Source organism: Bacillus sp. FSL W7-1354, assembly GCF_038002405.1.
Taxonomy (GTDB): Bacteria; Bacillota; Bacilli; order Bacillales; family Bacillaceae; genus Bacillus; species Bacillus paralicheniformis.
Window position 1 is genome coordinate 1,028,697 of the sequence record NZ_JBBOCL010000001.1, and the last position, 230,686, is coordinate 1,259,382.

173 protein-coding genes and 4 pseudogenes (1 of these 177 running past the window's edge) are annotated in these 230,686 nt (G+C 45.6%); 43 read left to right on the plus strand and 134 right to left on the minus strand.

Going from position 1 to position 230,686, the window contains the following annotated elements:
• Nucleotides 1–163: 163 nt before the first annotated feature.
• From MKZ04_RS05460 to plsY, 4 genes are all read right to left on the minus strand, one after another.
• A complete protein-coding gene (locus MKZ04_RS05460) occupies nucleotides 164–526 on the minus strand; it encodes a YxeA family protein (protein ID WP_341045457.1) in 363 nt (120 codons plus the stop codon).
• A 425-nt stretch (nucleotides 527–951) separates the two neighbouring features.
• Complete coding sequence (locus MKZ04_RS05465; RefSeq protein ID WP_341045459.1) at nucleotides 952–1,983, minus strand: YdcF family protein; 1,032 nt, start codon at nucleotides 1,981–1,983, stop codon at nucleotides 952–954.
• 267 nt (nucleotides 1,984–2,250) lie between these two features.
• Nucleotides 2,251–2,538, minus strand: coding sequence for a HesB/YadR/YfhF family protein (locus MKZ04_RS05470; RefSeq protein ID WP_020451611.1), 288 nt, complete (start codon nucleotides 2,536–2,538; stop codon nucleotides 2,251–2,253).
• A 102-nt stretch (nucleotides 2,539–2,640) separates the two neighbouring features.
• The gene (gene plsY / locus MKZ04_RS05475; protein ID WP_025809960.1) at nucleotides 2,641–3,234 is read right to left on the minus strand and encodes a glycerol-3-phosphate 1-O-acyltransferase PlsY; all 594 of its coding nucleotides are present in this window, start codon (nucleotides 3,232–3,234) and stop codon (nucleotides 2,641–2,643) included.
• A 178-nt stretch (nucleotides 3,235–3,412) separates the two neighbouring features.
• Between plsY and MKZ04_RS05480 the strand changes: the two genes are divergently transcribed.
• The 3 genes from MKZ04_RS05480 to parC all read left to right on the plus strand — a co-directional run bounded on the left by MKZ04_RS05480 (nucleotide 3,413) and on the right by parC (nucleotide 8,545).
• Nucleotides 3,413–3,826, plus strand: coding sequence for a CoA-binding protein (locus MKZ04_RS05480; RefSeq protein ID WP_020451613.1), 414 nt, complete (start codon nucleotides 3,413–3,415; stop codon nucleotides 3,824–3,826).
• Nucleotides 3,827–4,149: 323 nt separating this feature from the next.
• Entirely contained in the window at nucleotides 4,150–6,117 is a 1,968-nt protein-coding gene (parE, locus tag MKZ04_RS05485) for a DNA topoisomerase IV subunit B (protein ID WP_020451614.1), read from the plus strand.
• A gap of 4 nt (nucleotides 6,118–6,121) precedes the next feature.
• Nucleotides 6,122–8,545, plus strand: coding sequence for a DNA topoisomerase IV subunit A (gene parC / locus MKZ04_RS05490; protein WP_020451615.1), 2,424 nt, complete (start codon nucleotides 6,122–6,124; stop codon nucleotides 8,543–8,545).
• Between the two features lie 313 nt (nucleotides 8,546–8,858).
• Here parC and MKZ04_RS05495 read toward each other — a convergent pair whose 3' ends face one another.
• Nucleotides 8,859–9,950 (minus strand): GntR family transcriptional regulator, encoded by a 1,092-nt coding sequence (locus MKZ04_RS05495; protein WP_020451616.1) that lies wholly within the window; start codon nucleotides 9,948–9,950, stop codon nucleotides 8,859–8,861.
• A gap of 351 nt (nucleotides 9,951–10,301) precedes the next feature.
• Here MKZ04_RS05495 and MKZ04_RS05500 point away from each other — a divergent pair, with 351 nt between their 5' ends.
• From MKZ04_RS05500 to MKZ04_RS05515, 4 genes are all read left to right on the plus strand, one after another.
• Complete coding sequence (locus MKZ04_RS05500) at nucleotides 10,302–11,909, plus strand: xylulokinase (protein ID WP_020451617.1); 1,608 nt, start codon at nucleotides 10,302–10,304, stop codon at nucleotides 11,907–11,909.
• A 24-nt stretch (nucleotides 11,910–11,933) separates the two neighbouring features.
• The gene (locus tag MKZ04_RS05505) at nucleotides 11,934–12,629 is read left to right on the plus strand and encodes an L-ribulose-5-phosphate 4-epimerase (RefSeq protein ID WP_039072737.1); all 696 of its coding nucleotides are present in this window, start codon (nucleotides 11,934–11,936) and stop codon (nucleotides 12,627–12,629) included.
• Nucleotides 12,630–12,672: 43 nt separating this feature from the next.
• Nucleotides 12,673–14,097 (plus strand): L-arabinose isomerase, encoded by a 1,425-nt coding sequence (gene araA, locus MKZ04_RS05510; RefSeq protein WP_020451619.1) that lies wholly within the window; start codon nucleotides 12,673–12,675, stop codon nucleotides 14,095–14,097.
• Between the two features lie 281 nt (nucleotides 14,098–14,378).
• On the plus strand, nucleotides 14,379–15,785 hold the full coding sequence (locus MKZ04_RS05515) for a sugar porter family MFS transporter (protein WP_020451620.1): 1,407 nt from the start codon (nucleotides 14,379–14,381) through the stop codon (nucleotides 15,783–15,785).
• Nucleotides 15,786–16,011: 226 nt separating this feature from the next.
• On the opposite strand, the gene MKZ04_RS05520 is transcribed toward MKZ04_RS05515, so the two are convergent.
• From MKZ04_RS05520 to MKZ04_RS05530, 3 genes are all read right to left on the minus strand, one after another.
• Nucleotides 16,012–16,794 (minus strand): (S)-acetoin forming diacetyl reductase, encoded by a 783-nt coding sequence (locus MKZ04_RS05520; protein ID WP_020451621.1) that lies wholly within the window; start codon nucleotides 16,792–16,794, stop codon nucleotides 16,012–16,014.
• Nucleotides 16,795–17,103: 309 nt separating this feature from the next.
• A complete protein-coding gene (locus MKZ04_RS05525; RefSeq protein ID WP_020451622.1) occupies nucleotides 17,104–17,229 on the minus strand; it encodes a hypothetical protein in 126 nt (41 codons plus the stop codon).
• Nucleotides 17,230–17,258: 29 nt separating this feature from the next.
• Complete coding sequence (locus MKZ04_RS05530) at nucleotides 17,259–17,603, minus strand: hypothetical protein (protein ID WP_341045464.1); 345 nt, start codon at nucleotides 17,601–17,603, stop codon at nucleotides 17,259–17,261.
• 327 nt (nucleotides 17,604–17,930) lie between these two features.
• Between MKZ04_RS05530 and MKZ04_RS05535 the strand changes: the two genes are divergently transcribed.
• Entirely contained in the window at nucleotides 17,931–19,343 is a 1,413-nt protein-coding gene (locus MKZ04_RS05535; RefSeq protein ID WP_023857575.1) for an alanine/glycine:cation symporter family protein, read from the plus strand.
• Between the two features lie 45 nt (nucleotides 19,344–19,388).
• Here MKZ04_RS05535 and MKZ04_RS05540 read toward each other — a convergent pair whose 3' ends face one another.
• The 9 genes from MKZ04_RS05540 to MKZ04_RS05580 all read right to left on the minus strand — a co-directional run bounded on the left by MKZ04_RS05540 (nucleotide 19,389) and on the right by MKZ04_RS05580 (nucleotide 29,660).
• Nucleotides 19,389–19,733: a hypothetical protein gene (locus MKZ04_RS05540; protein WP_020451626.1), complete on the minus strand. Its 345-nt coding sequence runs from the start codon at nucleotides 19,731–19,733 to the stop codon at nucleotides 19,389–19,391.
• Between the two features lie 112 nt (nucleotides 19,734–19,845).
• Complete coding sequence (narI, locus tag MKZ04_RS05545; protein ID WP_020451627.1) at nucleotides 19,846–20,532, minus strand: respiratory nitrate reductase subunit gamma; 687 nt, start codon at nucleotides 20,530–20,532, stop codon at nucleotides 19,846–19,848.
• Nucleotides 20,529–21,071 (minus strand): nitrate reductase molybdenum cofactor assembly chaperone, encoded by a 543-nt coding sequence (narJ, locus tag MKZ04_RS05550; RefSeq protein ID WP_020451628.1) that lies wholly within the window; start codon nucleotides 21,069–21,071, stop codon nucleotides 20,529–20,531. The genes narI and narJ overlap by 4 nt, the downstream gene beginning before the upstream one ends.
• A 17-nt stretch (nucleotides 21,072–21,088) precedes the next feature.
• Nucleotides 21,089–22,558: a nitrate reductase subunit beta gene (gene narH / locus MKZ04_RS05555; protein ID WP_020451629.1), complete on the minus strand. Its 1,470-nt coding sequence runs from the start codon at nucleotides 22,556–22,558 to the stop codon at nucleotides 21,089–21,091.
• Complete coding sequence (locus MKZ04_RS05560) at nucleotides 22,548–26,234, minus strand: nitrate reductase subunit alpha (protein ID WP_020451630.1); 3,687 nt, start codon at nucleotides 26,232–26,234, stop codon at nucleotides 22,548–22,550. The genes narH and MKZ04_RS05560 overlap by 11 nt, the downstream gene beginning before the upstream one ends.
• 173 nt (nucleotides 26,235–26,407) lie before the next feature.
• On the minus strand, nucleotides 26,408–27,649 hold the full coding sequence (locus MKZ04_RS05565; RefSeq protein ID WP_020451631.1) for a DUF438 domain-containing protein: 1,242 nt from the start codon (nucleotides 27,647–27,649) through the stop codon (nucleotides 26,408–26,410).
• Nucleotides 27,646–27,870 (minus strand): DUF1858 domain-containing protein, encoded by a 225-nt coding sequence (locus tag MKZ04_RS05570; RefSeq protein WP_229030011.1) that lies wholly within the window; start codon nucleotides 27,868–27,870, stop codon nucleotides 27,646–27,648. Before MKZ04_RS05570 ends, MKZ04_RS05565 begins: the two co-directional genes overlap by 4 nt.
• A 106-nt stretch (nucleotides 27,871–27,976) precedes the next feature.
• Complete coding sequence (locus MKZ04_RS05575) at nucleotides 27,977–29,080, minus strand: TIGR04053 family radical SAM/SPASM domain-containing protein (protein WP_020451633.1); 1,104 nt, start codon at nucleotides 29,078–29,080, stop codon at nucleotides 27,977–27,979.
• Between the two features lie 112 nt (nucleotides 29,081–29,192).
• The gene (locus MKZ04_RS05580) at nucleotides 29,193–29,660 is read right to left on the minus strand and encodes a Crp/Fnr family transcriptional regulator (RefSeq protein WP_020451634.1); all 468 of its coding nucleotides are present in this window, start codon (nucleotides 29,658–29,660) and stop codon (nucleotides 29,193–29,195) included.
• A gap of 149 nt (nucleotides 29,661–29,809) precedes the next feature.
• Between MKZ04_RS05580 and MKZ04_RS05585 the strand changes: the two genes are divergently transcribed.
• Nucleotides 29,810–30,532: a YwiC-like family protein gene (locus tag MKZ04_RS05585; protein ID WP_020451635.1), complete on the plus strand. Its 723-nt coding sequence runs from the start codon at nucleotides 29,810–29,812 to the stop codon at nucleotides 30,530–30,532.
• A gap of 45 nt (nucleotides 30,533–30,577) precedes the next feature.
• On the opposite strand, the gene MKZ04_RS05590 is transcribed toward MKZ04_RS05585, so the two are convergent.
• Together MKZ04_RS05590 and MKZ04_RS05595 are read right to left on the minus strand one after the other, a co-directional pair.
• On the minus strand, nucleotides 30,578–31,291 hold the full coding sequence (locus tag MKZ04_RS05590; RefSeq protein WP_020451636.1) for a Crp/Fnr family transcriptional regulator: 714 nt from the start codon (nucleotides 31,289–31,291) through the stop codon (nucleotides 30,578–30,580).
• Nucleotides 31,292–31,437: 146 nt separating this feature from the next.
• Nucleotides 31,438–32,622: a nitrate/nitrite transporter gene (locus MKZ04_RS05595; protein ID WP_020451637.1), complete on the minus strand. Its 1,185-nt coding sequence runs from the start codon at nucleotides 32,620–32,622 to the stop codon at nucleotides 31,438–31,440.
• A 220-nt stretch (nucleotides 32,623–32,842) separates the two neighbouring features.
• Here MKZ04_RS05595 and MKZ04_RS05600 point away from each other — a divergent pair, with 220 nt between their 5' ends.
• The 3 genes from MKZ04_RS05600 (at nucleotide 32,843) to MKZ04_RS05610 (ending at nucleotide 36,303) form a co-directional block, all read left to right on the plus strand.
• Nucleotides 32,843–33,082, plus strand: coding sequence for a DUF2164 domain-containing protein (locus tag MKZ04_RS05600; RefSeq protein WP_020451638.1), 240 nt, complete (start codon nucleotides 32,843–32,845; stop codon nucleotides 33,080–33,082).
• 43 nt (nucleotides 33,083–33,125) lie between these two features.
• Complete coding sequence (locus MKZ04_RS05605; RefSeq protein WP_020451639.1) at nucleotides 33,126–33,800, plus strand: Crp/Fnr family transcriptional regulator; 675 nt, start codon at nucleotides 33,126–33,128, stop codon at nucleotides 33,798–33,800.
• Nucleotides 33,801–33,948: 148 nt separating this feature from the next.
• Complete coding sequence (locus tag MKZ04_RS05610; protein ID WP_020451640.1) at nucleotides 33,949–36,303, plus strand: nitric-oxide reductase large subunit; 2,355 nt, start codon at nucleotides 33,949–33,951, stop codon at nucleotides 36,301–36,303.
• Nucleotides 36,304–36,347: 44 nt separating this feature from the next.
• Here the strand turns inward: MKZ04_RS05610 and ric are convergent, their stop codons facing one another.
• Complete coding sequence (gene ric / locus MKZ04_RS05615; RefSeq protein WP_277868622.1) at nucleotides 36,348–37,061, minus strand: iron-sulfur cluster repair di-iron protein; 714 nt, start codon at nucleotides 37,059–37,061, stop codon at nucleotides 36,348–36,350.
• Between the two features lie 165 nt (nucleotides 37,062–37,226).
• On the opposite strand from ric, the gene MKZ04_RS05620 reads away from it, so the two are divergent.
• The 4 genes from MKZ04_RS05620 (at nucleotide 37,227) to MKZ04_RS05635 (ending at nucleotide 40,454) form a co-directional block, all read left to right on the plus strand.
• A complete protein-coding gene (locus tag MKZ04_RS05620; RefSeq protein ID WP_277868623.1) occupies nucleotides 37,227–37,598 on the plus strand; it encodes a DUF1360 domain-containing protein in 372 nt (123 codons plus the stop codon).
• A gap of 425 nt (nucleotides 37,599–38,023) precedes the next feature.
• Nucleotides 38,024–39,571 (plus strand): cellulase family glycosylhydrolase, encoded by a 1,548-nt coding sequence (locus tag MKZ04_RS05625; protein ID WP_326250608.1) that lies wholly within the window; start codon nucleotides 38,024–38,026, stop codon nucleotides 39,569–39,571.
• 98 nt (nucleotides 39,572–39,669) lie between these two features.
• Nucleotides 39,670–39,927, plus strand: a complete 258-nt coding sequence (locus tag MKZ04_RS05630) for a YnfE family protein (RefSeq protein ID WP_020451644.1) — start codon at nucleotides 39,670–39,672, stop codon at nucleotides 39,925–39,927.
• 26 nt (nucleotides 39,928–39,953) lie between these two features.
• Nucleotides 39,954–40,454: a GNAT family N-acetyltransferase gene (locus MKZ04_RS05635; protein WP_326250590.1), complete on the plus strand. Its 501-nt coding sequence runs from the start codon at nucleotides 39,954–39,956 to the stop codon at nucleotides 40,452–40,454.
• 598 nt (nucleotides 40,455–41,052) lie between these two features.
• Here MKZ04_RS05635 and MKZ04_RS05640 read toward each other — a convergent pair.
• The 9 genes from MKZ04_RS05640 to azlC all read right to left on the minus strand — a co-directional run bounded on the left by MKZ04_RS05640 (nucleotide 41,053) and on the right by azlC (nucleotide 50,786).
• A complete protein-coding gene (locus tag MKZ04_RS05640; protein ID WP_318601969.1) occupies nucleotides 41,053–42,189 on the minus strand; it encodes an alpha/beta hydrolase in 1,137 nt (378 codons plus the stop codon).
• Between the two features lie 357 nt (nucleotides 42,190–42,546).
• Entirely contained in the window at nucleotides 42,547–43,104 is a 558-nt protein-coding gene (locus MKZ04_RS05645) for a TetR/AcrR family transcriptional regulator (protein ID WP_023857559.1), read from the minus strand.
• A 21-nt stretch (nucleotides 43,105–43,125) separates the two neighbouring features.
• The gene (locus tag MKZ04_RS05650) at nucleotides 43,126–44,304 is read right to left on the minus strand and encodes an MFS transporter (RefSeq protein ID WP_023857558.1); all 1,179 of its coding nucleotides are present in this window, start codon (nucleotides 44,302–44,304) and stop codon (nucleotides 43,126–43,128) included.
• Between the two features lie 213 nt (nucleotides 44,305–44,517).
• Nucleotides 44,518–45,948 carry an IS1182 family transposase gene (locus MKZ04_RS05655; RefSeq protein ID WP_149208594.1) on the minus strand — a complete coding sequence of 477 codons (1,431 nt, stop codon included), beginning with the start codon at nucleotides 45,946–45,948 and terminating at the stop codon, nucleotides 44,518–44,520.
• 177 nt (nucleotides 45,949–46,125) lie between these two features.
• Nucleotides 46,126–47,532, minus strand: coding sequence for a right-handed parallel beta-helix repeat-containing protein (locus MKZ04_RS05660; RefSeq protein ID WP_341045476.1), 1,407 nt, complete (start codon nucleotides 47,530–47,532; stop codon nucleotides 46,126–46,128).
• 137 nt (nucleotides 47,533–47,669) lie between these two features.
• Nucleotides 47,670–48,986, minus strand: coding sequence for a branched-chain amino acid transport system II carrier protein (gene brnQ / locus MKZ04_RS05665; protein WP_023857556.1), 1,317 nt, complete (start codon nucleotides 48,984–48,986; stop codon nucleotides 47,670–47,672).
• A 223-nt stretch (nucleotides 48,987–49,209) separates the two neighbouring features.
• Nucleotides 49,210–49,665: a PaaI family thioesterase gene (locus MKZ04_RS05670; protein WP_023857555.1), complete on the minus strand. Its 456-nt coding sequence runs from the start codon at nucleotides 49,663–49,665 to the stop codon at nucleotides 49,210–49,212.
• A 30-nt stretch (nucleotides 49,666–49,695) separates the two neighbouring features.
• Nucleotides 49,696–50,031, minus strand: coding sequence for a branched-chain amino acid transporter permease (locus MKZ04_RS05675; RefSeq protein WP_023857554.1), 336 nt, complete (start codon nucleotides 50,029–50,031; stop codon nucleotides 49,696–49,698).
• Entirely contained in the window at nucleotides 50,028–50,786 is a 759-nt protein-coding gene (gene azlC, locus MKZ04_RS05680) for an azaleucine resistance protein AzlC (protein ID WP_043054325.1), read from the minus strand. Before azlC ends, MKZ04_RS05675 begins: the two co-directional genes overlap by 4 nt.
• A 191-nt stretch (nucleotides 50,787–50,977) precedes the next feature.
• Here azlC and MKZ04_RS05685 point away from each other — a divergent pair, with 191 nt between their 5' ends.
• Nucleotides 50,978–52,366, plus strand: a complete 1,389-nt coding sequence (locus tag MKZ04_RS05685) for an aminotransferase-like domain-containing protein (RefSeq protein ID WP_023857552.1) — start codon at nucleotides 50,978–50,980, stop codon at nucleotides 52,364–52,366.
• Nucleotides 52,367–52,605: 239 nt separating this feature from the next.
• On the opposite strand, the pseudogene MKZ04_RS05690 reads toward MKZ04_RS05685, so the two are convergent.
• From MKZ04_RS05690 to MKZ04_RS05705, 4 genes and pseudogenes are all read right to left on the minus strand, one after another.
• Nucleotides 52,606–53,477: pseudogene (locus MKZ04_RS05690) on the minus strand (NAD(P)-dependent alcohol dehydrogenase); the annotation flags it as partial.
• A gap of 180 nt (nucleotides 53,478–53,657) precedes the next feature.
• The gene (locus MKZ04_RS05695) at nucleotides 53,658–54,758 is read right to left on the minus strand and encodes an MBL fold metallo-hydrolase (protein ID WP_341047073.1); all 1,101 of its coding nucleotides are present in this window, start codon (nucleotides 54,756–54,758) and stop codon (nucleotides 53,658–53,660) included.
• Nucleotides 54,759–54,968: 210 nt separating this feature from the next.
• Entirely contained in the window at nucleotides 54,969–56,234 is a 1,266-nt protein-coding gene (locus MKZ04_RS05700) for an ATP-grasp domain-containing protein (protein WP_025810008.1), read from the minus strand.
• Nucleotides 56,235–56,248: 14 nt separating this feature from the next.
• The gene (locus MKZ04_RS05705) at nucleotides 56,249–57,493 is read right to left on the minus strand and encodes an MFS transporter (protein WP_341045480.1); all 1,245 of its coding nucleotides are present in this window, start codon (nucleotides 57,491–57,493) and stop codon (nucleotides 56,249–56,251) included.
• A 351-nt stretch (nucleotides 57,494–57,844) separates the two neighbouring features.
• On the opposite strand from MKZ04_RS05705, the pseudogene MKZ04_RS21800 reads away from it, so the two are divergent.
• Nucleotides 57,845–58,060 (plus strand): annotated as a pseudogene (locus MKZ04_RS21800) (Tn3 family transposase); the annotation flags it as partial.
• Between the two features lie 101 nt (nucleotides 58,061–58,161).
• Here MKZ04_RS21800 and MKZ04_RS05710 read toward each other — a convergent pair.
• The 7 genes from MKZ04_RS05710 to MKZ04_RS05740 form a co-directional block, all read right to left on the minus strand.
• A complete protein-coding gene (locus tag MKZ04_RS05710; RefSeq protein WP_341045482.1) occupies nucleotides 58,162–59,223 on the minus strand; it encodes an enoyl-CoA hydratase/isomerase family protein in 1,062 nt (353 codons plus the stop codon).
• Between the two features lie 15 nt (nucleotides 59,224–59,238).
• The gene (locus MKZ04_RS05715) at nucleotides 59,239–60,024 is read right to left on the minus strand and encodes an enoyl-CoA hydratase-related protein (protein WP_095290662.1); all 786 of its coding nucleotides are present in this window, start codon (nucleotides 60,022–60,024) and stop codon (nucleotides 59,239–59,241) included.
• An 80-nt stretch (nucleotides 60,025–60,104) separates the two neighbouring features.
• A complete protein-coding gene (locus MKZ04_RS05720; RefSeq protein ID WP_075213289.1) occupies nucleotides 60,105–61,559 on the minus strand; it encodes a CoA-acylating methylmalonate-semialdehyde dehydrogenase in 1,455 nt (484 codons plus the stop codon).
• Between the two features lie 18 nt (nucleotides 61,560–61,577).
• Complete coding sequence (locus tag MKZ04_RS05725) at nucleotides 61,578–62,465, minus strand: NAD(P)-dependent oxidoreductase (protein ID WP_079289545.1); 888 nt, start codon at nucleotides 62,463–62,465, stop codon at nucleotides 61,578–61,580.
• Nucleotides 62,466–62,480: 15 nt separating this feature from the next.
• Nucleotides 62,481–64,196 (minus strand): acyl-CoA dehydrogenase family protein, encoded by a 1,716-nt coding sequence (locus tag MKZ04_RS05730; protein WP_341045486.1) that lies wholly within the window; start codon nucleotides 64,194–64,196, stop codon nucleotides 62,481–62,483.
• Between the two features lie 461 nt (nucleotides 64,197–64,657).
• Nucleotides 64,658–65,614, minus strand: coding sequence for a mannose-6-phosphate isomerase, class I (gene manA / locus MKZ04_RS05735; RefSeq protein WP_412676063.1), 957 nt, complete (start codon nucleotides 65,612–65,614; stop codon nucleotides 64,658–64,660).
• Nucleotides 65,615–65,632: 18 nt separating this feature from the next.
• Nucleotides 65,633–67,576, minus strand: coding sequence for a PTS fructose transporter subunit IIABC (locus tag MKZ04_RS05740; protein ID WP_023857540.1), 1,944 nt, complete (start codon nucleotides 67,574–67,576; stop codon nucleotides 65,633–65,635).
• Nucleotides 67,577–67,829: 253 nt separating this feature from the next.
• Here MKZ04_RS05740 and MKZ04_RS05745 point away from each other — a divergent pair.
• Together MKZ04_RS05745 and MKZ04_RS05750 are read left to right on the plus strand one after the other, a co-directional pair.
• Nucleotides 67,830–67,958 (plus strand): annotated as a pseudogene (locus tag MKZ04_RS05745) (tyrosine-type recombinase/integrase); the annotation flags it as partial.
• 176 nt (nucleotides 67,959–68,134) lie between these two features.
• Nucleotides 68,135–68,449 (plus strand): YfzA family protein, encoded by a 315-nt coding sequence (locus tag MKZ04_RS05750; RefSeq protein WP_075213313.1) that lies wholly within the window; start codon nucleotides 68,135–68,137, stop codon nucleotides 68,447–68,449.
• Nucleotides 68,450–69,018: 569 nt separating this feature from the next.
• Here the strand turns inward: MKZ04_RS05750 and MKZ04_RS05755 are convergent.
• The 11 genes from MKZ04_RS05755 to MKZ04_RS05805 all read right to left on the minus strand — a co-directional run bounded on the left by MKZ04_RS05755 (nucleotide 69,019) and on the right by MKZ04_RS05805 (nucleotide 81,723).
• Nucleotides 69,019–69,357 carry a hypothetical protein gene (locus MKZ04_RS05755; RefSeq protein WP_240635782.1) on the minus strand — a complete coding sequence of 113 codons (339 nt, stop codon included), beginning with the start codon at nucleotides 69,355–69,357 and terminating at the stop codon, nucleotides 69,019–69,021.
• A gap of 417 nt (nucleotides 69,358–69,774) precedes the next feature.
• On the minus strand, nucleotides 69,775–71,718 hold the full coding sequence (locus tag MKZ04_RS05760) for a BglG family transcription antiterminator (protein ID WP_341045492.1): 1,944 nt from the start codon (nucleotides 71,716–71,718) through the stop codon (nucleotides 69,775–69,777).
• A gap of 272 nt (nucleotides 71,719–71,990) precedes the next feature.
• Complete coding sequence (locus tag MKZ04_RS05765; RefSeq protein WP_023857535.1) at nucleotides 71,991–72,647, minus strand: ABC-2 transporter permease; 657 nt, start codon at nucleotides 72,645–72,647, stop codon at nucleotides 71,991–71,993.
• On the minus strand, nucleotides 72,631–73,509 hold the full coding sequence (locus MKZ04_RS05770) for an ABC transporter ATP-binding protein (RefSeq protein WP_035338678.1): 879 nt from the start codon (nucleotides 73,507–73,509) through the stop codon (nucleotides 72,631–72,633). Before MKZ04_RS05770 ends, MKZ04_RS05765 begins: the two co-directional genes overlap by 17 nt.
• Before the next feature lie 2 nt (nucleotides 73,510–73,511).
• Nucleotides 73,512–73,886, minus strand: a complete 375-nt coding sequence (locus MKZ04_RS05775) for a GntR family transcriptional regulator (RefSeq protein WP_035338680.1) — start codon at nucleotides 73,884–73,886, stop codon at nucleotides 73,512–73,514.
• 295 nt (nucleotides 73,887–74,181) lie between these two features.
• Nucleotides 74,182–75,033, minus strand: coding sequence for an SDR family oxidoreductase (locus MKZ04_RS05780; protein WP_341047075.1), 852 nt, complete (start codon nucleotides 75,031–75,033; stop codon nucleotides 74,182–74,184).
• Between the two features lie 37 nt (nucleotides 75,034–75,070).
• Nucleotides 75,071–76,141: a mannonate dehydratase gene (uxuA, locus tag MKZ04_RS05785; RefSeq protein ID WP_341045493.1), complete on the minus strand. Its 1,071-nt coding sequence runs from the start codon at nucleotides 76,139–76,141 to the stop codon at nucleotides 75,071–75,073.
• 244 nt (nucleotides 76,142–76,385) lie between these two features.
• Nucleotides 76,386–78,794 (minus strand): glycoside hydrolase family 31 protein, encoded by a 2,409-nt coding sequence (locus MKZ04_RS05790; protein WP_341045494.1) that lies wholly within the window; start codon nucleotides 78,792–78,794, stop codon nucleotides 76,386–76,388.
• Nucleotides 78,795–78,813: 19 nt separating this feature from the next.
• Nucleotides 78,814–80,109, minus strand: a complete 1,296-nt coding sequence (locus MKZ04_RS05795; RefSeq protein ID WP_023857530.1) for a TRAP transporter large permease — start codon at nucleotides 80,107–80,109, stop codon at nucleotides 78,814–78,816.
• A 38-nt stretch (nucleotides 80,110–80,147) separates the two neighbouring features.
• Entirely contained in the window at nucleotides 80,148–80,663 is a 516-nt protein-coding gene (locus MKZ04_RS05800) for a TRAP transporter small permease (protein ID WP_023857529.1), read from the minus strand.
• Nucleotides 80,664–80,712: 49 nt separating this feature from the next.
• Nucleotides 80,713–81,723 (minus strand): TRAP transporter substrate-binding protein, encoded by a 1,011-nt coding sequence (locus MKZ04_RS05805; protein ID WP_341045495.1) that lies wholly within the window; start codon nucleotides 81,721–81,723, stop codon nucleotides 80,713–80,715.
• Between the two features lie 466 nt (nucleotides 81,724–82,189).
• Here MKZ04_RS05805 and MKZ04_RS05810 point away from each other — a divergent pair, with 466 nt between their 5' ends.
• A complete protein-coding gene (locus MKZ04_RS05810; RefSeq protein WP_341045496.1) occupies nucleotides 82,190–83,200 on the plus strand; it encodes a LacI family DNA-binding transcriptional regulator in 1,011 nt (336 codons plus the stop codon).
• Nucleotides 83,201–83,455: 255 nt separating this feature from the next.
• Here MKZ04_RS05810 and arsC read toward each other — a convergent pair whose 3' ends face one another.
• From arsC to MKZ04_RS05830, 4 genes are all read right to left on the minus strand, one after another.
• Nucleotides 83,456–83,875, minus strand: coding sequence for an arsenate reductase (thioredoxin) (arsC, locus tag MKZ04_RS05815; protein ID WP_341045497.1), 420 nt, complete (start codon nucleotides 83,873–83,875; stop codon nucleotides 83,456–83,458).
• Between the two features lie 22 nt (nucleotides 83,876–83,897).
• Nucleotides 83,898–85,193, minus strand: a complete 1,296-nt coding sequence (locus tag MKZ04_RS05820; protein ID WP_341045498.1) for an arsenic transporter — start codon at nucleotides 85,191–85,193, stop codon at nucleotides 83,898–83,900.
• 122 nt (nucleotides 85,194–85,315) lie between these two features.
• Nucleotides 85,316–85,663 (minus strand): ArsR/SmtB family transcription factor, encoded by a 348-nt coding sequence (locus MKZ04_RS05825; RefSeq protein WP_195536424.1) that lies wholly within the window; start codon nucleotides 85,661–85,663, stop codon nucleotides 85,316–85,318.
• Nucleotides 85,664–85,869: 206 nt separating this feature from the next.
• Complete coding sequence (locus MKZ04_RS05830; protein WP_103750458.1) at nucleotides 85,870–86,463, minus strand: YdeI/OmpD-associated family protein; 594 nt, start codon at nucleotides 86,461–86,463, stop codon at nucleotides 85,870–85,872.
• A gap of 123 nt (nucleotides 86,464–86,586) precedes the next feature.
• Between MKZ04_RS05830 and MKZ04_RS05835 the strand changes: the two genes are divergently transcribed.
• Nucleotides 86,587–87,312, plus strand: a complete 726-nt coding sequence (locus MKZ04_RS05835) for an endonuclease/exonuclease/phosphatase family protein (protein ID WP_341045500.1) — start codon at nucleotides 86,587–86,589, stop codon at nucleotides 87,310–87,312.
• 22 nt (nucleotides 87,313–87,334) lie between these two features.
• Here the strand turns inward: MKZ04_RS05835 and MKZ04_RS05840 are convergent, their stop codons facing one another.
• From MKZ04_RS05840 to MKZ04_RS05910, 15 genes and pseudogenes are all read right to left on the minus strand, one after another.
• Nucleotides 87,335–88,192: a RhaT/GlcU family sugar-proton symporter gene (locus MKZ04_RS05840; RefSeq protein ID WP_020451679.1), complete on the minus strand. Its 858-nt coding sequence runs from the start codon at nucleotides 88,190–88,192 to the stop codon at nucleotides 87,335–87,337.
• Between the two features lie 143 nt (nucleotides 88,193–88,335).
• Nucleotides 88,336–89,488, minus strand: a pseudogene (locus tag MKZ04_RS05845) (glycoside hydrolase family 10 protein); the annotation flags it as partial.
• A gap of 127 nt (nucleotides 89,489–89,615) precedes the next feature.
• Nucleotides 89,616–90,818, minus strand: coding sequence for a DHH family phosphoesterase (locus MKZ04_RS05850; protein ID WP_341045502.1), 1,203 nt, complete (start codon nucleotides 90,816–90,818; stop codon nucleotides 89,616–89,618).
• Between the two features lie 155 nt (nucleotides 90,819–90,973).
• Complete coding sequence (gene pflA / locus MKZ04_RS05855) at nucleotides 90,974–91,732, minus strand: pyruvate formate-lyase-activating protein (protein WP_026579623.1); 759 nt, start codon at nucleotides 91,730–91,732, stop codon at nucleotides 90,974–90,976.
• 60 nt (nucleotides 91,733–91,792) lie between these two features.
• Nucleotides 91,793–94,018, minus strand: a complete 2,226-nt coding sequence (gene pflB, locus MKZ04_RS05860; protein ID WP_341045504.1) for a formate C-acetyltransferase — start codon at nucleotides 94,016–94,018, stop codon at nucleotides 91,793–91,795.
• A 275-nt stretch (nucleotides 94,019–94,293) separates the two neighbouring features.
• The gene (locus MKZ04_RS05865; protein WP_341045505.1) at nucleotides 94,294–95,793 is read right to left on the minus strand and encodes a glycosyltransferase family 4 protein; all 1,500 of its coding nucleotides are present in this window, start codon (nucleotides 95,791–95,793) and stop codon (nucleotides 94,294–94,296) included.
• A 137-nt stretch (nucleotides 95,794–95,930) separates the two neighbouring features.
• Nucleotides 95,931–97,403: a D-alanyl-D-alanine carboxypeptidase/D-alanyl-D-alanine endopeptidase gene (dacB, locus tag MKZ04_RS05870; protein ID WP_341045507.1), complete on the minus strand. Its 1,473-nt coding sequence runs from the start codon at nucleotides 97,401–97,403 to the stop codon at nucleotides 95,931–95,933.
• Between the two features lie 63 nt (nucleotides 97,404–97,466).
• Nucleotides 97,467–98,183: a hypothetical protein gene (locus MKZ04_RS05875; RefSeq protein WP_341045509.1), complete on the minus strand. Its 717-nt coding sequence runs from the start codon at nucleotides 98,181–98,183 to the stop codon at nucleotides 97,467–97,469.
• Nucleotides 98,180–98,890, minus strand: a complete 711-nt coding sequence (locus tag MKZ04_RS05880) for a fluoroquinolone export ABC transporter permease subunit (RefSeq protein WP_341045510.1) — start codon at nucleotides 98,888–98,890, stop codon at nucleotides 98,180–98,182. Before MKZ04_RS05880 ends, MKZ04_RS05875 begins: the two co-directional genes overlap by 4 nt.
• Nucleotides 98,887–99,114: a hypothetical protein gene (locus MKZ04_RS05885; protein ID WP_341045511.1), complete on the minus strand. Its 228-nt coding sequence runs from the start codon at nucleotides 99,112–99,114 to the stop codon at nucleotides 98,887–98,889. The genes MKZ04_RS05880 and MKZ04_RS05885 overlap by 4 nt, the downstream gene beginning before the upstream one ends.
• Before the next feature lie 26 nt (nucleotides 99,115–99,140).
• Nucleotides 99,141–99,740, minus strand: coding sequence for an ABC transporter ATP-binding protein (locus tag MKZ04_RS05890; RefSeq protein WP_341045512.1), 600 nt, complete (start codon nucleotides 99,738–99,740; stop codon nucleotides 99,141–99,143).
• The gene (locus MKZ04_RS05895; protein ID WP_145623904.1) at nucleotides 99,733–100,338 is read right to left on the minus strand and encodes a TetR/AcrR family transcriptional regulator; all 606 of its coding nucleotides are present in this window, start codon (nucleotides 100,336–100,338) and stop codon (nucleotides 99,733–99,735) included. Before MKZ04_RS05895 ends, MKZ04_RS05890 begins: the two co-directional genes overlap by 8 nt.
• Before the next feature lie 186 nt (nucleotides 100,339–100,524).
• Complete coding sequence (locus tag MKZ04_RS05900) at nucleotides 100,525–101,703, minus strand: NAD(P)/FAD-dependent oxidoreductase (protein WP_020451688.1); 1,179 nt, start codon at nucleotides 101,701–101,703, stop codon at nucleotides 100,525–100,527.
• A 36-nt stretch (nucleotides 101,704–101,739) separates the two neighbouring features.
• Nucleotides 101,740–102,174 (minus strand): DUF1641 domain-containing protein, encoded by a 435-nt coding sequence (locus MKZ04_RS05905; RefSeq protein ID WP_341045513.1) that lies wholly within the window; start codon nucleotides 102,172–102,174, stop codon nucleotides 101,740–101,742.
• A 398-nt stretch (nucleotides 102,175–102,572) separates the two neighbouring features.
• On the minus strand, nucleotides 102,573–102,803 hold the full coding sequence (locus MKZ04_RS05910) for an excisionase family DNA-binding protein (RefSeq protein ID WP_025810773.1): 231 nt from the start codon (nucleotides 102,801–102,803) through the stop codon (nucleotides 102,573–102,575).
• 93 nt (nucleotides 102,804–102,896) lie between these two features.
• On the opposite strand from MKZ04_RS05910, the gene MKZ04_RS05915 reads away from it, so the two are divergent.
• Complete coding sequence (locus MKZ04_RS05915; RefSeq protein ID WP_020451692.1) at nucleotides 102,897–103,121, plus strand: hypothetical protein; 225 nt, start codon at nucleotides 102,897–102,899, stop codon at nucleotides 103,119–103,121.
• Nucleotides 103,122–103,191: 70 nt separating this feature from the next.
• On the opposite strand, the gene MKZ04_RS05920 is transcribed toward MKZ04_RS05915, so the two are convergent.
• From MKZ04_RS05920 to MKZ04_RS05980, 13 genes are all read right to left on the minus strand, one after another.
• Entirely contained in the window at nucleotides 103,192–105,144 is a 1,953-nt protein-coding gene (locus MKZ04_RS05920) for an AMP-binding protein (RefSeq protein WP_197407297.1), read from the minus strand.
• Nucleotides 105,145–105,174: 30 nt separating this feature from the next.
• A complete protein-coding gene (locus tag MKZ04_RS05925; RefSeq protein ID WP_341045515.1) occupies nucleotides 105,175–106,704 on the minus strand; it encodes an acyl-CoA carboxylase subunit beta in 1,530 nt (509 codons plus the stop codon).
• Nucleotides 106,705–106,724: 20 nt separating this feature from the next.
• Nucleotides 106,725–107,507, minus strand: a complete 783-nt coding sequence (locus MKZ04_RS05930; RefSeq protein ID WP_341045516.1) for an enoyl-CoA hydratase — start codon at nucleotides 107,505–107,507, stop codon at nucleotides 106,725–106,727.
• Nucleotides 107,508–107,528: 21 nt separating this feature from the next.
• The gene (locus MKZ04_RS05935) at nucleotides 107,529–108,440 is read right to left on the minus strand and encodes a hydroxymethylglutaryl-CoA lyase (protein ID WP_020451696.1); all 912 of its coding nucleotides are present in this window, start codon (nucleotides 108,438–108,440) and stop codon (nucleotides 107,529–107,531) included.
• Nucleotides 108,441–108,457: 17 nt separating this feature from the next.
• A complete protein-coding gene (locus MKZ04_RS05940; protein WP_003182452.1) occupies nucleotides 108,458–108,670 on the minus strand; it encodes an acetyl-CoA carboxylase biotin carboxyl carrier protein subunit in 213 nt (70 codons plus the stop codon).
• A gap of 17 nt (nucleotides 108,671–108,687) precedes the next feature.
• Nucleotides 108,688–110,028 carry an acetyl-CoA carboxylase biotin carboxylase subunit gene (locus MKZ04_RS05945; RefSeq protein ID WP_341045517.1) on the minus strand — a complete coding sequence of 447 codons (1,341 nt, stop codon included), beginning with the start codon at nucleotides 110,026–110,028 and terminating at the stop codon, nucleotides 108,688–108,690.
• 238 nt (nucleotides 110,029–110,266) lie between these two features.
• The gene (locus MKZ04_RS05950) at nucleotides 110,267–114,070 is read right to left on the minus strand and encodes a non-ribosomal peptide synthetase (protein ID WP_341045518.1); all 3,804 of its coding nucleotides are present in this window, start codon (nucleotides 114,068–114,070) and stop codon (nucleotides 110,267–110,269) included.
• Nucleotides 114,071–114,087: 17 nt separating this feature from the next.
• Nucleotides 114,088–124,878, minus strand: a complete 10,791-nt coding sequence (locus MKZ04_RS05955) for a non-ribosomal peptide synthetase (RefSeq protein ID WP_341045519.1) — start codon at nucleotides 124,876–124,878, stop codon at nucleotides 114,088–114,090.
• Nucleotides 124,879–124,900: 22 nt separating this feature from the next.
• Nucleotides 124,901–132,544 carry an amino acid adenylation domain-containing protein gene (locus MKZ04_RS05960; RefSeq protein ID WP_341045520.1) on the minus strand — a complete coding sequence of 2,548 codons (7,644 nt, stop codon included), beginning with the start codon at nucleotides 132,542–132,544 and terminating at the stop codon, nucleotides 124,901–124,903.
• Nucleotides 132,545–132,560: 16 nt separating this feature from the next.
• On the minus strand, nucleotides 132,561–140,255 hold the full coding sequence (locus MKZ04_RS05965) for an amino acid adenylation domain-containing protein (protein ID WP_341045521.1): 7,695 nt from the start codon (nucleotides 140,253–140,255) through the stop codon (nucleotides 132,561–132,563).
• Nucleotides 140,256–140,281: 26 nt separating this feature from the next.
• Nucleotides 140,282–147,937, minus strand: coding sequence for an amino acid adenylation domain-containing protein (locus tag MKZ04_RS05970; protein ID WP_341045522.1), 7,656 nt, complete (start codon nucleotides 147,935–147,937; stop codon nucleotides 140,282–140,284).
• Between the two features lie 507 nt (nucleotides 147,938–148,444).
• Complete coding sequence (locus MKZ04_RS05975; protein WP_075213102.1) at nucleotides 148,445–150,082, minus strand: AMP-binding protein; 1,638 nt, start codon at nucleotides 150,080–150,082, stop codon at nucleotides 148,445–148,447.
• A gap of 31 nt (nucleotides 150,083–150,113) precedes the next feature.
• On the minus strand, nucleotides 150,114–151,274 hold the full coding sequence (locus MKZ04_RS05980; protein ID WP_341045524.1) for an acyl-CoA dehydrogenase family protein: 1,161 nt from the start codon (nucleotides 151,272–151,274) through the stop codon (nucleotides 150,114–150,116).
• Between the two features lie 230 nt (nucleotides 151,275–151,504).
• On the opposite strand from MKZ04_RS05980, the gene MKZ04_RS05985 reads away from it, so the two are divergent.
• Nucleotides 151,505–152,065 (plus strand): NAD(P)H-dependent oxidoreductase, encoded by a 561-nt coding sequence (locus MKZ04_RS05985; RefSeq protein ID WP_020451705.1) that lies wholly within the window; start codon nucleotides 151,505–151,507, stop codon nucleotides 152,063–152,065.
• A 35-nt stretch (nucleotides 152,066–152,100) separates the two neighbouring features.
• On the opposite strand, the gene MKZ04_RS05990 is transcribed toward MKZ04_RS05985, so the two are convergent.
• The 7 genes from MKZ04_RS05990 to MKZ04_RS06020 all read right to left on the minus strand — a co-directional run bounded on the left by MKZ04_RS05990 (nucleotide 152,101) and on the right by MKZ04_RS06020 (nucleotide 159,164).
• Nucleotides 152,101–152,451 (minus strand): winged helix-turn-helix transcriptional regulator, encoded by a 351-nt coding sequence (locus MKZ04_RS05990; RefSeq protein ID WP_065643897.1) that lies wholly within the window; start codon nucleotides 152,449–152,451, stop codon nucleotides 152,101–152,103.
• 208 nt (nucleotides 152,452–152,659) lie between these two features.
• A complete protein-coding gene (locus MKZ04_RS05995) occupies nucleotides 152,660–153,931 on the minus strand; it encodes a glutamate-5-semialdehyde dehydrogenase (RefSeq protein ID WP_065643896.1) in 1,272 nt (423 codons plus the stop codon).
• A gap of 25 nt (nucleotides 153,932–153,956) precedes the next feature.
• Nucleotides 153,957–155,078, minus strand: a complete 1,122-nt coding sequence (proB, locus tag MKZ04_RS06000) for a glutamate 5-kinase (protein ID WP_020451708.1) — start codon at nucleotides 155,076–155,078, stop codon at nucleotides 153,957–153,959.
• Nucleotides 155,079–155,116: 38 nt separating this feature from the next.
• On the minus strand, nucleotides 155,117–155,968 hold the full coding sequence (proC, locus tag MKZ04_RS06005) for a pyrroline-5-carboxylate reductase (RefSeq protein WP_075213795.1): 852 nt from the start codon (nucleotides 155,966–155,968) through the stop codon (nucleotides 155,117–155,119).
• A gap of 351 nt (nucleotides 155,969–156,319) precedes the next feature.
• Nucleotides 156,320–156,997: a DUF421 domain-containing protein gene (locus MKZ04_RS06010; protein WP_020451710.1), complete on the minus strand. Its 678-nt coding sequence runs from the start codon at nucleotides 156,995–156,997 to the stop codon at nucleotides 156,320–156,322.
• A gap of 302 nt (nucleotides 156,998–157,299) precedes the next feature.
• A complete protein-coding gene (locus MKZ04_RS06015; protein ID WP_023855744.1) occupies nucleotides 157,300–158,439 on the minus strand; it encodes an inorganic phosphate transporter in 1,140 nt (379 codons plus the stop codon).
• A 14-nt stretch (nucleotides 158,440–158,453) separates the two neighbouring features.
• A complete protein-coding gene (locus MKZ04_RS06020; protein ID WP_020451712.1) occupies nucleotides 158,454–159,164 on the minus strand; it encodes a phosphoadenylyl-sulfate reductase in 711 nt (236 codons plus the stop codon).
• Nucleotides 159,165–159,775: 611 nt separating this feature from the next.
• Between MKZ04_RS06020 and MKZ04_RS06025 the strand changes: the two genes are divergently transcribed.
• Complete coding sequence (locus tag MKZ04_RS06025; protein ID WP_020451713.1) at nucleotides 159,776–160,540, plus strand: phosphosulfolactate synthase; 765 nt, start codon at nucleotides 159,776–159,778, stop codon at nucleotides 160,538–160,540.
• 18 nt (nucleotides 160,541–160,558) lie between these two features.
• On the opposite strand, the gene MKZ04_RS06030 is transcribed toward MKZ04_RS06025, so the two are convergent.
• The 8 genes from MKZ04_RS06030 to gltB form a co-directional block, all read right to left on the minus strand.
• The gene (locus MKZ04_RS06030) at nucleotides 160,559–161,182 is read right to left on the minus strand and encodes a YitT family protein (protein WP_020451714.1); all 624 of its coding nucleotides are present in this window, start codon (nucleotides 161,180–161,182) and stop codon (nucleotides 160,559–160,561) included.
• A gap of 90 nt (nucleotides 161,183–161,272) precedes the next feature.
• Nucleotides 161,273–162,379, minus strand: coding sequence for a mandelate racemase/muconate lactonizing enzyme family protein (locus MKZ04_RS06035; protein WP_341045529.1), 1,107 nt, complete (start codon nucleotides 162,377–162,379; stop codon nucleotides 161,273–161,275).
• Between the two features lie 17 nt (nucleotides 162,380–162,396).
• A complete protein-coding gene (locus tag MKZ04_RS06040) occupies nucleotides 162,397–163,638 on the minus strand; it encodes an MFS transporter (protein ID WP_020451716.1) in 1,242 nt (413 codons plus the stop codon).
• A 65-nt stretch (nucleotides 163,639–163,703) separates the two neighbouring features.
• Nucleotides 163,704–164,711, minus strand: coding sequence for a glycosyltransferase family 2 protein (locus MKZ04_RS06045; RefSeq protein ID WP_341045531.1), 1,008 nt, complete (start codon nucleotides 164,709–164,711; stop codon nucleotides 163,704–163,706).
• Between the two features lie 22 nt (nucleotides 164,712–164,733).
• Nucleotides 164,734–166,434, minus strand: a complete 1,701-nt coding sequence (locus MKZ04_RS06050; protein ID WP_230368440.1) for a DUF6044 family protein — start codon at nucleotides 166,432–166,434, stop codon at nucleotides 164,734–164,736.
• A 139-nt stretch (nucleotides 166,435–166,573) separates the two neighbouring features.
• The gene (locus tag MKZ04_RS06055; protein ID WP_020451719.1) at nucleotides 166,574–166,774 is read right to left on the minus strand and encodes a hypothetical protein; all 201 of its coding nucleotides are present in this window, start codon (nucleotides 166,772–166,774) and stop codon (nucleotides 166,574–166,576) included.
• Nucleotides 166,775–167,007: 233 nt separating this feature from the next.
• On the minus strand, nucleotides 167,008–168,489 hold the full coding sequence (gene gltD / locus MKZ04_RS06060; RefSeq protein WP_020451720.1) for a glutamate synthase small subunit: 1,482 nt from the start codon (nucleotides 168,487–168,489) through the stop codon (nucleotides 167,008–167,010).
• A gap of 16 nt (nucleotides 168,490–168,505) precedes the next feature.
• Nucleotides 168,506–173,071, minus strand: a complete 4,566-nt coding sequence (gltB, locus tag MKZ04_RS06065; protein WP_326250815.1) for a glutamate synthase large subunit — start codon at nucleotides 173,069–173,071, stop codon at nucleotides 168,506–168,508.
• A gap of 148 nt (nucleotides 173,072–173,219) precedes the next feature.
• Between gltB and MKZ04_RS06070 the strand changes: the two genes are divergently transcribed.
• Complete coding sequence (locus MKZ04_RS06070; protein ID WP_020451722.1) at nucleotides 173,220–174,122, plus strand: LysR family transcriptional regulator; 903 nt, start codon at nucleotides 173,220–173,222, stop codon at nucleotides 174,120–174,122.
• Between the two features lie 156 nt (nucleotides 174,123–174,278).
• Here MKZ04_RS06070 and MKZ04_RS06075 read toward each other — a convergent pair whose 3' ends face one another.
• Together MKZ04_RS06075 and MKZ04_RS06080 are read right to left on the minus strand one after the other, a co-directional pair.
• Nucleotides 174,279–174,443 (minus strand): hypothetical protein, encoded by a 165-nt coding sequence (locus MKZ04_RS06075; RefSeq protein WP_020451723.1) that lies wholly within the window; start codon nucleotides 174,441–174,443, stop codon nucleotides 174,279–174,281.
• A gap of 69 nt (nucleotides 174,444–174,512) precedes the next feature.
• Nucleotides 174,513–176,429, minus strand: coding sequence for a di-heme oxidoredictase family protein (locus MKZ04_RS06080; protein WP_031304925.1), 1,917 nt, complete (start codon nucleotides 176,427–176,429; stop codon nucleotides 174,513–174,515).
• 130 nt (nucleotides 176,430–176,559) lie between these two features.
• Here MKZ04_RS06080 and MKZ04_RS06085 point away from each other — a divergent pair, with 130 nt between their 5' ends.
• The 5 genes from MKZ04_RS06085 to MKZ04_RS06105 all read left to right on the plus strand — a co-directional run bounded on the left by MKZ04_RS06085 (nucleotide 176,560) and on the right by MKZ04_RS06105 (nucleotide 183,742).
• Nucleotides 176,560–178,134, plus strand: coding sequence for an alkaline phosphatase family protein (locus tag MKZ04_RS06085; RefSeq protein ID WP_075213107.1), 1,575 nt, complete (start codon nucleotides 176,560–176,562; stop codon nucleotides 178,132–178,134).
• Nucleotides 178,135–178,273: 139 nt separating this feature from the next.
• Nucleotides 178,274–178,747: a MarR family winged helix-turn-helix transcriptional regulator gene (locus MKZ04_RS06090; RefSeq protein ID WP_214485337.1), complete on the plus strand. Its 474-nt coding sequence runs from the start codon at nucleotides 178,274–178,276 to the stop codon at nucleotides 178,745–178,747.
• Nucleotides 178,744–180,471, plus strand: coding sequence for an ABC transporter ATP-binding protein (locus tag MKZ04_RS06095; protein ID WP_025811345.1), 1,728 nt, complete (start codon nucleotides 178,744–178,746; stop codon nucleotides 180,469–180,471). Before MKZ04_RS06090 ends, MKZ04_RS06095 begins: the two co-directional genes overlap by 4 nt.
• On the plus strand, nucleotides 180,468–182,291 hold the full coding sequence (locus tag MKZ04_RS06100) for an ABC transporter ATP-binding protein (RefSeq protein WP_020451727.1): 1,824 nt from the start codon (nucleotides 180,468–180,470) through the stop codon (nucleotides 182,289–182,291). Before MKZ04_RS06095 ends, MKZ04_RS06100 begins: the two co-directional genes overlap by 4 nt.
• A 236-nt stretch (nucleotides 182,292–182,527) precedes the next feature.
• Nucleotides 182,528–183,742, plus strand: a complete 1,215-nt coding sequence (locus MKZ04_RS06105) for a cytochrome P450 (protein WP_020451728.1) — start codon at nucleotides 182,528–182,530, stop codon at nucleotides 183,740–183,742.
• Between the two features lie 46 nt (nucleotides 183,743–183,788).
• On the opposite strand, the gene MKZ04_RS06110 is transcribed toward MKZ04_RS06105, so the two are convergent.
• Nucleotides 183,789–184,505, minus strand: a complete 717-nt coding sequence (locus tag MKZ04_RS06110; protein WP_020451729.1) for a 3-ketoacyl-ACP reductase — start codon at nucleotides 184,503–184,505, stop codon at nucleotides 183,789–183,791.
• 342 nt (nucleotides 184,506–184,847) lie between these two features.
• On the opposite strand from MKZ04_RS06110, the gene ppsA reads away from it, so the two are divergent.
• The 3 genes from ppsA (at nucleotide 184,848) to MKZ04_RS06125 (ending at nucleotide 191,491) form a co-directional block, all read left to right on the plus strand.
• A complete protein-coding gene (gene ppsA, locus MKZ04_RS06115) occupies nucleotides 184,848–187,442 on the plus strand; it encodes a phosphoenolpyruvate synthase (protein ID WP_095292030.1) in 2,595 nt (864 codons plus the stop codon).
• A gap of 438 nt (nucleotides 187,443–187,880) precedes the next feature.
• Nucleotides 187,881–189,305, plus strand: a complete 1,425-nt coding sequence (locus tag MKZ04_RS06120; protein WP_026579590.1) for an MDR family MFS transporter — start codon at nucleotides 187,881–187,883, stop codon at nucleotides 189,303–189,305.
• A 146-nt stretch (nucleotides 189,306–189,451) separates the two neighbouring features.
• Nucleotides 189,452–191,491: a molybdopterin-containing oxidoreductase family protein gene (locus MKZ04_RS06125; RefSeq protein WP_023855732.1), complete on the plus strand. Its 2,040-nt coding sequence runs from the start codon at nucleotides 189,452–189,454 to the stop codon at nucleotides 191,489–191,491.
• A 40-nt stretch (nucleotides 191,492–191,531) separates the two neighbouring features.
• Here the strand turns inward: MKZ04_RS06125 and MKZ04_RS06130 are convergent, their stop codons facing one another.
• On the minus strand, nucleotides 191,532–192,008 hold the full coding sequence (locus tag MKZ04_RS06130) for a MarR family winged helix-turn-helix transcriptional regulator (protein WP_023855731.1): 477 nt from the start codon (nucleotides 192,006–192,008) through the stop codon (nucleotides 191,532–191,534).
• A 201-nt stretch (nucleotides 192,009–192,209) separates the two neighbouring features.
• Here MKZ04_RS06130 and MKZ04_RS06135 point away from each other — a divergent pair, with 201 nt between their 5' ends.
• A complete protein-coding gene (locus MKZ04_RS06135; RefSeq protein WP_261380506.1) occupies nucleotides 192,210–193,667 on the plus strand; it encodes an MDR family MFS transporter in 1,458 nt (485 codons plus the stop codon).
• Nucleotides 193,668–193,671: 4 nt separating this feature from the next.
• Here MKZ04_RS06135 and MKZ04_RS06140 read toward each other — a convergent pair whose 3' ends face one another.
• The 7 genes from MKZ04_RS06140 to abc-f form a co-directional block, all read right to left on the minus strand.
• Entirely contained in the window at nucleotides 193,672–194,769 is a 1,098-nt protein-coding gene (locus MKZ04_RS06140; protein WP_326250822.1) for a spore germination protein, read from the minus strand.
• 40 nt (nucleotides 194,770–194,809) lie between these two features.
• A complete protein-coding gene (locus tag MKZ04_RS06145) occupies nucleotides 194,810–196,006 on the minus strand; it encodes a Ger(x)C family spore germination protein (protein ID WP_328067242.1) in 1,197 nt (398 codons plus the stop codon).
• Nucleotides 195,993–197,093, minus strand: coding sequence for a spore germination protein (locus MKZ04_RS06150; RefSeq protein WP_145654373.1), 1,101 nt, complete (start codon nucleotides 197,091–197,093; stop codon nucleotides 195,993–195,995). The genes MKZ04_RS06145 and MKZ04_RS06150 overlap by 14 nt, the downstream gene beginning before the upstream one ends.
• Before the next feature lie 30 nt (nucleotides 197,094–197,123).
• On the minus strand, nucleotides 197,124–198,230 hold the full coding sequence (locus MKZ04_RS06155) for a spore germination protein (RefSeq protein WP_341045540.1): 1,107 nt from the start codon (nucleotides 198,228–198,230) through the stop codon (nucleotides 197,124–197,126).
• Between the two features lie 21 nt (nucleotides 198,231–198,251).
• Entirely contained in the window at nucleotides 198,252–199,820 is a 1,569-nt protein-coding gene (locus MKZ04_RS06160; RefSeq protein ID WP_080131422.1) for a spore germination protein, read from the minus strand.
• Nucleotide 199,821: 1 nt separating this feature from the next.
• Complete coding sequence (locus MKZ04_RS06165; RefSeq protein ID WP_023855724.1) at nucleotides 199,822–199,947, minus strand: hypothetical protein; 126 nt, start codon at nucleotides 199,945–199,947, stop codon at nucleotides 199,822–199,824.
• A gap of 146 nt (nucleotides 199,948–200,093) precedes the next feature.
• A complete protein-coding gene (gene abc-f / locus MKZ04_RS06170; protein WP_149169694.1) occupies nucleotides 200,094–201,821 on the minus strand; it encodes a ribosomal protection-like ABC-F family protein in 1,728 nt (575 codons plus the stop codon).
• 462 nt (nucleotides 201,822–202,283) lie between these two features.
• Between abc-f and tlpB the strand changes: the two genes are divergently transcribed.
• Complete coding sequence (gene tlpB, locus MKZ04_RS06175) at nucleotides 202,284–204,269, plus strand: methyl-accepting chemotaxis protein TlpB (protein ID WP_341045541.1); 1,986 nt, start codon at nucleotides 202,284–202,286, stop codon at nucleotides 204,267–204,269.
• Nucleotides 204,270–204,313: 44 nt separating this feature from the next.
• On the opposite strand, the gene csaA is transcribed toward tlpB, so the two are convergent.
• Nucleotides 204,314–204,646: a chaperone CsaA gene (gene csaA / locus MKZ04_RS06180; RefSeq protein ID WP_020451742.1), complete on the minus strand. Its 333-nt coding sequence runs from the start codon at nucleotides 204,644–204,646 to the stop codon at nucleotides 204,314–204,316.
• Between the two features lie 222 nt (nucleotides 204,647–204,868).
• Between csaA and MKZ04_RS06185 the strand changes: the two genes are divergently transcribed.
• Nucleotides 204,869–206,197, plus strand: a complete 1,329-nt coding sequence (locus tag MKZ04_RS06185) for a S8 family peptidase (protein WP_341045542.1) — start codon at nucleotides 204,869–204,871, stop codon at nucleotides 206,195–206,197.
• 50 nt (nucleotides 206,198–206,247) lie between these two features.
• Here MKZ04_RS06185 and MKZ04_RS06190 read toward each other — a convergent pair whose 3' ends face one another.
• The 3 genes from MKZ04_RS06190 to MKZ04_RS06200 form a co-directional block, all read right to left on the minus strand.
• On the minus strand, nucleotides 206,248–206,658 hold the full coding sequence (locus tag MKZ04_RS06190) for a DUF5367 family protein (protein WP_020451744.1): 411 nt from the start codon (nucleotides 206,656–206,658) through the stop codon (nucleotides 206,248–206,250).
• A 6-nt stretch (nucleotides 206,659–206,664) separates the two neighbouring features.
• Nucleotides 206,665–207,264: a TetR/AcrR family transcriptional regulator gene (locus MKZ04_RS06195; protein ID WP_020451745.1), complete on the minus strand. Its 600-nt coding sequence runs from the start codon at nucleotides 207,262–207,264 to the stop codon at nucleotides 206,665–206,667.
• A 100-nt stretch (nucleotides 207,265–207,364) separates the two neighbouring features.
• Complete coding sequence (locus MKZ04_RS06200; RefSeq protein ID WP_180806822.1) at nucleotides 207,365–207,850, minus strand: MarR family transcriptional regulator; 486 nt, start codon at nucleotides 207,848–207,850, stop codon at nucleotides 207,365–207,367.
• 149 nt (nucleotides 207,851–207,999) lie between these two features.
• Here MKZ04_RS06200 and yqeK point away from each other — a divergent pair, with 149 nt between their 5' ends.
• Nucleotides 208,000–208,614, plus strand: coding sequence for a bis(5'-nucleosyl)-tetraphosphatase (symmetrical) YqeK (yqeK, locus tag MKZ04_RS06205; RefSeq protein ID WP_445662241.1), 615 nt, complete (start codon nucleotides 208,000–208,002; stop codon nucleotides 208,612–208,614).
• Nucleotides 208,615–208,683: 69 nt separating this feature from the next.
• On the opposite strand, the gene MKZ04_RS06210 is transcribed toward yqeK, so the two are convergent.
• The 9 genes from MKZ04_RS06210 to MKZ04_RS06250 all read right to left on the minus strand — a co-directional run bounded on the left by MKZ04_RS06210 (nucleotide 208,684) and on the right by MKZ04_RS06250 (nucleotide 215,723).
• Nucleotides 208,684–209,169: a DinB family protein gene (locus tag MKZ04_RS06210; protein ID WP_020451748.1), complete on the minus strand. Its 486-nt coding sequence runs from the start codon at nucleotides 209,167–209,169 to the stop codon at nucleotides 208,684–208,686.
• 30 nt (nucleotides 209,170–209,199) lie between these two features.
• Nucleotides 209,200–210,846: a YndJ family protein gene (locus MKZ04_RS06215; RefSeq protein WP_328067235.1), complete on the minus strand. Its 1,647-nt coding sequence runs from the start codon at nucleotides 210,844–210,846 to the stop codon at nucleotides 209,200–209,202.
• The gene (locus tag MKZ04_RS06220) at nucleotides 210,843–211,460 is read right to left on the minus strand and encodes a DUF4166 domain-containing protein (RefSeq protein WP_023855713.1); all 618 of its coding nucleotides are present in this window, start codon (nucleotides 211,458–211,460) and stop codon (nucleotides 210,843–210,845) included. The genes MKZ04_RS06215 and MKZ04_RS06220 overlap by 4 nt, the downstream gene beginning before the upstream one ends.
• A gap of 1 nt (nucleotide 211,461) precedes the next feature.
• Nucleotides 211,462–212,361: a DoxX-like family protein gene (locus tag MKZ04_RS06225; RefSeq protein ID WP_035338587.1), complete on the minus strand. Its 900-nt coding sequence runs from the start codon at nucleotides 212,359–212,361 to the stop codon at nucleotides 211,462–211,464.
• 243 nt (nucleotides 212,362–212,604) lie between these two features.
• Nucleotides 212,605–213,177, minus strand: coding sequence for a TetR/AcrR family transcriptional regulator (locus tag MKZ04_RS06230; RefSeq protein WP_035338586.1), 573 nt, complete (start codon nucleotides 213,175–213,177; stop codon nucleotides 212,605–212,607).
• A 7-nt stretch (nucleotides 213,178–213,184) separates the two neighbouring features.
• Nucleotides 213,185–213,898, minus strand: coding sequence for an MBL fold metallo-hydrolase (locus MKZ04_RS06235; protein ID WP_035338584.1), 714 nt, complete (start codon nucleotides 213,896–213,898; stop codon nucleotides 213,185–213,187).
• 81 nt (nucleotides 213,899–213,979) lie between these two features.
• Nucleotides 213,980–214,453, minus strand: coding sequence for a GyrI-like domain-containing protein (locus MKZ04_RS06240; protein WP_023855709.1), 474 nt, complete (start codon nucleotides 214,451–214,453; stop codon nucleotides 213,980–213,982).
• Nucleotides 214,450–214,734 (minus strand): zinc ribbon domain-containing protein, encoded by a 285-nt coding sequence (locus MKZ04_RS06245; protein WP_328038312.1) that lies wholly within the window; start codon nucleotides 214,732–214,734, stop codon nucleotides 214,450–214,452. Before MKZ04_RS06245 ends, MKZ04_RS06240 begins: the two co-directional genes overlap by 4 nt.
• A 53-nt stretch (nucleotides 214,735–214,787) precedes the next feature.
• A complete protein-coding gene (locus MKZ04_RS06250; protein ID WP_023855707.1) occupies nucleotides 214,788–215,723 on the minus strand; it encodes a helix-turn-helix transcriptional regulator in 936 nt (311 codons plus the stop codon).
• A 209-nt stretch (nucleotides 215,724–215,932) separates the two neighbouring features.
• Here MKZ04_RS06250 and MKZ04_RS06255 point away from each other — a divergent pair, with 209 nt between their 5' ends.
• The gene (locus MKZ04_RS06255) at nucleotides 215,933–216,412 is read left to right on the plus strand and encodes a sporulation protein (RefSeq protein ID WP_189396870.1); all 480 of its coding nucleotides are present in this window, start codon (nucleotides 215,933–215,935) and stop codon (nucleotides 216,410–216,412) included.
• A 40-nt stretch (nucleotides 216,413–216,452) separates the two neighbouring features.
• On the opposite strand, the gene czrA is transcribed toward MKZ04_RS06255, so the two are convergent.
• The 3 genes from czrA to MKZ04_RS06270 all read right to left on the minus strand — a co-directional run bounded on the left by czrA (nucleotide 216,453) and on the right by MKZ04_RS06270 (nucleotide 218,087).
• Nucleotides 216,453–216,785 carry a Zn(II)-responsive metalloregulatory transcriptional repressor CzrA gene (czrA, locus tag MKZ04_RS06260; protein WP_003182557.1) on the minus strand — a complete coding sequence of 111 codons (333 nt, stop codon included), beginning with the start codon at nucleotides 216,783–216,785 and terminating at the stop codon, nucleotides 216,453–216,455.
• 85 nt (nucleotides 216,786–216,870) lie between these two features.
• On the minus strand, nucleotides 216,871–217,695 hold the full coding sequence (locus MKZ04_RS06265; protein WP_316073136.1) for a hypothetical protein: 825 nt from the start codon (nucleotides 217,693–217,695) through the stop codon (nucleotides 216,871–216,873).
• Between the two features lie 140 nt (nucleotides 217,696–217,835).
• Nucleotides 217,836–218,087, minus strand: coding sequence for a YnfE family protein (locus MKZ04_RS06270; protein WP_023855704.1), 252 nt, complete (start codon nucleotides 218,085–218,087; stop codon nucleotides 217,836–217,838).
• 152 nt (nucleotides 218,088–218,239) lie between these two features.
• Here MKZ04_RS06270 and MKZ04_RS06275 point away from each other — a divergent pair, with 152 nt between their 5' ends.
• Together MKZ04_RS06275 and MKZ04_RS06280 are read left to right on the plus strand one after the other, a co-directional pair.
• Nucleotides 218,240–219,577, plus strand: a complete 1,338-nt coding sequence (locus MKZ04_RS06275) for an APC family permease (protein ID WP_079289249.1) — start codon at nucleotides 218,240–218,242, stop codon at nucleotides 219,575–219,577.
• Between the two features lie 90 nt (nucleotides 219,578–219,667).
• Complete coding sequence (locus MKZ04_RS06280; RefSeq protein WP_023855702.1) at nucleotides 219,668–220,318, plus strand: lysozyme family protein; 651 nt, start codon at nucleotides 219,668–219,670, stop codon at nucleotides 220,316–220,318.
• A gap of 133 nt (nucleotides 220,319–220,451) precedes the next feature.
• Here MKZ04_RS06280 and MKZ04_RS06285 read toward each other — a convergent pair whose 3' ends face one another.
• The 6 genes from MKZ04_RS06285 to MKZ04_RS06310 all read right to left on the minus strand — a co-directional run bounded on the left by MKZ04_RS06285 (nucleotide 220,452) and on the right by MKZ04_RS06310 (nucleotide 226,102).
• Nucleotides 220,452–221,438, minus strand: a complete 987-nt coding sequence (locus MKZ04_RS06285) for a polysaccharide biosynthesis protein (RefSeq protein WP_025811321.1) — start codon at nucleotides 221,436–221,438, stop codon at nucleotides 220,452–220,454.
• Between the two features lie 38 nt (nucleotides 221,439–221,476).
• Nucleotides 221,477–222,124, minus strand: a complete 648-nt coding sequence (locus MKZ04_RS06290) for a DUF1796 family putative cysteine peptidase (protein WP_025811320.1) — start codon at nucleotides 222,122–222,124, stop codon at nucleotides 221,477–221,479.
• A 375-nt stretch (nucleotides 222,125–222,499) separates the two neighbouring features.
• Entirely contained in the window at nucleotides 222,500–223,042 is a 543-nt protein-coding gene (locus MKZ04_RS06295; RefSeq protein WP_020451763.1) for a hypothetical protein, read from the minus strand.
• Between the two features lie 6 nt (nucleotides 223,043–223,048).
• Entirely contained in the window at nucleotides 223,049–224,266 is a 1,218-nt protein-coding gene (locus MKZ04_RS06300; protein ID WP_341045547.1) for a glycosyltransferase family 4 protein, read from the minus strand.
• A gap of 169 nt (nucleotides 224,267–224,435) precedes the next feature.
• Entirely contained in the window at nucleotides 224,436–224,969 is a 534-nt protein-coding gene (locus tag MKZ04_RS06305; RefSeq protein WP_020451765.1) for a DUF420 domain-containing protein, read from the minus strand.
• A gap of 152 nt (nucleotides 224,970–225,121) precedes the next feature.
• Nucleotides 225,122–226,102, minus strand: a complete 981-nt coding sequence (locus tag MKZ04_RS06310) for a hypothetical protein (RefSeq protein WP_020451766.1) — start codon at nucleotides 226,100–226,102, stop codon at nucleotides 225,122–225,124.
• A 229-nt stretch (nucleotides 226,103–226,331) separates the two neighbouring features.
• Here MKZ04_RS06310 and MKZ04_RS06315 point away from each other — a divergent pair, with 229 nt between their 5' ends.
• The gene (locus MKZ04_RS06315) at nucleotides 226,332–226,841 is read left to right on the plus strand and encodes a GNAT family N-acetyltransferase (RefSeq protein ID WP_023855698.1); all 510 of its coding nucleotides are present in this window, start codon (nucleotides 226,332–226,334) and stop codon (nucleotides 226,839–226,841) included.
• A gap of 44 nt (nucleotides 226,842–226,885) precedes the next feature.
• A complete protein-coding gene (locus MKZ04_RS06320) occupies nucleotides 226,886–227,851 on the plus strand; it encodes a S66 family peptidase (protein WP_020451768.1) in 966 nt (321 codons plus the stop codon).
• A 31-nt stretch (nucleotides 227,852–227,882) separates the two neighbouring features.
• Here MKZ04_RS06320 and MKZ04_RS06325 read toward each other — a convergent pair whose 3' ends face one another.
• The 3 genes from MKZ04_RS06325 to recQ form a co-directional block, all read right to left on the minus strand.
• Nucleotides 227,883–229,169 carry a solute:sodium symporter family transporter gene (locus MKZ04_RS06325; protein ID WP_341045548.1) on the minus strand — a complete coding sequence of 429 codons (1,287 nt, stop codon included), beginning with the start codon at nucleotides 229,167–229,169 and terminating at the stop codon, nucleotides 227,883–227,885.
• A 160-nt stretch (nucleotides 229,170–229,329) separates the two neighbouring features.
• Nucleotides 229,330–230,139 carry a 3D domain-containing protein gene (locus MKZ04_RS06330; protein WP_020451770.1) on the minus strand — a complete coding sequence of 270 codons (810 nt, stop codon included), beginning with the start codon at nucleotides 230,137–230,139 and terminating at the stop codon, nucleotides 229,330–229,332.
• 236 nt (nucleotides 230,140–230,375) lie between these two features.
• Nucleotides 230,376–230,686, minus strand: the 3' portion of a protein-coding gene (gene recQ, locus MKZ04_RS06335; protein WP_020451771.1) for a DNA helicase RecQ. Its footprint extends 1,471 nt past the window's final position; only the last 311 of its 1,782 coding nucleotides appear in the window; its start codon lies off the right edge, out of view; it ends in the stop codon at nucleotides 230,376–230,378.

Consider the following 230,686-nt stretch of genomic DNA (forward strand, 5'->3'; position numbering starts at 1 on the left):
CATCCTGATGAGCAAACATTGAAGGATAAAAAGTCGGAACGATATCTTTAGTTTCAATGATGTCGTACCTTAGTGTTTTTCATGCCTTGATAAGGCCGCAGTCATTTTATTTTTCATAAAAATCTCCCTAAAACAAGAAGTTTTAGGGAGCAGAGTAAGCGTCTCATTGACTTTGATTGTTTAATTTGTGCATGATGTCCTGATCTATTTGCTTCTCGCTTGCTTTTTCTTTGCTGGATATGATTTCCCTTCTGTCTTCCCAATGAATAATATAATACTGACCTTTCTGCATTTTTTCCTGAGAAGAGAGTTTTAGGTTTTTGGGTTTTCCATTTTTATCATAACCCGTAACATCATAGTTATAATTTATATATGTGTATCCATCACTTGTTTTTTCTTTAACGACTTTTGGATCTGTTGTAATTTTGACGTAATAAGCTTCCGTTGAATAATATCCGGAATATAAAAAATAGCCCCCGGCCAAAATCATCAGTCCTACCGTTAAAATCCCTAAAAACCATTTCATCTTTTATCACCTCGAACCCATCATATATAAAACCTCCAAACGAAACCATTGATTTATCTTACATATTCCTTTCACTGTTGTAAGCATTTAAAGTCCAAGCGCACCAAAAAAACAGCTACTTGAAGTAGGAAGAAGCATTGAGAAAAAAGAATCTGTTCACCATTAGATCTGATAAGGGTAAATTGAGGCTTTAGCATTTGAGAAAATCACTTTTCAGTTGTGGCTTGTTGCAGATAAAAGAAGGGGAGGTTTTTGCGAAATAGGGGGAAAATCGTTTTCCATTCTATCAATCGCTGTTATGCTGACTATTAAAAAGATATTTGAAGCATCAGTGCAGTGAAATTATATTTTCCAAGCAAAAAGACACCTTTTTGGTGAAGATGTCCTTCGAAAATACCATCATAATCCATTGAGACTGCCATTTTTTAATCAATGAAAAAATTAAATGCGGTCAAAAGGATAGAAATACCCAATATAGTTCCCACGACAATGCTATGCCGTTTACGATTCATCACAACAACAGCGATATATTCACGGATCATGGCGTTCGGCCAATAATAAAAAGCGGTCTTTGAACCGATGCCATCGCTTTTCAAGCCTGCTCGTTTTGCATATAGGCTGGCACGGAACAGATGGAAATTGTTTGTTGTGAAGATGCTGTTATATTTGCTGTCTGTTAATGAGTCCATCAGTTGTTTGGAGAAAAGCATATTTTGATATGTATTTACAGAACGGTCTTCTTTCAAAGTGTGCTCTCCAGGTATCCCTTTTTTTATAGCATATCTTTGCATAGCTTCGGCTTCAGAAAGATTTTCATCAGGTCCTTGCCCGCCGGAGAAAATGATTTTTGGCTGAGAAGCAACAGCTGTCTGTTTCCAATAAAAATCGACAGCCTTATTGATCCTGCTTGCTAAAAGCGGGGGGACTGTATCGTTAATTAATCCACTCCCGAGAACGATGATGTAATCCTGATTAAGCTTCGGTCTGTTAAATTGATATAGAAAATAAGCTGTTAAGAAATTTGTTAAATGAAAAAAGAAATAGACCGTAATAAGCGATGATCCCGCAAACAATGGCTGAACATTTGGCGATAAAAAACGAGCGGGGTCAATCACGGATAATGGGAAAAATATGATAATGCCTAACCCGGAAATTAAAGTCAAACAATTAGACAATCGCCGTCCTTCTCTTTTGATAAGAATTCTCGCATTCAGAAATAACCCGATCATTAAAGCAAATAGACCAAACGTTAGGATAAAGAAAAAGATCAGCAGCGGTACAATGACGAACAGTCTGAAAAAACCGATTCCGACAACGTATGCCAGATAGTAGGATAGAACAAGAAATGAACAAAAAAATAGATTGAATAAAAAACCGTTGATGATCCTTCTTCGGTCCGTTAAATAAAAGATCAGAAAAACAGCTAGCAAAATAAAGGTTATCACACCGTAAACCATGTCAAACACCTCGATCTCAATGACTCTGTATAATATGGGAAAATCCTTGCCGGTTTATTTTAGACGAACTGCATTTTAGATATACAGAATCTATACTCACTCGGTTATTCGGGAGGTGTACGCAGCGTACGGTGTGCAGCTGCCGCACACTCAGGCGAGCCAGTCTATGTGTTGGAAGGCTTTTTTCGGTACTTTAATTAAGATGAAAAATAAAAAAACTTGCAGAAAAAAAAGAGTTTCTCTGCAAGCTTTATAAAATGCTCTTTTTTACTGATATTCAAAAACAGGCTCTTCCGAAGATTCGTTATAGGTGACAAGCAGATCATGGCCGTCGAAATACCATACATCGCTTTCTTCAACGAAAAACGTAATGCCGTCTTTTTCCGCGCTCACACCGATTTGCTGCGGCTCATCTTTTGAAACCCCAAGGGAGAAGCCTTTTTGAACATTGCTGCAGCCTCCGTAGCGGACAAAGAAGCGAACCTGATCTCCTTCTTTTAAATCAAGCTCGTCCTTATACCATTTAAGCGCCTCTTCATTAATTTTCAAATTCACGGGCAAGCACTCCTTCATCATTTGTTTCAAAGCATGCTGAATCTATTTATAGTATATAACGATTTTGTCCGATCATGAAAATATAATGTTTTTCGGATAGGCTCATTTTTTGCCGGACATCCACTTGATTTTGGGCTCGGTTTTATCCATAATGCGTTTAATGTTCGTCCTGTGTCTGTATACGACAAACGCCGTTAGAAAGGCGACGACTGCCACCAATAAAAGATCTTTCGTAAACAGGCTGTAAACCGTTGTATACAAGCCGGTTAAAATGGAAGAAAGCGATACATATTTTGTGATATACAAAAACAGAAAGAACACCGCAATCATTGTGAGAAACAGAAAAGGCTGATAGCAAAGCAATACGCCTCCGGAAGTAGCGACAGCTTTTCCGCCTTTAAATTTGGCGAACACAGGGAACATATGCCCGATGACTGCGGCTACACCGGCTAACAAAGGGTGTACGCCGATGTGGAGGATGGCGGGCAGAAAGGCGGCGAGCGTCCCTTTCAAAATATCCGCAGCCACCACGATGGAGCCGGCTTTCACCCCAAGTGTCCGGAATGCATTGGTGGCGCCAAGATTGCCGCTGCCGTGTTCCCTGATGTCGATTCCTTTGGCGGCCTTTCCGACAATTAAGCCGGACGGAATGCTGCCGAGTAGATAGGCTAAAACAAATAATAAAGCAATTAACATTTCATTTCTCCTTTTTAGATGATCCCTTCTCTTTATTTTAACATGAGAGGCGCCTTTCATGACGGCTTTTCTTTAGAAGTACCGTATATATCATACAAGATAATGCGCGCTAATCATATGAAAATTTTGATTATCGCCTTTGATTTCGTGTAAACTGAACGTAAAAGGAGTGATCGCCATGGAAAACCCTTCTAAACAGGAAATCAAAAGCATTCTTGAAAACAGTAAACGAATCGCGGTAGTCGGTCTGTCCGACAATCCTGAAAGAACATCGTACATGGTATCAAAAGCGATGCAGGACGCGGGATATGACATCATCCCTGTCAATCCGTCCATAGATGAGGCGCTGGGCGTCAAGGCTGTGGCATCATTAAAAGACATTGAAGGACATGTCGATATCGTCAATGTGTTCAGAAGATCCGAACATCTGCGCGATGTCGCAAAGGAATTCTTGGAGATAGACGCAGATGTGTTTTGGGCGCAGCAGGGGCTTGTCAACGAAGAAGCTTATCGGCTTCTGAGCGAAAAAGGCTATACGGTGATTATGGATTTGTGTATAAAAGTGGCACACGCGTTAACAAAATCGGCATAAAAAAGACAAAAATCCTTGTTTATTCAAGGGTTTTTGTCTTTTTTATGCGAGAATATGTTTGCGAATTGCTGTGAAAAACGGCTACAATAAGTCTTGGACAGTTTTTTTAAGAATGATTTTCCAATTGCTGGTGGAAAAGCCTTGTCCTCCAAGGGACGAATCGTGTAAAATGACGGCTGTGCAAAAAAACGGCTTTCATTTTAACATTTTCCCGACAATGCTTGAAGCGATTGGAAAAGAATCGGATAATACTTTGCTTTACATGACAGAGTGTGTATTATTCTTTATAAGCAATGTTTGATTTTTGAAAGGGGTTTATGCATTTGGTTAAGAAACAGCAATTTGACTATAATGATGATTCCATACAGGTGCTCGAAGGCCTTGAAGCGGTCAGAAAACGCCCCGGTATGTACATCGGTTCGACAGACAGCCGGGGCCTGCACCATCTCGTATATGAAATCGTCGATAATTCCGTCGATGAAGTCCTTGCGGGCCATGGGAATCATATTATAGTAAAGATACATAAAGATAACAGCATATCGGTGCAAGACAGAGGCCGGGGAATGCCAACAGGAATGCATAAGCTGGGCAAACCGACTCCCGAAATTATTTTGACAGTGCTGCATGCCGGAGGAAAGTTCGGCCAAGGCGGCTATAAAACGAGCGGGGGGCTGCACGGCGTCGGTGCATCCGTTGTAAACGCCCTGTCTGAGTGGCTGACAGTCACAATTGAGCGGGACGGAAATGTTTACAGGCAGCGTTTTGAAAACGGCGGCAAACCGGTGACATCCCTTGATAAAATCGGAACGACCAAAAAGACCGGCACCCTGATTCATTTCAAGCCTGATCCTACGATGTTCAGCACAACGACTTTTAACTTTGAAACGCTTTCAGAGCGTCTGAGAGAATCAGCCTTTTTGTTAAAAGGATTAAAAATCGAATTGATCGATGAACGCGATCAAACAAAAGAAACGTTTTTATACGAAAACGGAATCGAAGCTTTTGTCGCTTATTTAAATGAGGAGAAAGACGCGCTTTCTGAAGTGGTCTCATTTGAAGGGGAGCACAACGGCATCGAGGTGGACTTTGCGTTTCAATTTAATGACGGCTATTCCGAAAACATCCTGTCATTCGTCAATAATGTCAGAACAAAGGACGGAGGAACCCATGAGTCCGGTGCGAAAACGGCGATGACAAGAGCATTCAACGAATATGCGAGAAAGGTGGCCCTTTTAAAAGAAAAGGACAAAAACCTTGAAGGAACGGACATCCGGGAAGGCCTGTCAGCCATCGTTTCCGTCCGGATTCCAGAAGAGCTTCTTCAATTTGAAGGACAGACAAAAGGAAAGCTCGGCACGAGTGAAGCAAGATCAGCCGTTGATGCGATCGTCTCCGAGCAGCTCGCATATTTCCTTGAAGAAAACAGGGAAACGGCAACATTGCTCGTCAAAAAAGCGATTAAAGCCTCCCAGGCAAGAGAAGCTGCGAGAAAAGCAAGAGAAGAGGCAAGAAGCGGAAAGAAAAGAAAGAAATCCGAAGCGACGCTCTCCGGCAAGCTGACGCCTGCACAATCAAGGAATCCGTCCAAAAACGAATTGTATCTCGTGGAGGGTGACTCTGCCGGAGGATCAGCAAAGCAGGGAAGAGACCGGAAATTCCAGGCTGTCCTGCCGCTCCGCGGAAAGGTTATCAATACGGAAAAAGCGAAGCTGGCCGATATTTTTAAAAATGAAGAGATCAATACGATTATTCATGCGATCGGCGGAGGGGTCGGCGCTGATTTTGACATTGAGGACATCAATTACGACAAAGTCATCATCATGACAGATGCGGATACAGACGGCGCTCATATCCAAGTGCTGCTCCTGACTTTTTTCTACCGCTATATGAAGCCGCTGATCGAGCACGGAAAAGTGTTTATCGCGCTGCCGCCGCTCTATAAAGTCAGCAAAGGGTCTGGCAAAAAAGAAATCATTGAATATGCTTGGTCTGATGAAGAAATGGACGACGTCCTCAAAAAAGTCGGAAGAGGATATACGATTCAGCGCTATAAAGGTCTCGGCGAAATGAACGCTGACCAGCTTTGGGAAACGACAATGAACCCCGAATCAAGAACGCTTGTCAGGGTTAAAATCGATGACGCAGCCCGTGTGGAAAGGCGCGTGACGACATTGATGGGCGACAAAGTTGAGCCGAGAAGAAAATGGATTGAGAAAAACGTCGCTTTCGGACTTGATGAAGAAAGCAACATTTTAGAAAACGAGAATTTATCGGTCGCTGAGGAGGTTTAAATAAATGGCACAGCCAGAGATTTATCATGATTTACCATTGGAAGACGTGATCGGCGACCGTTTCGGCCGATACAGCAAATATATTATTCAGGATCGGGCGCTCCCTGACGCCAGGGACGGCCTGAAGCCTGTTCAAAGAAGAATCCTATACGCCATGCATGCGGAAGGGAACACGCACGATAAGAATTTCCGCAAGGCCGCAAAAACGGTCGGTAATGTAATCGGGAACTATCATCCTCATGGAGACAGTTCGGTCTACGAAGCGATGGTGCGGATGAGCCAGGACTGGAAGGTTCGCAACGTGCTGGTTGAAATGCACGGTAACAACGGAAGCATCGACGGTGATCCGCCGGCTGCGATGCGTTATACAGAAGCAAGGCTCGCAGCGATCGCTTCAGAGCTTTTGCGAGATATTGACAAAGAAACGGTCGAGTTTGTGCCAAACTTTGATGATACAAGCAAGGAGCCCGTCGTCCTTCCGGCGATGTTCCCGAACCTGCTTGTCAACGGATCGACAGGGATTTCCGCCGGGTATGCGACTGACATTCCGCCGCATCATCTCGGGGAAGTGATCGATGCCGTGATAAGGCGGATTGACTCGCCGAACTGCAGTGTGGATGACCTCATGGAGCTCGTAAAAGGACCGGACTTTCCGACCGGAGGAATCATTCAGGGTAAAGAAGGCATAAAAAAAGCCTATGAAACCGGAAAAGGTAAAATCATCATCAGGGGCAAAGCCGAGATCGAAACCATCAGAGGCGGCCGCCAGCAAATTGTCATTACTGAAATTCCGTTTGAAGTCAACAAAGCGAATTTAGTGAAAAAAATGGACGAATTCAGGATTGAACGGAAGGTCGAAGGGATTTCCGAAGTCCGTGACGAGACCGACCGGACAGGACTCAGAATCGTGATTGAGCTGAAAAAAGAAGCGGATGCACAAGGTATTTTAAATTTCTTGTACAAAAACTCGGATTTGCAGATTCCGTACAACTTTAACATGGTGGCTATTCATAACAGAAGACCGATGTTGATGAATCTCACATCAATTTTGGACGCTTATATCGGCCACCAAAAAGAAGTCATCACCAACCGTTCTCAGTATGAGCTGAAAAAAGCGAAGGAAAGGCATCATATCGTAGAAGGATTGATGAAAGCACTGTCCATTTTGGATGAAGTCATTGCGACGATCCGCTCCTCCAATGACAAGCGCGATGCCAAAAACAATCTGATCGAAAAGTTCGCATTTACAGAGCCGCAGGCTGAAGCGATCGTTTCATTGCAGCTGTACAGGCTGACAAACACAGATATTACGGCTCTCCAGGAAGAAGCAAAAGAACTCGACCAGAAGATCAAAGAGCTGGAAGAGATCCTTTCCAATGACAAGAAACTCTTGAAAGTGATCAAAGACAGCTTGAAAAAGGTGAAAAAAACCTATGCCGGTCAAAGGCGCTCTGTCATCGAGGAGAAAATTGAAGAAATCAAAATCAATCTTGAAGTGATGGTGGCGTCTGAAGACGTTTATGTGACCGTGACGAAAGACGGTTATATTAAACGAACGAGCCAGCGGTCTTTTGCTGCATCAAACGGCCAGGACTTCGGCATGAAAGATACCGACCGTCTGCTCTGTCAGCTGGAAATGAATACGACAGACGTACTGCTTTTATTTACAAATAAAGGGAGCTATGTGTATTGTCCGGTTCACCAGCTTCCTGATATCAGATGGAAAGACTTGGGTCAGCACATCACGAATATCATATCGATCGACAGCGATGAATCCATCGTCAAGGCGATCCCTGTCAGAGAGTTTACCGAATCTGAATACCTGCTGTTCTTTACGAAAAACGGAATGGCGAAAAGAACTCAGCTGATGCAGTATAAAGCACAGCGCTATTCAAAAGCATTGGTCGCTCTTAACTTAAAAGGCGACGATGAAGTGGTTGATGTTCATGTAACGGACGGAACGAAAGATTTGTTTATCGCGACACATTCCGGCTACGGTCTGTGGTTCTCAGAAGATGAGGTCAGCGTCGTCGGCGCAAGGGCGGCCGGTGTCAAAGGCGTCAATTTGAAAGACGGCGACTTTGTCGCCAGCGGGCAGGTTTTAGAGGAATCGGATGTGCTTGTGCTCGTGACCCAGCGCGGATCTATTAAGCGGATGAACCGCACCGAATTTGAAAAAACGTCACGGGCGAAACGAGGGGTTCTCATGCTGAGGGAATTGAAGAAAAAACCTCACCGCATCACCGGGCTGCTCGCATGCTCATATCATGCTCAAATCACGCTTCAAACCGAAAAAGGCATCACAGAGGAGATGCTTGTCAAAGATATCAAGCTTCATGACCGGTACAGCAACGGTTCTTTCATCATCGACGAAGATGAGGCAGGGGAAGTAACGGATGTATGGATCAGCAAACATGAACGGGAGTGAAATCGACCTGCGCCCAATTCTAGGGATATCACCACATGCCTATCAAGAATAGAGCCATTCTGCAAGACAACGAAGAATGCTGCAGAAAAAGAGCATGCCAGATAAACTTTACACAGGTTCATTTTTAAATGCTAGGCTACTTTCTTGTGATACAAGCTTTTTCCCGTATCGGTGAGATTTTCGCTTTCTTTTTGGAGGAAGCGTCAAATACATGAAAATTCTCTGCTGCTTAATTAATAACAGAGTAAAACAACCCAGTCCGCGTTCACGCCTTTAGTGCACATGGACTGGGTTTTCCTTGATCACACCAAGATTATTGTACATCTAACTCTTTTACGGTTTCACCTTCAATTAACACAGGCTGATAGTAGGTTTCGTTTGGTAAGTCTTTCTTTCCTTGCAATTTCTTGATGACCCAATCAGCTGCATCGTGTCCCATTTGTTCTTGAGGATGTGTCAATGTTGTTAGTTTGATATTCGCATTTTTGGCAATATACGAATTGTCCTGTCCAATAATTGACAATTTGTCCGGGACAGAAATATTAAGTTGTCTGCATACATTTGCTACTTCCAACCCTACTTCGTCGTTATAGCAAACAATTGCAGTCAACACGTCTCTCTTTTCATTTAGAAACTTCTTCAGGTTTGTGTATAGTTCCAGCTTCGTCTCTGTATTGTACGAAAGCACATGCTCTGGTTGAAATCGTAATTTGGCTTCACCAAGCGCTTTTATATACCCCTTCATTCGATACTTTCCTTGTAAATCATCCATTTTTGAAATGAGACCAATTTGTGTATGTCCTTTTGATATTAATTCTTTTGTTGCGAGATAGCTGGACTGCACATCATCGAGACAAAGAAAAGGAACATCTAATTCTTCATAATAAGCATTGATCATGATGAAAGGAATATCCTGTTCCTTAAACGATAAATAGTAAGCAATATTCGGATTGTATAGATTACTTTTCGTAGGTTCAACAATTAAACCATCGACGCCAAATGACAACATCATTTCCAAAGCTTTTTTTTCTTGTTCGACATCATTATTTGTACTAGCTAATAGTAACGAATAATTAGCCTCATTCAATCTCCCTTCAATTCCGCGAATAATTGAGGGGAAAATGTAATCTGAAATGTAGGTCGTAATTACACCGATTATTTTATTATTGGAATTCCCTCCAGGTTTTGATTGATACTGATTACTTACATAAGTGCCAGACCCTTTTTCACTTCTTAAAAACCCCTCGTTCGCCAGCTCTAAAATCGCCTTTCGAACAGTGTGCCGGCTGACTTTGTATTCTTCTTGTATGGCGGATTCAGTAGGAATTTGTTCTCCTACCCTGTAAACTCCTGAAAGGATTTTACTTTTTATATCATTAATGATGACCTTATACTTTGGTTTCATTTCACTCACTTCTTTCATAGTTGTTCGCATTCTAATTTTTTTAATTGAATGATTTGTGTGGACATATTTTATCATGGCTTTCAATGAATGAAAAGATTTCACCTTATTTTCGTGAAAATGAATAAGTAATTCTAATTTTTTTCTTTAAATTTCATGTTATACAAATACTTTTTATTATAAGCATGAAGAGAAAAAGAATATAAATATCGTTGTGATATTTATATGAACATATTATATTATCGATTGACAAGTGTACGTACAAAAAATATACTAAGTCTGTAATTAAGTTAAGCGAAAAGGGGAATGCCTTCTTTCGAATAATATTGAAATCGCTATCAGAGGGGGGATAACGTGAAAGCGAATCAAGTAAACATCAAGCAGGCGATAACTGAGGGAGAAACATCGCTTGGAATTGAATTCGGATCCACACGTATTAAAGCAGTGTTGATTGATAGCAGTTTTGAAACAATCGCATCTGGAAGTTATGAGTGGGAAAACCGCTTGGAAGATGGATTTTGGACGTACAACTTAGTAGATATTATCACTGGGTTGCAAACAGCTTATAGTGAAATGAAGAATGATGTTGAACGAAATTATGGCATCACCATTCGCAAAATCGGTTCTATTGGTTTTTCTGCAATGATGCATGGATATATGGCTTTTGACAACACAGGGGAGCTGCTTGTTCCGTTTCGAACTTGGCGTAACTCAACAACCGGTGCTGCAGCAAAAGAATTAACTGATCAATTTCAATTCAATATCCCTGAACGGTGGAGTATTGCTCATTTATATCAAGCGATATTAAATGAAGAGAAACATTTGCCTCGCATTGATTATATCACCACTTTAGCTGGGTACATTCACTGGTTGCTGACTGGTAATAAAGCAATTGGCGTTGGAGATGCTTCGGGCATGTTCCCAATTGATGAATCAACGCAAAATTACAATGAATCGATGCTCAAGCAGTTTGATGAACTGATTTCGAACAAAGGCTATCCTTGGAGTATAAAGGATATTCTTCCTGAAGTTTATATTTCAGGCGAGCAAGCTGGCGAATTAACCGAAATTGGCGCGAAAATTCTGGATCAGTCAAAAAATTTACAACCGGGCATTCCGGTTTGTCCGCCGGAAGGCGATGCTGGAACAGGAATGGTTGCTACGAATAGTGTGAGGAAACGCACTGGAAACATCTCAGTAGGAACTTCAGTTTTTGCCATGATTGTATTAGAGAAAAAACTTTCGAAAGTATATCCAGAAATTGATTTGGTAACAACGCCAAACGGCAGTCCGGTTGGAATGGTTCATGCGAATAACTGCTCAAGCGATTTAAATGCTTGGCTAGGGTTGTTTCGTGAATTTTTTGAGGCAATGGGACAAAAGGTTGAAATGAATAAATTATTCGAAGTGGTGTTGAATAAAGCATTGGAGGCTGACTCAGACGGCGGTGGCTTACTAAGCTACGGTTATTTCTCTGGTGAAAATATTACAGGACTAGAAAAAGGCCGGCCGTTATTTGTCCGCTCACCAGAGAGTCGTTTCGATTTAGCAAACTTCATGCGGACACACCTTTTTGCAGCTTTTGCAGCTTTGAAAATCGGAATGGATATTTTGACCAAAGAGGAAAATATTGATATTGATAGCATTTTAGCTCACGGCGGTTTATTCAAAACCCCTCTTGTCGGACAAAAAATTGTTGCAGCTGCAATGAATACGCCAGTATCAGTTATGGCAACTGCCGGAGAGGGCGGTGCGTGGGGAATGGCTATTCTTGCTTCTTACATGATGAACAAAGATCAACAAGAAAGCTTAGAAGATTTCCTCGACAAAAAAGTCTTTGAAGAGGATGCCGGGCAAGAAATTTACCCTGATCAATTAGATGTTGAAGGATTTGAAGCATTTATCGAACGGTACAAAAAAGGTTTAATGATTGAGCAGGCCGCTGTGGATCATTTGATTTAATGAGTGGAAAGTGGAGGGGTTGACGTGCTAGAACAACTGAAAGAAGAAGTGTTACAAGCAAATTTGGACTTGCCTAAATACGGACTTGTGAAATACACATGGGGAAATGCAAGTGCCATTGACCGTGAAACTGGTTTATTCGTTATCAAACCTAGTGGTGTTGATTATGAAACAATGAAAGCTAGTGATATGGTGGTTGTTGATTTAGATGGCAATATTGTTGAAGGAGAGCTGAGACCTTCATCAGATACAGCGACTCACGCGGTACTTTATAAGCATTACCCTGAAATTGGAGGAATTGTACACACTCATTCAACTTGGGCGACAATCTGGGCTCAAGCAGGCCTTGATGTTCCGGCGATGGGGACCACTCATGCAGACACATTCTATGGTTCCGTGCCATGTGCCCGATACTTGACACAAGAGGAGGTTGATCGAGGTTACGAAGTAGAAACAGGTAATGTCATTATCGAAACATTTGAAGAGCGCGGGTTAGATATTTTAGCTGTTCCCGGTGTCTTACTTCATGGTCATGGTCCATTTACTTGGGGCAAAGATGTAAAATCAGCAGTATTGAATAGTGTGGTGTTGGATGAAGTCGCGAAAATGAATTTATTTACCCGAGAATTAAATCATTTTGCAAAAGAATTACCACAATGTATTTTAGATAAACATTATTTACGAAAACACGGTAAAAATGCTTATTATGGTCAAAAGTAAAGTCAATTCTATCAAACTATTCATTTAAGAAAAGAGGGTTATGATGTTAACACAAGGAAAAAAAGAATTCTGGTTTGTCGTAGGTTCACAACATCTTTATGGGGAAGAAGCGCTAGAAGAAGTCAGAGCGCACGCGCAAGCCGTGACTGATGCATTAAATGAAAGCGCTGTATTGCCATATCCGCTTGTATTGCAAGATTTAGCTGTTAGTGCAGATAAAATCACAAGCATCATGAAAGAAGTGAACTATCGTGACGAAGTTGCCGGTGTTATCACTTGGATGCATACTTTTTCACCTGCAAAAATGTGGATTCGCGGAACAAAATTATTACAAAAACCGTTACTTCATTTAGCGACACAATTTAATGAAAGTATTCCGTGGACAACGATTGACATGGACTTTATGAACCTAAACCAATCTGCTCATGGGGACCGTGAATACGGTTTTATCAATGCCCGTTTGCAAAAACAAAATAAAGTTGTCGTAGGTTATTGGGAACGCCCTGAAGTGCAACAGCAAATTGCGGAATGGATGGACGTAGCGGTTGCTTATAACGAAAGCTTCAACATCAAGGTCGCCCGATTTGGTGACAACATGCGTAACGTTGCTGTTACTGAAGGGGATAAGGTTGAAGCGCAAATTCAATTTGGCTGGACAGTTGATTACTTTGGCATTGGTGATCTTGTTCAATACGTGAATGCGGTTACAGATGAAGAAATTAATCGATTGTTTGCTGAATATGCAGACCTTTATGAATTTGATTATGGTACTTACAGTCAGGAAGATTGGGAGAAGAGCGTAAAAGTACAAGCAAGCTATGAAATCGCCATTAAACGTTTCCTGGATGATGGTGGTTATAATGCCTTCACAACTAACTTTGAAGATTTATATGGGATGAAACAACTTCCGGGTCTTGCCGTCCAACGTTTGATGGCCCAAGGATATGGCTTTGCTGGTGAAGGAGATTGGAAAACTGCAGCGCTCGATCGTTTACTCAAAGTGATGAGCCGTAACCAATCAACCGGCTTTATGGAAGATTACACATATGAATTAGCTGCCGGTCAAGAATCAATCCTTCAATCACATATGCTTGAAGTTGACCCATCTTTAGCAAGCAACAAACCGAAAATTATCGTATCTCCATTAGGTATTGGTGATCGTGAAGACCCGGCACGCTTAGTGTTCGACGGAAAAGCAGGAGATGGTGTGGTTGTTTCAATGGCAGACTTTGGTACGCATTACAAACTGTTGATTAACGAAGTTTCTGCATTTGAACCAACTGTTCCGGCACCAAACCTTCCGGTGGCACGGGTGCTTTGGGAAGTGAAGCCTAACTTTCAGGATGGAGTGAAAGCGTGGCTTGAAAACGGCGGCGGTCACCATACAGTTGTTTCATTGAATTTAACAACAGACCAAATGATCACTTATGCAAAGCTGGTTGACCTGGAATATGTAGTAATTAAGTAATGCCTCTAACCTCCGAGGAGGCTCTGCTTCCTTGGAGGTGAAAAATAGGGATATCAGATATCAAAATATTCATGATTTTGTAAGCGTTATCGTTATGTTCCGGAAAAATTGAAAGCGTTTAATAATAGGCGAATAAAACCATGAGGTTTAGTGAGAAATCCCACCAATATCCTAGCATGTATTTGCAGTTTGAAAACACTTTAATGATTTCTGAAAAAGCCATCGATAATTTTGGTGGCTGGATTACACAATATAATTTCAACCTTGAGGAGGGAACTTAAATGGTTAATGAAAAGAAAATCTCAAGTGGCTTCATTTATTTTTTCGGGGCTTTTGCCGGCATTCTTTTCGGTTATGATATCGGCGTTATGACGGGTGCTTTGCCTTTTCTGCAACACGATTGGAACCTTCAAGACAACGCCGGGGTTATTGGCTGGATTACTTCTTCGGTCATGTTAGGCGCTATTTTTGGAGGCGCCCTGGCCGGACAACTTTCTGATCGTTTGGGACGTCGCAAAATGATTTTAATTTCCGCTGTCATTTTTGTTGTTGGATCCATTTTGTCAGGAATAGCACCTCATAATGGGGTACTGTTTTTAATTGTTTCTCGGGTTTTATTAGGATTGGCCGTTGGTGCTGCCTCTGCATTGGTCCCGGCCTATATGTCGGAAATGGCGCCTGCACGTTTACGCGGACGGCTGTCAGGAATTAATCAAACCATGATTTGTTCTGGAATGTTGCTTTCTTACATTGTCGATTTTCTATTGAAAGATTTGCCGGAAACAATGGCGTGGCGGTTGATGCTTGGTTTGGCTGCCGTACCTGCTGTGATCTTATATGTTGGAATGTTAAAGTTACCTGAATCACCTCGTTTTTTAATCAAGAACAATAAACTTGATGAAGCACGCAAGGTGTTGAGCTATATTCGCTCTAACAAAGGAGAGATTGATTCTGAAATAGCACAAATACAAGAAACTGCCAGAGAGGAAACAAAGGCAAATCAAAAAGCATCATGGGCTACACTCTTAAGTAATAAATATCGTTTTTTATTAATTGCTGGTGTGGGTGTTGCCGCTTTTCAACAATTCCAGGGTGCTAACGCAATTTTTTATTACATTCCTTTGATTGTAGAAAAAGCAACAGGGAATGCGGCAAGTTCAGCGTTGATGTGGCCGATTATTCAAGGTGTTATTCTCGTGCTAGGTTCATTGCTATTCATCATGATCGCTGATAAATTTAATCGCCGTACTTTATTAACAGTAGGCGGAACCGTTATGGGGCTGTCCTTTATTTTGCCGGCAATATTGAATATATTAATTCCTAATGCAAATCCGATGATGATGGTTGTCTTTTTAAGTATCTATGTAGCACTTTATTCATTCACGTGGGCTCCTTTAACTTGGGTCATCGTTGGAGAAATTTTCCCTCTGGTCATTCGCGGGCGCGCGTCTGGAATAGCTTCATCATTTAACTGGATCGGCTCTTTCTTGGTTGGATTGCTATTTCCTATTATGACCGCTTCGATGTCTCAAGAAGCTGTGTTTGCAATCTTCGGTGTTATTTGTTTACTTGGAGTTGTATTTATCCGGACACGCGTCCCTGAAACTCGAGGTCGCAGTTTAGAGGAAATCGAAAAAAATGGAGGAAATAAACAAATTGGCGGAAAAAGCGCGCAAATAAACCTATGAGGCTTGGAGTGGGGAATCGAAAGGAGCTATCTTGGGTGCCGCTTATCGCAGGGGAAATCTTCGCACTAGTTCATTTTGAAACAGGGGGTTTCAAAAGGGAAGACGCTCTTTGGTCCAAATTTTTAAACGGGGCGTGATTGGACGAACCGTGACATATCAGCTCTAGCTTGTTATTTCAATATGGAGGTGGAAAACTCCGCCCTCCATATTGAATATGATTTTAAAATTAATTAAATACCATTCCGCCATCAATGATAAGAGACTGGCCGGTCATATAATCTGAATCCGGCCCTGCAAGATAAGAAACGCATGCTGCTACATCTTCCGGCTCTGATAAGCGTTTTAATGCAATATTTTTAGCGAATTGTTCCATTCCCCATTCAAATGGCTTGCCTGCTTCATCAGCGGTTTGCTGTGCAATCCCCATCATCATAGGCGTTTTTACGATACCCGGACAAAAGGCGTTAACCGTAATGCCTAATTCAGCTAGATCTTTTGCCGCCGTTTGCGTAATCCCGCGAACAGCGAACTTTGTTCCTCCGTAAACTGCCAAGCCCGGGTTACCGACTTGACCGGCTTGAGAAGAAGCATTTATGATTTTCCCGCCGTGTCCAAGTTCTTTAAAGGCTTTTACAGCTGCTTGAATTCCCCAATAAGTACCGCCGACGTTAACATCATAGATTTTCCGATAATCTTCATATGTAATGCTTTCAATAGGTGTGGTTGGTCCAAGACCTGCATTATTGATCACCACATCAAGACCGCCGAGGCGTTTAACCGTTTCATCGACTGCTTTAAAAACATCGTCCCGATCAGCAACATCCACTTTAACTGCAATTGCCTTACCGTTATGCTGGTTAATGTCCTCAGCAACTTGTGTTGCAGTTTCTACATTATAATCGGCAACTGCAACAGCGAACCCATCCTCCGCCAAGCGTTTGCAGATTGCTTCGCCAATTCCTTGGCCTCCGCCAGTAACAAAAGCAATTTTTCCAGATACTTTACTCATATGAACATCTTCTTTCTATAAGTAATTGGTATTTAATTGGTACAGAAACATTATATCTTATATTTGTAGATTTGAAATAAAATCCTAGCAGTTGTTGAAAAAATGTTTAAAATTTTTCGAAAAAATTTAATTGTTTTTGAAGAAGATGGAAAAGCTGTATTTAAGTATAATAGGATTGTTCCGCTTTTACTGCAATCACAAGACGAAGGAAGACCAAATGAAAAGGCATGAATCCGTGCAGTGCCGGACTCATGCCAATCAAACTGTTTCATGAAATTTTATTGTCTAGCTTTTCAAATCGCTTCAAATTCAGCTGTCCTGGCGATTGAAAAGGTCGGTAATCGCGTGCATGAATTCAATTCCTTGAAAAACAAACAAATTGATTGCTGCTAATGAAAATAGTCCAATAATCACCGTTCTTATAATAAATAACATGTTAAAACCTCCCGTTTTTTTTCGTATGGTTATGGTTTTAAAACATGCGCTTTATCGAAATAAGAAGAGTGATAGAACACCGCGAGCATAAATGCCTTCAGATGCTCTTGCCGCCTGTTCATCATGAACGCCTGGCCGGAAGCCGCAGCTAAGATGAAGAGAAGGATGGATTCAGCTCCGAAGCCGAGTGAATTCCACAATGATTTCGCCTTTTCTTCACCATATTTGCCGGCTGTCAGTTCATGGAGTTCGTCTCCTGAAACAGCGGCTTTTTGCGTATGGTGATTTGCCGGCATCTGGGGCATTGAGAACGAATGAAGGCTCGCAATGACTAAAAAGAATATGGACAGTTGCAGAAACAATGTCTTTTTCATTTGATCTCATCCCCTTAGTATCTCATCATCTTAGCATATTTTATGTTATAAGAAAAGATGATTATTTTGTGACAGTTGGCAAATATTTATTGACAATATGAGATTTTTCGCAACGCACTTGGAATGAAAGCGCATTTTTATATATGAATAAAGATGATACTCTGCTATAATGAGCATTGGGACTAAAGTAATAATGATGTTAACAGCCTTTATGTTTAAAAGACAGAAAATTCTATCTAGTTTTTCTTGTGTCATTATTATGATATAATCCTATCATGTTAGAAAACTTAACATCAAAACAAAATTCGTTTGTTTCAGGAGGGTGCTATGGAAGAAATTTTAAGCGAAATCATCAATGTCCCAAGCGGTTTTATTTGGACTTATTTAGTCTATATATTAATAGGAATAGGCCTGTTCTTTACTTTTAAATTGAAATTCGTTCAATTCCGCTATTTCTTCGAGATGTTTCGTATCGTCGGACAAAAGGAGGAGAAAGGAAAAGGCGTCTCGTCTTTGCAGGCTTTCTTTATTTCCGCCGCTTCGCGTGTCGGCACGGGTAACCTGACCGGTGTCGCGCTTGCTGTTGCAACAGGAGGACCTGGAGCGGTCTTTTGGATGTGGGTTGTCGCGCTTGTCGGTATGGCTTCCAGCTTTGTGGAGAGTACGCTGGCTCAAGTGTACAAGGTCAAAGACGGCGATCATTTCAGAGGGGGCCCAGCTTATTATATGGAAAAAGCGCTGGGCGCCAGATGGATGGGCATTATCTTTGCCGTTTTGATTACGATTACATTCGGATTGATCTTTAATGCGGTGCAAGCCAATACGATCGTCGGTTCGATGGAAGGGGCTTTCAACCTTGATAAAACAACGGTCGGAATTGTTTTGGCAGTATTGACCGGATTTATCATTTTCGGCGGTTTGAAACGCGTTGTGACAGTTTCGCAGTTGATCGTTCCGGTTATGGCGGTCATTTATCTTGGACTTGCTTTATTTGTCGTGCTGACGAATATTTCTCAAATACCGGCCGTTTTCGCGATGATTGTGAAAGATGCTTTCGGGATCGAGCAGATTGCAGGGGGTACGCTCGGCAGCATCATTATTATCGGTGCGAAGCGCGGCTTGTTTTCAAACGAAGCCGGAATGGGAAGCGCGCCGAACGCAGCGGCGACTGCCAATGTCTCTCACCCGGCGAAGCAAGGTTTTATCCAAACGCTTGGCGTATTCTTTGATACGATGGTTATCTGCAGTGCGACAGCCTTTATGATTCTGCTGTTCAATCTGACGCCGGGCAAAGAGCTTGACGGCATTCAAATTACACAAGCAGCCATGCAGCATCATGTCGGAAGCTGGGCGCCTGCGTTTGTCGCAGTGGCGATTTTCCTGTTCGCTTTCAGCTCAATCGTCGGAAACTACTATTATGGTGAGACGAATATTGAATTTATTAAAAAGAGCAAGACGACGCTTGCCGTTTACCGTACAGCTGTTGTCGCAATGGTCATCTTCGGATCTGTATCCGGTTTTCAGCTTGTGTGGGACATGGCGGATTTATTTATGGGATTAATGGCGATCATTAACCTGATTGCGATTCTGCTTCTTTCCGGAATTGCCGCGAAAGTGCTGAAAGACTATACTGATCAGCGTAAAACAGGGAAGAACCCTGTCTTTAAGGCAAGCTCGATTCCAGGTCTGAAAAACACAGAGGCTTGGGAAGACGAGAAGGAAACATTGCAATCGAAATAAACAATATGAAAAAAGGCGTCCTTGGGGCGCCTTTTTCTTGTTTTTTTACTGACAGCTGAATGAGGTAATCTCGTTCAAGTCAATACCGAAGTAAACCCAGCGGAATTGACGCGGTCTCCAGCGGTAGCCCGCAATCGAATAACGTCCGACGAAAACCGGGTAGAACCAAAAGCGGCTGCCGTTTCTTAAGCGGATGAATGTATATTTGAACAGGCATCTTCTGATTCCGCCGGGATCAACGGCAAATACCGAAGGGCCGGTGTCTTGCGGAAATTGGCTCGGCGGCGGGGGGAGAAACTGCTGTTGCTGCTGTCCTCCAACTCCTGGAGGCGGCCCCGGTGGAAATTGCTGGCGATACGGATCATATAGTGAAGGATCGTATGGATACAATAAAAACGCTCCTTTCTGATGGTTTGCTTTATCGTATGATTGATAGGGAATAAGGGTAGCTTGCCTATAGAGAAAAAAATCCCTAAAGCCGTTTTGGCTTTAGGGAAAATGTTTAAATGCTTTTGCGGGGCGCCCGTTTTCGGTAAACAACATAGCTTCTTGTCAAATATTTTAGCGGCATGCTGAATACGTGGACGAGCCGAGTAAACGGCCAGACGATGAAAATGACGTAGCCCATCATAATATGAAGCTTAAACCAGAGGGGCACGCTCGCCATAAGTCCGGCATCAGGCTTGAATAAGAAAATGTTGCGAAACCACGGGCTGATTGTTGTCCGATAGTCGAATCCTTTTGAATCGATGTTCAAGAAGGTTGCCGCAAGCCCAGTCGTCATGACGAATAACAAAGCGACCAGCGTGATGAAATCACCGGCAGAGCTCGTTTTTCGAATTCGTTTGTCCGTGAATCTGCGGTAGGTCAATATGATAAGTCCTGACAGCGCGGCGATGCCCGCTGGCAGTCCGAAACCGATCGCGATTTTATGGTACATATGCTCTGATACGCCGAGCGCTTGATAAAGGCTTTCCGGAATTAAAATTCCCATCACATGCCCGCCGATGACAAAAAAGATTCCCCAGTGAAAAAGGCTGCTGCCAAGCGCCAATTTTTTCTTTTCGAGCATTTCGCTTGATTTGGCCGTCCAGCCAAACTGATCATGTTGATAGCGGTATATATGCCCTCCGATAAAAATGGTGATGACGATATAGGGGAGGATGACCCACAGTATTTGTTCGATCATGGCTGTACATTCCTTTCAACACCAATTTCCTCTAAAATCATCATTAATCCGTCTAATAACGGCGTATAGATGCTTTCATTCTCTGAAAGCTGCAATCTTAATTCTTCCAGGTTCGCTGCGTATTTTTGGAATACAGCCGCAGCTTTTTCATGATCGGCGACTGCAGCAAATTCAAGCATGAGCGGCAGATAATCCGGCAGCTCTTTGTCTGTCGGCTGAAAACCGGACTGCTGATACAGATCTTTCAGCTGCAGCAATTCAATTCCGCGCTCCCTTTGTTCACCGGAGTTGAAATAGGTGACATAAAGGTTCGTTTTTTTGCCGAAATCAAACGTATATACGTACGTTTCGATCAATTCCTCAGACGAATAGGAAGCCGCGCTTTCCAAAAAGGCAAGCAGATGCCCTTTCAGCGCTTCATGTTCGATTTCGCCGATGATCTGCTGCCATTCGGAACGTTCTTTTCTCCACTCTTCATCAGGGTAGGAGAGGAGGTGAGAAAGAGCGGCAAAAACGGTTTGTTTGTCTGTTCCATTCATGAAGCTTCCCTCCAGTGTTATATGTTTTGGCAAGAGCCGGGTCCTCCGGCAAACGATAATCCGCAGCTTCCTTGTTCCATGTACAGATCCGCGACTTCTTCGCGATGGGTTTGCGGAATGACAAAGCGGTCATCGTATTTGGCGATCGCAAGCAGACGGTACATATCTTCAATCTGCTCTTCAGTCAATCCGGTATCTTGAATCAGAGCTGAATCGATCTGTTTGTTTGTTTGAGTCGCTCGCATGTACATACGCATCACAGACATTTTCTTTAATGTCGTTCTTATATGGTGTGTATCACCGGCAGTCAGCAAATTGGCCAAATATTCGATCGGAATCCGCATTTCATCAATGGCAGGGAAGATATCTTCAGCTGATTGGGCCGTTCCTTTTCCTTCAAACATATTCATAATCGGACTGAGCGGCGGAATATACCATACCATCGGCAATGTCCGGTATTCAGGATGCAGCGGCAGAGCGATTTTCCAATCGATGATCATTTTGTAGATCGGAGATTTTTGCGCTGCTTCGATCCACTCCAGCGGAATGCCTTGAGCTTTTGCTTCTTCTGCGACAGCGGGATCATTCGGATCAAGGAAAATTTCCAGCTGGGAGTGATATAGATCTTTTTCATTTTCGGCTGAAGCCGCTTCTTCGACTTTATCTGCATCATAAAGCATGACTCCGAGATAGCGGATTCGGCCGACACATGTCTCAGAGCAGATTGTCGGCAGTCCTGCTTCAAGACGAGGGAAGCACAATGTGCATTTTTCCGCCTTGTTCGTCTGCCAGTTGAAATACACTTTTTTATAAGGGCATGATGATACACAGTGTCTCCATGAGCGGCACGCATTTTGATCGACGAGAACGATCCCGTCTTCTTCGCGTTTGTACATCGCTCCCGACGGACAGGAGGAGACGCAGGAAGGATTGATGCAGTGTTCGCATATCCTTGGCAGATACATCATAAAGACGTCTTCAAATTCAGTCTTGATCGATTCTTCCATTTTTTTGACGTTTGGATCTTGAAGGCCTGTAATGTGGCCGCCGGCAAGATCGTCTTCCCAGTTCGGACCCCATTCAAGGTTCATGAAGTCTCCCGTAATGGAAGACTTCGGCCTTGCAACAGGCTGGTGTTTTTTCTCCGGACTGTTTGTCAGCGTTTCATAATCATAGTTCCAAGGTTCATAGTAGTCATCGATCGTCGGCTGGTACGGGTTGTAGAATAAATTCATGAGCCGCGTTGTTTTGGCGCCTGATTTGAGCTGAAGTTTGCCTTTTTTCAGCTCCCAGCCGCCTCTGTATTTATCCTGGTCCTCCCATTGTTTAGGGTAGCCGATGCCCGGTTTTGTTTCGACGTTGTTGAAGTACATATATTCTGCACCGGAACGGTTTGTCCATGTGTTTTTGCATGTGACGCTGCATGTATGGCAGCCGATGCATTTATCAAGGTTCATTACCATTCCGATTTGAGCTTTAATCTTCAAGCCAATCGACCTCCTTCAATTTTCTGATCACGACATTGAGGTCGCGCTGATTTCCTGTCGGCCCGTAGTAGTTGAATCCGTAGCTGAGCTGGCCGTAGCCTCCGATCATCTGCGTCGGCTTGACATGGATGCGGGTCGGACTGTTATGGGTTCCACCGCGGTTATTCGTCAGCTTTGTTCCCGGTACATTGATATGCCGGTCTTGGGCATGGTGCATAAAGGCCATTCCTTTTGGAATCCGGTGTGATGTCACGGCCCGTGCGACGACGACTCCGTTTCGGTTGAAGCATTCGATCCAGTCGTTGTCCTGAATGTCGGTTTCTTCCGCATCGTCTTTATTCATCCAGACTGTCGGCCCGCCTCTGAAAAGGGTAAGCATCGGCAGGGAATCAAAATACATGCTGTGAACCGACCATTTATTATGCGGCGTTAAATAGTTTAAAACGATTTCTTTTCCTTCCTGATCCGGACGCTTGTTCAAGAAAGGGCGGTGGATCAGGATCGGCTTGAATGTCGCCATGTTCTCGCCGAATTCCGTCATCATTTCATGATCAAGGTAAAAAGACTGTCTGCCGGTCAGCGTTCTCCACGGAATCAGTTTTTCAACGTTCGTTGTAAACGGAGAATAGCGCCGTCCGCCTTTTTCAGAACCGCTGAAAGCAGGGGAGGTGATCACCGTTTTCGGCTGAGCCGAAATTTGCTCAAATGTAAAGCATTCCTCTTCCCGTTCTTCAGCTAAGTCTTTCAACTCAAGATTCGTTATTTTTTCAAGCGATTCCCACGCTTTAACGGCTACTTTCCCGTTTGAAGTGGAAGAGAGGGTCAATACCGCTTCCGCAGCCTGTCTTGCATCACTGATGTCAGGACAGCCTTTGGCGATCGTGTCGTCTTTTACGACGCCGAGCGTTTTTTTGAGGGAATCATATTCCGCTTCAACAGACCAGTTCATACCTTTCGTACCAAACGGCTGTTTGACAACATTCGGCCCAAGCGATGTCATCTTATTGAAAATCTGCTTGTAATCCCGTTCCACAACATGAATTTGCGGCATTGTTTTGCCGGGAACGGCAGGGCAGTCGCCTTTGCTCCAATCTTTGATTTTCCCGAGCGGCTGCGCCATTTCCTGTGGAGTGTCATGGAGAAGAGGAGTCGCAACAGCCTCTTTTACAGGTTCCATGTCCATTTCTTCAGCCAGATTGGAAACCGCTTTTGCCAATGCTTTGAAAATATCCCAATCAGACTTTGCTTCCCACGGCGCGCTGATTGCCGGGTTAAACGGGTGGATGAACGGATGCATATCCGTGCTGCTGAGATCGTGTTTTTCGTACCATGTGGCCGCAGGGAGCACGATGTCTGAATAAAGGGCTGTTCCCGCCATCCGGAAATCGAGATTGACCAGTAAGTCGAGTTTGCCTTCAGGCGCTTTGTCACGCCATGTGATTTCTTCGGGACGGATGCTGTCCTGATCATCGTTCATCAGTCCGTTAGTCGTGCCGAGCAAGTGCTTCAGAAAATATTCATGACCTTTGCCGGAGCTCGAGATTAAGTTGGCTCTCCAGACAAATAGATTTCTCGGGAAGTTCTTTTCATTGTCAGGATCTTCAATCGAAAACTTGAGATTTTTCTCCTCAAGCTGTCTGGCGATATAGCTTCCGACTTGCTGAGCGTTCTCAGCGCCTGCTTTTTCTGCTTCTTTATACAGATCGATACCGTTTTTCTCAAACGTCGGATACGATGGAAGCCATCCGAGTCTTGCCGCCAGCACATTGTAATCGGCGTGGTGCTTGTAGCGCGATGTTTTTGCGATAGGGGAAGCAAGCCCGCTGATTTCCTGATCTTCATAGCGCCACTGATCGGTAGCGAAGTAGAAAAATGATGTTCCGTTTTGCAGTTTGGCAGGGCCTCCCCAGTCTTTTGCCGTCGCGATCGTCTGCCATCCTTCGGCCGGCCGGAGTTTTTCCTGGCCGACATAGTGGGCCCAGCCGCCTCCGTTAACCCCTTGAGCTCCGACGAGAAGCACAAGGTTCAGCACAGCTCTGTAAATGGTGTCTGAATTGAACCAATGGTTAATCCCGGCGCCGACAATGATCATTGAACGGCCCTCTGTGTCAATCGCATTTTGCGCGAATTCCCTTGCGATTTTGATCACCATTTCACTTTTAATGCCGGTAATCGGCTCTTGCCAAGCCGGTGTAAACGGTTCAGGATCATCAAATGATGCCGGCGTCTGCCCGTCAATTCCGCGGTTGACGCCATAGTTGGCGAGCGTCAGGTCGAAAACGGTAGAAACAAAAACTTCCTCTCCGTCCAGAATCATTTTTTTGATCGGAAGCGGTCTTTCAAGCACTTTATTGCCGTCATGTGAGAAGTAAGGAATGTTGACCGTGCCGATCATATCTTCGTGTCCAAGCATGGAAAGCCGAGGTGTGATCGGTTTTTCTGAATCCTCATCAACCATGCGCAGATTCCATTTTCCTTGGCCGTCCCAGCGGGAGCCCATCGTGCCCTGCGGAATCGCAAATCCATCTGTGTCTTCATCCCAAACGGCAGGCTTCCACTCATCATGTTCTGTCGCACGCCCGATATCTTTAGCATGGAGGAAGCGGCCTGCTGTGAACGTTCCGTTTTCCTCTTTCAAAGTCACCAAAAACGGGAAATCGGTATATTGTTTTGCATAATCAATAAAACGCTCCGTTTTCTGGTTGACATAAAAGTCTTGGAGAATGACGTGGCCCATCGCCATGGCCAGTGCGCCGTCCGTGCCTTGTCTGATGCTCAGCCAATCATCGGAAAACTTTGAGGACTCGGCAAAGTCCGGGCTGATCGAAATCACTTTTGCCCCTTTATAGCGGGCTTCGGCTAAAAAGTGAGCGTCAGGCGTTCTGGTAAGCGGCACATTAGAACCCCATGTCATGATGTAGCCTGAATTGTACCAGTCGCTGCTTTCCGGAACGTCGGTTTGATCTCCCCAAATTTGCGGTGAAGCAGGAGGGAGGTCGGCATACCAGTCATAGAAGCTCAGCATCGGCCCGCCGATCAGGGACATAAAGCGTGACCCTGCTGCGTGGCTGAGCATCGACATGGCTGGAATCGGCGAGAAGCCGACATTTCGGTCAGGACCGTATTTGGCAATGGTGTACAGAAGGGAAGCCGAAATCAGCTTCAGGACTTCGCTCCATTCGGCGCGGACAAATCCGCCTTTTCCGCGCGCCTGTTTATAGGCCTTTGCTTTTTCAGGGTTTTCGATAATTGATTTCCATGCTTCCAGCGGATTTTTGCTGCTGTTTAGCGCCTCGCGCCACATCTGGATCAGCACACCGCGTACATACGGATATTTCACGCGGAGCGGGCTGTATATATACCAGGAAAAGCTCGCTCCCCTCGGACAGCCGCGCGGTTCAAAGTCCGGCATATCAGGGCCAGTCGAAGGGTAATCGAGTCGCTGCCCTTCCCATGTGACGATTCCGTTTTTGACGTAGATATTCCAGCTGCAGGAGCCTGTACAGTTCACCCCGTGGGTAGAGCGAACCACTTTATCATGCTGCCATCTATTTCTGTATACATCTTCCCAATTCCGGTCTTCATAAGTGGTTTGGCTGTGTTGATTGGAATGGCGTTCAATAGGAGAGAAATAATTTAATCTCCTGAAAATGGGACTCTGTTTCTTTTTTTTCATTGCTGGTTCACTCCTTCTGAGTCAGTGATGCTACCCTCACTATATATGGAGGAGGCGCTGGACCTTGTTAAATTTGTCACATGGTTTCGGGTTTTCACAAATTTGTCACATTTTCAGGAGGGGGAGAGGGAGGACAAAAAAACAGCCTGCATGGAAGCGGGCTGTCGAATGGGTCAATCGCTCGTGTTCAAAATTCTCTTTTCCCCGGTAATCTCTTGAATCGGGGCGATGTTCTGGGTGAATTCCAAAGTTCCGATATAGCGGCCGTTTTCATCGCGTACGGCAAAATAGCGGATGAACACGTATTTGTCTTTAAATTTGATCCAAAAGTCTTCAACGTCTTTTTTGCCTGATTTAAAGTCGTCAAGAAGTTTGTTGACGATGTGGACGCTTGCCGGCGGATGGCAGTTTTGGACGGTCCGGCCGATTACGGCTTTTGTCCTTGCGAAAATCCGTTCCTTTCCGTGTGAAAAATAGCGGACCACATCGTTTTCATCGATGAAGGTGATATCGACCGGAAGATGGTTCATCATGTGCTCAAGCTGGGCCACGGACAGAATACCCGTAGGGAGCCTGACATATCCGTCAGCCGCTTCTTCTGTTGTTTTGAGCTGATGGCGTTCAGGCTTCCACACCGTTTCCGGAGCAGTCAGGCAATATCCGATCTCGTCGCTTTCAGCCGCGATTTTCAGCCATTCGTCTTCTGTCAGCGTTCTGAGCGCCATCGGCAAGAGGATATTTTCTTCTTTATAAATCATTTCCGTGCCTTCTTGAATGATAAACGTTAGCTCGCGGATGACTTCATCTTTTTTGTCCGGCGTATACTCTTCCAACAAACGCTTCACTTCTTTGATGCTCTTGCGGATAAAATCATCGACAGCCCACATCACTTGGCTGGGCCCAGTAATTCCGTACTTTTCTAAATAGGGGAAGAGAAGATTTTCTTTTCTGCTGTAATGTTTGTCGACATCGGCGAGCAAGTTCAAGTCTGTGAGCAGCTTGAGAATGTTGTCGCGGTGATCTTCTTTTTCAAAACGTTCCAAATGAAGCTGCATTTTAAAGTTCAAAAGGAGGTCGATTTCTTTATTTTCTTTCATAAAAGTATGAACGGGATGGCCTGGCTGCTTATCGGCGTCAGCGCGGTGAATGTCTTCAATCGATCCTTTAAACACAGCGGCGTGAACGGAACAAAGCTCTTGAATTTCTTCGGGGGTAATGCCTTCTTCCTTCATTAACGCCTGTTCCAGCTGAGCGATTTCTTCAGCATTGACTGAACCGAACGTCTTTTCAAACCGTTTTTTGACGTCGGCAAGCGGTTTTCCTTTATGAAGGTCGATGATGATTTCTTTCAGAAGCTGCTTTTTTTCCTCTGGCAGACCTTGCTGCGTTTCCCGGTTGTTAATCATTTCGCTCATCGTTTTTCTCCTTTCCAAACGGGGTCAAATCCGTGCGCTTTCAATATGTCTAAGACATGCGGCCATTCGATTTGCATCATTCGCGCGCCTTTCGGAATCGTCACGATACGCCCGGCTGTTTCCAGCATGCCGGGCTTCGTTATGTTTTTAAACCCGGCTTCCTTCATCACGGCTTTTAGTTCAGGATGCAATGTGCAAAGTTCGTATACGGAATCGTTCAAATCAATTTTTTTATGCAGAGAGATCACATCCTTTGATAGTGATGATCATTCTCATCTATACCGTAATACAAGTATGCTGAAAAAAATGTGACGTACATCACATTTTTCAGCGCAAAGCCTTCGGAATATAAATACAGCTCGGGTCGCTTTCCAGATAATCGCCTGTCAGAGCATAGGCACGTGAGCGCGAACCGCCGCACACATGGCGGAATTCACAGACGCCGCATTTTCCTTTAAATCCGTCCGGATTTCGCAAATTCTTAAAGATCGGTGATTCGCGATAAATCTCAGCCAGCGGCTGTTCGCGGATGTTTCCGGCTTTAAACGGCAGGAGTCCGCTTGGATATACATCGCCGATATGGGAGATAAACATAAAGCCGTTGCCATCGTTCACACCTTTCGGAGCCCGGCCCAATCCGCCGATCGCATCCATTTTCCCTTTCTGCAATGCGTGTTCATAGCGGATTTTCATGTTGGGGTCTTTCGCTTCCCGCATTTTTTGTTGAATAACGACCCGTCGGTAGTGCTGGGCTGCTGTCGTTTTGATGTCAAAAGGCGCTTCTTTTGCCAAACGGCTGAGCCAAAGAAAGACTTTTTCATGGTCCACCGGCGAAATCATATCTTCCCGCTTCGCGCGGCCTGTCGGGACGAGAAAAAATACACTCCATAATACACAGTTCAATTCTTCGATCAGCTTTGCCATTTCATCCAGGTAATCGATGTTATAAGCGGATATAACGGTATTAATCTGCAGAGGCAGATGGCATTCATGAATGTAGCGTATGGCCTTCATGGTCAGGTCAAAGGAACCGTCCGTTCCTCGAAAATGATCATGAATCTCTCGGGTTGGCCCGTCCAAGCTGAACGCCCATCGGGATAAGCCGATTTCTTTTGCTGATTGAATCGCTTCTCTTGTAACATTCGGCGTGGCACTCGGGGTCATAGAGACGCGAACCCCTTTTTGGACGGCATACTCAATAATGGCGAATACGTCGTCTCTCATTAAAGGGTCACCCCCTGTCAGCACGAGGAGGGGATTGTCCATCGCATGAATTTGATCGATTAAATCTTTTCCTTCTTTCAGGGTGAGCTCCCGCGGATCGCGTTTATTTTGAGCCGATGCCCGGCAATGAAGGCACTTGAGCTCGCACGCTCTTGTCAGCTCCCAAATGACGATAAACGGAGACTTGTCGAAATCGCAATGTATCATCTTTCATCTGTCCTTTCGTTTGCATTCATGTGTATCGTAGCGGAAATGAAAAAGAAAAAAAGTTAAGTAGATCACATTTAGAAAAGGAAGGGAAAGAAGGGGGAGGCCCTTCTCACGCGTCGTCTTCTGCAGAGGAGTTGAGGTAACGCAAAAAAAGCTGGTAGGAAAAATACAAATTCTGCTGAAGCAGCATGAGAAAGTTCGTCTGTAATTGGCGGTTATAAGTCATCATTTTTTTGAAAGTATGAAATGGAATTTCAAGTACGGCGGTTTCTGCGGCAGTGTTGACTGAAATAAACGGAGATACGAAAGGTTCGCCTTTTTGATCAATAGGGAAAACATCGCCTTTTTCCCACTCGGCGATCGTTCGGGATTCTTCTGGAAGTCTTCTGTCAGAAAAATGAACTTCCCCTTTTAAAACAAAATAGACGGATTGCGAATGAAGGAACGATCGCGAATGCTGAGATGGCTGGATATCGATCACCTTCCCGTTTTTCAGCAGCCTTTTGATGATCGGAAGGGGTACCCCGAGAAACATAGGAAGATTTTTCAGAAACAATAAGTAGTCAAACCGGTCCATGGTATATCCTCCTTCTATATATTAGCATTTAGTATAAAGCGCCGGGCTGGAGGGCGCAGTGATTTATTTCACACGCCTGTATGCAAAATGTCACTGTGTAAAAAAGACGAAACTTTTATAATGTAATAGAAAAGAAGGGAGGATGCGTGATGAAAGTGTTCATACCGAAGCAGCACGGCGCCTGGGCGATGCTTGTCATCCCGTTTGTTCTCGGCATGTTCGCCGGGGGCGCGGATGTAAAGCATATTCCGCTGTTCTGCGGATGGCTGTTTCTATATCTAGCGGCATTTCCGGCTACGATGATGGTGAAGAAGAAAAATATCGTTTACTATCAAAAATGGGTTCTCATCTACGGCATTCCGGCCATCGTTTTCCTGCTTATTTCGGTCTGGCTGGAGCCGCGGCTCGTTTTTCTCGGGCTGCCGCTGTTTCCGCTCTTTCTCATCAATCTTTATTATGCGAAAAGAAACAACGACAGGGCGCTTTTAAATGATATTGCGGCAATCCTTGTTTTCAGCGCGGGCGGGCTTGCGAGCTTCTGGATGGGAGCGGGGAAGCTTGATGGTGAAGCATTGTTTGTTTTTATCCAGTCCGCTTTGTTTTTCACAGGGAGCGCCTTTTATGTCAAGTCGATGATCCGCGAAAAGAAAAACAATCGGTTTAAACTTTATTCATGGGGATACCACGTATTCCTGCCGTTCATCTCGCTGGCCGCGGGGGCAGGATGGGCCGTGCTTGGTGTAGTGCCGAGCAGTTTCAGAGCGTGGTTTTTACATGGAAAGAAACTGTCGATTAAGACAATCGGAATCTCAGAGCTGGTGAATGCCTGTTTCTTTATGGCCGTGTTGATCGTTTTTCTGCTGCAAACGTAAAAAACAAGGACACTGTGCTTCATGTCCTTGTTTGTTTTCGTTTTTTCAGTCGATATTGCAGATGTCGAGCGGGCAGTTTTCACAGTCGATTTCGCGTTTTAAATAGTTGAGTTGATGAATGACGATTTTTCCTGAGTCCTCAATTGAAATGACACCGTTCTTCCGGAGGTCGCTCAGCATGCGGTTGATGCTCTCCCTTGCGGCGGCACAGAATTTCGCCAGATCCTGGTTCGTCAGCACAATATTGATGAGAATCCCGTCGCTTCTTGTGATGCCGTAGCTGTTTGCGAGACGGATCAAGGTGGAGTAGAGCGCGCCTTTTTTACCATTCAGCAAAAGGTCGCGGATTTTCGATTGAATCTTTCGCAAATGCGTGCTCATCCATTTCATAAACTCAAACGTCAGTGCACCGTTTTGTATGAGTTCTTTTTCAAGCTTATCTTTATTGATGACCAACACTTCGCCATCAGAGAGGATCTTTGCGCTCAGCATATATTTCGCATCTTCTGTAAAAAGCGTAAGCTCCCCGACAATATCATTTTTTTTGCACATTCTGAGTGTCAGTTCTTTGCCATCGGACGTCAATTTGCCGATTTGGACAAGTCCCGACTGAATAAGATACAGTTCCTCCGCATCCATCCCTTCTTGAAAAAGGAATGTGTCCTGCCTGATTTTTCGTCGTGTACTGATTGATTCCAGCAAGTGATGCAGATCGTCTGAGAGCAAATCTGTGTCTGATTTTCTAACAGAAATATTCATTGAGCGTCACCCCTTTAGCAGTTCTTATTTTAACGTTAAATAAGGCTGAGTGACCTTTTAAATATAAACAATATTGTGAACTTATGAATAAAGTCCCAAAAAAGAGCCTGAGCACATCAGCTCAAGGCTCCTTTTGCAGGAAAGGTTTATAAATGGTTCGTCTTCGTTTTGGTCGATGTTTTGCTCACTTCCTGAAAATACATCCAGACCACGATCACAAAGCTGGCAAGGGCTGCTTCTGACAGCGCCATGAATCCGATCGCATAATGGCCGGTTGCCTGAAAAACGCTTGACAGGATGAGTGGCGGGAAGAATCCTCCCAAGCCGCCCATCGCTGATACAATCCCATTGACGATGCCGGCCTGATTTGAAAAATAAAGCGGCACGAGCTTAAAGATGATCCCGTTTCCAAGACCGGCGCATACGGCAACGGTTAATACCCCAAATCCGTAAAGTCCGAGGCTGGGCGAAAAGGCCAATAAAATCCCTGACAAGGTACAGCCGGCAAATACATACATCAACAGCTTCAGCGGGTTGAATTTGTCCGCGAGCCAGCCGCCGACAGGCCTCAGAAAAGTGGCGACAGCGATAAATCCGGCGGTTCTAAGCCCTGAATCAACGGGATCAAGCCCGAAATGATTAACAAGAAAGTTCGGAAGATAAATCGTAAACGCGACGAAAGATCCGAATGTAATGAAGTAAAACAAGCTTAAAAACCATAATGTCTGATTTCGGTAGACTGCCTTCATTTGCTCTGTTACAGAAACCGTCACTTTTGTTTCTTTTCGATCTCCAAGGATAAAGTTCAATAAAGCGAATACGGCGACTAACACGATGTACATCCGCACCGTATTTTCCCACCCGGCTGTCTTTGCTACGACAGGAGCGGCAAACGTGGTAATCGCTGTACCGACGTTCCCGGCGCCGTAGATCCCATTGACAAACCCGTGTTTTTCTTTAGGGTAGTATTTCGGCAGTGATGTGACCCCGATGGAAAAGACCGCTCCGCCGATGCCGAGGAAGAATCCGCCAAGGATCAAGTCGAACAGCGAATCGGCTGTGCTGATCCAAAAAATCGGGAACAGAAGCAGCACAAAGCTGATCATGAACGTGATTCTCGCACCAAATCTGTTTGTGTAGTATCCCAGCGGAATCCTCAGAAGCGAGCCGAGTATGACCGGAATGGCCGTGACAAGGGATATCTCGCTGTCTGTCAGGGCGATGTCCTGCTTAATGTGGGGCATTAAAGAGGAAATCAACACCCAAACCATAAATCCTGCGACTAAACTAAATGACTGCAGCGGTAATTGTATTTTTTGACGATTTACCATTGCGTTTTTGCTCCTTTCAAAGGGAAAAATGAATAAATCAATCAGCATGTTTATCTTACAAAAAGTCTTTTAAAAACATTGTGAATTACGTCACACGGTCATTCGTTTGATTCGTGTTTAATATCGGTAAGTGAGGGATAGTAAACGGATGTAAAAAATAAATGGTTCATTTGCGGACTTTTTCGTTTATCATGAAAATAAAAAAAGGAGTGCCGCTTTTATGTTTATAAAGCTTACGCAAGAAGAAAAACAAGCGATTATCGAGGAAATCAAACGCTTTTATGTTGAAGAAAGGGGAGAAGAGGTTGGAGACATCGCGGCGATTCAAATGTTTGAATTCGTAAAGGAAAAGCTGGGCCCTTACTTTTATAATCAGGCGCTGAAGGACAGCCGCAGAGTCGTGGAAGAGAAGGCAGCGGCGATTGAAGAAGAGCTCTTTGCGCTGGAGCGCCGCCTGTGACAACGCGCTCTCCTTTAGCAAAACCGAAGGGATTGAAAGACCAATGGAGTTTCTGAAGCAATTTATGATTTTCAGCGGGCTGAATGATGAAGAGTTCAAACAAATCGAGCAAATCGCGGTCAAGCGCACCTATCAGCCGAGAATGTTTGTTTTTATGGAAGGGGAAGAGAGGGAAGCGGTATTCTTCATTAAATCCGGTCTTGTTAAAGCCTTTAAAATCGATGAAGACGGCAATGAGCAAGTGATTTCGATTCTGCAAAGCGGGGATATGTTCCCCCATGTCGGCTTTTTTGACCGCTCCCCATACCCGGCAACAGCCGAAGCCGTTCAGGAAACCGAGTTGATCGTAATCCGCATCGCTGATTTTAATGAACTTTTGATGAAATATCCGGAAATGACAATAAAAGTGATGCAAATCATGGGGAAAAAGATTCTCGATTTGCAAGAGCGGATCCAAGGTTTTATTTCAAAAGATGTCCAGCACCGCTTGACGCATGTATTAATGAAGCTCGCTGCAGAACACGGCATTCCTCAAGAAAAAGGGGTCTACATCAGCCTGCCCATTACCAATCAGGATTTTGCGAACATGGTCGGAACGTCAAGGGAAACGATTAACCGTACATTAAATGAAATGAAAAAGAAAAATCTGCTGACAGCTGACAGGAGCGGAATTTTCATACATGATACAGACTGGCTGAACGGCTGCAATGAAGGATAAGATGAAGGCTTTCCATTGAACAACAGATGGAAAGCCTGTTTTTATTTTGTTCACAAATCCGCCATTATTTAAGTGATCTGGTTCACAACCGGTGTGCTACATATCCAGTATCTTAGGACATGCAAAATCAAAAAAGGAGTGAACCGCAATGGAAGTTCAAAGAAAGACGGTGCCCGTTAAAAAAGCATCGAAAAACGGTTTTTTGAAATCTGTTCTCGTCTTTACTTTAATCGTTAGTTTTTCGGTGCTGCTTTTGGGAGGCTATTGGATCTTCAAAGGACTTGCACCAAGACCAGTTGAAGTGTCCGGGCCAAACGGAGAGGTGCTCATGACCAAATCGTCCATTTCAGGCGGTCAGGCCGTATTTCAAAAATACGCGCTGATGGATTATGGCACGATTTTGGGGCACGGATCTTACATGGGGCCTGATTACACGGCCGAAGCCCTGAAAATCTATACGGAAGGGATGCAGGATTTTAAGGCGGAGGCACGATACGGCAAGCGCTTTAAACAACTTTCAGATGAAAAGCAGTCCACCATCCGGAATCAAGTCATCCGCGAAATGAGAAAAAACCGTTATAATCGCGCGTCAGATACATTGAAGCTGACAGATGCGCAGGTTTATGGATTGCAGCAAGTGCGTGATCATTACCGCAATGTCTTTACAAAAGGAGACGGCTGGGGGCTTGAGCCCGGTTTAATTAAAGAAAGCCACATGCCTAAACGCGACAGAGCGTGGGTTGACAGCGAAGACCAAATCACGCAGATCTCCGATTTTATCTTCTGGACGGCATGGCTTTCCAGTACATTAAGGCCTGGCGACGACATTACGTACACGAACAACTGGCCGTATGATGAAGATGCCGGAAACACGATGTCATTTGCCGCCGTTTGGTGGAGCGGCGCAAGCGTCACCATCCTGATTTTATTTGTCGGCATTATTCTATTCGTGTTTTACCGTTACAAGCTTGGAATGAAAGAGGCTTATCAGGAAGGGGCGTTTCCGGTATTTGATCTGGATAAACAGCCGCTTACGGCGTCACAGGTTAAAACCGGAAAATATTTCGCCGTTGTGTCGCTGCTGTTTTTTGTTCAGGCCATGTTCGGAGCTTTGCTTGCCCACTATTATATTGAGCCGGACAGCTTTTTTGGGATCGATTGGATCAGGGATATGTTGCCATTCAGCATATCTAAGGGATTTCACCTCCAGCTGGCGATCTTCTGGATTGCGACTTCATGGCTCGGTATGGGCATTTATGCAGCGCCGCTTGTCGGAGGCCGCGAGCCGAAAAGGCAGGGGCTGCTTGTCGATATTCTGTTTTGGGCGCTGATCGTCCTTGTCGGCGGAAGCATGGCCGGCGAATGGCTCGGAGCGAAAGGCCTTTTAGGAAATAACTGGTTCTTATTCGGCCACCAAGGAATGGAATATATTGAACTCGGCCGCTTCTGGCAGGTCATTCTCGCACTCGGCATGCTGATATGGCTGTTTATCGTTTTCAGAGGCATTAAGAGCGGCCTCAAGCGGGAATCTGATAAAGGCGGTTTGATTCATCTGCTGTTTTATTCTTCGATCGCCATTCCGCTGTTTTACGGTGCAGCCTTTTTCTTTAATCCCGGCACAAATATTACAATGTCGGATTTTTGGCGGTGGTGGATTATCCATCTTTGGGTGGAAGGAATTTTTGAAGTCTTTGCCGTCGTGGTCATCGGCTTTTTGCTCGTGCAAATGAACCTGGTTACGAAAAAATCGACCGTCAGAACGCTTTATTTTCAACTGACGATCCTGCTGGGGAGCGGTGTCATCGGGATCGGACATCATTACTATTACAACGGTTCTTCCGAAGTTTGGATCGGCCTCGGTTCCGTCTTCTCATGCCTGGAAGTGATTCCTCTTACCCTGCTTGTATTGGAAGCTTATGAACAATACAAGATGATGAAAGACGGCGGCCATCATTTCCCGTATAAAGCAACGTTCTGGTTCTTGATTTCAACGGCGATCTGGAATCTGGTCGGTGCAGGGGTATTGGGCTTTTTGATCAATCTGCCTGCTGTCAGCTATTTTGAGCACGGCCAGTTCCTGACACCTGCCCACGGGCACGGGGCGATGATGGGCGTGTACGGCATGTTTGCCATTGCTGTCTGGCTGTATACGCTGCGCAATATCGCCAAAAAAGAAGCGTGGAATGATAAATGGCTGAAAATAGCCTGCTGGTCGCTGAACATCGGCTTGTTCGGAATGGTGTTTATCAATTTGTTGCCGGTCGGTTTTCTTCAATTGAAAAAAGCGTTTGAAGACGGGTACTGGAGCTCAAGGGCGCCTGAGTTTTTACAGCAGGATACGGTGCAAACGCTGCTGACTTGGAGGGCTGTGCCGGATACGATCTTTTTAGCCGGAATCGTGATTTTGGTCATATTCAGCATCAGAGCATTATTCCATCTCCGCAAACCGACGCATCAGGAAGGAGAAGCGCTTCCAGTTAAAGACATTGCTTCAGATGAATAGATAAACAAAAAGACAGAGGAAGTGAAATCCTCTGTCTTTTTATTTTATTGATTGGCTTCCGCTTCAAGCCGCGGGAACAAAATATTGTTTTCCAGGTGAATGTGCTGAAAAAGATCTGTTTCCAATTCATCAAGCTTTAAGTAAGTCAGTGTATATGTTGTGCATGCCCCTTCAGGAAGGGTATAGTCATTGGTCACTTTTCTCAGTTCCTTCAAGATGCTGCCTGCGGCTTCATGCTCTTGTTCAAGGACGTCGATCGCCTGAACCGCTTCTGCCAGGCTGTCCATTGATCGCGTCTCTTCATAGGCCGTCACTTTCGGGAAAATGAGTTCCTCTTCCTGAAAGAGATGGTGTTCCAGTTCAGTTTTCAGCTGATGGAACAATTGATGGACCTGGGCGAGTTCCGGATGATGGATGCCGTGAACCCGGTAGACTTTTGTGACAAAGCCTGATAGTTCAGGAAGCACCTCATACAGGTAAGCATGGTGCGTATGAATCACATGGTCGATCAGCTGTGAATAAAGGGCTTCACTCCAGTTCGTCTCTTTTGCGTTCAATGCCTTTGTCTCTTGATATAATGTATTGATTTTTGCTAAGATCTCTTTTTCATTTAAATCCTGTTCTTTTATCGCTTCACCGATCGGGCGGTTGCCCCCGCAGCAAAAGTCGATGCGATATTCTTTCAGCAGCCGGCTGGCTCTTGGAAAACGCGTAACAATATCACCTGTTTTTGTGTTTTGATCAAATACTGCTTCCATTTGTAAAACCTCCTGAAGTGTTTTTTATGCTATGGGTTAAATGTAACGGGTTCACCGATGGAAAATCGTGATCTACATCACATTCGGGAAAAATGACAAAAAAAGCAATAAGTCAGAAGAAATCGGGAAATAGCTATAGATAACTTTTCATGTTGGAGGCCTGCAATGGAGCATTTATCCTGGCTTACATTTACGATGCTGATTCTCGCCAGTTACCGGCTAACTCATTTGATTGTTTTTGACAAGATTACGGAGTTTATCCGGAAACCGTTCATGAAGAAAAAGCAGACGGTTGATGAACAAGGGCAAGTAGAAACGAAAAAAGTGCCGAAATCAAACTTCGGCTATTTGCTGAATTGCTATTGGTGCGCAGGGATATGGTGCGCTTTGATCATCGCTGTCGGGTATCTGATTGTCCCAAAAACGATATTCCCGTTAATTTTAATTTTATCGGTCGCAGGTGGACAGGCGATTCTTGAAACGCTTGTCGGTGTCGCAACAAAACTTGTCAGCTTTTTCTCTGATTTAAAGAAATAAACCATTCCAAGCGGATGGTTTTATTTTTTTGACAATAAAGTGACACAAACAGCAGAGAGAACATGTCCGCTTTGTGAACTTTTTACAGCGATTTTTTCCCGGTTGCCGCATTTTAGGCAGAGGGAAGACATTATTTTGAAGAAGAATCAGGTTTTAAAATTTCGAATTGAGAGAAAAAGGAAGCACAAAGTCCCCGGTCATACTTTTTTAGCTTTTCATCATTAGCATTCAGACCTCCCATTTCATACGAAAAGAGGAAATAGATAGATTTTCAAAACGAAAAAAACGTGAAATATGGTTGATAGACAATCAATGAATAGTTTTTTTACAATCAGTAACGTGCTACAAGCCAAGAAAGGGGTGAAAATGTCTGCCAGAAAGTGTTTTTGGAAAATAACATCATTGGAGGAAAAAGAATGTCATACATGAAACGTTCCATTTCTGTCTTCATCGCCTGCTTCATGGTAGCAACACTCGGCATCAGCGGTATCATCGCACCTAAAGCGTCTGCCGCTTCTCAAACTCCCGTTGCTGTAAACGGACAGCTCACCTTGAAAGGTACGCAGCTCGTCAATCAAAAAGGAAAAGCGGTTCAGCTGAAAGGAATCAGTTCACACGGGCTGCAGTGGTATGGCGATTATGTCAACAAAGACTCGTTAAAATGGCTGAGAGACGACTGGGGCATCAATGTCTTCCGCGCGGCTATGTATACGGGTGAAGGCGGCTATATTGACAATCCGTCGGTTAAAAACAAAGTGAAGGAAGCCGTCGAAGCCGCAAAAGAACTCGGAATCTATGTGATCATCGACTGGCACATACTGAGCGACGGCAATCCAAACCAAAACAAAGCGAAAGCAAAAGAGTTTTTCAACGAAATGTCAAGGCTTTACGGCAAGACGCCAAACGTCATTTTTGAAATTGCCAACGAGCCGAACGGCGATGTCAACTGGAACCGTGACATTAAACCTTACGCTGAAGACATTTTGTCCGTGATCCGCAAAAATTCTCCGAAAAATATTGTGATCGTTGGGACAGGCACTTGGAGCCAAGATGTCAACGATGCGGCGGACAATCAGCTGAAAGACGGCAATGTCATGTACGCGCTTCATTTTTATGCGGGTACGCACGGTCAGTCTTTGCGAGATAAAGCAGACTATGCACTCAGCAAAGGAGCGCCGATTTTCGTCACAGAATGGGGAACGAGCGATGCTTCCGGAAACGGCGGTGTCTACCTCGACCAATCCAGGGAGTGGCTGAAATATTTAGACAGCAAAAAAATCAGCTGGGTAAACTGGAGCTTGTGCGACAAACAAGAGTCGTCAGCTGCTTTAAACTCCGGCGCCTCTAAAAAGGGAGGATGGTCTCAATCCGACTTATCCTCATCAGGTAAATTCGTCAGAGAAAACATCCGCAGCGGATCAAACGGTTCGTCAGGAGACTCTGGATCGGATTCGAAAGGGTCAGATCAAAAAGACCAGAAAAAGGATCAGGATAAACCAGGTCAAGACAGCGGCGCTGCAGCCAACACGATAGCAGTACAATACAGAGCGGGGGACAACAATGTAAACGGCAACCAAATCCGCCCTCAGCTCAACATTAAAAACAACAGCAAAAAAACCGTGTCTTTAAATCGAATCACTGTCCGCTATTGGTATAAAACGAATCACAAAGGACAAAATTTTGACTGCGACTATGCCCAAATCGGCTGCAGCAAAATCACGCACAAATTCGTCCAATTAAAAAAAGCGGTAAACGGAGCAGACACGTATCTTGAAGTAGGATTTAAAAACGGTGCATTAGCGCCGGGTGCAAGTACAGGCGAAATCCAGATCCGTCTTCACAATGACAACTGGAGCAATTATGCCCAAAGCGGCGACTATTCATTTTCTTCAGGTTCAAACACGTTTAAAAATACGAAAAAAATCACGTTGTATGAGAATGGAAAACTGATTTGGGGCGCTGAACCTAAATAACGGCACTTTAACGGACACCGAATTTGGTGTCCGTTTTCGTATATATTATAATGGAAGGAATGAGGAATATTTTTGTAAACATGAAAGGAGATGGATGTATGAATGAAACATTGCAGCAATACATGATGCTTGTCAAGGAAAACTACGACACGATCAATGGACCTGATTACGCAGGCAAAGAGGAAGACATTGAAAAGCGAAAAAAACAAATCGCGCTTTACGCCAAAACGCTCCAGCAAGGTTTTTCAACAGATGACGACTATGATGAATTCGCAGATGCCGTGATTAAATGCGCATACGGAGATCTGACAATGGAAGAATTAGAAACGGTTTATCGGGAATTAACGTCTTCATAATCAATAAAATAAGGGGGAGAAGAACCATGAAAGATACGATCATGAAGACAGACCGGATGATTTTGCGAAAAATGAGGCGTGATGACGCGGAAAACCTGCTCGAAATCTTTTCTGACCCGACAGCCATGGAATATTATCCATCGACAAAGAATGAAAAACAGCAATGGATCGACTGGACGCTTGAAAACTATGAAAAACACGGAACCGGCCTGTGGGTTGCCGAACATAAACAAACAGGCGAATTTCTAGGTCAATGCGGTATCGTGCCACAGGAAGTCGAAGGATCGGACGAAATGGAAATCGGCTATTTGTTTAAACGGAGCGTCTGGAAAAACGGCTATGCAACCGAAGCGGCATCAGCATGCAAACAGTATGGATTTGAGTCATTTCACCTGAAAAAAATCGTATCTTTACCTGATGCGAAAAATCTGCCGTCCAGAAAAGTTGCCGAACGAATCGGCATGACTTTAGAAAAAACGATACATAAATGGGGAAAAGAAATTGCCGTATATTCAGTTTATCGATAAAATTTTTTATTCTGTCTCACTAACTTGAGTATACTTTGAGATTGAGACAGAATTTCTTTTCAATCCTTAACTTCCGAGAATATATATTATGTAAACTAGAAAAAATGAAGGTCAGGATTATGCAATGTTCCTTATCAGCTGTACGACACAAAACCCTTGGTTGCATTAGCCCTTGAACTACTTTCACTAAACAGTTCTTTGACATAAAATGCAGCCATAATTTCCATTCCTATAACCCATTCTTCGCAAACTCCTTTAACTTACATTGTAATTTTGGCTGGTTCTCTCAACTTTACTTTACTGATTTGAAATGTTCACAACATTATATGTAATAGTTCATTGACTTCAACATCAGCATTCACATGTAATGTATTAACTTCATTCCATACATTAAGCATGCAGTTTGCATATTCATTTAGTTTTAATTGGACGCGATCTCCCAAATCAACACTCATCTCAGTATCTAGATAAAAGCTTGTATCACTTAAAAACAATGCCTGAAATATGAGAGAGCCGATAACCCTATTACGTGGTTATCGGCTCTGTGTCTGTACGGCTAGCTCTTTGACATGCGTTTATCAGCAACCTCTCGGCTATGTCACTTGTTGCTGGTCTTCTTGATCAAGTCCACGCCATCGTATGCCAGACTTTCCACACTTGCAGCCTTCTGCAGTATGTAATGATCAAAAAAGTTCTTCGTATAGTTTGTAACAAGATTTCGCATCTCCATAGCATCCCGTTCGCCTCTGAGTTCCTCATTAACACTGGTAAACACGATGTCGCAGTAATCTAAATGCGCAACACGATCAACAGAGAAATAATAGGTTTCCATGCTGTTGTTAGCGCCAATGATCGCATTCATATTATAGTTAGGTTCAGAAAACAGTAGCAAAAAGGGTTTCTTCAGGTCGCTGTCGCGAAGGCCGAACGCACCGCTATCCAAGCCAATCCCGCAGGCGAACCGGTCGTCGTCCCGGCAAACAATCGCCGTCGTAGGCCCTCCATAAGAATGTCCGACTATGCCCATGCCGATGTCAAGCAACAATCTGCCCTTAAAGATGGAATTCAGTTCTCCAGAGTCCAGTTTGTAAAGATAATCGGCTACATACCTTACATCTTCTGCCTGTAATTCACTATACTCTGTTAACTTGGCAAGTATCGGCAGTGTAAGCACGTTACGGCACATCTCAATGGCAGTTTCATCGTCAGGCCGCATCTCCATCTTACCAGCCAACGCCAGCATCTCCGGATCTTCAGAAAACGCCATAATGGCATCCGAAAAATCCTTTGATACATTAAACAGGCGCCCATCTTTACGCTTATACATCGTGCTATTCTGATGGCCGATGCTTACCACAACATATCCCATGCTTGCCAAGTCTGTACAGATCACTGTACCCCATTCTGGAGAACCGCCCCCGCCGCAAACATAGAATAACACCGGATAGCGCTTTTCCTGCGCGGAGAGAGCAAGGTCGTCGTAACACTGGGTCTTGATATCTATAGAGTAAGCATCCTTCAACGCAGTGAGAAGTGGCTGCTCATCAAGCATTTCGTAGACCTCAGGAAACATGTACGTTGATGCAGTCTTGCCTTCGCTACTGTCGGACGGATAGTACACAAACGCCGTCAGTTCTCTTTTTGAGTGGTCTGATGCCGTGTAATCAAAATCCATCTGGGTTCGACCGACAGTATAGCCGCCAATTGGTTCTGGAAATGCGCCATAAGTTTTCATTTTCTTGTTCCCCCTTAATTAATAAAAGTCAGCAAAGTACTTGCTGAAGATTCAAAGAAAAGCCACAATTTTATATAGACACTTCTTAATGGAGGTAACTTAAAATTAATTTGTTATTATAAAAATGGGGGACGGTAATAGACTAAAGTTAGTGAAATAAGAGCTTCTACAAATGAAATCGAAATGATAATCTTATGATTCACAGGTGATTTTCTAGATATTAACTTTTGACCGATATAGTTTAGGAAATAAAACACAAGAAAGAAGCATACGATTCCAAAAATAACTCCAGACAAGCGGCCTCCCCCCTTCTGCCTTTCAACCATGGATTCCAGCTCTAAATTAAATCAGATGCACCTACAACAGTCCGCGCCAAAAAATATCAAATGATATCTCTAAAGACCGTTCAAATGATTGTTTGTTTTCGTATACCAGTTGAATGTTAAGCCCGTCATAAAGCGTAATAAAGCCTATCGCACATTTCTCCGGCGGACAGTTCACATCCGATTCCTTAAAAACATTCGCTACCTGTTCTTTTAAAGTATGCAGATATAAAAGGTATTGGGCTGAAATAAAATCGCTTACTTCAGCAGGCGCCTTAAAGGACATTGCCTGCAAAAAAGCTACATTTGGCAATGCATGAAAACGGACTTGGGTTTCTTTTAAAAAGTCATATATTTGACTCTTTGCAGGTATATGTTTTCTTGAATCGAAGAATTCGTTGATAAATGAAATTTCCTCTTCCACAATCTCAGGGTATATTTCTATCAGCAGCTCTTTTTTTGACGAAAAATGATAAGCGAGAGATTGTTTTCTGATTCCCAATTCTTTTGCAATATGCGACATTTTGACTCCCTCATATCCCAATTCATTAAATTGGCGAACCGCTGTACGCTTTATATTCTCTCTGGTCAATATACCGTCCTCCCCTATTTTTCAGGCTGTTTTTCTCTTCATGCAGATATATAAAATATATAATAAAAGAAACAGAAGGTACATGAAAATGGCGGTAATATAGATCTCCCGATAGGAATAAACCGTCGCCACCAAACCTAATAATAAGGACCCTCCGCCAATCCCCATATCGAAAAAATTAAAGAACGTTCCCATTGCATCCTCATGTTCATGCTCTTCCACAAGATTGATACACCATGTTTGGACGGCGGGAAATATTGAGCCGAAACCAAACCCATAGCATATAGCCGCTGTAAAAAACATTGTATTTGTTTGTGCGAAATATAATATTGACAGCCCTGCTATGGAAAACAGCGAGGCGGGAATAAGGATGGCGGCAGCTCCGCATCGGTCAAATACCCTGCCGGAAATAAGCCGTATAAAAAAACTGGCTCCTGCAATCAAAAAGAAAAACATCCCGACACTTTGAAACCCCTTTTCAATCGCATAGAGCGAAAAGAAAGACATAATTCCAGATGCAGCAATACCAACGAATAAAATAAGAATTGACGGAAGCAGCACACGTTTTTCTAATACTTTTAACTTTGCAGTGCCCTTTCCGCCAGTATCCTTTGTTTCCGGCTGTCTGCGCACGAAAACAGCCATTAGCGCCGCCAGCAAAAGAACGGACATCCCGCCTAAAAAAAGTCTTTGAAAATTATAAAGCTCCAGAGTCGCGATACCGATCATCGGTCCAACGGAAACAGCAATTGTCTCACCTACTCCAAAATATCCAATGCCTTCACCCCTGCGCTCTTTAGGAATAATTTCAGCTGCGATTGTTGCAAAATAGGTCGTCGCTAATCCAAACCCGGCGCCATGTATTAAGCGAATCAGTAATAAAGCGGTGACATCAGACGCCAGGTAATAGGCGCCTGTTGAGAAAGCGCTGATCACAAGTCCTAAAATGAGCAAATATTTTTTATTGAACCGTAAAGCCAATGCCCCTGCAAAAGGACGAACAGCAATTGCAGAGATCATAAAAATACCCGTGACATAGCCGACTTGTTTTGCCCCTCCTCCAATAGCCGTCACAAACAAAGGCAATGTCGGCAATAACATTTCAAATACCATAAACAAGAAAGCATTTGCAAGCGTCACAAAAACAAATGACAATGACCATATTTTTGCAGTATTTATTTTTTCTACATTCAATTCCATTTGGCTACCTCTCACTCACTGATTTTATTTTTCTTCTTAAGCATTCACTTTAACTGACCACAGTCAGTTTGTAAATATAATTTTATAAAATTTAAGCTATTAATAAGCAGAATTTAAAAAATAAAACTTGATTAAACTGACTGTTGACAGATAGAAATTGAGTCGCAAAGGGTATCTTCCAATAAATAAAAAAGCTACTCTCAAAGAGTAGCTTCAGACCGTTGACAAAATAGGTCGGATTTTTATAATCCGACCTATTTTTGTCCAATTTATTCTGTTTTTTCGATGAGAATGCTGGCGAATTGGACTTTTCCAAGTCCAATTCGCCAGCTTTTTGAGATTCATGGCAGCGAAAACAAGCATCGCCTGCATGGACAATTTTTTCTTACCCCGTAGGGTTGTCCAGCGCAGGCCATGCTTGTGTTTTAAATCCGCAAAAACCCGTTCGATCGTTTCTTTGCGTTTGGCGTAGATTCGCCTATTCTCATCCGTGTGGCGAAGATGGTCGGCTTCATCCAAATGATCCTGCCAGAGATGCCTGTGAATCATCTTTCGATGATTTCGACTTTCCGTACATTGCTTCAAAAAAGAACAGTGTTCACATCGGTTTGGATCTGATGCATAAATCCGATAGCCTTCACGGTTGGTTGTGCGATATGTCAGAACATGATCGTCAGGGCAAATATAAGCATCGTAATATTCATCGTATACATATTCATGTTTTCTCATGAACCCTTTTTTAGTTTGTGGTCGGGTGTAGGGCATGACGGGATGGACATTTTGATCACTTAGAAATTTTGCGATAAACGGCGTTTTATATCCGGCATCAACTGCGACCGTATGAGGCTTGGCGACGTGCTCTTTCACCTGTTGAAACAGGGTCGTGAACACTTGGCTGTCATGAATATTGGCAGGCTCAACAACCGCCCCCAGCACAAATCCATTCCGGTCACAAGCTGTATGAAAACCATAAGCAAAAAGACGTTCCCGTTCACCTTTTACAAAATAACCGCTCTCAGGATCTGTCGTACTTTCTTTTATTTCTCGTTCTTCTAAGCATTGCCTGGGCTTTAAGGGCTTTTTGCCGTTGGCTTCGCGATCGGCATTAATTTCTCGATCTAATTGTTCCTGATAAGCTCTTGTTTCTTTTCTCACAATCTTCTTCACAAACTTTTTCTTATTCGCATTGGCTTTGACATGGGTTCCATCGATAAAGGCGACCGACGGGTCGACAAGACCGAGATCCATGGCCTGACGCAAGATTTTATAGAAGATTGTTTCAAATAGGTCCGTATCATGAAAACGGCGCTCATAGTTTTTACTGAAGGTTGAAAAATGAGGGATTTTTTCAGAAAATCCATATCCAATAAACCAGCGATAAGCGACATCGGTTTCGATCCGTTTAATGGTTTCGCGCATCGAGCGGTGGCCAAACACGTACTGAATCAGAACCATTTTGATCAATACAACGGGATCAATGCTTGGGCGCCCTTTTGAAGAATAAAGGGGAGCAACTTTTTCATAAATAAAAGAAAAGTCCATGGCTTCTTCTATTTTCCTGACCAGATGGTCTTCCGGGACAAGTTCACTTAAGGCAAAGACTTCAAGCTGTTCGCGCTGATCTTTAGAGTGCTTAGACAACATGGAAAAACCTCCAAAAACTAGATTTCACTCACATTTTAACAAAAAAAGCTTGTCGATCAAGCCACTTTTTGTGGCTTTGTCGACAAGCTGAAGCTACTCTCAAAGAGTAGCTTTTGTGGTGCGTGCAGGCATTAAACTTCCATACGCTTCATAAATTAAGCCTGTTTTCCTATGAAATTATTTAACGACCGGCCAAGCCGGTGAAGCCGGATCTAATGTAAAGTCATAAGACGTCTCGTCGCGATACATCGGATCGGCATAAATCGAGTCTTGATCTTGATTTGTTGCATTTTGATACGACGAAAACGAGTTGTATTCATTCTGTTTCCAAATCCACAGACCGTCTTTGCCGGCTTCCTTGTGGTACACGTTATGATTCACTTTATTTCCTTCATTTTTCGTAAAGTCGTTTGCGATAAATATTCGCGAATCGCTTGCTGTGATGATGTTCTTTTCAATTTTGTTGCTTTTTGTGTCATACTGGAGCAAAAGTTGTCCGCCGTCCAGCCCCTTTGTATCATTGCGGTAAACAATATTGTGCGCAATAACAGAATGGCTGGTGCCTCCCCGCTTTTGGTCGTATCCGCCGATAGAAATGCCCGTGTACGCATTCTCATACACTTTGTTGTCGGTTATTTGAATATCATCAGCATATTTCCCTTTATGTTCAGACGTTGCTTCTATCCCGATATCGTTGCCGTAGACCGTGTTTTTCTTAATGTCAATGCTTTGTCCTCCGTCAACATAAATTCCGCCCGCAGAGTAATCATCCCCATAGGCGGGATTTCCGTAAGTGGAGTTATTGTAAACCGTGTTGTTTTCTACGATACCGTTGCGCACAAAATCGTTTTGAGCGGCCGTTCCTTCATAACCGATCAGATCAATTCCAATGTTGTTGTTGTCGCGAACCATATTGCCTCTCACCGTGAAACCGTCAATGTTTCCGTTCAGCACAACCGCTTCACTCGCTCCGAGTGTCAGCTTTTCAACCGTATTGTCCTCGATCTTAATGTCTTTCATGCTGCCGGAGCCATAGACGGCAATCCCGTGGGCATTGCCGTCATCCGCTGTTGTTTTTATATCCCGGACGTGATTGTTTTTAATGGTAATATGACTGCTGGAGCCTGAAACATAAATTCCCATGGCGGTTGCTTCTTCCGATGAAACGGAAAGGTCTTGAATCGTAAGGCCGCTGATTGTGATGTACTGTTGATTGTGAATCTGAATGAGCGGTGTTTCATATTCAGCGTCCTGAATAGATTTTCCGCTGATGACGACTTTTTCATTCTCATAGTTTTGAAATGTGATAGGCTTTTCAGCTGACCCGCTCTCCTTCACATCAAGCGTTTCATGATACGTGCCTTCCCGAATCATAACAGTTGTGCCAGGGACAGCTTTTTTTGCTGCATGTCCCAGAGTTCGAAACGGCTTTTCTTTCGTTCCTTCATTTTGATCATTTCCATCGGGGGAAACATACAAGCTGTTAGCCGGTTCTGCTTCTTTTGCTCCGGTCTTATCGTAAGCAAAAGCGATGATAACAGAAACTAAAATATACGCTGATAAAATAAAATACCATTTTCTCATACTCAGCTCTCTTTTCTTTTCAAAATGGATAAACTAACACCATTATAGAATATCCATTTATGGAAAACCATCGCAAACATTTGAAAGAAAAAGGCAACCCTTTGATCACAGGGTTGCCTCCATGTTTATGAGTTTATTCAGCACTTCCGCAGCCTATGAATAATATAGCCGCCTATTCCTCCTAGAATCGCCGGAAGCACCCATCCTAATCCGATGTCATACATCGGGAGAAACTGATTGAAAACTTGATTAATAGCTGCAATTTTGAGTCCGGCAGCATTCAGGCCGTCAAACAGGCTGATGATAAAGGTCATTATCAGACTGCCTTGATACACTTCCCTCTTCCCTTTAAATAAGGGATGTAAAAATGTTAAGAATATTAAAGAAATCGCAATGGGATACAAAGTTGTTAAAACCGGCATTGAAACGTTAATCAGCTGTGTTAATCCTATATTTGCTACAAGGGTGCTGAACATTGATAAGATGACAGCAATTTTTTTGTAGGAGATGTTTGGAAACAAGCCGTGGAAAAACGAAGAGCATGCTGTGATGAGTCCCACACTTGTTGTCAGACATGCCACTGTGATCATTAAGCCCAAAAAAACGGAACCATATGGTCCGAAATAATAGGATGAAACCTTCGCTAAAACCTCGGCTCCATTTTCTAATAGACCCAGTTTTTCAACGCTGGAAGCCCCCATGTATGAAAGCGCTGAATAGATCAGAGCCAGGAGCGCTGCTGCAATCGCCGTCGATTTTGCACAAACGATCATGAGCTGTTTTTTGGAGACCGCTCCCTTCTCTTTCATGGCGTTCACAATGATGATTCCAAATACAAAAGCGACAAGGGCATCAAGTGTAAAGTAACCTTCTTTGAACCCTTTAAAAAACACGTGTGATGCATATCCTGCAGACGGAGCTTGAAAGCTTCCGATTGGATGAATAATTGCCGTAACGACGAGTAATCCGATAAATGTTAATTTAATAGGAGTTAAAAATTTTCCGATAACATCAATAATTTTAGTTGGATTCAGAGACAGCAAGCAGGCCACCGTGAAAAATAATACGGTAAATATGATTAAGGCGACAGGGCTTGCATCATGAGATAAAAAAGGTTTAACCCCTATTTCAAACGATACATTACCGGATCTGGGAATCGCGAAAAAAGGGCCGATTGCTAAATAGAGAACCGTCGTAAATACAATTCCGAACAATGGATGCACACGACTGGCCAGAGACTGCAAATCATTTTTTCCTGAAAAAACGAATGCGGTAATGGCGAGTAATGGCAATCCGACTCCGGTCACTAAGAATCCTGCATTGGCTGTCCATACATTCTCTCCGGCCATCTGACCAAGCATAGGCGGGAAAATGAGATTTCCTGCACCGAAAAATAATGCAAACAACATTAGTCCTATGATTAGGATAAATGAAAAAGGAATTTTTTTTGCCATCATGAGTCCTCCGATTCGGGTTAAGCTATTAGTGTGTTTGTAGTAGTCAGCAGTGTAGCACGATAAAAATTTCATAAATGAATGTCCTGAATTATCAGTAAATATTAAATAAAAGTACTATCCTACTATAGTAGCTGTTGCTTGTATTGTCAAAGGTTTAGTTTGTAATGATAGAACCGGACGCTCTTTCTTGCTGAAATACAAGATCAAGTAACTTGAAATCTTAAACATGTTCATCAAGTTCAATAAAGTAGTGATTTTTACGATAAGATACGGCATCCATTGTAGCTATCAGATTTTCTCCATGCAAGATGTCGATTCGGTAGAAGCCTGTGCGGAAGTTTCGTTTTTCCTCTTTCGCACGGGCAGTTATCTTGTCTCCTGGTTTAGCTGATTCAATAAACTGGATTGTTGTGGTGAGTCCTAAAGATGTTTTTCCGTATGCATTACATGCCGCTGAAAAAGCGTGATCGGCTAAGGCATAAATGACGGCTCCGTGAACTGTCCCGTAAGCATTTACCATATGGCTTTGTACTTCAAGAACGGCCTCTGCAAGACCTGCCCGAAACTTTGTTAACTCAATTCCCAGCGATCGGGCATACGGATCGTTCTTTACTTGCCTATGGATTTGGTCATAGTGTTTTTCGTGAATGTTCACTTCATCGATTTTTCTCTTCATCATCGTCTCCTCCTTTGGTCATGAGGTTGTTCAATTAAAAACCCATTGCACCAGTATCATATAGATAATCGTTCCTCCGGCAATAGAAAGGAGCATATTTTTCTTCCAAAAATGAAGCAGCGCAACTGCCGCTGCCCCGATCAGTTCGGGGATTCCGCGGCTGCCGGAAAGCAGGCTCACATCCTTAAAACAATAAACGATCAAAAGTCCGATTACCGCTGAAGGAAGCACTTTTCCAAGGTATTGAACATATGTCGGCGTAGGTTTGTCCGATGGAAAAATCATAAAAGGAAGAAACCTTGTCAGCATTGTGCCTAACACGATCATGGCAATCGTGATCATTTGCTGTGTAAAACTCATCGTCATACAGTAACCTCAGCTTTCTCTAATGGTTTTCTAAGGACAGTAAGTACCCCGAGAATGGCCAGCATAGCTGGGATAATGAAGTGATTTCCGCCAAAGATGATCAGACTGACTGCAGAAAGTCCGAGTCCTGCAAGCGCGCTGTGGTGCTTTTTCTCTTTCATCCATTGTTCTATGAAAATTACCACAAAAAGAGCAGTCATCACAAAATCGAGCCCTTCTGTGTTGAACCGGACAAAAGATCCGAAAACGCCGCCGATCGCCGCTCCTATCACCCAATAGAAATGATTGAACAGCGTCACGAAGAACATAAACCAGCCCTTGTCTATATCCTTTGGAACATTTACGGTACAATTGATAGAAAAAGATTCGTCGCACAGTCCATAAATCAGATAAAACTTTTTTCTGCCTGTTCCCCTATACTTATCCAACATAGAAATGCCATAAAACAAATGGCGTGCGTTCACCATGAGGGTTAGAAATAGGGCATTCGTCGGGTTAAAGGCGGCAAGAAGTAAATTGGCCGCAACAAACTCCATTGATCCTGCAAAAATAGCGAAGCTCATTATGATAGGGTAAATTGCATTGAACCCTAAGGAATTCATATAAATTCCATAGGCGATCCCCAAAAAAACAAAGCCTGCAAGAATAGGTACGGTATATGGAAAAGCCGCTCGACATGCACTCCATATATGATCTCTTTTTGTCACATGGTTCACATCCTCTGTTACCAGCTTTATTCCATACAAATTTAACATACGAAATCCATACAATAAACAAGATAATTGTATGGATTACAATTATTTAGTTTAAAAAAAGCCCCATTTTCAGGGACTTTTACAGATCGGGCCTCCTTTAATTGTCCCCTCTTTAAAACTTCCCGTTCTGCATTTGAATTCCAAACTATTGATGATATTATTGTATGGAATTTAAATGTAGGAGGAGCAAAATGCCAGTCAATTCGTTTGACAACTATCCAATGTCTTGGAAACCTGATAAGAAAGCATTGAAGCGTCCTTATTATTATTCGATTGCGACATTGCTTGAAGAGGATATCGTAAACGGTTTTTTGGCGCCTGGGACAAAGCTGCCTCCGCAACGGGAACTGGCAGATTTTCTTGATTTAAACTTTACCACGATTACACGCGCCTACAAACTATGTGAGTTCAAGGGGCTGATTTATGCTGTCACCGGAAGCGGCACCTTCGTCGCTCCTAATGCTGCCCGCTCTATCACCATTTCCGCAGATAAGGTGACAAACTGCATTGATCTCGGATTTGTAGCCTCTTTTGAGCAAACCAACGGAATGGTAGCGGAGGTTGTTCAAAAAGCTGCAGATAAAAGCTATTTGGAGAAGCTAATGGACTACAATGACCCGACTGGTATTCCGCATCAAAAAACGGCAGGGCTAAACTGGATGGAATCTTTCGGTATTCACGCAGACCAAGAACATATTGCGATTGTTTCCGGTGCTCAAAATGCGTTGGCCATTGCATTGACCTCGCTGTTTGACCCTGGTGACCGCATTGCAACTGACCTATACACGTATTCGAACTTTATTGAGCTGGCCAAAATGCTCCATATTCAATTGGTACCTGTTTCCGGTGACCAGTATGGAATGCTGCCGGATGAACTTGAAAAGCAGTGCTGCCAGACGAAAATTCACGGCATATTTCTGATGCCCTCATGCTGTAATCCGACAACCGTGATGATATCAGATGTTCGAAAGCATGAATTAGTGGAGGCCATCCGCAAGCATGATTTGCTGTTGATCGAGGATGATATTCATGCGTTTCTGACGGCAGGGATTGTATCAGATTATCAGCAGCCAATGTTTAGTTTGCTTCCAGATCAGAGCATATACATTTGCAGCACCTCAAAGTCGATATGCTCCGGGTTAAGAGTTGCCTATATGGTGTATGGGGATGCTTTACGGGAAAAGATATTGCAGGGCATTTTTAACATCAATGTCAAAACGTCATCTTTAGATGCGGAGGTCATTACTGAGCTGATTTTATCAGGTAAGGCTCATGAAATCGTTGCTCAAAAGAAAAAGCTTGCACAGTCGGCCAATGATCTTTATGCGGCATATTTTCCTGTAACTGAGCCTGGTGAACATCCTCTTAGTTTATACCGATGGCTTCCGATTGAAGAGCATGCTGACTCATCACAATTGGAGACGGATTTGAGGAAGCGTGGGATTCGGGTTTTTCATTCCGACCGTTTTCTCAGCGGGCAGACGACGCGCGAAAAATATTTGCGCATTGCGCTTTCTTCTACAAATTCATTAGATGAGCTGAAATTAGGGTTGGATATATTAAAACAGTATCTCGGATAAGTTGATTAATTACGGCCTTGCCAACATGTATGCATGAAGATAGCTCTTCCCTATGAAGATAATTTACAATTCTGTTACATCATGTAAAATGGTAATTTGAAAAGAAATCTTACATTTGGGAGGTTGTGAAATGCCATATAGAATGAAGCTGTATGTCCATCCGCTCCGCTGAAATTGCCGGATCAGGCGAAAAAAGGCCAGTCAAATAAAATGACTGGCCTCTCTGTATTACATATGATTTACAAAGTGGAGATATCAATCACGAATCGATAACGCACATCGCTGCGAAGTACGCGCTCATACGCTTCATCTTGCGGAGCGATGCCGTGTTCAGCAGCGAAATCAAGCATCTCTTGTGTCTCGCGAATGCCGCCGACTAGCGAACCTGGAATGCTGCGGCGGCCCATAATTAAGGAAAACACACTGTATTGATCCGGTTCTGCCGGCGCGCCGACGTTAACAAGTGTTCCATCTACGCGAAGAAGCGATAAATAGCATCAACGTCCAGATTGGCGGACACCGTGTTTAAAATGAGGTCAAAACGGCCCGGCCAGTTCAATAAATACAGTAGGATCACTAGTTGCAACTAATGGTCTGCGCCAAAACGCAAGGCTTCTTCTTGTTTATTCAAAGAGCGGCTCAGGACCGTTACTTCTGCCCCCATGGCATGCGCGAATTGGATGGCGACATGGCCGAGTCCCCCCATTCCAACAACGGCAATTTTCTTGTCGGGACCTGCGTTCCAATGCTTCAAAGGAGAGTACGTGGTAATGCCCGCGCATAAGAGCGGGCTGGCAGCATCCAAGTTCAGACTGTCCGGAATGCGGACAACGAAATCTTCTTTGACCACGATGTACTGGCTGTAACCGCCGTATGTCGGATGACCATCGTAGTCTAAACAGTTATACGTTTGGATCACGCCTTTCGTACAAAATTGCTCCTCTCCGCTCCGACAGTATTCACATTCGCCGCAGGAGTCGACGAAGCAGCCGACCCCGACGCGGTCGCCGACAGCAAATTTTTTAACGTCTGGTCCTACTGCTTTGACAACGCCGGCGATTTCATGTCCCGGAACCATTGGAAAGATTCCGCCTCCCCATTCATCATAACTCTCCTTGCTTTTTTCGATTAAGGCTGCGAATAAGCTGCATCTACAGAATAATCGTTAAAGTCCACTTTAACGCAAGGGTTTTTGTGAAATTTCCTGATAAAAGCCGTCTCCAGCCTGCGCTGGAAACGGCTTTTTTTAGAGTTGCAAAGGGTGTGACTTGTATACGGATAAACGGCATGTTTACATATCCCACCAAAAGGATTCGGGAAGCGAGTATTGGCCGTTTAACAGGATTGTTTCACCAATCGCGGGAGCAATCATGTTGGCGCCTTTTTTTTCAGCTTCTTTCAAAGCACGTTCAATCGGCTCTTTCCAGCCATGATAGGCGAGGGTGAACGCGCCCCAGTGAATCAACATCATGTTCTTTCCTTTTACATCTTTGTGGGCCTGTACAGATTGTTCGGGTGTCATATGAATCCCGGACCAGCGTCTGTCATATTGACCGCCCTCCATTAAGGTGATATCAAAAGGGCCGTATTTTTTGCCGATTTCCTTAAAATGTTCATCATATCCCCCGTCACCGCTCGTATAAAAACGCGTATGCTTTCCGAGGATAACCCAGCCGCCCCACAGGGTCGTGTTTCGATTCAACAATCCTCTACCCGAAAAGTGTTTGGACGGTGTCAAGGATATCGTCAAACCTTGAAACTCCGTTTCATCCCACCAATTGAGCTCTGTGATTTTTTCTTTCTCAACTCCCCACCGTATCAAGTGTGCGCTGACTCCGTGGGGAACGAAGAAATGACCGGCCTTTTCCTTCAGCTTTAAGATGGATGGATAATCTAAGTGATCATAATGATCATGTGTGATCAAGACGGCGTCAATCGGCGGCATATCATCGACCATATGCAGGATGTCTTCGCTGTAGCGTCTGCTTCCGATAAATGATACGGGTGAAGCGATTGAACCCAGCATAGGATCTACGAGTATTTTTTTGCGGTCGATGCTCAGTAAAAAAGCGGAATGTCCAAACCATGTTAAGCTGTCTTCGTTATCTTTAACTGTGCTCCAATCGATCTTAGAAACAGGGATTTGACCGGAAGGGTTGCGTTCCTTGCCGCCGGAAACAGCGTCTCTCATCATCGAGAAAACGCCGGAGATTCCGCCCATATCCATCTTTTCCGGAGCTTGATTGACAAATTTGCCATCTGCATAATTGTCAAAGCTTTGATACAGCTTTTTTTGTTCTGTGCTTGGATTTCCCCCAAACACAGGGTGTAACTTGATGAATAACAAAACAGCCGCGCAAAATACGATGATAAAAATGAATAAAAACATCATGATTTTTTTCATTGTTCCTTCCTTTTTAGGATGATCTCTTGCTTTCTCTTATTCTACCGATTATACCTGCATCATCGCCAGTGTAACGCTGTACTGTTTGAGATAATACCATCGTAGCTGAATACCGTGCATAACTAAACAGCGAATAAAAATTTAAAGAACCCTTCGAATTTGAAGAGTTCTTTTTTGAGGCACCTTGACATAGACAAGTCATGTGCCACATTTCTTTTTAAATGAAGGTTTCCATTCTGACAAGTCCTGATAAACAAATGTTATATTGTCACATATTTCATAAGCAACTTCATACATATGTTCTATATCCTTAGCTGTAAATAATATACTTCCTTTGCGCCCTGTACTGTCAACAATAGGTGATATGGTGTCACCCTCTTTTACAAATAGATCAATTAATACGACCTCGGAAATGTTAGCTAGCTCATTGTATTTGATTTCTTTTATGCAACCTGGTTTTGGAATCAAGCTTAAAGACATAGCTTGACATTTTGAAGGTACACATCTAAATTCATCTATAGTCTTGGTAGCTAACGCATCATAATAGTATCCAAATTGAGATATGCCGGTTGTTAGTTCCACCATTTTCCATATGTTTCCGCCACCTATCCTAACTTGAGACTCTATGATTATTGGCTTTTTTTGTTTGTCTAACTTTACCTCTGTATGAGTAATGCCGTCTTCCAGTTGCATGTCCTCCAAAAATAGCATTACTTTCTCCATAATTAATTTTTTTTGGGATTCATCTATAGGTGCCGGCATAATAGTATAGTTTATTATAAACGTATCTTCTTTAAATATTTCAGCTGATATAGCTAGTATAGAGTGTTTTTTGTTATAAGAAACGGTTTCGACCGTATAAACTACGTCACCTTCAACGTACTCTTCCACTAAAACAGGTAGTTGAATACCATTATCTTTAATAAATACCTCTACGTTATCTCCCGTGTCTAGCTTAGACACTCCTATACCACCTGCACCAATCGGAGGCTTTATTATAATGCTGCCTTTTTTGTTCAAAAATTCATCAATGTCTTTTATGTTATTGCAAACTGTCGAATCTATCGAAAAGTCTTTGCCTGCTAGAATTTCACGCATCATGTCCTTATTGCGGGTTATCATATTAGCATTGTAAGAAGGTCCTTTAACATTAAAAATCTTTGCAATTATGCAAGCCGTATCTAAGGCTGCTTCGTTGAAAGATACTACCACCTCAAATGGTTTCTCTTTGTACAATTCTTCAGCATAGTATACAGACAAGGGTATATTTGTTGTGTCTATTTCTTTTTTATAGAAACACTTTTCTAAAATAGTTCCATCAAAGTATATGTGTTTAGTGTAAGACCCTATATACGAAACAGTATACCCCCTATCTAAAGCATCTTGTATAGGTTTTGTCCATCCCCCTATAAATAAAATGTGTGGTGTATTTTCTATGTCGATTCCTTTTGATATCTTATACATCATAATCATCTCCTCTATAATGAACTCGTATATTCAATTTCGGTTCCTTTTGATACGCCTCGCCTTAACAACATCATTAAACACAATGTTGTTCCGAAGCCCCCTATAAATAACGTAGTTTGAAGCCCGAATATAGAAACTAAAAATGCACTAGCAAAACTTCCTAATGCCCAAGCTCCCCAATTAAGCGTACGCTGTACAGCATTTACTCTGCCTAGCATGTGACTTGGTGAAGCAAGTTGTCGTATGGTTGCAGAGTAAGGGCCAAATACACCTTCTCCCATGCCATGTATGATACTTGCAGCTACTAAACCGTAAACGGTTCCCAAATATCCCATTATCGGTATAAAGGCCAGACCGATAACTGATACAGTAGCGCTATAAATAAGCATTTTTGTATTATTAATTTGTTGACTTTTTTTCATGAGTAATGTATTGCCTATTAAAAATCCCACCGCTGCTGAACCTACAACAAAGCCTATTTCAAGTTCAGATAGACCCATTACCTTATAAAGGAATATTACTAAAATACTATTTAGTATGTATTTAAAAAAACCGTAAACAGCGCCACAGCTTACAATTGGTTCTAATACAGGGTGTTTTTTAAAATATATCAAACCTTCATATATGTCTTTGTATACGGATTTTATATTTGCGTTTTTTAAAGAGCCCTCTGTATGCGGTTTAAACTTTGAAATAAATAATACAAACACAAAACAAACAAAATACGTTACTGCGTCAACAGTGAAAGAGCCTGTTAATCCAACTAGAGTAATAACGATTCCTGCTAGCATAGGACCAATTACTATAGAGAGAGACTCTGAAAGAGCTAGTAGTGCATTTCCTTTTTTTAAGTTGTCTTTATCTGTTAATATTTCAGGCAAGAAAGAGGGAATTGCAATGTTGTAAAACGTAGTAAATACTCCATTCAAAAACATGAGAAACACCAATAAAGGGAACGTTATTATATTTGTTACAGTCAGTATGAATACTGCTAAAAATAAAACGCCTTGACATATACTACAAATTAGCAAAATATTTTTTCTGTGAAGGATGTCTATCAAAGCACCAGCTACTAATCCGAAAATTAGGTAGGGTATGAATATAATCCCACGAAGCATGGCAGCATTTGCCTCACTTGTTTGTAGCACCTCTAATGCAAAAAGAGGCAAAGCTACTATTGTAAACTGGGTACCTAACAAACTTACAGACTGTCCTAGCCAAAGCTTGTAAAAATTAAAATGTATTTTATTTTTCATAATAACCCCCTATTAATTCATATTATTCGAAACCTTGTTATACGCCAGTTCCCTTATTCAGCATTGTTTTGGGCGTAACCCCCATCCATAGTATATCTCCTATGATGACCCTCGTACGCGTTTGCGAATGTAAAAGCAAGATATCAAAATTGTAGTTTTTGTTTTGATGTTCAACTACAGGTGTAATTATATTGAAACAAATGACCTCAGTTTTTTAAAAAGCTGAGGTACTCTCCAATGATCCTAATGAATGTACAGCATCAATAATCAACGAATTTATAAAACCATATCATTGAACAGGAAACATTTATCGTTGAGATTAGTGTGGATTATGAGAATCACGTGGAGGAATTGAAAAATACAATTCTAATTTTGGATTACATATCAAATGAATCCTTACGTCGTCGTATCAGTGAAAAAAGGTGAGACCATGAATGGCCTTGCGAGCGCCTTATTTTTGGGAAACGAGGGGAATTGGGATGGGAACATATTAATTTTCTTGGAGTATACACCTTTGATATGAAGAATATAGCAAGCTTAGGTTCACTCAGCCCTCTTAATCAATGAATTAAAGCCGATGGTACCTTAGCATATTGTTGGTGGCCCCCAGATAGAAACCGTGGGAGGTTTACAAAAAAAGAGCTGACGTTAATCGTCAGCTCCAGCTTTTAAAATCGGACAGATTCAGAAGGTTGGAAAAACCGGTCCACCGCTTCATCGGTTACATCTGAAACGTGCCGGTACTTGTAGTTCGGCGATTGATCACGGTCGATCAGGACGGACCGGACGCCTTCGAAGAAATCGTCGTGCTTTAAAAAGTTCTTCGCCAGCACAAGATCCGTGGCAAAGCATTCTTCCAATGTTTTTTGACGTCCGTCCGCCAGCTGTTTCAATGTGATTTTCAATGAAAATGGCGCTTTTGAAAGCATCGTTTTTTTCACATTCGAGCTAAAAGTGCTTCCTTCGCTTTCGAGCGATTGAAGGATCTCTTCGAGCTTATCATACTTAAAATGCCGGTCAATCGCTTGCTGATCACGGGCGAGCGTGCTTTCTTGGGAGGGCTTCGTTTTCGATTCGCCGATCAGCTGATTGAGCTTTTCTTCAACGTTTACAAGGCGCCAATCTGTTTGTTCCACTGTTTGGATCAATCGTTCTAAAGCGCCGCTCTCCATGTAGGCGTCTGCCCCATTGATATACAGCACGTCTGCCGCATGGATGACAGATGCCGTTAATCCAAGATATCTTCCTATGTGTCCCGGAGCTCTGTTTAAAAAATAGGCTGCCCCGACATCCGGAAAGAAACCGATATTCATTTCAGGCATCGCCCATTTTGTCCTCTCCGTGACAATCCGGTGGCTGGCCCCGTATGTCAGGCCGACGCCTCCCCCCATGACGATCCCATCCAAGCAGGCGATGATCGGTTTCGGAAATCGATGGACTGCCATATCGACTTCGTACTCTGTTTCAAAAAAGCGCTCGGCATCTTGCAGGGCCTGTTTTGACGAACGTGCTTCATAGAGTGCCTTAATATCCCCTCCGGCACACAGTCCTTTTGGTCCTGCACCTTTGATGAATACAACAGAAACGTTTTGATCTGTCTCCCACTCGTTTAATTTTTCACCAATCAGACGGACCATGTCGTATGTGAGGGAGTTGAGCGCTTTCGGGCGATTCAAAACAATCGCTGCGGCGCCGTTTTGATTAACGGAAAACAGCACATCATCGGACATCTGGATCCACTCCTTTTATGAATGATGAAAGTTTGGTTTGCGCTTTTCGACAAATGCGTGAATTCCTTCTTTGGCATCTGAAGTGACAAACAGCTCGGCGAATCTGTTTCGCTCTCTCTCCAGTGCCTGTTCCATGCTTTCAGAGGCGCCCTGTACGACACATTCGACGGCGCGTCTCACGCTGGTCATGCTTTTTCCTTCGATAAAAGACGACGCGACCCCTTCTGCCGTCTTCATCAGTTCCTCCCCCTTTACCGCCATCTGCGCAATTTTCAGCTCTACCGCTTCTTGAGCTGAAAGCGTTCGGCCCGTCAGGATGAGATCGAGTGCTGTCGCTGTATCCGTTATGTTGCGAAGCCGCTGTGTACCTCCAAAAGCGGGAATCAAGCCGAGCTTTAATTCGGGAAGGCCGAGTGTTGCATCGTCTGATACGATTCTGAAGTGGCAGCTCATTGCGAGTTCCAGGCCTCCGCCAAGAGCCGGTCCGTTTATCGCCGCAATGACGGGCTTATTGGAAGCTTCGATTTCATCACAGAGCGCCTGGCCCCCTTTTGCGAGTGCCAGCCCTTGTTTTTGGTCCCCGAGTTTTGAAACGAATTCTTTTATATCCGCTCCCGCCACAAAAAATCGTCCTTCTCCTGTGACGATGATCGCTTTTGTCTCCTCGTCGCGGGCCAATTCCCGAAAAAGAGAGCGCAATTCGGCGATACAGGAAGAAGAGAGTGTATTTGCCGGCGGATTGTTCAACGTGACGGTCGTGATGCTATGTTCTGTTTTAAGTGTGGCATATTTCAAGTTCAATATTGATCCCTCCCTGTTGAAATAGAAAAGGCCCCTCTGAAAAAATCTGTTGCGCATGAGAGGGAGCCTTATGTTAAGAATTAGAACCAGCGTTCGGTGACGACCTTTTTGCGCGTGTAAAACTGGACGCCATCTTTTCCGTTTGTCCCAAGGTCTCCATAGAAAGAGGCCTTGTTCCCTGCGAAGGAGAAGAATGCCATCGGAGCTGGTACGTTGACATTGACGCCGATCATTCCGGCATCGATTTTGTCGCGGAACTGCTGGGCGCTTTTCCCGCTCGACGTGTAGATGACAGCGCCGTTGGCAAACTTGGATTGATTGGCGAGCTCGATCCCCTCATCAAGGTCTTGTACGCGGACGACGCTCAAGACCGGCGCAAAGATTTCGTCCTGCCAGATTTTCATCTCCGGTGTTACATGATCGAAAATCGTGGCTCCCACAAAATATCCTTCCTGAACATCCGGATTGCGTCCGTCCACGGCGAGTGCGGCTCCCTCTTTTATACCGCTGTCGATATAGTCAAGAACGCGTTCTTTATGGACTTCGCGGATCAGCGGGCCGACAAAGTGATCCTCTGATCTGCCGTCCCCTGTCTTCAGCTTCCGTGTTTCAGAGACGAGCATTTCCATGAAGTCATCGGCGATGTCATCAACGACCGCCGCGACGGAGCAGGCCATACAGCGTTCTCCGCTGCTTCCGAATGCCGCCCCGATGATGCCTTGAACCGATTTTTCAAGATGGCAATCCGGCATCACAATCGCATGGTTTTTTGCGCCGGCCAGCGCCTGAACGCGCTTCCCGTTGGCTGTGCCCGTTTGATACACATATTTTGCGACCGGTTCTGAACCGACGAAGGAGACGGCTTTAATATCATCGTTCTCCAATATTCCGTTTACAACATCCTTTCCTCCATGAACGAGGTTCAGCACACCTTTCGGAAACCCGGCTTCATAAAACAGCTCGACAAGCTTTCCGGCAAGAATAGGAGTGCGTTCCGAAGGTTTCAGGACGAACGTGTTTCCGCAAGCAATGGCGAGCGGAAACATCCACAGAGGAACCATCATTGGAAAGTTAAACGGCGTAATACCGGCGACGACCCCCAAAGGATAGCGCCAAATCGATCCGTCGATGCCCCCTGCTATCGCGGGCAGGGATTCTCCCATCATTAAAGTAGGTGTGGCTGTTGCAAGCTCAACAACTTCAATTCCGCGCTGCACTTCGCCTCGGGCATCTTTTAACGTTTTGCCGTTTTCCGCCGTAATGATGTCTGCCAATTGTTCTTTTTGCTCTTGAAGAAGCTGCAAATATTTGTATAAAAGTCTCGCCCGATTGGGGACAGGCACAAGTGACCAGGTCTGATAAGCATGTTTGGCAGCCTGCACGGCACGATCTACATCCGCTCTCACAGATAGGGGCGCATAAGCGATGACGTTTCCGTTTGCAGGATTGACGACTTCTTCAGCTTTCGTACCTGAGGAATTCACCCACTCCCCGTCGATATGGTTCATAATTTTCTTGGCATTCGTTGTGATCATGTGCGTTCTCACCTCTCCTTACCGATAAGTTGTCTTCTGTTCGCTTATTTTTTTGTATAAAACAGACATATCTTTTTCACCGTATCCATTTTGATTAGCTTCTTCATAGATGCCGAAGAGAATCTTGCTCACCGGCAGTTCAACCTCATTTTTCTCAGCCAAATCCAGTGCAAAGCCAAGGTCTTTCAGCAGCAGCTTCAAAGAAAAGCCAGGTTCATAGTTTTCATTCGCTATGAAACTTTTATAGTTGCGCTCATAGATTCGGCTCTGCCCATAGCTGACGTTCAGCATCTCAAACAATTTTTCGAGATCGAGATTGCTGTTTTTGGCAAGGTGCAAGGCTTCACTGATGCCGGCTGTATAAAAACCGATTAAGAGGTTGTTGATCAGCTTCGTATTCGTTCCGCTGTCGATGTTTTCGTTCACATGAAAAATATTCTCGCCCAATACGTTGAAAATAGGCAATGCTTTATCAAAAACAGACTTCGGCCCCCCGACCATAAAGGTAAGCGTCCGGTTGACCGCTCCGATTACACCGCCGCTGACCGGCGCCGCAAGAAAATCAATTCCTTTGCTTTTCGCTTCCTCTGCAATCCGGATATTCAGTTCAGGAGCGACCGTGCTTGTATCAATCAGAAGGACGCCTGGTTCAGCCAGGTGGACGAGCCCCTTTTTCCCCAGAAAAACCTCCTCTGCAGCTTTTGATGAAGGAAGGCTTGTGAGGATGGCGTCACACTCTTTTACCATCTTTTCAACTGAAATCCCGATCGTTCCCCCTGCATGATGGAGGGCCAATTCAGCTTCTTTGTTAAGGTCCGTTCCATATACCGCAAAGTTCTCCTGAAGCAAATTTTTCGACATGGGCAGACCCATGTTGCCCAAACCGATAAACCCGATTTTTTTCAAACGGTTTCCCTCCGATCACACCGTATATTTTTCATGAGCGGCTATTTTCTCTGCGATTTCGCGTTTTTGAGCAAACAGATTGCTGAAAAGGGGCAAAGTAAGGCTGTGAACCTCTTCCAATTCGAGCTTTCTTTCAGCTTCATCAGATTCTATGCCTGATAAGGCGGTTACCGCCATCTCTTCAATTTTGCGGAAGCCTTCTTCACAAATAACGTTCGTCATCATTTCTTTCAACCGTGCTTTTTCGCTTCCGTATCTTTTGGTTGCCTTTTCGGTCCGGAGGGCGGCGGATTCCATCACATAGAGTTCTTTTTGCATGTCGGCGAGAATCCGCGCGTATTCCTGCTCCTTTTGAATGTTCACGCGGGAGCGTTTAAGCGCTTTTAATGTTTTGCCGAAAAGCCTGTTGGACAGCTGAATAAACCGCCGGTTTCGGTTTTCCCCGCTGCTTAATTGAGCTTCCGGCTCTGAGATGCCGTTTTGCTTCACTTCTTTCATCATCAGTTTGGCGATCGTCAAACGGTTAATCTCGTTTGTCCCTTCGAAAATCCGGCTGATCCTCGCGTCCCGGTACAAACGTTCGACTTCGTACTCCTGCATGTATCCGTAGCCGCCATGAATCTGCACCGCCTCGTCTGCATTTCGGTCGAGTATTTCGGAGCAGTGAACTTTATTGATCGCGCATTCGGATGCATAGTTTGTGAGTTTTCTCAGTCTGTCGTCTAATGGCTCAGCCGAATTTAAAACATGGTCCAGGCAGTCTGCCGTTCTGTAAGCAGCGCTTTCGGCGCCGAAAATCGAAATTGCCATGTCGGCAATCTTTTCTTGAATCATTGAAAAACCGATGATCGGCTTGTTAAATTGTTTGCGCTGTTTGGCGTAGTTAACGGCAAGGTTCAATGCTTGCTTTGCCATTCCAATGTTCGAAAACGCGAGCTTTAAGCGGGCCATGTTTAAAATGTTCAAAGCGACGTGATGACCTTTCCCGACATGACCCAAAACATTGTCGTTTGGCACCTCGACTTCTTCGAGGATTAAGGTTGCCGTCGAAGACCCTTTGATTCCCATCTTCTTCTCTTCAGGTCCGATGGAAACGCCTTTAAACGAACGTTCGACGATAAATGCTGTCATGCCTTCCGCCGTTTTTGCAAAGACAACATATACATCAGCTACTTGCGCGTTCGTAATCCACTGTTTTTCCCCGTTTAAAACCCAGGCTGTTCCTTCCCCATTCAAGACGGCCGTCGTTTTTGCGTTTAAAGCATCTGAGCCTGCGCCCGGCTCTGTCAGAGCATATGCTCCGATCCATTCGCCCGATGCCAGTTTCGGAAGGTATTTTCGTTTTTGTTCTTCTGTTCCATAATAAATATACGGCAATGTCCCGACGCCCGCATGAATATTAAAGGAGACGCTGAACGATCCGCCGGCTCCCATTTTCTCTGCTACTAACCCGGAAAGCTTCTTGCTGAGTGAAAGGCCGCCGTATTCCTCAGGAACTTCGATACTGAGCAATCCGAGCTCTCCCGCTTTTTGAAACAATTTTTTCACGCTTTCGTGATCCTGCTGATCGATCGATTCAAGAAGGGGCATGACTTCATTTTTGACAAATGATTCTGTCGTTTTTGAAATCAGTTGATCTTCCTCTGTGAAATCTTCCGGCGTAAATCCTTCAGCAGCCGATTCGTGTTGAGAAATCAAGGGTTCATTCCATCGAATTTTTGCTTTCCCCATTGCTTTCCTCCTCGCTTCCGCTAAAAAGAGTGATAAACTGAGATAAAAAGACGATGAATCCGCTTACATTTTACCTGATACGAATCATCGTCTCCTTTTCTCATCCAGATAAGGACCAACCAATTATGAAGGGCACGGGTGTTTCGGTCATTTAGCAGGCTTTTTTTCTGCTTGTCGCCGGAACACAGCCCCGCTTTTTTGTTTCATGAAGCATCTGTTCGCGAAAAGCTCCGGGCAGTGCAGCTGATGTGTAAGTTATGAAGCTTTTAATATCAGCTTATCAAATAATTGGAAGATTTCCAAATGTTTTTTTGGTTTACTCTATTTTACTTGTGAAAGCTTGGGAATATGCATTGTCCGCCTTGTGGCGAACGCGTTTTGGCAAGCCGGCATGCTTTTTTTGAAAAAGTAAAACAGACCATCGTTTTGATGGTCTGTTTAGAAAGTGTACCGTTGATGGCTTATTCATTTGACAGGCTTGAGACGATACATTCTGCACGGCCGGCGATTGTAAATTCTCCAAAGCCCGCAGGCAGCAGCATGTGATCTCCTTTTATAAAAGAAAAGTCGTTGCCGCAAGACGTGTTGATCTGCCCTTCCCCTTCTATGACGCTGACAAGAAGAAACGGTTTATCCTGTTTGAAACAGGCTGATCCTTTTACATCCCATTTTGCTACTGAGAAATAAGGACGCTCAATCAGTGCGGCAGTCTTGACATTACCCGATGTTTCATATTGAACATCTTCGCGGCCAGGCGAAGACGGGACGTCGATCACTTCTATGCTTTTTTGCAAATGGAGCTCGCGCAGATTTCCTTCAGCATCTTTTCTGTCATAATCATATAGTCTGTAGGTTGTGTCTGAATTCTGCTGCGTCTCCAAAATCAAAATACCTTTTCCGATCGCATGGACGGTTCCGCTCGGCACATAGAAGAAATCTCCCGGCTTCACTTTGACGCGGCGCAAGAGCTCGTTCCATTTCCCGCGTTCGATCATTGAGACCAGTTCTTCCCGCGTTTTGGCATGGTGGCCGTAAATGATCTCCGCATCTTCTTTACAATCAATGATATACCAGCATTCCGTTTTTCCAAGCTCCCCGTCTTCGTGCAGTTTTGCATATTCATCGTTTGGATGCACTTGTACGGATAGGTCTTGGTCGGCGTCCAAAATTTTTGTCAGAAGAGGAAAGCGGTCTCCCTTTATATGTCCGAATAAATGGCGATGTTCATTCCATAATTCACTGAGTGTGAGCCCTTTATACATGCCGTTTTTCACGACGCTTTGCCCATTTTGATGGGCGGCGAAAGCCCAGCACTCCCCCGTTTGTTCGGATGGAATCTCGTAGCCGAAAGAGGCTAAAGCTGTGCCGCCCCAAATTCTTTCTTTAAAAACAGGCTCGAAAAATAATGGTTCAGTCATGACGGGCATCCTCCTTTTTTAGATGATTTCATCCAGAAGTTTGTATGCTTCTACTTTTGTTTGAGCAGAGAGAAGCTTGTCCCTGTAGGTGTCATCCATCAGTTTTCGGGAGAGCATTTGCAGAAGCTTCAGATGCTCGTTTCCCCCGCTTTCTTTCGGGACGGCGATCATAAAGATCAGTTTGGCGTCAGTTCCGTCAAGACTCTTCCAGTCGACGCCCGAACGTTTGATGCCGAATGCTACACTCGGCTTCTTGACGGCGTCAGACTTCCCGTGCGGGATCGCGATGTTCATGCCGATTGCCGTTGTCCCCTCTAATTCGCGGTTCATGATCGCTTGTTTAAATTCGCTTTCCGAATGCAGTGCACCTTTACGGGACAATTTTTGAATCATTTCATCGATAATGTCGTCTCTCGTATCCCCTGATAAATGAGGTTCGATCAAATCTGTATCAATGATGTCTGTGAGCTTTTTAATTTCCGGTATTTCGGATTTTTTGCTTTCCGCTTTTATTTCGATGTTCGGCTGCGGAATGTCATGAACTGCAGCAGTCTCACTTGCCCCTGCAGGAGCGGCTGCGACCTCTTTTTTGAGTACATTGACCAAAAGAGCGGTGACCAGGGATCCGGCAATAACGGCGATGAAGAACATCAACACATGATCGACAGCGCCAAGCACTGCTACAATCGGTCCGCCGTGGGCGACTCTGTCCCCTACATTACCGATCATGGCGATCACAGAACCAGTCATTGAACCCGCCATAATACTTGGTATGACGCGAAGCGGGTCCTGTGCAGCAAACGGTATGGCACCTTCAGTAATACCGAATAACCCCATTGTAAATGCTGCTTTTCCCATTTCTCTTTCTTGCGCCTGAAATTTTCTTTTTCCTAAAAACGTTGCGATGCCAAGCCCGATCGGAGGAATACAAATGGCGACGGCGATCGGACCCATAATTTCATAGTTTCCTTCACCGATCATGGCCGAACCAAACAGGAATGCCACTTTATTGACGGGGCCGCCCATATCAAACGAAATCATCGCCCCTAAAATTAATGCCAAAAGAATCGAACTTGAGCCCTGCATACCAGCCAGCCAAACCGTCAAAGATTCAAAGATTTGCGCGACAGGCGCGCCGATCAGCAATACGAATGCCAAGCCGACAATAAGCGAGGAAACCACCGGTATGATGATGATCGGCATGATCGGCTGAATGGCTTTTGGCACTTTTAATTTTTTGATGGCCAGCGCCGCATATCCGGCTAAAAAGCCCGCGATAATGCCGCCGAGGAACCCCGCACCGCTTCCGCTGCCGTAAAAGCTTCCTGTCGCTGCGATGTATCCGCCGATCATCCCTGGCACAAGCCCCGGTTTATCGGCGATGCTGTAGGCAATATAACCGGCTAAAATCGGGATCATGAATGAGAATGAGGCAGCCCCGATTTGCTCAATCGTTTTCCAAAAAGATTCATCAGGAATCACTAACCCTTTCGGCGTTTTTTCACCTCCAAGCGTCAGTGCGACCGCAATCAATAATCCGCCGACGACGATGAAAGGAACCATAAATGATACACCGTTCATTAAATGCCGGTAAATCGGATTTTGTTTTTTCTCAGTTTGAGCTGAGGCTTCCGTTTTCGCAGCCGGCCGATAGACAGGTATATCGCCGCTGATCGCTTTTTGTATTAATTCTTCCGGTTTTCGGATGCCTTCCTGAACACCGACAGCCAGAAGTTTTTTCCCGATAAAACGGTCTTTGTTGACCGAGCGGTCTGCGGCTATGATAATCGCGTCTGCCTCGCGGATTTCCTGCTCGGTCAGCTCATTTTCCACCCCGATGCCGCCTTGTGTTTCGACTTTCATTTGAACGCCCATTCGATCGGCCGCTTTTTGCAAATTTTCCGCAGCCATATACGTGTGGGCAATTCCGTTTGGACATGATGTAATCGCTAACAGTTTCATGCGAATCCTCCTTCTGAAACTAAAGTAGTGAGCAGCTCTTGTCATTACTTTATAATAAAAACGTGTGTGTAAAAGCGTTGTTTTTTACCGCATGTTCCGGAAAAACCGGCTTTTTTAAAAAAACCGGACTGCAATAAGGGGCGACTTGTAACACTTGGGACTGATTGTGAAAATGTGCCGTATTGCAACAATTGGGGACTGAAATTTTTCGAAGAGGTGTAAAGTGAGGACATTCCTTTTTAATGAAGGATATCTCGAAATCAAGAAAATCAAGGTTGAACTTGTCAGCAAATCCCTTGCTGAACACGAAGATGTTTCCACTACAATGAAAAACTATGATCTTCGCGATTTTAAAGTAGAAAAGAATCAAATATTTATGTAAAATCACTCTTTTATTCAAAAACCAAGATCCCTTTCTTGAGGGGTTTTGTTTTTGAGTGAAATGTAAAAAAGAAAGTATTTCCTCCTATCATGTCGAGAGGATTAAATATTGAAACTTATTCTTTAATTTTCCGTATATCAATATAAAATGGCATCTAATGCGGGGAGGAATATTCGTTGGCTGAAAAGCAAAAAAGGGTTCCATTTTTTAAAAAATATTGGGTTTCTCAAATTGGTGTATTTTTATTGTCACAGATAATTTTTATTACATTTGAAACAACAGGATGGATACCTAATTATAGAGAGATTGATGGAACACTATTTGGGAGAATTACGGAATCGTCAATTTTTAAAGAATGGTTTACTTTTTATGAAACACCACAATTAAATTTACTTACTGTCTTTTTTGGCGTCTTCTTTCTTGTGCCAGGAATAATAAGTGCATTAAAAAACGTATTTTCGCCTAGACACTATAGTAATAGCTCTAAATAACCGTGATTAAAAATAAATATGGTTGATTAAAATGAATAAATTTGGGTTTTGCTTAGACGACTGGGTGCGATACTTCAATAAAGAGGTATCTATAATGTCTGACATTAAATAAGAAACCCATATTATTAAGGGTTCCAATAAATATCTTGACTTTTAATAAAATACCTCGACTTAGACGGCTTGATTTACATACAATAATACTTGGTATCGCAAGGATGAAAGAAATCAAGGAGTCTTTTGACAATTCGAAGACAGTTCCCTGTTTTATAGCGGCAACTGTGTTTTATGCGTACTCAAGTTTTCAATTTTTATACAGATGATGAAAAATTTCAATTGATCTGTATCCAGGCTTTATTTTCTTCGTGTTTATATTCGTTATTAAAAATGGAAGTGATCATTGATCACGAGCAGCACAATATAGGAGCTACTTGAACAGATGAAATCGGAGAAAGAAAAGGCATCCTAATGGATGTCTCTTTTATTTTGAAATTGAAGGGGGTGAAAAATCATTGCAGAAACCGGAAATGATTCTGCCAGGATGGAACAAAAAAAGCAGGCCGTCCACCTGCTTAATCTGTCTTAGTTTTCTTCCATCTACTCTTAACAATCACCATGAACAAAATGTAAATCAATACAACGATGATATTATACTTAGGGTCAATTTTTAAAAAGAAAGTATTAAAAGTCATCACTAGAAGCATGAGGAGTGTTGTAATCCACCATACAAACTCATATTCTTTATCACCCTTCTCTTGGCTCTTTTTATGTTTAACCAGGTCAAAAATCAAACAAGCAGTCATAAGAACCACTAAAACAGTTATTGTCACAGCAGACGAAAAATTTTCTCTAATAGTACTCATTATTATTCCAAACAGAGCACCACCTAAAAAAACCAAAAGAATTCTCATAAAATATCATGCCCTTCTTAATTCTATTAAAAAATATTTAGGTATATCCAAAGAAGGTTTATATTTAAGCAGATGAGCGAACGACTCCCGTTGGATTGAAAGTCTCCAAGTGTTTACTCTATTGTTAAATTATATCAGAAGAGATGGATGTTAAACAGATCATTGAGGTTGGTGGGTTAAACGAGCCCCTTCTGATTTTACGAGAAACAGTTATTACGAACTAAAAAAGAGCAGTTTGCTCTCGATTGGATAAATTGCCCAGTGTGTTTATCTGGATTCTTGCTCAGTTCAGCAATACAAAAAAGAATAGGATAAGCAGAACTGGTCACTGTTCACCTATCCCATTCTGTTGTCATTTATCAAATGCATATCGATATTTTCTTGAATTTTAATGAAGGTCAAGGCAGCGCTCCGCCTTTAATAATCCAAATAAGATAAAAATGTCATCACATTTCTTTCTTTCGTCAGCTTTTGGATGAAAGCCGGCTGCTCGCTTAAGCTGGACAGCTCTTGAAACAATTGTTTTGTCATGTTTTGATCCTCGTGTTTGACAGCCAGCATAAAGACGAGCGATACTTTTTCAGAGCCCCAGTCAAGCGGCTCTTTTAATGTGGCGATCGCAATGGCTGATTGTTTAATCAATTTGGCGTTCGCGTGAGGAATGGCGATGCCCGCTCCGATGTTTGTCGCCGACATTTTTTCTCTCATGACTGCCTGTACAGCATATTCTTTTTCTACATAGCCTTTCTCGTATAAAGCCATCGCCAGCTGTTCAATCAGCTTGTAGCGGTGTTCTGATTCTTGCTGCAGGAAGACGAGGAAAGGAGTCGTGTCATTCAGCACTTTAAACGTTTTTTGTATTTGCCGGGACGATTCACCGAGCTGATCCATAAAAGCGCTGAGCTTTTTCTCATCGGCCGACTCGAGCAGCGGAGATACAACGATATGGGGAATTGATAAATCCTCCAGGCTGACCGTTGATATGACAAGATCGATATCTTCATGTCGTGCAGTATAGTCCGCCAAATCAGCTTTTGCGATGCAGTCCATCACGGCAATTTGGTAGAATTTCCGTTCAATTTTTGTCCGCAGCAGTTGTGACATCCCGATGCCCATATGACAGACAATGATCGCTTTTTTATGCTTGTCTTTTCCATAGCTGAAGCGCTCGATCGCCGCTTGGAAATGCAATGTCAGATAGGCGGCTTCTTCCTCGGGAATTGAAAGTGAAAACGTTTGGTTGATGTCTTCAAGAACATCAATGACAATATGAAACAGATATGGGTACATTTTTTTGATATCGTTGAGCATCGGATTTGATACGGAAAGGTCATAGCTCAGCCGGTTTAAAACGGTATTAAGGTGAATTTTCAATCCGTTAATCAAAACCCGGTCCTCGCGGAAATCCATCATTTTCAACTCTGAGACACGCCGGATTAAATATTCGACAACCTTTGGAAGCAAAGGGTTTTCCAGTCCGTTCTCCCCTTCTTTCCCAAATGGATAACGAACTTTGCCGCCTAATATATGCAATGTTAAATAGACGGCCTCTTCTTCAGGAAAGCGGATCGCAAAAACAGCTTCCAGCCGTTTTAAACAAGCAAACGTCCACTGAAATTCTTTTTTCTTTTTGACTGCATCTATTTCTTCCGGAGAAATGGTAATCGGCTGTTTCATTTTGATGCGGCGAATCATCAGCAGTGTATGCAACAGTAAATTTTCGAACGTTTCATCAGTGAAATATAAAGAATGTCGCTTTTGTAATGATCTGATCTCCCTCTTAACAAATTCCACTTCATGACTTAAAAATTGGCTTTTAATAAATCGGCTTGTAAACTCCGGGTTATCAATCAACTCCGAGATGCGCGCCAGCGCTTTTCTCTTATTTTTTTCACTTCCTTCGATCTTTAAACCGAGGCGCTGCTTGGACACAAGAGTGAGGCCAAACCGCTGGAGCCAAACTTCGATTTGATTCAAATCCCTTTTAATGGAAGACTTATTCAAGAAGTGCTCGGCAGCCATTTCTTTTGCAGAAACCGGCTTTGGATTCATTAATAACTGATAAGCGATTTGCAGCATCCTTTCTTCATCGGATTGCTGCTGTGCGGCGTGATGTTCGGTATATAACTGCCGGCTTAAACGGACCCTTTCATGATCTTCAATATTCAAATAAACGCCCAGTCCCGGTTTGCGAATCAATTGAGCATCAGAGTGCTGATTGAGATAATCTTCAATCGTTTTTAGATCATTTCTGATCGTTTTTTCAGAACACTTTACCCTGTCTGCGAAATCTTGTACGACTAAATAGTCTTCAGGTTCAGATAACAACAGATTCAGAATGTCTTTTTGCCTTGTATTCATATCTCTCTCACCTGTTTTTCTATCCTTCCCTAAAAAGAAATGATAGTATAAGTATACTACAAACGTAACCGTTTACATTATACAGTGAAATAAAAGGGTCAAAAGTTTCGTTTTTTACCGAAACTTCCGGAAAAAATGCTTTTATCAACACGGAAATTTTTCTTTTATAGGAATTTTTTATAATAGATGATAGTGGGAGGAAAGTAAAACAGCCGTACGGTTCTAAGCAACGAAAAAAGGATCAGCGAAAGCTCCTCCCGCTGATCCTTAAACTAAAATTCTCTTTTATTATAAAAGCTGAGCGATATCGCATATGAAACAGAAATCATCACGAGCAGTACGCCAACTAAAAGGATGAATGTGCCCGCATTTGACATTTCACTCAGAAAAGCCGTTAATTTTTGGCTTAGTGCAAGGTTTTCCCCCGCATTTATAAATTTAAAAAAGGCCGTCCCTCCAAATATAATGACGAAAAATATGATGATATTGGCCATTTTGGACTTCAAATAGCCATACTTAAAAATCAGAGGAAATGAGATCGAGCTAAATAATGTGACAGCCACAACAGCACCCATGACGCCTGAAAGTGTCAATGGGAAATCAAGCGGCAAGTGCAGCATATGTCCGATTGCATTGATCAAAGAATAGAAGAGAATGGCATAAGCCGCATAGACATAAACCGATACATATTTTGATAAGACGATGATGTTTCTTTTAATGGGCAAGCTGATCAGGATTTTATCACTGTTGTTTTTGTCTTCTAAGGAGCTTGCGCCTAATGCCAGCTGATATGTGACAGCCAAAACCGCCACTGTATATCCGACGAGCTCAAGCTGTGACAATGTAAAAGTAAAAAATATCATCAATAACAGCGATAGTTTCATTGCTCTTTTCTGCATTAAAATATCCTTTTTAATAAGATGATACATGTTGATCACTCCTGCCGGTTGAAAATACCAAAATATCCTCCAAAGTCGGTTTTTCGATCATGACCGAATCCCCGAAATGCTGAACGACTCCCCGCTTATCTTTGGAGAGCGCTTCGAAGCCATAGCTGTTTTTCTTAATGCCGATTAAGGCGTCTTCGTTTCCTTTATGCAGCGTATCGAGGTCTCCTTTTACAATGCAGTACTCCTCCAACAGCTCATCCTTTGTTTTGCTCAGCACGAGCCGGCCGTTATGAATGAAAGTGATATAGTCCGCTACTTTTTCTAAATCAGAGGTAATATGCGTCGAAAAGAAAATCGACTTGTTTTCATCCTGCAGCAATGTTTGCAGCACGTCGAGGAGCTCCGATCTGACAAGAGGATCGAGTCCTGATGTCGGTTCATCCATGATCAATAATTCGGCATGATGGGAAAGCGCGACCGCCAGTGAGAATTTCATCTTCATTCCTTTTGACAAGTTTTTGATCTGCCTGTTTAAAGGGAGCTGGAAGTCTTTTGCGTACCGCTGAAAAACAGCCTCATCCCACTTTTTGTAAAACGGTCTGATGATTCCTTTCATTTCGTTCGGTGTCAGTTCTTCGTAAAAATGATTTTCATCGTATACAAAGCCGATCCTCTGCTTGATTTCGATATTGTGCTTTTCATTGTCGAGACCGAAAATGCTGATGTCTCCTTCGTCTTTTTTGATCAGGTTCATGATCAGCTTGATGGTCGTGCTTTTTCCGGCTCCGTTCGGGCCGATAAAGCCCATAATATATCCTTTTTCAAGCGAGAAGTTGATGTTTTTTAAAGAGAAATCTTGATAATGTTTTGATACATTTTTTAATTCCAGTATGCTGGTCATTTTTACCACTCCTCATAAACCAGTTTGAGCATCTTTTGAAGTTCCTCGTATGTAAAGCCGATTTGTTTCGCTTCAGTGACGGCTTCTGCTATGTGTTCTTCGATCAATTTGACTTTTGTTTCTCGAAGCACGTCTTTGTTGATCGCTGCGACATACGAGCCCTTTCCCGCGACTGTGACGATAAACCCTTCTCTCTCCAGTTCGTCATAGGCTCTTTTTGTTGTAATTACGCTGATTTTAAGCTCTTTGGCCAGGTTTCTGATCGATGGGAGCGCCTCTGACTCCGAGAGTTCTCCCTTGACGATTTGATCTTTTAATTGGTTGACGATCTGCAAATAAATCGGTTCATCCGATGAATTTGAAATGATGATATTCAATGCATGACATCCCTCTATTCGTTATAACTGTATATATACAATATAAACAGATATAACACCTTTGTCAAACAATAACAAAACAATACATATTAGCAGCGGAAAACCTCCTGCTTCCTGCACGGCGGTAGTGATTCGGTAATATTGATGAAATAAGGAAGCAGATCATACAATTGTTTATCTTCTTGCCTGTAAAAAGGAAAAATTGAATTAATAAATCCCAATTTCTCAATGTGGCACAGAGAAATTGGGATTTTTTCAGTGTTGAAAATCAGCTTTTTGGAGCAAATCCTCTTAGTTATACTCCAGAATAGGCGGAGAATCCTCCATCGACCGGTATGATGGTTCCAGTGACAAATCGCGAGGCTTTATCGCTTACCAACCATAATAACGTTCCGATTAGATCTTCCGGAACCCCAAATCTATCCAACGGCGTCTGGTTGATAATTTTTTGTGCTCGCTCCGTATATGTTCCGTCTTCATTGAGCAATAGGCTCCTATTTTGGGCGGTAAGAAAAAAGCCTGGGGCAATGGCATTGACACGAATTTCGACTTTTGACATATGCACAGCAAGCCATTGGGTAAAGTTACTGACGGCCGCTTTTGCACCGCTGTAGGCGGGAATTTTCGTCAGCGGCGTATAGGCGTTCATGGATGAGATGTTAACGATCACATTTCCGTCGTGATCAGCCATGTCTTTTGCAAATACTTGAGTGGTTAACAGTGTGCCAAGAAAGTTTACATCAAATACAGACTTTACACCCTCTATTTCTAAATCAAAAAACGTAGTCAATTCTTTAGTATTCAAGTCCTTTTTATATAAATATTCTTTATCTGTTGTTCCCTTTGGATGGTTGCCGCCTGCACCGTTAATTAGGATATTGCATCTGCCGAATGTTCTGTTAATGAGTTGTTTCGCTTGTTCAAGGCTTTGTTTATCAAGGACGTTTGCTGTAACGGCAAGTGCTTCGCCTCCGTTTTCTTGGATCTCTTTCGCTACTCTGTCTGCCGATTCAGCTCTTCGGCTGACTACTGCTACTTTTGCACCGCATTGAGCTATTGCTTTAGCGAAACAGCTGCATAAAATGCCGCCTCCACCTGTCACTACAGCCACCTTATCTTTCAAGTTGACATGAAAAGGAATCTGCACATTCATCCCTCGTCTCTGCATTTTAGTTAGTGCTTGTTCATTTATTGCATTCAAAGGCTATCCGCTTCTTTTCTTTCGTCAATGTTTCCCACATTCCATTTAAATACACTGCACCCAGCGCACGGTCATATAAACCATAACCCGGTTTACCGGCCTCTCCCCAAATCATTCTTCCATGATCCGGTCTGGCTGGTCCAGCAAAATCTATATCTCTTAATGCTCTTACGATTTCATACATATCTAAAGAACCGTCTTCTGAACGGTGGGAGGATTCTTGAAATGACTTTTTCCCGATGATCTTAATGTTTCTCAGGTGCACAAAGTTGACTTTTCCTTTTTTTCCGAAATAACGAATCAATTCCGGAATATCATTTGTTGAATTCACACCCAGTGACCCGCTGCATAAACACAAACCGTTAAAGGAGCTGTCATAGAGATTAATCAATCGCTCCAAATTCTCTTTGTTCGTTATGATTCGAGGCAGTCCAAAGATAGGCCATGGCGGATCATCCGGGTGAATCGCCATTTTGATTTGTTCATTTTCTGCCGCCGGTATAACCGCTTTAATAAAATACGAAAGATTTTCCCATAAATCCTCTTCCGTCATGTGCTGATATTGTTGAAAAAGATTCTTTAGCTGTCCATCTTCATAGCTTGTGTCCCAACCGGGAAGTTTTAGTTCACCATGTAATGGATTCATTTGTCTAACTTTTTCTTCTTCATAAATTAATGCTGTAGAACCGTCTTCTAGTGCATAGTCTAAAGAAGAACGAGTCCAGTCAAATACAGGCATGAAATTGTAACAAACGATTTTAACTCCCGCTTTTGCCAAGTTGCGTATCGTCGTTTTATAGTTTTCAATATATTGATCTCTTGTCGGAAGACCTAATTTAATATCTTCATGGACAGGTACACTTTCAATGACACTTAACGATAGACCATGATTTTCAATTTTTTCTTTTAACTCTACAATTTTCTCATAAGGCCATGCTTCCCCTACAGGAATATCATAAATGGCCGAAACAATTCCAGTAACGCCGGGAATTTGGCGAATATACTCTAATGTGACCGGGTCGCTGTCTCCATACCATCGAAACGTCATTTGCATGGTTCTCCCATCCTCTTCCCTCTTATTATTTAACATTCGATATCATCATTTCGCATGACAATAACAATATATTGGAGCGGTTTTTTTCAAAAGAATTTGCCGATTAGTATCCGCTTACATAAATTTTCATGATCATGATTCATGTGTCGTGCTAGATGACAAAATTCAGCTGGCCGGGATGTAACCGCGGACAAAGATTCTTGCTCGATTAATGGAAACATCATCATCATGTGGCCTTAATCTTTTAATCATACGGCAAACTGTAAGAAAACGCTCCGTTCTTGCTTTCCAGCTCTGTGCCATTTACGATCAGTTTTCTCTTTTCTCCATTTGGTACGTGAAAAGTGAGTTGATCATACGATAACTCGTATGTTCCTTCCTTTTGTATTGAAAGATTGATCCCGTCTTCTGTTGTCTCCATATCGACATGTATAAAGGCAAATGTACGAGTATATTCATTTGTTAACCCATCATCTTCATACAAACGATAAGTCGATTTTCCTTTTCCTTTGAATGGGAATAACAAAAATCCTCTTTCATCTTGGTTCTTTGTTTGGAATGTCACTTCCGCATCATTTACCGGAACGATCGCTCCCGCTTTCGCTAATAGCGGAGTATAATGTAATGGTGCCGGCAGAACGACTGTCTTCCCTCCTTCATACCATGTTCCCGTATGGAAATCATACCAGCCTTTTCCATGGTTCGGTAAATATACCTCCCGCTCCGTCATTCCTTTTTCGACGACAGATGCAACCAGCAAAGATTCACCAAGTATAAATTCATCGTTCTCTTCAAATGTTTTCTCATCATGTTCAAAATCATAAAATGTCGGTCGAATGATCGGCTGATAATGTTCGTGCGCATCATATAGCGCGGTGTAAATGTAAGGGATGATCTTATGTCTAAACTTAATGAGTTCACGGATTTCATCGATTGTTTCAGGAAACATCCATGATTCATTAACTGTCCCGTCATCGTTCCACGAATGAATGGTAAATCTCGGATGCATGATGCCGTTTTGAATCCATCTTACGAATAGCTCCGGTTCAGGGGCCGGTCCTGAAAATCCGCCGACATCATGGCCGAAATTGTAAATGCCTGATAAACTTAGACCGATGCCTGTTTTAATGTTAAATTTTAATGTTTTCCAGCTTGTTCGGTTGTCACCCGTCCAAGTTTGTGCATAACGGTGCATGCCGGGACATCCGGATCTTGAGATCAGGTACGGGCGTAATTCCGGGTTGTATTCTAGCTGAGCTTCGAAAGACGCTTTCATCATCAAAAGCGGATGAAGCGCGCGGATCAGTTCAAACTCCACTTCTTTGCCGAAGCCGTGACACTTGGCGTTTTGACTCCATATTTCAAACTCGTTATTATCGTTCCAAGTTGAATCAATTCCGTATTCCAACAGCTTTTCTGTTATTTGAGCCTTCCACCAGTCGAACGTTTGGCGCTTCGTGAAGTCTAAATAAGCTCCGATATCATCCCAAAATTGGGCCATTTCCGGTTTTTGTGTTTCTCCGTTTACAATGAACATGTCTTTTTCTTGTAGTTCATCAAAGTACGGATGATCCTTTAGCAAACACGGTTTAATGTTGGCGCATAAACGGACGTCCTTCTCATGGAAGTGTTGCACCATCTCTTTTGGAGCAGGGATTTTGCTCTCATCCCAGTTAAAGACATAACGTTTATCACCGATAGATGTGTATCCTGACGATAATTGAAACGAATCGCATAACATATCATGTTCTTCACAAAGATGAACGAAGTTTTTTAATTGTTCCTGTGCATTTGGCGCATCGGTATAGCTCATCGTAGAGCCTGAATAGCCCAGGCTCCATTTTGGCGGCAAGATCGTTTTGCCTGTCAGCCAAGAGAATGTTTCGACTACATCTTTTATTTTCGGACCGGCTATGAAGTAGTAGTCTAAATCCCCCTTTTCAGCCTGATAATAGCGGTACAGTCCATGATAGTTATCAAGCTCTGAACCCATATCAAAAATGGAAGCTGATAGATTATCATAGAACATTCCATAGGAGATGCCTGTTTTCTTATGACGTGTAATATAGAATGGGATATGTTTGTATAGCGGATCTGACCACTCTGCGTCGTACCCCATCGCATCGATATTTAACATCCGGTAGCGTTTCCCGTGTTTATCGACGTTTCCCGTTTTCTCGCCAAATCCAAAATATTGTTCCTGGACATCGCGTTGTAAATAATGGTATACGTCCTTTCCAAAAGCCCCTTCAAAATTATACCCTTGTGTTTGCCGATCGTTTGCAACATTGATCCATTCAGAACCATTGTGATAAAACCAGCTGATTCTAAAGCCGTTCAATTGAACATGAAGCTTGACCTTACCGGTTTTCACGATAAAAACATCTTTGACTTGCTGGAATTCGTATTGAGGCAATGTAAATCCGCTCATGTCTAAACGATGGCGTCCCTCCCATGGCACATCGATCTGTCCAGGCGCGACACTCCACGTTTTTTCAAGCGTTAACGCTTCTCCCTCCGTCAGTAAAATCCGAATTATATCTTCTTCAAGAATGAATATTTTCGCATGTGCATGACCGTCATTTAAATGAAAATGCAGCACATTTTTCTCTTCTTTCATAAATGTAAACATGTAGGTTTCTTTAATTGACATTAAATAGACGCCTCCTGTCTTAAAGTCCAAATAATTGAGGCAGCATTAAGCTGATTTGTGGAATGTAGGTAACAATTAAAAGGACGATCATGATCGCAGCATAAAATGGCAGAATCGGTTTAACCACTCGTTCAATATCAACTTTACCTATGCTGCAGCCCACAAACAGAGCACTTCCCACAGGAGGAGTGATATTGCCGATACAAAGGTTAAATACAATCATAATTCCAAAATGCACGGGATCCATGCCAAAGCTTTGAACAATTGGCAGAAAGATTGGAGTGAAAATTAATACAGCCGGAGTGATGTCCATAAATGTACCGATTATTAATAAGATGATATTCATCAACAGCAAGATCAAAATTGGGTTATCTGTAATCCCTAGAATTCCATTGCTGATTGCCGTCGGTATGCCTGTAAACGCCATGACCAATGAGAGCATCGTTGATGTCCCAACCAAAAACATAATAACGGCTGTGATTTCTACCGTTTCCAGCAGCATTTGGGGGAGCTGTTTCCATTTCAATGTCCTATAAAAGTGCGATAACAATAAGGAATAAGCCACCGCTATTGCCGCTCCTTCAGTTGCTGTAAAAACACCGGCGATAATACCCCCGATTACGATTACAATGAGCAACAGGCTTGGAATCGCATCGAGCAGCACTTTAAAACCTTGACTAATCGTAATTTTTGGCGCAACAGGGTACTTTTTCTTTTTTGCAATCATACAGGCGACAACCATCGTAGCCAGCCCCCACAAGATTCCGGGCAAATAGCCCGCCATAAATAAAGCGGCTACAGATGTTCCGCCGCTGACTAATGAGAAAATGATCAAAAGACCGCTAGGCGGAATAAGCAAACCAGTTGGTGCAGAAGCAATATTTACTGCGGCAGAGTAAGTCCGGTCATATCCTTCTTTTTCTTGCAGCGGCGACATGACCCCGCCGATTGCCGCCGCCGCAGCTACAGACGAACCGGAAATGGAACCGAATAACATGTTTCCGACAACATTTGTATGGGCCAGAGAACCGGGCAGCCTGCCGCTGATCAATTTTGCGAAGTTAATGAGCCGCATTGCAATACCGCCATTATTCATAATAATGCCTGATAAAATGAAGAACGGTACCGCTAATAAAGCAAAGCTGTCGATTCCAGTGACCATTTTTTGCGCCGAAGTGAAAATGGCAACATCAAAAGGAAAAATGGTAAGCATTGTTACAATGGATGCCGCCGCAATACTTACAGAAATCGGAACGCCGAGAAACAACAATATGAAGAATACTGCCGATAAAATGAGACCTGCTGCTATGGCCATATCATTTCACCTCTTTTTTAGTTTTCAAAAAGCCTCAGTCACATCTTTGCTGCTTTTTTTACATCATCACCTGACTTTTGTTTTGAATTGAATTCATGTAAAGATTCATATAAACCGGCCAAGTTGTATCCGATGATGAGTATGCCTGCAACAGGAAGTGATAGATAAACAAATCCCACCGGTATCCCTAATGCTGCTGAAGATTGCTCCATTGTGGTGATCACTGCTTTCGAACCTCCTAAGACCAACACAATCAGAGCAAAAGCAATCAAAAGAATCTGAATGAAAGTATGAACGAAAACAGCTGCTTTTATTGGAAGTTTTCGAACGATAAATTCAATCGCCAAGTGCTTTTTTTTCCAAAATGCATAGGCACCGCCCAACATAGAGATCCATATCAGTGAATAGCGTAAAAATTCTTCTGAAAACGTACTGGGAGAATTTAGTACATATCGCGTAAATACTTGCCATATCGCAACCAAAACCATGATGGCCATTAGTGTGCAAGTCAAACATTCAATCGCTTTATTCACTGCTTTTTTTAAAGCTAGCATATACATCCCCCCTTATCGAAACATATTCGAGTCCCTCATTCATCCAGAGTCATTTTACTTTTTTAGCTTTCGCACGAATTTCCCTATAGTATTTTCCGATCAATTCTTTTTTGGCAAACTCATCATGAAGCGGGCTTACCGCTTCCCGGAATAGAGTCTTGTCTGGTTTGTGGAACTTCACTCCCATTTCCTTTGCCTTCTTAACCGCATTTTCAGTTTCTTCAGCCCAAACGATTTTGTGATACTCAGTAGATTCTTTCGCCGCTTCGATCACCGCATGCTGCTGCTCTTCGCTTAATTGATCCTTTTTGTCCAAATTCATGATTAAAATATCCGGAACGATCGCATGTTCCGAGTATGAATATTCTTTTGCCACTTCCCCGTGATTGCTGCTTGTTAAAGCCATTTCGTTATTTTCGGTGCCATCGATTACACTTGACTGCAATGCTGTATACACTTCTCCATAAGCCATTGGAGTAGGTGCTCCACCCATGAGTTCCACCATTCGAATCGCTGTAGCACTCGGCTGCACCCGAATTTTTAAACCTTTAAGGTCATTTGGGTGCATAATCGGTTTGTTCTTTGTGTAAAAGTTCCGTGAACCGGCATCATAGTAGGTTAATCCAATAAAACCTATGTTTTTCGTTGTATCATACATTTCTTTTGCAATATCACTGTCCATGGCTTCATAGAAATGATGTTTGCTGTCAAATAAATAAGGCAGGCTGAAGATGGAGTAGACCTCTGAAAAACTTTCTAAAGCGCTCGCACTTACTTTAGCCAGATCGACAGCCCCGGTTTGTGTCAATTCAATCACTTCACGCTCTGAACCGAGCTGAGCATTTGGATACAATTGCACTTTAACGGTGCCATTGGTTTTCTTTTCTACGTCTTTTGAAAATTTGAGTAAAGACTTGTGGACGGGGTGCTCCTCATTATGGTTGTGAGCAAGCCGTAACGTTACGGTTTTATCGGCGCCTATTACATCGCTGCTTTTACATCCCGTAAGCATCCCAAAGATTAAAGCGCATACAAAAAACACGGATAGCATTTTTCTCATGAACTACCCTCCTTGAATCTCATGACCGTTGCTTTCTAAGCAATGATTGATTGCGATTCATGATTTCTTTCATCGTCATATTTTTTTGATAGCGTTTACAATTTCGCTCAAATAGTGAACGAATAAGTAAAATTTTTGCATTGTATGTTTCGGTTTATCCTCTGAATCCCGTTTCCGATGATGTTCAGTAACAATTTGTGTAATATTTTAGTGGTGCAAGACATTAGATGATCGTCTTTCTCACCCTTCCCCTCCTTTACGATAAGTTTAACAACGTTGTTAAAAATAAACGTTGCTTCATCATCCGAAAAACTCCTTTAACAACGTTGTTATTTTATTCGGAAGATGTATATGATTGTTATTTTATAATGTATCATTTATAATAACAACGTTGTTATTTATTATCATAAAATTATTTTCGAAAATTTGCAATATTATATTTTTAAGGATTTTTTGGAGGTCCAAAATGACTGTAACTATTAAAGACATCGCCCACGCTTCCGGAGTAAGCTATTCAACAGTCTCAAAGGCTTTAAGAAACAGCCCTCTTGTAAAGCCGGATACAAAGAAAAAGGTCTTGCAAGTTGCCGAACAATTAGGGTATACTCCGAATTTTGCAGCGAGAAGCTTGGCATCTAAAAAAAGTCAAACGATCGGACTTGTCTGGCCTACAATTGAAAGAATCGCTTTATCGGCACTTGTTACAAAAATAAATGAAGTGGTCGAAAAGAACAGCTATTCAATGATTTTATCCGTTAACAGAGCTAAAGAGGCAGTGGAATTGTTCAAGAGTTTTCGCGTGGATGGGATCATGATTTTTGAAGAAGGCGGCGAAACTCAGCTTAGTGATGATGCTGGATTAACGATTCCTATCTTATCTTACGGAGTGTCAGGTGAACATACACATCCTATTATCGATGTCAATCATAAAAAAGCAATTTACAAAGCCGTTGCGTATCTGTATCAACTTGGCCACAAAAACATTAGCTACGTTGGCGACCTTTCCCCTGCCGATAAGCGTCAGATTGAAAAAAGCAAAGGGTTTGAAGAGGTTATGATGGAAGCCGGTTTAAAGTTAAGTCGAAACAGTATTTTAAATACTAATGGGTTAAGCTGGTATAACGGTTACACCGCTGCGAAAAAACTGTTACAACAAACCTCAAAACCTACAGCTATTATTAGCGGAAGCTACGATATCAGTGTAGGGATTTTACGAGCCGTAAAGGAACAACAGCTCAGCATACCCGAAGACCTATCTTTAATTTCTTATGATAATATTCCTCAAATGGCAAGCCTTGAAACCCCGCTGACGAGCGTAGGGGTTCCAATCGATCAATTGGCTCACAAAATGGTCGATTCTCTGCTGTCTCTTATTCGTGAGCCGGGCTCAATACCATTAACTCAAAAAATGGACCCTGAATTAAACGTCAGAATGTCATGCTCTTCTCCAGCAGTTTTAGGTAAAGAAAACAATTAACATTTAAAACGAGTCTTTCAGGTCATCTTTTCTTATTAAAGTGAAAAATCCCCGGCCTGGGGGTTTTTTAGTGTTCGCCGGGAATCCCTTGGTACTTATTCAGCCGCTGGCAATGGATTTTACAGAATTTCTCGGTAAATTGATTTCTGAATTTTTACATGAACGGCCGCATGCCTTTTGGTACGTTCTTTCTTTATCAAAAATAGATGTTTCTAAAAAATACAAAGCTCAGGTAACAATACCTGAGCTTTGTATTTATTCGCCTGTCTCCGCAAAACGCTTGACCCGCTCTCCAATTTTATCACGTACACGCTGAAAGAATGCCCATTTTTCTTCTTCTGTCCCTTCTGCTTTGGCGGGATCGTCAAAACCCCAATGCTCGCGCTTGACATGCGGCGGTGTCATCGGGCATTTATCAGCCGCGTCCCCGCACAGCGTAATGACGAGGTCTGCGTTTTGTAAGATATCGGGATCAATGATATCGGACGTCTGCTCAGAAATATCAATGCCTGTTTCTCGCATGGCTTTGACCGCGTTCTGGTTTAAACCGTGCGCTTCAATCCCTGCACTGTGGACATTCCACTCGTCTCCGAGGTGTTTCTTCGCCCAGCCTTCAGCCATTTGGCTGCGGCAGGAGTTGCCTGTGCATAAAAAATAGATGGTCTTTTTTGACACTGGTCATCGTCTCCTATCATGTTTAATGGATGATCAACAGCCACACATAAAGTCCGGCAAGCGTGATGAACAGGGTTGGAATGGTCAAAATGACACCTGTTTTAAAATAGGTTCCCCAAGAAATCTTTACGCCTTTCAGTGAAAGGACGTGAAGCCACAAAAGCGTCGCCAGGGAGCCGATCGGCGTGATTTTCGGACCGAGATCAGAGCCGATGACATTGGCGTAAATCAGCGCTTCTCTGAGAATCCCGTGTGTGTCGGTATTGTGAATCGCAAGCGCATCAATCATCACCGTCGGCATATTATTCATGAATGAAGACAGGATGGCTGCGATAAAGCCCATTCCGATTGTTCCGGCAAACAGCCCTTGATCACTGACGGTCTGGATGACCTGTGAGAGAATATCTGTTAAGCCGGCATTTCTTAAACCGTATACCACGACATACATCCCGATTGAGAAGAAAACGATCGCCCATGGCGCTCCCTTCAGCACTTTCTTCGTTTGTACCGCGGGGCTGTTTTTCGCTGTAATTAAGAAAATGACGGCGATCACGCCTGCGATGATCGAGACAGGGATCGAGAACAGCTCGCTGATAAAGTAACCGGCCAACAGAACGGCTAATATAAGCCATGACAAGCGGAATATTTTCCTGTCTTTAATCGCTTCCGCCGGTTGTTTTACATTTGTCATGTCATAATGCCGCGGAATGCTTTTTCTGAAAAACAAAAAAAGCACGATGATGCTTGCAATAAGCGAAAACAGGTTTGGAACAATCATTCTTGTTGCATATTCAATAAATCCGATGTTGAAAAAGTCAGCTGAGACAATATTGACAAGGTTGCTGACAACAAGCGGCAGCGATGTTGTATCCGCGATAAATCCGCTTGCGATAATAAAAGGAAAAACGAGCTTTTCTTCAAAATGTAACGCGCGTACCATGGCGAGGACGATCGGCGTCAAAATTAAAGCTGCTCCGTCATTGGCAAACAGAGCCGCTACTACGGCTCCGAGCAGGGAAACATAGACGAACATCCGAATGCCGTTTCCTTTCGCTGCCTTGGCCATGTGCAGGGCGGCCCACTCGAAAAATCCGATTTCATCAAGAATCAGGGAGATGATGATGATCGCGACAAAAGTTAAAGTCGCATTCCATACGATTCCCGTCACATCTAATACATCCTGAAAATTGACGACCCCGGCAATTAAAGCCAGCGCCGCACCTCCGCAGGCCGACCAGCCGATGGATAGATTTTTCGGCTGCCAAATGACAAGCGTGAGGGTCAGAAGAAAAATCAAAATGGCCAAGACTGTCGTCATCGCGTGTACGCCTCCTTCATAGGTTTCCTCTCCGGACAAATCTTATAATAAAATTATTATATAAGTCAATGTTTATATGAAAAGTGAAATGAAAAAGAGGGAACCGTCCTCCCTCTGCTTTTTTATTGGCACGAAACGGGTCTTTCTTTTCTTTTAATGGTTTGAAGAACCTCATCGTGTTCATCGATCTGATTGAGAATGGCAAGGACCAATTCGCGCTCCGGAAAGTCGTCATGAAGCGAATAAAAACGCCATTGCTCCCTTCTTTCTTCCTTGATCATATTTGCACTTTTCAGCTTTCGTAAATGCTGGCTGATTGCGGGCTGGCTTGTTTCAAACATATCGACAAGCTGGCAGACGCAATATGGTTTCTCCTGGAGCAGTTTCAGAATCAAGAGCCGGGTAGAATCGCTCAATATCTTCATGCAGCTCACCGTGCTTTTCGAATCAAGCTTCGTTTGTACGGTCATGACCTTCCCTCCAATCTCAGGCGCATGCAGCTGGTATATTGCATCCATTATATAAATGTCTTTTTATATAATCAAGCGGTGATCATCAAGGTATGGATCTCGTGCCATTCGAAAAATTGAGCGGCCCTTCACTAATCAATTCACCGCTTCTTCGGCCATATGGTTATGATTCGCCTCTCTCATGAAAACGGTAGTTGCGAAACAGACTAGTCATTCAATCCCTTTCCATCAAGAATTTGCTTTGTATATTTTTCAATCCTCGATTCTCGGGTTTTGGATTGTTTTGGTTTAGAAAAATAAAGAATATATGCTCTTTGCCGTCCCGGCGTCAATTCTTCAAACGCCGTTTTTAAAGCTGGGATTTCAGCGAATTTTTTTTGAAGCTCTTCTGGAATCGTATATTCCGCAGCCTTTTTAAACTCTACTTCAAGACCGGCTTTTTCCACTTCAATCGCTTCATTGATGTAAGCTTTCAAGATGGTTTCCATTTCAGCTATTTCTTGTACATTGGTGAATCGAATCTGCCGCGCGGCTTGTACATTCTCCGTCTGCTGGATAAGAATCCCGTTGGGGTCCTTTAACAAGGCGCCTTTATGAAACAAGAGCGCACAATATTCTTTAAATCCATGGATTAATACGATGTTTTTATTCTCGAACGTATAGCAAGGATGCTTCCACTTGAAATCTTCGTTCAGCTCACAGTCAAGAACAATTTGACGCAGCTTCTCAAACTCTTCCTTCCACTTCTCGGCTTTGCTTAAAAATTCATCAACCTTTGGATTCGTTCTGCTATTTGTCATCAAGGAACACTCCTCTTTATATCATAATGTCATTTTAACCTAATCTCGCTCCGCCGACAGCAGAAATATTTTAATCGTTCCGGAGGTACAATATGCTTAGCTTAAAGAAGAGGCGGGTTGATTATGAAATTTGGCATCATGACATTTAATATCCATCATGGAAAAGGAAGGGACCGTCGCGTTGATTTAGAGAGAACAGCCGGTGTGATCGCCGAGAGCGGCTGCGACATCGTCGGCCTTAATGAAGTAGATCAGCATTTCTCCAATAGAAGCGATTACGAAGACCAAATCGGCTCGTTAGCAGAACAATTGAACATGCACTATGCGTACTGCCCCTCCCTTTCATTGAGTTCCGGTGATTCTTCAGTGAACAGGCAATACGGGAACGCTCTCTTAACGCGTTTTCCGATTGTGAAAGAACGGCATCATTCATTCAACTTTGTCAAAGGGCTGATCGAAGGAAGGTCTCTTCTTGAGGCTGATGTCCGGATCGGTGATCGGTTCCTTCGCGTCTTTGTTACGCATTTGAGCCTGAATCCGTGGCTTCACGGCAAGCAGACGGATTTTTTAATCGAGAGCGTTCAAGAGAGTGATCTGCCTGTGATCGTCATGGGAGACTTTAATATGAAACCTCATTCACGGGGGTGGAAAAAGGTCGCGGAAAAACTGGCCGACCTGTGGGATGAAAGACAATACGGACAGGGGTTCACCCACCCTTCGCACCGCCCGAGACGACGCTTGGACTACATCTTCCTCAGCCGGTCTTTTCATGTGTCAGCGGCTGAAGTTGTCGCCGTTGATCCGAACGCTTCCGACCACCTGCCGCTTAAGGGCATTGTCACATATTAAAGGACGGCTTGAGAAGCCGTCCTTAAGCTTTTGCAATGCCCAGCAAAACGCCGGCTGCGACGATTAATATAATGCCGATGGCGATACCGATCAGCTGCCGCTTCGTTTTCTTTTCGCCGAGCAAAATAATGCCGCCGAGCGTTGAGATGACGATTCCCATCTGCGATAGCGAAAAACTGGTCGCTACGCCGACCCGCGGCTGGGAAATGAATAAAAACATGTTTCCGGCTGCCCAGATTAAACCCGGAATGATATTTTTGATGACGTAAAAATTAAACGGCTTATGCCTGAATGTCAAGATCAAGCCACCGGCTACCATGCCGATAGCCTGAGGAAAAAGAGCCGCCCAGCCACTGACATCGAAAAGCCGTACGACGACGACATACACGAGATAGCCGAATGTGGAAATCAGCAAAATCACGATTCCCTTTTTCATGTCGCCGGTTTTTTCCTCCGATTTTTGGCTGCGGTCTTCCAGCGATGTCAGCACGATTCCCACGATGATGAAAATCAGCGCCAGAATCCCGAGAACAATCGAGATTGTCGTCGCCCACTCGCGAAAAACAAGCACGCCGAACAAAGAAGTGGATACAAGCTGAAGTCCTGTTGAGATCGGCATCGTTTTAGACACGCCGATCAACTTGATGCTTTTCAGCTGATTGGTCTGACCGAGCGCCCAAAATAGTCCGGAGACGACGCCGACGGCAAATATACGGGGGGATAATTCAGGCTGGACGACGAAGTAGATTCCGATTGAAAAAATTAAAGCGCCGAATGTCGTACCGAGCACCTGGCTGTACGGTCCGCCCCCAAGCTTTACATTAAAGAGCACAATGCTTCCCCAGAAAATCGCTGGTAAAATCGCTAAGAAAATGTCCATTTGATGTAAACCTTTCTTTCCTTGTTTTTATCTATTAAGGTGCTCTATTCATGCGATTTTTAACACAAAAAATCCATTTTGAACATTGTCAAAATGGATTGGTACTGTTACCGGCGGCCGTATCACTAAAATATCAGTTTTCACTGTTTGCTGTTTACGCTGTCAAGCCAAGGCATACCGGGAATAGCTGCCGGTTTTTTGTACAAGTCCTGGATCAGCCTGTCTTTTATGCCGAGCGGGTTCCGGTTTAAATCTTTCAGGCTGAAATGGATGCTTCCCATCACATTTGAGGCGCGGTTTAAGGCGATCTGTCGCGGATATTCTTCAGGGTCTGACCAGGCAGGATCTGAGTTTTGATTGATTTTATAGGCTGCTTGTCCGATGTATAAATGAACGGGGCGTTGGCTGACTTCATTTTTCCACCAGTCTACTAAAATGTCGTAGGAAGCCGGGGCAAAGCCGATGCTCCAGTAGATTTGCGGGGCGATGTAATCGATGTATCCCTGCCTGATCCATTCCCTCGTGTCAGCATAAAGGTCGTCATAGTTTGTCATTCCAGCGGCTGTATTTGATCCCGTCGGATCATCTGCTATATTGCGCCATACACCAAAGGGGCTGATTCCAAATTTGACCGATGCTCTTTCTTTTTTGACGGCGGCGTTGATCTGTTTGACAAGCTGGTTGACGTTGTCCCTCCGCCAATCTTCAATATTTGAAAAACGTTCCTTTCCATATTGTTCATACGTGCTAAAGTCGGGAAATTCGACGCCCGCAATTTTATACGGATAAAAATAGTCATCCATGTGAACGGCGTCGACTTGGTAATTCTTGACGACCTCTGCTATGCCTTGGACAATGAATTCCTGTGCCTCAGGAATGCCGGGATTGTAATACAGCTGTCTGCCGTAGGCAACCACCCAATCGGGGTGCATTCTAGCCGGGTGATCCTGTGAGAGCCTGTTCAAATCCGTATGATTCATCGTGATCCGAAGGGTTGAACCATGCATGAAATTCAAGCTTTCTCCGGTGGGTTTCTTCGAGCAAAAATGACAGCGGATCGTAGCCGGGGTCTTTTCCTTGAACGCCTGTTAAGTATTCCGACCACGGCCCGTATGCGGAAGGATAAAACGCATCCGCCGCCGGCTTAATTTGAACGACAACTGCGTTCATCCCCATGGCTGTCACAGCATCCAAAAGCTTCACATATTCTGTTTTTTGCTCTTCGATTGTCAGCCCTTTTTTCGAAGGCCAGTCAATGTTTGTGACGGTGGCGATCCACACGGCCCGAAATTCTTTTGTTTCGCAGCTTGTGTTCTTTTCTTTCATGAACATCTCCCCTTTTGGAAAAATCGGAACTTTCTGTTATTATATGCCGGCTGTTCTTTTTTGTATATGAAAAAACAGGCCAAGACTGTCGAAGTCTTTAGCCTGTCGTTTGGATCGCCTGTTTCACCTGCTGCATCAAATATTGGACAAATGCTTCATCCCTTGCGAGCCATGCAGCATAATTTCTTTTAATAAACCGTTCTGCCTCTTCGAATGAAGTAAATGTCTCATGCTGAGTCACGCCGTTTAATTGAATGTTCCAGCCGTGTTCTCCAGGAAAGAGAAAAAACTGGTCTTCGTCCCTGTTGATATAAAGGCTGCCGTTGTCCGAGTCTTTTACATTATAGACGTTTTTAAAGGCATCCGCTCTCAAGGGCTCCAGCGGAAACGGTTCAGTCACATACAGCTTGAATGCTTCATCTGTCAGCGGGCACCCCGCTGCCTTGGCATGGCCGCCTCCGCCGAACGTGCCGGCGATTTCTGATACATCTGTTTCATCATGGATGGTGCGAAGGCTCACTTTTTTGCCGCCCATATTTAAGATGGCGATATAGTCAAGGTGCGGATACGTTTTTCCGAGTTCGTTCCCTACTTCGGAATGATAGGATTCCGCATGCACGATGCCGACGCAGTGTGCATTGATGAAGGTCTGAACGATTTCCCGCCGTTTCCTGCGGATATACCGTTCAATTTTTTCTTCTTCCATATCCAAGATTTTTTCTTCGAATTCATCAAATGAAAACGCGTCGCTTTCTTTAAGGCGCCGGACCATTTTTTCCTCAAATTCGTCAATGGAGACCATAAAAAACAGGTCATTCAGGCGCTTTGCTTCGAGCGCGTCCGTCTGTTCCCATTCCCATGTATCATAGAGGCGTACGAGTTCGACAAACTGATCCATCGCTTTTGTCTCTTGAATATGGCCGTTGTCTATTAAGTATTCATAAAAAAGAGAAGTCGCTGAAGCGAGCCTGCCGTCCTCATATTGAACTTTTACCATGCCCCAAGAGCGTTCATTCAAATGAAGCGCAGTTTTGTGGTGGTCGATGAGTTTGACCTTTCCGCCCGCTTCAGCATATTGGTCCAGCCTTTCTTCATTTTCTTGATGAACGGACAAGTCCGTAATAAACAGGCCTTCATGCTGTTTTTCTTTTCCTTTTGTCCGTTCCAGAAAACGTCCGACTTGCATATCAAGTCCGGTGACCGAATTGTAGCGGACCTCGACCCGTTCGCCAAAGGCCACCTTTGCGAGAATTCCGCAGCCGACTCCGTCCAAGTCGTTGTGAGAATACAAATGATACATGCTTCCCGCCCACCTTGCTGTTTTATTGTCGGCCTGCCGCAGCAGGCGCATCTTTCTCATCTTACTATTGTAAAAAAAGGGATTTTTTATACGGTTGTGCGGTAAGACAAAAAGGACAGCTTTTTGTTGGAAAAAGTCTGTCCGGTTAAAAGGGTTTATGTTTCTTGCAGCATGGCTCCGCCTTGCAAGTGGGCGGTGAGTAGTCTGTATGCGTTTTCGGCCCTGGCGGCACTTGGCGGTTCAACCCCTTTTAATGGATAATCCAGGCCAAGCGCTTCCCACTTGTAGACGCCGAGTTTGTGATAAGGAAGAACCTCCACCTTCTGAACGTTCGCCAGTGTGCCGATAAACGTGCCGAGGGCTGCTAAATCGTCATCGATATCAGAGATCCCCGGAACCAGTACATGGCGGATCCAGACGGGGACTTGATGATCAGCGAGAAACCGGGCAAAATCCAATATGTGGTCATTCGGCATTCCTGTCAGGTTGATATGTTTTTTCCTGTTGATATGCTTGAGATCAAGCAAAACAAGGTCTGTATACTGGATCAGCTCTTTGATCTGCTCTTGAAATGCCGGCGCCGCCGAATAGCATCCGCCGGACGAATCGAGCGCCGTGTGTATGCCATGGCTTTTACAGGCTTTGAACAGCTCGATTAAAAATGGCAGTTGTAAAAGCGGCTCGCCTCCGCTAACGGTGATGCCTCCGCCTGATGATTGAATAAACGGGAGATATTGCTGGACATCCTGAACGATTTCGGAAACCGTCATTTGTTTTCCGGTTCCGATTTCCCATGTATCAGCATTATGGCAAAATTGACAGCGCATCAGGCAGCCTTGTGTGAAGACGACATATCTGATGCCCGGACCGTCAACGGTGCCGAATGTTTCGATCGAATGAATATTTCCATCCATGATGAAGATCACCTCTTTTTATGGGGCGGAGCGCCTCGGCCGCGCTCCGCTTTATGCTCGTTACATCGATTCATGGAAGGTACGGCTGATAACGTCTAACTGCTGTTCTTTCGTCAGCTTAATAAAGTTGACCGCATAGCCTGAGACGCGAATCGTTAACTGCGGATATTCCTCCGGATGTTCCATGGCGTCGAGCAATGTTTCTCTGTTAAATACGTTTACATTTAAGTGATGCCCTGTTTTTGCGGCGTAACCGTCAAGGATGCTTGATAAATTGACGGCGCGGCTCTCTTCGTCTTTGCCAAGCGCTTTCGGGACGATCGAAAAGGTGTTGGATATGCCGTCGAGCGCATAGCTGTAAGGCAGCTTTGCCACTGAAGACAGCGATGCAAGCGTTCCTTTAGTATCGCGGCCGTGCATCGGATTCGCGCCTGGAGCAAACGGTTCTCCCGCCCGGCGTCCATCTGGCGTATTTCCGGTTTTCTTGCCGTAAACGACGTTTGACGTGATCGTTAAAATTGACATGGTATGAACAGACTGGCGATATGTCTGGTGCTTGCGCAGTTTTTTCATAAAGCGCTTGACAATGTCAACGGCGATCGCGTCGACGCGGTCATCATTATTTCCGTACTTAGGAAAGTCGCCTTCTGTTTCAAAATCGACGGCAATGCCGTTTTCATCGCGGACAACATTGACTTTGGCATATTTGATAGCGCTTAACGAATCGGCCACAACGCTCAAGCCGGCGATCCCGGTGGCCATCGTCCGCAAAATGTCCGTGTCGTGCAGCGCCATTTCAATTCTTTCATAGCAATATTTATCATGCATGTAGTGAATGACATTGAGCGTATTGATGTACAAGCCTGCAAGCCATTCCATCGTCTGATCGAATTTATGCATGACCTCGTCATAGTCCAGCATATCGGAAGCAACCGGAGGCATTTCCGGACCGACTTGCATTTTATGCTTTTCGTCTTTTCCGCCATTAATCGCATATAAAAGCGCTTTCGCCAAGTTAGCGCGTGCTCCGAAGAACTGCATTTGTTTGCCGATTGCCATTGCCGATACACAGCAGGCGATGCCGTAGTCATCCCCGTATTCAGGACGCATGATATCGTCATTTTCGTATTGAATCGAGCTCGTTTTAATCGACATTTTGGCACAGTAGTTTTTAAACTTTTGCGGCAGCCTGACAGACCAAAGGACGGTTAAATTTGGTTCCGGTGCCGGACCTAAATTGTCAAGCGTATGCAGGAAACGGAACGAGTTTTTCGTGACGAGTGCGCGTCCGTCGTGCGCTATTCCGCCAATTGATTCTGTCACCCACGTCGGATCGCCGCTGAACAGCTCATTGTAGTCAGGTGTGCGTGCAAATTTGACCAAGCGCAGCTTCATGACAAAATGGTCGACAAGCTCTTGGGCCTCCTGTTCTGTTAATGCGCCCGTTTTCAAATCTCTTTCGATGTATATATCAAGGAACGTGGACACGCGGCCAAGGCTCATTGCTGCTCCATTTTGCTCTTTAATGGCAGCCAAATAGGCAAAATACAGCCATTGAAATGCTTCTCTTGCATTCGCCGCAGGCTCGGAAATGTCAAAGCCATAACTTGCTGCAAGTGCTTTAAGTTCGTTCAATGCCCGGATTTGTTCTGACAATTCTTCACGCAGGCGGATGTTTTCTTCAGACATCACGCGAGAGGTGCCGGCCGCATCTTTTTTCTTTTCATCGATCAAGAAATCTACGCCGTAAAGCGCCACTCTCCGGTAATCGCCGATGATGCGTCCGCGCCCGTAAGCATCAGGCAGTCCGGTAATGATTCCGACCTTTCGGGCGAGTTTCATTTCGTCCGTATACGCATCAAACACGCCTTGGTTATGGGTTTTGCGGTAATCGGTAAAGATTCTTTCCACTTCTTCATTCAATTCAAAACCATAGGATTCACATGCTTGTTTCGCCATGCGAATGCCGCCGAAAGGCTGAAGCGACCGTTTAAACGGCTCATCGGTTTGAACGCCGACGACTTTTTCCAAGTCTTTGTCCAAATAGCCGGGACCGTGCGAGGTAATCGTTGAGACGATCTCTGTATCCATATCGAGGACGCCTCCGTTTTCACGCTCTTTTTTTGTCAAGTCCATTACATGATCCCATAATGCCGATGTAGCTTCCGTCGGAGGTTCGAGAAACGATTCGTCACCTTGATATGGCTCAAAGTTCGAGAGAATAAAATCGCGGACATTGACTTCTTTTTGCCAAACGTTTGTGGTGAAACCTTTCCATTGTTCCATTTAAATCCCCCTCTTTTCAAGTTGAAATGATATAACAGTTGTTGCATTTATATCTTATGTTTAATATAACAGTTTTGAATGTGATAAAAATCACATATTTTGTGAAATAGTTAACAAATTTAAGAAAGTTCTTTGAACATCGCGTTTTTCCTAATATAGGATGTTGTTTGAAGCAATTTTCTTATTTGAATCTGTATTATAATAAAGTCAAATAAAACGAAAACTGTTATATAAAAAACCGGCTAAACAGCCGGCTTGCGCAGAAGTATTTATCATCAGTCGAGGGATACGAACTGATTGCCGAATGCTTCGATAGTGCTTTTCAAGACATAGCTGCCTCGGGGGAGCTGGTGAAATTCATAGCACCCTTTCGAATCGACCGCTTTTGTCTGCAGTAAAACGCCTGACAAATCATAAACATGAATGTAATGGTCCTCTTTTTTAAGTTGGCTTTTGAGATGTTCCGGGATTTCCCCGGCAATCGTGTACTCCGCTTCTGACGTTTTCTTTTCACCGATTTGTTCGAGGATTTCCAGGTCCAGCCCCTGCTCTTTTCGATGATTTTTGCAGGACCGCACTGCTCTTTTTTGTGTCTCGAATGTTTGATACAGGTTTTCGATCGACCTCATGTGAAAGCTGATATCCCAATGTTTCATAGCTTTTTGATACGCTTGGCGCCCCAATTTTTGCCGGGTTTTGTCATCGTCGAGCAGCAGGCGCAGCTTTTCAGTAAGCGCTTCGCTGTCTGCCGGGGGAACAAGCAATCCGTTCGCACCGTCATCAATGATTTCTTTTACCCCGCCTACGTTTGCCGCCAGCACAGGTTTTGCGGAGAACTGCCCTTCCAGGATGACTAGCGGAAATGTATCGTGAAGCGACGGCAAAACAATGACATCACTAATATTCATTAAGTCGGGTATATCTTTTCGCTTTCCGAGAAAAGAGACCGCCGACGCGATACCGAGCTTTTCGGACAGGCTTTGCAGAGTTTCGAGCTCCGGACCCTCGCCTGCGAGAAGGCAGTGAAAATCATCCCTTTCGCACCGCAGTTTATAAAGCGCTTCGATCAAGTAGCGGTGTCCTTTCACCGGAACGAGCCGCGCCGGACAGAGAATGATCTTTTTTCCTTGATGCGGGAGGCTTTTAGGGAGATTATTTTTCTTTTCGATAAAGGGTGTTTTTACAATTCCATACGGGATGACTCGGATGTTCGAAGGCGTCACACCAATTTGAATCAGCTCGTGTTTCAGCCATTCGCACGGAACGGCCACAACGTCTCCGGACATTGCGCCCAAACATTCTTCGATTTTCATGTATTGCTGTTCCTGGCCGCTTTTCTCGTTATATTCCTCGGTAATCTTTGCTTCATGATATTTAAAGTTATGGAGGGACACGATTAAAGGCGTGTGCTGAGGTTTGGAACGGGCCAGTGCTCTTGCCGTCATAAAATCGTGGCAGTGGATCAAATCATACTTCTTAAGATCAAACTGTTTAACAGCTTGTTCCAAACTGTAGCGCTCCATTTCACGCCAATATATCCATAGGGGATATTTTTCGGTATAAGCTGTTTGAAGACGGTGAATGAGCTCATGTTTTAACCGGTGTTTATCGGCCGGCTGCTGATCGGCGACCTGAATGTTGAGCCATCGGGTATCGTGCGACATTAAATCGACAGAATGCCCTTCTCCTTCCAAGCTTTTTCTAAGGATATCAATATAGGTAGACGGGCCGTTTGTATGTGGAGAGTATCGATAATAAGCCAGTAAAATGTTCATAAATTTCCCCCTGCCTGCTGTTAAACTTATAGAAAATGAAATCTCTTAGCATTATATGGCCTCAGCTGAAAAACGTACGAAGTGAATGGAAAGCCTTTTCAATAAAGAAAACCCATTGCCTTCAGCAATGGGAGCTGTCATGAAGAAGCTAATATTTGAACGATTTTATCTTCAATATCCTTTCCTTTTTCATCATCTGCGAGCTGATTGAGAAGAATGGAGAAAATCAATGTCTTGCCGCTTGCAGTATCGATATAGCCCGACAAGGTACTGACGGTTGAAAGAGAGCCTGTTTTCGCTCTGACTTTGCCTTTTAGAGCCGGGTCTTTCAGCCGGTTTCTTAATGTGCCGCCGACCATTCTGTCGCTTTCCCCCGCAACCGGGAGTGAACGGGCAAACGACGGAAACCATTTCTCTTCTTGAACGGAATACAATAGCTTTGTGATCTGGTCGGCAGAAATCAAATTGATATGCGAGATGCCTGAGCCGTCTCTGAGAACGATCTTTTCTGTGTCCATTCCAAATCCCTGCAGTTCTTTATTCAACACTTCCAGACCTTGATCCCAGCTTCCTTCACGGCTCGCGGCTTTTCCCATTTCCTTGATCAGTGTTTCGCCATGGCCGTTGTTGCTGAGCTTCATAAAGGGGATCATCAGCTCTGAAAGCGGCATGGATTGATGTGCGGTGATGCGGCGCGCTTTTTTTGGCGCTTTGCCGGTTTTAGTCTTTCCCAGGATTCGAATGCCTTGTTGCTGTAAAGCCTGTTTAAATAAATCGAGTGCATATTCTGACGACTCCCAAACCGCAACCCATTGTCTGACCCTTGAAGCGCCTTGTGGAATCGTCCCTTTGATTTGGATGGTATTTCCGCCGTGTTCCCTTTTAATCGTGATATCTTTTTTTCCGTCTGCAGCAACGGTCTTGGCACCGTTTTCGATTTTGACATGATTAGTTTGCGGGGTAAGCGATACAACGGGTTTTTTTCCGGTTTTGCCGTCAGGATTCACGTCGATGATGACCGTTCCGGCATCATAGTCTTCGTTTGGCGAAGCTGTTAAAGCCGAGATCTGCGCTCCGTAGTATGCGTCTTCATCGCTCCAGGAAAGGTCTGGAGAGTAGCGGACCTCATCATACCAGGAATCATCGCCGACCAAGTCTCCCCGGATGACAGTGATCCCTTGTTTTCGGATTGCCTTGGCCATTTGCTGAAAATCGGCTTTCAAAAGCGTCGGATCGCCTTTTCCTTTTAGATAAAGGCTGCCTTTGAGTGTGCTCGCGGATCGTGCGCCGTCTGTCATCACTTCTGTGGGAAAGGTATAGTCCTCACCCAGGATGGAAAAGGCAGCTGCTGCCGTTAAAAGCTTCAGATTGGACGCCGGTCTCATCCGTGTATCGCCCATATGGCCGTATATCATTTTCCCGCTTTCCGCGGACCTGACGCTGATGCCTGCGAGCGCTCCTTTTAAATCAGGCTCGGTCTTTAACAGCTGATCGATTTGCTCTTTGAGCCCGGCGCCTTTTTCCCCGGCGGCCAAGCCGTCTATGCTGCCGGCCAACGTCAATACAAAGATCATCATCATACACAGACAAAGCTTCATATTTTTCTTCATAGAATATCCCGCCTCCCGCTGATGGTTCTAATACTTTATTGCAAAACGCGGCGGGATATACTCCTATTGGTCGGTTTTCACCAAAAACCTCCGGTATAAAAGCAGCAGCATCATTACATGCAGCACAACTCCGATGAACCCGAAAACGAAAACAAGCCCTTCATGAGAAGTTCCTGCCAAGTACGTTTTCGCTGTCCAGTAGGTCGGCGTGAAAACGCCGAAAAGCTGCCACGGCATAGGAATAAAATAAACCGCGGCCGGCATGAAGGTGAGCAGGCTGAACCCTTTCATTAAAGCGAGCCCTTCCACTTTGTTCGAAGCGTAAGCGGCTAAAAGCAGCGTGTAAATCGGGGCTTCAAGCGTGACTATGATCAGGATGAACAAAAGGTACACAGAGCCGGGCGCCATTAAACCGCCGGATGCAAACAGCAAAATGCTGTAGCAAAAAGTCAGCGCCATTGGCAGGATGAGGCGTATCAAGACATATCCGCGCTTCGACAAGGGCGTCACGGAAAAATACTGAATCATATTTTCGTCGCGCTCATCAAGCAGGATAAACCCCGACATGATACCGAGAATCAGGGGGATGAAAAGCATGGCAAAGCTCATGATCAAATGACGGTATGGGGTGATATTGAATGCCGCCAGTTCCGCTGACAAAGGAATGCCAGCGGCTGTCACGATGATGAGCAGAAAAGGTGCCAAACCGTAAAAAGCGAGCATTGAATCACGCTTGATCTGTTTCATATCTCCGCGTATCAGCTGAATGATTTTCATCATCGTGTATCACCTCCGCCAAGCTTTAATGTGATGAACGTTTGAAGTGAATGCCTCGCCCACAAATACGCGGCTCCGTTCCACAACAAGAGAGTGGAAATCGCGTAGACGAGCTCCCACTGCTGAAGGCCGGTAAAGGCGGAACCTAACAGCATTAATGAGGCCTTTGACGGCAGAGCGTAAAACAGCGGGCTGCTCCAAATGCCCGCTGTTTCAAACAAAGGGAGAACGAACACAAAGGTGCTCAAAGAAGACAAAAAGAAAAATCCGTTTAAGGTTTCACACCGCACCGCCAAACCTAAGCCGATCATCGTGAAGAAAAATGAAGTGCACAGCACGCCGCAAGCGAACAAACCGGAATTTGTTCCATAGCCAAACACACTGCTGTGGATGAAAATGCTCGATCCGAGAGACAAAACGGATAAAGACGCCGTTTTGGAAAGAATATACTCACTCGCACTTAGCGGCGTTACAAACAGGCTGTCATGGATGTTTTGCCCTTTCTCCAGTAAAACAAGACCCCCGATGAAGAAAAACCCCAGGAAGCTCGGGTCTGAAAACGTCAAGGCAATGTTGGCCGCCTCCCTGTAATCAGCTGGAAGAAACTGCAACACAGCGATATACACCGCGCTGATCAGCAAATAGGCATAATAAAAACCGTGCTTGAACTGAAGTTTGATATCATAGGAAATCGCTGATAAGATCCTCAACTTAAACGCCTCCCCGTCACATCGATAAAGATGTCTTCAAGCGATGCTTCTTGGGAATGAATGGTTTCCACAGGGTGGTCCTTGATCAAGTTCAAAAATTCCGGGCTGCTGCCGATCTGATCAAGGTCGAATTGAGCAGTTTCCAGCTGCCTGCGGCTGCGGTACTCCACTTTTACGTGCCTTTTTCCTTTTTGCACTTTCAAGGCGCGCGGAGAATCAATCAAAGCCACCCTGCCGTCAACGATGAAAGCTACGAATCGCAGATTTCTTCAGCTGTTTGCATGTGGTGCGTTGTGATCAGGATCGTCTTTCCTTCCGCCTTTTTGTTCAGGATAAGCTGTTTTAATTTTTTGGCATGCACGGTATCGAGCCCCGAGGTCGGTTCGTCTAGAAATAAAAGATCAGGCTGATTGATCAGGGCTCTCAAAAAATTCAGCCTCATTTTCATGCCTTTTGAGTAAGCGGATACCTTTGTCCGGCCGTACTCTTCAAGACCCGTTAAAGCGAGCAGCGTTTCCGGCTCCTCGGTTTCAGATGCATACAAGGAACGGAACAAATTTAAGTTTTCCAGTGCCGTTAATCGTTGATAGAAATTCGGAAATTCAAAGGCGACGCCGATTTTCTCATAAAAGGAGCTGTCGGCTTGACTCAATTCTTTCCCCATCACAGAAACCCGGCCTTCATATTGCTTTAAAATACCGATTAATATTTTTTGAATCGTGCTTTTTCCAGCGCCGGACGGGCCGAGAAATCCAAAAATTTCACCCTTTTGAATCGAAAAGTCGATTCCTTTCAATACGGGCGTTTTTTGTCCGGGGTATGTGAAGCGAAGCCCGCTGACTTCAATCATGGGATGCATCCTCCTTGGCCGAAAGCCCCTGTCCGATCAATTCGATAAGCAAATCCATCGTTTCGTCATAGCGGTCTTCCCCAATATTTGATTTTTGAAAGGATAAAAGAACAATGGCGCGAATCACACTGACGATCGTCTCCGGTTTTTTTCTGACAAGCCAGCCTTTTTCCTGGCCCATTTCAATTAAAGGCTTGAAAAAATCTTCGTCGCTGTCGAAATGCGCCTGCAGCTTTTCTTCGGGGAGTTTGCGGAAGAGTGTCTCGAGTAAGTTGTCATCGTAAACTTGGCGAATGTACGGGTTATCTTCCATCACCGCCAATGCTTCACGCAAAAACTGTGCAAATGTTTTCCCGCTTTCAGAAAATGATGCCTCAAGCTGGGCGCGGATCTTACTTTCTTCCTGCTGCAAAATCTCAAAATAAAGCTCCTCTTTCGAGTCGAAAAATGTATAAAATGAGCCTTGGGCAATTCCGGCCGAGGCTGTTAGCTCACCAACGCTCGTTTTTTTCAATCCAAGCTGCGCAAAAAGCTCTCTTCCGCTTTGCACTAAAGCTGAGCGTATCGCTTCCTTTTCTTTTTCGGTAAATTTTGGCATGTCAGTCTCTCCATGATTTATAAACATATGAATATTTTTATTTTATATTCATATAATGCGATGAGACCGTCTTTTTGTCAATGCATTTTGGTTCAAATTTACCACAATATTTTCATTTGCCCGTCAAATTTAAAGCAAAAAAAAGCACCACTTATAGTTTAAACTATAAGTAGCGCTTCATTTCCATTAATAAGCAAGGCTGAACAGACCTTTAATATGAGTCAGATAACGGACGTTGCTCGCTTCTTTCATCAATGAAGCAGGCAGGCCTTTAAGAGATGTACTGTTCGCGCCGATAACGGCAACTGCATCTTTGCGGCCAAGGCTTGCAAGCGTGCCTGAGTTGACAGGGCTGAACGTTTCCATTGATTTGTTTTCTAAGTATGCATACAGGTTGTAGCCGATCAGCTCGCCCATTTGCCAAGCGATTTGAGCTGTCGGAGGGTACGGACGGCCATCCGGACCGAAGACAACGGCGCTGTCTCCTGCAACAAATACGTCTTCATGTGATGTGGATTGAAGGAAATCGTTTACAGTTGCGCGTCCGCGGTTCACTTCAAGACCTGACTCGCCGATCAGCGGATTGCCTTGAACACCGCCGGTCCAGACAAATGTATTTGTGACGATTTTTTGCCCGTCTTTCAAATCAACAACGTTTCCTTCTACATTTGTGACAGGCAGTCCTGTCAAGAATTCAACGCCGCGTTTTTCAAGGCTCTTTGTCGCACGTTCGATCAGTTCATCCGGAAGAACCGGCAGGATTTTCGGACCGGCTTCAACAAGCTTCAGCTTGATTTCTTTCGGATCGACACCGTAGCTTCTCGCAAGGTTCGGCATGATATCGGCGAGTTCACCGACAAGCTCGACGCCTGTTAGTCCGCCGCCGCCGATTAGGATCGTAGCATCCGCTTCGTTTTTCGTTTTAGCGTATTCGCGCACGCGCTCTTCAACATGCTTGAAGATCTTGTTTGCATCGTTTGCAGATTTGAGCACCATGCTGTTTTCTTGAAGGCCAGGAATGCCGAAGTAAGCAGTGACAGAACCAAGACCGACGACAAGCGCGTCATACGTCAGGGTAGAGCCGTCAGAAAGAGCGACTTCTTTTTTGTCAACTGAGAACGAGTTGACTTTGGCGATTTTAAGATCGATGTCTTTTCCTTTGAAAAGCTTTGCAAGCGGCATCGCAATGGCCTGTTCTGACACGTTGCCCGCAGCAAGGCGATGCAGTTCTGTGATGATTTGATGTGTCGGGTATTGGTTAACCACTGTGATTTTTGCTTCTTCTTTTGTGTAGTGTTTGCGAACTGTTAAAGCAGACAGTAATCCGCCGTAACCAGCGCCTAAAATGACGATATGTTTTGACATCGTGAATCCTCCGTCCTTATTCTGAATGTATAGTGATTATTTTTGTTTTTCGCGTTCTGACATGATTTGCAGGTAGCTTTGAACAAAGCGGAACATCTTTTGGGCCTGCGGATCTTTAAGCATTTTCAGCAAACCGAAAAGTCCGATGACTTCATTGCTTTCGTCAGCGCGGTCTTTTGCTTCAATGGTGGTAGCCGCGATTTCTTTTGCCGTATCTTTGACAGGCTCAAGAATTTCTGTGATGGCACCGACCGTATCATTTTTTAATACTTCATCAGTTGCAACGGATTGTGCGAAATCGTAAGACTTTGTCAAAATGTTGACCAGTTCTGTCAGCTTTGGAAGCTGGTCGACTAAAACAGTCAAAGACTCCTGTACTTCAGGTTTTAGCAGTTGATCGATAAGATCGCGTTGGCTTTGGCTTACAGATTCGTTTGTTTGATCAGCTGTTTGATCGATTGTTTCCGGCATAACCAATTCTCCTTTTCAATAAGCGATGTGCTGTTTTTTGAAGGAACCCCTTTTTCACAGTTTGTGAATTTGTGCACAAACAAGTCCGCAAAAAGGTTCTCCCCTTTTGTGTTTGTTTTGCTGTTTTCAGTCTGGAATTCCCGAAAACCCGCAATCTCAAAACACGCTGTATTTTTTACTACTAAATGATAACACTTTTTGAACAAAAAATGAACGTGATTGTTTCGGAAATGAAATAAAATCATAGAAAACTTTATATATAGGGCTTCTTTCATCCCTTTCATTTCCTATATTGTGTCTTTTTTTACGAAACGTCCCATTCACACGTCATGATAGAGTCGTGCGAATATTTCCTAGAAACGCATCTAGTTTACATAATGAAATTATCGTTATCTCGGTTAATCTTCATCTTTAACATCCGGATCTTCGGGGATGGGTTCGTTCAGAACGGATTCCGCCCACTCTTTATACTTTTCCATCTGTTCCATATGGGTATTGAATTGATCTTTGTTGATTAAATGCTGCTGCCCGTCGAAGACGGTGCGAATTTTCTTTTCTCTCACAAGCTGTTCAACATGTGCTTCTGAAAGCGTTAAATATTCTGCGGTTTCCTTTATCGTCAAGTACATGTTTTAGTTCCTCTCGTTTTGATTTAGGCGAACGTTGCGATTTTAGGATCATACGATAAGATATATCAGTTTAGATGATGGAGGCCTATTTCTATGTATTCAAAATGGAATTCTGAAACGTCTTATCCGCCTTCAGCCCCGCACATGCACACCGGCCAATCTTCTCAGCAGATGAATCAAAGGCTGAAAAATCTCGAAGATCAAATGGAATTGCTGATCAAACTCATGGAATGCAACAATCAGCTGCTGCGTTCAATTGAAGAGCAGCAAAACCGCGTCTGCGCGGCCGGCGGAGGTTCGGTTATCGTCAGAATGTGAGTTTTTGGTCTTAAAATAAAAAGAGGAAGGACGTGTCCTTCTTCTTTGTCTGCAAGCCTTATCCAGTATACTACAGATTTTTTTGCGCTGAAAGGCCGGCAATTTCATCGTATGTTTGACGATTTTCCAATGTTGACAAATCGCCTGCCGGCTCGTTCAAATAGGCAGCTCTGATCAGCCGTCTCATCACTTTTGCATTTCTCGTCTTCGGTAGACCGCTGACAAAGTAAACCGCTTTTGGCTTGATCGCTTTACCGATCGCGTCAGAGGCGAGGTTCAGCAAATCATCTTTTAGTTTTTCCGACGGCTTTTCCGACTGTGTGAGGACGACAAAGCAGACGGCAGCCTGACCTTTGAGCTGATCCGGAACGCCGATAACGCCTGCTTCCGCCACCGCTGGATGGCCGACCAGTACGGACTCTATTTCGGCGGGCCCGATCCTTTTCCCAGCAGTATTGATCACATCATCAGAACGTCCGCTGATCGTCCAGTAGCCGTTTTCATCACGTTTTGCCCAATCGCCGTGCACCCAGACGTCAGTCCAGCGGCTCCAATATGCTTTTTCATATCTGGACGGTTCCTTCCAAAAACCATTCGTCATGCCGACCCACGGCTTTGTCAGGACAAGCTCCCCGACTTCATTGACGACTTCCTCCCCTTTTTCGTTGAAGACATTGGCCGCCATGCCAGGCAGAGGCGAATTAAACGTCATCGGCGTGATCGGCCGCAGGAGCACATTGCCCAAAATGCCGCCTGAAATTTCCGTTCCTCCTGAATAATTAAAAATAGGAATCCGCTCTTTTCCAGCATGGCGGAACAGCCATATCCACGGTTCATAATTCCAAGGTTCTCCCGTTGAGCCGATTGCCTTCAGACTGCTCAGGTCGCATTGAAGAAGAAAATTTTCGCCGTGCTGCATCAGTGAGCGAATGAGCGTCGGAGAGACGCCGAGATGCGACACCTGGTGTCTGCTGACAAGCTCCCACAGCCGACCCGGGGCCGGGAAATCCGGTGCTCCGTCATACAGCAAAACTGCCGCTCCGTTTATGAGTCCCCCGAATATTAAAAACGGTCCCATCATCCAGCCCATGTCTGTAAACCAGAAAAACGTGTCCCCTTGTTTGACATCCATCCCGAAGCCCGCATCAAATGCAGCTTTCAGCGGAAAACCGGCGTGGGTATGAACCGCTCCCTTCGGTTGTCCTGTCGTGCCTGATGTGTAAAGCAGCATGAGCGGATCTGAACTGTCCATTTCTTCTGTCATCTGGAGAGGATCGCTTTTCATCAATTCATTCCAGTCTATATCTCTCTTATGATTCCAATCTTGTTCGCCATCGTGAAGCCGGCAGACGACAACTTTTTGGACAGTGGGGGCGCGGTCTGCTGCTTTGTCAGCTTCTTTCTTCATACAGACCTTCTTTCCCCTTCGCAAAAAGGCATCTGCCGTGACAAGAATTTTTGCTCCGGCAGCGCTGAGTCTCGCGGCTGCCGCATGGGCCCCGTAGCCTGAAAAAACCGGGGAGAATACCGCGCCGATTTTAGCGGCGGCAAGCATGGCGATGACCGTTTGCGGGATCATCGGCATGTAAATCGCAATGACATCCCCTTTTGATATGCCTTGTTTTTTAAAGCCTGCTGCCGCACGGGCGACTTTTTGATGTAAAGAAGAATAGGTGATCCGTTCTGTTTTTCCGTCTTCACTTTCCCAGATGAGGGCTGTCCTCTCGGCCGTATCAGGCTGTCGGGACCATTTTTCCACGGCGCTGCAAACGGCATTTAAGCGTCCGCCGGAAAACCATTTCGGCCATTTTATGCCTTTATCGAGATTCAATGTTTGGCTGTACCGCTTGTACCAGCTGATGCCGAGCGCTTTTTCGGCCTCTTCCCAGAACCAGGCGATATCGTCTGTACTTGCTTTCAAAAAATCATCATAGTCGGAAAAACCGAGAGCTGTCATCCATTGAAACAGCCGGGTCGCTTTTACAAATTCCGGATCAGGCTGCCAAACCGCTTTTTCGGCCATACCGTTTCCCCCTTTTCGTTTCATTGGCCTTTAGACGGGATAAACAGGATGCTTCCGTTCCGTAAATATCATGTATTTGGTCATATATGCATTCAGCCGTTTGATGAGTTCCGTACGAAGCGAATCGGCCGGAATGACCCCGTCGACAATCATTTCTGAAGCAAGCCGGTAAATGTCTATGTCTTTTTGGTACTCTTCCCGTTTTTCGGCAATGAAGGCGGACCGCTCTTCTTCAGGCAATTGTGCGATTTTTTTGGCATAAACGGCATTTACCGCTGCTTCCGGACCCATCACAGCAATCTGAGCCGTAGGCAGCGCCAGACAGCAGTCAGGCTCAAAGGCCGGTCCCGCCATCGCATACAAGCCTGCGCCATAAGCTTTCCTGACGATGACAGATATTTTCGGCACGGTTGCTTCGGCCATCGCTGAGATCATTTTCGCACCGTGTCTGATAATACCCGCCCTCTCGACTTTTGTTCCGATCATAAAGCCGGGGATATCAGCCAGAAACAGCAGCGGGATATGATAGGCATCGCACAAATTGATAAACTTTGCGGCTTTGTCTGCCGAATCGTGAAACAACACACCGCCTTTGACACGCGGCTGATTGGCGATGATGCCGACAGGCTGCCCGTGAATCCTCGCCAAACCGGTAATCAGCTCTGGCGCGAACAATTTTTTGATCTCATAAAAAGACGCTTCATCAATGATCTGGTCGATTAAATCCATCATTTGAAACGGTGCGTTTTGGTTTTTCGGAATGATCTCCTCCAACGGCCGGTCAAACGGACGAGCGGGTTTTGCTTCAATAACAGGCGCTTTTTCGGTGTAATTCGGCGGAAAGTAGGAAAGATACCGGCGCGCCGACTTGATCGCATCTTCTTCCGTTTCGGCAAGAATGTCTCCGCAGCCTGAAACAGAACAGTGCATTCGCGCTCCGCCCATTTCTTCAAGCGACACTTTTTCGCCGATCACCATTTCCGCCATGCGCGGCGAGCCTAAATACATCGAGGCGTTACCTTCGACCATGATAACGATATCGCAAAAAGCCGGTATGTAGGCGCCGCCTGCCGCTGAAGGACCGAACAAAAGACAGATTTGCGGGATGCGCCCGGATAATTTGACTTGCTGATAAAAAATCCGCCCTGCTCCTCTTCGCCCCGGAAACATGTCAACTTGATCCGTAATCCTTGCGCCTGCTGAATCGACCAAATAAAGAAGCGGACAATTCAGCTTTTCGGCTGTTTCCTGGATGCGGATGATTTTTTCGACGGTTCTCGCTCCCCATGATCCTGCTTTCACCGTTGAATCATTAGCCATGACGCAAACGGTTCGGCCGCCGATTTTTCCGATTCCCGTGACGACTCCGTCTGCTGGAAGCCCGTCTGCCATGCAATTGGCAAAAAAAGCGTCCTCAAGGTCGAGGCCTTCGTCAAGCAGCAGCTTTAATCGGTCTCTGACAAATAATTTTCCTTTTTTCTCATTAGCTTCATGGTATTTTTGCGCTCCGCCTTCCTGAATCCGGCGAATGCGTTCATACAATTCCTTTTCGGCCGGCATCGGCTGTCCCCCCGTTCGTTTTATTCTCCCGTATAATACGGCTTCCGCTTTTCTGTAAAAGCTTTCAGCCCTTCTGTTCTGTCTTTCGTCGGAATCGTCAGCTCGTAGGCTTTTTGTTCTATCGCGAGTCCAGTTTCGATATCTGTCTCAAGCCCTTGATTGATAGCGAACTTCGCCTGTCTGACGGCAACCGGTCCGTTCGCCGCAATGTTCGATGCGATATTTTCGGTTGTTTCCTTTAACTTTTGAAGCGGAACGACATGTTCAACTAGGCTGATCTTTTGCGCTTCTTCGGCGCTGATGCGGCAGCCGGTATAGATCATTTCTTTTGCCTTTCCCCTGCCGATCAAGCGGGGCAGCCGCTGTGTTCCCCCTGCCCCGGGAATGATCGCGAGCGTTGTTTCGGGGAGGCCGAGTTCAATATGTTTGGCTGCGATCCTGATGTCGCACGCCAATGCAAGCTCCAGCCCCCCTCCCAAAGCGCTTCCGTTTAATGAAGCGATGACGGGCTGCGGCAGTTTTTCCGTCTGGCTGACCACTTGTTGAATCATGGAAACGGCCTGCTTCGCTTCTGTGGGGCTCATGCGGGCTCTTTCCTTTAAATCGGCACCTGCACAAAACGTCCTGTTCCCTACTCCCGTTATAATGACACAGCGGACGGTCGGGTTTGAACGGATATCGCGAAGGATATGCTGAAGGTCGTCGAGAAGTCCGAGCGAGAGGGCATTTGCAGCTTGCGGTCTGTTCAACGTCAACACGGCGACCGCCTGCTCGTTTATGGAATAAAGAACATTGGGCTCCATTCGGTCTTCCTCCTCCTCAATCTATGAAAAGCAATTCTTTGATTTCGCCGCCTGCAAATTTCGGCTTGGCAGCTCTCTCCCGGTTTTGTCTTCGATCCATTTGGCAGCTGAAAGCAGCTTGCTGAGATCAACTCCGGTTTCGATGCCCATCTGGGCACACATGTAAATCAAATCATCAGTTGCCGCATTTCCCGTGGCTCCAGGGGCATAAGGACAGCCGCCCAGCCCGCCGCATGATGCGTCAAATACGGTGATTCCCATATCCATCGCTGTGATCATGTTGGCGAGCGCCATCCCTCTCGTATCATGAAAATGAAGGGCGAAACTCTCTTTCGGAAAGCGTTTTAAAAGTACGTCAAGCACCTTTTGAACTTGCACGGGATTCGCTGCGCCGATTGTATCTCCGAGAGAAAGTTCGTCGATGCCCATGTCGAACAACGCATCACAGAGGCGTATGATTTGTTCTAATGGCACATGATGTTCATAAGGACAGCCAAATACGGTGGACAGGTAGGCTCTGGTGGTGAGGCCTGCTTGTTTTGCTGTCCCGGTGACTTCCTGCAAGACTGGAAGCGTTTCTCCGATCGATTTGTTAATATTTTTCCGGTTGTGTGTCTCGCTTGCCGACATAAAAACAGAAGCTTCATCGATCCCTCCTTCGAGAGCCCGTTCCAGCCCTTTTCGGTTCGGAATGAGGGCTGCGTAGGTGACGCCCGGCTTCCGGTTAATGCCTTTGGCGACGTCAAGGGCATCAGACAGTGCAGGAATCCATTTAGGATGAACGAATGAAGTGATTTCGATATATGAAAGCCCTGTTTGGGAAAGCATGTCGATCCAGGTTATTTTATCGGCTGTCGAGAGTGCGGTTTCTTCATTTTGCAGACCGTCGCGCGGCCCGACTTCTTTAATGAAAATTTTCTTCGGTACATTCATTTGCCATCCTCCAGACCTTATTGAAGCTCCAATAAGACATCTCCTTCATCGGCAAAATCACCTTCGTTTTTTCTGACGGTTTTGACGGTGCCGGCCGTTTCGGCGACAATCGGAATCTCCATTTTCATCGATTCTAAAATGGCGACTTCCTGCCCTTTTTCGATTTTGTCTCCTGCTTTCACTAATATTTTCCACACGTTTCCCGCCATATTGGTGACAACAGTATTCATGGCACGCCTCCTTAATTTCATTTTGACTGATAACGACTGATAAAATCGGTTTGGACCCCGCCTTTTCGGAATTCGTCAGAACGTACGATGTCTTCAAGCAGCGGAATATTTGTCTTAATGCCTTTCACTTGATATTGTGAGAGCGCTTCGGCCAATGTCCGGATGGCTTCATCTCTGCTATTTCCTTTGACGATCATCTTGGCGATCATCGGGTCGTAATACGGTGTGATGTTCATACCTGGGGCTGCTGCGCATTCATGACGGACATTCGGGTGCTCAGGCAGCTTAAGGTCAGTGATCCGTCCCGGCGAAGGGAAAAATGTTTTCGGATCTTCGGCACAGATTCTGACTTCGATCGCATGTCCGTCCCGCCGAATGTCTTTCTGCTTATACGGAAGCGCTTTGCCTGCTGCGATATTGAGCTGTTCTTCGACAATGTCGAGCCCTGTAATTTCCTCTGTCACCGGGTGTTCGACCTGCAGGCGGGTATTCATCTCGAGAAAATAAAAATGATTCTTGCTGTCTACTAAAAACTCGATTGTCCCGGCGTTGGCATAGCCGATCGACAGCGCGGCTTTCACGGCCGCTTCACCGAGCTTCGCGCGCATGTTTTCATCGAATAACGGAGCAGGTGCTTCTTCGATGATTTTTTGCTGGCGTCTCTGAATCGAACAGTCCCGTTCCCAAAGATAGACGGCATTTCCGTATTCGTCTGTTAAAATCTGAATCTCGATATGTCTTGCATCTTCGATATATTTCTCGATGTACATAGCCCCGTCTCCGAAAAAATCGGCGGCTCGTTTTTGGCTGCCTTCATATGCTTTTGCTAATTCGCCTTCATTGCGAATCAGCTGCATTCCGATGCCTCCGCCTCCAAAAGAAGCCTTGAGCATCACGGGATAGCCGATGGATTCGGCAAGAGCCTTGGCTTCATTCAGACCGGCCAAGCTTTTTGTCACGCCGGGAACGACGGGAATCCCGGCTTGTTCCATCGCTAGCCTTGCTTCAATTTTGCTCCCCATTTTGGCGATCACATCGGACGGCGGACCGATAAACGTGATATTTTCTTGTAGGCATCTTTTGGCAAAACGGCTGTTCTCGGAAAGCAGGCCGTATCCCGGGTGGATGGCACAGACCCCCGCTTTTTTAGCGGTTTCGATGATTTTTTCGATATTTAAATAGCTTTCACTGACCCGCGGTTTGCCGATCAGCCAGGCTTCATCTGCAGCTTTAACGTGCAGGGACTCAGCATCCGCTTCAGAGTAGACGGCAGCTGTCTGAATACCGAGCCGTTTACAAGTTCGGATGATCCGAAGTGCGATTTCGCCACGATTGGCGATAAGCAATTTTTGAAACAAAAAAATGCCCCCTTTCATATTCAAAAGTGTCTGAAATAGAATTTGAAAGCGCCTTCATTTATTTATTGTGCGAATTCGAAAGTGAAGTAGCTTATCCTGTTTCCTGCCATAGGTTCAGACGGGTCTTGTCTGTTCTTTACAGCTTATGATGATTTGAAAGAAAAAAGTCCTAAAGCTTAAGAAATCGCTTTAGAACTCTCAATGTTTTGGCTCGGGCCTGTTGGTGTTTGGACGGCTTTTACCGAGAATGCTCTGCATGTTTGCCGCTGTTTGTGAGGATATGTTGAATGATCTCGGCGTTTTTTGACAGAAAGGCAGTTTCGAACATATCCTGATGCGGCCCGGCTCCTTTATACTCTTGATAGTTTCTTGTTGTGGCGTCGGCCCATTTTTGCAATATGAATCTGTCAATTTGATCCGTCTGAATGCCGGCTTCAATAAAGTGGATGTTTGCGTTGATTTGGCCGCCATTGATTAATTGTGCCCAATATTTTTGATAGTTTGCCGTCTTTTTGATGACTGCTTCCCTGAGGTGAGCGGGAACATGTTCTGCCGAGGTGCTGCTTGGCTGTGGCGGCAATGCTTGTTTCTTTTGATATGCATCGACAATAATGAGATCGCTGACCTTCAAACCTCGGTTTTCCATTTCTTTGACAGTTTCAAATGCCGTGTTGCCTCCCGCTGAATATCCCAGCAGGATATAAGGGCCCCGAGGCTGTTTTTGGATGATGTTGTTCACGTATTGTTCCATACGGCTGTCTTCTTCAATAAAGTTAAATCCGTACACAGTCGCTTTGCCGTTTAGCTTGGCAGCGAGATCTTTATAAAATATCCCGAAGCCCGAAATGGGAGGAAAGCAGAAAAGGTTCACTCCGGTCGGCGGATTCAGTCTGCTGACATGCTGTACGGCCGAGGCGCGCAGCTCATGTGAAAACAGCTTTTCGGCCAATTGTTCGATTGTTGGATTCTCGAATAATAATTCAATTGGAATATCGATCCCCTGGCTGTTTTTCAGCTGGTGAATGACTTGAAGAGCCTTTAGCGAATGACCGCCAAGTTCGAAAAAGTCATCTTCAATACCGAGCTCCTTCACGCCAAGGATAGGTCTCCATATGTCAATCAGTTCTTTTTCGACCCAGTTTCTTGGCGGCACAATCTGTTTCAAAGCCGTTTTTTGATCAGGTGCAGGCAGCGCGCGGCGGTCGATTTTGCCGTTTGCCGAAAGAGGCATGCGGTCCAGTTTAACCCAATCATGAGGAATCATATAGTCGGGAAGCTGCCTTGATAGTAATGAACGGATCGTTTTTTCCTCTGTTTGATCATCGCTTACATAATATGCGATAAGGAATGCTTCTTCGTTTTTTTCTTCAATGATGACAGCGGCTTCTTGAACGCCTTCAATCTCGATGAGCCGCGCTTCTATTTCAGCCGGTTCAGTTCGTTTGCCGCGAATTTTGATTTGCCGGTCCATCCGGCTGATATATTCTAAGTTGCCGTCTGGCAGCCAGCGCGCCAGATCGCCGGTTTTGTACATTTTTTCCCCTGGTTGAAACGGATGCTCTACAAATGCTTGACTCGTCAAATCAGGTCTGTGCAAATATCCTTTTGCAACCCCATCGCCGCCGACGCAAAGTTCGCCGGGAACGCCGATCGGCGCGAGCTGACCGCTCTCGTCAACAATAAAGGCATTTGAATTGCTGATCGGTTTTCCGATGGGAATCGCTTGTGAAAAATCTTGCTTGACTTCATAAAATGTAGAGAATGTTGTATTTTCCGTCGGACCATATATGTTATAAAGCTTCAGGTTTGGACACCGATGTCTGACCGTATTCATCAGTGCAGGCGTCAAAGCTTCCCCGCCGACATATAAAGTGGAGAGTCCTGAAAACATGTCCGGCTGGGCTTGTGCCAGCTGGTTAAAGAGAGCCGTTGTTAAAAACAGCACTGTGATATTATGGTGAAGCAAATAGCTGCCAAAACGGGCAGGAGTCAACATCGTCGAGCGGTCAATAACATGAAGAGATGCTCCTTTCAGGAGCGCTCCGAATATTTCAAATGTGATGGCGTCAAAGCCGAGTGAACCGGTTAAGATCAATCGGTCATTTGTATCGGCTGATGTGTAATTGCTGTTTGAGATCAGTGATACGACATTGCGGTGCGAAATCATAACGCCCTTTGGTTTGCCTGTCGAACCTGATGTATACATGATATAAGCCAGATCATCCGGACGCGTATTTATGTTGATAGCGCTGACAGGTGCCAATTGCGCTTCCTTGGATATCAACACTTTTTTCGGAAAATCAATGTCCGTCTTGAGTCCTTTCTGAACGGCCAATACGTCCGCCCCGCTTTCTTTCAGCATGCAGCTGATCCGTTCAGGCGGCAGTTCGGCATCGAGCGGGAGATAGGCGCCGCCCGCTTTCAAAACGGCAAGAACTCCGATGATGAATTCAGGTGAATGCTCTGCTAAAATGCCGGCAATTCCGTTTTTCTTTAAGCCTTGTTCTTGGAAGATGCGGGCCCATGCAGTGGATGTTTGATCCAGCTCCCGGTATGTCATCGTCAAGCCGCCGGCATGTAGTGCGATATGATCCGGCGTTTTCTCTACTTGATTGGAAAACAAGTCAGTGATTGTTTTGTTCGTATCGTAATCCGTTTTTGTATCGTTGAATGCCCCGATGATCCGGGCTTTTTCGTCAGGCGCGATCATCGGCAGCCTGGAGGCGGGGATATCGGTGTCCTCCGCCGCTCTTCGCAAAGCTTCCAGCAGGTGGCCCCTCACACAGTCAATCCATGATTCATCATAAACGTTTGCATTGTAGATGAACTTGATGACAAGTTCATCATCCGGGGCAATCATGAGGTTGAAGTTGTAGCCTGATTGCTCCGACACTTTTACATTTTCGATCTGAAGCGGTGATTCGGCGCGGTTTGCCGAGTCTTGCATTTGCTGCAAAGGGTAGTTTTCAAAAACGAAAATATGGTCAATAGCATGCTGTTTGAAAGCGATATGCGACTGAATGTCAGCCAATGGATAAAAGTTGAACATGTCTTGAGCGAGCCTTTCTTTTTGGGAGCGGCGAAGCAGCTCTGAAAAGGTTTCATTTTCGCTCTCGGTCTTGATTCGCACCGGCACAGTATTGATAAATAAACCGATGATCTTCTCAACGCCCGGAATCACGGAAGGACGGCCGGAAACGACAGAGCCGAACACGACATCATCTGTCCGGTTATAGCGCTGAAGCATTAAGCCCCACACGGTTTGTATGAGAGTGGCGAGTGTGGCTCCATGCTGTTTGGCGATTGTTTTGAGTCTGACTGTCAACTTTCGGTCTAATGAAAACATCAGCTCTTTCTGCCGATATCCCTTTTCAGCAGGTTTTGCAGACACTTTCGGAAGACCTGTTGGCGCATTGAAGTCTGTCAAGTAGTTCTTCCAATATTCCTTGGCTTTGTCTTTGTCCTGATCATACAACCAGGAAATATATGCGCTGTATGGCTGAACAGGATCTAAAGGCACAGATTCACCCGTATAGATGGCTTCGTACAACTGCATAAATTCTTGGAGTACGATCCCGAGACACCAGCCGTCCATTAAAATGTGGTGATGGCTCCATACACATACGTGTTGTTCCGGCGCCGTTTTGAACAGAGAAATACGCATCAGCATATCTTTTTGCAGATTGAAGCCTTTCTGCCGATCCCGCTCTTTAAACTGGCTGATATACGCGGTTTGATCGGTCTCCGGCATTTCGGTCAAGTCTTCAGCATGCAACTGAAAGGATCGATCGCGTAAAACGACCTGGCGCGGTTCTTTCAGCCCGGCAACATGAGGCAAAAAAACCGTTCTGAAAATATCGTGGCGGTCAATGATCGATTGGACACTTTGTTGAAACCAGTCTAAATGGAGCTGACCCCTTATTGTGAAGACGGACTGTTCAATATATGCGGTTCCTTCGTCTTGCAGGAAAGAATGAAAAAGCATTCCTTCCTGCATGTGGCTTAAAGGATAAATGTTTTGGATTTTTTGTGTATGATCCATTGTTTCCCTCCGCTCGTTTAATGAAATCCGAGTAAGTCGGTTATATTTTTAAAAGCTTCCTCGGTCAGCTCGCGATCATCAAAGTCGCTGACGGTCTTTTCTGTTTCAGTTTTGCCGAGGCAATGGTTCATCAGCTTTCTGAGATAGTACTGACAATCTTGGGAAAGCCGCTCAATGGTTTCCTTTTGAAAACGCCCTGTTTCATATGTCATGTTAACGGTCAGTTTGCCTTCGGCTACGAGTGCGCTGATATCCAGCGACTGTTCACGCTTCCAAGTGCCGGTGATATCTTCGCCGCCCCCCAAAGGAGAAAATGTAAATGCATCAAGCTGTTCTGTTTCGGTTTGCGCACGGTTTCCGATTTCAAATTGTCCTAAATAGTTAAAGGTGATATCAGGTGCTTTGCCGAATTTGATCTTTGCTTTTTCAGGCGGTGTCATATATTTGAGAACACCGTATCCAAATCCTTTATCAGGTATCCGCCTTAACGTGTCTTTAGTTATTTTTAATGCGCGGATCATATATTCTTCATGATGGTCATCCCATGTATTGGGTTCAAGTTGAAGCAATACTGGATATATGGAAGTAAACCACCCTACGGTTCGGCTGATATCGTGATATGCCGCCTCAGATTGACGGCCATGCCCTTCAAGCGCGATTTTTAGCGCCTTTTGCGGCACCCATTTCCATATAGCGAGTACCGCTGACGCCAATAGCAAGTCTTGGGTATCCGTATTGTAAGCATTGTGCACATCTTTTAGAATCGCGTCTGTTTCTTGTTGAGCTAAAGTAAATGATACGGTGTTACGTTTTTTCAAAGCGGTTTTGTCGATATGTGTCTGATCTTTTGGCAGTGCAACTGTTTCATGTTGTTCGATGGCGCGCCAATAGTCTGCTTGCTGTAATAACCGCCGGCTTTCTGCATACTTGGCTAATTGCTCGGTATATGTCTGGAATGATGCGGTTTTTGGCGGGAGTGCTATGTCATCTCCGCGAATCGCCTGCTCATAGCCCGATGCCAAGTCTTCCAGGATAATCCGCCATGATATGCCGTCGACGGCCAAGTGATGGATAGCAAGAAACAAGTCATCTCCTTCGCTTGAGCGGAAAAGCCCGACTTGCACCAGCGGCCCGTTTTCCAAGTCCATTGCTTTTTGCAGCTCACGAACTTGGTGTTTGATGATGTGTTCATGATCTTTTGGTTCGCCGGCCAGATTGAAGATTCGCAAGTTGTAAAGCTGGTCCTCTCCGATGTTCGCTGGACGATTGTACAGGCGCAAGTTCCCTTGTTCATCTTTGGCGCATATGAGCCTGAGTGCATCGTGATGGACGGTTATCGCTTTTAGCGTTTTCCTCAATGCATCTTCATCTAACGGATTTGACCGATGCAGCATAACCGACTGATTAAAATGGTGGGCTTCTTTTATATCTTGAGACAGGAACCATTTTTGCACCGGTGACCATGTCATCTCGCCTTCTACAGATGCTTGGCTGATCGGTTGTTGTGATAAACGGACATATGGCGCCAATTCTTGGATTGTCGGATGGCTGAAGATATCTTTTACGGCCAATTGCTTTCCTGATTGATGCAATCTCGCGGAGACTTGCAATGCCTTAATGGAATCTCCGCCAAGCTCAAAAAATGATTCATCAATTCCGATCTTGTCCACACCGAGCACCCCGCGCCAGATGGCAGCCAATTCTTTTTCAATATCAGTGGCCGGAGCCGTAAATGTTTGCCTAGTCTCTCCCTTGTGCGGGATCTTTGCCAGTGCGGGCTTATTCAGCTTCCCGTTTGGCATGGTAGGCAATGCATCAAGCGTTTGGAAAAACGCCGGTACCATGTAAGACGGCACTTTTTTGGCCAAAGCTTTGCGCACCATGCCGCAATCTGCGCCGTCTTCAACAACGATATAAGCGCACAGTTCCTTATGACCTGCTGCGGTAACAGAATCCACCACTGCCGCTTCTTTTACTACGGCAAGGCCGGAGAGTGCCGCTTCCACTTCTTTTATCTCGATTCGGTAGCCTCTGATTTTGACTTGTTCATCCATCCTGCCGACATACTGCAGTGTGCCGTCCGGCAGCCATTTCGCCAAATCCCCCGTCCGATACATGCGCTGATCTGGATGGAACGGATCTTGAACGAAAGCTTTTGCCGTTTGCTCAGGGAGATTGATATATCCTCTTGCAAGCCCCGGTCCTGTAATGCAAAGTTCTCCGGTGACACCGATAGGCTGCAAGTGATCTCCTTTTAAAATATAAACATTTGTATAGCCGATCGGCCGGCCGATCGTGATGTTTTCTTCTCGTTTCAATCTTCTGGCCGCAGTGGCCGTGATGCTGCTCTCTGTCGGCCCGTATTCATTGGAAATCTCTATGTCAGGGCTGAGCGAGAAACTGCGCTCCAGCAAATTCGGTTCAATCGCTTCGCCTCCTAATGTGACAAGTCGCAGTGTTTGTACATCTTCCGGCTGCAATACGTCAAGCAGTGTCCGGTATAGAATCGGAACGAGATTCATATGCGTAATGCCGTAATCGGCTAGATATTGTTTAATAGCGAGAATGTCTTTCGCTTCTTCCTCAGCCGGGATAACGGTCTGCACTCCTGATATAAGCGGCGCAAACATACTTGTGACAAATGCGTCAAAAGAAAATGAGGAAAGCTGAAGCGCGATATCATGATCATGAAATTCATAAAAAGCACTGCGCCACTGAACTGTATAAGCGACTCCTCTGTGTTCCACCATGACGCCTTTTGGATTGCCCGTCGTACCTGATGTATAAATGATATAAGCCAAATGATCAGGCCCGGAAGCAGTTAGAATAGGTGAGGTGTCCTGTTCCTGTACATCTTCAATCAGAAGCACTTCGCCTTTAAAACCATCAGGTACTTGATGAATTGCTTTTTTATCGGTGATTAGCAGTTTAGCTCCGCTGTCGGCTAATACATATTGTTTGCGCTCGTCCGGATATCCAAGATCAATTGGGACATAGGCGCCCCCTGCTTTCCAGGTTCCGAGAACGGCTGCGATCAAGCCTGTTGATTTAGGAATCATAATACCTACAGGTAGATCCGGACCAATCCCTTGATTTTGCAATGTTCTCGCTATTTTGTTGGACCATTCGTCTAATTCTTGATAAGTGAGCACCCCTTCCCGAGTGATGAGTGCAGTTGCACCCGGCGATTTTGCCGCCTGGCGGGCGAATAATTCGTGAACGGTTATGTTAGGGCCGTGTTGTTCCGGCATCCTGTTAAAGTTTGTCCTCAGCAGCTGTTGTTCTTTAGCTGTCAGCATGCTGATGGCAGGCAACGCTGTCTGCGGCGCGTGGACAATGTGCTGAAGCATTGTCGTGAAATGTGATGCCCAGCGTTCGATCGTATCTTGTTTAAATAAAGATGATGCATATTCAAACCGAAAGTGTATGCGTTCATCCCCTTCTGAAACTTGCAGCGTCAGATCAAACTTCGCCCCAGTTTGAGGCATATCGGCAGGCTGAATATGCAGTCCATCCAGGAAAAGCTCTTGACGATCCATATTTTGTACGACAAGCATAGCGTCAAACAACGGATTGCGGCTCATATCACGGACGACATCAAGCCGGTCGACAAGCTCCTCAAACGGATAATCCTGATGTTCAAATGCCTCAAGTGCCGTTTCGCGGACCTCTCTTAAGAAATCGCTGAAACATTTGTTTTCGGCCGGCTGCGTTCTGATCGCCAATGTGTTGACAAACATGCCGATGACAGGTTCTAAGTCTTTGTGCGGCCTTCCGGCGATCGGCGAACCGATGATGATATCCTCCTGTCCGCTGAGCCGGGCAAGAAGCGTGCTGTACGCGGCGAGAAGAACCATATACAGGGTGCATCCGTTGTCGCGGGCGATCTTGTATAGGCCGGATGAAGTGTCCGCATCAAGTGAAAAGGACACATGATCTCCGGCAAAGCTTCGCACCGCCGGGCGGGCGTTGTCGGCCGGAAGCTCCAGCACCGGCAGCTCTCCGTCGAGCTGCTTCAGCCAATAGGCTTCCTGTCTGTTGTACGCCTCTCCTTGTTTGAATGCCTGTTGCCAGACAGCGTAGTCTTTATATTGAATCCGCAGCGGGTGAAGCGTCCGGTTGGCGTACAGCTCGCTGAATTCGCTGATTAAGGTGCCGACAGACACCCCGTCGGAAATGATGTGATGCATGTCCACCAACAACAGGTGGCTCTCCTCCGCCTCCTTCACAAGAGCGGCGCGGAAAAGCGGCGCTTCTTGAAGCCGGAACGGACGGACAAAGTCTTCAGCCGCGACCAATTCCATCAGCTGAAACGGGACATCATCATGAATGCGTTGAACAGGCTCGCCGTCTGCCCCGGTTTCAAACGACGTCCTGAGCGATTCGTGGCGGCGGATCAGCTGCCTGAATACTTCATCAAGCCGGGCGCGGTCGAGCGGTCCTGTCAGCTTAAGCGCCGCCGGCATATTGTAGCCGACACCGCCGTCTTCCAGCTGCTGAAGGACATACATCCGCTTTTGCGCCGAGGACACCGGATAGGTGTCCTGTTTGTCCGCCGGTTCAATCGCCGCATGCGGGCTTTCATCCAATTCCTGAATCACGGCTGCGAGCTCTTCCAGTGTCGGCTTGGCGAAAATCTCCTTCAGCGGCACCTGCACGCCAAACGCTTTGGCGATGCGGGAGACGAGCGCTGTCGCTTTCAGCGAGTGGCCGCCTTGTTCGAAAAAGTGGTCGCGAATGCCGGCAGGGCCGTATTTCAGCACCTCTTCCCAAAGCTTGGCGAGCTTCATTTCCGTGATGGTTTGCGGCGCGGTGTAAGCGCGTCGTTCAGCCGCTCCGTCGGGAGCGGGCAGCGCCTTGCGGTCAAGCTTTCCGCTCGGAGTGACAGGCCACTCTTTCATCTCGATGAAGGATGAAGGCATCATGTAGGCCGGCAGGCGTTTGCCCAGCTCTGTCCTTACAGTCTGTTGGTCCTGACCTTCAATATAGGCGCAAAGCTCGGTTTCCTCCCCTTCTGTCCGGGCGATAACCGCCGCTTCCCGCACGCCGTCGATCTGGCGAAGCGCCGCTTCGACTTCCCCCGGTTCGATCCGGTAGCCGCGGATTTTCACTTGACCGTCCATGCGGCCCAACCATTCAACGGTGCCGTCCGGAAGCCATCTCGCCAGATCACCCGTTTGATACATGCGTTCCCCTGAATAAAAGGGGTCATCGAGAAACCGTTCTTCTGTCAGCTCCGGACGGTTCAAATAGCCCCTTGCGACGCCCGCGCCTGCGATATACAGTTCCCCTCGACAGCCGAACGGCAGAAGCTGCCGTTTTTTATTTAAAATATAGAGTCTCATATTGTGTCCTGATCGGCCGATCGGGACATGGTCAAGTGTTTTCCTTTTAGGGACATCAAAGTATGCCGCTTCTACCGTCGCTTCCGTCGGTCCGTAGGAATTTGTCAATTCCACCCCCGGCAGAAGCTCATGAAAACGGGAGACGAGGTGCGCCCCCAGCTGCTCACCGCCTGCAAAGACTCTTTTTAAATGTCTGATGTCGGCCGGTTTTTTTCTATGATTCATATATTCCAAGAATGAGTGAAGCATAGAAGGGACAAAATGAGCGGCTGTAACTTCCTTTTCCTCCAGCGCTTTTAAGATGATTTCAGGATCTTTTTCCCCTCCTTGAGGAAGCAGATAAACAGAAGCCCCGGCGAATGGCCACCAGAACAGCTCCCATATTGAAGCATCAAACGAGTAAGACGTTTTATGCAGAATGATGTCCGAGTCGTTAAGTGAGTAGCGGGTTTGCAGTGAGTATAAAAAATTGACCGCGGACCTGTGTTCCACCATGACGCCTTTTGGGCGTCCCGTTGAGCCGGATGTATAGATGATATAGGCCAAGGCATCGGGCGGTACCGGGAGATTCGGATTGACTGCCGCTTCTCCGTGATTCCCGCGCCCGCCATCTAGCGGCAAAATGGTTCCCTCAAACATCGATGGATTAGATTCTGCAAGCAAGGTCTTTGCGCCGCTGTCCTTCATTAAAAAACGGATTCGTTCTTCAGGATAGTCAGGGTCGATCGGCACGTAAGCAGCTCCCGCTTTTAAAATGCCATAAATTCCAATCAGCATATCTGGTGAACGTCTCCCCATCACGGCAATCACATCTTCCTGTTGAATACCGAGGCCAATTAGCTTCCATGCAATTTGATTGGCCCGTTCATTCAGTTCTCTGTAGGAGATGGAGACGCCATCCGCCAAAACGGCCGGACGATCAGGCGTCTTTTCTGCCTGCTGCTCGAGCTGATGGTGAAGCGGCTGATCCAGTGGGAAATCGATTTTTTGCATCGGACTGAAGTTTTGCAGAAGCGCGCTTTCTTCCTTTTTCGAAAGGATTGACAAATGGTCCAGTTCCAGCTCCGGATGCTGTGCAGCGTTTTTAGCCAACGTTTTAAAAAAATCGGCCCATTTTTGAATCGTTTTCCGTTCAAACAAATCTGTACTGTATTCAAACTGACAATATATTTGTCCGCCGCTTTCGGCCATGTACAGTGACAGGTCGAATTTAGAAATCGGGTGGCTGATATCTTTTTGCCGAAGCTCAAGCCCCTCCATCGACAATTGTTGCCGCTCCATATTTTGCAGTGCAAACGTTGTATCAAAGAGCGGATTTCGGCTCATCTCCCGCTGAACGCCGAGGCGGTCAACCAGCTCCTCTAACGGATAGTCCTGGTGTTCATAGGCTTCTAGCGCTGTTTCTCGAATGTCCTGTAAATATTGTTTGAAAGATATTCCGCTCACCGGACGTGTTCGAAAAGCCATTGTGTTCACAAACATTCCGAGCACGGATTCAAGGTCAGCATGCGGTCTGCCCGCGATCGGCGAACCGACAATGATCTCTTCCTGCCCGCTTAGCCGTGATAATAAAACGGTGTATATGCCAAGAAGCGTCATATACAGTGTGCATCTGTTTTCTCCTGCGAGCTGTTGTAAACGTGATGTAAGCTCCTGACTGATCTCGAACGTAACCCGGTCACCTGCAAAGCTTTTTGCCGGGGGCCGCGGTTTGTCCGTCGGCAATTCGAGCACTGGCAGCTCACCGGCCAGTTGTTTGAGCCAATACGATTCTTGCCGTTTGTATATGTCGCTTGTTTTGAATGTTTCTTGCCATGCTGCATAGTCTTTGTATTGAATGCGCAACGGAGCCAGTTCAAGTCTTTTATACAGCTCGCTGAATTCCTGCATGAGCAATTGGATGGAGACACCGTCTGAAATAATATGGTGCATGTCCACTAAAAGCAGATATCGTCCTTTTTCAATGGTCGCTAAGCCCGCCCTGAAAAGCGGAGCCTTTCCAAGATCAAACGGCCGGATAAATGATTCAGATGAAGAGTCGTTTGAAAAAGCAAACGGCACCTTTTCATGAATCCGCTGCACCGGCTCGCCGTCGTCTCCTGCTTCGAATGATGTCCTAAGGGGTTCATGCCGGCGGATCAGTTCGCGAAATACAGCTTCCACTCTCTGTTGATCGAGCTCGCCTGTCAGCTCCAAAACGGCCGGAATGTTGTAGCTGACTCCTCCGCCATCAAGCTGGTGCAGAACATACATCCGTTTTTGTGCGGAAGAAACCGGATATGTCTCCTTCTTCTCTATTTGCTGAATCGAAGCAAACGGGTTTTCTTCCGCTTCACTGATGACTGCTGCCAATCCTTCTACGGTCGGATGGGCAAAGACATCACTTAACGGAATCTGAACGTTCCATTCTTTGGCGATGCGAGAGATGAGCGATGTTGCTTTTAAAGAATGGCCGCCCAGTTCAAAAAAGTTGTCGCGGATGCCGACCGGCCCCCTTTTCAGTAGACCTTCCCAAAGCTGTGAAAGCCTGAGCTCGTTCAAATTGCGAGGTGCGGCGTATGACTGATGCGATGCGGATGATGTCGATTCTGGGAGGGCGCTTTTGTCGACTTTTCCATTTACGGTAAGCGGAATCGCTGGCACAGCAGTCCATTTTACTGGCATCATGTAGTCAGGGATGGCGTCGGCCAAATCATGACGCAATGCAGAAGGGTCGATCGGTTTCCGTGTGCTGTAGTATGCGCACAATTCATGTTCCCCTTCACTGTCTTTTTGAACCAGGACAACCGCTTCCTTAACAGCAGGATGATTTGCCAATGTCACCTCTATTTCCTTAGGTTCGACCCGGTAGCCCCTGATTTTCACTTGATCATCCGTCCGGCCGATATAGTCCATTTGTCCGTCTGCACGAAGCCTTGCTATATCTCCTGTTCGATACATGACGGCTCCCGCTCTGAATGGATCGGGCAAAAATTTCTGTTTTGTCAAGATTGGATTATTGACATATCCTCTCCCGACGCTCGCGCCTGATATATAAAGCTCTCCTGCTACACCGCAGGGCTGAAGTCGTTTGTATTTGTCAAGGATATACATGGCGTTATGGCTGATCGGTTTTCCGATCGGCGGAGAATCCGGGATGTCGCCCTCAGGATGAATGGTGCATGTCGAGACGACATGGGTTTCCGCCGGGCCGTAATGATTATGCAAGTGTATGCCGCGCCGCTTGAGCAATGCCTTAAAAATATGCGAGACCGTCAATTGCTCCCCTGCAGTGATGACATGCTTCACACAGTTTGGAAAGTGGTTCGCATAGTGTTCCTCATTAAAAAGCATCTTCACAAAAGCCGTCGGGAAAAAGACGACTTCTGTTCGCTGTGTATTGATCAACAAAAACAACTGAGCTGGGTCGCGTTTGATTGATTCAGGCGTGATGCAAAGCGTGCCGCCGCTAAGCAAAGTTGTAAACAATTCTTGATAGCAGACGTCAAACGCACAAGATGCATACTGGAGCACATTTGTTTTGAAATCAATACGTGAGTTTTCAAATTGGTCATGAAGCAAATTGGCCATATTTCGATGTTCAAATAAAACACCCTTCGGCTTCCCCGTTGTTCCAGATGTATACATGATGTAAAGCAAATCTTCCGCAGTGTTTACCGTCTCGACATTGCTTCCGTCGCTTTCCGCATCTGCTTCTTCTATGAATGTCACAGATCGTTTTGTTGCGGCTGACTTTGCTAAAGCCGCCACATGATGCTGTGATACTATGTGCTGACAGCCGCTGTTTTCTATGCAATAGCGAATGCGTTCGGCAGGATGGCTCAGGTCAATCGGAACAAATGCCGCGCCCGCTTTTAAAATGCCGAGTACTCCCGCCGCTAATGCGGGAGAACGTTCGACCATGATCGCGACCGGCTCCTGGCGTTTGACACCCCGTTTTCGGAGAAGGCGTGCAAGTTTGTTGGCCATTTCATTCAGCTCTTTATAAGTGATCGACTGCCCTTCATAGTGAATTGCTTTTTCATCAGGGGATTGTGCCGCCTGACGTTCGAACATCGACTGGATCGTTTCATATTCACGCTGTTTAGTCTCTATTTTCAACGTGCTGAGCAGGTCTTTTTGTTCCTGCTGTGTTGTGATCGCCAATTCCTCCGGGGTCAAATTCGGATTTTCCAGCACTTGTGCGATGATATGCTGCAAATGGCCTTTGACGCTTTCGATGAAAGAACGTTCATGAATGCCGGAATCAAATCTCATTTTGAGATGAATGTTTTCACCTGGTGCTACCATGAGATAAAAGCTGTAGTTGGTCTCGTCTTCCATGTTGAAATCATGAATCCGAAACAGATCCTCTGCATCTTGTCCACTGTTCAGCAGTGCGATTTCTTTTTCAACAGGATAATTTTCAAAAACAAGAATATGGTCGATTAAGCCTTGTTTGACGGCGGATTCCGCCTGTATCTCATAGAGCGGGTGGTAGCTGTACGGCTGCCCATTCAGCGCATCTTTTTGCACTTGTTTAATCAGTTTCACAAAAGGCACTTTTGTACCGGTAACACGCACCGGTACCGTGTTAATGAAAAGGCCGATCATCCGCTCTATCCCTGCAATTTCAGCCGGCCTGCCGGAAATAACCGAACCGAAAACCGCATCATCCGTCTGGTTATAAGCTTGCAGCAACATTCCCCAAAGCGTGTGAAAAATGGTGCTCAATGTGACTTCTTCCTTTGCGGCCAGCTCTTTCAGCTTATCCGTAACTGTTTTAGAAAGGGAAAAGGTGACTTCTTCTTGTCTGCTTTTGGCGCCCGCTTTTTTTTGCTGCGGCAGCCGGCTCTGTTGGTCATATCCTTCAAGATAACCCTCCCAGTACCGGGCGGCGGCTTCTTTGTCCTGCTCCATCAGCCATTGAATATAGCTCCCGTAAGGCACAGCAGGCTCAAGCTTTAATGGTGTTTGGTGCAAATGGGAAGCGTATATATGGAAAAACTCCTTCAGGACAATCCCGAGGCACCAGCCGTCCATAATGATGTGATGGAAGCTCCATATGCATGTAAATTCGCGTTCCCCTGTTTTAAAAAGAATGACGCGCATCAATCCATCTTTTTGCAAATGAAATCCTTTGGCTCTGTCTGTTTTTTTGACGTCATCGATCAATCTAAGCTGGCCGGATCGGTCCAAATGAGTCAGATCTTTTTCTTCAATTGTGATCGTCCGTTCTTTTAAGACGACCTGCTGCGGAACGGATACATTTTGACTGATAAAAATCGTTCTGAAAATATCGTGCCGGGCACAAAGAACAGCAATGCTTTTCTGAAAAATGTCTGTGTCAACCTTTCCTGTCATTGAAAATGAGGCTTGTTCGACGTATGCCTGTGTGTCCTTGTTAAGAAGGGTGTGAAATAGCATGCCTTCCTGCATATAAGAAAGCGGATAAATATCCTGAATCTCATGTTTTTTTGTCATATTTTTTCCCTGCCTCCTGTTCCTACAGTTCCTCGACAAAGCTCGCAATATTGTCCAAATCTTCCGCTGTTAACGATTGGCTGCTAAAATCGCTGACCGTTTTCTCTGTTTCTTGTTTATGTGCGCAATGTTTGATGATTTGGTGCAAATTATGTTTCACCATGTGCAGCAGCTGTTTCATTGTTGTTTTATGGAACCGGCTTGGCGGATAGCTCAAATTGAAATGCAGCTGATTTTGCCTTACCATGGCGCTCATTTCCAGCGTTTGCTCACGCTGCCATGTAGGTGTAATGTCTTTCCCGCTTGCAAGCCCCGAAAAGCTGAACTTTTGTTGGCGTTCTGTATCATTGAATTGCCCTAAATAATTAAAACCGATTTCAGGCGCTTTGCCGAACTGGATTGTTTTGTTTTCAGAGGATGTTAAATATTTCAAAATGCCGTATCCCATTCCTTTGTCCGGTATTCTGCCGAGTGTATCTTTGACTGTTTTCACTGCCAGCCCCAACTCGCCTTCGGCTGCATGATGTAAATCAATCAACACAGGATATATTGTGGTAAACCAGCCGACTGTCCGGCTGATATCCAATTCAGGTAGGGTGTGATCTCTCCCGTGTCCTTCCATCGCGATCCGCAGTTTCCTCTCTCCCATCCAATCACACAGGGCTAATGATGCTGCCGTCAGCAGAATATCCTGGGTGTCTGTGTTGTAGGCGTTGTTAACCTTGTGGATTAAAACGTGTGTGTCTTCTTCGGAAAGGGTAAAGCTTTCCGTTTTCCGAATGTTGTCCGCAGCGCTATGCGGTTTTTCACAAGGAAGTAAAGCGGCTTTTTCTTTTTCAACAGTGCGCCAATACGATTGTTCGCGAATGACCTTGCTGCTCTCTGCGTATTCGGCAAGCCGGTTTGCGAAATATTGGTATGAGTCCGTTTTCCGCGGAAGCTGAACCGGTTGTCCTGCGGCCGCCTGACTGTATGCTGCCGATAAATCCTCAAGCAAAATCCGCCATGAGACCCCGTCGACGACCAAATGATGAATGGTGAGAAATAAATAAGTTCCCGACATTGTGTTGAACAAGCCTGCTTTTAGCAGTGGGCCTGTTTGCAAATGGATACTGCGCTGCAAATCAGCGACTTCGTCTTCAATCATCTTCTCCCATTGTGCCGTTTTAGAAAGGTCTCTTATGTTCAGGCTGTAAAGTTCTCCATGAATTCCCCTGTTAAATTGCTGCAGCTGGCCGCCGTCATCGATGATTGTCATGCGGAGGGCATCATGATGGATGACAAGATGCTGTAAAGCTGTTCGAAGCGGCTGTTCCTGAAATCCTTCTGAGCTATGAAGCATGACAGATTGGTTGAAATGCTGCCTCTTTTCGATATGCTGTGCGAGGAACCAGCGCTGAACGGGCGTCCAAGGTACTTCTCCTTCAATCGGCCGCTGATCTATATTTCTCTCAGTCTTGCGGATGAGAGGCGCGGCTTCTTTAATAGTTGGATGGCGGAATAAGTCGCCTGCCGTGATTTTCAAGTCAAACCGTCCAAGGCGCGCAGATACTTGGAGGGCTTTAATCGAATCGCCTCCCAGTTCAAAAAACGAATCCTCAATCCCGACTTTTTCAACGCCGAGCACCTCTTGCCAGATCACGGCAAGCCGTTCCTCCAGCTGGTTGCGCGGAGGGGCGTATGCTGTGTTGATTGCTGTGGTCTCCGGCTCAGGCAGCGCTCTTCTGTCGAGCTTTCCGTTTTGTGTCAGAGGCAAGGCGGCAAGCTCAACCAAATGCGCCGGGATCATAAACCCGGGCAATTGCTGAGAAAGAAGGGATCTGACTTTCTCGATATTCATTTCCGCTTGCAGACTCATATAGGCAAGGAGTTCTTTATGTCCTGAGGGACCGGTTCGCACGATGACGGCGGCTTCTTTGACACCGTCAATCTGCCGCAATGCTGCTTCAATTTCTCCCAGCTCAATCCTGTAGCCGCGAATTTTTACTTGATCATCCATCCGGCCGATATATTCAATCGACCCATCCTTCAGCCAGCGGGCCAAATCACCGGTCCGGTACATTCGTTCACCAGGTGTGAAGGGATTTGGCACAAATTTTTCTTTCGTCAGTTCAGGTCTCCCGAAGTAGCCTCTGGCTAGCCCGTCCCCGCCAACGCATAATTCTCCGATGACACCCATAGGCTGCAATCTCCCGCGGCTGTTGACAATATAAGCGGTTGAATTAGCGATTGGGCGGCCGATCGGAATGGAATGCTTATACTCGTGTTCAATCCGGAAGCACGTTGAGAATGTTGTGTTTTCCGTTGGGCCGTAGCCATTCCATAGCGCGAGATCCGGCGCCGCGTTGCGAACGCGATTGACATGGTTTGGCGACAGGGCTTCTCCGCCGAGAATCAATCTGGACAGGTCGGAAAATGTTCGTTCATTTTGTTCTGATAATTGATTAAATAAGGATGATGTCAGCCATAAAGTCGTGATGCCGTTCTGCTGTATGAATGTCTTGAGCCGATCGGAATCTAAATAAGTTTCCTTGTCACTGATGTATAAACAAGCACCGTTTAATAGCGGTCCGAATACTTCAAATGTCATCGCGTCAAATCCCAATGACGCTGTCAATAAAATCCTGTCTTCAGGTGAAAATGCCATATCGCTGTTTTTTACGAGACGGACGACGCCGCGCTGTTCAACCATTACGCCTTTTGGCGTGCCGGTTGATCCGGATGTATACATGATATAAGCGAGAGAATCAGGACCGCCCTGCTGTTCGGGATTGTTTGCTGAAATGCCGACCTCAAGCTGGATGTCTTCTATGAATAACCGTTTTCCTGCCATATGAGATTCTAATCGATCTGATTGGAGGAGCATCACAGCATTGCTGTCAGACAACATCCATTCCAGCCGTTCTGTCGGCATGTCTTCAGTGACGGGAAGATAGGCTCCGCCGGCTTTTAAAATACCTAGAATTCCGACCGCAAGTTCAGGGGTGCGACTTGTTAATAGTGCGACAACACTTTCTGAACCGACGCCATTTGCTCGAAGCGCAGCGGCTATTCTGTTGGCGCGTTCGTTTAGTTCACGGTAAGTCAAGGTTTGTCTGTCATATATAACGGCCGGGGCGTGAGGTGTTTTGGCTGCTTGATATTCAAATAAACGGCTGATCGTTTCGTGTTTCGGGTAGTCTTGTTTTGTCTGATTAAATGTGTGAATGAATGAGCTTGTCTCATGTTCATCTAATACATGGATATCTCCGAGATGAATGTTCTGATGTTCGATCACATGATGGAGAATATGAATATAGTAGGAAAGCCATTTCTTGATCGTTTGTTTTTGATAGATGTCTGTATTGAATTCAACATCAAAACGGATTGTCTCTTGATCTTCTTCAGCTGCATAAAGAGTCATATCAAACTTAGAGACTTTATGGGCGTCATGAGCTATAGTCGTCAAATGCAAGTTATGCAGAGTCAGTGATTCCCGCTCCATATTTTGCAGAGCGAACATAACGTCAAACAGCGGATTGCGGCTCATATCACGGACGACATCAAGCCGGTCGACAAGCTCCTCAAACGGATAATCCTGATGCTCGAACGCCTCAAGCGCCGTTTCGCGGACCTCCTTTAAGAAATCGCTGAAACATTTGTTTTCTGCCGGCTGCGTTCTGATCGCCAATGTGTTGACAAACATGCCGATGACAGGTTCTAAGTCTTTGTGCGGCCTTCCGGCGATCGGCGAACCGATGATGATATCCTCCTGTCCGCTGAGCCGGGCAAGAAGCGTGCTGTACGCGGCGAGAAGAACCATATACAGGGTGCATCCGTTGTCGCGGGCGATCTTGTATAGGCCGGATGAAGTGTCCGCATCAAGTGAAAAGGACACATGATCTCCGGCAAAGCTTCGCACCGCCGGGCGGGCGTTGTCGGCCGGAAGCTCCAGTACCGGCAGCTCTCCGTCGAGCTGCTTCAGCCAATAGGCTTCCTGTCTGTTGTACGCCTCCCCATGTTTGAATGCCTGTTGCCAGACGGCGTAGTCTTTATATTGAATCCGCAGCGGGGCAAGCATCCGGTTGGCGTACAGCTCGCTGAATTCGCGGATTAAGGTGCCGACAGACACCCCGTCGGAAGTGATGTGATGCATGTCCACCAACAACAGGTGGCTCTCCTCCGCTTCCTTCACAAGAGCGGCGCGGAAAAGCGGCGCTTCTTGAAGTCGAAACGGACGGACAAAGTCTTCAGCCGCGGCCAACTCCATCAGCTGAAACGGGACATCATCATGGATGCGCTGGACAGGCTCGCCGTCTGCCCCGGTTTCAAACGACGTCCTGAGCGATTCGTGGCGGCGGATCAGCTGCCTGAATACTTCATCAAGCCGGGCGCGGTCGAACGGTCCTGTCAGCTTAAGCGCAGCCGGCATATTGTAGCCGACACCGCCGTCTTCCAGCTGCTGAAGGACATACATCCGCTTTTGCGCCGAGGACACCGGGTAGGTGTCCTGTTTATCTGCCGGTTCAATCGCCGCATGCGGACTTTCATCCAATTCCTGAATCACGGCGGCGAGCTCTTCCAGTGTCGGCTTGGCAAAAATCTCCTTCAGCGGCACTTGCACGCCAAACGCTTTGGCAATGCGGGAGACGAGCGCTGTCGCTTTCAGCGAGTGGCCGCCTTGTTCAAAAAAGTGGTCGCGAGTGCCGGCAGGGCCGTATTTCAGCACCTCTTCCCAAAGCTTGGCGAGCTTCATTTCCGTGATGGTTTGCGGCGCGGTGTAAGCGCGTCGTTCAGCCGCTCCGTCGGGAGCGGGCAGCGCCTTGCGGTCAAGCTTTCCGCTCGGTGTGACAGGCCAGTCACGCATCTCGATGAATGATGAAGGCATCATATAGGCCGGCAGGCGTTTGCCCAGTTCTGTCCTTGCGGTCTTTTGATCCTGACCTTCAATATAGGCGCAAAGCTCGGTTTCCTCCCCTTCTGTCCGGGCGACAACCGCCGCTTCCCGCACGCCGTCGATCTGGCGAAGCGCCGCTTCGACTTCTCCCGGTTCGATTCGGTAGCCGCGGATTTTCACTTGGCCGTCCATGCGGCCCAGCCATTCAACGGTGCCATCCGGGAGCCATCTCGCCAGATCGCCCGTTTGATACATGCGTTCCCCTCGATAAAACGGGTCATCGAGAAACCGTTCTTCTGTCAGCTCCGGACGGTTCAAATAGCCCCTTGCGACACCCGCGCCTGCGATATACAGTTCTCCGGCCACCCCTATGGGCTGGACAGCTTTCTCACTGTCTAAAATATAAAGACGGGCTCCCGGTACAGGTTTTCCGATCGGAAGCCGCATCCGTTCCCTGTCTTTTTCGTGGTCGTATCGAAAAAATGCGGCATCCACCGTAGCTTCTGTCGGCCCGTAGCCGTGAATGACCGCAGTCTCCGGCAAAGACCGGGCAAATCGGGCGGCTGTCTGGGGAGCGAGCGCTTCACCTCCGGCGAATACGCGTTTCAAGGTTTTCGCAAGGCTTGTCCTTTTCTCCTCTGTTTCCATCTCGACCTGGTCTAAAAAGCTGTTGGCCATCGCCGGGATAAAATGCGCCGTTGTCACTCCTTCGTTTGTGAAGGCTTCTGTCATTAAAGCGGGATCTTTCTCCCAGCCCTGCGGAAGCAAATACATGGAGGCGCCGGGAATCATCCACCAAAACAACTGCCAGATCGAAGCATCAAATGAAAACGATGACTTGAGCACGATGACATCATCTTCAGTTAATGGGAACTGTCGCTGCATCCCGGACAAAAAGGCGGCAGCCTGTCGGTGCTCAACCGCGACGCCCTTCGGTGTCCCGGTTGAACCGGATGTATAGATGACATAGGCGAGTGAGCCGCCATCTGTATGAACGCAAACCGATTCGGTCTCCGCTGTCTCCGCTTGAAACGATGACAGGTTGACTTCAAGCGTCTCACCGGCAAAACCGGAGACGGACAAACCCGGCCCTGTGACGAGAAGCTTGGCGCCGCTGTCGGCGAGCATGTATCTGAGCCGTTCTTCAGGATAGTCTGGATCAAGCGGCACGTAAGCGCCGCCGGCTTTCAAAACAGCCAGCACCGCGATCACCATCTCTGGTGAACGGTCAGCGAGCACGCCGACCACACTTTCTTTGGCAACGCCTTTTTTCTTCAACCGGACAGCGAGCTGATTGGTATACTGATCAAGCTCTCGATATGTTAAGGTACCGCCGGAAAAACGAAGCGCCGGCATGTTCGGCGACAGAGCTGCACGGCGGGTGAAAAAGCTATGCAGCGTCGGCGCTAAAGGTGCAGCGGGCTCTGTTTGATTGAATTCGTACAGCATCTTTTTGGCAGTTTCTTCGCCAAGCAATGCAATTTGTGCGATTTGTTGATTGGGATCAGCGATGACAGAGCCTATGATATGGCGTAAATACAGTTCGATTTTTTTCATCATGGCTGGATCATACAGTCCGATATCAAAATTTATGCGAATATAAAGCGAGCTTCCCGGAATGATTTTAATGCTGCATCCATAGTTGGTAACTTCATCCATATCGAAATCATCGACTGTGAAATCGAATGCATCAGCTTGATTCAGACTTTCAATTTCGCGCTGGGCCGGTATGTTTTCAAATACGACAATATGGTCAAACAGCTCATGTTTCAGCGTGCTTTGCGCCTGAATATCATATAAAGGATAATAACTGTACGCTTCCGCTTTCAGTGACTCCTGTTGCAAGTGGCTGACCAATGTCAAAAAGGACTCCGGCCCGCTTTGGACCCGGACGGGAATGGTATTAATGAAAAGCCCGACCATTTTTTCTACGTCCTCAAGATCAGACGGCCTCCCGGAAATAACGGAACCGAAGACTGCGTCATCACAGCGGTTGATCTTTTGCAGAATGATTCCCCATAATGCCTGAAAAACCGTATTCAGCGTCGCGCCTGCTTGCAAGGCCAATTTTCGCAGCCCTTCAGTCTGTTCTTTAGATAGGGTAAATGCCATCTGCTCAAGCTTTCCTTTTGAGGATGATGATGTTTTGGGCAGTGATGCGGTTTGTTTGACATCGACAAGCCTTGTTTTCCAAAAGGCTTCAGCTTCTTTTCGATCCTGTCGCATCAGCCATTTAATATACTTGCTGAACGGCTGAACCGGTTCAAAATCAGGAAGCTGCCCTTTTCCTAAAGCCTTGTAAATCGCAAGAAATTCTTTCATCACAATACCAAAGCACCAGCCATCCATTAAAATGTGATGATGGCTCCAAATACAATGATATTGTTCGTGTGCCCTTTTTAAGATAGATACTCTCATAAGAGGGTCTGTTTGCAGATCAAATCCTTTTTTCTTGTCGTCATGTTCGAATTGATCGACAAATGTTTCTTTAGCCGCCTCGTCCAGATGAGAAATATCAACAAATTGAAGGCGGCTTTGCCGCTCTTTTAACACGACTTGGCGCGGCTTTGCCACATTTTTGTGTATAAACGCAGTGCGGAAAATATCATAGCGTTCAATCAGCGCGTCTAAACTTTTTTGAAACCGTTCTGTATCAAGCGAGCCGTTTATCGTAAATGATGCCTGTTCAAAGTAGGCTCTAGATTCCTGATCCAATAGCGAGTGAAACAGCATGCCCTCCTGCATAAAAGATAAAGGATAGATATCTTGTATTTCCGGTTGCTGCACCATCAGCGACTCTCCTTTTCTATAATTTATTGACAGCTCCCATAATGTCGCTTAGTTCCTCCAAAGTTAAATCTTCATCAGTGAAGTCTGTTGCACTTTTTTCATGGTTTTCTTTTTCTGTGCAATGCTTGATGATCGTTTTGAGAAAAAATTGAACATGGTCTGCTAGAGCTTGTACTGTTTCTTTCTCATATTGAAGCCGGTTGTAGACAAAGTGCATGACGAGACATTCTGAAGATATGGCGCCGCTGATATCGAGAAGATGAGGCCGCTCCCAATCCGGACTGATCTCATGCCCCGCTTTGACGGGAGAAACGCGAAATCCGCTCGACTTGATATCTTCGTCAAACTGTCCCAAATAGTTAAAGCTGATGTCGGGACGCTGGAAATCTTCAGGTTCCCACATGCCGCCGATGTATTTCAGCACCCCGTAGCCAACGCCCTTATACGGAATACGGCGCAGCATGTCTTTTGTCCGCTTGATGTGGTAGCCGAAACGCTCATGATCATCTGCGGACTCCGGAAGGCTTGCATCGAGTAAAACAGGATAAATCGAGGTAAACCAGCCGACCGTCCGGCTGATATCGATATCCTCCAAATGCGCTTCTCTTCCATGGCCTTCTAAGCTGATTTTGAATCGATCATTGCCGGTCCATTTGTGAAGCGCAAGACCTAACGCGGCGAGTAATATGTCATTTGTATCTGTCGTATACGGCTTGTTTACAGCCGTTAACAGACGCTCTGTTTCTTGTTTTGTCAGCCGAATGTCTATGGTGTCTGTATCTTGCAGCAGATTCGTAATGGTTTCGGCATCTTTCGGAAGCGGTTCAACTCTTGTTTTTTCCCTTTCAGTCCAGTAATCTATTTCCCGTAATAGCTGTCGGCTTGTTGCGTAATCAGTCAGCCGCTTGGCATAGGTTTGATAGGAATCTGTCTTTTCCGGAAGCACGATTTCTTTTCCCGCCAGGGCCTGTTTGTATCCGGCGGTTAAATCTTCGAAGAGGATGCGCCATGATACTCCGTCGATGACAAGGTGATGAATCACAAGCAGCAAATGATCGCCGTCCGATCCGCGAAAAACGCCGGCTGCAACAAGCGGCCCTGTCTGAAGCTGAATCGATTTCTGAATATGTTCCGCGGCCCTTTCAATCATCACATGCTCTTGAGCTAATGATCCTGCTTCTCTTACATCAAGCAGTTCAAACGAAAACAGCTCCTCTTTGGCAAGCTCTTCGGCTCTGTTGTACTGTGTTAAAACTCCGTCTTGATATCCGCATACCATCCGCAATGCGTCATGATGGACCACGATATGGGCGAGCGTTTTTTGCAGAGCTGTTTCATCAAATCGCGCGGAACTGTGCAGCATGACAGATTGATGAAAGTGATCGTGTGACAAAGATTGTGAGAAAAACCAGTGCTGTACAGGCGTCAGCGGCACTTCGCCGTTGACGGGCGCTTGATCAATCTCGCGCCGGACTTTCGTTACCCGCTTTGACAGCTCGCCAAGCGTCTGATGTTTAAACAGCTCGCGAACCGTTGTTTCATAGCCTCGCTGCTTTAGCCTTGCGCATACTTGCAGCGCTTTAATAGAATCTCCGCCAAGGTGAAAGAAATGGGCGTTCACACCGAGCCCCTCCATTCCTAAGAGCTCTTCCCAAATCTCAGCCATCATCTGTTCAATATCGTTTCTTGGGCTTATATCTTCACCTGCGCCCTGATTGGCCGCCGGTTCTGGCAGCGCATTTTCGTCGAGCTTGCCGTTAGCTGTCAGTGGCAGTTCATCAACCTGTATGATCCGCGCGGGTATCATGTATTCCGGGAGGAGCGTTCTGAGAGATGTACGAATCTCTGCTTCATTCAGGCTTTGCGCCGTTACCGCATATCCATAGATCGATTGCTGTCCGTCTTTGTCATTTCTTGTTATGACTGCTGCTTCCTTGATTGGAGGCAGTTCTTGAAGGGCGCTTCTGATTTCTCCCAACTCAATCCGGTATCCTCTGATCTTCACTTGCGCATCTTTTCTGCCGACATATTCCAGCTCGCCGTTTGGCATCCTTTTGACGATGTCTCCCGTACGATACAGGCGCTGACCTCCGACATATGGATTTGTGATGAATCGGGAAGCGGTCAGCTCTTCTCTGTTGATATAGCCTCTTGCGACTCCGGCGCCTGCGATATACAGTTCTCCCGGCACACCGACAGGCTGCAGGTTCATATAGGCGTCCGCGACATAGGCTTGTAGGGTTGCCAGAGGTTTTCCGATATTGCTTTTATTGTGTTTCATATCGGTTCGAGTCAGCTTTTTATACGTGGCGTGCACCGTTATTTCGGTAATGCCGTACATATTGATGAGATCCGTTTCTGGATACTTCTCAATCCAGTTCATCAGCATCCCGGGCTGCAGGGCTTCTCCCCCGAAGATGACATAGCGGAGCTGTAAGCGGTCCGAATGCCTTAATTCTTCATCGATAAGCCCGTGAAAAGCTGTAGGCGTCTGGTTTAGCACAGTCACGCCTTCTTTTTGTAAAAGCCGCCGGTAGACATGGGGATCGCGGGCGGTTTCTTTCGGGACAATGACAATTTTTCCGCCGTGTAAAAGAGCGCCGAATATTTCCCAAACCGAGAAGTCGAAACAATAGGAATGGAACAGTGTCCAGACGTCCCGGGATCCGAATGAAAAAGGCAGCTCGTCATGTTTGATCAGGCTGACCACATTGCGGTGTTCAATCACTACACCTTTTGGCTTTCCTGTTGTTCCTGATGTGTAGATCACATATGCCGGCTGTTCGGCTGATATCGGCTGGCGCCGCCTTTTCGCTGCGGCTTTTTCTGCCTCGTCAATATATAAAACAGGTATGTCTATAGGTTCTTCCCATTGTTGTCCGGATTGAGTAAGCAGCAGTTTGGCCCCGCTGTCATTCAGCATAAAGCGGATCCGTTCAGCTGGATAATCAGGGTCGATCGGCAAATAGGCGCCTCCCGCTTTTAAGATGCCGAGAATCCCAACCAGCATATCGAGTGAACGGTCTGTCATTAAACCGACCACTTGCCCTGAACCGACACCATGTTCATTCAACACAGCAGCTGTCCGTTCAGCCTTTTCATCAAGTTCCCGGTAAGACAGCTGCCGATCATCGATCACGGCGGCTATTTGATCCGGAGCGGCCATTGCCTGTTTTTCAAATAGACTCGCGATGTTCTCTTGTCTCGGGTATTCAGCCGTTTCTCCTGCAGCATTGATCAGCATGTTTTGTTCTTTCGGAGTCAGCATTTGCATGTCGGACAGTTTCATGTCGTGATTGGCCGACATGCTGCCGATTAGCGCTTTAAAATGATCAGACCAGCGCGCGACCGTTGCCTTTTCAAATAAGGCGGTACTGTACTCAAAATGACAGCTGATCGTACCGTCATCTTGTTCTTCGGCATGCAAAGTCAAATCAAACTTTGACGAGTGATGCGGCAGTTTATGTGATAAAAGCGTCAGTTCCGGTAATTCCACCTTGAAATCATCGCTGTTTTCAAGCACCAGCATAGCGTCAAAAAGCGGGTTGCGGTTCACTTCTCGTGGGGCGTCAATGTGTTGGACGAGCTCCTCAAACGGATAATATTGGTTGTCAACAGCCTCAAGTGTCAGTGTTTTGATCTCTTTCAAATATGTACGGACTGTTTTATTCCCTTCAGGCTTGCTTCGCATCGCCATTGTATTCACGAACATCCCGATCACGCCATCAAGTTCTGCGCGTTCTCGGCCATGTGCCGGCGAACCGATGACAATATCCTCTTGGCCGCTCAGTTTAGAAAGAAAGACTGAGAAGCCAGCCAGCAATACCATATATAACGTTGAACCGGTCTCATCCATTAACTGGCGCAGCTTTGCCCCTGTTTCCCTGTCAATATGCGTGGTCAAAGTGTCTCCGCTAAAATCGGGGAGAAGCGGCCGTTTTTGATCAAGCGGCAAGTCCAGCACCGGCAACGTTCCCTTCAGCACTTCCAGCCAGTACTGTTTTTGGCTGCCGAATGCCCCGGCTGAAAACTGTTCATTTTGCCATACAGCGAAATCTTTATATTGCAGTGTCAATGGAGGCAGCTCTTTCCCGCTGTAAATGGCCGTGAATTCACGAATAAACGTGCTCATTGACATTCCGTCAGCAATGAGATGATGCATATCAAGCAGGAAGAAATGCCGGTCTTTGTTCAACGCGGCTAAACAGACTCTGATCAGCGGAGCTCTTTCAAGATCAAACGGCTGAACGAACGATTCCAACACTTCATTGAGCGATTTCTCGGATTGGATGTGCAACTCTGTCCATTTCACTTCGGCAGATGATACGACTTTTTGCATCGGCTCCCCGTCCTGTAAAACAAACGAAGTGCGCAGCGCCTCATGTCTGTCGATTAATGATGCAAAAGTTTCTTTCAATCGCTTTCGGTTCAGTGTTCCGCAGAGTTCCAAGCAAGCGGGCATGTTGTAGCTTGTACTGTCTTTTGCCAGCTGATGCAGGGCATAGAGCCTTTTTTGCGCGAAAGACAAAGGATACAGATTTTTTTCCGGCGCCGGTTTTATCTCCGGACGGGTCTCACTTTTGACCCGTTCTATTGCAGGAGCCATGCTGGCAATCGTCGGATATGAAAAGACTTCGCGAATCGGCAGCTGAACATTAAGCCGCTGATAGATTTTTGAGACAAGCGCCGCCGCTTTAAGAGATTGACCGCCCAATTGGAAGAAATCATCATGTATGCTAATCCGCTCCCGCTTCAACACGTCTTGCCAAATCGACATAAGCTCTGTTTCCAGCAAAGTGCGGGGCGCTTTCGGCATGACGTCTGTCCCGCCTGAATGTGCCGGTTCCGGGAGACCGGAGCGATCCAGCTTTCCGCTCGTTGTAAGCGGCATTTTGGGCAGTATTGTAAAGCTGTCAGGCATCATATAGGCCGGCAATCTCCCGGCAAGGGCTCTATGCAGGTCCAAGCGCTCTGTTTCCTTTTGCAACACAACATAAGCCGCAAGCTCCTGTTCTCCATCTGCTGTGGTGCGTACGAGTGCCGCCGCGTCTTTTACCCCGGAAATACCGCGAAGTGCGGATTCAATTTCTCCTAGTTCTATTCTGAATCCTCTGACTTTTACTTGGTGATCCAGGCGTCCAAGGTATTCGATCGTTCCATCCGGCAAAAAGCGCGCCTTATCCCCTGTCCTGTACAGCCGTTCTCCTTCATGAAAGGGATGGGCGGTAAAGGCTTGATCTGTCAATTCCTTTTGCTGAAAGTACCCTTCAGCAAGGCCTTTTCCTGAAATGCATAATTCACCGACAGCACCGATCGGCTGAAGGAGGTTCCCGTGCATAATATAGACAGATGTATTATCAACCGGCCGTCCGATTGTCAATCGCTCGCTTTTCTGAAGATTCCGCAGCACCGTCGTTGACACGCTGTTTTCTGTCGGTCCGTATTCGTTTATCAGTTCGGCGTTGCTGCAAATCTCGCGGCTTACGGTGATTAAATCAGGTGTCACGGCTTCCCCGGCGAATGTCACAGCCCGGAGTGTTTCCGCGTCTGTTTTTGTCAAGGTCTCCAGCAGTACGCGGTATAAGGAAGGAACGAAGAGCAGATGGCTGACGCCGTGTTGGGCGATAAGCTGTTTCATAGCCACGACATCTTTTGCATCATCTTCATCGGTCAGCAAGACGCAGGAGCCTGACAGAAGCGGTGTGAACAGACCTGTTATTGACCCGTCAAACACATATGAAAAGAGATGGAGCGCGATATCTCGGTCTGTCATCCTGTATTCTTCCCGTCTCCATTGCAATGTATTGGAAATACTTCTGTGGCTGACGAGCACCCCTTTGGGCTGCCCCGTTGTCCCTGATGTATAAATGATGTAGGCCCAATTTTCGCTGTGTGACTGTGCTGAAAGAGCGGCTTTTGGTTCCGCGTCTGTTTCTTCAATTGTGACAATCTTTCCTTTGTAATCCGCAGGGATAAAAGGGAGCAGTTCTTGTTGCGTAACGAGCCATTTGGCTTGACTGTCGCGTAAGAGAAACGAGAGCCGCTCAGGCGGATGATCCGGATCAAGCGGCATATACGCACTGCCCGATTTCCAGATGCCGAGAAGAGCTGCGACAGTTTCTTTTGAGCGGCGCAGCATAACAGCTGCAACTTGATTTGGACCTGCGCCTTCTTTCCTTAGCGCACGAGCGATTTGATTAGCTCGCTCATCTAATTCACGGTAGCTCCAGCTTGTTTCATTGAATCTGAGCGCCTCTTGTTTCGGTGTTTTGGCGGCCTGCTCTTCAAACAGCTCATAAACTGTTTGATCCGGATAAGTTCGCTGTTTGCCGTGAAAGGAATGAATCAGTTTTTTTTCAGCGAGTGGCACGGGATCAATGCTTGTGATCAATTGATCGGGATCTGATAGTATACAATCGATCACTTCTTTTACATGCCCTTGAAGCCGAAGTATGTCGGTTTGATCATAGACCTCGGCGTTATAGCTGAATTTTATGTAAAAGGTCTCACCGGGAACAATGACAATATTCAAGTCGTAATTGGTTTCCTCTGACGTGGAAAAATGATCAAGATGAAGAGCGTTTTCCTCCGATTCTTCCCAGCCGTTAACCTCTTTCTGCATTTGGACGGGATAATTTTCAAATACAAGGATATGATTGACCAGGTCTTTGTTTAAGCCGCTCTCGTTTTGAATCTCATAGAGCGGATAATAGCCGTGATCTTCACAAGTCAGGATGTCTTTTTGCACTTGTTTGGCGAGTGAAGAAAATGACATACCCGCGGAAGAGCGAATCCGGACAGGCACCGTGTTAATGAACAATCCGGCCATTGATTCGATTCCGTCAATGGCGGAAGGCCTCCCTGAAACAACTGCGCCGAATACAGCGTCATCAGTCGCGTTGTAGCGGTGCAGAAGCAAGCCCCATATACTTGTAAACAATGTGTTTAACGTCACGCCCAATCGCCTTGCTAAATCGGAAAGTTTTTCAACCGTTTCCGGCTTGAGTGAGTATTGAAGGTGTCTCGGTGTATAACCGCCTTCTGTTGTTTTGCTTTTTGAACCGGGGACAGAGACAGACTCCCCGTACCCTTCCAAATAATCGGACCAGAAGGCAGCTGTTTTTTCTCTATTCTGACCGCGAAGCCAAGTCATGTATGTGCTGTAAGGCGCCGGCTTCCCAAGGCGGAAAGGCCGGCTGTTTCTTAGAGCGTAGTACATATGGAAAAAATCTTGCAGCACAATACCTAAGCTCCATCCATCCATCATGATGTGGTGGTGGGTCCATACGCATGTATGCCGTTTTTCTCCTGTTTGATAAAGGGTCAGCCGCATTAATGGACCTTTTTGCAGATCGAACCGTTGAAGCCGATCTGCTTGTTTGCGGCTATTTATCAACGTATTCTGTTGTTCAGCCGTCAAGGCAGAAATATCCTCCGTCTGAACAGCTACTTTTCGGTGTGATAGAACGACTTGCTGCGGCCCGTCCAGATCAGGCACCTCTTTTATATAAATCGTTCTGAAAATGTCGTAACGTTCAATCAATAGATCCAGACTCTTCTGAAATGAATCCAGACACAAATCACCGCTGATGGTGAAGGAAATTTGTTCAATATAGGCGTTTGAATCGGGGTGAAGCAGTGAATGAAACAGCATTCCTTCCTGCATATATGACAATGGATAAATATCTTGAATCTCTGTCTCTTGCGCCATGAATGCCACACACCTTTCCGGCGAAATTAAAGTTCTTTTACGAGATTGGCAATACTTTCGAATGAAGCGGAAGTCAATTGTTTATTGCTGTAATCGCTCAATGTTTTTTCTCGTTTTTTCTTGGCGGAACAATGCTCAATGACCTCACAAAGGCGGTCATGGAAGCCATCCATAAATGTTTCAATCGTACGCCTGGAAAAGACGTCGGTATAGACAGTTTGAATATCAAGCCGCTGATTGACGACCATGGCATTGATGTCCAAATCAAATTCTCTCGGCCGCTCTTCTGCAATGTTGTGGCGCGGCTGATAAGGAGACATCCGCATCATTCCTTCGAGACCGTCGAACTGTCCGAGATAGTTAAAGCAGATTTCAGGTTCACGGTGCTGAATACGTCCAGACGATTGCAAAAGCCCGTATCCGGTTCCTTGGTTCGGCACGCGTCTCATCATGTCTTTCACGTTTTTTATACGGCAAGCGGTTTTTTCGCTTGAATTGTCCGGTGCACTCATGTCCAGAAGAACCGGATATATCGAGGTGAACCATCCTACAGTTCTGGAAATATCAATGTCCGGAACATGTCCTTCCCTGCCATGTCCCTCAACACTGACAAGGAAATGCTCACGTTTCGTCCAATCGGCAAGCGCCATTCCCAAGGCCGCCAGCATCAGTTCATTCACCTCTGTGCCGTATGCCTGTTTTGTCTGAAACAGCAGCTGGTTTGTCAGTTTCACGCTTAACAAGCGCGAAGCGGTGAGTGCCGTTTTTTGCAGCCTGTCCGCATTCCTGTGACCGTCTTTTGGTAATGCGGTCGTTTCAAAAGATATCGCATGCTCCCAATATGCCGCTTCCTCAAGCAGTTCGTTGCTTGTTGACAATGGATGCAGCCTGTTTGCATATGTTACGTAAGAATCGCTTTTCTGCGGCAATTTAATTTTTCTGTCTGCTAAAGCTTGCTGATAAGCTGTTTGTAAATCTTCAAGCAAAATTCTCCATGACACACCATCCACAATCAGATGATGAATGGCGATCAGCAGATGGTCTGCATCCCGCAATCTGAACAATCCAATGTGACAAAGGAGTCCTTCGTCCAAACGCATTGCCCGCTGTATTCGTTTTTCCTCCGCTTCTATGCGTTCGGCAATCTGCGTCTCATCGGCGAGGTCTATGGTCTTAAAGCTGAATCCATCCTCATCCGTTTGACTGATTCCGCGATTATATTGAAGGATGCGTCCGTTATCGTCTTTTTTAAACATCATCCGCAAGGCGTCATGATGCTTGATTAAAGCGGATACGGCCCGGCGCAGTGCAGCCTCGTCCAATCTTTTTTCACTTGTGAGCATGACTGCTTGATTGTAATGATGTTCAAAGGCGCCAGGATAGGCAAAAAACCTTTGCTGTACAGGTGTTAGACTGGCATTCCCTTCAACAGGTCCCTGATCGGCAATTGATACGGTCGGAGTCAGGTGACTCGCCAGTTCTTCAATGGTCGGAAATTGAAATAAATCCCGAATCGTCATATCCCATCCTTCAGCGGCAAGACGAGCCGACACTTGCAGCGCTTTTATGGAGTCTCCCCCCAGCTGAAAGAAAGAGTCGGTGATGCCTGCTTGCCGTACATGGAGCACATCCTCCCAAATCCGGCATAGCAATGCTTGTTTTTCATTTTGCGGGGCATGGTAAGTTTCCAGGGGCTGAACATGTGCAGCAGGCAAAGCGTCTTTATTCAATTTGCCGTTAAATGTAAGCGGCATTTTCTCTAAACCGACAAAATGAGCTGGAATCATGTAAGCCGGAAGCCTTTTTGCCAAATCTAAACGCAGATCGATGATGTCTGCTTCTTTAGGAACGACGTAAGCCGCCAAATAGGTTTTCCCTTCAATATCTTTTTGAATGGCGACTGCCGCTTCTTTGACATGCTCGTTCTTCAAAAGCGCATTTTCTATTTCTTCGAGCTCAATTCTGTAGCCCTTTATTTTGACTTGTTGATCAAGACGCCCATAAAGACGGAGGGTGCCGTCAGGAAGCCAGCAGGCCTGATCTCCGGTTTGATACAGCGGCCGACCTTGCGCTAAAGGATCGCTGAATTTGGCTTTTGTCAATTCAGCTTTTCGCCAATAGCCTTTGGCCACGCCTTCCCCCCCAATAAAAAGTTCTCCCGGGACGCCGATGGGCTGAACTTGTTTGTTCTTGTTGAGAACATACATTTGTACATTTGGGAGCGGAATGCCGATCGGTACAAAATCGTGATAGCGCTCTTTACTCATCGTGATTTCATAATAGCTTGAATCAATGGTCGCCTCTGTTACACCGTAGCTGTTGATGATCCGCATCTCTTTTCCGAATCGTTCATTTAATGTGTAAAAATCCTGTGCACTGACAATATCTGAGCCCAGAATCAGCACCTTTAGGCTCGGTAATCGATATTTCCGCCGGTAAACATATTCCATAAAGGGAACAACCAGGGCTGGTGTCGATTCCATTAATGTAATCTGCTGTTGATTCATCAGCTTACATAACAGTTCGGGCTCAATTCGGACATCATCCGGGCAAATCACAAGCGTTCCCCCGTTTAAGAATGCCCGGGCTATGTCTCCTGAAAAGACATCAAACGAGAAACTGGCCATTTGCAGCACTCTCGCCGGTGTGCGGTCAAGCTCATAGATGCTTCGCCAAGCAAGCGCTGCATGTGTGAAATTGCGATGTCTGACTTCAACTCCTTTTGGCGCTCCTGTTGTTCCCGAAGTATAGATGACATAGGCAGTATCTTTTGGAGTTGCTGTTGAAACTATATTTTCCTCGTGCAGGCCATTATGTTCATGGTCAAGATGGATGCAAGGCATACTGCCATCTGTCAAAAGTGAAGCGATATCTATATATTCAGCCTGGGCCAGCAGCGCAGATGCTTCGCTGTCTTTTAATAAAAACCGAATTCTTTCTTCTGGATAATGGGAATCTATCGGGATATACGCTCCTCCCGCTTTCAGCACGGCCAAAACACCTATGATGGCTTCAATCGAACGATTGGCCAAAATCGCAACTCGTTTTCCAGGACCGATTCCGGCTGTTTGAAGCGTCCGCGCCAGTCGATTGGCGCGACCATTCAATTGGTGATAGCTGATCTGTTTCGAGCCCTCAATGACTGCGATTTGCTGAGGATTATTCGCTGTTGTTTCTTCAAACAGTTCGTGAAACACTGCTGTTCGTTCTGGAAGTTGAAGGTGTTTGTGATTAAATTCAACAAGAATTTGGTATTGATCTTCATCGTTCAGAAGATTGAAGCGTGCAAGATCTGTCTCGGGCTGATGGACGATATGGCGCAAAAGTACAAGCAAATGTTTCATCCAGCGCTCGATGGTTGTTTTTAAGAAAAGATCGGTGCTGAATTCCATGTCGAGACGGATATTCCCGTTAGATTCGCAAGCGGTCAATGTAAGGTCAAAAATAGATACTTGATGGGCAAATGTTTGAACGCGATTGACTTGAAGGCCGGCTAATTGCATATCGTGCTGTTCCATGTTTTGCAAAATAAACATGGCGTCAAACAACGGATTGCGGCTCATATCACGGACGACATCAAGCCTGTCGACAAGCTCCTCAAACGGATAATCCTGATGTTCAAATGCCTCAAGCGCCGTTTCGCGGACCTCTCTTAAGAAATTGCTGAAACATTTGTTTTCGGCCGGATGCGTTCTGATCGCCAATGTGTTGACAAACATGCCGATGACAGGTTCTAAGTCTTTGTGCGGCCTTCCGGCGATCGGCGAACCGATGATGATATCCTCCTGTCCGCTGAGCCGGGCAAGAAGCGTGCTGTACGCGGCGAGAAGAACCATATACAGGGTGCAGCCGTTGTCGCGGGCGATCTTGTAAAGGCCGGCTGTTGTTTTCGCATCAAGCGTGCGGGACACTGTATCACCCGCAAAGCTTCGTACCGCCGGGCGGGCGTTGTCGGCCGGAAGCTCAAGCACCGGCAGCTCTCCGTCGAGCTGCTTCAGCCAATAGGCTTCCTGTCTGTTGTACGCCTCCCCTTGTTTGAATGCCTGTTGCCAGACGGCGTAGTCTTTATATTGAATCCGCAGCGGGGCAAGCGTCCGGCTGGCGTACAGCTCGCTGAATTCGTGGATTAAAGTGCCGACAGACACCCCGTCGGAAATGATGTGATGCATGTCCACCAACAACAGGTGCCTCTCCTCTGCTTCCTTCACAAGAGCGGCGCGGAAAAGCGGCGCTTCTTGAAGCCGGAACGGACGGACAAAGTCTTCAGCCGCCGCCAACTCCATCAGCTGAAACGGGACATCATCATGGATGCGCTGGACAGGCTCGCCGTCTGCCCCGGTTTCAAACGACGTCCTGAGCGATTCGTGGCGGCGGATCAGCTGCCTGAATACTTCATCAAGCCGGGCGCGGTCGAGCGGACCTGTCAGCTTAAGCGCCGCCGGCATATTGTAGCCGACACCGCCGTCTTCCAGCTGCTGAAGGACATACATCCGCTTTTGCGCCGAGGACACCGGGTAGGTGTCCTGTTTTTCTGCCGGTTCAATCGCCGCATGCGGGCTTTCATCCAATTCCTGAATCACGGCGGCGAGCTCTTCCAGTGTCGGCTTGGCGAAAATCTCCTTCAGCGGCACTTGCACGCCAAACGCTTTGACGATGCGGGAGACGAGCGCTGTCGCTTTCAGCGAGTGGCCGCCTTGTTCGAAAAAGTGGTCGCGAATGCCGGCAGGGCCGTATTTCAGCACCTCTTCCCAAAGCTTGGCGAGCTTCATTTCCGTGATGGTTCGCGGCGCGGTGTAAACGCGTCGTTCAGCCGCTCCGTCGGGAGCGGGCAGCGCCTTGCGGTCAAGCTTGCCGCTCGGGGTGACAGGCCACTCACGCATCTCGATGAATGATGAAGGCATCATATAGGCCGGCAGGCGTTTGCCCAGTTCTGTCCTTGCGGTCTTTTGATCCTGACCTTCAATATAGGCGCAAAGCTCGGTTTCCTCCCCTTCTGTCCGGGCGATAACCGCCGCTTCCCGCACGCCGTCGATCTGGCGAAGTGCCGATTCGACTTCCCCCGGTTCGATCCGGTAGCCGCGGATTTTCACTTGACCGTCCATGCGGCCCAGCCATTCAACGGTGCCGTCCGGGAGCCATCTCGCCAGATCGCCCGTTTGATACATGCGTTCCCCTGAATAAAAGGGGTCATCGAGAAACCGTTCTTCTGTCAGCTCCGGACGGTTCAAGTAGCCCCTTGCGACGCCCGCGCCTGCGATATACAGTTCTCCGGCCACCCCTATGGGCTGGACAGCTTTCTCACTGTCTAAAATATAAAGACGGGCTCCCGGTACAGGTTTTCCGATCGGAAGCCGCATCCGTTCCCTGTCTTTTTCATGGTCGTACCGATAAAATGCGGCATCCACCGTAGCTTCTGTCGGCCCGTAGCCGTGAATGACCGCAGTCTCCGGCAAAGACCGGGCAAATCGGGCGGCTGTCTGGGGAGCGAGCGCTTCACCTCCGGCGAATACGTGTTTCAAGGTTTTCGCAAGGCTTGTCCTTTTCTCCTCTGTTTCCATCTCGACCTGGTCTAAAAAGCTGTTGGCCATCGCCGGGATAAAATGCGCCGTCGTCACTCCTTCGTTTGTGAAGGCTTCTGTCATCAAAGCGGGATCCTTCTCCCAGCCCTGCGGAAGCAAATACATGGAGGCGCCGGGAATCATCCACCAAAACAACTGCCAGATCGAAGCATCAAATGAAAACGATGACTTGAGCACGATGACATCATCTTCAGTTAATGGGAACTGGCGCTGCATCCCGGACAAAAAGGCGGCAGCCTGTCGGTGCTCAACCGCGACGCCCTTCGGTGTCCCGGTTGAACCGGATGTATAGATGACATAGGCGAGTGAGCCGCCATCCGTATGAGCGCAAACCGGTTCGTTCTCCGCTGGTTCCGTTCGAAGTGATGACAGGTTGACTTCAAGCGTTTCCCCGGAAAATCCGGAGACGGACAAACCCGGCCCTGTGACGAGAAGCCGGGCGCCACTGTCAGCGAGCATATATCTGAGCCGTTCTTCAGGATAGTCTGGATCAAGCGGCACGTAAGCGCCGCCGGCTTTCAAAACAGCCAGCACCGCGATCACCATCTCCGGTGAACGGTCGGCGAGCACGCCGACCACACTTTCTTTGGCGACGCCTTTTTTCTTCAACCGGACAGCAAGTTGATTGGTATACTGATCAAGCTCTCCGTACGTTAAGATACCGCCGGAAAAACGAAGCGCCGGCAAGCTCGGCGACAGCGCCGCGCGGCGGGTGAAAAAACCATGTAGCGTCGGCGCCAAAGGTTTGACGGAATCTGTTTGGTTAAAAGCAGACAAAATCCGTTCCTTTTCGTTGGACTCTACCATATCGATGTTTTTAATCGGCTGGTCCGGCTTCTCAAGCGCCTTCTCCAAAACGGTTAAAAGATGGGATTGAATCCGTTTGATGTCATGTTCAGTAAACATAGCGGTTTGATAATCAAAATTTAACTGTATGATACCGGTATCAAGGCGCTCTTTAATTGAAACAGACAGCTGATTTGCAGTGCGCCCGCTGAAATACATGGCCGTTTCATATTCAAAGCCATCTGCTTGTTGCCATTGAAGCGGCTGATACTGTATGGAAGTGACGATTAAATTTTGCAGATCACCATGCTGATGCCTTAATTCGTTCATCAGCAGATTGTAGGGATATTTTTGATGACGCATGACTGAAAGCTGTTCTTTCCCGATGCTTGTGACAAATGAAAGAACATCACAATCCGGATCAACTTCCATTCTGATTGGCAGTGTGCTCACAAACATACCGAGCATGTCTTTTTCCAGCCTGGAGGCGCGGTTTCCGTAATAGGTTCCAATCACAATATCCTTGCTGGATGTCATTCTGCTGATGCATATGTAAAACGAAGCCATAAACAGAGAAAGAATGCTGATTTGATGCTTTTCGCAAAAGTGTCGGATTGATTCTGCCAAGGGATGTGAAAGAGTCAGGGTTTCTCTTAAAGCGGCGGTGCTTTGTTGTTGAGGCAAGGCTTTTTCTGTTAGTGGGAAATGTTCTGGAATGGTGTGGTAGGTGTTTGTCCAAAATAAGCGGTCTTTTTCAAACCGGGAAGATTGCAAGTATTGCTTCTCTTTTTCGATATAGGTGAGATAGGAAGGTTCATGATGTTGAGGTAAGGGTTCATTCCGAATCATTTTTTGATACATCTCAATCAGTTGATTGCCTAGCAGATTAAGAGAAATACCGTCCATTATGATATGATGGAATTTTGCATAGAGCCAAACTTCTTCGCTCGAAATCGCCAGCAGGGTGAATTGATAAAGCGGTGAATGAAACAGCTTAAACGGAATCGAAGTCTGATCGTCAATCCACTTATTCCGTTCGGACTTGCCGGCCTTTGTCAAATCAATGGTCTCTATGGAAAGCGGGCGATATTCAGCGAGATAAAGATCAGGCTCTTCCCCTTTCCCTTCTGTCAGCTGAAAATGAAGTGAATCATGCCGGGAAACTGAAAAGTCCAAAGCCCGCCGCAGCACATCAAGGTCAATAGCGCCCCTGAATTTGACACAGGCTGCAAGATTGCAGATACTTGTACCCGGATCGAGCAGCTCGGTAAACCATACTCTCCTTTGAGCATGGGTCAAAGTGTAGGTTGTGTTCAATGGAACCCCTCCATTTCAAATATAAGAGAATAAAAAAGTAAAATAATTACAGGTTATATGACAATATATGGCTAAATCATACGTATGAGAATCATTGTAATACAAATTCGATAAAATACAACAATGTTTACAATAAATTCAATAATTTTTTAGAAAATGGTTATTTTATCTCATCTGCAAAATTCTTGTCTTTACTGCTCATAACATAAGAAAAGCTCTAAAGCAGAGAAAATATCACGATGTTTATACCATTTTATTCAAAAAACAGAGCTGGAATTCAACGCACTCTGAGCAGAAATGGAAATAAATTGTCATTATTTATTCGTAAAAAATATCATCTCACGTGTTTTTGAAAAAGCTCATAAAAAAACTGTACCTTAACGAATTAAGATACAGTTTTGCTTCACTTTCAAAAGCTTTAGGCTACACGGCATCCGTTTACATGTACGGATGATCCGTTAAACAAAAGAGTCCCTCATTTTAGTTCGTCGCACTTGCAAGAGAAAATTACAATTGAAAATGTTCAAGCGCTTGCTCCCTTAATTTAAATTTCTGCACTTTTCCTGATGCCGTCATCGGAAACTCTTCGACAAATGCGATATAGCGCGGAATCTTATATCGGGCGATTTTATCTTTGCAGTATTCTTTTAATTCGTCAGCTGTCATGGATGCTCCGCTTTTCAGTTTGATCCAGGCCGAGACCTCTTCACCGAATGTTTCGTCAGGCACACCGACAATTTGGACGTCGAGAATGTTGGGATGCTTGTATAAAAACTCTTCTATTTCCCGCGGGTATATGTTCTCTCCGCCTCGGATGATCATGTCTTTTAATCTCCCGGTAATCCGGCAGTAGCCTTCTTCATCCATTACGGCTAAATCACCTGTATGCAAAAATCCGTCCTCATCAATCACCGCTGCCGTGTCCTCAGAATTTTTGTAATAGCCTTTCATGACATGGTAGCCGCGTGTGCACAGCTCGCCTTGAACGCCTCTTGCAACCTCCTGATTTGTGCCCGGTTCAGTTATTTTGACTTCAACATTCGGCAAGGCGCGCCCTACGGTTTCGACCCTTCTTTTGAGCGAATCGTTGACCCTCGTCTGGGTAATGACCGGTGATGCTTCTGTCTGTCCGTATGCAATCGTTATTTCAGACATCCCCATGTTATTGATCACTTTTTTCATAACTTCAATTGGACAGTTTGAACCGGCCATGATACCCGTTCTTAAAGAAGACAAGTCATATGATGCAAAATCTTGATCATTCAGTTCGGCAATGAACATGGTCGGTACACCGTGAAGCGCCGTGCATTTTTCCGTTTCGACAGCGGAAAGCACTTCTTTTGGATTGAATTCTTGCACCGGCACCATCGTCGCACCGGCGGTGACGCAAGCGAGAGTTCCCAGCACGCATCCAAAGCAGTGAAAAAAGGGTACGGGGATGCACATTCTGTCTTTTCTCGATAAATTCATGCATTCCGCAATATTTGCCGCGTTGTTTGCCAAATTGGAATGAGTGAGCATCACGCCTTTTGGAAAGCCTGTCGTACCTGATGTATATTGCATATTGATGACATCATGCTCTTTGAGTCGTTCCATCCTGTGATCAAGCGCTTTTTCGCTTACCGAACCGGAGAGCTTTAATATGTCATCCCAAAGGTACATGCCGGGATGCCTTTTATCTCCCATCAAAATAATATTTTTTAAGAAAGGCAGTCTTTCAGATGCGAGCTTACCCGGTTCCGACTCCTTCAATTCAGGAATCAGTTTGTAAAGGATATCAATGTAAGAAGTGCCCCGGTATGATTCCATTAAAATGAGTGTTGTGGCATCTGACTGTTTCAGCACATATTCAAGCTCTGATAATTGATAGTTCGTGTTGACTGTGACAAGCACCGCGCCCGTTTTTGCCGAGGCAAACTGGGCGGTAAGCCATTCCGGAGTATTGGAAGCCCAAATTGCGACATGTTCACCTTTTTCAATACCGAGCGCCACCAGTCCTTTTGCGACTTTTCTGCACAACTGGTCAAATTGCCGGTACGTATAACGGAGACGGCGATCCGGATAGACGACAGCCTCGTGATCAGGTGCGTTTGCCGCGGTTTTCTCCAACAATTTTCCGATAGTCAAATGGAGCAGCTCTGCCAACGTTGTCCCTCCCTTCTCCCGGAAAGCGTTTTCATTTTGCCGCTTGTTTTCCTATGCCGAGCTGCCTTGCGATGACGAGCCGTTGAATTTCTGAAGTTCCTTCACCGATTTCCATTAATTTGGCATCCCGCAGCATCCGCTCGACTCCGTACTCTTTCATATACCCGTATCCTCCGTGTATTTGAATGGACTGATTACATGTCCTGAACGCCATCTCTGAGGCATAAAGCTTGGCGAAAGCCGCTTCCTTTGTAAACGGCCGGCCTTGATCTTTCAGCCAGGCGGCCTTCAGCACCATATTGCGGGCAAGCTCAATTTCCATGGCCATGTCGGCAAGCTTGAACTGAATCGCCTGGAAATAGGAGATGGGCCGGCCGAATTGTTTTCGTTCGTGTGCGTATGCAAGCGCGGCCTCAAATGCGCCTTGAGCGATACCGACGGCCAGCGCGGCGATCGAAATTCTGCCCCCGTCAAGTGTATTGAGAAACTGTTTAAACCCTTTTTCCGGGCTTCCCAACAGATTTTGTTTTGGAACGCGGACATTGTCCAAGATGAGCTGCGATGTATTGGAGCCGCGGACACCCATTTTGTCATATTCGCTATTAATGGTGAAGCCTTCCGAATCTGTCGGAACGATGATGGCGGAGATGATGTTTTTTCTGTTGTCATCTTTTCCGGTGACGGCGGTGACGATGACGGTCCGGGCATATCCGGCATTGGTGATCCAGCATTTCTCCCCGCTGATCACATAGCTGTCCCCTTCCGAGCGGGCTTTTGTCCGGGTGCCGCCCGCATCTGATCCTGCATTCGGTTCGGTCAGCCCGAACGCTCCGAGCGCCCGGCCCGTCGCAAGCGGCACGAGATATTCTTGTTTTTGTTCTTCGGTGCCGAAATAATAAATCGGTGCAGCCCCGAGCGATACAGCCGCAGCATAGCTTAGACCGGTGCTCCCGCACGCTTTGCCGATTTCTTCGACGCTAAGCGCATAGGAAATCGTATCCCCGCCTGACCCGCCGTAGCATTCCGGAAACGGAATCCCCAAGAGGCCGAGCTCCCCCATTTTTTTAAATGTCTCAACCGGAAAATCTCCCGTCCTGTCAACATGTTCGGCATGCGGTGCAATTTCCTGTTTCGCAAAATCTCTGGCGAGTTCGCGAACCATTTGCTGTTCTCTGGTTAGTTCAAAATTCATAAAGTGACCCCCTTTTTGGATCGTCAAATTCCTTAGGCAGCAGAGCTTTGTAACATTATATTAAAAAAGTGCATTTTTCATGCCAGAGGATTTTGGACAGGCAAAATCGGACCGTTTGATGACAACTGATACTTACCTTTACGTAAGTACCTGAACCAAAAGTGCATACTTACAAATTCGCAGTGTGAACTTTATAATCAAGATGAAAACATGCCGAAGGAGGAAAATTTTTGAAAACACTGATTATCGTTGCACATCCAAGTTTAGAAACATCAGTTATCAATAAGCGCTGGGTAGAGGAGCTCAAAAAATATCCGGAAAAGTATACGGTTCACGAATTGTCCGACGTATATCCGGATGGAAACATTGACGCGGAAAAAGAACAAAAATTGGTGGAAGCGCACGGCAATCTTGTTTTTCAATTCCCTATCTATTGGTTTAACTGTCCGCCTCTTCTTAAAAAATGGCTTGATGATGTATTGGCTTACGGATGGGCTTATGGTTCAAATGGAGGTGATCGATTAAAAAATCGTAAAGTGGCATTAGGTGTATCCGCCGGAATTAAAGAAGAAGATTATGGTGAAAACGGAAGGTACCGCTATACGCTTGAACAAATATTAGTTCCATTTGAAACGACATTCCGATATTGTCATGCAGACTATCGTTCATTTTTTGCGTTTTACGGCAAGGAAAATGAGCCCGGCGGAAATGAGGAAGAAGCGACCGGGCCGGGAGCGGGAGAATTGGAGAAAAGCGCCCGGGATTATTTGCGTTTTATTGACAATCTTTAAGTTTTGCCGGAAATCATTCCGGTTGAAACAGGCTGTCAGCCCAGCCTGTTTTTCTCTCCCCACTCACACATCATATTGAACAAAGGTAAGAGAGAACGTCCGCGTTCAGATAATGAATACTCCACCTTTGGGGGAATTTGGGGAAATTCCTTGCGTATAATAAGGCCGTCTGCCTCCAGCTCTTTTAACATGATGCTCAGCGTTTTGAAGGAAATGGTGCCGATGCTTCGCTTCAGCTCATTATGCCGCATCACTTCGCGTTCAGACAGCCAATATAGAATGATTATTTTATATTTGCCGCTTATCAATGACAACGTATATCCAAAACCGGTGTTTTTAAGATCCACACCGGTCGGAACGCAGGTTTTTCCGGTTGAGGGTTGCATAACGTACACTCTCCTTCTGAATCCTATATCATAGATCATTATGTAATTGGATTGAAAGGATGTAAAGGAAGGATTTTAAAGGATGCTTAAAGAAAAACCACTACGCCGTATGTTTTCCGTGATACGGCGGATGCAGCCGTAAGAAAAAACTGCACCTCAAGATTGTCAGGTGACAATTGAGGTGCAGTTTCAATGCAGGCTTTTTTATTTATCTTCTGATATGGCCGTCGCCTCCCATGATATATTTGCATGTGGTCAATTCTTTCAGACCCATAGGTCCGCGGGCGTGAAGCTTCTGTGTAGAAATCCCGATTTCCGCGCCGAAGCCGAGTGCACCGCCGTCGGTGAACCGGGTTGAGGCATTGTGATACAGTGCTGCCGCATCAACGGTATTCAGAAAAGCCTTGGCTGTTTTCGGATTTTCGGTGATAATCGCTTCTGAATGCTTTGTTCCGTATGTTTCGATATGATCGCAGGCTTCTTCAAGACTTGCTGCGACTTTAACCGCGAGATCAAGGCTTAAATATTCGTTCTGCCAATCGGCTTCCCCCGCTGGTATCGCGTCTTGAATCCATTGAACCGCCTTTTCGTCTCCGTAAACTTGAATACCGTGTTCGTTTAAAGCATTGATAAGCGCTGCACTGTTTTCCTCAAGCCATTTTTCGTGAACAATCAGCGTTTCAAGCGCATTGCAGACGGCGGGGCGGTCTGTTTTCGCATTGATCATGACATTGATTGCTTTTTCAGGGTCTGCTTCCCGGTCGATATAGATGTGACAGTTGCCGACTCCCGTCTCAAGAACGGGAACGGTTGCGTTCTCAACGACTTCCTGAATGAGGGCACCGCCTCCCCGGGGGATGAGTACATCGATATGCTCTTTCATCTTGAAGAGCTGCTTCGTGGCGCTTCGGTCCGTGCTTTCGATAAATTGAACAGCATCGCGGGGAATGTCTGTCGTTTCCAGCGCTTGGTGCATGACCGATACGATCGCTGTATTCGAATGAATGGCGGAAGAGCCGCCTTTCAAAACGATCGCATTGCCCGATTTTAGAGCGAGCCCGGTCGCATCGACAGTCACATTCGGACGCGCTTCATAGATCATGCCGATGACGCCGAGAGGAACGCTGACTTTTTCCGCCTTTAGCCCGTTGTCGAGCGTCCAGCTTGATAGCGTTTCTCCGACCGGATCATCCAGTTCCGCGACTTCCAGCAGTCCATTGGCAAAATCCAGTACCCTGTCTTCATTGAGCGACAGGCGGTCGATGTAGGCTGTATCATAGCCTTTTTTTCGTCCCGCTTCAATATCTTTGGCATTTTCAGTGAGAATATAGCTCATGTTTTGTTTCAGGTGTTCGGCCAGTGTAGCAAGCGCCTCGTTCTTGTCTTTTTCAGTTGTCAGCCGCAAAGATTTTGCGGCTGTTTTTGCCTTTATCGCTTTTTCTTCGATTTGTGCCCTGGTGTTCTCGCTTGTCGCCGTCATGTCAATTCCTCCTTTGATTTGTTTTTTAAAGCGGAACGGATAGCTCTAAATGACAGACAAACGCTTCTCTGTCAACGACAGCCTGTGAGGAAGCGGCTGTTTCCTGATTCGTATCCTTCTTCCATTTACGAAGCTGGGATGAGGAAAAGTTGACGACGCCGAGGCCGATTTCCTCTCCTTCCTGATCAAGGATTCGAACGACGGAACCGTTGCTGAAACGGCCGTTAATTTCGTAAATACTAGAAGGATACAGGCTTTTTTTACGGTCGATAATAAACTCTTTGCTTTCGTTGTGGACGATGATGTCTCCTTCAGGTCCAGAGTTAAATGCTATCCATTGCTTTTTATGGTTGAGTGTGTGTGAATCGTCATTCGGAATAAAATACGTTCCCCTCGCAGTCCCGCTGATTGCTTCTTGCAACAGACCGGAGGTGTCTGCACGCCCTAAAAATCCTTTGATGCCTGAAGCCATTGTAATTTTAAAAGCGTCCAGTTTCGACTTCATGCCGCCTGTTCCGACTTCGCTTCCGGCATCCCCTGCTGAAGCTTCTATCTCCGGCGTGATTTCATTTACTTCCCGGACGAGTGCGGCGTCCGGCGTTTTTCGCGGATTCGCGTCATAAAGGCCGTCTATATCAGAGAGGATGGTCAGCAGGTTAGCGTCGATCAGACCCGCCACTTTAGCAGAAAGCGTATCATTGTCTCCGAATTTGAGCCGGTTGACGGTAACTGTGTCATTTTCGTTGATGATCGGAATAATGCCGCGTTTCAACAGAACATTCATCGTATTTCTCACATTGTTGTACCGTTTTTCATCTGAAAAATCGCTTTTTGTGATTAATATTTGTGAAGCGATATAGCCATGGGATAAAAAGAGCTTGGAATACGCTTCGATTAGTAAGCCCTGGCCGACAGATGCGGATGCTTGTTTTTCAGGCAATGTATCCGGCCTGTTAATGAAGCCAAGTTTCCGGTATCCGGCCGCCACAGCGCCAGATGAAACGAGGAGGACTTCGTGCCCTTCATCTTTGAGGCGGACGATCTGCTCAACGAGCTTTTCGAGCTTTTTGCTGCTGATTTCGCCGTGAAGACTTGTTAAAGAACTGCTTCCCACTTTGACAACTACCCTCTGTTGATTAGAGGTCATTTTATCACTCCTGTAGTATTTTTCTTCGTTACGGGTGCTTACTTTGCTGCGACTAATTGTTCAAGTTCGAGACTGATGGTTTTGGATCGTTTTGCGGCTTGTTTGACCGCCTGTTCGATCGCTTCGCCTCCGCCGCTTTCCTCCAAGGCCTTTAAACCGGCGGCAGTCGTACCGTTAGGGGAAGTGATGTTGTCTTTGAGAACAGCTGTATCTTCAGGGCTTTCCAACAGCATTTTGGCGGCGCCTAACAATGTCTGCGCGCCGATTTCCCTCGTTAGTTTTTGGCTTAATCCAGCCTCGGCTCCCGCTTTTTCGATGTGCTCCATTAAATAATAAAAGTAAGCAGGCCCGCTGCCGGCAATGCCGGTGAAAATGTCCATTTTGCTTTCTTCGATGGAATAGACTTCTCCCATGCATTGAAGCAGTTGTTTCGCGGTTTTTGACAGATCGGCTGTTACATGGCTGCCTTCGGCCATGGCGGTTGCAGATGCGCCGATTGCACTTGAGGTGTTAGGCATGATTCGGATGACAGGCTGCATGCCGTGCAGCTCGTTTTCAATAAATGAAATTGATATGCCAGCTAAAACTGACACGATAAGCTGATGGGGTTGAATATGCGGTTTCATGGAAGTAAGAGCACTCTCTGCATCTTTCGGCTTCATCGCCAAGATGAAGCAATCGATGTTCTGATAGTCAAGTTCTTCTTTTCTGACGCCTCGTATTCCATATTTCTGCTGGAGTTCTTCTAAACGCCGGTGGTTCGTGTGGTTTGTAACATAGATTTGCGAAGCAGGCAGTTTTTTGGATTGAACGATGCCTGAGATCATTCCCTCTGCCATTGATCCTGCCCCTATAAAAGCTACGTTTTTTTGATTAAAGATCTTTAACATCTCCCTTTGTTCGCATTTCTGTTCGTATTTTTTCGAACACGGTTAGTATATTAACACTTTAGATATTTATGTCAAGTTTGCGTGTTTTGATTGGACAGCGCAGGTCATGTGAAAAATGGAGATTTTTGAAGAAAAAAGGAAAAGAAAAAGAGGCTGAAAGCAGATTTTTCAGCTTCAATTGCACCTTTTGTCGTTTGTCTTTCCTCCATTTGAAGGCCGTTTGAATGATTTAACGGAATTTTTTAGAGATTGACAGCCTTTCGGACCGGTAAAAAAGTACGATCCTTTAGCCGTGTGAGCGCAAATAGAAAAGCACGGGCTCGAAGCTTGTCGAACCCGCGCTTGCCAATATCAATAGGTTGTAACGTAAAGCTGCCCCTCATCGCCGCGCCATTCCGCATAAAGCACCTCTTGATACTGTGTAATACCTTGACTTGATAATTGATTTTGCAGCCAAAGCTCGTCAAAGCCGGCTTCATGCAGATTGTTCTTTTCGAGCTCGCCGTCGAGGATTAACGGCACCGGGAGCTGAACCGGTTTGTAAGGGATGTTTAAGTCTTCTTTTGTCGGCATCCCGTATTTGTGTTTTGGCAGGACGCTGAGCGAACCGTCTGTTTCAAGGATGGCATATTGGATCTCGTTTAAGGAAAAACAGCCTTTTTCACGTGCCAATGTCTGCAGCTGGTTCAGGTCCAATTTATTTTTTTTGAGGGCGTTATAATCGATTTTTCCTTTATTGATCACAATACTTGGCCTGCCCTCGAGAAAACCTCTGATGTTTTGCACTTTTTGTGATAAAACTTCTATTGAATAGATTAGAATGGCCCAAACGAGGATGGCGAAAAGGACTTTCCAGATGGTGACATCCTGATCGAAAATCGCGTTTCCAACCATTTCCCCCAATATTAAAGCGGAAATAAAATCAAACGGCGTAATTTGGGCAAATTGGGTTTTCCCCAGAATTTTCGTCATCAGAAATAAAGCTGCAAACCCTATCGTCAGTTCGACTACCAAGTGTACATATTCCATCAAGGTTCCCTCCCGAATCTCTCTCTTCATTGTTAACAATCGGGATGTAGTTTAAACCAGAGGAATACTTTTCCTGAGAAAAAGGGCCATCTGCTGCGCCGCGCCTTCTGCCAATCCATTGGTATTCTTCAAAAAATAGCGGCGTCGTGCCAACCTCTTCTTCGATCATACGGCTGAGAAGTGCCGTTCCGCTCATGACTTCTCACGATCAGGCAATGAAACAGATAAAGCTGCACGAGCGCCTTTTTTAAATCCGGCTGATTCCGGGCCTTAGTCCAAATCATCCAAAACAGGCGGCCCGGTTAACTAAAGTCCCTCCATGCGGCAGGTTCTCTTTTACGCCCTCTTCCTCCAACGATCGACTTTACATGATCCCTGTTTCTTCGGACATCTGATTGTTTCTGCCTGGCATGTTTCATAAGGCTTACAGATCCAAGAGTGGCAAGAAAAACACATAAAACAACTGCAACTGAATATAAATCAAAATCGAGAAAGATTTTCACGAGACTATACGAAATGACAAGTGAAAAAACCGGTGAAACAACCCATACTTTCATTAACTTCAAAATAACGCTTTTACGAAAAATTGCCCTTCCCTTTTCAGAAAGGCCAATCCCAATGATGCTGCAAGTCGTAATCTGGGTTTGCGGCACGGGAATGCCAAATAGCGAAGCGCCGATGACTAGGGACGCACCGAGTCCGGAAACACATGACCCTTGCAAAAGCGAAAACTCGGTGATTTTTTTCCCATTCGTCTCAATGACTCTGCTTCCAAGGCAAATGGCTCCGATAGCCACGAACAGTCCTCCAAGAAACGTTCCGCTGCTGACTGACAAGAGGCCTGCTCCAACGAGAGGTCCGACGGAATTCGCGACATTGTTCATTCCCGCCGAAAAGGCTTCTAAAAACCCGGTTAAAATCACTAGTGCGGTGAGCAGCCGCGCCCATTTTTGCTGTTTAAGCCACCGCAGCCTCTTCTCGGCTTTTTTCAGCAATTGTCCAATGAAAAAAGCGAGAAAAAAAGCGGCAATCGGAATGATCAGCCAATACATGACGATCACCAACAGCTTATCGGTAAATACCGCTTGAAATGCGACGCCGACCCCGACAATCGAGCCGACCGTCACCTCGCTGGTTGAAAGGGGAATCCCCGCGATGTTTGCAATAAACAGCGAAATCGCAGATGCTCCGAGGATAATCACGACAATATGCACATTGAGAATAGACGTGGGGATAATGCCTGAACCGATTGTTTTCACAACCTCTCCTCCGCCTATCATGGCGCCCAAAAATACACCGATTCCGCTGATCCACAAGGCCGCCTGCCTTTTCCGGACGGCACCTGCGCCATACGCTATTCCCATTGAAGCTGCTGCTCCGCTCGCTCCTATGTTCATGGCAAAAAACAAAGCGATAATGAATGCCAAAATGGTAATCGTCATCTTTTACCCAGCTCCTACCGGAATTGATGCAGCCCGCATTCTGTTTTTTCCTGACGGGCCCACCTTCCCGCTCTTAAATTGCCGCCGTCTGCCACGGGAGACGTACACACCTCACAGCCGATGCTCGGATAATCTTGATCATGAAGCTTGTGATACGTCAGCTGATTCAGCTTAATGTAAGTCCAGACATCTTCCCATGTCCAGTGAATAAGGGGGCAGATTTTAATCAGTTTAAAATTGTCGTCCTTGTTGATATAACGGACATGTTTCCGTGTTTCCGACTGCTCCCGCCTCAGCCCGGTCATCCATGCCTCCATCCCTGACAGATGCTCTCTGAGCGGCTCGATCTTGCGAAGGCGGCAGCAATGGTCCGGATGGCGTTTCCAAAGTTCGCTGCCATAGCGTTTTTCCTGTTCTTCAAGCGAGAGGCCGGGTTTTAAAAAGCGAATCGACAGACCGGGATAGCGATCTTTCACTTCATTGATAAGTTCATATGTTTCCGGAAAATGCAGTCCTGTATCTAAAAACACGATGTCCGCTTCTTTCACAACTTTTGAAATCAAGTCGATCAAAACGATTCCTTCCGCGCCGAAACTGCAGGCATAAACAATTTTTTGATACGTGCTGTACGCCCATTTCAAAACGTCCATCTCGCCGCTGAAGGTATCCATCACCTCTTCAGAAGCTTTTTCATTCCATGTGTGATACGTTAAAACATCGTTCATCGATTTTCCCCCAATATGTCCTAAAGGTTAGTTTTCTTCCCCCCTGATACGAAACATGAACTGAAAGAACATATAGGCAGATTATTCACTTTTTAAACTAAATGTGATCTGGAAATTGTTATGATTTCAGCAATTTTGTGAATATCTGAAAGACCCGGCGCGCCAAATTGAAATAAACCGATTCATATCAGTCAATCATTACATCTGTCTTGCGGCATTAAAATAAAAACTGGCGGTGAGAGATCCGGATTTGATATACTGATATATTTTCTAAGATTAAGTAAGGGCTTCGCGTATCTGTCGCGGGCCTTCTTTTTACGTCAGTTTTCATTGTGAAGAACTAGTGAGGAACCATATGAAAGGACGGCGAATATACTTACTTTGACTTCACAAAATGGATAGATACCTAGTTGAGAAGCAAGTCAGGAGATGAGAGGCTAACATGCTGCCTAATGGGAGGTGGACGAAGATCACTCCTTGCCGAACGGCAACACATGAATGGGAGAAACGATAAACGGGAAAAGGTGAATTCTTATTGTGACAGCTGAATAATGGCCGACAGACATTTACCTAAAAGTATGAAAGATACAGCAGATTGTGAGGGGTAATCAATGATTTCATCTGAACTGATACTGCCCGACAGGCAGCTTAAACCAAGATTAAAAGGGATCACCATCCTGATTGATAACGGGGTTCCCTTGAACTTTTTTAAAGATACGATTCACGGAGCGGCAGATTATATAGATTTTGTGAAATTTGGATGGGGAACATCTTTAATTACGAAATATTTGGTTGAGAAAATCGATTGTCTGAAGCAAAATGACGTTCAATTCTTTTTTGGCGGAACGTTGTTTGAGAAGTTTTTAAGCCAGGATAAAATTGAAGATTACTATCGCTACTGCAAATTATATGGATGTCGTTATGTGGAAATATCAAACGGAACGGTCCGTCTCTCTAATAAAGATAAAGCAAGCTTTATTTCCGATTTTTCGAAAGAGTTTCACGTGTTCAGCGAAGTCGGCAGCAAAGACAGCGCCCTCAGCAGTGAGCTCGAGTCAGCCGAATGGATCGATTACATCCTCGAAGATCTTGAAGCCGGGGCCGAGAAAGTGATCACGGAAACGAGGGAAAGCGGCACGAGCGGGCTGTGCAAAAGCGATGGAGAAATGCGGTCCCAGCTTATTGAGGAGATCCTTCATTCCGGCATCGCTTCAAGGGATTTAATTTTTGAAGCGCCGACGAAACAGCTGCAGACGTGTTTCATTGAAAAAATCGGTCCTGACGCCAATTTGGCGAATATACCGTTTCAGGATGCCATTCCGCTTGAAACGCTGAGACTGGGACTTCGATCAGATACATTTTATTTATATGATTAGGGTCGTTTGAAAAGCGGCCTATTTTTTATTGCGGAAACTGGCGATAGGCATCAATAACGGACGGAAGCGAATCTGATAAATCGCATCGATGATCCTCGTAGAAATCCACTGGCAGATTAGAGCTTGGATAACGATTCCCCAGGCGATGACAGACGCCGTCAAAAGGAAGATGAATGCGTTCATCATAAACAGCGCCGTTCCCGGTTTTCCACCGCGGTAAATCGATATCATTAAAGCCAGGGCGCCAAAACCGCCGTTAGAAATATTGTATTTATATAGCAGTCCAACCCCCGTCCCCAAAAGGACGGATCCGTAAAATAAATCAAGCCAGATATTGTTCGTCGTCATGAGGGGCATGCAGGATTCGAAGATCTGCACCGAAACGGACGTCATGGTAATCGCCCCCATCGTCCCGAAGACCGTTACGGGTTCAAGCCATTTAACGGCCGTTAAAAGCAGCGAAAAGTTGACAGCCCAGACGGTTAATCCGTGCGGAACCTGAAACCAAAAATTGAGCAAAACAGCGATGCCGGCTGCGCCCCCTGAAGGAATATGGTTCGGAAACAAAAACAGCGCCATGCCGAGACCCTGTAACACGCTGCCCAGCACGATAGCATGTACGATTTTGAGCTTTCTTCCCATACGGATATAATCCCCTTTAAAGAAACTTGTCCTCTTCCTACTATATGTAAGGGGAAATGAAAAATATCACATTTTTTCGAGTTGGCGCTTTCACATGTAAGACGAGCCGTCCCATCCATACGCTTCTACGAGCTCTGTATCGATTTCGATTTTGTCCGGGACTTGAATGTATCCGTCTTTTATGCTGACGGGCACGAGTTTTGTGAACGGATTGTCCATCGCATCCCATTCGAGCGGTTCGATATCTTCTCCGTCCATTTTGCTCCAAGGCGGCAGACAGGCTTGTCCGAAAACGGCGTACATTCTTGAAAGTCCGCCGTCATAGCTGTGGGGAGAAACCCTTTTTCCGAAATGCCTGGCGAGCTTCAGAACGGTTTGAAAATCGTCTGTGCCGTCACAGTGCATAACATCGGGTTGAGCAATATCGACTGCGTTCTCCAGAAAAATCGGCAAAAACGGTTTTGCGCCTTTTACATTTTCTCCTCCGGCAACCGGAACAGAAAGCGCTGAACGCAGCATCCGGTATTCAGCGGGAACGTCAAACGGCATGGGCTCTTCAAACCAAAGCACGTTGCCCCAGGCGGAAAACCACGTTTCCCACTTCCGTGCGGCGGCCTGGTCATAACTCTGGTTGGCATCGAGTATCAGTCGGGTGTTTTGGCCTGTCATCTCCTGGAACGCCTGAATATGCGCCAAGTCTTCGGAAAACAACTTGCCTCCCGCTTTCAGCTTGACGGTTTTAAATCCGGACCGCACGGCCTTTTCGACGAGCCGGAGGGAATGGCGGCTCCAATCGGGCCTGTCTGAATATGATTGAAATGAGGCATAGACCGGGATCTGCTCCCTCAGTTTTCCTCCCCATAATTCACATACCGAAAGGCCTGCTTTTTTCGCCGTAATGTCCGTTAAAGCCATGCTAACGGCAGCTGCGGCCCGCTGATGCCACTTTTTGATGACGGTGACAAGCTCCGTGCGATTGCCCGCTTCTTTTCCAATTAAGTAAGGAATGATCCGTTTTTTAAAGCCCGCATCCAAAGCAGGCAGCCAATCCGCACATTCTCCCCATCCCGACAGGCCTGAAGCTGTCGTGATCCGAATCAGGTAGCACGTTCTGTAGCTTTTCAATCCGTTCGCATCGCCGTAAGGGGAGGAAAGCCTGTGGAACAGCGGAAATGTGTCAACCTTTTCAATGCGCATATTTTTTCTCTTCCCTCCTATCTTGCGTCAGCAGGCTGCAGCCCCTTCTCCCCTTTTTTGGTGTCTTCCTTTTTGACATGAATCATCGTCAGCACCAACACACCGACGACTAATGTCAGGCCCGCAATCGACATAAACATGCCGAGTTTCGACCATTCCATCAGCCTCCCGAAAATCGGCGGACCGATCGCGACTCCTAAAAATCTGACCGATCCGTACAGCGATGTCACAAAGCCGCGCCTCTCTTTTCCGACAGCCCCGGTTATGAAGCTGTTGACACACGGCAGAACAAAGCCTGTACCGATGCTGCTGATGACAAGGATCGAAATAAAAGGAATGAGCGCGGAGAAAAAAGACAGTGTGCCGTAGGAAACCGTAATCAGAGCGAGCCCGATAACCATCATTTTTTTCATCAGCTGCTGATTTTGTCCGATTTTGCTGCCCGTAATATATGATGTTGTACACATGACAAGCAGAGGGATCGCCAAGATCAGACCTTTCTTTACGCCGTCTGTATGAAATTCTTTTTCCAAAACATCAGATAAGTAAAAGAGGATGCCAAACAGAGTAAACAAACAGACGGCCCCTGCGAGATATGCGGTGAAAAGCCATCTGCCCTCATGTTTAAAAACGCTTGTCAGCCCTTTCACATATTTTCCGAGAGGCGGCGGATCTTTTTTCTTGTCTTTTTCTTTGATAAAAATCCAAGTCAAAATGATCGGTGCAATACAGAAAGCAGGAAATGCAAAAAACACCCAAAACCAAGCGATCAATGCTATCAATGATCCTAAAATCGGAGACAGCACTTTTCCGAAGCCGTTCGAGGCTTCAACGAGACCGAGCACCCGGCTTTCTTCAGATCCTTTAAAAAGGTCTCCTGTCAGCGCCATTGCGATCGGCGCTGTACCGGCTGCTCCAAGCCCCTGCAGTCCTCTCCCGAAAAGCACCCACGGGAAAGCGTTCGCAAAGGTCGTCGATGCAAATCCTGCAAGAATCCCGCCGGCCCCGTAAAGGAACAGGCACGGAATAATCACCACTTTCCTTGAGAAGCGGTCCGCCAAGTAACCCAGCAGCGGAATAAAGAGCGCTGCAGTAATCGAAAACACGGTAATGACAAGGCTGACTTGAAATTGCGATAAATTGAGTTCAGATTTCATCTTCGGCAAAATCGGAATCAGCATCGAATTTCCCAACGTCATAATCAATGGGATCGACCCGATCGCGACAACCGTCATGCCAGAGGTTTGTTTTTCTGTCATAAATTTGTACATCCTTCCTTATTCAAAATGAACTGTAAAAGTTAAGTAATCCGTTTGATCCGTCATCAACTGAACTTCGTTTCCGGCCGTTTTTCAGGTTCGCGCCGGCCGAGCCGTTCCGTATATAAATCGATATCCACCGCATACCTCGGCCTTCTTTTCACTTCGGTGAAAATCGTTCCGATATATTCGCCGATAATGCCGATCCCCATCAATTGCAAACCGCCCAAAAACCATATCGAAATGATCAACGAAGCCCAGCCAGCATTCGTGTAGCCGAGCAGCTTTTGAATCATTGCATATAAACCTGCGATACAGCTTAGGAAAAATAAGAAGAAGCCAATCAGGGTAAAAAAACGGATCGGAGCGACACTGAATGACGTAATCCCGTGAAAAGCGAAAGACAGCATTTTTTTCAGCGGATATTTCGTTTCTCCAGCCAGCCGCTCTTTTCGGTCATAGAACACTTTGGCCGACCGGAGGCCGATCAGGGGCACCAGACCGCGCAGAAAAACATTTGCTTCTGCATAGCGGCTGAGCTCTTCAAGCGCCCGTTTATTCAAAAGCCGAAAATCGGCATGGTTATCGACCAGCTGGATGCCGAGCTTATTCATGATCTGGTAGAACCATGCGGCTGTTGTTCGTTTAAACCATGTATCCGTTTTCCGGCTGCGGCGTACGCCGTAGACGATTTCATAGCCTTCATGATATTTTTCGATAAACCGGCGAATTGCCGAAATGTCATCCTGAAGGTCGGCATCGATTGAAATAACGCAATCCGATTTTTGCTTCGCTTTATCTAGTCCGGCTAAGAGAGCTTTTTGATGTCCCGAATTACGGGCCAGCTTCAAGCCTGTCACATAGCGGTTTTTTGTGCTTTCCATAGCAATCAGCGGCCATGTGCGGTCCGTCGATCCGTCATCGACAAATAAAAGCTTGCTCTCTGCAGAGATCAGCTTGTCTGCTGTGAGATCATCCAATACCGCAGTCAGCTGTTTTGCGGTTTCGGCAAACACGTCCTCTTCGTTATAGCAGGGTATGACGATTGTCAGCAAAGGCTGTTGAAGATTCAATTTGCTTCCTCCTTATCGATGCTTATTTCGCTTCATATACATAGATGTTCCAAGCGGACTGCGGGTGGCTGAACCGCTTTAAAAACGCCAGCTTGTTTTGTTCTGCATTCATAATCGGAACCGAAGAAAAAATATATCGCCCCCCCATTTTTTTGAACGCTTCAGTGTTCAATTCGAGGTTCGTGATTTTTTTCTTCGTGCTCTTTTTGAACGCGTAATGTTTTCCGAGCTCGTCAACAAACAAGTAGCAGCGGCTCCCCCACTCATCGAAATAGCGTTTCAGGACCGGATTTTTATCAAGCTCTTTGGCGATGATTTTCCGGAATTGATACTTGTACTTCAGCGGATAAATATTGGCATACGTATCAAGTGTGTAAAAACCGTTATACTGCGCAATCGCGGGATGCAGGCCGATGCTCGCCACCCGGTAGGAATCGGGAGACCGGCCGATGAACCGTTTGATCTGTTTGAACTGATCTGATGCATAAAATTCCCGAAAGGTCGGGGCATGGTGGTATGCGCCGTAAGTCAGCTCTTCATGAAACGGTATAAGCACGAGCAGCTGGGCGACCAGCGCGACATGGACGAAGCGCCGCCATCTCTTCCCCATTTTCCACAATATGTAGCATGCAACTGCAAAGCTTGCGTATATCACAAGAGGGCGCAAAAAGTGAAAACGCGCGAAATTGAATGCCGAAAGCAGACTGATCTTTTCCTTGGGAAGCGCCCACAGCTTGTTGAACCAGAGGGCATACCATAAAGAAAGCGCATAATTTAAAATGAATAAAAAGATGAACAGCTTTTCTTCTCTTGGCCGCTTTTTTCGTTGTCTCGCAACGACGAGCCCAAAAGTGAGCACAATCAAAGGCAGGATCACCGCCGTATGGACGGTCATGACATGATTGTGGCCGAGCACGAAATTTTTAAATGACAGCCGAAACGAATGAAGGATGTCGTGCCTGGATGAAATAAATTCAACCCGATGCATCGTTTCGCCTGAAGCGAAAACCGAATAAACAAGCCGGTATTCTATCGCCAGAAAAATGCCCGTCATGAGAGCGATGCTTCCGAGAAAGCGAAGGTTAAAGCTGCGCTTTGAAACCAAATCATAAAGCCAAATCAGTGAAACGGCTGCTAGGAAAAAGAAGAAACCGAGCACAAAGCTTGAGTAAAGCGGCAAAAGCGCAAGGGTCGCCCATTCTTTCCATGAGTCTCTTCCTGCCCTGATGTTTAAAAAAGCCCATAAAGCTAAAGGATGGCCAAGCGTGCTGAGCATTCCCGAAGGCCAAAAGGGTGTCAGGGCAAAAGCAAGTGATACCGCGATTCTGATGAAATACGCTTTTTCATCGCGAATCAAATGGCTTTTCAGCAGCAGGTACATCCCGACAAAGGCAAACACCCTCGTGATCGTTTGGCTTATAGCGTATGCGGTCATCGAGGGAAACAAGGCATGAAGCCAGACAATGCCGCTCCATTCCGTTCCGTAAGCATCCCGCGGCAGTCCGTTGATGATTTGCGGAATAACGGCTTTAACACCGCCGAGCAGTTGACCGCTTTCCGCCAGCACCTTATACCATGCAATGTTGGAATCCAGGTTGTCATGCACGCGGATATGAGCGTCTTCATTTAATATGTAAAGCGGAAGGACATAGAGAAGAATGACACTGAATGCGAAAATTAAATATCGCTTTTCCTTGCTGGTCTTTTTGACGAATAACGACACGAATACCACATCCAATTTTGTTCTCTTTTGGAAATATAGAGCTTTTATCATATCGCTGTTATTATTCGTGGAAGCGTTTTGAAAAATTCATCAAAATGAAAAAAGCTGTCTGTTTCACCAGACAGCTTCGCTTTACCCATTACCAAGGGTACGGGTAGTAAGGGTAGTATGGATAAAAAGGAAAGAACGGATAGAAGAATGGATACGGATAAAACGGCGGTCTCGGTCTAGGGCGCGGTCTTGGCCGCGGATAGGGGTAGCCGCCGTAGCCGCCATAAGTAAAAGGCTGCTGTCTATCCGCATCCGTCCAGTCATCTTGATATTGATAAGTTTCTTCCACTGTTATAGCCTCCTTTATTGCGTTGCATACTTTAGGTTATGTTATATACCATTAAATGGAGTACGTACACAATTTTTTTATCATTGCCTTTGTATAAATTCGAACAAATAACGATATGGCAAGTCGAATCAGCAGGTGAATATTGTGAAGCAAACAAAAAAACAGCCTGCCCTGTCAACCTAAAGAAGGTCGCAGGACAGGCTTTATTTATATGATGTGAAAACCCCTTTGTTTTATGGCAGTACAGAACTTCCCATTAAATATTTGTCAACCTCACGGGCGACTTCGCGTCCCTCGTGAATCGCCCAAACGATCAGGCTCTGTCCTCTTCTCGCATCCCCTGCTGCGAAGACTCCATCGACATTCGTTTTAAATTCCCCGTATGCTGCGTCAACTTTATTTCTCACCGTATTTACCCCGAATTGTTCAAGCAGCGGCTGTTCCGTTCCTTCAAAGCCGATAGCGATAAAGACATATTGAGCAGGCCATACTTTTTCCGTGCCCGGAATTTCGTGAAACTCAAATTTTCCTTGATCATTCTTTACTTTTTTCATTTGAATCGTATGCAGTTCTTTCAAATGGCCGTTTTTGTCTGCGACAAGCTTTTTCGTTTGGATCGAATATTGTCTCGGATCGCTGCCGAATGCTGCTTGCGCCTCTTCATAAGCATAGTCCAGTGAATGGACATGCGGCTGTTCAGGCCACATATTTTCGGCGGTTCTTGTATCGGGCAGCTTCGGATGTTTGCCGAACTGGACGACGCTTCGCGCTTTTTGGCGCAAGGCCGTTGCAACGCAGTCTGCTCCGGTATCTCCCCCGCCGATGACGATGACATCTTTATTTTTCGTATTGATAAACTGTTTATCTTTAAAATTCGAATCGAGCATGCTTTTTATAGTGCCTGTTAAATAGTCCATGGCAAAGTGGACACCTTTTGCTTCCCGGCCTTCAATCAAGAGATCGCGCTGTTTTTGGGCTCCTGTGCAAAGGATAACCGCATCGTACTGTTCTTTTAGCTCGTCGGCTGTAATATCTTTGCCGATTTCCGTATTGGTGACAAAGTCGATGCCTTCCTGCGTCAATAGTTTGATGCGGCGTTCGACAACGCTTTTTTCAAGCTTCATGCTTGGAATGCCGTACATTAACAGGCCGCCCGGGCGGTCGCTGCGCTCGTAAACAGTGACCGAATGCCCCGCTTGATTCAATTGATCGGCGCTTGCCAGACCGGCAGGCCCTGAGCCCACGATCGCGATTTTTTTGCCGCTCCGTTTTTTCGGAATCCGCGGCTGAATCCATCCGTTTTCAAATCCTTTGTCAATAATCGTCCGTTCGATCCCTTTGATGGATACGGCTGGGTCGGAAATCGCCACCGTACAAGAGCCCTCGCAAGGCGCCGGACAGACCCGCCCCGTGAATTCAGGGAAGTTGTTTGTCTTCAGAAGGCGGTCAAGCGCTTCTTTCCACCTTCCCTTGTAAACGAGGTCGTTCCATTCAGGGATTAAATTGTGTATCGGACATCCTGACGTATAACCGCCTATATCCATGCCGATTTGGCAAAAGGGGGTGCCGCAGTCCATGCAGCGCGCTCCCTGTCTTTTTGATGCTTCCTCAGAAAATGGAGACGAATATTCGTTCCAGTCATTTATCCGTGTGAGAGGATCGCGTTCAGCAGGCTTTTCCCGCTTGAATTCCATAAATCCTGTTGCTTTGCCCATTTTCCCCTCCCCTTTCTTACTGTGCCACCGCTTCTTTTGATGAAGCAGCCGCAGACGGTTCAATCTTTTGCTTCGTACCGGCTTCAAACGCGTACATCAGCGCTTCTTCATCAGACAAGCCGGCTTCTTTTTGCTCTTTAATCCGCTCTATCATTTGCTTGAAGTCTTTCGGAATCACTTTCACAAACCGGCCGACGGCCTCTTCCCAATGATCAAGTATCGAAGCTGCTTTTGAGCTTTCAGTATATCTGTAATGGTTTTCGATCATCGTTTTCAGTTCGGCGATTTCCTCAGGTGCTTCAAGTGTTTCAAATTCGATCATTTCAGGATTGCATTTCCGTTTAAAGGCTTTTTTGTCTTCGGTGTACACGTAGGCGATTCCGCCTGACATGCCCGCGGCAAAGTTTTTGCCGACGTCGCCGAGAATAGCGACGCGTCCGCCGGTCATGTATTCGCAGCCATGGTCGCCGATGCCTTCAACGACAACGCTGACTCCGCTGTTTCTGACGGCAAACCGTTCGCCGGCGAGTCCGTTAATATAAGCTTCTCCGCTTGTAGCACCGTAGAACGCAACATTTCCGACAATAACATTTTCACGGAATGCAGGGTTGAATTCGTCAGGCGCTTTGACGGCGATTTTTCCGCCTGAAAGACCTTTGCCGATATAATCATTGGCATCCCCTGTCAAATACATTGTCATTCCTTTTGGTACGAACGCGCCAAAGCTTTGCCCCGCTGAACCTGTGAATCTGAGCGTAATCGTATCTTCAGGGAGGCCTTCTTCGCCGTAGCGCTTAGAAATTTCACTTCCGGTTATGGCTCCTGTTACACGGTTGATGTTGCGGATTTCAAAGGATGCTTCCGCAGACGTGCCGTTTTCAACAGCTGACTGGACGGCGGGTAGAATTTGCGTAATATCAAGTGATTCATCGATTTTGTGGTTTTGCGGCGTACGGAATGTGCGTGCGCCTTCCGGCTGATATAGCAGGTTTGATAAATCGAGCTGACCCGCTTTCCAATGTGCTTTCGCCCGTTCGCTGACACGAAGGACATCCGTGCGGCCCACCATTTCATCAACTGTTCTGAAACCGAGCCGGGCCATCAATTCGCGAACTTCCTCTGCGACAAAGAGCATGTAATTCACGATGTGATCCGGATCGCCCATGAACTTTTTGCGCAGCTCAGGGTTTTGCGTCGCTACCCCGACAGGGCAAGTATCCAAATGACAGGCTCTCATCATAACGCAGCCGAGAACAACGAGCGGCGCTGTGGCAAAACCGAATTCTTCGGCTCCTAAAAGCGCAGCCATGACAACGTCTCTGCCGGTCATTAATTTGCCGTCTGTTTCCAATACGACGCGTTCGCGCAAACCGTTCATCATCAGTGTTTGATGAGCTTCTGCGAGTCCAAGCTCCCACGGAAGGCCGGTATGCTTAATGCTTGTTTTCGGTGAGGCTCCAGTGCCCCCGTCATAGCCGCTGATGACGATGACATCGGCAGTCGCTTTGGCGACTCCGGCTGCAATCGTGCCGACACCGGCTTTAGCGACAAGCTTTACACTGATCCGTGCATCGCGGTTGGCGTTTTTCAAATCGTGGATCAACTGCGCCAAATCTTCAATCGAGTAGATGTCGTGGTGCGGCGGCGGTGAAATCAAGCCGACCCCAGGCGTAGATCCGCGTACATTAGCAACCCATGGATACACTTTGTTGCCAGGAAGCTGTCCGCCTTCTCCAGGTTTTGCACCCTGCGCCATCTTAATTTGCAGCTCATCGGCATTGACGAGATAATGGCTCTTCACACCGAAACGGCCTGAAGCGATTTGCTTGATCGCGCTGCGGCGGTTATCGCCATTTGCGTCTGGGGTAAAGCGCGCCGGATCTTCTCCGCCTTCCCCGCTGTTGCTTTTTCCGCCGAGACGGTTCATTGCAATCGCCAGCGCTTCATGGGCTTCCTTGCTTAAAGAGCCGAATGACATCGCCCCTGTTTTAAAGCGGCGCACAATCGATTCAGCAGATTCGACCTCTTCAAGCGGCAGCGGCTTCCGGTTTTCATCAAATGAGAAGAGATTGCGGAGAAAACCGATTCTTTCTTCATCAGCTGCTTTCGAATATTGTTTAAACAGGCTGTAATCACCTTTGCGGCATGCCCATTGCAGCGTGTGAATCGTTTTCGGGTTAAAAGCGTGGTGCTCCCCGCCTTTTCTCCATTGAAAATCGCTTCCCGAATCAAGCGTTTCGCTGAATGTATCTTCATACGCTTCCCTGTGGCGGCGCTTCGCTTCTTCGGCAATCGTATCCAGACCGATTCCGCCGAGCTGTGATGCCGTTCCTGTGAAATAGCTGTCTATGACGTCTTTGCTGATCCCAACCGCTTCAAAAATCTGTGCGCCCCTGTAGCTTTGAACAGTGGAAATACCCATTTTGGACATCACTTTTACGACGCCCTCTGTCACGCTTTTGCTGTATTTTGTAACGGCCTCTTCATAGCTGATGGAAAGTGCTCCGTCTTCAATCGCCTGCTTGTATGTCGCATACGTGAGGTACGGATGAATGGCATCCGCTCCGTAGCCGATCAAGGCGGCAAAATGGTGAACTTCGCGCGCTTCACCGGATTGGGCGATAATGCTGACTTTCGTACGTTTTCCCGCGCGGACTAAATACTGATGCAAGGCACTGACGGCTAGCAGCGCAGGAATCGGCGCTTTCTGACCGTCCATTTTGCGGTCGGATAAAATAAGGAGAGTCACGCCTTCGGCGATCGCTCTGTCCACTTCTTTAAACATATCTTCGAGGCCGCTCTTCAAGTCGTCTGTAAAGAGCGTATGAATCGTCTTGCTTTTGAAATCCTTATGCACAAGTCCTTTTAAAGAATTGAACTGTGCGTTTGTCAAGACCGGTGTATACAATTTAATCCGGCGGCAGCTGCTTTCATTCGGATGGAGAATATCGCCTTCCGCTCCGAGCCATGTCAATGTCGAAGTGACGATCTGCTCACGGATTGCATCAATCGGCGGATTTGTAACTTGTGCAAACAGCTGTTTAAAATAGTTGAACAGCGATTGCGGACGGTCTGACAACACCGCCAGCGGGACATCGTGGCCCATTGAACCGAGCGGGTCTTTGCCTTCTGTAATGACAGGAATTAAATATTTGTGAATATCTTCGTACGTAAAACCGAATGCTTTTTGGCGGGTCAATAGGTCAGGCACAGATTTTTCTTCGGTTTCCTCAATATCGTTTGAGACATGAACCAGTTCTTTACTGAGCCATTCCTGGTACGGAAACTCCCCGGCGATTTCGGATTTGACTTCTTCATCGGAGATAATCCGCCCTTCTTCAAGATCAACAAGAAGCATTTTCCCGGGATCCAGCCGGTCTTTATATAAGATGTTTTCCTGTTCGACATCAATCACGCCGACTTCGGAGGAAAAAATAAGGTAGTCGTCTTTAGTGACATAATAGCGAGCGGGTCTGAGCCCGTTCCGGTCTAAAATGGCTCCGATCTGTTTTCCGTTTGTAAATGAAATCGCAGTCGGGCCGTCCCATGGCTCCATTAAAGAGCTGTGATATTCGTAAAATGCCTTCTTTTCTTTTGACATGTACGGGTTCTCGTTCCACGGCTCCGGAATCAGCATCATTGCAGCATGGGCCGGATTCCTTCCAGCCAGAACAAAGAATTCAAAAGCGTTATCCAGGATCGAGGAGTCGCTTCCGTTTTCATCGAGGATTGGCAAAACCTTTGGCAAGTCTTCGCCGAACGCTTCGGAAACAAACTGCTGCTCCCTCGCTTTCATCCAGTTCATATTGCCGCGCAGCGTATTGATTTCCCCGTTGTGGATCAGATAGCGGTTTGGATGTGCCCTTTCCCAGCTCGGAAACGTGTTTGTGCTGAAACGGGAGTGAACCAATGCAAAAGCTGAGACGAAGTCCTCGTCCTGTAAATCTTCATAGAAAGCATCAACCTGCTCGGGCGTTAAAAGTCCTTTATATACGATGGTATTGCTAGAGAGGCTGACAAAATAGAACGTTTTGTCGTGTTCTTTCGCCCAATTTTCGGCCTGTTTGCGAATGATGTACAACTTCCGTTCGAATGCCAGATTGTCTTTCAGCGCTTCATTTGCTCCGATGAATACCTGGCGGACGACTGGCGCGCTTTTCTGTGCGACTGTTCCGATTTTTCCGACATTTACAGGTACAGTTCGCCAGCCGAGCACCGTCTGTCCTTCCTGTTCGATCAGCTCGTTAATGCGCGCTTCGGTTTTTTCGCGCCCGCTGTCATCCTTAGAAAAGAAGATCATCCCGACGCCGTAGCGTCCTTTTTCAGGCAAGTTGAAACCGGCGCAGACTTTTTTGAAAAAAGCATGCGGAATCTGCATCATGATGCCTGCTCCGTCTCCGGTATGCGGGTCACTGCCCTGACCGCCCCGGTGGTCTAATTGGCAAAGCATTTGTAATCCTTTTTTGACAATATCATGAGTAGGAAGGCCCTTCAAATGAGCGTAAAGGCCGATTCCGCATGCATCATGTTCAAATTCAGGACGGTAGAGACCTTGTGCCTTTGGTAGTTGATTATAAGTCATTGTTCCTCTCCCCCGTTCATTTTTCCCGTTTGTCCCCGGTCATAAAATCTTACAAACTCTAATCCTATTGTAGGTTTTCAAATCTATACAAACAATATATAATTTAGATTAAAACTATCTCATTTTGAGATGAGCAGGTGAAACAACGATGGAATTACGCCAATTGCATTATTTTATGGAAGTTGCAGAAAGAGAGCACGTATCGGAAGCGGCCATGCACCTTCATGTCGCTCAGTCGGCGATCAGCAGGCAGATCGCCAATCTCGAAGAAGAGCTCGGTGTTGATTTGTTTGAGCGCGAAGGCCGCAATGTGAAGCTGACTCCGATCGGGAGACAGTTTTTAGACCATATTAAAACAGCGATGAAAGCGATCGATTTCGCGAAGGAACAAATCGATGAGTATTTGGACCCGAATCGCGGGACCGTTAAAATCGGTTTCCCGACAAGCCTTGCGGGCCAGTTCCTCCCGACGGTTATTTCCGCTTTTAAAGAGGAGCATCCTCATGTCGCTTTTCTTTTAAGGCAGGGATCTTATAAATTTTTAATCGAAGCGGTGAAAAACAGGGATATCGATTTGGCTTTTCTCGGTCCTGTTCCGTCAAATATCGCTGAGATTAAAGGGGACATTTTGTTTTCGGAAAGCCTTTTGGCACTCGTGCCGATCAATCATCCCCTATCAGGCCAGCAAAGCCTTCATCTCGGCGATCTCAGAAATGATCAGTATGTGCTGTTTCCAGACGGATACATCCTTCGAAAAATGGCTGTTGATGCATGCAAGCAAGTAGGATATACGCCTAAAATTTCCTCAGAGGGCGAAGATTTGGATGCGATCAAAGGGCTGGTTTCTGCTGATATGGGTGTGACGCTTTTGCCGGAAAGCGCCTTTAATGAAACGGCTCCCCGTTTTACAAAGAAGATCCCGATTGATTATCCTCAAGTAAAGCGCACAGTCGGAATCATCACCCCTAAAAACAGGGAGCTTTCCCCTTCTGCAAAAGTCTTTTATCAGTTCGTAAAGAAGTTTTTTTCTCGCCTTCAGCAATACCAATAGCCAGTATGACAACGAATTCAGCCGGGCGCAAAAGCTTGGCTGTTTTCATTTTATCATAAACAATGATTAATGTCTGAATTTTCTGTCCTTTTATTCTCTGCGCATCTCTTCTATTGTAAAAAGCACATCTTATATATGTATGTTTATCCCCTTTTTTTATGCTGATTTTTCATACTGACGCCAGTTTTTTCTGCCTGGAAACGGACTCGCCTGCACTGGCTGCAGCCTGGAACCGGCCTTTGACTCGTCAAAACCGCTGAAGTGAATGACATATTCCGTCAGCCGGATCGCGCCGTCACAAAGGACCGAAAAGGCGATCATATCGCCGCTCCCGTGATGAAGTTTTAAAAAAAGCCGCCATTCAGGCGGCTTATCGTTTCATTTTATTCCTTACTTTTTCGGCATATCGGCATGGATTAAATAATGAATCAACGCCTTTTGCTCTTGTTCGGAAAAGCCGCTTTTGGCGTCGATCCAGAATTCATGCCCTTTGCCGGTTACCCTGACCGCTTTTAAGTCGGGCGATTCCGAATTGCTTTTGACGACCTGCTGTCTTAAATCTCTGTCGATCATCGCCAGCAAACTGTTATAAGGATCCGCCTGCTTACCTTTTATGACCGTCTTTGGTAAGCCTGTCTCTTTTAATGAGCTTCCCACTGCAACCCCTCCGTCGTGCAAATAAGGAGCGCGCCAGTAAACGCCGATCAGACTCGGCACTTTGTACCCGCCTTTGGAATCTCCCTGCGCCCAGGAAAGCTTGATCTGTTCGGGGTCAAACCCGGCTGTCGGGACTTTCAGGATCTTCGGTTTGCGCGGCAGAGGCACCGGTGTGTCAGGCGAATGAATAAGGCTTTTCCCGAATATGTTTTCCGTTTTCTTAAAAGACCGGGCCCTTGTCGGCTCGGTTCCGATTTTTTCAACCGAGATGACCTTGTTGTTCGTCAAATACCGGCCGGCATGACAGGATATGCAGCCCGCTTGTTCAAAAACACGCCTGCCGCGCCTGACGGTTTGGCTGTCGGTTTTTTGCCGCGGATCAGGAGGTCTAAGTGTATTTTGCCAGGCGGATACAGCGTTGTTTTCTTCATTCACTTTTCGTCCGGGTGAGCTCACAAGTACGCCGTCGGGCGCCGCCAATGTGATGTTAGGATAGTTTGGCGGCTTGACCATTTGGTTGACGCCCGGTACTCCGGGAGTGGGATCGGCTTTTTTGAAAAACGCAGTCGGACTTTCCTTTTTTTTCGGCTGATACCTGTATGTTGAGACGGGAGCCCTTTGCAGGATCGTCCCGATATAAACATCTTCGCTCATGCCGAAAAGCGCCCGGCTTGCCGGGGCTTGCGAGAGGCTGTCCGAATTTTGCGCATGAACATTATTGCTGAACACAGTCAAGCCTTTAAAAGGACCGGCCATTGCCGAACCGCTCCAGCTGTACGGATGGTCGCCCAATGTATAGGCATCCGGAATCTGCGTGGGATTGCTTTTCATATCGATCGTCGAGTCGAAAAAACCTCTCGGCCACTTCAGGAAAATGCGATCGACCGCATCTTCGAGGCGGTCCGGATCGGGAAGGCGTTCTTTTTTGCCGTTTCTGGCAGTGATCACAGGGCTTTTATCATTCATAAATTGTTGAATATTATCAATTTCGGCATGTGTAAAATAAGCCGCTGAATTTGTCGCCAGCGCCAGCATCAGCCCTGTATTTAAATCAGAGTTTGTCACGCCTTCCATCACCTTCATCGTTTTCGGATCGACTGCGGCGTGGCAGGCCGCACAGCTGATGCCAGCTTTGATTTTTCCGTCAGCGTATTTGAAAGGCATGCCGAGCGGTGCGTATGCCCCTTTTGGAACATCAATGCCGGTGTCGATCTTCTCGCCTTTTTTAAAGATTTTCCCGCCGACCTTAACCGTTTCAGCTAATTCGATGCGCAAGTTCGTCGTCCCTTTCCCTTTCAATCCGGCAATGGCTTTCGTCATGTTGGCTGCTGTAATGGGACCGTCAAGGAGTCCGATGATATCTGTCAAAAACACTTCGTTGCCGAAAGTTTCCTTGTAAAATGTCTCCCGTCCCAAGTCGAGAAGGCGGTCATCAACCTTTACAGCTCCCTCCTCTGCGGGGGCGGGCTTGTCCGGTGTAAATGCTCCCCATAGATCGTATCCGTGCACTCGTTTTTCTTTTGAGATGACTTTTTCTTTAGGAGGCATATATACATATTCCGGTTCAAGATGTCTGACCGTGATATAGCCAATTACGGCTAAAATCGCGATGATAGCAAATGCGGCTAACCATTTATGCTTTTTCATCATTGACCCACCTTTCTAATTGAATAGGATTCCCCAGAGCTGCCGTGAATCATTTAGAACGTATTACCAGCTATAACTTCCGGCGTCCCATGCCAGAATATGCATATGATGGGATTAAAGGAATGAGGCCATTTTGAAAAAGCTAAGCATTGTTCTTGCCATTTTTATATGTGCGTTAATTTCATTTATTATATGGCTGAATGCCGGGAATGAAAAATTGGGACTCCCGGATGAAGAAGCAGAGGCCGTCAAATCCTCCAAAAAACCGGTCATTGTCCTTATCATCGACTCTTTGATGGATCAGCCTTTGAAAAAAGCGATTCAAGCAGGCCGCGCCCCGGCATTAAAATTCTTTCTTGAAAACGGTCATTATGAACCTGAAGTGGTAAACGCGTATCCGACCATGTCGGTTTCGATTGACAGCACCCTGCTCACCGGAACTTATCCGAATATCCACCGCGTTCCCGGGCTCGTCTGGTATAATCAGGATGAACAGAGGATCGTGAATTACGGGAGCGATAAAAAAGAAATCGCCACACTCGGCATCAAACAAACGATCGAAGACGGGATATTTTCTCTTAATCACCGCCATTTAAGCCGAAAGGTGACAACGGTTCATGATGATTTGCAAGTGCGAGGAAAACAGTCGGCATCCATCAACGGGCTCATATACAGAGGGCCTGACCGCCACGAATTAAATATCCCGCCCCCGCTCAAAAAGCTTAAATTGATGCCTGAACATATGACGGTAAACGGGCCGGCTCTTTTTTCGTTCGGCCGCTTTGCCCAGCTCGATCCCAATAACTCCTACCACCATATTTGGCAAGGTTATGGCGTTAACGACAAGTTCACAGCACAGGAAGTGGCCTATTTAATTAAAAAGAGGAAGCTTCCTGCGCTGACTGTCGCCTACTTGCCCGATTTTGACCATGATGCACACAAAAAAGGCCCGATGGACATGAAAGGCCTCGAAAAAATGGACCAGCAGCTGCAGCGTATATTGAATGCATATGATTCTTGGCGCGATGCGGCCGAAAAAGCGGTATGGGTCGTCATGGGTGATGGCGGGCAGACAGCGATCGGACGCGATAAAGACAAGGCCGCCATCCGGCTTCATTCGCTTTTTAAAGGATACCGGATCGCTAAAATAAACGAAGCCCCCGATCGAAACGCCCAGCTTCTTTTTGCAGTAAACGACAGAATGGCATACATTTATGTCACGGATCGAAACATGCCGCTGCAAGGTGCCGTCAATGAATTGAAAAAAGACGAACGGATCGCTTTCACAGCGTGGAAAAAAAGCGGCTGGATATATGTTGATTCGAAGCGTTCTTTAAAACCGCTTCGGTTTCGTCCAAAAGGCGGCTATCAAGATCCTTACGGGCAGTCATGGACGATCAGCGGAGATTTTGCTTTATTGGACATTAAAGCAGACGGCGTCTCGATCCAATACGGCGATTACCCGGATGCTCTTGCCCGCCTGTACAGCGCCATGCATTCGCATCGCGGACAGTTTGTGATCGCCGACGCGAAACCCGGGTTCCAATTTGCCGGCGAAAAGTCTCCCCTCCATTTTGGCGGAGGCGGCCATGGCTCACTTTATAAAACGGATAGCTTGGCTCCGATGATCATCGTCGGTTCGGAAAAAGTTCCGGAACATCTTCGCCACCTTGAAATGAAAGATTTTTTTATGAAGCTCGTACAATGACCCGGTCATGTCATCAATGATCGGGTTTTTTCTTTTTTATAAGTTTCTTCTTTGACAATCTTTTGTTGTTCTATGTATGATAATACCGTGTTTTAGTTTATTTACTTAATTAATTAAAATGGAGAAGCAGGTGCTTTTTATGAAACAAGATAAAGTCAGCCGCAAGACCGTTGTGCAGTTGATCGAAGCTTTCAACCGGCTGCGGTATGCGGAAATGAAGCAGTCTTTTCCTGCAGTTGAATGGAAAAAGACTGAGGCAAAAGCGCTGATGTTTTTAAATGAAGCAAGCGGTGAAGGCAAAATGCCATCCGAAATCAGCCGCGCTCTGCATGTCACCTCCCCTTTCGTCACGCAGATGTTGAACAGAATGGAAAAAAAAGGGCTCGTTTTTCGGCGCATGGATGAGGATGACAGGAGGATCGTCAGGATTTTTTTAACCGATGAAGGAAAAAAAGCGGCGGATGATGCGCTTAAAGGGCTGAACCGGTGGTTCCTGCAGCTCACTCGGTTTCTGGGCGAGGATGAAAGCAGGCAGTTCGCCGATTTGATTCATAAGTTATCCGAGTTTATCGAACGCGGAGAAAAAACAAGTGAAAAGAAGGTTGAAAAATGATCTCACTCTTAAAATATTTAAAGCCTTATAAGCTGCAAGTGATTCTTGTCGCTGTTTTTACTTTGCTGAGCAGTGTGCTTGAGCTTTATTTGCCGACGTTAATGGCAGATGTCGTTGATGTCGGAATCGTGAACGGCGACATGCCATTCATATTGAGAACCGGCGGCTGGATGATCGCCTGCTCCCTTCTGGCCATCATCATGACTGTCGGAAAAGCGTTTTTCGCTTCGAAAACAGCCCTCGGCTTTGGAAGGGATATCAGGCGCAAGCTGTTTGTCAAAGTTGAACACTATTCAATGGATGAATTCGGAAAAATCGGTTCTGCTTCTCTCATTACCCGTACCACAAATGATGTCAAGCAAGTCCAGGATGTACTCAACATGATGCTTTCATTGATGACAAGAGCGCCGTTAATGCTGGTCGGCGGTATTGTGCTTGCCGTGTCCAGAGATGCCAAGCTGTCGATTATATTTCTGGCCGCTCTCCCGATCCTTGCGGGGCTGATTTTTCTCATTACAAGAAAAGCTGTTCCCTTATTCGGCGTTCTTCAAAAAAAGACGGATCGTCTCAACCTTGTTCTCAGGGAAGGTTTGACTGGAGTTCGCGTCGTTCGCGCCTTTAACCGAGTTGATCAAGAAAAAGCCCGTTTTCAAAAGGCAAACGAAGAGTTTCGCGATACAGGCATCGCCGTCAACAGAATTATGGCTTTTCTATTCCCTGTCATGATGATTATGATGAATTTCACGAACATCGCGATTATCTGGTTCGGAGGCATCCGCATCGATCAAGGCAGCATGCAGGTCGGGAACTTAATGGCTTTCCTTCAATATGCATCCATGATTCTAATCGCGCTGATCATGCTTGCGATGACATTCGTGATGATCCCAAGGGCTCAGGCATCTGCCGACCGCATTAACGAAGTGCTGTTAACAGTGCCTTCGATTACCGATCCGAAAGAGCCGCAGAAAGACAGCGGCTTGCGCGGTTATGTGGAATTTCAAGATGTGACTTTTCGTTATGCCGGAGCTGAAAAGCCCGTTCTCGAAAATATTACGTTCAAGGCAAAACCGGGTGAAACGACTGCGATCATCGGCAGCACAGGGGCCGGAAAAACGACGATTCTTCAATTGATCCCGAGATTTTTCGATATTGAAAAAGGGTCTGTGCTTGTCAACGGAACAGATGTCAGAAAGATGGCGCAAAAGGAGCTTCGCGCGAAAATCGGCTATGTCCCGCAAAAAGCTTCAATATTCAGCGGGACGATCAAGGACAATATCCGATTTGGCAAAGAAGATGCAACAGATGAAGAAATTTTGGAAGCACTTGAAACGGCACAGGCTTCCGAGTTTGTGGAAGGCAAGGAAAATGGAATTGAATCTGATATCGAGCAGGCCGGAGCCAACCTTTCAGGCGGCCAGAAACAGCGGCTTTCCATCGCCCGGGCATTGGTCAGAAAACCGGAAATTTATTTATTTGACGACAGCTTTTCGGCGCTTGATTACAAAACGGATCAAAAGCTGAGAAAAGCGCTTCAGAAAACCACCGCTGATGCCGCCGTCATTATTGTTGCCCAAAGGGTAAGCACGATTACAGATGCGGACCAAATCATCGTATTAAATGAAGGAAAAATAGCCGGTATCGGCACCCATCAACAATTGCTTGCTGAAAATGGAATTTACCAGGAAATTGTGGCATCACAGCAGGCCGAGGAGGAAAGCGCATGAGCCAACAACAAAAGCATCACGGCTCGATACCAAAAGGAATGCACGAGACAAAACCGAAAGAATTTAAAAAGACCCTCTTGAGATTGGCCCGCTATTTAAAACCGCGGACCTTCCAGCTGGTGCTCGTTGTCTGTGCTGCAATATTGGCGACGTTGTTTAATGTCATCAGTCCAAAACTTCTCGGAGATGCGACCTCTTCCCTTTTCGCAAGCTTTACAGAAGGCACCGGTGTTCAATTCGGCTTTCTCGGCCGGATCACGATGATCCTGGCAGGACTGTATCTGCTTTCTGCTTTCTTTACGTTCTTGCAGCAATACCTGATGGCCGGCGTAGCCCAGAAAACGATATACGAAATGCGCCAGGAAGTGAATGAAAAGCTGACGCGGCTCCCTTTAAAGTACTATGACAAGCATTCGCATGGCGATACGCTCAGCCGCGCCGTCAATGATATTGACAATATTAATACGTCACTGCAGCAGGCGCTGACGCAAATGATTACGTCTGTCATTACGATAGTCGGAATCATCGTCATGATGCTCCTGATCAGCCCTGTGCTGACACTCGTCGTCTTCATCACGGTTCCGCTCAGCATGCTCGCTGTCCGATTTATCGCCTCATTTTCGCAGAAACACTTCGGCACGCAGCAGAAAGAACTCGGCGACATCAACGGACACGTTGAAGAGATGTTTACAGGGCACCAGGAAGTAAAGGCATTCGGTCATGAAGAAAAAGCGATTCAGCAATTCGATGAAGTGAATGAGCGTCTTTACCAGTCAGGCTGGAAAGCGCAGTTTATTTCAGGTCTGATGATGCCGATCATGACATTCATCGGCAACCTCGGCTATGTGTTTGTCAGCATAACCGGCGGTATTTTCGTTCTTAACGGCACCCTCTTAATCGGAGGCGTGCAGGCTTTTATCCAATACACGCAGCAATTTTCCCAGCCGCTCGTTCAAGCTGCCGGAATCGCGAATACAATCCAATCGGCAATCGCATCCGCCGAAAGGGTGTTCAGTCTTTTAGACGAAGACGAGGAAACCGAGGAAACGCCGGCTTCCATCGATACCGGCGCATTAAAAGGCGATGTATCGTTTGAACGTGTCGCCTTCGGCTATGATAAAAACGTTCCGGTCATCCGCGATTTAAGCCTCCATGCCAAAGAAGGCCAGACAATTGCGATCGTCGGACCGACTGGTGCAGGAAAAACGACGATCATCAATTTGCTGATGCGGTTTTATGAATTAAACAAAGGCAGCATCAAGGTCGGCGGCACTGACATCAGCGAACTGTCGCGCGAACAGGCCAGAAGCATGTTTGCGATGGTTTTGCAGGACACATGGCTGTTCAACGGCACCATCCGCGAAAACATCGCCTACGGACGTGATGGCGCAACAGATGAAGACATCATCAGGGCGGCAAAAGCCGCCTATGCCGACGATTTTATCCGTACCTTGCCGGACGGCTATGATACGGTACTGGGCGAAGATGCCCAAAACATCTCGCAAGGGCAGCGGCAGCTCCTCACGATCGCGAGAGCCATTTTAGCCGATCCGAAGATTTTAATATTGGATGAAGCGACTAGCAGTGTCGACACCCGGACGGAAATGAATATTCAAAAAGCGATGAACAAACTGATGGCTAACCGCACGAGTTTTGTCATCGCCCACCGTCTTTCTACCATTAAAGATGCCGACCTGATTCTTGTGATGAAAAACGGAGATATTATTGAAAAAGGCAGCCATGAAGAGCTTCTCCGCGAGAACGGTTTTTACGCCGATTTGTATAACAGCCAGTTCTCCCGGGAAGAAGCCGTAAGCTGAAAGATCGAGGCCGTACCTGATCAGGTGCGGCCTCGTTTTTTTCATCCATCTCTGAGCTGATGTTCCCGGTGTTGTGAGCATACCTCGCCTTTTTTCCTTTTTTAGATCCGATACTTTCGGCCAATTGACAATTTTTTCATGATATGTCCGTTGAAACCGTTGTAAAAATAGTGATAACGTAAAGATTGAACCGGTTCATCATGTATAAACGATTCATGTTAAAGGAGAGAGTTGACGTGGCAAATTCAAATTCACTTCAATCAAGCAAGCACTATGCCAATTGGATTCCGATGAAAGAAATCAGCTCCAGTAATGACCGGCTGTTTCCGTTCCCGATTTATAACCGGATCAGAAAGACGTCTCCTGTGCGTTACGATGATGAGCGAAAATGCTGGGATATCTTTTCGTATGAAGACGTTCAATTCGTGTTAAAAAACCCGAAGCTTTTCTCTTCAAAACGCGGCGGTAATATGGAAGGAAAAAGCATATTAACAATGGACCCGCCGAAACACACAAAAATGAGGGCCATCGTTAATAAAGCTTTTACGCCGAAAGCGGTGAAAGAGCTTGAGCCGCATATCGAAGAAGTGACGGCTTTTTTATTTAACGAAGCGAAACAGAAGGATTTGTTTGATGTGGTGGATGACTTGGCTGCTCCCCTTCCCGTCATTATCATTGCTGAACTTTTGGGCGTTCCGGCTGAAGACCGCCTCATGTTTAAACATTATTCAGACATCCTTGTCGCAGGTGCGGAAGACCGCTCGGCTGAAGCCGCTGAACAGATGTACAAACGCCGTGAAGAAGGCAATCGGTTTTTGGCGGATTATTTTAAAAACATTATCAAGCAGCGCAAAAAAGAGCCAAAAGACGACCTGATTTCGCTTTTGCTACGGGCAGAAGTTGACGGCAAGTCGCTGACAGAAGAAGAACTGCTGAATTTTTGCATCATTCTTTTGGTCGCAGGCAACGAAACGACAACTAACCTGATCGCAAACAGCGTCCGCTATCTCACCGAAGACAAAGCCACACAGGAAGCCGTAAGGCAAGATTTGTCCCTCGTTCCTGTTTTTGTTGAAGAAACACTGCGGTATTATCCGCCCGTGCAAGCAATCGGCCGCACGGCGGCTGAAGACCTTGACATCAAAGGCGTGCGGATTGCAAAAGGTTCCACGGTGATCAACTGGGTCGCTTCAGCGAACCGTGACGAACTGAAATTTGACGACCCTGACAGCTTTAAGCTTGATCGTAAATCAAACCCTCATATGAGCTTCGGCTTCGGCATCCACTTTTGTCTCGGTGCTCCCCTTGCCCGGCTTGAAGCGAAAGTCGCACTCGATTACTTGCTGCGGCATGCATCCGTGGAAAAGGACAGCTCAGAGGAGCTTGAAGCGATTCAAAGTCCGTTTGTCTTCGGCGTCCGTCATCTCCCCGTACGCCTTTCGCAAAAATAGCACGAAAAAAGGACAGGCTGTTTCAAGCCTGTCCTTTCCTGATTGTTTAAGGGTTTGTAGACCACATGCCCGCTGATTTAATAAAAATGCGCGGATGCAGTTTAAGTTGGGCAACCATGTATTCCGCCAGATCTTCAGGCTGCATGACGCGTTCCGGATTGCCGTCTGTTAATTTGGAGTCGATTGCCAAGTCCGTCGCAACCGTGCTCGGTGTAAGAGCACTCACGCGGATATTGTGCTTTCTGACTTCCTGCATCAGCGATTCGGTCAGTCCGAGTACCGCGAACTTAGACGCGCTGTAGGCGCTTGTCCCGGCTGCTCCCCTTTGGCCTGCTGTAGAAGAAATATTAATAATATCGCCGGCTTTTCTTTCGATCATTTCAGGCAGAACGGCGCGTGTTACATTATAAACTCCCATCAGATTCACCTGGACAATATTTTCCCACTCCTCGGGGGATTGCTCAAGAAATCCTGCAAACCCGCCGATCCCGGCATTGTTAATGAGAATGTCGATTTGTCCAAGCTCTCCTTTTACGGATTGGACTGCACGTTCTACAGCTGTTAAATCCTTTACGTCAGCTGCGGCTACAGATACTTTTACGCCGAACGCCTTTAATTCCTCTGCTGCTTTTTCAAGATTCGCAGCTGTACGGCCGATAAGGCCGATATGTACGCCTTCTTTTGCAAGGGCAATCGCTGTTGCGCGGCCGATCCCTCTTCCCCCTCCTGTAATCAGAGCGGTTTTGTTTTGTAAAGATTGCATATGAAAAACTTCCTTTCTATATGTATCACACGTTTAAATTATAGGAAAATAAACTACGTTTTTGCAAATATGACGACTTGCGAAGAATAAACCGCCTGCGCAGCTGGCATCTTCCGCGAACCGACCGGATTAAATCGGCCATCGTTATATTCGATTGCATGAAGAAACAAAAAAAGAACCATGGTTTTACCAGGTTCTTTTAATATTGCATAAAAACAGACGCGATGATATAATCAGATCACGCACGTTTAAAATTAAGTGTCATAGATATCCCATCTTACATTTTAAGTCTACCATATCAGAAAGCTCTTGTCAAATTTTTTTTCGAAGGAGAGATGCAGAATGAGTCATTTCGTTCTCGGTTTTCATGAAATGGAAAAAACACAGCTTTTGCTTGTCGGGGGAAAAGGGTTAAATTTAGGGGAATTATCAAAAATTCAAGGAATACAAGTACCAGAAGGCTTTTGCGTCACGACAGCAGGATTTCAAAAAGCCGTCAAGGGAAACGAAACGTTCCAAGCGTTGCTGGCTCAACTGGCCATGCTAAAAGTTGAGGATCGGGATCAAATTAGTGACATCAGCAGGAAGATTCGGCAAATCATTATGGAAGCAGAAATTCCTGCTGATGTTGTGAAAGCAGTTGCTCACTATCTCTCTCAATTTGGCGAGAAACATGCTTATGCAGTGCGTTCTAGCGCGACTGCCGAGGATTTGCCGCATGCTTCTTTTGCAGGTCAACAAGATACCTATTTAAATGTTATCGGCAAGGATGCGATCTTGCAGCATATCAGCAAATGCTGGGCTTCCCTGTTCACGGAGCGCGCGGTCATCTACCGTATGCAGAATGGATTCGATCACAGGCAAGTTTATTTATCCGTTATCATTCAAAAGATGGTTTTCCCGCATGCTTCAGGGATTTTATTTACCGCTGATCCGATGACTTCCAACCGGAAACTGCTTTCAATCGATGCCGGTTTTGGACTTGGAGAAGCTCTGGTCTCCGGCTTGGTCTCTGCCGATTGTTATAAAGTGCAAAACGGACAAATCGCCGATAAGAGAATAGCAGCCAAGAAATTGGCGATTTATGGACGAGCACAAGGCGGAACAGAGACAAAGCAGATCGATCCTGATCAGCAGATGTCTCAAGCACTCACTGACGGGCAAATTTTACAGCTGGCACGTATCGGAAGACAGATCGAAGCTCATTTCGGCCAGCCGCAAGATATCGAATGGTGTTTGGCTGATGATACATTTTATATTGTTCAGAGCCGGCCGATCACGACTTTATTCCCGATCCCTGAAACGAATGATCAGGAAAATCACGTCTATCTATCTGTTGGTCATCAGCAAATGATGACTGATCCCATTAAACCGTTGGGATTGTCTTTTTATCTGTTAATTACTCCTGCACCTATGCGTAAAGCCGGCGGGAGATTGTTTGTTGATGTTGCGCCTAGGCTGACGACACGTGCCGGCCGGGAAGCTTTATTAACTACCGTGGAAGCAGATCCGCTTACAAAAGACGCACTCATGACCGTAATCGAGCGAGATTTTATAAAATTGATGCCAAATGATCAAACAGCACCGATTCCGGGCAACGGTCAAACAGATATGCCGGTGCAATTCGAGAACGATCCGACAATCGTTTCTGATTTGATGAAGCGCAATCAAACATCGATCGAAGAGTTAAAGCAAAACATCCAAGCGAAATCGGGATCGGATTTGTTTGATTTTATACTGGAAGATATCCAGCAATTAAAGAAGATCGTATTTGACCCGCAAAGTACGGCTGTGTTTATGGCTGCTATAAATGCGACAACATGGATCAATGAAAACATGAACAAGTGGCTAGGCGAAAAAAACGCCGCTGATACCCTTTCTCAATCTGTACCGGGCAATATTACTTCGGAAATGGGTCTGGCGCTGATGGATGTCGCGGATGTGATTCGCCCTTATCCAGAAGTGATTGATTATTTGCAGCATGCAAAAGAAGATCACTTTCTCGATGAACTGGTTAAGTTTAATGGTGGAAAGGAAATCCAAGACGCTATTTATGATTATCTCAGCAAATACGGAATGCGTTGTCCTGGAGAAATTGATATTACAAGACCTCGCTGGAGTGAAAAACCAATTACACTTGTCCCCATGATTCTTAGTCATATCAAAAACTTCGAGCCTAACGCCGGCAATCGAAAGTTTGAGCAAGGGCGGCGGGCTGCTTTGGAAAAAGAACAAGAGTTAATTGATCGATTGAAGCAATTGCCGGATGGTGAACAAAAAGCGAAAGAAACAAAACGAATGATCAACCTCATCCGGAATTTCATCGGCTACCGGGAATATCCAAAATACGGCATAGTCAGTCGCTACTTCGTATATAAGCAGGCATTGCTGAAAAAAGCCGAACAACTCGTACAAGCGGGCGTTATTCATGAAAAAGAAGATATATACTACCTCACTTTTGAAGAGCTTCACGAAGTCGCACGCACAAAAAAAATAGATAACCAGATCATCAGCAAACGGAAAGACGAGTACAAATTATATGAAAAACTAACTCCACCGCGTGTGATCACGTCTGATGGCGAAATCATTACAAGTGCGTACAAACGAGAAAATTTGCCGCCTAATGCGATTGCAGGCCTGCCTGTTTCTTCCGGAGTGATAGAAGGAAGAGCACGTGTCATTTTAAACATGGAAAATGCCGATCTGGAAGATGGAGATATATTAGTCACCTCCTTTACCGACCCAGGCTGGACACCATTATTTGTATCCATAAAAGGCCTGGTCACCGAAGTCGGCGGATTGATGACCCACGGAGCAGTGATCGCACGCGAATATGGCCTGCCGGCAGTCGTCGGAGTGGAGAATGCGACTGGGCTGATAAAAGATGGGCAACAAATTCGCGTGCATGGCACAGAGGGATATATCGAAATATTGTAATGGTGTCTGTTGCCCAAATAAATACGGGAGTCGACAGTGCATTTAAAAGAACTCTTCAGATTTAGTATCTATCAGGGAAAGGATCCGGAGATAATTTTCTTCAGTCAGAACAGCTGCCAGCAATACAGGTAAATTATACCTGTAATAATCGGCTGATTTGACTGAAAAGATGATCTATGTCCTTCCCTCCCTGTCTTTTCATAATCATCCATACGTTAACTTCAAAAGATGAACCTGACAATTTTATTGTAAATATGGGTAAAACCGAGTATACTCATATAGTTGCCAATCATGAAGAAAAACAATGAACGGCGGTGGAGACACGTTATTATATAAGATGAAAAACGAAAGAAACAAATTGGGACTCCAGATATTCGGGAATCCTACATATCATTTGTCGTCATGTTTTTGGGTAAATTGTATTACAGGAGGTTTGATATGGAGAAAAAGTTTAATTCCAAAGCAATATTAGTCACCTTCATGATTGGTGCATTTTTTGCAATATTAAATGAAACGCTGTTGAACATCGCATTAACAGAGCTGATGGAAGTCTTTCACGTTGATGCCCCGACTGTTCAATGGCTGGCAACCGGATTTATGCTTGTCATGGGTGTTTTAATGCCTATTTCCGCTTTACTGATTCAATGGTTCACGACAAGACAGATGTTTATCGGCGTCATGTCGATTTTTTTAGTCGGAACCATCATCGCCGCTTGTGCAGTGAATTTTCCGATGCTCTTGACGGGGCGCATGATTCAGGCGGTCGGTACAGGTCTCTTGATCCCTATTATTATGAACGCGCTCTTGCTCATTTATCGGCCTGAAGTCCGCGGGAAAATCATGGGGACGTTCGGTTTGGTCATCATGTTTGCTCCGGCGATCGGCCCCACTCTTTCGGGCGTCATTGTTGACATCCTCGGCTGGCGCTGGCTGTTTATTATCGTCATCCCTTTTGCAGTATTTTCAATCTTGTTTGCGGTGAAGTATTTGCAAAATGTCGGAGAAGCGACGCGCCCGCGGGCTGATTTTTTATCGATCGTTCTCTCAACCATCGGGATCGGCGGAATCGTATACGGATTCAGCAGTGCCGGAGAGGCTCCGGAAGGGTTTCAGTCCCCTCTGATCATCGGTGTAATCATCGTCAGCCTGATCAGTATCGTGTTGTTCGTGCTTCGTCAGCTGAAGCTTGAACAACCGTTGCTCGATGTGCGTGTGTTCGCCTATAAAAATTACACGCGCGGGGTCTGCCTATTTGTGATTGTCATTATGGCGATGTTCGCTTCCGAAATCGTGATGCCGATGTATTTGCAAGGACCGCTTGGTTTTACAGCCAAAGCAGCAGGGCTTTTACTTTTGCCCGGGGCCTTGCTAAACGGTCTCATGTCACCGGCCATGGGCGCTTTATTCGATAAGTTCGGGCCGAGAAAACTCATCATTCCGGGTACGATCGTTCTCGTCGGCGTGATGTTTTTCTTCAGCAGGATCAATCCTTCTGTGCCGGTCTGGGCGTTTATTATTGTGTACATCATCTTGATGCTGTCGATCTCAGCCATCATGATGCCTGCGCAGACGAATGCATTAAACGAATTGCCGAAACATTTATATCCTCATGGAACGGCAATCGCCAACACGCTTCAGCCTGTTGCAGGCGCACTCGGTGTTTCGGTGTTCGTCAGCATCATGAGCCAAGGCCAGAAAAGCTATCTTGCCGGACAAGAAGCCGCAAGCCCACAAATCGTGCATGAAGCGATGACACACGGTGTTCACCATGCCTACTGGTTTGCGCTTGCTTTATGCTGTATCGCTTTCTTTACCGCTTTATTTATTAAAAAAGCGGTCGCGCCTGATTTTGATAAAGAATAAACAAAAACTTAAAGGATGTCCTTCCAGGGGCATCCTTTTTTATCGTTGTTCTGCCGCGATTCTTTCGGCTCTTATTTTCAGAATTGACGAGATTTTGTGATATAATGCTAGAATCATATTCATTTTATCGGAAAGGAACGGATTCCATGGAGTCATTTGTTGATCAAAAAGACGGGATTTTCAAATCCGTATGTTCGCTCGACTGCCCGGATCAATGCGGGCTGCTCGTTCATAAAAAAGACGGAAAAATCGTTAAAATACAAGGCGACCCGGATCATCCGGTCACACAGGGCAATATTTGCAATAAAGTCCGCAATATGACGGAGCGTATTTATGATCCCAAACGGCTGAAAACTCCGCTGAAACGGACGGGTCCAAAAGGTGACGGGATTTTTGAACCGATCAGCTGGGATGAAGCAATTGAAACGATTCGCTCCCGCTGGCAGTCGCTCATTGAACAGGAAGGCCCCGAAAGCATTCTGCCCTACAGCTTTTACGGCAATATGGGGAATTTGACGGCTGAAGGAATGGACAGGCGCTTTTTTCACCGCCTCGGGTCGAGCCAGCTTGACCGGGCGATTTGCACTCCTGCCGGTTCTGTCGGCTATAAATACACGATGGGCGGAAGCATCGGCACAGACCCTGAAGATACAACGGAAACAAAACTGTTTATCTTTTGGGGAATCAATGCAGTCTCAACCAACATGCATCAAATCACTATTGCTCAAAAAGCCCGGAAAAACGGTGCAAAAATCGTTGTGATCGACGTTCATAAAAATCAGACAGGGCGGATGGCGGATTGGTTTATTCCGATTCGTCCCGGCACGGACAGCGCGCTTGCGCTTGGCATTATGCATGTCTTATTCGAGGAAAATTTGGCTGATGAACCATTTCTGAAAGAATTTACAGTCGGCCATGAAGAGCTCCGTCGCCATGTACTGCAATACGATCCCGCCACTGTAGAGGCAATCACCGGCGTATCCCGGAATGATATTATCGAGCTCGCCCGCTTGTACGGCCGCACCTCCCCTTCCCTGATCCGGATCGGCAACGGTCTTCAGCATCATGACAATGGAGGAATGATTGTTCGCACCATCGCGTGCCTGCCCGCGATCACGGGCCAATGGACGAAAAAAGGAGGCGGAGCGATCAAAGGCAACACGGCATTTTTGGCCTATAATACAAAAGCTTTGCAGCGTCCCGATTTACTAAAAGGCAGAACGCCGAGAGTCATCAACATGAATCAGCTCGGCAAAGCTCTCCTAGAAACCGAGCCTCCGATCCGTTCGCTGTTTGTGTACAGCAGCAATCCGGCCGTCGTCGCGCCGGAGGCGAACAAAGTCAGGAAAGGGCTTGAGCGCGAAGATTTATTCACGGTTGTTCACGATTTATTCCTGACGGAAACGGCACGGTATGCCGATATCGTCCTGCCGGCTTCTTCCGCTTTCGAAAATACGGATTTCTATACATCATATTGGCACCATTATGCGCAAATTCAGCAGCCTGTTATTGAAAAATACGGTGAGAGCAAGTCAAATACAGAAGTATTCAGACTTTTGGCTGAGGCGCTGGGCTTTGATGATGAACCGCTGAAAGATTCCGACGAAGAGATGATCAGACAGGCGCTAGACTACCCTGATAATCCGTGGCTCGACGGCATTGACTACGACAGCCTGACTGAAAAGCATTTTGTCAAAGCCAATCGGAAAACGATTTTTCCTGATAAACTGCCAACGCCCAGCGGAAAAATTGAATTGTACTCAAAACTGATGGAACAGCACGGCTATCCGGGCCTGCCGACTCATACCCCGCTTGTTGAAACTGACAAGTATCCGTTTTTATTTGTACCCGGACCGAATCATAATTTTTTAAATTCGACCTTTTCAAACAATGAAAAGCATATCAAACTAGAAAAGGAGCCGAAACTTCACTTAAATAGAAAGGATGCCGAAGAAAAAGGCATCGAAAACGGAGATTTGGTGAAGGTTTGGAATGACCGCGGATCATGTATCCTGCCCGCTGCGGTCGGAGAACACGTCCTTCCGGGTGTGGCCGTCAGCCAAGGATTATGGGCGGATGCAGATGGGAAGCATTATCTCGTCAATGCGCTGACGCCTGATCGATTAGCTGATATGGGCGGTGGAGCAACTTTCTTTTCCGGAAGAGTTCAAATTGAAAAAATATGAACGTGTACAAAAGACCGGTTGAAAACAAACCGGTCTTTTGTCACTTTGTCTTCTTTAAAGTTTTGGCATAATCAGCGGCGAACGCCGTGCTGTTTTTCAAAAATTTGATAATGGTTTGCAGTTCCCCCTCTGAATATCGGCTTAAAAATCCGGCAGATTCTTGCGCCAAGTCTTGAAAGATATGAGAGATCTTCTCCATGTTTTCCGGGATCAGTTCGACTAAAAGACGCCTTCTGTCGGACGAATCCCTGATGCGTCTGACATAGCCCGTTTTCTCAAGGCGGTCGATCACGCCTGTGATCGCTCCCGTTGTCAGCCCGCTTTTTGCGGCAAGCTCCCCCGCTGTTACTTTCCCTTCCCGCGCGATAATCTCAAGGCATTTATGATCCGTGGCGTTCAGTCCGATTTTCTCGCCGATCGCCTCGTGCAGAAAAATGGTTGCGGTGCTGTGAAATCTCAACTGCTGTATCAGCTCGTTGAGCAGCCCTTCTCCTTCAATATGATTTGTTCTTGACATCGGTAACACCCTTCTATAAAATCATTATGTCTTAGCAGCTAAGATATTTATTTCCTGATATAAATGATCATAACAGGATGAAGCGTCCATGCCAAACGCTGCTTTAGAACGAATTTATTTAAAGGAGAATAGATTGATTTGTCACAAACTCAAAATCAAAAATTAGGATTTGTTGTAGCAGGGCTTTTGCTTGCTATTTTGATGGCTTCGATGGACAATACCATCGTTGTCACGGCAATGGGAACAATTGTCGGCGATCTTGGCGGACTCGACAGCTTTGTCTGGGTTGTATCTGCCTTTATGGTCGCTGAAATGGCCGGCATGCCGATATTCGGCAAGCTGTCGGATATGTATGGAAGAAAACGTTTTTTTCTTTTTGGCAGCATCGTGTTCATGGCGGGATCAGCATTGTGCGGAACGGCTACAACCATTGAGCAGCTCAGCATTTACCGCGCGATCCAAGGAATTGGCGGAGGCGCGCTCATTCCGATTGCTTTTACCATCATTTTTGATATTTTCCCGCTGGAAAAACGCGGTAAGATCACTGGACTTTTCGGCGCTGTTTTTGGCCTTTCGAGCATTTTCGGACCGCTCATCGGCGCCTATGTCACTGACTACATCAGCTGGCACTGGATTTTTTATATGAATCTGCCGCTCGGTATGGTTTCTTTTGTTTTCATTCTTCTATTTTACAAAGAAACGAAACAGCATGAAAAGCATCGCATTGATTGGCTAGGGGCGATCACGCTCGTAGGAGCGGTCGTCTGCCTCATGTTTGCGTTGGAGCTCGGCGGCGAGAAATACGCCTGGGATTCGAATGTCATCCTTACTCTTTTCGGAAGTGCAGCCGTCTTATTGGTTTGCTTCCTCATGATCGAACGTAATGCCAGTGAACCGATCATTTCGTTTCATATGTTTAAAAACCGGCTGTTTGCCGGCAGCACGCTTGTCGCTTTATTTTACGGCGGGACATTTATTTCGGCGACCATCCAGATTCCGATCTTTGTTCAGGGTGTTTACGGAGATTCTGCGACAAACTCCGGGCTTGTTCTTTTGCCGATGATGCTCGGCTCTGTCGTATCAGCCCAGCTTGGCGGATTCTTAACGACAAAAATGAGCTACCGGAACATTATGCTCATCTCCGGACTGGTTCTCGTCAGCGGGTTTTCTTTATTAAGCACGCTTAACATTGACACTCCGCGTTTATTATTAACCATTTATATGATTGTTGTCGGCTTGGGAGTCGGTTTTTCTTTCTCTGTATTAAGCATGGCGGCTATCCATCATTTCGGCCCGGAACAGCGCGGCTCAGCGACTTCTACGAGCAACTTTATGCGCTCTCTCGGCATGACGATCGGCGCCAGTATGTTCGGCATGATTCAAAAAAACCAATTTTCAGAACAGATGGAAGATATGTTTAAAAGCACAGGCGCTTCAAATCTCGCCTCACCGAATGATGCCAACCAGATTTTGTCTAGTGCCCGGGCATCAATGCCACCGGATATTTTAAATCACATCACCGAGGCGCTGTCACATTCGATTGTTCATACGTTTACTTGGGCAATTTTCCCCGCAGCGGCCGCCTTTTTGCTCGTGTTTTTCATGCCGAATGACAGGGTGAAACCGAGAGCTAAGAAGCAAGTAAACAAAGCGGGCTGAACATCTAGCTTTGCAAAGGTTTCTTTTTTCTTGTTTTCGAAATCAATAAAAGCAGAATCGGCAAAATACCGAATAAAACAATCGCTTGATAGCCGATCATGTCGCCGAGAGAAAATACATTATCGATCTTTTTTGGCGTTATTGCGAGCAAATACATCACCGGAAGCAGACCGAACATAACCGGTCTGCTCTTTTTTTTGAAAATTTGCGACAGCCCCAGTGACGCAGCGTAAAATGAGACGGAAAAAGTCGCAAACAGCTGCATAATCCAGATGACAAGGAGCAGCGATTCAAAGCGTTCAAATATCAAGCCGGGCATTTCAAAACTGCGGATGAGATTAAGCGTCGGCCATGTCGTCGCGGTCACCCCTTCAACCGACAGCCCTCCAATCACAAATACGACCGTTGTTAAGTAAAAGAGCATTGCGATGCCGATTCCCATGACAACGACTTTGACACCATTTTTCGGCTTTTTCATGAACGCCAAAAGGAACAACATCACCTCTGCGCTGATAAACGAAATTGCTGTCGCTTTTGCCCCCTTTAATGCCGGCATGATGCCTTTCCCGAGGACTGGCCGCAGGTTATCCAGTTCGAATATGCCAAAACTCATAAATACGACGGTTAAAAAGAAAAGGATTGTAATCGGAAAAATGATTTCAAATAAACGGGCAAGCGACCCCATACCGTCTTTTATCGAATAAAATCCGACCCACATCATCGACATGACGATCGCCCAAATCGGTGTTTGCTGCAGCAAAAAAAAGGTGATGACTTCTGCCATAATTCTTGCTTCAAAAGCTGCAATCATCACAAAATGCTCAATAAACAGTAGGCTGATTACAATACTGAGCCACTTTCCAACAATGTCTTCCCCATATTGAAAAAATGTTTGCCCGGGGTAATCCTGGCTTAATTTTGTCATCACCACACCGGCTGCCATTGTGACAAGTCCGCCTAATAGGACGGAAATCCATACATCCGGCGTACCGGCCTCCTCTGCAGCGGTTCTTGGCAAGGTGAGAATTCCGGCCGCCATAATATAACTGACAAAGACAATGATGGCCTGAGAAGTCGTAATTTTATCTTCGGAACGGATCATTGCGTATTTCTCCGCCTTTCGTGATTAGAAGTGCTTCTGTTTACTGATCCCCAACGGTTCCGTATTCTTTAATCGCAATTTGAACATGAAATGTAATCGGTATATCGGTAAAAGTCTCATCCCAATTTTTCTTTAGTTTTTCCCAAAGTCTCGGATGCTTGATTCTCAGCTCGTTTCCAAATCCAGCAAGATCTGCTTTGTATTCTGTTTTCATTTTTTTTGTAATGTTCTCCATCGTTTTTTTTACCGTTTTCGCGGTTGTTTTTTCGACTTTTTCTAAAAATTTGTTATCAAAAGCTTTTTCATTCGTGCTCCAGTTTTCCGCAAGATACCCATCTGACTTCACGTTTACTTCAAAAGAAAGACGGTTTCCTTTGACAATGGGCTTGATGTCGCTTTTAATCGTTTCGACACCAAATGCGGTCACTTTTTTTTCTTCCGGATCATAACTTTTAACCGTGCCTCCAATTCCCATTCCAGTGATCCACATTATCCCTTCTAAGTCATGTTCATCCAAATAACCGATCAGCTTATTGGTTTTTCCGTTGATCGCGGCTGCTCCTGCATATTTGACTTCCCCATCGGTACCAATAACATTTTGAAGCAGATAGCTTGTTCCTGACCTCATTTTGCCTGTCAGTTTGGCAAGTGTCACAGGAGGAAGAATTTTTTTCGCTTTATATTCATTTTCGACGATTTTTCGCAGACGAAACGCCGGCAACTCGCCGGTTTCCTTCAGCTCAAGCGTGTCTCTCGCCCGCCCTCTTGTGACGATCACCATACTGCTTGGCCTGATTTCATTATCGCGGAGAGGCTGATCAAGCAGTTCTGCCAGCGAATAAGTGCGGAGAAGCTCAGCGGCGATGACAATTACCTTTAAATGAGGACTGAACACAGGTCTGTCCTGTCTTAATGCTACTTCGGAGTTAATTTGCTGAAGCGAGTCTCCCGTTCCATAAACGTTAATATACGATTTTTGATCAGTGCTTCCTCCGGTCGATTTTGACCCGGCTGCTTGTTCGTTCACGTATTGATAGATCATCGTGATCCGGTTTTTTTTCGGGTAATCACCTCCCATTTCGTCAAATTTTTTTTCGAGTTCGGTTTCTTTGCCTTTGTCAATCCCCATCGCAAATGTGAGACCCAGCTCTTCAATTTCATGGCTGCTCCAGCATCCGGTTAATAAAAACAAAAGTAAAGCAATCGTTAAGTAGCGAATGGTGTTAATTTTTTTCAAACTTTCTCCTCCTTACTTTCGATATCACCAAAAGCATGAGCGGGATGAGCCCGACTAAAAAGATGGCGCTGTTGCCGATCAGATCTCCCATTTGAAAGAGCTGATCTATATTTTTAGGCGTCATCGCAATGAGATAAATGACCGGGAGCAAGGTGAATAGAATCGGTTCCATCTTTTTCTTTAAGAGTTGCGAAAGACCTACAGCAGCGGCATAATAACTGATTGTAAAATTGGAGAATATTTGCATGATCCAGATGACCAGCAGAAAGGACTCAAACCGTTCAAATATCAGCCCCGGTATTTCAAAGCTCCGCATCAAGTCAATTGTCGGCCATGTTCGTGATGTCACTCCATCGATCGACAGTGCACCGATCACCATAATAACGGTAATCATATAAAAGATGATTGGAAAAGAAATTCCGATCAAAGTAGCTTTCAACGCTTTTTCAGGCTTTCTCATAAAAGGAACGATAATCAGCATGATTTCTATGCCTGTATAGGCAAAAGACGTTGTCTTGACTCCTTGCATCACCGGCACGATCCCTTTCCCGAGAACCGGGCGCAAATTGTCCATTTCGAATATGCTTGCGCTCATAAAAATGACGACCAGAAAAATGAGAACCGTAATCGGAAAAATGATTTCATAAAGCCGGGCAATCGGATTGATCCCGCCGGTTAGTAAATAGATCCCGCTCCATAAAAAAACCATCGCCATCGCCCAAAGCGGCGTGTCTTCCAGTAAGTAAAATCCCATAACCTCTGTAACAGAGCGGACTTGGAAACTTGACGTTGCGAGAAAATAGCAAATCAAAAACAGGCTGAAAAGCCCTCCCAGCCACTTGCCAATGATATCGCGGCTGTATTGATATAACGTTTTTTCGGGGTACTCCATGCTTAATTTCACCATGATGAAACCTGCCAATAGAGCAATCAATCCTCCAAATGCAACAGACAGCCAGACATCCGGCGTCTTGACCGCCTCCACAGATGTCCGCGGCAGTGTCAAGATGCCAGTTCCCAGCAGAAAATTCGTGATGACAATGCCGGTTTGTGAAACGGTGATTTTGTCTTGCTGACTCACTATCATGGAGAAATCCCCCCTTTCCTTTTTCAATCATCAGCCTCTGTCAGTTCCCTGTTTCCTCCTTCTGATTTTTGAGATCACCAGCAGGAGGAGCGGTGTCAAGCCGCCTAAATAAACACCGCAGTTTCCAATAAAGTCTCCAAATGCAAACATATTGTTGATATTTTTCGGAAGCATGGCCATGAGATAAATCACCGGAAGCAAAGCAAACAGCATCGGGCGAATATTTGTTTGAAAGAGCTGGGCCAAGCCTAACGCTGCGCCATAAAAAGAAATGACAAAGGTACAGAACAGCTGCATGATCCAGATGACCAGCAGCAAAGACTCAAACCGTTCAAATATCAGACCGGGTATTTCAAAGCTTCTCATTAAATCAATCGTCGGCCAGGTTCGTGATACCACCCCGTCTATAGACAGGGCGCCGATTACCATAACGACGGTGATCATATAGAAAAGCAAAGGGATGGCGATCCCGATCACAACCGTATGAATGGCCTTGCGAGGCTGATACATGAAGGGCATCAGGATCAAAATGATTTCAATACCTGAAAAAGACAATGCGGTCACCTTTATTCCTTTTAAGACAGGCCCTATTCCCTTGCCAAGTACAGGACGCAAGTTGTCCACATCAAAAATTCCGATACCCATAAACACGACCAGCAGAAAAAGAATAAATGTAATGGGGAGCACGATTTGGAACAATCGGGCGATCGAACTTAAACCGCCAACGATCAAGTATAATCCCACCCATAAAAAAATCATGACAATGGCCCAGCGGGGTGTTCCTTCCAGTAAAAAAAAGCGGATGATTTCAAGCATCGAGCGGACCTGAAAACCGGAATGGGCCAATAGATAAGATACGAAAAACAAGCTGATCATGCTGCCGATCCATTTGCCGATGATGTCCTGACTGTATTCATAAAAGGTTTTATCAGGATATTGATGGTTGAGCTTTACCATGATGACCGCGGCCAAGAGAGCGACTAAGCCGCCTAATATAAGCGTGATCCAAACATCAGGGGTTCCGACCTCGTCAACAGACGTTCGCGGAAGTGTCAGGATCCCTGTCCCAAGCAGGAAATTGGTGATGATAACAGCTGTTTGCGAAGTGGTAATGCGCTCTTCTTGCCTGACCATCATAAGCGTTTTCTCCTTTCTCTGCTACTGACGTGTCGAATCGTCTGTTTTTAGCATTTTCGGCCGCTTTTTCATCATCTGTATCGGCATGCGAACGATGAAATCTTTCCAATCTTGCAAACGATAAGGGACAGCCGGGCTTGCGTATGGAACACCAAAGCTTTTCAGCTTCACCGCGTGGCTGGCAAGCATGAGGAAAAACATAATCACCCCGTACAAACCGAATGTGGCTGCACAAAACATCGCCACAAATCTCAACATGCGCAGCGAAATACCGGCGCTGTATTGCGGAATGGCGAATGAAGAAATCGCGGTAACGGCGACAACAATGACCATAATCGGGCTGACAATGCCTGCCTGCACGGCAGCCTCCCCGATGATGATACCGCCGACGATTCCCATCGCCGGACCGATTGGTTTTGGCAGCCGGAGGCCGGCTTCGCGCAAAATTTCGATCGCCACTTCCATAATGAGCGCTTCGATCAGCGATGGAAAAGGTACACCCACCCTCGTTCCGGTAATGGAAATCGCAAGTTCACTCGGAATCAGCCCGGGATGAAACGAAATAAAGGAAATATATAAAGCGGGTCCAAGAAGCGAGATCATCGCTGCGCCAATTCGCATGATGCGGATCAGTGAACTCGGGAGCCAGCGTTCATAATAATCCTCGGGCGATTGCAGGAGCATACTGAATGTAACCGGAACGATTAAAACAAAAGGCGTCCCGTCCAATAAGATGGCCACTCTGCCCTCCATTAACGCACTCATCACCCTGTCAAGACGTTCAGTGCTTTGCACCTGCGGAAATGGACTGAGATAATTGTCTTCGATCAGCTGTTCGACAAAACCTGATTCGAGCACATCATCGATATCAATCTTTTCGATTCTTTTTTTGACTTCTTCCACCAGTCCTGGTTCAGCCACGTCTTTAATATAGGCGACGACAAGATTTTTGACAGCTCGCTTCCCAACTTGAAATTGAACCATAGACAAATTTTGATTTTTGCCGTGCTGCCTCAAAAGGGCTGTATTTGTGCCAATCGTTTCCGTAAAGCCGATGCGCGCCCCTCTGACCAAGGATTCAGATACGGGCTCTTCAATGTTCCTTGTATTTTTTTTAACGGTTCCCAGCAATAAAACTTCCGCTGAACCGTCGATCAGCAGTATGGCCGTACCCATCAACACTTCCGGCACCACTTCGCTGACATGCTTTGCCACTGATACTCCGCTGATTGATAAAATCTGCTTTTGGATTAAGTCCGGTATATTGCTGTTTAATGAAGAAAGCTCAATGTTATATTCTTTGGAGAAATCATCCATAAGGGATTTCATAATATGTTTGTCAATCAGGTCTTGATCTGCAAGCATTTCAACAAAAACAATCGCCGCCCGAATGCCGGTGCGCCCTAAGTTGAATTCTCGGAAATGAACGTCTGAGTTATTCTCCAAGGCTGTTTTGACCGCTTGCAGGTCGTGATCAAAATCGCCGGTCAAATACCCCGTTGATTCCAAAGCCGGCACTTCATTTTTAGGTTTTTCCGGCTTGTTGGACGATTGTATCAATCTGCGCGTTTTTGCTTTCCACCATCTCATATCAATCATCCCCTGCCGTACGAAGCCACAGAAATACTTTTGATATGGCAAACGGGACGAAAAAAACAAAAAAAGCCTGCATCAGGACCATCCAGTCCGGAAAATAGGAAACAATCGTTTTCCACATGTTGATCACCCTTTTTTATTGCTGTAGTAAGTCCATCATTTTTATCCTATTATTACCTTGGGTGCCATCTCTAATGGGTGGTAATTTAAACCACGTCAAACAAAAAAGAACCATCTGTGTTAAAAAACACAAATGGTTCTTTCCATTTATTCTTTTTCTAAAAACGCCCGTTTGCGTTTGGCCAGCTCTGAAAATTCCTGATCCAATTCATGATATCGCGGGTCTTGGGGTGTGAGTCCGGCTAATTCTCCGAGAACGGCGGTCATCCGATTTTCGATACGAAGCCGTTCCTCTTCATCGCGTTTTGCATGTCGCTGTTTCTTTCTGCTCCGATAATCTTTCAATCCGGTTTCGACGCGGATGATGCGCCCATTTTCAAATACGAGAAGTTTGTTACACAATTGATCTGTAAAATACAGGTCATGCGACACAATGATGATCGTGCCTTGAAACTCAAGCAATGTCTGTTCAAGCTGCTCTCTGCTTGGCAAATCAAGGTGGTTGGTCGGTTCATCCAGAATCAGCAGATCATAATCCTTTAAAATCATACCTGCCAGTTTAATCCGGGTCCGCTCCCCGAGGCTGAATGTCCCGATTTCATTATGAAAGCGATTTTCTTTGATTCCCATATTGGCCAAAATGGTCCGCGCATTTGCGATTTCGGCTCTGTCAGACAAATTCAGTACTTCAGCAACTGTTTGATCAACGCTTAAATCACTGACATCCTGGCTTAAATATGCGGCCTTTACAGATCGGCTCTTCCATAGCGTTCCGGCTGTTGCAGGTTCAGCATCCAACATCATCTTCACAAGGGTCGTTTTGCCGCAGCCATTGTCTCCGATAAGCCCTATTCTCTCGCCATGTTTGACATAAAAATGGCTGTCTTTGAATAAGGTGCGTCCGTCAAACGCTTTTGTCAGGCCTTTCGCTTCGATAATCCGCTTGCCCCTTTTTTCTCCCGATGAAAATTGAAAATTGACAGATTCTGCCTCTTGTGGCTTTTCCGCTTTGTTTTTTTCAAGTTCCTGTTCAAGGCGTCTAAGCTTTGATTTGACTTGGTTATCGAGCTTTTTGGCTTTTACCCGGTGGTATTCTTTAAAGCCCAGCTGCCTTCGTTCTGACCGTGATCCCTGTTTTGTTGAGTCACGGTGGGCTTTCTGGGACCAATTTTGGAGCGTTGCAATCTGTGACTCGATTCTTTCTTTTTGCTTTTGCTGGACTTCATATTGGTGCAGACGTTCTTCATATAACCGTTTTTTCTCCTGCCGGTATGCACTATAGTTTCCTTGATAAGTGTGCAACTTTCCATCTTCCAGCTCAAGTATTTTGGAAACGGATTGATCCAAGAAATAACGGTCATGAGAAATAATCAATACAGCCCCTCGATATTGTTGCAGTTCTTCAAGGAGCCAGCTGATTCCTTTTAAATCCAAGTGATTGGTAGGCTCATCTAAGATGAGGAGGTCAGGCATCGTTTTCCAGACGTGCGCCAGCGCAAGCTTTAGTTTTTCTCCCCCGCTCAAATGACTGAGCCGCTCGGAATTCCAGCTTTGGACCTTTGATAAGCCAAGACGGCTGGTCAACTGATATAATTTCCCGCCCTCATCGTCTGTTAATATGCTGTTGAAGTCATGAACGGAGTACTCAATCGACTGGAGCAGATAGCCGATTTTAAGCGTCCGGTCTGTTTGAACAGTGCCTTTGTCAGCTTTTATATGACCGCTCAATATATTTGCGAGCGTTGTTTTCCCCGCTCCATTGTATCCGACCAACCCAATCCGCTCTTGATTGGAAATGTCAAAATCGATGTTTTTTAAAATCGTTTGCTCTCCAAAGCTTTTTTGCAAACCTCTTATTTTCATTAAGATCGTCATACCGTTCACCTCTGTTTTTATTTTGGCTGACAACAAAAAACCTCTCGCGGAAACCCGGAGAGGATATCATGCCAAAATATGCACCGTGAAAGCGGTATGAACCGATCCCATTTCTTTGCACGACAAAAAACATGCAAATTTCAGAAATTGATGCAAGGTATAAAAGGGCATACTCATCCTATTCTCCAAGTTTCCGTTTTTTCATATTAAAAAAACGATGGAAAATAAGATTACTGCTTCATGTCCCCTATACCTATTCCTTTCACTGTATTTACCGATTAGTATATAAACGAAGGTAAACTTTGTCAACAGTTATGCAGCCCTTTTTTCAGCCAATCCCGAAAACTGTTGCCTTCGCCTTAGTTGACATTTTATTTTGAAGTCTAAATTTTAAAATTTGATGCAAAAGTGTGAAAATTGTCCGATATTAATCTCGTAACCTATAAAAAGGAGTTTTGGCGAATGAAAAAAATAGTAAATTGGATCAAGCATCCATCTCTTTCCAAAAGATTAGCGGTCTCATTTTTATTGATTTTAACACTCCCTGTTTTAATCCTTTCAGGTGTTTCCTATTATACGGCGGGAAGTTCGATTGAAGATGAAATCATGAGAAGCGCAAGAAACAGCGTGGATCAATTAAACGAAACGATCGATCAAAATATCGAAAAAAAAGCGGATGCTATTACATATTTCAGTGAAGTGATCAAAGAAAAAACATACAAGGATAAAGGCCAGACTTCGTTAAGACAACAGTTTGAACAATACGCCAGACAAAATAAAGATGTAGAAGCCGTGTTCACAGGCTCTGCAGACGGTGTCTACGTGCAGCATCCTTATACGAAAATGCCTGACGGCTATAATCCCGCGGAAAGGCCATGGTTCCAAGAAGCGGTTGAGAAAAAAGGCAAAATCATCGTCACTGATCCATACACCTCTGCCGCTACCGGCAACACGGTCATTACCATTGCCAAGCAGAATGAAGACGGGTCAGGCGTCGCGGCGCTCAGCTTGAATATCGATGAGCTGATTAAAGCGACAAATGATGTCAAAGTCGGAAAAGACGGCTTTGCTTTTATCTCAAGTGCATCTAAAAAGTATATCGCCCATCCGAAGATTAAAGCCGGAACTGAAGGTGAAGGCGGTTGGGTTGACCAAGTTTACGGCAAAGAAAAAGGTGAATTCAAATATACTTTTGAAGGAAAAGAAAAGCAAATGGCGTTTGCAACAAACAAACTGACAGGCTGGAAAATTGCCGGGACAATCTTTTCCGATGAGATAACAAACGCCACAAAGCCCGTCTTTTATATGGCTCTGATCGTCTTTTCAGTGGCTTTGGTGCTAGGCGGAATTCTCATTTTCTTTATCGTCCGCGCGATCAGCAAACCATTGAATCAGCTCGTTCAATCTGCAAAAAACATCAGCAGCGGCGACTTGACACAGCAAATTAAAGTCCGTTCAAATGACGAATTCGGGCAGCTCGGCACAAGCTTCAATGATATGGCGGAATCGCTCCGCACACTGATCGGCACCATTCAGGAATCGGTTGAGAATGTCGCCTCATCATCAGAGCAGCTGACAGCAAGCGCGGAACAGACGAGCCAAGCGACAGAACATATTACTTCCGCGATCGAACAGTTCTCTAACGGGGCCGAAAGCCAGAATGAAAAAGTCGAAACCAGCTCGCAGCAGCTCAGCCAAATGAATGATCATCTGAGCGAAATGACCGAAGTGTCGGAATCGATTACTGAATCATCGATCAAATCGACAGAAATCGCCGAAACCGGCGGAGAACTCGTTCAGAAAACGGTCGGCCAGATGAACTCCATCGATCGATCTGTCAAACAAGCTGAGAGCGTCGTCAAAGGTCTCGAAGGCAAATCGAAAGATATCACATCAATTCTCAGGGTCATTAACGGAATTGCCGATCAAACGAATCTATTGGCATTGAACGCCGCGATTGAAGCGGCCCGCGCCGGCGAGTCAGGCAGAGGCTTTTCCGTCGTCGCCGAAGAAGTTCGAAAGCTTGCTGCCCAATCAGCGGAATCGGCAAAAGAAATCGAAGCGCTGATTCAGGAAATCGTCAAAGAAATCGAACATTCTCTCAAGATGTTTCAATCGGTCAACCATGAAGTCCAATCCGGACTCAAAATTACCGAGAAAACAGAAACGAGCTTTCACGAAATCAGCGGCATGACGAATGAGATCGCCGGCAAGCTGCAAACGCTCAATGCAGCGGTCGAACAATTGTCGAAAGGCTCGGAGGAAGTCTCCGGTGCCGTTCAGGAAATCGCCAATGTTTCAAGGGAAAGCACAGCTGGAATACAAGATATTGCGGCATCAGCGGAAGAACAGCTGGCTTCAATGGAAGAAATCAGTACGTCTTCTGCCACACTTGAACAAATGGCGGAAGATCTGCGAGAATTGACGAAAAAATTCAAGGTGAAATAAAAAAAGAGGCTTCCTTCTGGTAGAGGGAGCCTCTCTTTTATGTATCAGCTGATCTTCGTTCCATTGGGCGCTTCTTGATCAGGCGCCAGCAAAATAACGTCGCCTTTTTCCGGCACGCCGCCAAGAACGAGAACTTCCGATTTAAACCCGGCAATCCGCCGCGGCGGAAAATTGACGACTGCCGTCACCTGCCGGCCTATAAGCTTTTCAGGTGTATAACGCTTTGTGATTTGAGCGCTCGAACGTTTGACGCCAATCTCTTCTCCGAAATCGATCTCAAGCTTAATAGCCGGCACTTTCGCTTCAGGAAACTCTTCCGCTTTTAAAATTGTCCCAATCCGAATATCCAGCTCTAAAAAATCTTCGATTGTTGCCATGAATTCAGCTCCTTTGGCCGCTTTCTAGAGGGTGATATTGACATGACTAGAATATCATGTATTTTGGCTCGTTTAAACCCTGGACTTCCGTTGCCACTTTCAGAAGCGAATGGGAAACAGGCCTCTTTTGCCGCCGTTTTAGGACAGCCAACTTTACGGGACCCCCCTTTCATTCATAGATTAAGAGGAAGAATAAACTATAAGAGATGAGGTGGAACTAGGATGTTCGGTTCCTATATGGTTCAAATGGTAAGGTCCAACGCCCATAAACTGGACCGGCCGCTGAGAGAAAGCGTGCTGAAACTCTATAAACCTTTTAAATGGACCCCTTGCTTTTTACACGGATTTTTCGAAAAAATATTAATGAAGAACAAAAAAATACCGGTCATTATTGAATTTGAAAAAGACAGCCACCATAAAGGCTATCAATTAGTCAATGAAATGATCGGCAGCAAGAGAAGAAACAAAATCAAGCATCGCTTTTCCAACATTAGCTGCTGCAGCGCGGAAGTCACCCCTTCTTCTTTGCAATCGCTTCTATCTCAATGCGGTGACATTCGCAAAATTTATTTAAATCGCAAAGTGAAAGCGCTCCTCGACGTAGCGGTTGAATCAAGCCGTGCCAAAGAGGTGATCAGAAACAACCAGACGCTGACAGGCAAAGGTGTTACAATCGCTGTCATTGATACGGGCATATACCCTCACAAAGATCTTGAAGGCAGGATCAGGGCTTTTCAAGACTTTGTCAACCAAAGGACAGAACCGTATGATGACAATGGCCATGGCACACACTGCGCCGGCGATGCTTGCGGAAACGGAGCTGCCTCATCGGGTCAGTACCGGGGGCCTGCTCCTGAAGCGGAACTTGTCGGTGTAAAAGTATTGGACAAAATGGGATCCGGCACGCTGGAAACTGTCATTCAAGGGATCGATTGGTGCATTCAATTCAATGAGGAAAACCCTGATGATCCGATCGACATTCTTTCAATGTCATTGGGGGCAGATGCGTTACGCTACGAGAATGAGGAAGAAGATCCGGTCGTTAAAGCTGTTCATGCAGCATGGGACGCAGGCATTGTTGTATGTGCGGCAGCCGGAAATTCCGGTCCTGATGCGCAAACGATTGCCAGCCCGGGCGTCAGCAGCAAGATTATTACAGTCGGAGCTTTGGATGACCGGGATACAGTCAGCCGGGAGGATGATGATGTTGCCTCTTATTCAAGCAGAGGGCCGACGATCTACGGTCAAGTTAAACCGGACTTGCTGGGACCGGGCACATATATTACATCGCTTCGTTCACCTGGATCTTTCCTCGATAAGATGCAAAAAGCAAACAGAGTCGGCACAGATTATATGATATTATCCGGAACCTCGATGGCCACGCCGATCTGCGCAGGCATTGCAGCCCTTATTCTTCAGCAAGCCCCAGGGACAGGACCTGATGAAATCAAACAACTGTTAATAGACGGAACCGATTTATGGAAAGATCGCGATCCAAATGTTTACGGTGCTGGATACATCAATGCAGAACAATCGGTTCCGCAAGATTAAAGACCGTTCGCCCGTTTTAGCATAAAGCGGGCGAATCTTACATAAAAGATTTAAACCGCAGACCTTCTTTTTTCAAGTATGAGCGGTATCGTCAAATACATGGCATACGCGAAGACCATCCAAACCGCAAATCCAATCACCTGGCCCTGTGAAAGCGCCGGGAAGATCAATGAATGATGCCATAAAGAAAATGTGTCGAGAAACAAACCGACTGCCGACCCTACAATGCCAAACTTAACCGCAGCAAACCTCGATTTGTCAACTCGCCGGTAAGCGAGGATCACGGCATATAGTAGGGCAAAAGTTCCGGCTTCAAGAAGCAAAAAGCGGAGCATAAAAGAATCTTGGCCGGGTTCGGCAAGAACCGCACTGCCGAACAGCATAAAAAACACGGTGGCGCCAAGCCAGACAACGAACGAAAAAACAAGAGCCAAACCGAGTTTTTCAGTTAACATCTCCATCTCCCTTTACTCCCCTCCATGCTGTTTTACGGCGGTTTCCGTCAGCATCTGCAGAACCGCCTCTAATTCCCCGTAGACTTTTTCAGAGGAAAATCCCGAAGACATCAGCGACTGAAGAGCAAGACCGTCGATTAGTGCGTTTAAAAGAATGCCCCACGTGCTGAAAGAAACCCCGTCAACAGGAGAACGCTTCCACATCTCGGAAAGCTGTTCTGCCAACACCGCATTTTCCTCTTCGAGAAGTTCTCCAAGCTGCTCGTTTATCTTTTCATTTCGAAAACCTAAAACGGCTAATTCTAAAAAAAGTTGATGGTAATACGCATCTTTCCGTGTTCTTGATTTCGCCGATGACAATCCGTCTTTTATCCTTTCGGCAGCGGGTCTATCATTTGCTTTCAACCGTTCCCACGACGCGCGGCAAAGGTCGCGGACCACTTCAAACACAAGCTGCTCTTTTGTCCGGAAATGATAGTAAACCGTTCCCTGTGTCACCTTTGCTTCTTCAGCAACCGCCTTTAACGTCAGTTTGTCCAGACCCTGTCCGGCAATGCGGCGCTTAGCTGCCTCAATTAACGTTTCTTTTGAAGTCACATTCGGCCTCGCCATTCACTTCACCTCTTAGTTATCTGAATAACTAACTCATTAATTCAACTATAATCTGGAAGGGGTTTCTTGTCAATCGCTCATTCAAGTTAACATAATATTATTATTGTTTCCTATCCGTTTCTGTCATAAGTGTCAGACCTTGAAGAAATTTCAAAATAGCTCCCTGTTCTGCTGTTGAAAACGAATCGAGAAACCTCTGAAACTGTTCCGCTTTTTGCTGATGGAGCTTTTCATGAAGTTCATACACTTGTTTTCCGCTGGGCGTCAGCCTGAAGTAGATCTCTTTTTTATTGTCCGTCAATTGAAACCGTTTAATGAGGCCTTCTTGCAGCAGCTTTGAACTGATTTTTGTAATATTTGCTTTTGACAAATTCATTTTTTTGGCGATGCCTGTATTATTAATCGGTTCATCATGACCGATACAGCTGATGACATGGATGGTCGTCATATTCCCCGGGAGCCGTTTAACATCAGATTCTGCCGCCTGCTTTAAAAATGCCTTGAGATCAGTATCCGCTTTTTGTTCGTTCAGGTGCAGGAGTTTAACATACATATCATAGATCAGCTGTTTTGTCAGTTCAGACATAGTCAATGGACAGTCCCTTCTTTTTATTTTCCGGTTAACAAAATATTTTAATGGTATGTTTTAGGATTTGTCAATGTTATGATAAGGTAAAATCAGATAACAAATGTGTTTTGTTTATCATGAAACAACCTCAAAAAGGAGAATCTCTGATGAATATTGAAGGAATAGAGATGGAAGTTCGTTGCACAGGTGATGTATGTTCAGATGCCCTTGAATTTTTGAGACGCCATAACCACGAAAAAACAGCCGAACATTCGATAAGAGTGAAAAAAGCGGCGGAAAAATTGGCAAAGCGTTTTCATGTTCCTGCACAAAAAGCGGGAATAGCCGGTATTATGCATGACATCAGCGGTGTCATCCCTAATGAAAAAAGAGTTGCGGCTGCTGAGGCGCTCGGTATTGATATTCTGCCCGAAGAACGGATATTTCCGATGATTATCCATCAAAAACTGTCGAAAGTGATGGCGCGGGACCTGTTTCAGGTGGCGGATCAAGATATTTTAGATGCAATAGAATGCCATACAACGCTTAAAAAAAATCCCTCCCAGCTCGACCTTGTCCTGTTTTCAGCGGACAAAATAGAATGGGATCAGACAGGGACTCCGCCTTATATCAAGGAGCTTTGTGAAGCGCTTGAAATTTCTCTGGAGCACGGGGCGTTTGTTTATATTCAGTATTTGTGGAAACAAAAAGATAAACTGAAAGTTGTCCATCCCTGGCTAAAAGACGCCTATTATCACCTGAAAGCAATAATCGAAGCTTGACCCAGGCAAAATGAACTGCGGCTTAGGGTGGGTGACCGCCTTAAGCCGCCATCTTGCCTGACAACACCGTTAGTTGACGCCTTTTGAAGGGTCCCACGATTTCTGCTGTTTTCGGATCGTGACGATTTGTCCCAGATGGTAAGCGTTATGAAGAATGAGAAGGGACAAAATCTCCGCCCAGGTGGAATGCGGATCATGCTGGGCCGGCTCCTTCAGCATCTTCTCTTCGCATGCCGAAAGCGCATCGATCCATTCGTTATAGATCGTATTCAGTTCCTGCCGGCTTTCTTCCCAGCCCAGTCCGCTTTTGTTTACAAACGTATCATCGATCGTATAATCAAAAGCCGGAACGGGAATTCCTTTAAACCACTTTAAATAGCGCTCGTTGTAAAAAATCAAATGGTTGGCAATTTCTAAAATCGAATTTTCCGAACCTTCCCCTTTTTGCCTTGCCTGGCTTTCCGTAAGATCAGCGGAAGCCGTTTGAAAACAAACAAACCAAGTCGTTTCGTTAAAGCATGCTTTAAACTGTTCAAGCAAAATGTTTTTTAGCATAAATACCCTCCAGTTCGATTCGATTTTTGCCTAGCTTTCTTTTGCTATTTTCGCCCTATTGACGGCAGAATCCTTTTTTTCAATATGATATTGAATGTCGAGAAACCGTATGCCGAACAGCCACATGCAGTGATGAGCGCAGAGCCTCTTTCGTCCCTGCTCTTTGATGATAAAGCGTTCGGCAAGCGGCAGTTTAAACGTACCTGTTCCGGTCGAAAGGAAAATGCCTTCATCACCCCGGTCAGATTGTTTGTCACTGCTCGTCAAAATCAGGCAGCCGTCCTCTGCTTTCGGCTTTAAAATGCCTGTCATATTGGAAAACGGCAATGGCAGTGCAATATTCATATATGTGATGTCATCATGGGTATGAGCAGAATAAAGCGCCACGAACACAGTCTCGCCTTCCTCGTTCGTTCTGACCCAGGCGCGCACATTCTTCCTGCCGTCTTTGGCTGAATCAACACCGATAATCTCGCCCTCCATCGTTTGCCGCCCGGTCTTTGTCCCCAAATGAATTTGCCCTGTCATTTTTGAAATCAGCTGATACATGTGCGCAAGCGGCTTAAACCATGGACGCCAGGCGATCTCCGCTGTTAACGAATAATCGGCAGTATGCTCATAGAAATCGAGAATGAGAGGAGAAACCGTCTCAAGCTGAAATCCGTTTCTCTGAAATGCGCTCATATCATCGGCAAGACCTTGGTAAGACGAATCGCTTTGTAATCGGTGCCGTTGTAAAAAATCGGCTCCGATTCTCCATGACCCGTAAATGTTGCTCATCATTTCGCCTTGCCTCCTTTCACAGTCCGGCTCAGGAGATTCAAGACGCCAGCCGGTCAGCGCTGGAATAATGACGCCAAAAGCGTTGACAAGCCCGTGAATCCAAATCATTTCCTGAATTGTAAAAGTCGGCCGGCCGCGATAAACACCGTAAGAGTAAATAAGTGAAAAAGCAATGGTAATCATCAATGTAAAAGACGAAAAGATCACAAAGCGGCGAGCCGCGCTGTTTTTGAAGGCCGCGATCGAGACGAGAAAGCCGCTGCCGTATATGGCCGCCAAATACAGCGCAACGGCGAAGACATCAATGGTTTTCGAAAACGATATGCCGACCGCAATGAAAAGCGGAGACAGCATGATGAGCCATGTCACCGCTGTATAAAAAAGGCCTTTCTTTTTCAGCTTCCTTCCGAGCATTCCATTAAAAATCGGAATGAGAAATGCAGAATAATGAAAATGCACCGCTGTCAGCAGCACGATCAGCGGGCTGAAATCCATGACCTGGAGATTCAGCGTATAAGCAAAAAGCCAACCCCCTCCGAAAGGAAGGTAAAGCAGACCGCTGTCAATCGATGCCTCTTCAAGGCCCTTTCCTCCTCTTTCCCAGAGACGAAGGACGCCGTATAAGGCGATCATCCCCGTATAGCATAGCCAAATCGCTGAAAAAAGCGGGGAATGGAACAACAGGGATAACGAAGCCGCACAAGCCGCATAAGGAAAGCACGCGCTGATCAGCCGAAACATTCCGTTTTCATGCTGAGTAAGATCGAGTGCGGCCGGAACAAAAAATAGCATCGCTAATAAAAGCAGCGCCTCTGCTGGCGGGATGTCCGGCGCTTTGCCGGCGAAAAAAACCGCATAGCAAAGAACGCTTACAAAAAAGCGGCGGAATTTCATGCCATCTCCTCCTCCCTGTTAAACGTTCCTCTGTAGGCAAACAGCGTTCCGAACAGCGGATTTTTCACATGAACATCAATCGTAAAACAGCCTTTTTCTTCGTCATACGATTCATTCACCCTGGAAATACCGTATAAACACTTTGCAAGGGGCAGCTTTTTACTGAATAAAGGCAGCCATTGTCTGACAGAAGTAATCGACAGTGATCCGTCAGCTTCCGCCTTAAACCGCAGGCTTGAAATTAAGATTGGCGGATGTCCGAAATAGTCGATAATTTCTCCCCGGCTTTCATCATAGATCATGACCGCATCAAAATACCTTTGTTTATCACGAAAAAAGAAAGTCCTGTTCCAAACGGCTGCCGGTGTATCATTTTTCGTCAGCCGAATGTGATTTTCAATCGTGAACGGAATGTTCCTCCCTCTTTCGGGAAAAAAACAGCGGAAGACCGTTCCCGCTTTAAACAACAGCCTGATCCAGTACGAACCGCCGGATATTTCCGTCATCACTCCTTTTCCTCTGAACGCGCTTTCTTGGGTGAGGTGATACCGTTCCTTGAGTTTTGGGTGAAGAAGGTGAAAATCCTCGATCACCCGTTCATACATCGAAACCAAATCAACGCCTCTTTCTGATCGTATTACCCGCGTGTGGAATGCCGCAAGCGCTCACATAGCCGACAACGGACAAGATGATAAGCGCGGCATTAAGCACGACCGGGTTAAAAGGTTGGGCAAAAGATGCGAGATCAGCCATTCCTGCAGATACCGAAAGCAGCACAAGCAGGGCGATATGCAAAAGAAACCACTTCCTTTTCCGACCTGGATAAAGCCATAACACGCCGACCATCACCTCGGCCATGCCGATCAGTTTCAGGAGCATTTCGGGATGAAAACGGCCGCCCGTGAAAGTCGAAAGCATGCTGATTTCCTCAGGATGAACCATCATGAGCTTTGGCACAAGCCCCTGGTAAATCCAGACGAAAGAAAACAGCAGACAAACGAGCCAATAGATCAATGTTTTTTGAAAAAGCAGCCTTGGATGGTGTCCTTTTTCAAGCCAGATCTTCAGCGCAGCAAAGCTCCAGGCCGTCGCCCAGCCGATGAGCGGCCTGAATGCCTTATCTGCAAGCCGGCCCAGCCTCCCGTAACGGGTGTCATAATCGTATTGTGTCATAAACGTGATCCCGGTTTCGCTTTCGCTGTATTTCCAATATCCTCGGCCTTCGCGAATGACAGAAAGCGGGTGGTTTGTAGCGAACTTGAGTGACGAGACTCTGTCTCCCGTGTCTTGATATACGTTTCCGACAGACACTCCTGTACCGGAAATTTTTAAACCGAAGCCGATTCTCGTTTCGTATAAAAACCTTTGCGGTTCACTCGGTCTGCGCTTTAAATAGGTAATGTCCGTAAATCGCAAGTCCCATTGCCGATGGAGGGCAGGATCTTGAGTATAGCGCCATAGCCGCTCCATATCTGTCTGGATAGATATTTCTACGTAAATCGGAGTTTTTTTCATTGCGCACGCCCTTTTGTGAATATATTCACAATAACAGCATAACATGGAACACATCATGTGTGAACCAATTTTTGCATATCCAGTCTCTCTTTGCCGACATAAAAAAATCCTCGGCTGTTAGGCCAAGGCAATTAATGGCTGGTTAAGCCTTCTCATACCTATGACTCAAAAAATGGAAGAGCCATACGACAATCATACTAAATTTTCGAAAAAATGTAAACAATTAAGAAAAAATTCCCTTGTTTATTCGGTCTGATAGATAGCGATGCCTTTTAGGAAGGCACGGATTGTCAGATCAAAACTTTCTTCCACATCATAAGGAAGACCGAACGCATCTTGTTGCCTGAGTGTTGCAAATCCATGCATGATGCTTCTCAAGCCTCTGACCGCATGGATCGCGGAGTCATTGTCTAAATGATAGTCTTTCAGAACGGAAAGCACCAAGGCGAGGATTCTGTCTCCTGCTTCGTCAAGCCGTTCATCTTCATCAGGCATTGCAATAAAAGTTGCTTCATAAAGCCCCGGCCTGTTTTTGGCAAAAGTAACATAGGCGTGAGCTATTCTGCTGACAGCCTGATCCTCTTCGGCTCCCTGGACAGCAGAAGCCATGTTTTCATAAAGTATCGTCAAGCCGTAAAGTGCGAGTTCTTTCCGTAAGTCGTTCAATCCTTTTATATGATTGTACAGAGACGGAGATTTGACATTTAGCCTTTTGGAAAGAGAAGCAAGCGTCACTTCATGAATGCCTTCCTCATCAGCCAGATATGCCGCAGCTTCCAATACTGCTTCTTTATTCAAACCGATTCGTGGAGACACGATTTCTTCATCCTTTCCTGTTCAATTTGATATGTGCTTCGTTCACCGCTTTTGTCATCGCTTGAACCGGATCATGGACAAGATTGCCGTGGCCGGCGGCAAGCGCCTTCGGTTTTAAATCTAACAGCTTTTGCGCGCTTTCTAAAGCGATTTCTTTGTCCCACGTGGCCAAAGCCGGAAAAGGAAATGAAAGCTTTAAATGTCCTGATACCGTCATGCCGCTTCGCGTATGGTACGCGTCACCGACTATGAGAAGACCGCTTCTTTCATCCAAAAACGAAATGCTGCCAGGCGTATGCCCGGGTGATGAAACAGTCAGCAATGAACCGATCCTGTCTCCTTCCTTTAAAAGGATATCAGGATTTGTCTTGATGTTTTTCGGAACGCCTCCTTTGATTGTTCCGCGCTCCCCTTCCAGCATCTTTGTATCACCTTTTAACAGACGCGCATCCCGTTCAGATATGGACACTTTCACACCGGGAAGGCTGTAGTACAGCGCGTCAAGCGAACCGACATGGTCGCTGTGGGCATGGGTCAGCAAAATCCGTTTAATCGGCTTACGGAGATGATCCGCAGCCTTTAAAATCCCTGTTTTGCTGATCGGAATCCCTGTATCAATTAATGTAAGGCCGTCTTCTTCATCTGCTAAATAACAGTTGACAGGAAATAGGCGCGGAAAAAAAGTCAGCTGGTAGACCGATTCAAATCGGGTAATCCTCATCGCTTTCACCTCTTCGATCAAAATAAAAAACTAATACCGTTAGTTTTCATTTTAAAACTAATGGCATTAGTTTTGCAAGCATTATTTTTTTCGATCGACAGCAACATAGATGACAACTTGGGCATTTTCGGGATTTTCTGCTTGTTCATCATAAACTTCAAAATCTCCGGTATAAGTACGAAGATTTTTTTCATCCCATGTCCAAATCTCTTGCCAAGTTTCAAACACGACCTCCGCGATCCTCCCCCGCTTTGAAACAAAAACGGCATATTCGGATGCAGGGAGCGAAATGAGATTGGCCGTTTTTTCTTGCTGATCAACGAACGTTCCGATTGAAAATGTATATGTCCCGTGTTCGTCCGTCTCATAATCTGAATAAAGTGCGATCGTGTCTCTCCTAATGTCCTGGCGTTCAGTATGCGGAAATTTTTCGCGATATAAACTCCACATGGAAGGAATTTTACCTTTTTCAGATACTTCATCCCGGTTGCTTGTCACGGTCGATATCCCGCTGAATAACTTTGCCTTCTGTTTTTCGAAATGAGAAAAGCTCATCTTCTCTGCCCGCCTTTCGTTTGCGTATCCGACGCCCACCGTTTTAAATGAGGGAGCGTCCGCTCCAAGAGCGATCTCGCTTCGGCCTCGGTTTTTCCCTCTTCTTTTATATAAGGAACACAGATGTCAATCATCTCTTTCAATGTCGCATCCGGATGTGTATATGCTCCGTTTTCATAGCAGTATATACAGTAGTCGCGATTCTTCCCCCCGTCTTTTTCTGTGCCGAAAAGTTCACTTGTCATCGGCATGCCGCAGCTTTGGCAAACATGATGTTCCATGTTTCATTCCTCCTTTTTCTTCATCATACAAAAAGAAACCTGACAGCATCGTGTCAGGTTTCGTATAAATGTACAATTTGATTAGCCAAGTTTTTTATTTTTTGACGGATGCGGGGAGGTGTGAGAACTTCAATATGTGTTCCAAATTGGAGGAGAAATCCGTACAGCCATTGATCTTCCGGATAAGAAACGGTTGCCACGCATTGTCCGTTTTCATAAGTGAGAGCTTCTGAGCCAAACCATTCTCTCGCCAAAGACTCTCCCGACGGTTTAATGAGAAGGGTCAACTCGATCATATTGTCCGGTTTGTACCATGATGTTTCCCAAGGAAGTGAAGACAGATCAACTTCCTTTCTTTCAAACTTTTCTTCAAGCATCTGCACGTCTTTCATACGCAACAGTTTAAAGAAGCGAAACGCCTGTCTCTTTAGGCAAAACGCATATAAATACCAGTGCCTTCCCTTTAGGACGAGGGTATGCGGCTCAGCTTTCCTTGTTCCGGTTTGCCCCTCTCTGTTCACGTATGTAAATGAGACCGCCCTCGTGCTGTCTGCCGCTTCATCCAACAAACGGATCTTTTCTTTGATGACAGGACTTTCTCCCCAGGAAGAGATGTCAACAAACCATTTTTCCGTTTTCTTGCGGAATTCCGGCATTTCTTCTTCGGAAACGAGAAACCGGATTTTTTCAAGGGCAGAACCGTGATGAAGGACTTCATACGTTGAAGAAACGCTTTCCAAAGCCGTAGTAATGGCAGCCAGTTCGTCTGCAGAAAGCAGTTTATTTTCGAGCCGAAACCGCTCCATGATGCTGATCCCGCCTCCCGCTCCCTGTGAGGTGACAATCGGAATGCCCGCCTGGTTGATCGCCTCGATATCCCGGTAAATCGTTCTGACAGAGACTTCGAACATGCCGGCAAGCTCCTTTGCCTGCACTTGGCGTTTATTAATCAATAAAATCACGATGGCCAATAGCCGGTCAATTTTCACCGCAGATCCCTCACATTCATCTTACGCTGTCAATTTTCATTTCTAAAGCACACACCATTTTGGAATATCATGACAAAAAAGGGGATCTCATCACCCAATTATTTAGAAAATCACTTTTCCTGTTACGATTTATACAGTTTGGACATATACTCCTTAAAAAAGGAGGTTTTAAAAACATCATATATTATTTTTTACAGTTTTTCGCCATTGTGTCCTTCGTCTATATCAAGTTCAAACGCTCAGTCGGCTATCAGCCTCTAAAGCCGGCACGCATGCTGTTCCGGATCATCCTCTTTTCGGGAATTTTCGTTTTTCTGCTGACGATGAGCGCACTTCACCCTTTATCATACTTCTATGATCTGATTGGGATCGCGCTCGGACTCATCTTGACCGCCTATGCGCTGAAGCATGTGTCAATTGAAAATCGGGACGGCATCCTTTATTTCAGAACGCATTTATGGATTGAATTGATCGTACTTTTGTTATTTTTATACCGGTTTCTTTACCGGATCGCCGAGATCGGCCAGCTCCAGACTGCGGTTTCAAACGGGGGTTCAGCAGCGTACGGCGCCCTTTTTGCGCAGGACCCGGCCACGATGATCGGTTTTTTTGTACTGGCCGTTTATTATGTCGGTTTCTCTTTTTTTGTTTTAAAAAAAGGAAGAAACGAAGAAAAACGCTCAGCGTAAAAGGCAAACTCGGGATGTGGAGTTTGCCTTTTCATAAGCTTTAGTCATGCTGTGTATGATCGATCATCTGCTGAAGTACATCGAGGACATGCTGGTCTTCCGGAGAATAAAAAATGGAAGTCCCTGCCCTTCTTGATTTAACGAGACGAAGATTTTTTAAAAACCTGAGCTGGTGCGAAACGGTTGACTGCAGCAGACTCAGCTTCTCTGCTATTTCATTGACCGAATGTTCGCCTTGTGAGAGCAGGTGAAGAATTTTGATTCTCGTAGGGTCTGAGAGCGCTTTAAACGTCTGTGAAACGAGAAATAAAGTTTCTTCATCTAACTCGGCCCGCACCTGTTTTTCTGTTGTTTCCTGATTGTGCTCACTCATGCTTTTCACCTTTTCCGCGCAACTTTTACCTTCATATCATATACCAAAACATACCGGTTGAAAAGTTTTATAGCCAGGGAACAGATCAAGTCGAAAACAGCGTTCCCAGAAGCGCTTCTGCATACCTTGCGGCTGACAGCTGTACACGTTCTCCGGCATGGTTTTCCACAGAGCGGCGAAAAGCGCCGTACAGCCGGTTGAATGGAACATTTTTTAATTGATCAGCTATTTGCTCCACTTTGCCGGCAGGAAGAGGAATCAAATTTGGATAGCTGTACATAAAACTCACCCATCTGCGATCTTGAACGACTTGGATAATGTCTCCTGAAAGGAGGATTCCCTTGCCTCCGTTTCCGTTTGCCCAATGGCAGACCGCTCCCCCTTTAAAATGGCCGCCAAGCCTGTGCAAGGTCAACCCGCTTGACAGCTTGAGGGAATCGCCGGACCAAAACACAATCCGGCTGCTCGGCCGCTGCACCCATTGTTTGTCATCTTCATGAATGTAGATCGGAGCATCAAACATTTCAGCCCATTCCGTTTGTGCAGCATAATAATGCGGATGTGATAAAGCGATCGCCTGGACTCCGCCCATCCGCTCGATATTTTCAATCGTCCGCTGATCCAGGTATGTGATACAATCCCACAGTAAGTTAAAACCGGGCTCCTGTATCAGGTATGCCGATTGACCGATGCCGAATTCGGGGGTTGTCGTCAAACTGTATAATCGCTCTTCTTCCAATGCGATTTCGTTTTGAAACCTTCCGCTTTGCTTCATTTCTTCCAGCGTTGTCCAAGCTTGCCCTGAATGATTGACATACTGTCTTTCTTCATTGCAAATAATGCATTCCGCCGACTCTTTCGGAGCAGCGTCATATTGAACACCGCACGTCGTGCAAATATAGTTAGTCAAAATTGCTCCTCCCCTTTCAAACTATATTTTACCATCTCCTTCACATGTACATGATTTTTTCGCTTCTATATATTTCGCTATCCAGGCTGATCTGTCCGCATCATCCTGAAACGCGAAAAAAGCGTCCGCTGATCCGGACGCTAGCTGCCTTCTTGCTGATACATATGTTCAAGCTGTGAAAATGAAATATCGCCGGCCGCACAATCTACAGCGGCATCGACTACCTGATCAAAGCGATCGGCCGAAGCGCTTTTCTCTTTTAACCGTTGTTCATAGCGTTCGAGCTCTTCCTGCTGTCTTCTTAGATCCTCTTCTTTTCCATCATAATCAGATGCATTCATCGTCTCCATATTTCTTTTGACGGCTTCAACATAGCCTCTCAATATATCCATACCTTCATACTCCTTGCCTTTTTTCAAAGGGTTTGCAACTGTTGCTATTTTTATACAGGAAAAAGAGGTTTTATACAGTTGCTCAAGCGCAAAAAAACAGATAAAATATGTCTTAATTTCTGTATTTTTTACATAAGGGGATTTAGAAGTCATTGAAAAACGAAACTGCGCTTAAACGAAGCCTTACACTCGGCCCGCTCGTTGTGATCGGCCTTGCTTATATGGACCCGCTCGTCGTATTTGATTCATACGGAGTGGTCGCACAACTGACAAAGGGGCACGTTCCGGCGGCATACATATTCACTGTTGCCGCACTCCTTTTGACCGCTTTGAGCTACGGCAGCATGGTCAAAGCCTATCCAAAAGCGGGATCGGTTTATACATATGCATATGAAAGCATTCATCCGCACGCAGGATTTTTAGCCGGCTGGACAATCATGCTAGACTATTTATTTTTGCCAATGGTCAATTTTGCGATCGGCAGCGCTTATTTGACGGCGGCTTTTCCTGAAGTGCCGCATGGTTTTTGGGTCGTTCTGCTCGCTTTATCGATTACCGTTGTCAATATTTTAGGCATTAGACTAACCGCAAATATTACAGGGCTGTTCGTCGCTTTTCAAGTGATCGTCGCCCTGACTTTTGGCGGATTTATGATCGCCGGGCTCGCAGACGGCCTCGGGACGGGCGAGCTGGTTTCAGCCGATCCGTTTTTCCGTTCTGATATCGAGCCTTCCCTGATTGTATCAGGAGCGACGATTTTGTGTTTTTCGTTTCTTGGCTTTGATGCGATTTCCACCATGTCTGAAGAAACGGTCAACCCGAAGAAGAACATTCCGTTAGCCATCTTTTTAACAGTAGCGATCGGCGGAACGCTGTTTACAGCGATTTCTTACTTGATGCAGCAAATCTATCCGTCCTATGATAGCTTCCAGCATGCCGATTCGGCATCGCTGGAAATAGCCCTATATACAGGAGGCGCTTTTTTAAAGTCCTTCTTTTTGGCGGGCACGATGGTCGCTGTCGTTTCATCCTCGCTTTCTTCGCATGCGAGCGCTTCGAGGCTTTTGTATGCGATGGGGCGGGACAGCTCTCTTCCGAAACGCTTTTTCGGCTATGTGCATCCGACTTTAAAGACGCCGGTGTTTAACATTATGTTCATCGGGCTGATTTCATTGACGGCCATGATCGGGGAACTCGAGGTCATCTATTCCTTCATCAGTTTCGGCGCGCTGATCGGATTCATTTTTGTCCACCTGTCTGTCATCGGCCATTACTACATTCGAAAACAGGAAAGAGGCTTTTTAAAAACGCTTCGCTATTTGGTTCTGCCCTTTTTGGGAGCCTCTTTCTGCGGCTGGCTGCTGCTTAGCATCAGCAAAAATGCGCTCATGATTGGAGCCGGCTGGCTGATTGCCGGTTTTATATACTTTTTGTTCAGAATCCGTACTCTTCCGAACGTCACATTCGGCTTTGACCGCGATCCAAGATAGAAGGATATCGCTTGGTCTTCTTGAAGATATATGTCATAATAAATGAGGCTGTATACTGTTTTGCATCAGGGCGCTACAGAGGTGAAACCATTGAAGAAAAAGAAATCGGGATGTTTAGCCGGAGCTGGCTGTTTGTCTTTTTTTGTGTTTGTTCCCTTGATCATTTTCTTTGCCATCTCCGGTCTGGAACAATTAAAATGGCTTCCTCTTGACACTGAATCTAACATTCTTGAGAGATTAAAAGATTACAAACCTCTTGTTGAAGAAGAACTCGATGAACAGGATCTTTCACAATACACCGCTCTTTTATTGGGCATGATGTATCAGGAGTCGAAAGGCAGAGGCGGTGATCCGATGCAGTCGTCGGAATCTCTCGGTATGAAGCGAAATGAGATTGACGATCCAAAAGCAAGCATTAAGCAGGGTGTGCGCCACTTTACAGCAATGTATAAAAAGGGACAGAAAAAAGGCGTCGATATTGAAACGATCATCCAAAGCTATAATATGGGATCGGGTTATATCGATTACGTCTCAAAACACGGCGGAAAGCACTCAGAGAAGCTGGCAAAGGCATTTTCCGAGGAACAAGTCAAAAAGAACCCCGATCTGTATAATTGCGGCGGAGATACAAACAATTTCCGCTACCCTTATTGCTACGGGGATTACTCTTACACGGAAAAAGTAATGGAACGCACAAAAAAAGTCGAAGAACATATCGAAGGGTTAACACTTGAACATTGACAAAACGGCAAGCCGGGTGAATTTTCGTCCGGCTTGTCCTGTTTTCGAGGAGCGAACAGAAGCATCGCCTGCAGCCGCATGCCATGCCTGTCATCAGTTCGCGTATTCTCCGTGAACGCTTCGGTCCATCCTTCTACTCCAAAAAACCGCCTTCTTTAAGCATTTCTCTTACTTCCTTTTTTGAGATTAAAAAGTCTTTTGAGCTCAAATGATCAGTTTCTAAAGGCTGACAATCCGCATACTTTTTATGAAGTTCAGGCATTTTGATTGCAGGAAGCACCACCGCGAGGTCATTTGTAAATGAAACAGCATGCTGCCGTTCATGAGGTGAAATCAGCAGTTCATGAAGCTTCTCCCCCGGCCTTGCCCCCGTTTCTGCAATGGACGTTTTTTCGTTTCCGTAAGCTTCGATCAGCACTTCAGCCATGTCTAAAATTCTGCAGGCCGGCGAATTCATAATGAAAATTTCCCCGCCTTGACCGCTTTCAGCCGCTTTTAATAAAAGCCGGATCGTTTTTTCCTTCGTGAGGAAGAAACGGGTCATTCTTTTGTCTGTGATGGAGACCTGGTTCTTTTCCCTGATCTGGTCTTTAAAAAGCTGAAGAACACTTCCGCTGCTTCCGAGCACATTTCCTCCCCTTACACAAATAAAATCCGTGTCTGAATAGAGATGGTTCGCATATACGATCAACTTCTCGCCGATCGCTTTCGTCATTCCGTAAAAGTTGGCAGGGTCAGCCGCTTTGTCAGTCGAGACGTTGATGACTTTTTTAACCCCGTTTTCGATCGCTGCTTCAATAACGTTTTCCGTCCCTGTGACATTCGTTTTTAATGCTTCAAGCGGCTGTTCTTCACAAACCGGCACATGCTTCAGCGCAGCTAAATGAAAGACATAGTCGACACCTTTTAATCCTGTATTCAGCGCTTTCCGATCTCTGATATCCCCGATGAAAAACGTCAGCCTCGGATCTTCAATCTGCCTTCTCATTTGAACTTGTCTTTCTTCATTTCTGGAAAATACAATGAGCTTTTTAGGATTTAAGGATAGCAGCTGAAGAATGAGTTCCTGGCCCCATGAGCCTGTTCCTCCAGTAATGAATATCGTTTTATTTTCAAACATTTCTTTTCCTCCTCTGGTAAACTCCAAAAAAATCCGGTTTAAACGAGAGTGATTCCTTTAAACAACGATGCCCATAGATCATTGTTTGACTCCCATATCTCTTTGTCCGGCAGTTCAACAGTGCAAGTCTTTTCTAATGGCCAATTTTTCTCTACAATCCCATTCACCTTCGAGTGCTTCACCAGAAGAACGCTAAAGTCGTGCTGAACCAAATCTGATAATACAAGTTCAAGTTCCTGTGCTTCTTTAAAGCTGCCTTCTCCTTCTGTCCTGACAAATAGGATGCGTTTACTAGTTGACATTTTTTCTATAAAGCGATCGATTCTTCTATTGTATTTTTCTATTACCTCAGGATAGGTAGCCAAATGGTCGAGCGTATTTTGATTTGCATCAAAATCATGAACAGAGCCAATGTTATAAAAATCATCTGAAACATAGATAGTAGATCCTTCTTCTTTTTTTTTACCGGTATTATATCCGATTACCCTGAGGTTTTTTGGTTCCATAAAGCCGGTAAACCGATTTCGAAGAAGGAGGTTGAGGTCTGTCAAGGAATGAATAGTCACCCAGTCAAGAGGGCCTGAAAACGGTCTTAGGTCATTGTTTTTCAGCTGTATAGCTGTCAAACAAAGATGCCCTAAACTAAACACGGCATTATATTGTCCTTTAATCTCCTTTAAATTCACCTATCTAACACCCCATTGTTCCCGGTTTTGTTCATTAATAGTTATAGTTAAGAATCCGCTGTTTTTTAGTATTGTATGCCGCATTACAAAGAAAGGTAAAAGACAACCACCTACTCCTTTTTAATTTGAATCAGAGAAAAAAGATGGCGGCGCTTTGTTTCCCGTTTTGCTATTAACCTAGCTGTGCGTGAGCCGTCTTGCAAACTCTTTCTGCTTTGTCTTGCTTATATTTTCCCTTGCAGCAGCTGGATCAATGTGTAATAGGGGTCTCCGCGTCCGCCGAAAAGCCAGCAAGAAACAAACGCTTGGCACGACGCAGGATTCTTTTCCAAAATAAAAAGCCTTCGAGTTGCGAAGGCTGACAAGATTTCAGTATTAATTGTTTTCGTTTTCCTCATGTTTCTCTTGAACCGCTCTAAGGACCTCTACCGTTTCAGTTCTCGGGATCGTGTGGTCTTCAGGCAGCGATTCTTTTAGCGTTTCTACAACTGACCGCTCGACACTTTTCGTAGAGCCGGCGGCCGTCCCACTATCAGACAGCGATTCTTTTAGCGTTCCCAAAGACTCTGCCGTTTCGGTGTTGGATAATTGAGCTTCTGAACGCACCGACTCGATAATTTCTTCTAAAACTTGGCGATCCATTCCTTGAGCAGCAGCTCCTAAAATATCTTTTAAAACCTTATTATTGTTTTCTAAAATATTATTGTTTATACTCTCAAAAATAGATTTCAGCTCCGATATTAAAGGCTTCAGACTTTCATCGATGGATTCTTCCGCTGAATCTGAAGAGCTATCCTGCTCCTGCAGAGCCCGCTCCTCGGCAAACTCGACGAGCAGATCCAAATATTTTGCCCACCAGTCGGCATCCATTTCTTTATTCAAGCTGTCAAACAAATGATTAACAATTAAAGATTTCATATGATCTCACTCCTCTTTCCCATTCGTATTTTGATAGATATCAAGAATTCTCGTAACCGCTTGATCCATATCCCAATGTTTCTTAGCAAACTCCTTGGCGTTAATTCCTAATTTATTTCTGAAATCATCGTCTTTCAACAATCGTTCCAAACTGCTTGACAGTGCAGCTGCATCCCCTTTTGGAACGATAAGGCCGGTCTCTTCATGCTCCACCATTTCCGGCAATCCCCCGGCATCACTGACAACTGCAGGAACTCCGGCTATTTGGGCTTCAATTAAAGATAACGGCTGATTATCCAAAAGGCTTGGAAGAACGTATATATCAGCAAGCGACAGCAAATAAGGAACATCCTCCCGGTTTTTCAGAAAGACTACGTCATCAACAAGGCCTAGCTGCTCGCTTTGAATTTTGAGTCCAGCCAGCTTCTCCCCTTCTCCTGCCATCCAGCAAACCCAGTCATTGCGGGTGTCCTTTAATTGGGAGAGTGCTTCGATTAGGTAATGGATGCCTTTATTCCCGATCATTCTGCTGGTAAAAAGGATCACTTTCTTGTCTGTCTCAGGCTTATCGGCAGTCTTTGTGTTCATCCGCGCAAGGAATCCGTCAATATCATAGCCGTACTGGGAAACGTGAATCTTTCCGTCTGGTACCGCAAATTCTTCTGTCAAAATGTCTTTCAACCAATTGTTTGCAACAATCACTGTTTCTGCAGACATCGCCCCCGTATGTTCAAGGTGGTCAAAATATTCCTTGGCAATATAGGAGGTCGGTGATCTGTGAATATTGTTGAGCTGATCTCTGATTTCATATGTGACACTGCCGTGAATTGACGTGACAAGCACCTTATCTTTCGGCATAATACGCTTGATGCACGCACTTGATATGACATCCTGCGCGTGAATAATATCATATTTGTCAAGCCCCAAATAGGCAGCGCCCAGCTCATAGGCATTCCGCTGAAGCTCAGTATAGCTGACCAATTGATTTGCGTATATTTCCGGAAAATCCTCTTCGCTCATCATTGCTTTCACTAATGGAAGCAGCTGATCTTTCGCGATACTCCGGTTTTCATTTACAATATGAATGATGCTGTTCTCTTCTCCGTATCCGAGCAAATCTACTTCATGTCCTAATGACTCCAGCTTTTCTTTTAATTGGACCATATATGTCCATACACCACCTACATGGGGTATGCTCCAATAAGTGGCAAGCAAAATTTTCATATCCATCTCCCTTTTTCATTTCTATAAAAAGCTCTAATTATTTATATTCCTATTTCCATATCTTGTGTAGACGATCATCTATTTCAGGATATATTTTTGTACCAGAGGAAAATCGCTTTTAAAAGAGAAGAATGTTGCGAGAACAAAAAAAAGCCGGATTCTCCGGCTTTTAATAGTATGGGGAAATCATCATATAGACGAGAACACCTGTCAGGCTGACATACAGCCAAAGCGGCATCGTCCAGCGGGCGATTTTGCGGTGGCGTTCCACCTGCATGCTCAGGCCTCTGAACAACGTAAACAAGGCCAAGGGAACGATTAAAGCGGACAAGACAATGTGTGTGATCAAAATAAAATAGTAGATCGGTCTTATAATCCCTTCCCCGCCAAAATGAGTGTCAGGCATTAATGAATGGTAAGTTAAGTATGAAACAAGAAAGATGAACGTTGTCGTAAAAGCGGCAAAAATAAACCGCTTGTGCGCCTTAATGTTTTTCTGTTTAATCATGATCAGTGCAGCCACTAAGAAAATGAATGTGAAGCTGTTGCAGACTGCGTTCAAAAGCGGCAGAAAAGTCAAATCCAAATGAGCGAATTTGTCGCTTTTCGGCATGAAAAACAAGAGGGCAATGACACCGTTTATGATAATCGTCAGAGCAACAACAATGCCTGTATAGTTTTTATTTTTTTGTGTATGTGTCATATCGGGCAATCTCTCCTATTTGTGCAAGCTATCAAAATCGTATTCAAATTCAGGAGGAATGTCAACGTTTTCGGCTTTTCGTCAGAATTTAGTCACAGAATATACAAAAATTCCCCTCCTCTAGAACGAGGAAGGGAACCAAGGCGGATGCCTTAGAAATTCATAGCATCTTTAGCCATTAATTTTTCGAATTCTTCTTCAGTTACGATATCTTCTTTATTCGGTTTATGCTCAAACTTTACGTCACCATCGATATTTTTGTAAGTTGTAGATGCCGTGATGCCTAAAGATTGAGGTGCTTTTTTGCTGTCAACAGACAAAGAGATATCCGCATTTTCAGTCAGAAGATTTTCTTTGTCATCGATTGTTGATGTCACATCGAACTTTTTGAATGTGACGTCTTTCAGTCCGTCTTTAATCTTGTTCAGCTCGCTCTTCGGAACAGCTTCTCCGCTCGCTTTTCCGGCGATTTCGATGAACTTGACGACCGCAGCTTTAATTTCTTTGTCACTAAAGCTGAAAGCGACTTTTTGAGCAGCACCCTGCTCTTTTTCTTTATCTGTCAGATCCGCTTTTTCAAACTTATCTGCAGGCAGATTGTCTGCAGCTTCTTTGATGGATTCCATCAATTGTTTTTGAAGTTCATCCGTGTCTTGAGATGAAGTTTTGTCATCTTCAAGCGGGAATTCAAGGTACTTGCCTTTGACGCTGTCAAAATTCATGCCGGCTGTTCCAAGGAAGAAGCCGAAGCTGTCAAGAACGCTGTCAATTTTGATGTAGCCGACTTGTTTCTTTTCGTCCATATAAACCGGAATATCGAAATCAAGCGACATGTTTTGGACTTTCAGCTTCGCTTTAATCACAGCCTCAGACTGTTTCGTTTCAGCATTCGTTTTTCCGCTGATCGTTAATGTTGCATCGTTCAGCATATCAGCAACTTGCTTATCTTCCGCTCCAAGGTTGGATGCGTCAACTTTCAAGCCGATATCACTTGAAAATTCGTATGATTTCGCAGAAATCAGCTTTTTATAAGCCGTTGCGTAAGATCCTTTTGGATCAGCCTGCTGACATGCAGCTAATACAAGAACAAAAGCTGACATCAGCATCAATAGAGAAAAAATTCTTTTCTTCAAAATCGTACGCTCCTTTTGTCATGGTTTTTCTGGGATTAGGAGGATCCATTGTCTCGTATCCTAGGTAAATATACCAGAAGTCATATGAATTCTATCACAAAAAAATCGTAGAATGTGAAATTTTTGTTTAAAATTACATTAAAATTTAATTCTAGCAACCCATTTGCAAATTGCCGTTCTTTTTACTATAATCGAAAACTGTATGTTTTAATGGAAAGGAGCAAGTTTTATGATAACGGATGAAGAACTGCAAAAAGACAGCTCCGGCTTGCAGAAGGAATTGAACGAATTGCAATTTCAACTGTTTCGGATGCGTGAAAATATGAAGGATATCTCCAAAGATTCGCGAGTGCTCGGTATTGATCAATCGAAAGACGATGAATGGATGATTGTCCATTCGATTGATGATGGCCGGACATGCAAGATTATGTTAAGCGATTGCCAGTCGCCGTACCGCGGAAGATGTGATTTTTCTCTTGTCGCTTCCTACAAAGAAGAAAAATGCGCGATCCATATCGGGGATATTAAAGGGCCGGCAGGCTACGGTTATGGTTCCATCTGCATGAAATATTTAAAAGAAAAAGCCCGCGAGCACAACATACCGGTCATCACGGGGGACATTGCTGAAAGGGATTGGGACCATGTGGACCGGCTGATCCATTTTTATGAAAAGCATCATTTTGAAGTAACGATCGACCCCGGTTTAAAATCCGGTGAAATTCAGTGGCAGGATCTTTAAAAGTATGGTGAAATAGATAGAAACAATGAAAGGTGTGCCCGTTCATGTTTCCAGAAAAACTACAGCCCGGTGACGAAATCAGGGTGATTGCCCCATCGAGAAGCCTGTCACTTCTCAACACCGATAAGATCGAAAAAGCGAGAACGGTTTTAAACAATCTCGGATTTCGAATCTCTTTTTCCGCACATGCTAATGAAATTGATGAATGTTCTTCCTCCAGCATTCAATCGAGAGTAAGCGATCTCCATGATGCCTTTTCCGATCAACGCGTCAAAGGAATACTCACTGTGCTCGGCGGGTATAACAGCAATCAGCTGTTATCACATTTGAATTATGAACTCATAAAAGCCAACCCAAAAGTGTTCTGCGGCTTTTCAGATATTACCGCTCTTTCAGCGGCGATCTATGCAAAAACCGGGCTTGTCACCTATTCGGGACCTCATTTTTCAAGCTTTTCAATGGGGTATGGACTAAACTATATGACAGATTACTTTTTGAAGTGCTGTTGCGCAAGCGGTGTCTACGATGTTGAACCATCATCGATGTGGTGTGAAGAAATCGAAACTGAAGAATGTCCCAAACAAAACAGCGGCCCTGTTGTGATCAACGAAGGCTCAGCAGACGGAAAGATCATAGGAGGGAATTTGTGCACATTGAACCTATTGCAAGGTACGGAATATTTCCCTGACATCAAGAACGCCGTATTGTTTCTTGAGGATGATTGGGAATCGCCGGCAGCGTTTTTTGACCGCGATCTGCAGTCCTTGCTTCATCTGCCCGATTTTTCCGGTGTCAAAGCCGTTCTCATTGGTCGTTTTCAGACAGCATCAGCCGTAACGCTTGAGCGCCTTAAACAAATTGTGCAAACAAAAAAAGAGCTTTCTCAAATACCCGTTATCGCAAATATAGATTTCGGCCATACAACCCCTTTCTTTACATTTCCGATTGGCGGACGGTGCCGGATCGACGCACAGAAAGAACATGTATCACTTTGTATCACAAAACATTAAGGCAGAGGATGAACACATCCTCTGCCTTTTTTTATTTGGCAAGACCCCAAGGCGAAAATAACAGATAAATGCAGGCCATCAGACAAATCACAAGAATAGAAGCAAGTTTGGCATGCTTCCATGGCCGCAAGTCAACCTTTGCATTTTTCTCAAGCTTGAATTCTGACGGCCTTGGCTTCAATTTTCCGATGAAAAGCATCAAGAGGACGGAAAACGGAAACAAAACGGCCAATATATAGAGAAAATGAATATGGCCAAAATAGATTTTTGAGATGGTATACAAAACAATGTGTGCGAATATCGCCCATTTCACGGCAAAGACACCGATAAGCGCAGTCGGCAGCAAATCAACGATCAGCTTAGGGTAAACGGTGTCAGCATTTTCAATATGACCTCCGTAAAGATGGTAAGCAATAACCCCGGGAAGAACGAGATAAAACACACCGATTGTCTTAAATACACCGGCCAGCAACGCGCCTTTCTGCCCTTCAGCCAAGTTTTTCGCCCCGAGCGCCCGCTGAACGATCGACTGATTAACAGCCCAATAAAATAAGTTGTTCACAAGCAGTCCCGTAAAAATCGTCGGCCACGGGACTTCTGCAGCGTTGTCGGCTGTAATGGCATTCAGCTTTTCCTTATGTACACTCGTCAGCTCAGTATAGCCGTTTAAGAGACTGCCGTCGCCGATTGCCATGATTCCAAGCACAAAAATAAACAGACCGCCAAGAATTAAACCGGCGCCATAAATGGCATCAGCCGATGCCGCAGCTTTTAGTCCCCCAAAAAATATGTAGCAGCAGCTTGCGGCCCCGATCACAAGCGAGATGAAAAAAACAGTCGCAAACGTACTGATTCCAAGCGCAGAGGAAATATTAAACACTTGATCGAGAACGAGCGCCCCGGAGTACAATACGGTTGGCAGAAACGAGGTCGCATATCCCAGAAGCAGGAGAATCGAGACGATTTGCCGCGTTCTTTGATCATAGCGTTTTTCAAGAAAGTCAGGTATCGTCGTAACCCCAGAACTGAGATACCTCGGTAAAAAAACGAATGCCAGCATAATGAGCGCAAGTGGTGCTGTAACCTCCCAAGCCATCGCACTCATCGTTCCCGAATAGCTTTGACCGTTTAACCCTACCATTTGTTCTGTTGACAAATTGGTTAAAAGCAGCGAACTTCCAATATAGAGAGCAGTGAGACTGCGCCCGCCGAGAAAATAACCGTCTGACGTCTTCAAATTAATATCTTTTGTCCTCAGATAAGAAAAAATAAAAATCCCTGCATTAATCAATAAAAATGTCATGATAATCCACAGCAATACTCCTACATCTCCTTTTCTAAATCAGCTGATATGTACATATCTATTGAACTACCCATTTGCCAATCTAAAAAAACATCTAAATCGAAAAAAAGATGCAGAAAACAGAAAAAAGACACTGATCATCTCCATGGTCAGTGTCCATCAATGGTAAAACTTCTTATTTTAAAACTTTTACTTTAACCGTTTTAACGCCCCAGTTTTTTGCCGCGGATTTGCTTGGAACAAATACGTCGATTTTGTTCCCTTTGATCGCACCGCCGGTGTCGGCAGCAGTCGCTTCTCCGTAGCCTTCAACATACACCTTGGATCCAAGCGGAATCACGTTTGGATCCACCGCAATAATCTTGGCGTTTTTATTGGCGTTCAGATCAAAACCCGTAGCTGTCACGCCTGTCATTCCGCCGTCATTGGCAGTGTATGCCGTTGCGGTAACCGTCAGTTCTTTTGCAGCGCTTTGAGAGCTTTGAGATTTGTTTGAACGGGAAGCCGTTTCTTTTTCCTGCTTAGGTGCAGGCGCAGCTTTCTCAACTTTCGCTTCTTTTTGTACGGCAGGCTTTGTTTCCGCAGGCTGCGCCGCAGCAGCTTGAACCGTCGCCTGTCCGTCAACAGTTATGGATGTATTCGGGTAAATGATATCTGATTTTATGTTGTTCCAATTTTTAAGGTCGTTCACGGAAACGCCGAATTGTTGAGCGATTTTCCAGAGAGTGTCTCCCTTTTTAATGGTATATTGTTTCTTTTCTTCTGTCTGTTTTTCAGAAACGTTCAGCTTTTGTCCTGGAATAATCAGGTCTGAGGAAAGCTGATTCCATTCTTTTAAGTCCTGCAGATTTACCCCTTGTTTTTGCGAGATTCCCCAAAGGGTGTCACCTTTTTGGACTGTTACTTCTTTTGCAGAGGCACTCGCTCCGAATGCAGTTGAAGATAGTGCTGCAACTGCAACAAAGGACATAAACGTCTTCTTCATAAGTAAATCCTCCCTTGTTAGCTTTTTATTGTCCGGCTAACAGGAGCAATCGTAACATATGAAAATGTCAAATCAATAACAAAACAATTTGTTTTTGATTACAGTTATTTTACGAGGAGGATTTTCAGCCGTCCAAAAATCGGCATAAATTCAGGTGTATCAAGGGTTCCAATCTTTTTTTATCTGCAATAGGAGATTTACTAAAAAAACTTTTTACATATGATGTTTTTGGGTTTTTATGCTTCTTTCTCAGTTTTATAGGCTTGAAGCTCCTGTAGAAATACAGCGCCGTATTTTACTCTTTTTTGTTCTCCCACTCCTTTGACTGACAAAAGTTCTTCGTCTGTCAGGGGAACTTTCCCGCTCATTTCCCGCAGCGTTTCGTCAGAGAATATGACAAAAGGAGGCACGCCTTGTTCCTGGGCAAGCTTTCTGCGCAGCGCTCTTAACCGTTCAAACAATTCGTCATCTTTAACAATTTGACTTGTCTGCATTTTTTCTTTGCGCATCACCGCTTCCCGGCCAAGCAAAACGTTTCGCCCCTTGT

Excerpts from the sequence above, each read along its gene's own strand:
- MKZ04_RS05850 (WP_341045502.1), bottom strand. The coding sequence starts at position 90,818 with ATGTATCATTTGTATTCTCACAACGACTTGGACGGAGTCGGCTGCGGA.
- MKZ04_RS06160 (WP_080131422.1), bottom strand. The coding sequence starts at position 199,820 with ATGAGATGGTGGAAAGCAAAAACGCGCAGATTGATACAATCGTCCAAC.
- MKZ04_RS06110 (WP_020451729.1), bottom strand. The coding sequence starts at position 184,505 with ATGCAATCTTTACAAAACAAAACCGCTCTGATTACAGGAGGGGGAAGA.
- MKZ04_RS05960 (WP_341045520.1), bottom strand. The coding sequence starts at position 132,544 with ATGGTGCAGCAACCGGAAATACAAGATATCTATCCTTTATCTTTTATG.
- MKZ04_RS05660 (WP_341045476.1), bottom strand. The coding sequence starts at position 47,532 with ATGAGAAAATGGTATTTTATTTTATCAGCGTATATTTTAGTTTCTGTT.
- uxuA (WP_341045493.1), bottom strand. The coding sequence starts at position 76,141 with ATGCAAATGACGTTTCGATGGTATGGAGACAGCGACCCGGTCACATTA.
- MKZ04_RS06185 (WP_341045542.1), top strand. The coding sequence starts at position 204,869 with ATGTTCGGTTCCTATATGGTTCAAATGGTAAGGTCCAACGCCCATAAA.
- MKZ04_RS05795 (WP_023857530.1), bottom strand. The coding sequence starts at position 80,109 with ATGGCCATAGCAGCAGGTCTCATTTTATCGGCAGTATTCTTCATATTG.
- MKZ04_RS06200 (WP_180806822.1), bottom strand. The coding sequence starts at position 207,850 with ATGTCTGAACTGACAAAACAGCTGATCTATGATATGTATGTTAAACTC.
- MKZ04_RS05950 (WP_341045518.1), bottom strand. The coding sequence starts at position 114,070 with ATGGATCATACACAAAAAATCCAAAACATTTATCCTTTAAGCCACATG.
- MKZ04_RS06140 (WP_326250822.1), bottom strand. The coding sequence starts at position 194,769 with ATGATCCGTTCCGAAGATAAAATTACGACTTCTCAGGCCATCATTGTC.
- ric (WP_277868622.1), bottom strand. The coding sequence starts at position 37,061 with ATGGAAGCAGTATTTGATCAAAACACAAAAACAGGTGATATTGTTACG.
- MKZ04_RS05760 (WP_341045492.1), bottom strand. The coding sequence starts at position 71,718 with ATGAATACAAGGCAAAAAGACATTCTGAATCTGTTGTTATCTGAACCT.
- MKZ04_RS05685 (WP_023857552.1), top strand. The coding sequence starts at position 50,978 with ATGCCAGTCAATTCGTTTGACAACTATCCAATGTCTTGGAAACCTGAT.
- MKZ04_RS06320 (WP_020451768.1), top strand. The coding sequence starts at position 226,886 with ATGTTTCCAGAAAAACTACAGCCCGGTGACGAAATCAGGGTGATTGCC.
- MKZ04_RS06095 (WP_025811345.1), top strand. The coding sequence starts at position 178,744 with ATGATCTCACTCTTAAAATATTTAAAGCCTTATAAGCTGCAAGTGATT.
- MKZ04_RS05910 (WP_025810773.1), bottom strand. The coding sequence starts at position 102,803 with ATGTACTTGACGATAAAGGAAACCGCAGAATATTTAACGCTTTCAGAA.
- brnQ (WP_023857556.1), bottom strand. The coding sequence starts at position 48,986 with ATGGCAAAAAAAATTCCTTTTTCATTTATCCTAATCATAGGACTAATG.
- MKZ04_RS05865 (WP_341045505.1), bottom strand. The coding sequence starts at position 95,793 with ATGAACATTTTACTGGCTTATTATCGATACTCTCCACATACAAACGGC.
- MKZ04_RS05610 (WP_020451640.1), top strand. The coding sequence starts at position 33,949 with ATGGAAGTTCAAAGAAAGACGGTGCCCGTTAAAAAAGCATCGAAAAAC.
- MKZ04_RS05905 (WP_341045513.1), bottom strand. The coding sequence starts at position 102,174 with ATGCCGGAAACAATCGATCAAACAGCTGATCAAACAAACGAATCTGTA.
- csaA (WP_020451742.1), bottom strand. The coding sequence starts at position 204,646 with ATGGCAACAATCGAAGATTTTTTAGAGCTGGATATTCGGATTGGGACA.
- MKZ04_RS05935 (WP_020451696.1), bottom strand. The coding sequence starts at position 108,440 with ATGAATGTACCGAAGAAAATTTTCATTAAAGAAGTCGGGCCGCGCGAC.
- MKZ04_RS05695 (WP_341047073.1), bottom strand. The coding sequence starts at position 54,758 with ATGATGTTTTTATTCATTTTTATCATCGTATTTTGCGCGGCTGTTTTG.
- MKZ04_RS05900 (WP_020451688.1), bottom strand. The coding sequence starts at position 101,703 with ATGTCAAAACATATCGTCATTTTAGGCGCTGGTTACGGCGGATTACTG.
- MKZ04_RS06035 (WP_341045529.1), bottom strand. The coding sequence starts at position 162,379 with ATGCGCATTGAAAAGGTTGACACATTTCCGCTGTTCCACAGGCTTTCC.
- pflA (WP_026579623.1), bottom strand. The coding sequence starts at position 91,732 with ATGGATGGAAATATTCATTCGATCGAAACATTCGGCACCGTTGACGGT.
- MKZ04_RS06165 (WP_023855724.1), bottom strand. The coding sequence starts at position 199,947 with ATGTGGAAAACGATTGTTTCCTATTTTCCGGACTGGATGGTCCTGATG.
- MKZ04_RS05800 (WP_023857529.1), bottom strand. The coding sequence starts at position 80,663 with ATGCTAGCTTTAAAAAAAGCAGTGAATAAAGCGATTGAATGTTTGACT.
- MKZ04_RS05465 (WP_341045459.1), bottom strand. The coding sequence starts at position 1,983 with ATGGTTTACGGTGTGATAACCTTTATTTTGCTAGCTGTTTTTCTGATC.
- MKZ04_RS05520 (WP_020451621.1), bottom strand. The coding sequence starts at position 16,794 with ATGAGTAAAGTATCTGGAAAAATTGCTTTTGTTACTGGCGGAGGCCAA.
- araA (WP_020451619.1), top strand. The coding sequence starts at position 12,673 with ATGTTAACACAAGGAAAAAAAGAATTCTGGTTTGTCGTAGGTTCACAA.
- MKZ04_RS06245 (WP_328038312.1), bottom strand. The coding sequence starts at position 214,734 with ATGGAACATCATGTTTGCCAAAGCTGCGGCATGCCGATGACAAGTGAA.
- MKZ04_RS06040 (WP_020451716.1), bottom strand. The coding sequence starts at position 163,638 with ATGACAGAAAAACAAACCTCTGGCATGACGGTTGTCGCGATCGGGTCG.
- MKZ04_RS05655 (WP_149208594.1), bottom strand. The coding sequence starts at position 45,948 with ATGTTGTCTAAGCACTCTAAAGATCAGCGCGAACAGCTTGAAGTCTTT.
- MKZ04_RS06235 (WP_035338584.1), bottom strand. The coding sequence starts at position 213,898 with ATGAGGATTACCCGATTTGAATCGGTCTACCAGCTGACTTTTTTTCCG.
- MKZ04_RS05955 (WP_341045519.1), bottom strand. The coding sequence starts at position 124,878 with ATGACAAAAAAACATGAGATTCAGGATATTTATCCGCTTTCTTATATG.
- tlpB (WP_341045541.1), top strand. The coding sequence starts at position 202,284 with ATGAAAAAAATAGTAAATTGGATCAAGCATCCATCTCTTTCCAAAAGA.
- plsY (WP_025809960.1), bottom strand. The coding sequence starts at position 3,234 with ATGTTAATTGCTTTATTATTTGTTTTAGCCTATCTACTCGGCAGCATT.
- MKZ04_RS05565 (WP_020451631.1), bottom strand. The coding sequence starts at position 27,649 with ATGAGCGAAATGATTAACAACCGGGAAACGCAGCAAGGTCTGCCAGAG.
- MKZ04_RS05770 (WP_035338678.1), bottom strand. The coding sequence starts at position 73,509 with ATGACCAGCATACTGGAATTAAAAAATGTATCAAAACATTATCAAGAT.
- proB (WP_020451708.1), bottom strand. The coding sequence starts at position 155,078 with ATGACCTCTAATCAACAGAGGGTAGTTGTCAAAGTGGGAAGCAGTTCT.
- yqeK (WP_445662241.1), top strand. The coding sequence starts at position 208,000 with ATGAATATTGAAGGAATAGAGATGGAAGTTCGTTGCACAGGTGATGTA.
- narI (WP_020451627.1), bottom strand. The coding sequence starts at position 20,532 with ATGATCGAACAAATACTGTGGGTCATCCTCCCCTATATCGTCATCACC.
- MKZ04_RS06135 (WP_261380506.1), top strand. The coding sequence starts at position 192,210 with ATGGCTTCGATGGACAATACCATCGTTGTCACGGCAATGGGAACAATT.
- MKZ04_RS05710 (WP_341045482.1), bottom strand. The coding sequence starts at position 59,223 with ATGTCCGATGATGTGCTGTTTTCCGTTAATCAAAACGGCGCCGCAGCG.
- MKZ04_RS05595 (WP_020451637.1), bottom strand. The coding sequence starts at position 32,622 with ATGGTAAATCGTCAAAAAATACAATTACCGCTGCAGTCATTTAGTTTA.
- MKZ04_RS06295 (WP_020451763.1), bottom strand. The coding sequence starts at position 223,042 with ATGAAATCTTTAATTGTTAATCATTTGTTTGACAGCTTGAATAAAGAA.
- MKZ04_RS05675 (WP_023857554.1), bottom strand. The coding sequence starts at position 50,031 with ATGACGATGAGTTTTACACAGCAAATGATCACGATTGCCATGATCGTG.
- MKZ04_RS05650 (WP_023857558.1), bottom strand. The coding sequence starts at position 44,304 with ATGGAATTGAATGTAGAAAAAATAAATACTGCAAAAATATGGTCATTG.
- MKZ04_RS06025 (WP_020451713.1), top strand. The coding sequence starts at position 159,776 with ATGATTTCATCTGAACTGATACTGCCCGACAGGCAGCTTAAACCAAGA.
- MKZ04_RS05670 (WP_023857555.1), bottom strand. The coding sequence starts at position 49,665 with ATGAAGAGAAAAATCGATGAAGTGAACATTCACGAAAAACACTATGAC.
- MKZ04_RS05525 (WP_020451622.1), bottom strand. The coding sequence starts at position 17,229 with ATGTTATTTATTATAAGAACGGTGATTATTGGACTATTTTCATTAGCA.
- MKZ04_RS05980 (WP_341045524.1), bottom strand. The coding sequence starts at position 151,274 with ATGAATTTTGAACTAACCAGAGAACAGCAAATGGTTCGCGAACTCGCC.
- MKZ04_RS06225 (WP_035338587.1), bottom strand. The coding sequence starts at position 212,361 with ATGAAAAAAACTCCGATTTACGTAGAAATATCTATCCAGACAGATATG.
- gltD (WP_020451720.1), bottom strand. The coding sequence starts at position 168,489 with ATGGGCAAAGCAACAGGATTTATGGAATTCAAGCGGGAAAAGCCTGCT.
- MKZ04_RS05925 (WP_341045515.1), bottom strand. The coding sequence starts at position 106,704 with ATGCCGGCCGAAAAGGAATTGTATGAACGCATTCGCCGGATTCAGGAA.
- MKZ04_RS05600 (WP_020451638.1), top strand. The coding sequence starts at position 32,843 with ATGTTTATAAAGCTTACGCAAGAAGAAAAACAAGCGATTATCGAGGAA.
- MKZ04_RS05755 (WP_240635782.1), bottom strand. The coding sequence starts at position 69,357 with ATGAGAATTCTTTTGGTTTTTTTAGGTGGTGCTCTGTTTGGAATAATA.
- MKZ04_RS05965 (WP_341045521.1), bottom strand. The coding sequence starts at position 140,255 with ATGGCGCAAGAGACAGAGATTCAAGATATTTATCCATTGTCATATATG.
- MKZ04_RS05585 (WP_020451635.1), top strand. The coding sequence starts at position 29,810 with ATGAAAGTGTTCATACCGAAGCAGCACGGCGCCTGGGCGATGCTTGTC.
- MKZ04_RS05790 (WP_341045494.1), bottom strand. The coding sequence starts at position 78,794 with ATGTCAATTAAAGAAACCTACATGTTTACATTTATGAAAGAAGAGAAA.
- MKZ04_RS05875 (WP_341045509.1), bottom strand. The coding sequence starts at position 98,183 with ATGATGAAAATCATTCAGCTGATACGCGGAGATATGAAACAGATCAAG.
- MKZ04_RS05805 (WP_341045495.1), bottom strand. The coding sequence starts at position 81,723 with ATGAGAAAAATGCTATCCGTGTTTTTTGTATGCGCTTTAATCTTTGGG.
- MKZ04_RS06090 (WP_214485337.1), top strand. The coding sequence starts at position 178,274 with ATGAAACAAGATAAAGTCAGCCGCAAGACCGTTGTGCAGTTGATCGAA.
- MKZ04_RS05890 (WP_341045512.1), bottom strand. The coding sequence starts at position 99,740 with ATGATTGAAGTCAGCGGGCTTCGCTTCACATACCCCGGACAAAAAACG.
- MKZ04_RS05820 (WP_341045498.1), bottom strand. The coding sequence starts at position 85,193 with ATGACGACAGTCTTGGCCATTTTGATTTTTCTTCTGACCCTCACGCTT.
- MKZ04_RS05575 (WP_020451633.1), bottom strand. The coding sequence starts at position 29,080 with ATGATACATTGCGATTTCGACAAGTCTCCGTTTATCGTCATTTGGGAG.
- MKZ04_RS06130 (WP_023855731.1), bottom strand. The coding sequence starts at position 192,008 with ATGTCAAGAACAAATCATATTGAAGGAGAAGGGCTGCTCAACGAGCTG.
- MKZ04_RS05605 (WP_020451639.1), top strand. The coding sequence starts at position 33,126 with ATGGAGTTTCTGAAGCAATTTATGATTTTCAGCGGGCTGAATGATGAA.
- pflB (WP_341045504.1), bottom strand. The coding sequence starts at position 94,018 with ATGGAACAATGGAAAGGTTTCACCACAAACGTTTGGCAAAAAGAAGTC.
- MKZ04_RS05720 (WP_075213289.1), bottom strand. The coding sequence starts at position 61,559 with ATGATCACAACGAATGCCAAGAAAATTATGAACCATATCGACGGGGAG.
- MKZ04_RS05990 (WP_065643897.1), bottom strand. The coding sequence starts at position 152,451 with ATGCAACCCTCAACCGGAAAAACCTGCGTTCCGACCGGTGTGGATCTT.
- MKZ04_RS05830 (WP_103750458.1), bottom strand. The coding sequence starts at position 86,463 with ATGACAAATAGCAGAACGAATCCAAAGGTTGATGAATTTTTAAGCAAA.
- MKZ04_RS06270 (WP_023855704.1), bottom strand. The coding sequence starts at position 218,087 with ATGGATATATTGAGAGGCTATGTTGAAGCCGTCAAAAGAAATATGGAG.
- abc-f (WP_149169694.1), bottom strand. The coding sequence starts at position 201,821 with ATGACGATCTTAATGAAAATAAGAGGTTTGCAAAAAAGCTTTGGAGAG.
- MKZ04_RS05515 (WP_020451620.1), top strand. The coding sequence starts at position 14,379 with ATGGTTAATGAAAAGAAAATCTCAAGTGGCTTCATTTATTTTTTCGGG.
- MKZ04_RS05625 (WP_326250608.1), top strand. The coding sequence starts at position 38,024 with ATGAAACGTTCCATTTCTGTCTTCATCGCCTGCTTCATGGTAGCAACA.
- MKZ04_RS05700 (WP_025810008.1), bottom strand. The coding sequence starts at position 56,234 with ATGTATAAGATATCAAAAGGAATCGACATAGAAAATACACCACACATT.
- MKZ04_RS06070 (WP_020451722.1), top strand. The coding sequence starts at position 173,220 with ATGGAATTACGCCAATTGCATTATTTTATGGAAGTTGCAGAAAGAGAG.
- MKZ04_RS06305 (WP_020451765.1), bottom strand. The coding sequence starts at position 224,969 with ATGACACATACACAAAAAAATAAAAACTATACAGGCATTGTTGTTGCT.
- MKZ04_RS05930 (WP_341045516.1), bottom strand. The coding sequence starts at position 107,507 with ATGGAGCCCAATGTTCTTTATTCCATAAACGAGCAGGCGGTCGCCGTG.
- MKZ04_RS06285 (WP_025811321.1), bottom strand. The coding sequence starts at position 221,438 with ATGTTTGAAAATAAAACGATATTCATTACTGGAGGAACAGGCTCATGG.
- MKZ04_RS05765 (WP_023857535.1), bottom strand. The coding sequence starts at position 72,647 with ATGTATCATCTTATTAAAAAGGATATTTTAATGCAGAAAAGAGCAATG.
- dacB (WP_341045507.1), bottom strand. The coding sequence starts at position 97,403 with ATGAAGAAAAATATGAAGCTTTGTCTGTGTATGATGATGATCTTTGTA.
- manA (WP_412676063.1), bottom strand. The coding sequence starts at position 65,614 with ATGACTGAACCATTATTTTTCGAGCCTGTTTTTAAAGAAAGAATTTGG.
- MKZ04_RS05810 (WP_341045496.1), top strand. The coding sequence starts at position 82,190 with ATGACTGTAACTATTAAAGACATCGCCCACGCTTCCGGAGTAAGCTAT.
- MKZ04_RS06100 (WP_020451727.1), top strand. The coding sequence starts at position 180,468 with ATGAGCCAACAACAAAAGCATCACGGCTCGATACCAAAAGGAATGCAC.
- MKZ04_RS05530 (WP_341045464.1), bottom strand. The coding sequence starts at position 17,603 with ATGAAAAAGACATTGTTTCTGCAACTGTCCATATTCTTTTTAGTCATT.
- MKZ04_RS05825 (WP_195536424.1), bottom strand. The coding sequence starts at position 85,663 with ATGACCGTACAAACGAAGCTTGATTCGAAAAGCACGGTGAGCTGCATG.
- MKZ04_RS05730 (WP_341045486.1), bottom strand. The coding sequence starts at position 64,196 with ATGGGGAAAGCAAAAATTCGATGGAATGAACCCTTGATTTCTCAACAC.
- MKZ04_RS05480 (WP_020451613.1), top strand. The coding sequence starts at position 3,413 with ATGGAAAACCCTTCTAAACAGGAAATCAAAAGCATTCTTGAAAACAGT.
- MKZ04_RS05630 (WP_020451644.1), top strand. The coding sequence starts at position 39,670 with ATGAATGAAACATTGCAGCAATACATGATGCTTGTCAAGGAAAACTAC.
- MKZ04_RS05635 (WP_326250590.1), top strand. The coding sequence starts at position 39,954 with ATGAAAGATACGATCATGAAGACAGACCGGATGATTTTGCGAAAAATG.
- MKZ04_RS06300 (WP_341045547.1), bottom strand. The coding sequence starts at position 224,266 with ATGAAAATTTTGCTTGCCACTTATTGGAGCATACCCCATGTAGGTGGT.
- azlC (WP_043054325.1), bottom strand. The coding sequence starts at position 50,786 with ATGTTAAATTTGTATGGAATAAAGCTGGTAACAGAGGATGTGAACCAT.
- MKZ04_RS06080 (WP_031304925.1), bottom strand. The coding sequence starts at position 176,429 with ATGATGAAAAAGCATAAATGGTTAGCCGCATTTGCTATCATCGCGATT.
- gltB (WP_326250815.1), bottom strand. The coding sequence starts at position 173,071 with ATGACTTATAATCAACTACCAAAGGCACAAGGTCTCTACCGTCCTGAA.
- MKZ04_RS06155 (WP_341045540.1), bottom strand. The coding sequence starts at position 198,230 with ATGATGGTCAGGCAAGAAGAGCGCATTACCACTTCGCAAACAGCTGTT.
- MKZ04_RS06120 (WP_026579590.1), top strand. The coding sequence starts at position 187,881 with ATGGAGAAAAAGTTTAATTCCAAAGCAATATTAGTCACCTTCATGATT.
- MKZ04_RS05620 (WP_277868623.1), top strand. The coding sequence starts at position 37,227 with ATGGAGCATTTATCCTGGCTTACATTTACGATGCTGATTCTCGCCAGT.
- MKZ04_RS06125 (WP_023855732.1), top strand. The coding sequence starts at position 189,452 with ATGGAGTCATTTGTTGATCAAAAAGACGGGATTTTCAAATCCGTATGT.
- MKZ04_RS05835 (WP_341045500.1), top strand. The coding sequence starts at position 86,587 with ATGAAATTTGGCATCATGACATTTAATATCCATCATGGAAAAGGAAGG.
- MKZ04_RS06075 (WP_020451723.1), bottom strand. The coding sequence starts at position 174,443 with ATGATCGCCTTTTCGGTCCTTTGTGACGGCGCGATCCGGCTGACGGAA.
- MKZ04_RS06215 (WP_328067235.1), bottom strand. The coding sequence starts at position 210,846 with ATGAAATTCCGCCGCTTTTTTGTAAGCGTTCTTTGCTATGCGGTTTTT.
- MKZ04_RS05705 (WP_341045480.1), bottom strand. The coding sequence starts at position 57,493 with ATGAAAAATAAAATACATTTTAATTTTTACAAGCTTTGGCTAGGACAG.
- MKZ04_RS05915 (WP_020451692.1), top strand. The coding sequence starts at position 102,897 with ATGTATTCAAAATGGAATTCTGAAACGTCTTATCCGCCTTCAGCCCCG.
- ppsA (WP_095292030.1), top strand. The coding sequence starts at position 184,848 with ATGAGTCATTTCGTTCTCGGTTTTCATGAAATGGAAAAAACACAGCTT.
- MKZ04_RS05895 (WP_145623904.1), bottom strand. The coding sequence starts at position 100,338 with ATGCCAAAATTTACCGAAAAAGAAAAGGAAGCGATACGCTCAGCTTTA.
- MKZ04_RS06015 (WP_023855744.1), bottom strand. The coding sequence starts at position 158,439 with ATGACGATTACCATTTTGGCATTCATTATCGCTTTGTTTTTTGCCATG.
- MKZ04_RS06010 (WP_020451710.1), bottom strand. The coding sequence starts at position 156,997 with ATGGAATATGTACACTTGGTAGTCGAACTGACGATAGGGTTTGCAGCT.
- MKZ04_RS05740 (WP_023857540.1), bottom strand. The coding sequence starts at position 67,576 with ATGAAACTGTTAGCGATTACATCATGTCCAAACGGAATTGCCCACACG.
- parC (WP_020451615.1), top strand. The coding sequence starts at position 6,122 with ATGGCACAGCCAGAGATTTATCATGATTTACCATTGGAAGACGTGATC.
- proC (WP_075213795.1), bottom strand. The coding sequence starts at position 155,968 with ATGTTAAAGATCTTTAATCAAAAAAACGTAGCTTTTATAGGGGCAGGA.
- MKZ04_RS06190 (WP_020451744.1), bottom strand. The coding sequence starts at position 206,658 with ATGGAGATGTTAACTGAAAAACTCGGTTTGGCTCTTGTTTTTTCGTTC.
- MKZ04_RS05640 (WP_318601969.1), bottom strand. The coding sequence starts at position 42,189 with ATGAAAACTTATGGCGCATTTCCAGAACCAATTGGCGGCTATACTGTC.
- MKZ04_RS06330 (WP_020451770.1), bottom strand. The coding sequence starts at position 230,139 with ATGAAGAAGACGTTTATGTCCTTTGTTGCAGTTGCAGCACTATCTTCA.
- MKZ04_RS05560 (WP_020451630.1), bottom strand. The coding sequence starts at position 26,234 with ATGAAAAAAAAGAAACAGAGTCCCATTTTCAGGAGATTAAATTATTTC.
- MKZ04_RS06315 (WP_023855698.1), top strand. The coding sequence starts at position 226,332 with ATGATAACGGATGAAGAACTGCAAAAAGACAGCTCCGGCTTGCAGAAG.
- MKZ04_RS06195 (WP_020451745.1), bottom strand. The coding sequence starts at position 207,264 with ATGGCGAGGCCGAATGTGACTTCAAAAGAAACGTTAATTGAGGCAGCT.
- MKZ04_RS05580 (WP_020451634.1), bottom strand. The coding sequence starts at position 29,660 with ATGGACCGGTTTGACTACTTATTGTTTCTGAAAAATCTTCCTATGTTT.
- MKZ04_RS05495 (WP_020451616.1), bottom strand. The coding sequence starts at position 9,950 with ATGAAACCAAAGTATAAGGTCATCATTAATGATATAAAAAGTAAAATC.
- MKZ04_RS06020 (WP_020451712.1), bottom strand. The coding sequence starts at position 159,164 with ATGAACGATGTTTTAACGTATCACACATGGAATGAAAAAGCTTCTGAA.
- MKZ04_RS06210 (WP_020451748.1), bottom strand. The coding sequence starts at position 209,169 with ATGCTAAAAAACATTTTGCTTGAACAGTTTAAAGCATGCTTTAACGAA.
- narJ (WP_020451628.1), bottom strand. The coding sequence starts at position 21,071 with ATGAATGGAACAGACAAACAAACCGTTTTTGCCGCTCTTTCTCACCTC.
- MKZ04_RS05460 (WP_341045457.1), bottom strand. The coding sequence starts at position 526 with ATGAAATGGTTTTTAGGGATTTTAACGGTAGGACTGATGATTTTGGCC.
- MKZ04_RS06030 (WP_020451714.1), bottom strand. The coding sequence starts at position 161,182 with ATGGGAAGAAAGCTCAAAATCGTACATGCTATCGTGCTGGGCAGCGTG.
- MKZ04_RS05535 (WP_023857575.1), top strand. The coding sequence starts at position 17,931 with ATGGAAGAAATTTTAAGCGAAATCATCAATGTCCCAAGCGGTTTTATT.
- MKZ04_RS06240 (WP_023855709.1), bottom strand. The coding sequence starts at position 214,453 with ATGAGCTTTTCTCATTTCGAAAAACAGAAGGCAAAGTTATTCAGCGGG.
- czrA (WP_003182557.1), bottom strand. The coding sequence starts at position 216,785 with ATGAGTGAGCACAATCAGGAAACAACAGAAAAACAGGTGCGGGCCGAG.
- MKZ04_RS05840 (WP_020451679.1), bottom strand. The coding sequence starts at position 88,192 with ATGGACATTTTCTTAGCGATTTTACCAGCGATTTTCTGGGGAAGCATT.
- MKZ04_RS05920 (WP_197407297.1), bottom strand. The coding sequence starts at position 105,144 with ATGGCCGAAAAAGCGGTTTGGCAGCCTGATCCGGAATTTGTAAAAGCG.
- MKZ04_RS05590 (WP_020451636.1), bottom strand. The coding sequence starts at position 31,291 with ATGAATATTTCTGTTAGAAAATCAGACACAGATTTGCTCTCAGACGAT.
- MKZ04_RS05995 (WP_065643896.1), bottom strand. The coding sequence starts at position 153,931 with ATGACGGCGACAAGCGAGAACACCAGGGCACAAATCGAAGAAAAAGCG.
- MKZ04_RS05940 (WP_003182452.1), bottom strand. The coding sequence starts at position 108,670 with ATGAATACTGTTGTCACCAATATGGCGGGAAACGTGTGGAAAATATTA.
- MKZ04_RS06150 (WP_145654373.1), bottom strand. The coding sequence starts at position 197,093 with ATGATAGTGAGTCAGCAAGACAAAATCACCGTTTCACAAACCGGCATT.